The organism is Nocardioides gansuensis (assembly GCF_003076135.1).
Lineage (GTDB): Bacteria > Actinomycetota > Actinomycetes > Propionibacteriales > Nocardioidaceae > Nocardioides > Nocardioides gansuensis.
On the sequence record NZ_QDGZ01000005.1, the window covers coordinates 280,457 to 442,124 of the forward strand.

Below are 161,668 nucleotides of genomic sequence, written 5' to 3' on the forward strand. Positions count from 1 at the left end.
TGCACAGGGGCGGCCGCCGACCCGTCGTCCACAGGCTGGCGGTCGGGTGGGTTCGGTACGTCGGCGGGCCGGGGCAGCCTCGCGTCCATGACTCCGCTCCTGCTCACTCGCGACCAGGCCCTGCTCGACGAGCTCGGCCGGCTGGCTGCTGCCGCCGGCGTGCGACCGTCCGTGCTCGACGAGCCCACGGCCGTGCTGCCGGTGTGGTCGGCCGCGCCGCTCGTGCTGCTGGGCGCCGACGTGGTCGACGAGGTCGCCCTCGCCGCGCCGCCCCGGCGCGCCGGGGTGCACGTCGTCGGGTGGTCCGGCTGCGACGCCTTCCGGTCCGCCCTGGCCGTCGGCGCGGAGACCGTCACCGAGCTGCCCGGCTCGGCCGAGTGGCTGGTCGGCCTGCTCACCGACGTGGGGGAGGGCGAGCGGGTCGGCAGGCTGCTCGGTGTGGTCGGCGGCTGCGGGGGTGCCGGCGCGACCACCCTCGCGTGCGCGCTGGCCCAGGTCGGCGCCCGGAGCGGCCCGACCATGCTGGTGGACGCCGACCCGCTGGGCCCGGGCCAGGACACGATGCTCGGCCTCGACGCAGCCGACGGGGTGCGGTGGGGCGACCTGGCCGGCACGTCGGGCCGGCTCGGCGCCCGCGCCCTGCGGGAGGCCGTGCCCCGTCTCGGTGACCTCGGCGTGCTCGCCTTCGGCCGGGACAGCTCGCTCGACCCCGGGGTGGTCCGGTCGGTCGTGTCCGCGGGTGTGCGCGGCCACGACCTCGTGGTCGTCGACCTGCCACGGCACGGCCCCCTGCGCGACGAGCTGGCGGCCCGGTGTCAGGTGGTCGTGGTGGTGGCGCCGGCCACGGTGGCCGCGGCAGCCTCCACTGCGCGGCTCCTCGCCGGCCTGGGCGCGCAGGCGCCCTGTCGCATCGCGCTACGCCGTGGTGGGGTGCGGGCCGCCGACTTCGCGGCGGCCGCGGGGGCGCCGGTGGTCGCCGAGGTGCCCGACCAGCGCGGCCTTGCCGAGGCCGTCGACCTGGGGCTCGGGCCGGTCCGGTCGCGCCGCGCACGGCTGGCCCGCGCCGCCGCCGAGCTGCTGGACGTGGTCGCGTGACCGTCTCCTCGGCCGTCCTCGACGAGGTCCGCGAGGTGCTGGCGCGGGAGGGCGGTGAGCTCACCCCTCACCGGGTCGCGTCGGCGCTCCGCGCGACCGGGCGTCCAGTCGGTGACGCCACCGTGCTCGCGGTGCACGAGGCGCTGCGGCGCGACGTGCTGGGGGCCGGCCCGCTGGAGCCGCTGCTGCGGCAGCCCGGCGTGACCGACGTACTCGTCAACGGCGCCGACGAGGTGTGGCTCGACCGCGGCGACGGCCTGGAGCTGACCGACGTGCGGTTCGCCGACGACGCCGCGGTGCGCCGGCTGGCGCAGCGGCTGGCGGCGACCGGGGGCCGTCGCCTCGACGACGCCACGCCGCACGCCGACGTGCGGCTGCCCGACGGCACGCGTTTCCACGCCGTGCTGGCGCCGACAGCCCGGCCCGGCACGGTGATCTCGCTGCGCGTGCCGCGGGCCGCGGGCTTCACGCTGGCCGACCTGGTCGCAGGCGGTGCCGTCCCCGAGGAGGGGGCCGAGCTGCTGCGGGCAGTCGTGGAGGCGCGGCTGGCCTTCCTGGTCAGCGGCGGCACGGGCACGGGCAAGACGACGCTGCTGGCGGCCCTGCTGTCGCTGGTCGACGCGCGCGAGCGGCTTGTGATGGTCGAAGACGCCAGCGAGCTGCGGCCCGAGCACCCACACGTGGTGGGCCTCGAGGCCCGCCCGCCCAACCTCGAGGGTGCCGGCGAGCTCACCCTGCGCACCCTCGTGCGCCAGGCCCTGCGGATGCGCCCGGACCGACTCGTCGTGGGGGAGGTCCGCGGCGCGGAGGTCGTCGAGATGCTGGCGGCGCTCAACACCGGCCACGCCGGCGGGTGCGGGACCCTCCACGCCAACTCCGCTGCCGACGTGCCGGCCCGCGTCGAGGCCCTCGCGCTCGCGGCCGGACTCGGACGGGAGGCCGCCCACAGCCAGCTCTCGGCCGCCCTCGACGTCGTGGTCCACCTCAGGCGCGGCCGCGACGGGCGGCGGGTCGTCGCCCAGCTGGCGGTGCCGCAGCGCCGGCCGGACGGCCTCGTGGAGATGGTGACGGCGGTGTCCTTCGCCGACGGTGCCGTACGCCGGGGTCCCGGCGCCCCGGCTCTGGCGGCCCTGCTCTCGCCCGGCGACGGACGTGGGCCATGAGCGCGCTGCATGCCGCCGTCCTGGCGGCGGTTGCCGTGGTGCTGGCCATGCCCGGGTCACCTCGGCCGCGCGTGGCGGCCACGTCCCGCGCCTCACGCCGACGCCCTCTGGTCGTGCTGCCGTGGGTCGCCCTGACCGCGTGCTCGGGCGTTGCCGCGGCGGGTGTCGTTCCTCTGCGGCTGCTTGCGCTCGGCTGCGTCGCTGGTGGGGTGGTGGTGGCCGCCCGGCTGCTGTGGACGCGCCTCGAGCAGCGGCGCCAGCGCGAGCAGGCCGCGCGCCACGTGCTGTCGGCGTGCGAGCTGATCGCGGCCGAGCTCGGCGCCGGCCAGCCGCCCGGGGCGGCCCTGGCCGCCGCCGCGCGCGAGTGGCCGGGCCTCGCCCCGGTGGCCGACGCGTTCGTCCTCGGCTCGGACGTCCCCGATGCCCTGCGCGACCTCGCCGCCCGCCATCCCGGAGCCGATGACCTGCGACTGGTGGCCGCAGCGTGGCAGGTGGCCCACCACTCCGGCCACGGCCTGGCTGCCGCGGTCGACCGCGTCGCCGGGCGCATCCGCTCCGTCCGCGCGACGCGTCGTGTGGTCGAGTCGGAGCTCGCCTCCGCCAGGTCGACGGCCCGGCTGGTCGCCGCCCTCCCCCTGGCCGCGCTGTTGCTCGGCTCCGGCGCGGGCGGCAGCCCGTGGGAGTTCCTCCTCGGCACGCCGGCGGGACTGGCCTGTCTCGCCGCCGGCCTCGCCCTGGGCTGCCTGGGGCTGTGGTGGATCGAGGCCCTCGCCGACGGGGTGGAGCGCGCATGATCCTGGTGGCGGCCGGGCTGGCCGGGCTGTCCGTGCTCCTTGCGACCGCGCCTCGGCCGAGCCTGCCGGCTTTCCGCGTCGCACCGGCGACCGGTTCGTCGCCGACCCGCGGGGCGGTGCGCCAGGTCGCGGCCGCTGGCCTGGCGGGGGTCGGTGCATACATCCTCCTCGGCGGCGCCCTCGGTGTGGCCGCTGGCCTGGCGGCCGCAGCCGCTGCCTGGCTGGTGCTCGACCGCGCGGAGCCGGCTGGCGTGCGCCGTGAGCGGGAGGCGGTCAGCCGGGACCTGCCCCACCTGGTCGAGCTGCTGGCCGCCACACTCCGAGCCGGAGCGCCGCCGGGCGACGCCGTGCGCACGGTCGCCGCCGCCCTGCCCGGGCCGGCCGCTGACCGGCTCGCAGGGGTCGTGGCCCGGCTCTCTCTCGGCGTCGCGCCCGCCGAGGTGTGGGCCGGGCTGACCGGCGACCCGGCGCTGGCACCACTCGGCCGCACGCTGGCCCGGGCGACCGCGACCGGGGCCTCGGTCGCCGACGCGGTGGCGCGGCTCGCCGATGAGCTCGATGCGGAGGCGCGGGCGGGGGTCGAGGACCGGGCCCGCGCGGTCGGGGTCAAGGCGGCTCTCCCGCTGGGCGTGTGCCTGCTGCCCGCCTTCCTGCTGGTCGGCATCGTCCCGTCCGTGGCCGGCCTGCTGGCCGCGATCAGGCCCTGATCACAGGCCAGATGTCGTGCACCGTGCCGTCTCCGGGGCAGCTGTCCACAGGCCGGCGTCCCGGGCGGTGCACGGTGGGGGTGGCGGGACGCAGAGTCTCCACACGCGGCCGCATCGGGCGGTCCGGATGACGAGGAGACACGATGCGACACACCCTCCAGCCCAGCCAGCGTCGCGACGACGAGCGGGGCATCACGACCGCGGAGTACGCCGTGGGCACCGCGGCGGGAGCCGGCTTCGCGGGCCTGCTCTACAAGATGCTCACAGGGACCTTCGGCGACGGGCTGCTGCACACCCTCTTCGACCATGTCCTCTCCCTGCTGGGCATCGGATGACCCGACGCGACGAGCGCGGGGCGGTGACCGCGGAGCTGGCCCTCGGGCTGCCGCTGCTGCTGTCGGTCATCGTCGGGCTGGTCTGGCTGCTCTCCGTCGGAGCCGCCCAGGTGCGTGTGGTCGACGCGTCGCGCGAGGCCGCGCGCGCGTCCGCCCGGGGCGACGACACCGGCGCCGCGGCCGACCTCGCCCGTCAAGTGGCGCCCGCGGGTGCCGAGGTCTCCGTCGGTGTCGAGGGCGGCCGGGTCGTCGTCGAGACGCGCAGCCGGGTCAGGGCACCGGCTGGCCTGTTCTCCGTGCTGCCGGACGTGTGGGTCTCGTCCACCGCCACAGCGCTCGAGGAGGGGCAGTGAGGGACGAGCGAGGTGCCGCGACGCTGCTGGTGGTGGCCGCGACCGGACTGCTGCTCTTCGTCGGCCTCGCGCTCTCCGCGGTCGCCGGCGTGGTCGTGGCCCATCGCCGTGCCCAGGCGGCGGCCGACCTGGCCGCGCTGGCGGCGGCGACCGCCCTGAAGCAGGGCGGGCCGGGCTGCGCGACCGCAGCCGAGGTCGCCGGTGCCAACGGCGGCAGCCTGGTCAGCTGTGCCCTCGACGGACGAGAGGCGACGGTCGAAGTCAGGGCGCGCGGGCCTCGTGTCGCCGGCCGGGCTGTCGATCCCGTGGCCAGGGCCCGTGCGGGGCCGGCGTGACCGGGGCCTCAGAGGTGCTCATCGCGCGAGGGCGGGGCGTCGTCGTCGTGGCGGCGCTCGGCCTGCGCCTCGGAGAGCTTCTGGTTGAGGCGGGTGAGCTTCTTGCGCTCACGCCGCGCGACCAGCCCGCGCTTGGTGCCCCACTTGAGGATCGAGACTCCGAGCAGGATCGCGCCGCCGGCGCCCACGCCGATGAAGAACGACTGCAGCGTGGTCACGTCGAATCCGAGCAGCTCGCCACCCACTCCCGGCTCGCTGACGAAGAGCGCAGCACACACCGCCGCCGCACCAGCGAGGATCAGGAGGAGTCCGAGAATCACCATGTCCGCAGGCTACTGCGCGGGTGCGCCGGAGAGCAGCAGGTCGAGCAGCGCCACCGCGCCGGGCTTGTCGAGCGGGTTGTTCTGGTTGCCGCACTTGGGCGACTGGATGCACGACGGGCACCCCGCCTCGCACTCGCAGCTCGCGATCGCCTCGCGCGTCGCGCGCAGCCAGGCCGCCGCCGCGGCGTATCCGCGGGCGGCGAATCCGGCGCCGCCGGGGTGGCCGTCGTGCACGAAGACCGTCAGCTGGCCGGTGTCGGCGTGCAGCGCCGTCGAGACGCCGCCGATGTCCCAGCGGTCACAGGTCGCGAAGAGCGGGAGCAGCCCGATCGAGCAGTGCTCGGCCGCGTGGGCCGCCCCGGGCAGGTCGGCCGCCGCCAGCCCCGACTCGTCCAGGAGGTCGGGCGGCACGGTCCACCACACGGCGGTGGTGCGCAGCGACCGGGCCGGCAGGTCGAGCGGCTCCTCGCCGAGCACCTCGCCGCCCGGCTGCCGCCGCTTGAGGAACGACACCACCTGGTGCGAGACGTCGACGTCCCCCAGCGACAGGCGGCAGCCGCCCCAGTGGACATGCTCCCGCTCGGCGACGACCCGGATGTCGGTCACCTCGCGGGCGGTCGTGGAATAGGAAGGCTCGGCCAGCGACATCACGGCCACGTGCTCCTCGAGGTCGAGCGACTCCACGAGCCAGGTCTCGCCGCGGTGCACGTAGACGGCTCCGGGGTGGGCGGCGCTGTGGGCGCTGCCGCCGTCGACCGTGCCGACGACCCGACCGGTGCCGGACTCGACGAGCTGCACCTGGCCTCCGCCCGCGGAGCGGATGTCGGCCAGGTCGCTCGCGCGCCGCCGGTCGGTCCAGAACCAGCCACGCGGCCGCTTGCGCAGCAGGCCGGCCGCGGTGAGGTCGTCGACGACCTCGCGCGCCGTCGGCCCGAACAGCTCCAGCCCGGCCTCGGTGAGCGGCAGCTCCTGGGCTGCCGCGCACAGGTGTGGACCCAGGACGTAGGGATTGCCGGGGTCGAAGACGGTGGCCTCGACCGGGCGGCCGAGCAGCGCCTCGGGGTGGGTGACGAGGTAGGTGTCCAGCGGGTCGTCGCGGGCGACCAGGATGCCGAGGGCGTCCTGCGCTCCCCGGCCGGCGCGGCCCAGCTGCTGCCAGAGCGCGGCCCGGGTGCCGGGAAAGCCCGCGACCAGCACGGCGTCGAGCCCGCTGATGTCGATGCCGAGCTCGAGCGCGTTGGTGGCAGCCAGCCCGGTCAGCTCGCCGGCCCGCAGCGAGGCCTCGAGCGCGCGGCGCTCCTCGGGGAGGTAGCCGCCCCGGTAGGCCGCCACCTTGCCCGGCAGCGAGGGATCGACCTCCGCGAGCAGCTCGGCAGCGGTGAGCGCGACCTGCTCCGCACCGCGTCTCGAGCGCACGAACGCCAGGGTGCGCACGTCCTCCGCGACCAGGTCGGCCAGCAGGTCGGCAGTCTCCGACGAGGCCGCCCGCCGCACCGGAGCCCCGTGTTCACCGGCGTGGGAGGTGAACGGCGGCTCCCACAGCAGCAGCGCCAGCCGTCCCCGGGGCGAGTGGTCGGCCGTCACTGCCATCACGTCGAGCCCGGTCAGCCGCCGGGCGGCGACCTCGGGCTCCGCGACCGTCGCGGAGGCGAGCACGAACGTCGGGGAGGCGCCGTACGCCGCGCACACGCGCCGGAGGCGGCGCAGCACGTGGGCGACGTGGGCGCCGAAGACGCCGCGGTAGTGGTGGCACTCGTCGATCACGACGTAGCGCAGGGAGGCGAAGAACGCCGCCCACCTGGCGTGGGAGGGGAGCAGCGACCGGTGGAGCATGTCGGGGTTGGTCAGCACGTATTCGCCGAAGTCCCGGGTCCAGTCACGCTCCTCCCACGAGGAGTCGCCGTCGTGGGTGGCGAGGCGTACGTCGAGGCCCAGCCCCGCCAGCGAGGCCAGCTGGTCGTGGGCCAGTGCCTTGGTGGGCGCGAGGTAGAGGACCCCGGCGCCCCGCTCGCCGCGCGGACCGCGCCTCTGGCGGATCGCGGTCAGGGCGGGCAGCTGGTAGGCCAGCGACTTGCCCGACGCCGTGCCGGTCGCGAGCACGACGTGCTGCCCGGCGTGCGCGGCGTCGGCTGCCGCCGCCTGGTGGCGCCACGGCGCGGCGACCCCGGCGCGCACGAAGGCCTCCCGGACGTCGGGCGCGACCCACTCCGGCCACTCGGCCGGCACCGCCGCGCGGGGCGGCAGCACCTCGAGGTGACGCAGCCGGCCCTGCCGTCCGGGCACCGCCGCGAGGCGCTCGACGAGCGCCTCGACGTTGGGGTGCGAGGGTGCGGCTGTGGGGGTCACTCATGCAGTCTGGCAAACGCCACTGACAGTGCCGGGCTGGCCCAGGACGGGTACTCGCCTGCACACTTGGGCAGGGCGTGGTTTGATAAGCCCGACAGGTTGGGGGCCTGGCGCCCCCCTCCACAACGTCTTGGGGAGAATCGTGGATCTGACCCTTGCGACTCGCGAGGAGGACGGCCGCGCCGTCGTGGCGGTCGGTGGCGAGATCGACGTCTACACCGCACCCAAGCTCCGCGACTGCATCACCGACCTCGTCGGCAACGGCGCCTATCACATCGTGATCGACCTCGAGGCGGTCGAGTTCCTCGACTCCACGGGCCTCGGCGTCCTCGTCGGTGGCCTCAAGAAGGTGCGGGCCCACGACGGCTCCCTCGAGCTGATCTGCACGCAGGAGCGCCTGCTCAAGATCTTCCGCATCACCGGCCTGGCGAAGGTCTTCGTCATCCACGACTCCGTCGCTCCCGCCGCCGGTTGATCCCCGGGTGGCCGACCCGCCACCACGCGCCCGCGTCGTACCCATTCACGGCCTTCCGCATGCGCCTGCGCAGGACCCGAGTCGCTGCGCCGAGGAACCTGTGTGGCGCGCGTCACCCCTCCCCGTGAGCGGCATCACGTCTGCGTAGACTCCCCCGCGTTCCCGACCCGAGCCCAGGAGGACCCACATGACGGGGATCGCAACCGTGGTCGTCAAGCCGGAGCTCGCTGGTGGCAACCTGACCCTGGTCATCATCGTCGCCGTGATCGCGCTCGCCGCGCTCGGCATGGCGGCGATGTTCAGGTCGCAGGTGCTGGCGGCAGGCGAAGGCACCGAAAACATGCGCACCATCGCGCAGGCCGTCCAGGAGGGCGCCAACGCCTACCTGACGCGGCAGTTCCGCACCCTGGCCATCTTCGCGGCCCTCGCGTTCTTCGTGCTGCTGGCGCTGCCGGCCGACGACATGGCGGTCCGGCTGGGCCGCTCGATCTTCTTCCTGCTCGGCGCCGGCTTCTCGGCCGCCGTGGGCTATCTCGGCATGAGCCTCGCGGTGCGCGCCAACCTGCGCGTCGCGGCCGCCGCCAACGACGAGGGCCGCAACCCCGCCATGACGATCGGGTTCCGGACCGGCGCCATGGTCGGCATGCTCACCGTCGGCCTCGGCCTGCTCGGCGCCAGCGTCGTCGTGCTGCTCTACAAGGACGAGGCCCCCCACGTGCTCGAGGGCTTCGGCTTCGGCGCCGCGCTGCTCGCGATGTTCATGCGAGTCGGCGGCGGCATCTTCACCAAGGCCGCCGACGTCGGCGCCGACCTCGTCGGCAAGGTCGAGCAGAACATCCCCGAGGACGACCCGCGCAACGCGGCGACCATCGCCGACAACGTGGGCGACAACGTCGGCGACTGCGCCGGCATGGCGGCCGACCTGTTCGAGTCGTACGCCGTGACGCTGGTCGCGGCGCTGATCCTGGGCTCGCAGGCGTTCGGTGACCACGGCCTCGTCTACCCGCTCCTGATCCCCGCCATCGGCGCCCTGACCGCTGTGCTGGGCGTCTTCATCACCAGGCCCCGCACGGGCGAGAACGGCCTGAAGACGATCAACCGGGCGTTCTACATCTCGGCCGGCGTGGGTGCCGTCGCGTCGGTGATCCTGTCCTACATCTACCTGCCGTCGTCGTTCGCGGGCTTCGACAACGTCACGGGCCTCGACATGGCGACCGCCGAGGGCGACCCGCGGCTGATCGCCTCGACCGCCGTCGTCATCGGCATCGTGATGGCCGCGGGCATCCTGGCGCTCACCGGCTACTTCACCGGCACCGAGCACCGGCCGGTCAAGGACGTCGGCAAGACGTCGCTCACCGGCGCCGCCACGGTGATCCTCTCCGGCCTCAGCGTGGGCTTCGAGTCGGCCGTCTACACCACCCTGGTGATCGGCACCGCGGTCTTCGGCGCCTTCCTGCTGGGCGGCGTCACCGTCACCGTCTCGCTGTTCGCGGTGGCCCTGGCCGGCTGCGGCCTGCTCACCACGGTCGGCGTGATCGTCGCCATGGACACCTTCGGCCCGGTCTCCGACAACGCCCAGGGCATCGCCGAGATGTCGGGCGACGTGAGCGAGGAGGGGGCGCAGATCCTCACCGAGCTCGACGCCGTCGGCAACACCACCAAGGCGATCACCAAGGGCATCGCGATCGCGACCGCGGTGCTCGCCGCGACCGCGCTCTTCGGCTCCTACTCCACGTCGGTGGCCGAGGCGGTCCGCGACGCCGGCGCGCTCAGCGCCGACGACGAGACCGCGCTCAACTTCCTCGTCTACAACCCCGGCGTCCTCGTGGGCGTGCTGCTGGGCGCGGCGGTCGTGTTCCTCTTCTCCGGACTCGCGATCAACGCCGTCGGCCGCGCTGCCGGCGCGGTGGTCTTCGAGGTACGCCGCCAGTTCCGCGAGATCCCCGGGATCATGGAGGGCACGGGCCGGCCGGAGTACGGCAAGGTCGTCGACATCGTCACCAAGGACTCGCTGCGCGAGCTCATCACGCCGGGCATCCTGGCCGTGATGGCGCCGGTGGCAGTCGGCTTCGGGCTGGGCGTCGCAGCGCTCGCCGGCTTCCTCGCCGGTGCGATCGGGGCCGGCACGCTGATGGCCGTCTTCCTCGCCAACGCGGGCGGCGCGTGGGACAACGCCAAGAAGCTGGTCGAGGACGGCCACCACGGCGGCAAGGGCTCCGACGCCCACGCCGCCACGGTCATCGGCGACACGGTGGGTGACCCGTTCAAGGACACGGCGGGCCCGGCCATCAACCCGCTGATCAAGGTGATGAACCTGGTCTCCCTGCTGATCGCCAGCGCCATCGTCTCGATGAGCGTCGGCGAGGACCAGAACGACGGGCTCCGCATCGGCATCGCCGTGCTCGCGGTCGCGATCATCACCGTCGCGGTCTACGTCTCCAAGCAGCGCGAGGTCGCGATCAGCGACGACCAGCCGGAGCGCGTGGTCGCAGGCTGAGCCGCTCCACCTGACCCCGTCGGCCCGCCGGGACATGCGCCCGGCGGGCCGTCGTGCGTGGTCAGGCCGCAGCCTCCCGCCGCGCATCACTCCGGCGCCGGCTGGGAGCATGGGCGCATGAGCCTGGACTTCACGGCACCGCTGCGCGCGGCGCTGCTCGCGGCCGACTTCACCTACGACTCGGTCGCCGACCTCCTCGGGGACACGGCCCACCGCGCGCTGTCGCGCAACGAGACGGCGCCCGGCCTGCGGCGTACGACGGACGGCTCGCCGCTCTCGACCCTGACCCGGCTCTTCCTGCTCCAGACGCCGGTCACCCGCGAGCAGGCCGACCGGGCCCTGCCCGGACTCGTCGACCGGCTGTGCAACGCCGGGCTCCTCGAGCAGAGCGTCGGCGAGGTGGCGGCGCGGCTCGACTGCCGTCCCTACAGCACGGAGGACCGGGACTTCTGGGTCGTCTCCGACCTCACGCCCGGGCTCGACGGCGCCCCCAACCGGGTCGGCGCGGAGCACGTGCTCGGCATCTCCTCGGCCAGCACCTCCCTGGCGCAGCTCACGATCCGCGAGCCCGTCGGCCGGGCGCTCGACCTCGGCACCGGCTGCGGCGTGCAGGCCCTGCACCTGGCGGCCCACTGCGGAGAGGTCGTGGCCACCGACGTCAACGCCCGAGCCCTCTGGATGACCCGCCTCAACGCCGCGCTGAACCAGGTGGACGTGGTCGTGCGCGACGGCTCGTTCTTCGAGCCGGTGCGTGGCGAGCTCTTCGACCTGATCGCCACCAACCCGCCGTTCGTCATCTCGCCGGCCACCGGGGAGCGCCTGGTCTACCGCGACTCCGGCCTCCCCGGCGACCGGGTCGTCGAGGACATCGTGCGCACAGCGCCGGAGCACCTCACCGAGGGCGGCTGGTGCCAGGTGCTGGCCAACTGGGTGATCGAGCGGGACCGCCCCTGGGACGAGCGGCTGGCGACGTGGCTGCGCGACGACTGCGACGCGCTCGTGGTGCAGCGCGAGGTCGTCGACCCGGCGACGTACGTCGAGCTGTGGCTCAAGGACGCCGGCAGCCAGGCGGGCGAGGACTACCTGCGGCGCTACGAGACCTGGCTCGCGTGGTTCGACGAGCAGGGCATCGAGGGCGTCGGCTTCGGCTGGATCAACCTGCGCCGCCGGACCGACGGGAAGGGCGTCCACGAGCTGCTCGAGTGGCCCTACGACGTGGAGCAGCCGATCGGTCCGGCGATCGCCGAGTGGGGCCGGGCGCTGGACATCGTGGTGTCCGACGGCGACCGGCTCATCGTGCGCCCCGATGTGCAGCAGGAGACGCTGGGGCGCCCCGGCGCCGCGGACCCCGACACCATCGTGCTCCGCCAGCAGCGCGGCTTCCGCCGGGCGCGGCAGGTCGACACGGTGGAGGCCGCCCTCGTCGGCGCGTGCGACGGAGAGCTCACCGTGGGCCAGATCCTCGCCGCCCTCGCCGACCTGCTCGACGGGGACGCGACCGGCCTGCGCGAGACCTACCTGCCGGTCGTCTCCGGGCTCGTGCAGGAGGGCTTCCTCACCCTCGGCTAGAAGCGGCTCGTTCGGGTACTGCACAGTCATGACCTCGGCCGTGGTGACCGGCGGTGCCGGCTTCGTTGGATCCCACCTCTGCGACCGCCTCCTCGGGGCCGGGGTCCGGGTCATCGCGGTCGACAACCTCCTGAGCGGGTCCTCCGACAACCTGGCGCAGGCCCGGACGCAGCCGGCCTTCAGCCTGGTCCGTGGCGACATCGCCGACACCGGCACGCTCGCCGAGGTGCCCGACGACGTGGACCTGGTCTTCCACCTCGCGTCGCCGGCCTCGCCGGTCGCCTACCGCGAGCACCCCGTCGCGACGCTGCGGGCGGGCATCATCGGCACCTTCAACGCCCTGGAGCTGGCCCGGCGGGCGGGCGCCAGGTTCGTGCTCGCGTCCACCTCGGAGGTCTACGGCGACCCGCTGGTGCACCCGCAGCCCGAGTCCTACCGCGGCAACGTCAGCTGTGTGGGGGAGCGGGCGATGTACGACGAGGCGAAGCGCTTCGCGGAGGCAGCGACCACCACTGTGGCGGCTCAGCCGTGGTGTCGACACGGCCATCGTGCGCATCTTCAACACCTTCGGTCCGCGCATGGGGTGGAACGACGGTCGGGTGGTGCCCACGTTCGTCGGCCAGGCCCTGGCCGGTGAGCCGATGACGATCCACGGGGACGCTCGAGAGCCGGTCGCTGTGCTACGTCGACGACACCGTCGAGGCGCTGGTGCGGATGGCGGAGTCGGGCGAGCCGGGGCCGGTCAACGTGGGCAACCCGCACGAGGTCACCGTCCTGGAGATCGCGGAGGCGATCGCCCGCGCGGTGGGGATCGAGCGGCTGGAGATCGCCTTCGTCGACCGGCTGGTGGACGACCCCGATCGTCGCTGCCCGGACATCACGATGGCGGTCGAGCGGCTCGGCTGGAAGCCGGAGGTCGACCTCACCGAGGGGCTGGCGCGCACGGTGCGCTGGTTCCGCGAGGCACCTGGCCGCCCAGCTGGCTGACGACCGCGGCCCACGCCTCGTCGACCGTGATCGATGCCAGGGCCGGATCGGTCTCCGCGGCGTGCGGGTCGCCGGCCCCCGTGCCGTGCCACAGCACCCTGGTCCGGCCCCACAGGGGCGCCCAGGTCGTCGGTGGGGTGGGACCGTAGAGCGCCACCGCTGGGCGGTCGTAGGCCGCCGCGAGGTGCGCCACGCCGGTGTCGCCGCTGAGCACGACGTCGGCCGCCGCGACCAGCGCTGCCAGCGAGTCGGTGGAGGTCGTGCCGGCTGCGACCGACTCCCTGGGAAGGCCTGCGGTCCTCGCCACCTCGCGGCACAGGTCCACCTCGTCGGCGCTGCCGGTCAGCAGCACCCGCCGGCCTTCGGCGGCGAGCCGTCGTGCCACCTCGGCGAACCGGCCGGGTGGCCAGCGGCGGGCCGGGGACGCGGCGCCGGGATGCACGACGGCGGTGCCGTCGCCGGCGACCCGGACCGGCGGCTCCAGCAGGCCGTCCTGCGGGTCCGCCTCGACGTCGAAGCAGTCGGAGACCAGGCGACACCACCGTCGTACCTCGTGCTCGTCCGGGTCCCAGCGCGGCCCGGGCGAGCCGGTGGCCGGCTCCCCGAAGGCCGCGAGCCGGCGCGGTCGGGTGGCGGTGAGCGCGTCGTGGCTCTCCGGGCCGCTGCCGTGCAGGTTGACCGCCACGTCGGGTGGGGGACCGGGCCAGCCGAGGTCGCCTAGGCCACGCATGTCGTGCACGCGGTCGACGGCTCCGGTGGCTGTCGCCAGTCCGGCGAGCGTGCGGGGGGTCGCCAGCACGATCTCGTGGCCGGGCAGCGCCCGCCGCAGCGCCCGCAGGGCGGGCACCGCGACCAGCAGGTCACCGAGGCCCAGGGCGCGCAGGACGAGGGCGACCGGCACGTCAGGGCCAGGACGGCTCGACCGAGGGCGTCACCACCAGCTCGCGGACCTCGCAGCCGGGCGGCTGGCGGAGCGCGAAGAGCACGGCGTCGGCGACGCGCTCCGGCGGGTTGAGCATCGCGTCCGCCGGCGGCCGGTACTGCTCGTCGCGCCCGTCGAAGAACGCCGTCTGCATGCCGCCGGGCACCAGCATGGTGACGCCGACCTCTCCGCCCAGCTCGGTGGCCAGCGCGCGGCTGAAGCCCGTCACGCCGAACTTCGAGGCGCAGTACGCCGTCGCGTCGCTGACGGCCTTGAGCCCGAGCGTGGACCCCACGGTGACCACGCGGCCGTGGCTGCGCCGCAGGTGCGGCAGCGCGGCGCGGACCACGGCGGCGGTGCCGATGAGGTTCACCCTGATCACCCGCTCCCAGTCCTCGGCGGGCACGTCCTCGAGCCTGCCACAGGCGTCGATCCCCGCGGCGGTGACGACGGCGTCCAGGCCTCCGTGCTCTCGGGCTGCCGCCTCGACCGCCTCCGCGGCGGCACGCGAGTCGGCGAGGTCGACGACCATGTGGCCGATCTCGAGGCCCTCGAGCGGCTTGGGCTCGTGCCGGTCGAGGATGTGGGCGGTGCCGCCCTGCTGGGCGACCGCGGCAGCGACGGCCCGGCCGAGGCCGGACGCCCCGCCGGTCACCAGGACGGTGCCGAGCTGCTGGGGGGTGTGGTTCATGGCTCTCCTCCTTGGGTTGCTCGTGCCAGTCGGGTCGTGGAGCGGCCTGCCAGGTAGGGCAGGGTGACGGCCTGGCCACCCCACTCGAGGAGCACCTGCTCCTCGGGAAGGGCGGCGTCGGAGTAGTCCCCGCCCTTGCACCACACGTGCGGCCGGAGGGTGCGCAGCACCTCGTTCGGGGTGTCCTCCTCGAAGACGACGACCGCGTCGACGCAGTCCAGGGCTGTCAGCACGCGGGCCCGGTCCTCCTGTGGGACGATCGGGCGGTCGGGCCCCTTGAGCCGCCTCACCGAGTCGTCGGAGTTGAGGCACACGACGAGGCAGTCGCCGAGCCGGCGGGCGGCCTGGAGCGTCTCGACGTGGCCGCGGTGGAGCAGGTCGAAGCAGCCTCCCGTGGCCACCACGGTCCCGCCACCGGCCCGGACCTCGCGGGCCAGGGCCACCGCGTCGCCGGATGTGCGAGGCACCCGAGGCCGCGGGTCCATGCACGTGGCGGCGGCGCCGTCGCGGACGAAGTCGGCTGCCGCGACGACGGCGGTGCCGACGGCCTCCCTGATCAGGGCGCCCTCGGCGAGCGCCAGCGCGACGCTCGCCGCGAAGCGGTCTCCGGCGCCACAGGTGTCCACGGGCCGGCCGGGGACCTCGGGGGCGGGCAGGTGCACGGGGATGCCGGCACCGTAGGAGAGCAGGGCGCCTGCGGCGCCGCGGGTCACCGCGAGCGCGCGGACCTCCCAGCGCTCGACGAGTGCGGCGGCGCTGCGGGAGAGCCCGGCCAGGTCGGGCGCCGGGTCGCCGGCGAACCGGCGTACCTCGCCCTCGTTCGGGGTCGCGACCAGGGTGCCGGAGACCGGGTCGGCCCCGCGGGGGTGCGGGTCCCAGACGACCGGAGCACGCCGCGGGACCGCCGCGAGGAGCGCCCTGACGCCAGGGTGGGAGGACACTCCCCGGCCGTAGTCGGAGACCAGCACCCCGCTCGCCGACGCCAGCACGTCGCCGGCCTCGGGCGGCACGTCGCCGAGGTCGCCCGCGTCACCCCGGTCCATCCGCAGCAGCGTCTGCCCATCGGCCCGCACCCGGGCCTTGACGGTGGTCCGGCCGGTGGTGCCGATCTCGACCAGGCGGACCCGCTCGGCCAGCCGCCGGCGCAGGACCTGTGCCTCGTCGTCGGACCCCAGGGCCATCAGCAGGACGACCTCGCGGGAGCCGTCGCCTGTCGCGAGCCAGGCCGCGAGCCCCGCTCCGCCGGGCCGCTCGACCCGGCGTACGACATCGACGACCGGGGCGGGGGAGTCGGGCGCCGTGCGGGACACCGAGCCGCAGACGTCCACGTCCAGCAGCACGTCGCCCACGACGACCAGCGGTCCGCGCGTCATGCGATCCGGCCTCCCTGCTCGCCGGGCGGGACGTCAGCGGCGTACCCCACGCCGAGCGCGTCGTCGAACGCGGCGCAGAGCATGTGCAGGGCCACCAGGTGCAGCTCCTGCACGGTCGCCGTCAGCGGCGCCGGCACCGCCAGCACCTCGTGGGCAGCCTCGGCGAGGGGGTTGGGCAGCTGGCCGGTGAAGGCCCAGACCCGCAGGCCGGCGAGCCGGCCGCGTCGGGCCGCCTCGACCACGTTGGGACTCTGGCCGCTGGTGGACATGAGCACGAGCACGTCGCCCGGCCGCCCGTGCGCGTCGACCTGGCGGGCGAAGAGCTCGTCGGGCGGGTAGTCGTTGCCGATGGCCGTCAGGGTGGACGTCTCGGCGCTCAGGCAGATGGCGGAGTAGGGCGGTCGGTCCAGCCGGTAGCGGCCGACCAGCTCACCGGTGAGGTGCTGGGCCTGGGCCGCGCTGCCTCCGTTGCCGGCGGCCAGCAGCCGGCCGCCGCGGGGCAGCACCTGCGCCAGCTCGGCACCCCAGCGCTGAGTGACGGCCACGGCGTCGTCGAGCTGGTCGAGTGCCCTCCGGAGCTCGTCGAGGTGAGTGCCGTCCGAGGGGGTTGAGAACGTCATCGCACTGCCCCCTGTTCCCGGCCCCGGCCCGGGGTGGCCAGACCGATCACCTCGTCGTACACCTGCAGCGTCCGCTCGGCGACCTGCGGCCAGGAGAAACGCTCGCGTGCCCGCCGCACGCCGTCGGCGCCGTACGCCGCGCGCAGGCCGGGGTCGGCGAGCAGGTCGCGCAGCGCCCCCGAGAGCACGCGCGGGTCGCGCGGCGGCACCAGCTCGCCGGTGACGCCGGGGACGACGGTGTCGAGGAGGCCGCCGACCGCCGTGCCGACCACGGGGCGGCCGCAGGCCATGGCCTCGACGGGGACGATGCCGAAGGGCTCGTACCAGGGCACTGAGCACACGACGTCGGCCGCACGGATCACGCCCGGCACGTCCTCGTGGTTCACGCTGCCCAGGAACCGGACCCGCTCGGCGACCCCGGCCTCGGCAGCGACGCCGCGCAGCCGGGATGCCTCGGGGTCGAGGTGCAGCACGTCCGCGCGCGGCCCGCCGGCGATCACCAGCTCGGTGTCGGGAAGCCACTGCAGCGCGGTGACCGCGTCGGCGATCCCCTTGCGCTCCACCATGCGGCCGAGCACCAGCACCCGGTGGGTGGCGGTCCGCGGCGGCTCGGCTGCCGGTGCCACGTCGGGCCGGAAGTGGCGGACGTCGACGCCGCACGGCACGACGGTGCAGCGGTCTGCGCCGATCCCCTGCGCCTCGAGCTCGCGCACCTCGTCGGTGGCGGTGGCGATGACCCGGTCGACGCCGAGGCCGATGTCCCGCTCGACCTCGAGCCGTCCGGGCGGGCTGGTGTCGGCGTCGCCCTGGTGGCGTCGCTTCACCACGCCCAGGGCGTGGAAGGTGTGCACGACCGGGAGCCCCAGGAGCGAACGGGTGCCGCGGACGGCGCGCAGGGTCGCCCAGCCGCTCATCCAGAAGTGGCTGTGCACGATGTCGTAGGGGCCGTCCTGCAACGACAGGGCCAGCTCCGCGGCGAACGCCGACATGTGCGGCCAGAGGTCGTCCTTGGGCACCTCGTCCGGCGGCCCGGCACTGACGTGGCGCACGAGGTAGCGGACGCCGGACTCCTCGACCGCCACCTCGTCTGGCAGGGTGGTCGAGTCGCGACGGGTGAAGACGGTGACGTCGTGGCCGTGACCGGCCAGCTCGCGCGCCAGGGCGGCCACATGGACGTTCTGCCCGCCGGCATCGGCACCGCCCAGGGTGGCGAGGGGGCTGGCATGCTCGGAGACGAGTGCGATCCTCATGGGGTTCCTCCTCCGGAGGTGGTGAGCTTCTCGATGGCGCGGATGACGTCCTGTGCCGTCACCGAGGACAGGCAGGGATGCCCCGGGACCGGACAGGTGGTGGCCCGGGTGGCCCGGCAGGGCGCGTCCTGGTCGCCCAGCAGCACGTGGGGCACGCCGTACGGCGCCCACCGTTCGGCGGGCACGGTCGGCGCGAAGAGCGACACGACCGGCGTACCGACGGCGGCGGCCAGGTGGGCAGGGCCGGTGTTGCCCGCCACGACGACGTCCGCGGACGCCAGCACGGCCGCGAGGCCGGCGACGCCGGTGCGCCCGGACAGGTCCACGGCCTCGTCGCCGGCGACCCGGGCGCACAGCGTTGCCTCGGACGGTGCGCCGGTGACGACCACGTCGGCGCCCTGCTCGGCGAGGGCTGCGACCAGCTCGGCGTGGTGGCCGGGCGGCCAGGCGCGGGCGGTCACGGACGTGCCGGGATGTATGACGACGCGCGGGCGCCGTCCGGGACGCCACTCGACCGGGTCGGGCACCTCGACGTCGACGCGCAGCCGGCCGTCGTCACCTCTCGGCAGGTCGTGCCCGGCGGCACGGGCGAGCTCGAGTGCGCGCTCGGCCTCCGGGACGTCGCCCGGCGGGTGGACGCGCAGGTCGAGCAGCGAGCCGGGATAGTCCTCGCTGATCGCCCCGATCCAAGGCACGCCGGCCATCCGCAGCAGCAGGGCGGTGGGCAGCGGGCTCTGGTGGAACGAGGTGAGCACCAGTGCCCGGTCGATCCCCCGCCCGGCGAGGTCGTCGACGATCCGCTCCACCTCCTCTCGCTCGACCGCTGCCGGGGTCGGGTCGATCCAGGGCGGTGACCAGCAGAGCACCTGGTCGACGCCGGGCAGCAGCCTCGCGACGTCGGCGCCCCGTGGCCCCGCGAGCAGGGTGAGCCGGTCGGAGCCGGCCGCGACGGCACGCACCGCGGGGCCGGCGAGGAGCACGTCGCCCATGCCGTCCGGTCGCACCACGAGGCTGTGCGTCATCGCCACCCCCTCAGTGCGATCTCCACGGCCGTGACCAGGTCGGACGCGACGTGGGCGGCCTCGAGGACCTCCTCGGGACGGGTGGCGGCGTTGGGCACCAGGATGCCGGTCGCACCCGCGGCCTCCGCCGCGCCGAGGTCACCGGCCGTGTCGCCGATGAGCACGCACTGCTCCGGCCGGACGCCGAGCTCGCTGCACGCCCGGACCACCAGCTGGGGGCCGGGCTTGCGGCACTCGCAGCAGTCCTCGGGCCGGTGGGCGCAGACCTGCCAGGTGTCGAAGGGGCCGAGCAGCTCCTCCACGCGCGCGTTGATCCGGGCACAGTCCTCGTGCGAGATCTGGCCGCGGCCGACGGCCGCCTGGTTGGTGGCGACGCCGACGGGGATGCCGAGCGCGCGCAGCCGGTCGAGCGCCTCGCGGGCGTGCGCCACCGGCTCGACCCGTGCCGGGTCGGTGTTGCGGGGCACGTCGCGGATCAGGGTGCCGTCGCGGTCGAAGAGGACGAGGTCCGGCGCTCCCGGCCAGGGCCGCTCGCGCACGTGGGTGACCAGGCCGCGGGCCGCGTGGGCCGCCGCGGCCGATGGGATGGCCACGCTCGTGACCACCATCGCCGCCACCTCGCGCACGGTGCGGGGACCGGGGGCGATGCGGGCGGCGGCGAGCTCCGCCGTACCTGCGACCCAGCCTGCGGAGGCCGCCGCGGCCAACAGCCGGAGCCGGTGGTCGCGCCGCAGCGCGCCCCCGAGCCCCAGCACCACAGCAAGGGCACCGGCCGTGGACGTCGCCAGGTGTCGACGGAGCCTCCCGGGTGGAGCCCCCGCGCGGTCGCGCCAGTCGTCGCCGTGCAGGCGTCGCATCAGCTGGTCGTCGGCGTTGCCGCGCTGCCGGGCGATGCTCGCGCTCCAGCGCGACCTCGGCACCGGATGCCGGGTCGTGCGCTCGCCCGGCAGGATCCGGCCGCCACGCTCGACGACGCGCAGCCCCAGGTCGGCGTCCTCGCGGTAGGCGCGGCGGAAGCGTTCGTCGAAGCCGCCCACGCGGACGAGCACGTCGCGGCGGTAGGACATGTCGGCGGTGATCCACTGCGCGCTCGCGAGGCCCGCGGTGTTGCGCTCCTCGTCGGTCAGCGGGCGGTCGGCCGGCAGCGGCACCACGATGCGGCCCTGACTGGCCGCCGCCGGGCGGCCGCCGACCACGTCCGCGTTCGCCTTGTCCAGGTCGGCCGCCAGTCGGTCCCACCAGTCGTCGTCGGGGACCACGTCGTCGTCGAGGAAGGAGACCCACTCGGTCTGCGCCATCCGCCAGCCGAGGTTGCGCGCCCCTGCCGGACCGCGGCCGTGGCTGCGCAGCACGACGACCTCGGGGAGCCCGGGCCGCCGGCACGCCCGCTCGTCCACCGCCCCGTCGGGGGTGTCGTCGACGAGCACCAGGCGCTCGGCCCGGGGACCAGTGGCGCGGGCGAGCGCGTCCAGCAGGTCCCTCAGCGCGGGCCGGCCGATGGTCGGCACGACGACGGTGGTGGGCAGGACCTCCGGGTGTCCGAGGACCCCGGCCGTCACGTCGTCACCTCGCTGCGCCGGACCGTGAAGGGGCCGATCGCGAGCAGGTCGATGGGTGCCGAGCCGAAGCACTCCAGGGCGTCGCGCGGGCTGTCGACCATCGGGCGGCCGGCGGTGTTGAGGCTGGTGTTGACCACGACCGGCAGCCCGGTGCGCCGCTCGAACGCGGCGAGCATCTCCGCCACCAGCGGCTCGGTCGCGGCGTCGACCGTCTGCACCCGCGCCGTCCCGTCGACGTGGACGACCGCCGGGATCCGGTCGCGCCACCCGGGAGCCACGTCGTGGACGAAGAGCATGTACGGCGAGGGGAGGGGGCCGCGGCTGAAGATCCGGTCGGCGCGCTCGAGCAGCACCATCGGCGCGACCGGCCGGAACTCCTCGCGGCCCTTCACCCGGTTGAGCCGGTCCAGGTTCGCGTGGCGACCGGGGTGGGCGAGCAGTGACCGGTGGCCCAGGGCGCGCGGACCGTACTCACTGCGACCCTGGAACCACGCGACCAGGCCGTCGTCCGCGAGAGTCGCCGCGACCGCCTCGGCGATGCCCTCGGCCGGCCTCGCGTAGCGGATCGCGGCGTCACGCAGCACCGCCTCGATCTCGTCGTCGCTCCAGCCCCGGCCGAGGTCCGCGCCGGGCATAGGGCTGACCGGCTCGCCCTTGGCGTGGGCCAGGTGGAGGGCCGAGCCCAGGGCCGTCCCGGCGTCCCCGGCCGCGGGCTGCACCCACACCCGCTCGTACGGCGAGTCGGTGTGCACGCGTGTGTTGGCCACGCAGTTGAGCGCGACTCCGCCGGCCAGCACCAGGTCGCGCTTGCCCGTCTGGCCATGCAACCAGTCCAGCAGCTCCAGCACGACGCCCTCCAGGACCCGCTGCACGCTCGAGGCGAGGTCGGCGTGCTGCTCCGTCCAGGGATCACCCGCGGCGCGACGGGGCGCGAGGGCCTCCCAGTCCAGCGCTTCGGTGCGGAAGCCGCCCTGGCCGTCGACGCGGACCGCTTCACCGATGACACCTGCGTGCCGCGGCTCTCCATGGGACGCGAGCGCCATCACCTTGTACTCGTCGCTGCTCCGCAGCCAGCCCAGGTGCTGGGTCAGGTCCTCGTAGAGCAGGCCGAGCGAGTGGGGGAGCGCCTGCGCGACCAGCGGGTCGAGGTGGCCGTCGTGCGACGACGCGGACAGGTGGCTCGCGGACTCGCCGCGGCCGTCCAGGACCAGCACGTCCGGGTCGTCCAGGGGACCCGCGAGGGACGCGGAGGCCGCATGGGCGATGTGGTGCGGGACGAAGTGGACGCGGGCCGGGTCGAGCCCGGGCAGTGCCGTCGCGAGGAACTCCGGTGCCCGCCGGGCATAGGCCTGCCGCAGCCGGTCCCACGGGTCGTCGAGGCCGAGTGCCTCGGCGGGCCGGGCCAGGGAGGGGTCGTAGGAGTAGGTGACCGCGTCGAGGTCCGCCGGGTCGAGCCCGCCCGTCTCGAGGCACCACGCCATCGCCAGCTCGGGCAGCTCCCAGGCGGCGAAGGGCACCGGCCGGTGGCCGTGCTTGCGCCTGGAGAAGCGCTCCTCCTCCGCCGCCGCCACGATCCGCCCGTCGACCACCAGGGCGGCCGCCGGGTCGTGGAAGAGCGCGTTGACCCCGAGGACCTTCATCGGCTCCCTCCCGACTTCCTCACATTGGCCCCATGGTTCTCCCAGAAGCGGTGGGTACCCGTTCGAACCGCTTCTCACCACGGAGGTGTCCGGTGGTCGGAGCAGGAGCACCTCGAGCATGGAGAACCGGCTCTCGGGTACCTGCCGGTGTATGCGTCTCACAGTGGTCGGCGTCGGGCGGCTGGGCAGCGCCCACGCAGCGACGCTGTCCGCCATGGGCCACGACGTGCTCGGGGTCGACGTCGACGCGTCGCTCGTCGGCACCCTGGCCGAGGGCCGCTCGCCCTATGCCGAGCCCGGCCTCGAGAGGCTGCTCGCGGAGGGCACGGCGGCGGGTCGGCTCGCCTTCACGACCGACCTGTCCCGGGCGGCCGCCCACGCCGCATCTCGCTGGTCAACGTGCTCGCGGAGATGTGCGAGCGGTCGGGCGCCGACGGGGCCGGCCTCGTCGAGGTCGTGGGGGCGGACCCGAGGATCGGCAGCCAGTTCCTCGCGCCCGGTCTGGGCTTCGGTGGCGGCTGTCTGCCCAAGGACCTGCGGAGCTTCCTGGCACGGGGCAGGGAGCTCGGCATGACCGTGCCGCTGGAGCTGATCGCCCAGGTGGACGCCGTGAACCGGCACCAGCGCGACCGGGTGCTCGCGATCGTCCAGGACATGGTCGGCGGGTCGGTGCGGGGCAGGGAGGTGGCCGTCCTCGGCGCCGCGTTCAAGGCCGGGGTCGACGACATCCGCGACTCCCCGGCGCTGGCGGAGGTCGTCGCCCTCCGCGATGCCGGGGCACACGTCCGGGTGCACGACCCGGCCGCCCTCACGGCGGCCAAGGCCGCCGTGCCCGGGCCGGACTATCTCGAGGATGTCGAGGACGCCTGCCGTGGCGCGGAGGCCGTGCTCCTGCTGACCGACTGGCCGGACTATGCCGCGCTCGACCCGGTGTGGCTGCGCGGGCTCGTGGCGGCGCCCCGGCTGCTCGATGCCCGGCTCGTCGTCGACGTCCTCGCCTGGCGGGCCGCGGGGTGGGAGGTCCGCGCCCTGGGCCGGAGCGCCTGATGCGCGTCCTCGTCTGGCACGTCCACGGCTCATGGCTGACCTCCTTCCTCCAGGGCAGCCACGACTACCTCCTGCCGACCCTGCCCGGCCGCGGACCCGACGGACTGGGCCGGGCCGCCTCCTGGGACTGGCCCGCCAGTGCCGTCGAGATGTCGCCCGCGGAGCTCGCCGACGCGGCCGTGGACGTGGTGGTCGTGCAGCGCCCGCACGAGCTGGAGCTGGCGACCCGGTGGCTCGGCCGGCGCCCGGGCCGGGACGTGGCCGCGGTCTATCTCGAGCACAACACGCCCGGGGGCGACGTGCCGTTCACCCGCCATCCGCTGGCTGGTCAGTCGGAGATCCCGGTCGTGCACGTGACCGCCTTCAACGCGCTGATGTGGGACTGCGGCGACGCGCCGGTGCACGTCGTCGAGCACGGCATCGTCGACCCCGGCCGCCGCTGGACCGGTGAGCTGGCGCGCGCCGCGGTGGTGCTCAACGACCCGGTCCGACGCGGCCGGGCCGTCGGCAGCGACCTGGTCGAGGAACTCGCCCGGGACACCCCGGTCGACCTCTTCGGCATGCGGGTGTCGGGCTTCGGGGGCGGTGTGAGTGCCCACGAGTCCCTCACCCAGGCCGAGCTGCACGACGCCCTAGCCCTGCGCCGGGTCTACGTGCACACGCCGCGGTGGACCTCGCTGGGCCTGTCGCTGCTGGAGGCGATGCACCTCGGCATGCCTGCCGTGGCGCTCGCGAGCACCGAGGCCTGGCGGGCTGTGCCGCCCGGCGGCGGCTGTCTGGTGCCCGGCCCCGCGGCCATGCGGGCAGCGGTGCACCGGCTGCTCGCCGACCGGGCGCTGGCGGCGGACCTCGGCGCGGCCGGCCGCGAGCACGTGCGCACCCGCTACGGGCTCGCCCGCTTCCTGCGGGAGTGGGACGAGGTGCTGGCCGACGTGATCACCCGCTGAACCGCGGGCCAGCTCCTCGACGCCTCACGGTGCCCTGGGCGGCTGCACCACCCGGTCGCTGGACGACGCCACGCCACCGGCGCGGATCTCGTGGGGGAACTCGCGGCCGGGGCGGGGCGCGCGCCTCTCCTTCTCCCACTCCACGGCGAGGGCCTCGTCCACCGCCTGCTTCACCGCCTGGGTGAGCGACACGCCCCGTCGACGCGCCAGCTCCTGGACTGCCGCCCGCACGTGCGGGTCGTCGATATCGATCGCGGCCATGGCTCACGACTCCTCGGATCACGGGGGACCCCTGCCCCTGATTTCACAGTACCCCCGCCACGACCAGCCAGGGCTCGTCGGCCACCGGGTCGACCACGTCCCGCAGCAGCGGCGCCGGCTCCGGCTGCGCAGTCAGCGCCAGCAGCGCCGCTCGCCCCCCGACGACCGAGTCGAGCCACTCGAGGGTGCGCTGGTGCGGCGGGCGGCTCGGGCGGCACCACCTGCGGCCGCCGCTGCTCGTCGTACAGGTAGTCCTTCGGGTGGTCGTGGTGGTAGCTCACGGTGCCTCCTCGAGGCCGGGGTCTCGGTCCTCCGACGCTCTCCCCGGGCACCGACAGGCCCGGCCCGCTCATCCACAGGCGGCTCCCGGGGCGCCCCATCCACAGGCGACACGCCCGCACCTGGCCGGGTCCTGCGAGGTGCGTGGACGTAGTCCACCTGGGGGAGCGGTGTGGATCCGGCGTGGAGTTGTCGCGATGTGGCGCTACCGTTGCCGCGCATCACCCCCCTGGAGCAGGAGTAGAAGTGGCACACAAGCTCGTCATCGTCGAGTCACCCACCAAGGCAACGAAGATCGGTGGCTACCTCGGCGCGGGCTACGTCGTGGAGTCGTCGATCGGTCACATCCGCGACCTCCCGAACAACGCCGCGGACACCCCGGCCAAGATCAAGGACAAGCCCTGGGGCCGCCTCGCCGTCGACGTCGACAACGGCTTCGAGCCCTACTACGTCGTGCCGCGGGACAAGAAGAGCCACATCACCAAGCTCAAGCAGCTCCTCAAGGACGCCGACGAGCTCTACCTCGCCACCGATGAGGACCGTGAGGGAGAGGCCATCGCCTGGCACCTGCTGGACGAGCTCAAGCCCAAGGTGCCGGTCAAGCGGATGGTCTTCCACGAGATCACCAAGCCGGCGATCCTCGCCGCCGCGGAGAACCCCCGCGACATCGACATGGACCTCGTCGAGGCGCAGGAGGCGCGGCGCATCCTCGACCGCCTCTACGGCTACGAGGTCTCGCCGGTGCTGTGGCGCAAGGTGATGTCCGGCTTGTCCGCGGGCCGCGTGCAGTCGGTCGCCACCCGCCTCGTCGTCGACCGCGAGTGGGAGCGGATGGCCTTCCGCAGCGCGTCCTACTGGGACCTCGAGGCCACCTTCGACGCCGGAGCCGCTGGCGGCGACTCCGGTCCGCGGATGTTCCCCGCCCGCCTCCACACCGTCGACGGCGCCCGCGTGGCCAGCGGCCGCGACTTCGGCACCGACGGCCTGCTCAAGGATCCCGCTGGTCGAGCGGAGTCGAGACCCGTCCACCTCGACCGGCCGCGCGCCGAGTCGCTCGCCGCGGCGCTGTCGGACACGACGTACGACGTCAGGTCGGTCGAGTCCAAGCCCTACCGCCGCTCGCCGTACGCGCCCTTCCGCACGACGACGCTGCAGCAGGAGGCCGGCCGCAAGCTCGGCATGAGCGCCCAGGTGACGATGAGCGTCGCCCAGCGGCTTTACGAGAACGGCTTCATCACGTACATGCGTACGGACTCCACGACCCTCTCCGGCGCCGCGGTCAACGCGGCCCGCGAGCAGGTCCGGGAGCTCTACGGCAGCGAATACCTCCCGGACGCCCCGCGCACCTACGCGTCCAAGGTCAAGAACGCCCAGGAGGCGCACGAGGCGATCCGCCCCGCCGGCGACTCGTTCCGCACGCCTGCGCAGACCGGTCTGACCGGCGACCAGTTCCGGCTCTACGAGCTGATCTGGATGCGCACCGTCGCCTCCCAGATGAAGGACGCCACCGGCCAGAGCGTCAGCGTCCGCATCGGCGGCACCGCCGCGACCGGCGAGGACGTCGTCTTCGCCGCCGGCGGCCGCGTGATCACCTTCCACGGCTTCCTCAAGGCGTACGTCGAGGGCACCGACGACGCCGCGGCCGCGCGCGACGACCAGGAGACCCGGCTGCCGGCGCTGCAGGAGGGCGACGCGGTCACCGCCGCGTCGGTCACCCCGTCGGGCCACGAGACGAAGCCGCCGTCGCGCTACACCGAGGCCACGCTGATCAAGGAGCTGGAGGAGCGCGAGATCGGCCGGCCGTCGACCTACGCCTCGATCATCGGCACGATCGTCAACCGCGGCTACGTCTACAAGAAGGGCACCGCGCTCGTGCCGGCCTGGCTGGCGTTCTCCGTCGTGCGGCTGCTGGTCGAGCACTTCCCGCGGCAGATCTCCTACGAGTTCACCGCGCGGATGGAGGACGTCCTCGACGACATCGCGGCCGGCCGCCGCGACCGGGTCACCGAGCTCGCCGAGTTCTACTTCGGGTCGGGCGACGTGGAGGGGCTCAAGAGCCTCGTCGAGGGCCTCGGCGACATCGACGCCAAGGGGCTCGCGACCTTCCCGATCGGCTCGCCCGAGGACGGCATCTCGCTGCGCGTCGGCAAGTACGGCCCCTACCTCGAGGGCCCCGGCGACGACGGCGCCCCCGCCGGCAAGCGCGCCAACGTGCCCGATGACCTGCCTCCTGACGAGCTGACGCTGGAGAAGGCGAAGGAGCTGCTCGCCAACCCCGCCGGCGAGGAGAGGTCGCTCGGCCGCCACCCGGAGTCCGGCCTGGAGGTCGTGGCGAAGAACGGCCGGTTCGGCCCCTACGTCACCGAGGTGCTCCCCGAGGACGCGCCCAAGTCCGCCAAGGCGCGCACGGGGTCACTGTTCAAGTCGATGTCGCTCGACACGGTCACTCTCGAGCAGGCGGTCCAGCTGCTCTCGCTGCCGCGGGTCGTGGGAGTCGCCACCGACGGCGAGGAGATCACCGCGCAGAACGGCCGCTACGGGCCCTACCTGAAGAAGGGCAGCGACTCGCGGTCGCTGGCGGCGGAGGACCAGATCTTCGACATCACCCTCGACGAGGCGCTGGCGATCTACGCCCAGCCCAAGGCCCGTGGCCGCGGCGCCTCGACGGCTCCGCTCAAGGAGCTCGGCAACGACCCGGTCTCCGGCCAGCCGATCGTGGTCAAGGCGGGCCGCTTCGGTGAGTACGTCACCGACGGTGAGTACAACGCCACCCTGCGCAAGGACGACTCCGTCGAGTCGATCACCCTCGAGCGAGCGGCCGAGCTGCTCGAGGAGCGGCGCGCCAAGGGCCCGGCGAAGAAGACCTCGCCCAAGAAGACCGCCGCCAAGAAGACCGCCGCCAAGAAGACTGCCAAGAAGGCGCCGGTGAAGAAGGCTGCGTCGAAGAAGTCCTGACGGATTTCGTTGGTCGAGTAGCGCGCGAGGAACGAGCGGGCGTATGGAGACCACTCGACCGCGCGGGTGTCCCAGCCCCGCCGTAGGGTGTGGCGCGTGAGCCGACAGCCGAGCCCCGGGGTGTTCGCCGAGTCCGGCCTCTTCCTCTGCTTCGAGGGCGGGGAGGGCGCCGGCAAGTCGACCCAGGCACGCCTGCTCCGCGACTGGCTGGGGTCGCGGGGCCACACCGTCGTGCTCACCTTCGAGCCCGGGGACACCGAGGTGGGCAAGGAGCTGCGCCGGATCGTGCTCGACCCCGCCACCGGCGACCTCTCGCCCCGCACCGAGCTGCTGCTGTACGCCGCGGACAAGGCCGAGCACGTCCGCCGGGTGGTCCGGCCGGCGCTCGAGCGCGGCGAGGTCGTGATCACCGACCGCTACGTCGACTCCTCCCTGGCCTACCAGGGGGCGGGCCGCACGCTCGACGGCGCCGAGGTCGAGTGGGTGCAGCGCTGGGCCACCGCAGACCTGCGGCCGCACCTGACCGTCGTACTGGATGTGGCGCCGGAGGCGGGTCTGGGTCGCTTCGAGGAGCGCGACCGCATCGAGGCGGAGTCGACCGAGTTCCACGACCGGGCCCGGCAGGCCTTCCTCGACCTCGCCGCGCGAGACCCGGAGCACTACCTCGTGCTCGACGCGCGGGCGGCCGTGGAGGACATCGCGGCGGCCGTGCGGGCCCGGGTCGAGCCGCTGCTGGGGAGGCTGGCATGAGCTCCGCCACGCAGACGCGCACCGTCTGGGACGACCTGGTCGGCCAGCGGCCCGTCGTCGCGGCGCTCCAGCGCGCGGCGAGCGGGGACGGGATGTCCCACGCCTGGCTCTTCACCGGGCCACCGGGCTCCGGGCGCTCCAACGCGGCCGTGGCCTTCGCGGCCGCGCTGCAGTGCGAGACCGGCAGCGGCTGCGGGCAGTGCAAGGCCTGCCGCACGGTGCTGGCCGGCAGCAACCCCGACGTGTCCGTGATCCGCACGCAGAAGCTCTCCATCGGCGTCGACGAGGTGCGCGAGCTCGTACGCCGGGCCGCGCTGGCGCCGGCGGGCGACCGCTGGCAGGTGCTGGTCGTCGAGGACTCCGACCGGCTCACCGACCAGGCCTGCAACGCGCTGCTCAAGGCGATCGAGGAGCCGACCCCCCGCACCGTGTGGCTGCTCTGCGCGCCGACCACCGAGGACGTGCTGCCGACCATCCGGTCCCGCTGCCGCCTCGTCTCGCTGACGACACCCACGGCCGAGGACGTGGCGGCGTTCCTGGTCCGCACCCTCGGGGTGGGGGAGGCGCTCGCCGCGCACGCCGCGCGCGCCAGCCAGGGTCACATCGGCCGCGCCCGGGCGCTCGCCCGCGACGAGTCGACCCGACGCCGGCGCAACGAGGTGATCGGCCTCCCGGCGCGCCTGACCTCGCTCGGAGCGTGCATGACGGCCGCCACCTCGATCCACGAGCTCGCGAAGGAGGAGGCCGAGGCCATCACGTCCGAGCTCGACGCGAAGGAGAAGGCCGACCTCGACTCGGCCTACGGCGTGGTGGAGCGGGGCCGGCGGCCGAGGGAGTACGCCCCCGCGCTGGCCGCGATGGAGCGCGACCAGAAGACCCGCGCCAAGCGCCGGGTGCTCGACGTCGTCGACCGGTGCCTGGTCGACCTCGTGTCGGTCTACCGTGACGCCATCGCGCTCGGCGTCGGCGCCCCCGGACAGCTGGTCAACGAGGAGATCCGGCCCGATGTCACCGAGCTGGCCCGGCGGGTGTCGTCGGAGGAGCTGCTGCGGATGGTCGACGCGATCTTCGTGGCGCGTGAGCAGATGCTCGAGTTCAACGTCCCGCCCCAGCTCGCGCTCGAGGGCATGATGGTGGCGCTCAGGCTGCCGGGGGGAGCAGGTCGGTGAAGCGTCTCGTCGCACTGGTGCTGGTGCTTGCGGTCGTGCTGGTCGGGGCCGGCGTGCTGGGGCTGTCGGCCCTGCGGTCCGGTGACGACGGCCAGGCCGAGGAGCAGCTGGCTGCCCCCGACCCGACTCCGATCGAGTCCGAGACCGGGGACGCCGAGGAGCCCGGCGATCCCGTGCTCGCCGACTTCTACTCCCAGACCCTGGAGTGGGAGACGTGCGAGGACGGCCACGAGTGCGCCACCCTCGAGGTGCCCCTCGACTACGCCGACCCCGCCGGCGACACCATCGAGCTGGCGCTGCTACGGGTGCCGGCCAGGGGCCAGGCGCTCTCGTCGATGGTGGTCAACCCCGGCGGCCCTGGTGCCCCCGGCACCGACTACGCCGCGGCGGCCGGCCGCGTCTTCCGCGAGCCGCTCCGGCGCCACTTCGACATCGTGGGCTTCGACCCCCGCGGCACCGGCGAGTCGGCCCCCGTCGACTGCCTGACGGACGGCGAGCTCGACGAGTTCATCGCGGGAGATCCCGACCCCGACGACGCGGCCGAGGCGGCGTCGTACAGGCAGGACGTGCTCTCCTTCGGTCGCGGCTGCCGCGAGCGCTCGGGCGAGCTGGTCAGCCACGTCTCCACGGTGGAGGCCGCGCGCGACATGGACGTCCTGCGCGCCGCCCTGGGCGACCCCGCCCTCACCTACTTCGGCGCCTCCTACGGCACCAAGCTCGGCGCGACCTACGCCGAGCTGTTCCCCGAGCGGGTCGGGCGGTTCGTGCTCGACGGCGCCGTGGACGTCACCCTCGACAACCGCGAGCTCGGGCTGGAGCAGGCGGCCGGCTTCGAGACGGCGCTGCGTGCCTACATCGAGAACTGCCTCGAGACCGACGACTGCTTCCTGGGTGACAGCGTGGAGGAGGGGCTCGACACGATCACCGGGCTGCTGGCGGACATCGACGCCGACCCGCTCCCCACGTCGAGTGGACGCGAGCTGCGCATCGGCAACGCCTTCTACGGCCTGGTGTTGCCGCTCTACGCCCGCGACTACTGGTTCCTGCTCTCCGCGGCTCTCCGCGAGGCGCTGGGCGGCAAGGGCGACGCGCTGCTCGAGCTCGCGGACCTCTACACCTCCCGCGGCGCGGGCGGCTACAACGACAACTCGATGGAGGCGATCTACGCGATCAACTGCCTCGACGACCCGAGCTCGGTGCCCTTCGGGAAGGTCGAGCAGCAGTACGCCGACTTCGAGGAGGCCTCGCCCACGTTCGGCCGGGTCTTCGCCTGGTCCCTGACCGGCTGCCGCGGCTTCGGCGGCCCGGCCGGCGACGAGCTCGAGATCCGCGCCGAGGGCGCCGCCCCCATCCTCGTGGTCGGCACCACCCGCGACCCGGCGACCCCGCTGCGCTGGGCCGAGGCCTTGGCCGAGCAGCTCGAGTCCGGTGTGCTGCTGCGCCGTGACGGCGACGGCCACACCGGCTACAACTCCGGCAACGCCTGCGTCGACGAGACCATCGAGGCATACCTGATCGCCGGCACCGTGCCCGACGACCCCACCGACTGCTGAAACCCTCTCGATGGTGGAAGTACGAGCGCAGCGCGCCTCGACACCACCATTGCCGACCTGATTTCGACCCCGCCGGGGACGGGCGTTATCCTTCTCTGGTTGCCCGGCTGGTCGCGATCCGACTGACGCCGGGCAGCGTGCCGCCTTAGCTCAGTCGGTAGAGCGAATCACTCGTAATGATTAGGTCGTCGGTTCGATTCCGACAGGCGGCTCCGAGTGAAACGGCCCCTGACCAGTCCAACGCTGGCAGGGGCTTTCTCGTGCCCGACGCAGAGGACGAGACGGCGAGCGGTCCATGGGCGTTCTGCGCGGTCATCACCCACCATGTGCTGCCCGCCGCCGGCACCTCCGAAGCCACAGCCACACCGTCGACCGCGGCGCGACGCTGAGCCGCGAGTTCGTGAGTTCGTGAGTTCGTGAGTGTGCCCTATCCCGCTGGTCCGACCGGAGCGCCGACCGCGACTGCAGGCGGGACGTCGTACGGTGTGAGCCATCTGTGGCAGCCCACCCGCGACTGGGGTCGAACCACCCCATCCGACCATGGACTCCGCCGGATCCAGGGAGCAGTCTGAGCGGGATGGGGGAGTGGAAACCTCGCCCAAAAACCTGATCCGTGCGGATCGAGCCTCAAGGTGGCTGAGCAACTTCGGTATAGGTCCTCCCGTGGCGAGGGGGCATAGGTCCGATTAGATTCGTCACGCTGTCGGGGACGGAAACCGGTATGGATCTCGATGAGTTCGCCAGCCAATGTGAGCAGGCATGGCAGGTCTTCGTGACCGGCGACCCTGGTCCAGCAATGCTGCTGTTTTCACGCCGCGACGACGTGACGCTCGCCAATCCGTGGGGTCCCGCTGTAACAGGATGGGCCGACGTATCACGGACGCTGGAAGCGGCGGCGGCCCGCTGGCGAAACGGCCGGGTGTCAGCGTTCGACGTACTCACCAGATTCATTTCGGAGGATCTCGCCTGTTACCACGAGATCGAACGCGGCGAGGGAATCCTTGGCGGTCGTTCTGAGCCCGAGTCGTTTGCCCTTCGGGTGACCTCCGTCTACCGCCGTGAGGACGGACAGTGGCGCATCGTGCTCAGACACGCGGACCCCATCCTGGCCGCTCGACCAGTCAATGCGACGCTCAGTGGCTAAGAGGTCGCTCGTATTGGTCATGGTCGCCGGGTGCGGTGAGAGGGTCGAGGTGGTCGTCGGCTGTGTACCAACGTCCGGTAGTCCCGTTCCCTCGGCGCACCACTGTCCGGCCTCCGCTGCACGCGTCAAGGGCACTAGCGTGACACGTGAACGGTTACCGACCCTTGACCCGTTCCGCTGCGACCTACACCCGGCATTAGAGGGATCGGGACCAAACTGTGGTCCATGCCCCGTGGTGCCCCGCCCGTCCGGAACTGCCGCCAGTGCCAGTCCACGTCAATCGCCCTGTCGCGCGTGGGGGATCGGCAGGAGTGGGTCGAGTGCGTCGAGCAGCCGACTGACGTAGGTCGGAGGGTTGGTGTCGTCGGCTGCGGACTCGAGCTCACCGACCTCGAGTCCGACAAGCTCGGACTTCGCAAGCGCCTGGGCGGTCGCGTGGAGGTCGTCGAGGGTCATGCCGTGGGGGACGAGGTAGTCCGTGGGCACGGTGCCGGCGTCGAGGACGTCGCAGTCGATGTGCACGTAGACCGGTCGCCCGCCCACCACCTGACGCAGCTCGTCGGCCATGGATGGTCCGACCTTGACCAGGGCCAGGGTCTCGGCGTCGATGAGCTCCTGCTCGGGTGCGTCGATGTCCCGTGCGCCGACCAAGACGGCGTTCCGGGTGGCCAGGCCGGCTCCGAGGCCGGAGTCCCACAGGCCGAGCGGACCACTTGAGGCAAGTCCGCCCAAGTAGCCGGTGGAGGAGCTGTCGGGGGTGTTGAGGTCGGCGTGCGCGTCGAACCAGACCACCACCGCGTCCGGCCGGTGCCTGGCTACCACCGGAAGGGTCGCGAGCGCCACCGCGCAGCGGCTCAACGCCGTGACCGGAAGAAGACCCTGACCGAACACCTCATCAAGCCGGTCTGCCATCTGCCGGCAGGAGCCGGCGGCCCAGGCTCAGCGCCGGCCGAGCAGGTGCTCGACGGCGAGCTGCTCGAGGCGGACGGCGCCGACGCCGCGAGCTCCGGCCAGCTCGGGGTCGAAGTCCTCGTAGGCCGACGGGTCGGCGAGCAGGTCCTGCCACGACTCGCCTGCTGCCAGGGTCGACGTCGCCAGCTCGGGCACGCGGGCGGCTTCCAGCGCCTCGACCACCTCCGGGTCGGCGCGGAACGCAGCGGCGCGCTCCTTGAGCATCAGGTAGGTGCGCATGTTGGCCTCGGCGCTCTGCCAGACGCCAGTGGTGTCCTCGGTGCGCAGCGGCTTGTAGTCGAAGTGGCGGGGCCCGTCGTAGCCGGCGGTCTCGAGCAGGTCGACGAGGAAGAACGCGTTGAGCACGTCGCCGTGCCCGAAGATGAGGTCCTGGTCGTACTTGATCCCGCGCTGGCCGTTGAGGTCGATGTGGAACAGCTTGCCGGCCCACAGTGCCTGCGCGACCCCATGGACGAAGTTGAGCCCGGCCATCTGCTCGTGCCCGACCTCGGGGTTGACCCCGACCCGGTCGGCGTGGTCGAGGCTGGCGATGAAGGCCAGTGCGTGGCCGACCGTGGGCAGCAGGATGTCGCCGCGCGGCTCGTTGGGCTTGGGCTCGAGCGCGAACCGGATGTCGTAGCCCTGGTCGATGCAGTATTGCGCCAGCGTGTCGAGTCCTTCGCGCAGGCGGTCGAGCGCGGCGCCGATGTCCTTGCTGGCCTCGGTCTCCGAGCCCTCGCGCCCGCCCCAGAAGACGTAGGTCTGCGCGCCGAGCTCGGCGGCGAGGTCGAGGTTGCGCATCACCTTGCGCATGGCGAAGCGGCGTACGTCCCGGTCGTTCGCGGTCAGGGCGCCTTCCTTGAACACCGGGTGGCTGAACAGGTTGGTGGTGACCATCGGGACCGTGAGGCCGGTCTCGTCGAGGGCCTTGCGGAAGGCGTCGATCCGGCGCTCCCGCTCGGGGTCGTCGCTGCCGAAGGGGATCAGGTCGTCGTCGTGGAAGGTGATGCCCCAGGCGCCCAGCTCGGAGAGGCGGTGCACGGCCTCGACCGCGTCGAGGGGCGGGCGGGTGGCGTCGCCGAAAGGGTCGCGGGCGGTCCAGCCGACGGTCCAGAGCCCGAAGCTGAAGCGGTCTTCCGGCGTGGGGGTGAGGGCGTCGGCCACGGTCTTCCTCCTGCGATCGGCGAGTTAGTCCAAGACATGGACTAACTGGTAAAGTACGCTGCGCTGCGTGGCCGGTCAAGGGGCGAGCGCACTCCGGGCGGCGAACACCGCCGTGGTCGTGGAGGAGCTCCGCCAGGGGGGTCCCACCACCCGCGCGGCCCTCGCCCGGCGCACGGGCCTGGCCAAGCAGACCGTCTCGACGATCGTCGCGCGGCTGCAGGCCGACGGCGTCGTCCGGGAGGTCGGGCTCAGCCGCACAGAGCCCGGGGGCGGTCGCCCCGCAGTGCTCATCGAGTACGCGGCGGACCGCGCGCTGGTCGCCAGCATCGAGCTCGGCGTTGGCCGCACCCGGGTGATGGTGGCGGACGCGCTCGGCGAGCCGCTCGGCATCCACGACGTCCCCCTCGGCGGTCGGCCCAGGCGGCAGCTCCCGGAGGAGGTGCTCGATGCCGTGTGGGCCACCCTGGTGGACGCCACGTCCGACCACGGCGGCCTCCAGCGCCTGCGCGCCCTGGGCGTGAGCGTCACCGGGCTGGTGCAGCCGGCCACCGGCACCTGCGTGCTGGCTCCCAACCTGGGATGGCGCGACGTGCCGGTGGCGTCGCTCCTGCGGGAGAGGCTCGCGTCACTCGAGGTCGACGTCCCGGTGGTGGTGCGGGGCGCTGCGCAGGCTTCCCTGATCGCCGAGCACAGGGAAGGGGCTGCGCAGGACGTGGACGACGTCGTTCTGCTGTTCGAGGACGAGGGCGTGGGCGCGGCCATCATCGAGGCGGGGAGGCTGCTCGACGGGTCGGACGGGACCGCGGGTGAGCTCGGCCACTGTGCCTGGCCGGGGGCCGACGCGCGGTGCGGCTGCGGGCGCCGGGGCTGCGTGGAGACGCTCGCCTCCGGCCCCGCCGTACGACGCGTGGTCGAGCGGTCCACGGGCAAGCGGCTGCCCCGCCGGCCCGGCGTCTCGACGTACGCCGTGCTCGCGGACAGGCGGGAACCAGAGGTCCTCGCCGCGGCGGCCGAGGCCGGACGCGTGCTGGGGACCGCTGCCTCCTGGCTCACCGCCCTCACCGCGCCCAGGCTCGTGGTGCTCTCGGGATCGCTGGTGCTCGCCCCGGAGCCGCTGCGCGCGAGCCTGGCCGAGGTGCTGCGCGCCCGTGCCCTCGAGGACGAGCCCGAGGTCGTGCCCGGCCGCCTCGGCGACATCGCCGCCCTGCGCGGCGTGCTGCTGTTGGCCCTCGACGGCGCCCGGCGGCAGACCGCGGTGTGACGTCCGGTCCGCGCGACGGCCGGCCGCCAGCGCAGATCAGGTGAACAGCAGCACCAGCACGCCGAAAACGGCGAGCAGGGCGACCATCAGGGCGAGGCCGGAGCGCTCGTCCGGCCGGTGGGAGCGGCGACGGGGGTCGAGATGTCCTGCGGCGGGGGCCATGGCGCGTATCCCTTCGGGGGTGTGCCGCGCCCGAGCGCGCGTCGTGTCTTCCACGAAACGCGGTACCCGGCAGGGCAGGACGTGACACGGCCCAGGGAGCGGTCACATCGGCCTCAGGACGGGGAGGGCTCCTCGTCGTCGTCCTCGGGGAGGTGCGGGTCGGCGAGCAGCCACTGGGTGATGGGTCCGTCCGCGGAGCGGTCGTGGTGGCGCACCGGCTCGGGGACCATCCGCCCCTCGGCGGTGTCCCAGAAGCCGTCGACGCGGCGGGCGAGGCCGCGTGCGAGGTGGCCGAGCCGCGCGTGCGGGATGTAGGGATGCGGCCGGGTGGGTGCGTGCAGCTCGGCGTGGTAAAGCTCCTCGCCCCAGTCGGGGTCCTGGTCCTGGTGGTGCGCCGCGAGGTCACGCACGAGCAGGCGCTCCAGCCGGAAGGTGGCCTCGAGCTCGCGGCGTACGTCGGACCAGATCGATTCCCACGGCCGGCGGATCGCGTAGGTCGAGCCGTAGAGCTTGGCCTTGACCTGGTTGAGCGCGAGCTCGGTGCGCCGCACCTGCTCGATGAACATCCGCGCCCGCGCCACCCCGTCGGGCACGTGCGTGCGGACGGGCGGGACGACGACGTCGATGACCGCGCCGAGGTGGCGGCTGGTGGCGGCGAGGAACGTGTCGATAGCGGGGTACTGGTCACGGACGTGCGCCCCGTCGGTGCCCGGCCTCGCAGTCGTCGCGCGGTCGAGGCGCTGCCGTAGTGCCGCATGGGTGGCCTTGAGGCCGCCGACGAGCGTGTCCATGGCACCATCTCCACTCGTTGCTCCCTCCAGTGTGCTCCGGAGCAGGAGTGGCGACAAGGTAAAGAGAGTCGGGTTTGCCTACCCTGTGCGCCATGCCCCACGTCGTACGACGCCGCCGCGGCGTCGGCGCAGCGCTGACCCTGGCGCTCGCCACCGCTGCCACCGCCCTGCCTGCACACGCCGCCGACGCGGGGCAGCAAGGCCAGCGCGACTTCTCCGTCACCGCGCACCGCGGTGGTCCGACGCGCACTCTGGGCGAGAACACGATGGCGGCCTTCCGGCACTCGATCGAGGCCGGCGCGACGGCGATCGAGACCGACCTGCGGCGCACCAGGGACGACGAGCTCGTCGTGCTCCACGACAGCGGGGTCGGGCGCACCACCAACTGCACCGGCCCGATCGGCGACTGGACCCTCGCCCAGCTGGACAGGCGGTGTCGCGAGGACACCAGCGGCAAGCCGCTGCCGCACTTCGACGAGCTGCTCGCCTTCGCCCAGCGCAAGCAGGGGCTGAGCCTGATGGTGGAGCTCAAGGGCAGCAACTGGTCCGTCGTGCAGGTCCGCCGCGTCGTGCGCCAGATCAAGGACGCCCGGCTGGTCGACCGGATCGCGCTGTCCAGCCTGCGCGTGACCGTGCTCGAGCGGGTGCGCCAGCTCGCCCCCGGGCTGGGCAACCAGCTGATCGCCTCGGGGTGGCGCAAGGTGCGCGAGACGCGGGGCAAGGTCGGCGGCTACAACGTGCCCGCCGACGCGCTCACCCGCACGCGGGTGAAGCGACTGCGCAAGCACGGCATCACGGTCGTCGGTGGCCTGTCCGAGACGCCCGCCGAGTGGCAGCGGCTGCAGCGCCTGGGCGTCGACGGCGTCGTGGTCAGCAAGGTCGACGCCTACCGCAGCTGGCTCGGCTGACCGCGTCAGCGGGCCGGTCGCACCATCGGCCGGTGCCACACGCCATCTTCGTCGAACTCCGGCCCGCTCGGCGTGAACCCCCACCGGGCATACCAGGGGACCAGGCCCACTTGCGCGTCCAGCCGCACCTCGCGGTCGCCGGCGAGCGCCATGGCCTCGTCGACCAGCCGGGCCGCGAGCCCCTGTTCGCGGTGCGCCGGCGAGACGACGACACGCCCGATCCTCAGGTAGTCGCCCTCCTCGAGCAGCCGGAGGCAGCCGACCAGCTCGCCGTCCACCTCGAGCAGCAGATGGCGGGTCGACGGGTCCAGGTCGCGGCCGTCGAGGTCGGGGTAGGGCGAGCCCTGCTCGACGACGAAGACCTGCTGTCGCAGCCGCCACAGCGCGTACGACGCGCGCACGTCGAGGTCGTCGATCGAGACTGTCCGCACGGTGGCGCGGGCGGAGACGTCGTCGTCCGTCATGAGACTGCCTCCACGACCTGGCGGAACGCCCGTCGCGCCTCGGGGAGCAGCGGCAGGAGCCCGTAGACGTGGATCAGGTCCGGCTCCTCGACCACGGTGAGGTCCCAGCTCGACTCCGCGGCGCGCCGGGCGAGGAGGCGGCAGCCCGGAGCCAGCAGGTCACGCGTGCCGTAGAGCATGATCCCGGGCGGCAGCCCGTCCAGGTCGGCCAGCGCGGGGGAGACCTCCGGGCGGCCGAGGTCCGCCTCCGACCCCGCCCACCACACGGCGTACGCGTGCAGCTTGCCGAGGAAGAGCCAGCGGTCGACCTTGTCGAACTCGGCCGTCTCCGGGGTGCTCGTCGTCAGGTCGCCCCACGGCGCGTGCAGCACGAGGTGGGTGGCCGGCGTGGCGCCGCGGTCGCGCATCGCGACCGCGATCGCCAGGGCGAGCCCACCCCCGGCCGAGTCACCGGCGAGCACGAGGCCGCCCGGCTCGTCCGCCCACCGGCTGGCGTGGGCGACCAGCGCCTCGTGGGAGTCGCGCCAGGTGTGCTCGGGCGCCAGCGGGTAGTCCGGCAGCACCACCCGCGCCCGCAGCGCGCGGGCCAGCCGCGTGGCGTAGCGGACGTGGTGCGCGTCGATCGGCGCCATGAAGCCGCCGCCGTGCACGTAGTAGATCGTCCGGATCGGCGTCAGGTGGCGCGGCGTCACGACGTGCGAGGGGAAGCCGATGTCCTCGGTGACCACGCTGAAGCGCCGGGCGAAGCCGGGCACGGCACCCGTCGGCAGCGACCGGTCGAGCCGCTCGTGCCAGGCGACGACGCGGGCCCGCTCGTTGGCCTCGGTGTCGAGCTCGCGGCTGCGGCGCAGCCGCGGGATGAGGGCAGCGAGGGCGTCATGCTGGAGGCTCGGCACGGCCGACAACCTAGTCGCGCGCGGACCGTGGCGGAACGCCGGTGCGCCTCGGAGTAGAGTCGCGAGTCAACAGACAGGGGAGCACGTGCACACGTGCTGAGAGTGCGGGACAGCCGCAGACCCTCCGAACCTGATCCGGTTAGCACCGGCGATAGGGAGTCGCACATGACCACGCGCCTGCGCGCACGCATGTTCGCCGCCACCGCCCTCCTCGTGACGGGCTGCAGCACGATGGGCGGCGAAACCGCCGAGGCGCCCGAGCCCTCGCCGAGCACCCCGGGGGCCGCCGAGGAGGCCGGCGGCGAGGTCGTCCTCGTCACCCACGAGTCCTTCCACCTGCCGGAGAAGCTCGTGAAGGCGTTCGAGTCGGAGTCGGGCTACGACCTGACGACCCGCGCCGCCGGGGACGCAGGCACGCTGGCGGCCAAGCTGTCGCTCACGGCCGACAACCCCACCGGCGACGTCGCCTTCGGCATCGACAACACCTTCGCCTCGCGGCCCCTCGACGAGGACGTCTTCGACGCGTTCTCGCCGACGCTGCCCGAGGGCGCGGAGGACCACGTGCTCGAGGAGGGCGCCGACCGGCTCACCCCGATCGACACGGGCAGCGTTTGCGTCAACATCGACCGCACCTGGTTCGAGGAGGAGGGGCTGGAGCCGCCGCGGACGCTCGACGACCTCGTGGACCCGGCGTACAAGGGCCTCTTCGTCACCCCCGGCGCCCCCACCAGCTCGCCCGGCATGGCCTTCCTGCTCGCCACCGTCGCGGAGTACGGCGAGGACGGCTGGCACGACTACTGGGCCGACCTGATCGCCAACGACGTGAAGATCGTCGACGGCTGGGAGGACGCCTACTACGGCGACTTCACCCAGGGCGGCGGCAAGGGCACCCGCCCGATCGTGCTGTCCTACGACTCCTCGCCCGCCTTCACCGTCCCGGAGGGCGCCGACGAGTCGACCACCGAGGCGCTGCTCGACACCTGCTTCCGGCAGGTGGAGTACGCCGGGGTGCTGGCGGGCGCCGACAACCCGGTCGGGGGCCAGGCGGTGATCGAGTGGCTGCTCACCGACGAGGTGCAGTCGGCCCTGCCGACCTCGATGTACGTCTTCCCGGTGAGCGCCACCGCGACCATCCCCGACGACTGGGCGAAGCACGCCGAGCAGCCGACCGAGCCGCTCGAGGTGTCCCCGGAGGACATCGCCGCCCACCGCGAGGAGTGGCTGACGGAGTGGCAGGACATCACCACGCGCTGACGCGCCGACTCCTCACCCTCGCCGGCCTCGCCGTGGGGCCGGTGCTGGTGCTCGGGGTCTTCTTCGTGCTGCCCGTCAGCGGCATGGTGGCGCTCGGCTTCTGGCCCGACGGCGCCTTCGACCCCGGCGGGGTGCTGGAGGTGCTGGCCAGGCCCCGGGTGCACCGGGTCGCCTGGTTCACGGTGTGGTCGGCCTCCGCCGCGACGCTGCTGTCGGTGGTGCTGGGGATGCCGGCGGCCTTCGCGCTGCACCGGCTGGCGATCCCCGGCCGCCGGCTCGTGCGCGCGGCCCTGCTCGTGCCGTTCGTGCTGCCGACCGTGGTCGTCGGCGTGGCGTTCCGGGAGCTGCTGGGTGAGAGCGGGCCGCTCGGCTTCCTCGGCCTCGACGGCACCCCGGTGGCGATCATCGCCGGCCTGGTGTTCTTCAACGTGGCCGTGGTGGTCCGGGCGGTCGGTGCCGCCTGGGAGTCGCTCGATCCGCGGCCCGGCGAGGCGGCCGCCGCGCTGGGCGCGACGCCGTGGCAGGTTTTCCGCACGGTCACGCTGCCCGCGCTGCGGCCGGCGGTCGTGGGGGCGGCGAGCGTGGTGTTCCTCTTCTGCGCGACCGCCTTCGGCATCGTGCTCACCCTCGGCGGTGTGCGCTACGCGACCGTCGAGACCGAGATCTACCTGCTGACCACGACCCTGTTCGACCTGCAGGCGGCGGCCGCCCTGTCGGTCCTGCAGCTGCTGGTGGTCACCGTGCTCCTCGCGCTCGCGGCCCGGCTCCGGGCGGTGCCGGACCCCAGCGCCCACCGCGCTGTCGTGCGGGCCCGCGGGGTGCGGGTCCCCGACGTGCCGGCCGTCGCGGCGACCGGCGTGCTCCTCCTCGCGGTCGCCGCCCCGATCGCCACCCTGGTCGCCGGGTCGCTGCAGACCACGGAGGGCTGGGGGCTCGACAACTACCGGGCGCTCACGACGACCGGCGACGACGGGGCGCTGCTGGTGCCGGTGACCGAGGCGCTGGTCACGTCCCTGCGCACGGCCGTCGACGCGACCTGGATGGCGCTGCTGTTCGGGCTCGTGGTCGGCATCGTGGTGACCCGGCGCTCCCACACGCGCACCGAGCGGCGGGTGCGGTCGGTGCTCGACGGCTTCTTCATGCTTCCGCTCGGCGTCTCGGCGGTGACGCTGGGCTTCGGCTTCCTGATCACCCTCGACCGGCCGCCCGTCGACCTGCGCGACTCGGCCCTCCTGGTCCCGATCGCGCAGGCCCTGGTCGCCCTGCCCCTCGTCGTACGCACCATCGTGCCCGTCCTGGCCGGCATCGACGACCGCCAGCGCCAGGCGGCGGCGTCGCTCGGCGCCACGCCGTGGCGCGCCCTGCTCACCGTGGACCTGCCTGCGCTCTGGAAGCCGCTGGTGGCGGCCAGTGGATTCGCCTTCGCCGTCTCGCTGGGTGAATTCGGCGCGACCGCGTTCCTCGCCCGCGACGAGCGGCCGACCGTGCCCGTGGTGATCTTCCGGCTGATCGGCCACCCCGGCGAGATGAACTACGGCATGGCACTGGCCGCCTCCGTCGTGCTCGCCGCCGCCACCGCCGTCGTCGTGCTCGCGGTGGAGCGGCTCCGGGTGCCCAGCGTGGGAGCCTTCTGACGTGACGACCACGGCCCTCTCCCTCTCGGACGTCACCGTGGCCTACGACGGCGTCACCGCCGTCGACCGCGTCAGCCTCGAGCTCCCGCACGGCGAGGTGCTCGCCGTCCTCGGCCCCTCGGGCTGCGGCAAGTCGACCCTGCTGCGGGCGGTGGCCGGGCTCGAGCCGCTCACGGAGGGCCGCATCCGCTTCGCCGGCGAGGACGTCGACCACCTGCCGACGCACAAGCGGGGCTTCGCTCTGATGTTCCAGGACGGCCAGCTCTTCGCCCACCTCTCGGTCGCGCGCAACGTCGGCTACGCCCTGCGCCTGCGGCGTCTCGGCCGAGCCGAGACTGCGTCCCGCGTCGCCGAGTTGCTCGAGCTCGTCGGTCTGACGGGGTACGCCGACCGGCTGCCGGCCACCCTGTCCGGCGGCGAGCGGCAGCGGGTGGCCCTGGCCCGCGCGCTCGCGGTCGAGCCCCGGCTCCTGCTGCTCGACGAGCCGCTGTCGGCGCTCGACGCCACCCTGCGCGAGCGGCTCGCCGTCGACCTCCGCGGCATCCTGAGGGCAGCAGGCACGACCGCCCTGATGGTGACCCACGACCACGACGAGGCGTTCACCGTGGCCGACCGGCTGGCCGTGATGCGCCGTGGCCGCCTCGTGCAGTCGGGTCCGATCGCCGACGTCTGGGCTGCGCCGGCCGACGAGGAGACGGCCCTGTTCCTCGGCTATGCGCGGGTGCTGACCGGTGCCGACGCCGCCCGGGTGCTCGCCGCAGCCGGCCAGCCGGCGACGGCGAGCCTCGCCGTACGCCGCTCGGCGCTCGTCGCCGACGAGGCCGGCTGCCTCCCGGGGACCGTGGTGTCGGCCCGCGCGACGCCGGACCAGGTGCGCCTCGTGGTGGACGTGGACGGGATCGGCGACCTCGACGCCGTCGCGCCCCTGGGCAGCCACCACGCGCCGGGCGAGCGGGTGTCGCTGCGGGTCGACCCGAGCAGGGTGGCGCCGATCCCCACCGGGTGACGCTGGGACCGATCCCTAGACTGGCCTGCGTGTATCGCCCGGCCTACGCCCTTCTCGTCGGAACCGCGGCCGTCATGGGCCTCCTTGCGGTCACCGCGGCGATCGTGCTCGACCGCAGGATGGTCGACCCCGAGGGCTTCCTCGGGCCGTCCTGGCTGAGGCTGCCGCTGCTGATCCTCGGAGCGCTGCTCCTCGACCTGCTGCCGCGCACCCTGTGGGTCTCCCGCTTCAACCCCAAGCTGATGCCCGGCATCGTGCGTGAGCGGCTGCGTGAGCACTGGACGCGCGACCGGCTGGTGCTCACCGTGCTGGGCGTCGTGTGCTTCTACGTGACCTACGTCTGCTACCGCAACCTCAAGTCGTTCCTGCCGTTCATCATGGGCGACGAGAAGTTCGACCGCGAGCTGCACCTGATCGACCGGGTGCTGTTCTTCGGCCACGAGCCGGCCACGGTGCTGCACACCATCTTCGGCACCGGCTTCAGCGCCCACATCCTCTCGTCGATCTACCTGTGGTTCCTGCCACTGGTGCCGCTCGCCCTGACCGCGTGGCTGATCTGGTCGCGCAACATCACCTTCGGCTACTGGTTCGCCACCTCCCAGTGCCTGGCCTGGAGCCTCGGCACGGCGTCCTACTACGCGCTGCCGACGCTGGGCCCGGGTTTCGCCTACTCGTGGCTCTACAGCGACCTGCCGGAGACCGGGTCGGGCGTGCTGATGGAGTCGCTCTTCTACGCCCGCAAGGGCGTGCTCCGCGACGGCACGGTCGGAGCCGTGCAGTCGGTGGCGGGCTTCGCGAGCCTGCACGTCGCGATCACCCTGCTGGTGGCCCTGATGGTGCAGTACACCCTGCGCAACCGGCTCCTCCAGTGGGTCTTCTGGGTCAACTTCGCCGTCACCTGCGTCGCGACCCTCTACTTCGGCTGGCACTACGTCGCCGACGACATCGCCGGGGTCGTCATCGCCCTGGTGTCCTTCTGGCTCGGCGGGCTCGCAAGCGGGCAGAAGTTCGACAGACACGGGCTCGCCTCGCATCCGACGTCGACGACGGCCAAGGTGCCCGTCGAGGCCGACTGACGCGCCGTATGAATTACACCCCTGTAGTACGTCAAGCCGACACGCCGGGCAGTTGAGAAGTTTTGGTAAAAACTGTTCCCCATGTGACGAATGATCACTAACGTGTCACGAGTGCCCTGAGTGGTTGGGAAGCCGCCCGGGTCACGGACCGCCACCGGAGACGGTGCTGACAACTGCAAGGGGAAGAGACCGTGCGAGCCCTGCCTCCACGCGGCTCCGCCACGCCCAGCCGCCACCGGCTGGGCTGGGTGGGCGTCGCTGCCATGAGCCTGACCCTCGCCGCGGGGATGACCACGGCGTGGGCCGACGAGAGCGTGCCCTCGGAGGAGGAGGTTGCGGACGCCGAGCGGGCCGCGCGCCACCAGGAGCGCGACGTCGCGGCGGTCCAGGGCGACCTGATCCGCGCCAACGAGCGGCTCCAGCAGTCAGCGGTCGCCGCGGCGCAGGCCGCCGAGGCCTACAACGGTGCGGTCTACCGGGCCGAGCAGGCGCGAGAGGCTGCCGCCGCCGCCGCCCGGGCGGCCAGGGCAGCGCTCGCCGACGTGCAGCGCCAGCAGGCGGCGTACTCCCAGACCGTGGTCCGCAGCTATGAGCTGGCCCCCACGGTCACCGGCCTGGCGGCCGTGGCCGAGGCCGACGGCATCGAGGAAGTCCTCGACCGCACGAGCACGATGATCAACGCCGAGGACGCCCTCGATGCGAGGTACGACGCGTTCCACGCCGCCGCCACGCTGGCGGAGGCCACCAGCCTGCGCGCCGAGGAGCGGCGTGCGGAGGCAGAGCAGCTGGAGGCGGAGGCGGCAGCCGCGCGCGACGCCGCCGCAGCCGCGGAGGCGTCCGCCCTGGCCGAGTCGGAGCAGATCGCCGCGGCCAGGGACGAGCTGATCTCCGAGCTGGCGACGCTGCAGGGCATCAGCGTCAGGCTGGCCGAGCAGCGGCAGACGGCGCTCGAGAGGGAGGCTGCGGAGGCCGCGGCCGCCGCCCAGCAGGCCGCCCTCGAGGCGGAGCAGAAGGCGCTGGAGGAGGCCGCCAAGGCGGCCCAGGAGTCGGCCACGCCGACCCCGGCGCCGACGCCGAAGGCCCCGACGACACCGAGCGCCACTCCCATGCCGAGTGCGACGCCCAAGCCGACTCCAGTCGCCAGCGCGACGCCCACACCGAGCGCCACGCCCACCCCGACGGCGACGCCGACTCCCAGCGCCACTCCGACACCGACTCCGACACCGACTCCGACACCGACTCCGACGCCGAGCGCGACCCCGACGCCGGCTCCGAGCCCGACCCCCAAGCCGACTCCGACCCCGACGCCGCCCCCACCGCCCACGACCGCCCCCGCTCCGACGGGCAGCCCGGCGGCCGCGATCGCGCACGCCCGGCAGCAGATCGGTGATCCCTACAAGTGGGGCGCCGCCGGCCCGAACGCGTGGGACTGCTCCGGCCTGACGATGGGGGCGTGGTCGGCAGGCGGGAAGTCGCTCCCGCACTACTCCGTGGCGCAGTACACCCAGTCCACGCCGATCACGGCAGCCCAGTTGGCGCCCGGCGACCTGGTCTTCTGGGGCTCGAGCAGCAGCCCGGGCTCGATCTACCACGTCGGCCTCTACACCGGCGGCGGGATGATGGTCCACGCGCCGCGCACCGGCCGGCCAGTCGTCGAGGAGTCGATCTACGCCTGGCAGGCGCCCGACTTCTTCGCCCGCCCCTGAGATCCGGCAGGCCTCAGGCCGGCAGCGGCGCGACCTTCTTCGCGAAGCGCGCGGCCAGCCCACCGGGCTCGAGCGACCCGTCGAGCACCTGGCGGGTCGGCCACCCGGACGTGTCGATCCCGGAGAGCCGCTCGAAGAGGGCCAGGTCCGCGGCGTACAGCTCGGCCAGCGACGCCAGGTCCTCGGCCGTCGGCGCCGTCCCCGTGACCAGCTCGGCGCCGGCATAGCGGTTGCGCAGCGGCGGCCGCTGGTCGAAGCGCGGCAGCCCGAGGTGGTCGGTGGTGCGGTCGACGCAGGTGTCCCAGTCGGCCAGCATCGAGCGGAACTCCAGCAGGAGCCACTGCTCGCGCGGGAAGATCTCGAAGCCCCGCTGGAGCTGGGCGCCGTAGTAGCCACGCGCAATCCCCGACATGTGCTTGTAGCGCATCGCCCGCACTCCGCCCGGCAGCTCGGTCGGCAGCGTCATGGGGCGGAACTCCGTGAGGAAGCCCGGCCAGTCGGGCCAGTCGGGGTTGCGCGTGCGCAGCATCGTCCAGTGCGAGAAGAGCCGCTCGAGGGGGTCGCGGAAGACCGCGATCAGCGGCATGTCCGGCTTGTAGGCGTGCATCCGCTCCAGCGCGTGCGGCCAGAACAGGTAGACCGGGGTGGAGTCGCCGACGAGGCGGTGCACCTTCGCCCGTCGCGGCGCGGTGTAGTCGCGCTCGTAGTCGGGGTGCTCCCAGTCGTAGTCCTCGTTGTTGAAGAAGTGCGCCTCCTTGCGCGGGGGGCGGCACACGAACCGGTGCTGGCTGATGGTCCCCGACAGGGTGGACGTCCCGCTCTTCTGCACGCCGACGATCGAGAAGTTGTAGGGCATGCGGCCCAGGTCGGTCTCGGGCTCGGGGCGGTTCACGTGCCCAAGCATGTCAGGCAGCCGCGCAGGGTGCGGAGGGCCTCGCCGCCGAGGTGCGGACGCGTCGCCCCGCTCGTCCGCCCTCAGTACGGTGACCACCATGGCGACGCAGGACGCACCTCCTGGGACCCGGCCATCCGCCCGCGCCGCTTGCGGCGTGCCCGAGGTGATGCTGCGCTCCGAGGCGCTGCTGGGGCGCGAGTCGTGAGGCTGCCCGCCCGGAGCGACCGGGCCCGCCGACGCGTCCCGGGCCTGGGCGGCTGGGACGAGGACCCGCTCTGGGCCACTGTCTACGACTGGCTCGTGGAGCACCCGGCCATCGGGGTGCCCGCCTGGCGGCTCGGGCTCGGCAGCGACCTGCGGTGGCTCTACGCCGCGGCCGAGGAGATCGCGGCCCTGCCCCCGGGATCGCGTGTCCTCGACGTGCCGACGGGTGGGGGCGTGGCGCTGCGTGGCCTGCGCCCCGGCCAGGGGCTCGACTGCCCTTCGACGACGGCTCCTTCGACCTGGTCGTCAGCTTCACCGGGCTGCACTGCTTCCCCGACCCGCAGCGGGCGGTGCGCGAGATGGTGCGGGTGCTCCGCGCCGGTGGGGCCATCACCGGCAGCTCGATGTTCCTCGGCGCGGGCTGGCGCCTCGAGGTGGCCCGCCGGATGGGCACGGCCGCCGGCGTCCTCGGGCCGATGTGCACGGCCGACCAGGCCAGGGCCTGGCTCTCAGCGGCCGGCTGCCGTGACGTACGGCTCGCGATGAGCGGCGGCATCGGATATTTCCGCGCCGTTCGGGCCTGAGCTGTCACACCGCGGCGTCGTGCGGTGTCTCCATGGCAAGGACCCATCCACACCAGGAGGAGACATGACCAGCACGACCAGGATCCCCGCCGCCGAGGTCACGGGGCTCTACGGGGCGATCGTGAAGAGGCTCGCCAGGAAGATGCTCGGCGACCTCCCCGAGCCGGTGGGCGTCTACTGGCACAACCCGAAGGTCCTCAAGTTCTACTTCGGGCTCGGCCAGAAGTCGCGGAAGTGGGACGAGTGCCCGGAGGACCTGAAGTCGTTCGCGCACATGGCGGTCGCCTCGCTCGTCGGCTGCACCTGGTGCCTGGACTTCGGCTACTTCATGGCCCACAACGAGGGGCTCGACGAGGCCAAGGCCCGGGAGGTGCCGCGCTGGCGCGAGTCGGACGCCTTCACGCCGCTCGAGCGCGACGTCATGGAGTACGCCGAGGCGATGACCCACACGCCGCCGACCGTGACCGACGAGCTGTCGGACCGGCTGCTGCAGCAGCTCGGGGCGGCGGCGCTGGTGGAGCTGAGCGCCTTCATCGGGCTGGCGAACGTCTACACCCGCACCAACACCGCGTTCGGCATCGAGGCCCAGGGCTTCGCGGCGGCCTGCGGCCTGAAGCCCCTCGCCGAGCCGTCGGCGGCGGGACGCGGCGTACCCTCCCGCGCATGAGCGACGACCCGTTCGTCACCCACCGCAGCCTGCTGTTCACGGTCGCCTACGAGATGCTCGGCTCGGCCGCCGACGCCGAGGACGTCGTCCAGGAGACCTGGCTGCGGTGGGCCGACCAGGACCGCGGGGAGGTGCGCGACCCGCGCGCCTACCTCGTGCGGATCACCACGCGGCTGGCGCTCAACCGGCTGCGCACGCTCGCGCGGCGTCGCGAGGACTACGTCGGCGAGTGGCTGCCCGAGCCGCTGCTCACCAGCCCCGACGTGGCCGAGGACGTCGAGCTGGCCGAGAGCATCTCGATGGCGATGCTCACCGTGCTCGAGACGCTCGCGCCGACCGAGCGGGCGGTGTTCGTGCTGCGGGAGGTCTTCGACACGCCGTACGACGAGATCGCCGAGGCCGTGGGCAAGTCACCTGCCGCCGTGCGGCAGATCGCCCACCGGGCGCGCGACCACGTGGCGGCCCGGCGGCCGCGGATGGAGGTGAGCCTCGCCGAGCAGGAGGCGGTGGTGGAGCGGTTCCGCTCCGCGATCCTGGCCGGCGACCTCCAGCGGCTGCTCGACGTGCTGGCCCCGGACGTCGTGCTCGTGGCCGACGGCGGCGGCCAGGTGTCCGCGGCCCGGCGTCCGCTCGTCGGCGCGGAGACCGTGGCCAAGTTCCTGGCGTTCCTGCCGCGCCTCGCCCCCGACGCCACGGTCGAGATGCTCTGGCTCAACGGGGCACTGGCGCTGCGGGCCGACCGCGGCGACGGGCTCGACACGGCGATCAGCCTCACGATCGAGGACGGCCGGGTCACCCGCGTCCTCGCGATCCGCAACCCCGACAAGCTCGCTCGCATGTCCGAGCCGGTCGCCGTCACCCGCTGACCCGGCGACTCCTGGCTCAAGAAGCTGTAACGCCGGGTTACCGCTTGTACACCCCATGAAGTTTCATAGGTGGTACAGCAACCAACCCGGCGTTACAGGGGCCGCTGGAGCCGAGCGGGGGAGGCTCAGTGCTCCTCGGCGCGCGTCTTCTCGTAGCGCTCGAAGGAGGCCAGGACCTCGGCCTCGGCCTCGGTGCGGCCGACCCAGTTGGCGCCCTCGACGGACTTGCCCGGCTCGAGGTCCTTGTAGACCTCGAAGAAGTGCTGGATCTCCAGGCGGTCGAACTCGGAGACGTGGTTGATGTCGCGCAGGTGCTCCAGGCGCGGGTCGTGGGTGGGGACGCACAGCACCTTGTCGTCGCCGCCGGCCTCGTCGGTCATCCGGAACATGCCGATGGCGCGGCACTTGATGTGGCAGCCGGGGAAGGTCGGCGCCTGCAGGATCACCAGAGCGTCGAGCGGGTCGCCGTCCTGGCCGAGGGTGTTCTCGATGAAGCCGTAGTCCTCGGGGTAGGCGGTCGACGTGAAGAGCAGCCGGTCGAGGAAGATCTTCCCGGACTCGTGGTCGATCTCGTACTTGTTGCGGGACCCCTTGGGGATCTCGATCACCACGTCGAACTCGAGCACAGCATCCTCCACGTCATCGGTGCCCCGGCCGGGCGCCGGTGCGGTCTCCGCGGGTCTCGGGAGGGGGCCCGGACCGCGCTGTCGGGCGCAGTCTCCCGCACAATGGCCCGCGAGGGCCAAAGCAGCAGGGAGAAATCGAGTGGGACGTGACGCACGCCACGCCCGCGGCGCCGGCGTGTGGACCCACCGCCTGCCGACCGCGGCCGTGCTCCTCCTGCTCGTCGCGGCCGCCGTGGTCGGGCAGCTCGACGTGAGGATCGCCGGCCTCAGCGCCGACCCCCTCACCGAGCCGGAGGCCGTGGCGCCGCCCGCCGGGCTCTCCGTGCCCGAATGGAGCGCGCCGCCGCCTGTCGCAACCGCCGTACCGCCCCGGCAGGGCGGCGCCGTCGACCCCCGACGGGTCGAGGCGGCCCTGGCAGCCGCACTCGAGGACAAGGACCTCGGCAAGCACGTCGTCGCCGCGGTCGGCAGCCTGTCCGGCCAGGAAGGCGACTGGGTGTGGGGCGGCGACGCCTTCACGCCCGCGTCGACCACCAAGGTGCTGACTGCCGTCGCTGCGCTCGAGGTGCTGGGCCCGGAGCGGCGGTTCGCCACCCAGGTGGTGACCGGCGCCTCCCGCCGTGAGCTGGTGCTCGTCGGCGGTGGTGACCCGCACCTCGCAGGCAAGCCGCTGACCCCCGAGGAGGAGGCGTCGGCCTACCCCGAGCGCGCCGACGTCGTCACCCTGGCGCGGCGCACCGCGAAGGCGCTGGGCCGCACCCGTCGCCCGGTCACCCTGGTCTACGACGCGTCCCTCTTCACCGGGCCGAGCGACAACCCGGCCTGGCGCGCCGACTACGTGCCCGACGACATCGTCTCCCCGATCACCGCCCTGTGGGTGGATGAGGGGGCGGACCCCGACGGCTACGGCCGCTCCGACGACCCGGCCGCCACGGCGGCCGCCGACTTCGCCAGGGCCCTGGCCGAGGCAGGCGTGAGGGTGAAGGGCAGCCCCGTCCCGGGCGTCGCCCCCGCCGCCGCGCCGGTCCTGGCCTCGGTCGAGTCCGCCCCGCTCGCCGACATCGTCGAGCGCGTGCTCGACGTCAGCGACAACGAGGGCGCCGAGCTGCTCGCCCACCACGTCGGCCTGGCCGTGGCGGGGGAGGGCTCCTTCGAGGGCGGCGCCCGGGGGGTGCTCGACACGCTGCAGGCGCTCGGCGTCGAGACCGGCGACGACGTCGTGTACGACGGCTCCGGCCTGTCGCGGCGCAACCGCGTCTCGCCCAGCACACTGCTGGGCGCGCTCCGCGTCGCTGCGAGCCCCGCCCACCCGGAGCTGCGGCCCGCGGTCAGCGGCCTGCCGGTCGCCGGCTTCACCGGCTCGCTGACCTACCGCTTCGACGAGGGAGCGCCGGAGGGCCGGGGCATGGTCCGGGCGAAGACCGGCACGCTCACCGGCGTCCACGCCCTCGCCGGCGTGGCGGTCGACCGCCTCGGCACCCCTCTCGTCTTCGTGCTGGCCGCGGACCGCGTGCGGGAGGGCAGGGGCGACGAGGCCCAGGACGCCCTCGACGAGATCGCCGCCGACCTGGTGACCTGCCGCTGCTCGACCACTGGCTGAGGCGCGGGAGGGGGCGCCGGAGGTGGTGCCGGTCGGTAGGGTCGCTGCATGACGAAGATGGTCGACTGGGACTTCGCGGTCACCCTCGGGGCCAAGGTCGCCGGCGAGGGGCCGGAGGTCACGTCCGCCGATGCGGCAACCGTGGTGGCCGAGCTGCGCGCCGACGCGGACAGGTCGACCGCCCTCGTGCGTGACTTCACCGGCCTGGTCGCCGCCGAGCGCACGGCCCCCGTGCTGATCGTCGACCGCCGCGGCTGGGTGCAGGCGAACGCCGACGGGTTCTCGCGCATCCTGGAGCCGATGATCAGCCGGCTCGCCGAGAAGCGCGGCGTCCCCCAGGGACTCTCGCTCACCATCGGCTCGCGGGTCACCGGCGCCGAGGTCGGGCTGCTGCTGGGCTTCCTCGGCACCAAGGTCCTCGGCCAGTTCGACCCCTTCTACGAGCCGTCGGGCCGGCTGCTGCTGGTGGCACCCAACATCGTCCACGTCGAGCGCGAGATCGACGCCGACGAGTCCGACTTCCGGCTCTGGGTGTGCCTGCACGAGGAGACCCACCGGGTGCAGTTCACCGCCGTCCCGTGGATGCGCGACCACCTGTTCTCCCAGATGCAGGCCCTGACCGAGACGATGGAGCCGAGCCGGATGCTCGACGACGTGCTGCGGCGGGTCTCCGAGGCGATCCGCGGCGGTGGCGGCAGCCTGCTCGACCTGGTCAGCTCGCCGGAGCAGAAGGCGATCATCGACCGGATCACCGGCGTGATGTCGCTGCTCGAGGGCCACGCCGACGTCGTGATGGACGGCGTCGGGCCGTCGGTGATCCCGAGCGTCGACGTGATCCGCGCGAGGTTCAATGAGCGCCGCAAGGGCGTCGGCACCCTCGACCGCGTCCTGCGCAGGCTGCTGGGCCTCGACGCCAAGATGGCGCAATACCGCGACGGCGCCGCCTTCGTCCGCCACATCGTGGACCAGGCCGGCATGGAGCAGTTCAACGCCGTCTGGGAGGAGCCTGCGCACCTGCCGTCCAAGGCCGAGATCGGCGACCCCGCCGCGTGGATGCGCCGGGTGCTCTGACCCACCCGTGACGAAGGTCCCCGGATGAGCCTGCACCCGTCCGTCGCGGCCGTCCGGGTCGGCGTGCGCAAGGCGCTCGCGGACCTCGGCGCCGGTCCCGTGGTCGTCGCCTGCTCGGGCGGGCCCGACTCGCTGGCCCTGCTCTCCGCGACCCTCTTCGAGGGCCACAAGCGCGGCCTGCGGATCATCGGCGTCACGGTCGACCACGGCCTCCAGGAGGGCTCGGCCGGGCAGGCCGCCCGGGTCGTGGCGCAGATGGGCGCGATGGGCGCCGACGAGACGATGACCGTCACGGTGTCGGTCTCCTCCTCCGGCCTCGGTCCGGAGGCCGCCGCGCGGGAGGCGCGGTACGCCGTGCTCGAGGAGGTCGCCGACCGCCTCGCCGCGAGCGTCGTGCTCCTCGGGCACACGCTGGACGACCAGGCCGAGACCGTCCTCCTCGGGCTCACCCGCGGGTCCGGCGGGCGCTCGCTGGCCGGCATGCGACGGGCGTACGGCGTGTTCGCCAGGCCGCTGCTGGACGTGCGCCGGGACGACACGCTCACCGCCTGCCAGGTCGAGGGCCTCGAGCCGTGGGTCGACCCGCACAACGCCGATCCGGGCTTCACCCGGGTGCGCGTGCGCACCCGGGTGCTCCCCGTGCTCGAGGACGAGCTCGGCCCCGGCATCGCGCAGACGCTGGCGCGCACGGCCGACCAGCTGCGCGACGACATGGAGCTGCTCGACGCCTTCGCCGACGAGGTCCTCGCCCGCGTCCAGCGAGCCGATGGCCTCGACGCCGCACCGCTCGCCGAGCAGCACCCGGCCCTGCGCCGGCGGGTGATCCGCGCGGCCGCCGTGGCGGCGGGGTCCCCGCCCTCGGAGCTGTTCCACGAGCACGTGCTCGCGGTCGACGCCCTCCTGACCGAGTGGCGGGGGCAGAAGTGGATCGACCTGCCCGGCCACCTGCGCGCCGTACGCCGCGACGGCCTGCTGACCTTCGAGCTCTCGCGCTGACCTCTCGGCCGCCGTGCCGGGCCTGCCCCCGGCCTCCTGCAGACCCCGCCCGCCCGGCCGCCTAGGCTGTGCGCCCATGGACGCGTCCCAGGTGGAGCAGGACCTCGTCAACGTGCTCTTCACGGAGCAGCAGATCCAGCGGCGGCTGGCCGAGATGGCCGAGCAGATCCGGGCCGACTACGAGGGCAAGGAGCTGCTGATGGTCGGCGTCCTGCGCGGCGCCGTCATGGTGATGGCCGACCTCGCGCGGGCCCTGGACCGCCACGTCGAGATGGACTGGATGGCGGTGAGCTCCTACGGCTCCGGCACCAAGTCGAGCGGCGTCGTGCGCATCCTCAAGGACCTCGACTCCGACATCTCCGGCCGCGACGTGCTGATCGTGGACGAGATCATCGACACCGGCCTGACTCTCAGCTGGCTGGTCAACAACCTCGGCAGCCGCAACCCCGCGAGCGTCGAGATCGCCACCCTGCTGCGCAAACCGGAGGCGCTGGCGATGCCGGTCGAGCCGAAGTACGTCGGCTGGGACATCCCGAACGAGTTCGTGGTCGGCTACGGCCTCGACTACCGCGAGCGCTACCGCAACCTGCGCGACATCGGCACGCTGGCGCCGCACGTCTACGCGCCCGTCCCTCCCGGGTGAGCGCGCCCGGCCAGGTGGCCGGCTCCCAGGGTCGCCCTGCTTCCCCCCGCCTGAAACAATGGTGTGGGTGTGGCGTGTACCGTCACAACACTCACCCTGGCAACCGGTCGGAAAGTAGCTCGTGAAGCGCATATTCAAGGGTCCCTGGCTGTGGATGGTGCTGGCCGCCTTCGGCGTCCTGCTGGCCATCCAGTACCTCGCGCCCAACGGCGGCTATGACGAGGTCGAGACCTCGCAGCTCAACTCCTGGATCGCCGAGGGCGATGTCAAGGAGATCACGTTCATCGACGGTGACCAGGAGATCCGCGCGACCCTCGACGAGGGAGTCCGCGAGGGCAGCGACAAGGTGCTCACGCACTACATCGACGGCCAGCAGGAGACCATCCTGGCGGCCGTGGACGAGCAGGTCGCCAAGGGCACGATCGAGAAGTCCAACTCGGAGAACCCGCAGCCCAGCCTGCTCGGGTCGATCCTCGCCACGCTGCTGCCGTTCGCGCTGATCATCCTCCTGTTCATCTTCCTGATGAACCAGGTGCAGGGTGGCGGCGGCCGCGGCGTCATGCAGTTCGCCAAGTCCAAGGCCAAGCTGATCACCAAGGACATGCCGAAGACGACGTTCTCCGACGTCGCCGGCTGCGAGGAGGCGATCGAGGAGCTCGGCGAGATCAAGGAGTTCCTGCAGGAGCCCGCGAAGTTCCAGGCCGTCGGGGCCAAGATCCCCAAGGGCGTGCTGCTCTACGGCCAGCCCGGCACCGGCAAGACCCTGCTGGCCCGCGCGGTCGCCGGCGAGGCCGGCGTGCCCTTCTACTCCATCTCTGGCTCGGACTTCGTCGAGATGTTCGTCGGCGTCGGCGCCAGCCGCGTCCGCGACCTCTTCGAACAGGCCAAGGAGAACGCCCCGGCGATCGTCTTCATCGACGAGATCGACGCCGTCGGCCGCCACCGCGGCACCGGCATGGGCGGCGGCCACGACGAGCGCGAGCAGACCCTCAACCAGCTGCTCGTGGAGATGGACGGCTTCGACGTGCGCGGCGGCGTCATCCTGATCGCAGCCACCAACCGGCCGGACGTCCTCGACCCGGCGCTGCTGCGCCCGGGCCGCTTCGACCGCCAGATCCAGGTCGACGCCCCCGACCTCAACGGCCGCCACCAGATCCTGAAGGTGCACGCGCGCGGCAAGCCGATGGCCACCGACGTGGACCTCCTGTCCGTGGCGCGCCGTACGCCCGGCTTCACCGGCGCCGACCTCGCCAACGTGCTCAACGAGGCCGCCCTGCTCACCGCGCGCAACAGCGCGAAGATGATCGACAACGACACCCTCGACGAGGCCATCGACCGCGTCATCGCCGGCCCGCAGCGCCGCACCCGCCTGATGAGCGAGAAGGAGAAACTCATCACGGCCTATCACGAGGGCGGCCACGCGCTCGTCGCGGCCGCGCTCCCCGGCACCGACCCGGTGCACAAGGTGACGATCCTGCCGCGCGGCCGGGCGCTGGGCTACACGATGGTGCTGCCCGACGAGGACAAGTACAGCCAGACCCGCAGCGAGATGCTCGACAAGCTCGCCTACATGCTGGGCGGCCGGGCGGCGGAGGAGATGGTCTTCCACGACCCGACCACCGGCGCCGGCAACGACATCGAGAAGGCCACCAGCCTCGCCCGCGCGATGGTCACCCAGTACGGCATGACCGAGCGCCTCGGCGCGATCAAGCTCGGCGAGTCCAACTCCGAGCCGTTCCTGGGCCGCGACCTCGGCCACGCGCGCAACTACTCCGAGGACGTCGCCGCGATCGTCGACCAGGAGACCAAGAAGCTGCTCACGAACGCGCACCAGGAGGCCTTCGACATCCTCGAGGAGAACCGCGACGTCCTCGACGCCCTGGTGCTCGAGCTGATCGACAAGGAGACCCTCGACAAGGAGGAGGTCGCGCGGGTCTTCGAGCCGCTGCGCCGCCGCCCCCAGCGGCCCGCCTGGACCGGCTCGGAGACGCGCATCCCCTCCACGATCCCGCCGGTGGACATCCCCCAGGCCGTCCGCGACCGTGTCAACGGCCAACCCGACACCAGCGAGGGCGGCGTGATCCTCACCCCGCCCGGCAGCGGTGGCGACGTGCACGGCGACCCCGGCCTCGGCGGCACGTCCCCGACCCCCGAGCCGCCGTCGCCCGGTGCCTGAGCTCGGCCGCCCCGTGATCGGCCCGATCGCCGCGCCCGTGCGCGACCCCGACGACGTGCCGCCGTTCGACCACGCCCGGGCGGAGGCGGCCGTCCGCGAGCTGCTGATCGCCATCGGGGAGGACCCCGAGCGCGAGGGGCTGCGTGAGACGCCGGCCCGGGTGGCGCGCGCCTACGCCGAGGTCACCCATGGGCTGCGGCAGCGTCCCGAGGACGTGCTCACCACGACGTTCGACATCGGCCACGACGAGATGGTGCTGGTGCGCGACATCGAGCTCTGGTCCATGTGCGAGCACCATCTGGTGCCGTTCACCGGGGTCGCCCACGTCGGTTACATCCCCGCCGAGTCCGGCAAGATCACCGGCCTGTCCAAGCTCGCGCGGCTGGTCGACGTCTACGCCAAGCGGCCCCAGGTGCAGGAGCGGCTCACCACCCAGGTCGCCGACGCGCTGATGGAGCTCCTCGAGGCCCGTGGCGTGATCGTGGTGATCGAGGCCGAGCACCTCTGCATGACCATGCGGGGGGTCCGCAAGGCCGGCGCCCGCACGATCACCTCCGCCGTCCGCGGCCAGATGCACAACGCCGCCACGCGCGCCGAGGCGATGGCCCTGATCCACCGCAACCCCTGATGCCGGCCGTCCGCCCCCGGGTGATGGGGATCGTCAACGTCACGCCCGACTCGTTCTCCGACGGGGGCCGGTGGGCAGACCGCGACAGCGCCGTCGCCCACGGCCGCGAGCTGCTGGCCCACGGTGCGGACATCCTCGACATCGGCGGCGAGTCCACCCGCCCCGGTGCCACGCGCCCGCTCGTCGCCGAGGAGCTCGACCGGGTCCTGCCCGTCATCTCGGCGCTCGTGGCCGAGGGTGCGGTCGTCAGCGTGGACACGATGCGCGGCGAGGTCGCCGCAGCCGCCGTCGAGGCCGGAGCCCGCCTTGTCAACGACGTCTCGGGCGGGCTCGCCGACCCCGCGATCCTCGGCGTCGTCGCACGCAGCGACGCGTCGTACGTCGCCATGCACTGGCGCGCGCACAGCCACCACATGCAGTCCTTCGCCGTGTACGACGGTCCCGGCGGCGTCGTGGCGGCCGTGCGCGCCGAGCTCGCCGACCGGCTGGCGGCGATCGAGGCCGCCGGCATCCCCGCGGAGCGTGTCGTGCTCGATCCCGGGCTCGGGTTCGCCAAGACCGCCGGCCACAACTGGGAGCTGCTGGGCGCCATCGACCAGCTCGCCTCCCTCGGCCGACCGCTGCTCGTGGGCGCCAGCCGCAAGGGCTTCCTGGGAGCCCTGCTCGCAGACGAGGCCGGCTCGCCGCGGCGCGTGGACGGCCGTGAGCATGCCCACGCCGCCCTGGTGGCCCTGCTGGCCGAGCGTGGGGTCTGGGGCCTGCGCGTGCACGACGTACGCGCCACGACTGATGCCCTGGCCGCCTGGGCGGCCCTGCGAGACGCCGAGGAGGCGCGATGAGCCAGGACGAGCCCTTCGACTCAGCTCAGGACGAGCCCTTCGACTCAGCTCAGGACGAGCTCACCATCACCGGGATCGAGTGCTTCGGCCACCACGGTGTCTTCGACTTCGAGCGCCGGCAGGGCCAGGTCTTCGTGGTCGATCTCACCCTCGGTCTCGACACCCGGCCCGCGGCGGCGTCCGACAACTTGCAGGACACCGTCGACTACGGAAGTCTCGTGACCCGGGTGCTGGCCGCCGTCGAGTCTGATCCAGTGGACCTGCTCGAGACGGTGGCCGCACGGGTGGCGGATCAGTGCCTCTTGGACTCTCGGGTTGAATGGGTGCGCGTCACGATCCACAAGCCTGACGCACCCATTGAGGCGACATTCGCCGATGTTGCGCTGACGATCACCAGGAACGCGAGGGCCCCACGATGACCGAGACCCCCAACCCCAACATCGTCGATGCTGACTCGTTGACGGGTGAGATGCACCCGATCCGCCGCATCGTCGTCGCACTGGGGTCCAACCTGGGCGACCGCTTCGCCAGCCTCCAGGGAGGGCTCGACGCGCTGGCGGACACGCCTGACGTGTTCCTGACCGACGTCTCGGGCGTCTACGAGACCGAGGCCGTCGACGCGCCGGAGGGCTCCGGCCCGTTCCTCAACGCCGTCGTCCTCGCCGACACGACCCTGCCTGCGGCGCGCCTGATGGAGCGCGCCCTGGCCATAGAGGATGCCTTCGACCGTGAGCGCAGCGACATCCGCAACGCCCCGCGCACCCTCGACGTCGACCTGATCGTGGTGGGCGACCGCCGCTCCGACGAGGACTTCCTCCGCCTGCCGCACCCGCGCGCTCACGAGCGGGCCTTCGTGCTCCAGCCGTGGTTCGAGCTCGAGCCCGACGCGGTGCTCCCCGGCCACGGGCCGATCTCCGAGCTGCTCGAGAAGGTCGACACCTCGATCCTCAAGCGTCGCGAAGACCTGGTGCTCGAGTCCCAGTGACGCCCGCAGCTCGATGACGGAGGAGTCACCGCCGCCGCCCGAGCCCGGCCACCTGCGGCCCACCTCGGGCGCGGCCCTGGCGGTGTGCGCCGTCGTCGGGCTCGCGCTGGGCTGGCTCATCCACCCGCTCGCCCTGCGCGCGGGCGGCACGGCACCGGTGGTGACCTGGGTGCAGGCCCTGGTGCCGGTCTTCGTCGCCGCGCTCATCGGCTTCGTCGCCTGGCACACCTGGCGCACCCTGCAGGTCCACCGCATCCCCATGGAGCCGCACCGCGCGGTCAACCGGCTGGTGCTCGGGCGTGCGTGCGCGCTGGTGGGGGCGCTGGTGGCCGGAGGCTACGCCGGGTACGCCGTGAGCTGGCTGGGTGATGCGGCCGAGCTCGCGGAGCAGCGGGTGACCCGCTCGGCGGTCGCCGCGGTCGGCGGGATCGCCGTCGTCGTGGCATCGGTGCTCCTCGAGCGTGCGTGTCGCGTCCGATCCGACGACGAGGCCGCCTAACGTTAGGGGTATGTCCCAGCAGTCACAGCAGTCCCAGGTCAACGAGCAGTCGACCACCACGGCGTCGCCCCGCTCGGCCGCCCGTCGGCGCCAGCGCAGCACGCGCGTAGCCGTCGCCGTCGCTCTCCTGGTGCTGGCCGCTGTGCTGGTCGCCGGCGGGATCGTCGCCGGCTCCGGGCTGCTGCAGGCCGTGACCGGCGTTCTGGCGGTGGTGCTGGGTGCTGCCGCGACCAAGATCACCCACTCCGAGCTGCTCCAGTCCCGCCGCGACGCCGCGCGCGACCGCGCCCAGCAGGCCGCCGACTACGCCGCGCTGACCGCCAAGCGCTCGGCCGAGAACGCCGCCTTCGCCGCCGACATGAAGCGCCGGATCGCCGACCGGCAGGAGGCGATCAGCCAGCTCGAGCAGGCCCTGAGCGCCGCGCAGCGCCAGGTCGCCGAGCAGACCCGCAAGCTCAACGCCGAGGCCCGCCGCGCCGACCTCGCCGAGCGCCGACATGGTGAGGTCGAGCGCCAGCTGGACGAGTCCGAGACCCGCGCCGCCGAGGCGATCGTGCTGGTCGCCGAGCTCGAGGCCGAGCTCGACACTCTGCGCGCCGAGCTGGCGACCTGGCAGCAGGCTGCCGCCAAGCGCGCCTCCGCCTGAGCCCCGGACGGGACCTGGCGTCCCGTCGCGGATGTGGCAGAGTCGAGTGCCGTGGATCCCGACGGCAACAGGTTCGAGAGCGACCCCGCCGAGGTGCTGCCGGAGGACCCCGGGCTGCCGTCCGGCTGGGCCGCCGAGGCGCCCGACGGCACCGACGAGGCGGTCGTCGCGCGGCTGACCGAGCTGCTCCGTGCCCACGAGCGCGTGGCGCGCGGCTGGGCCGGAGCATCGGAGGACGATGTGCTCGTCGAGGTCTCCGAGCGGGGCCTGGCGATGCGCGAGAACCTCGTGGTCCGCGACGAGGCCGGCGAGATCCGCGCCTGGGGCAGCGTCCACGACCGGGCCGCCGGCCGGATGCTCTACGTGCACGTCGTGGACCGGGACCTCCCCGGCCCGGCCGCGAGCGCCTGCTCCGACGTGCTCTTCACGTGGGCCGAGGCGCAGGCGCGCGAGGTGGGCGCTGCCCGCGGGCGCGCCGTACAGCAGATCGACACCGGCGCCTTCCAGGACGACGAGCGGCAGCACGGGTGGCTCGAGGGCCGCGGCTTCGAGCGGGTCCGCACGTGGTGGCAGATGACCCGACCGGTCTCGGCCGGGGAGGCGGGCCTGGTGCCCGATCCCGTCGACTGGGAGCGCGGCGGCGTCCGCTTCCGCCGCGTGGGCACGGCGCCTGACGGGATGCCCGACGAGCAGGACCTCCGCGCCGTGCACGACGTGCTCGAGGGCGCCTTCACCGACCACTTCAACTCGGCGGAGGAGACCTTCGACGAGTTCATCCACCGCCTCGAGGAGGACCCCGGCCACCGCTGGGACCACTGGTGGCTCGCCGAGCTGCTCGACGGCGACGTCCCCGAGGCGTGCGGCGCGCTGGTGGGCACGGTCAGCGAGTCGGCCTCCGGCCCCGACGGGTCGTACGTCGCGTACCTCGGCGTCCTGGGGTCCGCGCGCGGCCGCGGCGTGGCCACCGGCCTGCTGCACACGATCATCGCCGACGCGGCCGCCAGCGGCCGGGACCTCGTGGGCCTGGAGGTGGATGCCGACTCTCCGACCGGCGCGCACGGGCTCTACACGTCGATGGGCTGGCAGACGCGCTACGTCACCGAGTCGTGGCACAAGGACGTGCGCGTCTGATCAGCGCAGCGACGCCCGCAGCGCGGAGTGCACGCCGTTGGGCGTCAGCACGCCCACGAAGGCCGCGCCCTTCTTGACGCCGATCATCGGCTTGTCGTCGCGCAGCATGGTCGCCAGCGCCTCCTCGAGCGTGGAGTCGAGGTCGATGGCGGCGCCGAGCTGGCCGGCGTTGACCCCGTCGAGGGGCTCGAGGTGCTCGAGCCGGATCGGCGTGACCGAGAGCCTCCGCAGTCCTCGGGTCGAGCCGACGAAGTCCGCCACGAAGTCGTCGGCCGGCCGGGCCAGCAGCTCCTCGGGCGTGGCGTACTGCGCCAGCCGCCCTCCCGCCGCGAAGACCGCCACCCGGTCGCCCATCCGCACGGCCTCGTCGATGTCGTGGGTGACGAGCACGACGGTCTTGCCGAGCTCGCGCTGCACGCGGAGGAACTCGTCCTGCAGCTTCGTGCGTACGACGGGGTCGACGGCGCCGAACGGCTCGTCCATCAGGAGCACGGGCGGGTTCGCGGCCAGGGCGCGTGCGACACCGACCCGCTGCCGCTGGCCACCGGAGAGCTGGTGGGGGTAGCGGTCCGCGAACGTCGCGGGGTCCAGCCCGACGGTCTCGAGGAGCTCCAGGGCCCGCTGGCGAGCGGTGGCCTTCGACTCGCCGTACAGCAGGGGCACGGTCATCACGTTGGTGACGACCCGCTGGTGCGGGAACAGCCCGATCTGCTGGATGACGTAGCCGATGCCGCGGCGCAGCTGCACCGGGTCGGCATCGGTGACGTCGGCGCCGTCGAGGAAGATCCGCCCGGTCGTGGGCTCGATCAGGCGGTTGATCATCTTCAGGGTCGTGGACTTGCCGCAGCCCGAGGGGCCGACCAGGCAGACCATCTCGCCGCGGCCCACCTCGAGGTCGAGCTCCTGCACCGCGACCGTCCCGTCGGGGTAGGTCTTGCCCACCTCGGACAGCCGGATCATGGGATCTGATGGCGTGGATCGTTCGCCCGAAGCGGTAGCGTCCATGGCGTGACCCTACTCGGCCAGGACGGGCCCAGCTGCTACTCCAGGCTGGTCAACGAGTGGGTGTGCGGCGACTACGTCGCCGACCGCAAGCAGGAGATCGTCGACGCGACGGTGCAGCATCTCGGCCTCACGGTGGCCGCGGTGGTGCTCGGCCTGCTGATCGCCTTCCCGCTCGCGCTGCTGGCCCGCCGGATGCCGCGAATCGAGTCCACGGTGCTGGGGGTGAGCACGGGCATCTACACGATCCCCTCGCTGGCGCTGTTCCCGCTGCTGGTGCCCTTCACCGGGCTGACGGCGACCACGGTGGTGATCGGCCTCGCGCTCTACGCGCTCACCATCCTGGTGCGCGCCTTCCTCGAGGGGCTGCGGTCGGTCTCCGGCGAGATCCGCGAGGCGGCGGAGGGGATGGGCTTCGGCCGCGGCCGCCTCCTCTTCCGCGTCGAGCTGCCGCTCGCGCTACCTGTCGTGATGGCCGGCCTGCGGGTGGCGACCGTCAGCACGGTGGCCCTCACCACGGTCGGGTCGCTGGTCTCCTACGGCGGCCTGGGCAACCTGATCAAGGACGGTGTGAGCACCAACTTCCGTGCCGAGCTGTTCACCGCCTCGGTGCTGTGCGTGGTGCTGGCGGTGGTGCTCGACGTCGTGCTGGTGCTGGGGCAGCGGCTGATGACGCCGTGGACGCGGAGGGTGCGGGCATGATCGTTCTCCGCGACGCGTGGCGCTACCTCACGGACCCGGCGAGCTGGACCGGCGACGGCGGCATGGCCGAGCTGCTGCTCCAGCAGCTCCTGCTCACGCTCACGGCCCTCGGCCTGGCAGCCGCGCTGGGCCTCTCGGTCGCGCTGTGGCTCGGACACCTCGGCCGGGGCGGCTTCCTGGCGATCAACATCTCCAACGTGGGCCGCGCGGTTCCGACCTTCGCGCTCCTCGCCCTGCTCGTGGTTGCCGAGTGGCCGGGGACCCAGGCGTTCGGCACCTACGGCCGGGCCGGGCTCGCCACGCTGATCGCCCTCACCCTGTTCGCGCTGCCGCCGATCATCACCCACGCGTACGTCGCGGTGCGCGAGGTCCCCGCGGACGTGCGCGAGTCCGCACGGGGGATGGGGATGACGGGCTGGCAGCAGTTCTGGCGCGCGGAGCTCCCGCTGGCGCTCCCGCTGGTGGTGTCGGGCGTGCGGCTGGCGCTGGTGCAGGTGTGGGCGACGGCCACGATCGCCGCGATGGTCGCCGGCCCCGGGCTGGGCCGGGTCATCACCGACGGGTTCTACCGTTCGCACTACGGCCAGGGCATCGCCGGCGCGGTGGTCGTCGCCCTCGTCGCCCTCGGGCTCGAGGTGGCCGCGGCCTGGGCCCAGCGGCTGGTGCAGCCGGCCCGCGGCGGACGATCGTCATCACATCGTGAGGACCCGTTGTCGGTGGCTGCGACTACCGTGTCGGCAGGCGCTGACGCCTGACCGCACATCCGGACACGCGTGCCCGCCGGGCACGGGACACAGAAGGAAGCCATGCTCACTCGACACCTCGCCGCGGTTCTCTCCGCCGGCGCCCTGCTCCTGTCGGGTTGTGCCGGTGACGACCTCGACGGCTCCGACACCGCCACCGATCCCACCCCCACCGCCGCCGCGGACAAGGGCGACCTCACGCTGGCCGGGCAGAACTTCCCCGAGGCCACGCTGGTCGCGTCGATGTACGAGCAGCTCCTCGAGGCGGACGGCTACACCGTGGAGACCAGGCTCGTCGACTCGCGCGACGCCTACATGCCGACCTTCCCCGGCAGCGTCGACGTCGTCCCCGAATACGTCGGCGGCATCGTCAACTTCCTCAACACGCGCGAGAACGGCGCCAAGGCCAAGCCGTTCGAGGCCGGCGACGGTGCCCAGCTCGCCGCCGACGGCGCCAGCCTGCTGGAGGAGGCAGGCATCACGCTGCTCGACCTCTCTCCGGCCACCGACACCAACGCCTTCTTCGTGACCCAGGAGTTCAGCGAGGCCGAGGGCGTCACCAAGCTGTCCGACCTCGAGGGGATGTCGGTGACGCTGGCGGCCGCCCCCGACTGTGAGGGCCGGCTGGACTGCGAGGGCGGCCTGACCGAGGAATACAGCATCGACGTCACCGAGGTCCTCCCGCTCGGCTACGCCAGCGACCAGACCTACCAGGCCGTCCTCGACGGCGAGGCCGAGCTCGGCGAGACCAGCACGACCGACGGCACCCTCGAGTCGCAGGGCCTCGTCGTGCTCGAGGACGACAAGGCGATCCAGCCCGCCCAAAACCTGGTGCCCGCCGTCAGCACCGCCTTCCTCGAGGAGCACCCGGACGTCGCCGACGTGCTCAACCCGCTGATGGCGGCGCTCACCACCGAGAAGCTCACCGAGCTCAACGGCCGGGTCGCCGTCGACCGCGAGAAGCCCGAGGACGTGGCGGCCGACTTCCTCGCCGACGAGGGCCTTCTCTGACCCTGCAGCTTCACCACGGCGCGTCGAGAGTCACACCTCGTGCGGCCGCAGGGCCAGCGCCTCGGCGTCCACGGTCGCCGTGTCCAGCACGGCGGGGGGTACGTCGAGGCGCAGGGCCCCGGTCGCGGGATCCTGGAGCCGGGGCGCCGGCCCGTCGAGCGTCGCGACCCACTCCATCAGCGCGGCCGCGTCGTCACGCCGTCCCTGCTCGACGAGCCAGCCGCACAGCCGGTGCACCGGCGGCAGCCCGGAGTGCACCAGCGACCGCTGCCCCCACAGCTCGGCCACGCCCGACCGGAGCAGCTCCCACCACTCGTCGGAGCAGCCCGGGACCAGCAGGAAGTAGCGCCACAGGTCCCCGGCCAGCACCCGGTCCACGAAGAAGTCCGTGACGGACTCGTCCCCGTGCGCGACGACCGACGCCAGCGACATCCGCTTGGTCTCCCACCGGTCCGCCAGGTCGAGCACGGATGCGCGCTGCTGCGTGATCGAGGTGCCGTCGGTGCGGATCCGCCAGTGGTAGACGATCGCCTCGAGCACGTCGAACCGGCCGCTCAGGAAGGCCCGGGTCGTCGTCGGCTGGTCCTCGTAGCGGATGCCCTCGGGCCAGCGCAGCCCGGCGCCCTCCCAGAACGACCGCCGGAACAGCTTGTTCCACGCGAAGACGTCTCCGAGGATCTCGGGGTGGTCCTCGACCCGCAGCCCGGTCCGGGTCGGGTGGTGCAGGCGCCGCATCCACGGCGGCTCGTGGAGACCGTCGGCCTCCCAGCGCACGATCGAGCCGGTCGCGAAGTCCGAGCCCGACAGCTCCAGCGACCGCACCAGCTCGGCGTACGCCGTCGGCGGGACGACGTCGTCGGAGTCGAGGAAGGTCAGGTAGTCGCCGCGGACGTGCCGCAGCCCCTCGTTGCGGGCGGCGCCGAGGCCGCCGTTGGCGGTGTGTACGACGCGGATGCGCGGCTCGTGGGCGGCCCACTCGTCGGCGATCTCCCCGGAGCGGTCGGGGCTGCCGTCGTCGACGACCACGGCCTCCCAGCGGGTGTGGGTCTGCGCGACGAGCGACGCGAGGCAGTCGGGCAGCCACGCCTCGACGGAGTGGACGGGCACCACCACCGAGACGAGGGGGGCGCGGCGCAGCAGCCTCATGTGGCCGGAGCCTAGTGGGGTTCGCGGCGGCCACAGGTAGGCTCCCCGCCGTGACTGCTGCACCCCGCGCGATCGACGAGATGAACCCCGACGGCGTCCCGAGGAAGACCCTCTTCGTGGCGGGCGCCGGCCGCAGCGGCACCTCCACCCTCGCCGGCATCACCAGCAAGCTCGGCATGCACGTGCCCGAGCCCGAGGTGCCGGCCGACGCGTCCAACCCGCGCGGCTTCTCCGAGCCGCAGTGGGTCGTCGACCTCCACGACCGGCTGTTGCGCGAGGCCGGCGTGCAGGTGAGCGACAGCCGGCCGAGCGCGTGGTTCGAGACCGGCCGCATCGCCACCCGCGAGCCGCTGCGCATCCGGGTCTCCGACTGGCTGGAGGGCCACTTCGAGGTCCACCCCGAGCTCGTGATCAAGGACCCGAGGCTCAGCTGGTTCCTCGGGCTGTGGCGGGTCGCGGCCATCCGCACCGGCGCCACCCCGGTCTACGCGACGATGCTGCGCCCGCCGGCCGAGGTCGTCGGCTCGAAGCAGAAGTACTACGCCAACAAGCTCGGCTCGGCCCACCTCGCGGCCAGCTGGGTCAACATGCTGCTCCACACCGAGCGCGCCACTCGGGAGTCGGTCGCGGACGGGGGGCGCGTCTTCGTCCGCTACGAGGACCTCCTCGACGACTGGGTGAAGACGGTCATGCACGTCGGCCACGCGCTCGACATCCAGTCGCTGATCCACACCCGCAGCGACCAGATCCGTGCGGTGCACCGTTTCATCGACCCGACGCTTCGCCGCGTCAACCAGAGCCTCGACGACCTCGCCCTGCCGACGCGGCTGCACGAGCTCGTCGCCGAGACCTGGGGCGAGCTCAACAAGCTCGCGGACGAGGGTGGCGACACCCCCGAGGCGCACACCGCCCTCGACCAGCTCCGCGAGGCCTACACCGAGCTCTACGAGGAGGCCGAGGCCATCTCGCGGTCCTCGGCCGTGGCGGCCCGGGTCAAGGCACTCAACGAGGCGGCTCGCGCTCCCGAGCCGGCGCCCGAGAAGCCGTCCCTGGCCGACCGCGTGCCCCACGACGTACGCGCCAAGATCCCGCCGTCGGTGCGCCGGGCCGCCCGCAAGGCGCTGGGCCGCGAGCGGTGACCGTCCCGATCGGGTCGGGCCGCGGCCTCACCAACGTCGAGGGCCACACCGACTTCGACATCGTCTGGCCCTGGCACCGCGAGGGCGGGCTCGACCGCGGCGCGACCGCCGTGCTCCGGGTGAAGAACGAGGCGCCGTCGCTGCGCTTCGTGCTGCCGCCGCTGCTGCGGGCCTGCGACCACGTGCTCCTCGTCGACAACGGCTCCGACGACGGCACGGGTGACGAGGCGTTGCGGGTCGCGGCAGCCGCGGGACTGGCGGACAAGTTCACCCTCAAGGACTACCCCTTCTCCGTCGCCCGCGCGGGCGCCGAGCACCTCGCCGTCAACGAGCGGTCGGTGCACTCGCTGGCCTACTTCTACAACTGGTGCTTCTCGCACGTGACCACGCGCTACTCGTGGAAGTGGGACGGCGACATGGTCCTGACCACCGAGGGCGAGGTGTCCATGGCCGACCTCTCCTGGCAGGTGGGGATGGCCGACGTGGTCATCCGCTTCCCGCGCCACGGCCTGTACGTCGAGTCCGAGCGCCGTGCGTTCCTGGACCTGGGCCTGCGCAACATCGAGGAATGGGGCTTCCCGATGAGCCCCGACTTCGTCTACTCCAAGGCGCCGGAGTGGGAGATCCGCACGACCCCCGACGAGATCCGCCAGTTCGCCCTGCCGCAGGGGCTCTGCGTCGAGCTCAAGTGGCTCGACGGCGACGAGTTCGCCCACTGGACCAACCCCGAGTCGTTCGCCACCAGCCTCCGCAACCGCCGCAAGCGCCGCGAGTGGCTGGTCTGGAACGCCCTCCAGGCGGGCGAGGTGCCCGAGGGCGTCATCGAGATCACCGCCCCCGAGGGCGTGCACGTCGTGGACCACGTCACCCACGACTGGCTGCCCCGGGCGCCGCGGCCGTTTCAGGTCGACGACCCCGACCACGCCAAGCTGCACCTGAGGGCCTGAGGACTTACCCGGCGGTAGTGAGGGGCACGTCACGCCTCTCGCGCGTTCCCAGCCCGGAATGGGGCGGCGTACGCTCGGCGTTGACCCATCCGCAGGACCAAGAGATCGGTACCCACACCGGCTTGCCGCAGGGCAGGTGGTCGGTGGGACTGAAACGAGAGGTTCACCAGATGACCGCCACCCCACTGAGGGTGGGCGTGGTCGGCGCAGGACGCGTCGGCTCCGTCCTCGCCGCCCGGCTGCGCGCCGCCGGCCACGAGATCGTGACCGTTGCAGGCGAGTCCGACGCCTCCCGAGGGCGTGCCGCGGCGCTGCTGCCCGGTGTGCCGATGGCCAAGCCGAGCGCCGTCGCCCGCGCCTGTGACCTGCTCCTGCTCACCGTCCCCGACGACATGCTCGCCAACGTCGTCGCCATGCTCAGCGCCAGCGGCGCGATCCGCGAGGGCCAGTACGTCGCGCACACGAGCGGTCGCCACGGCCTGGACGTCCTGGCGCCTGCTGCCGAGGTCGGTGCGCGGGTCCTGGCGTTGCACCCGGCGATGACCTTCACCGGCACCGAGGTCGACCTCCCGCGCCTCGGCGGCTGCGTCTTCGGGGTCACCGCCGACGAGGGCGAGCGCGCCCTCACCGAGTCGCTGGTCGCCGACCTCGGCGGCCGCCCGATGTGGGTCCCCGAGGACCGTCGCACGCTCTACCACGCCGGCCTCGCGCATGGCGCCAACCACCTCGTCACCCTGGTCGCCCAGGCGATGGAGCTGCTCTCTGCCGTGTCCGAAGGGGCAGGCGGCGCGGACGGCGACATGGTCGTCGACCCGGCCGCGACCCTGCGCCCGCTGCTCACCGCGGCCCTTGACAACGCCCTCGCCCAGGGCGACTCGGCGCTGACCGGCCCGATCGTCCGCGGCGACGTCGAGACCGTCCGGGCCCACCTGATCGAGGTGGCGGCCAACGCGCCGCACACGCTGGCGTCATACGTCGCCATGGCGCGCGCCACCCTCGACCGCGTCGTCACCGACGGTCGGCTGCTGCCGATCCGCGCGGCCCGGATCGCCGCACTGCTCGACGCCGCCGAGGATCCGGCGCCCCTCGACGAGCCGAGGCCGCTGTGAGGCCGGTCCTCGCATCCACCCGCGAGGAGCTGGCCAAGCTGCTCGCCGACGCGCGCGCCGGCGACACGCGTGTCGCCTTCGTCCCGACGATGGGCGCCCTGCACGAGGGCCACGCCAGCCTGATGCGGGTGGCGCGCGAGCGCGTCGGCGCCGGGCCGGTCGTGGTGAGCATCTTCGTCAACCCCATGCAGTTCGGGCCCACCGAGGACCTCGACCGCTACCCGCGCACGCTCGACGCCGACCTCGAGGTCTGCGGGCGCGAGGGCGTCGACGTGGTCTTCGCGCCGAGCGTCGAGGAGGTCTACCCGCACGGGCTCTCGACAGGCTCGACCAGCGACCCCTCACGTGGCGTCACGATCGAGCCGGGCGCGCTGGCCACGGTCCTCGAGGGCGAGACCCGGCCGGGCCACTTCGCCGGCGTGCTGACCGTCGTCGCCAAGCTCTTCGGCCTCGTCCAGCCCGATGTCGCCGTCTTCGGGCAGAAGGACTACCAGCAGCTCGCCCTCATCCGCCGGATGGTCGAGGACCTCTGCATGCCGGTCGAGGTCGTCGGCGCCGAGACCGTGCGGGAGCCGGACGGCCTCGCCATGAGCTCGCGCAACCGCTACCTCGACCCCGAGCAGCGCCGTGTCGCCGCCACCCTCAGCCGTGCGCTGCGCGCGGCGCAGGACCGCGCGTCGTACGGCGTGCCGGCGGCCCGCTGGGCCGCGATGAGCGTCCTCAAGGCGGAGCCGGGGCTCGAGCTCGACTACCTCGCCCTCACCTCGCCCGACCTGGGCGAGGCTCCCGAGACCGGCGAGGGCCGCATCCTCGTGGCCGCCAGGGTGGGCACCACGCGGCTGATCGACAACATGCCCATCACCTTCGAGAAGGTGCCATCCGCTCGCGAAGCGAGCCCGACGGGGCGCGAGCGGCGCGAGGCTGACCTGTCGGAACCAGTAGGCGGCCCGGCGAAGCCGGTCACTGCCATTCCTACGAACGAAGCGAGTATCTGATGCTGCGCACGATGATGAAGTCCAAGATCCACCGGGCCACCGTGACCCAGGCGGACCTCCACTACGTCGGGTCGGTGACCGTCGACGAGGACCTGCTCGAGGCGGCCGACCTGCTGCCCGGTGAGCTGGTGCACATCGTCGACGTCACCAACGGTGCGCGTCTCGAGACCTACACGATCGCGGGCGAGCGCGGCTCGGGCGTCATCGGCATCAACGGTGCCGCCGCCCGGCTGGTGCACCCGGGCGACGTGGTCATCCTGATCGGCTATGGCCAGATGGAGACCGCCGAGGCCAGGGAGTACAAGCCGCACGTGGTGTTCGTGGACTCGGACAACAAGGTGATGGCGACCGGCTACGACCCCGCCGAGACGTTCGGCGACCCCTCGCTCACCCGTGGCGACTTCATCGGTCGCTAGCCTTCCGGGATGGCCCTACTCCCGTCCCGCCTGACCGCACCCGAGCCGGGCTGGACCACACGTGCCGACGTCGTCGTGGTCGGCTCCGGAATCGCCGGGCTCACCGCTGCCCTGCGCATCCACGCGGAGGACCACAGCCTCAAGCTGCTGGTCGTCACCAAGGACGTGCTCAACGCGGGCTCGACGCAGTGGGCGCAGGGCGGCATCGCCGCCGCCCTGGGACCGGAGGACACCCCGGAGCAGCACCAGCGCGACACCCTCGTCGCGGGCGCCGGCGCGTGCGACCTCGAAGCGGTGCGGGCGCTGGTGAACGAGGGCCCGGACGCGGTGCACGAGCTGATCGCGCTCGGCACCCAGTTCGACCACCACGAGGGCGAGCTCTCGCTCACCCGCGAGGGCGGGCACCACCGTGACCGCATCGCCCACGCCGGCGGGGATGCCACCGGCGCCGAGATCCAGCGCGCCCTCATCGCCGCGGTCGAGCGCGCCCCCGAGATCGAGGTGATCCAGCACGCCCTGGCGGTCGACCTCCTGCTCGCGGCCGACGGCGGTGTCGCGGGGCTGACGCTCCACGTGATCGGCGAGGGCGAGGTCGACGGCGTCGGCGCCGTCCTGTGCCGAGCCGTGGTGCTGGCCTCGGGCGGACTGGGCCAGGTCTTCAGCCAGACCACCAACCCGAGCGTCTCGACCGGCGATGGGATGGCCCTGGCGATCCGGGCCGGCGCGGTGCTGCGTGACCTGGAGTTCGTGCAGTTCCACCCGACGGTGATGTACGTCGGTCCCGACTCGCGGGGCCAGCAGCCGCTGATCTCGGAGGCGGTCCGCGGCGAGGGCGCGTTCCTCGTCGACTTCGAGGGCAACCGGTTCATGCAGGGCCAGCACGAGCTGGCCGACCTCGCCCCGCGCGACGTCGTCGCCAAGGCCATCACGCGGCGGATGCTCGAGACCGGCAAGCCGCACATGTGGCTCGACGCCCGACACCTCGGGGCGGCCTTCTGGGAGAAGCGGTTCCCCACGATCCTGGCCACCTGCCGCAGCCACGGCGTCGATCCGGTCACCGAGCTGATCCCGGTCGCGCCGGCGCAGCACTACGCGTCGGGTGGCGTCGCCACCGACCTCCAGGGCCGGTCGACCGTGCCGGGGCTCTACGCCACCGGCGAGGTCGCGTGCTCCGGCGTACACGGCGCCAACCGGCTGGCGTCCAACTCGCTGCTCGAGGGCCTGGTCTTCTCCCGCCGGATCGCTGCCGTCCTCCCCGGTGAGCTGCGGCCCTGGCAGGACCCCGTCGCCGACGAGCGTCCGCGCGGACTGGTGAAGGCGAAGGTGATGCGCAAGGTGCAGGAGGTGATGACCGCCCGGGTCGGCGTGCTCCGTGACGCCGAGGGGCTGGCTGCCGCTTCCTCGCGCCTCGACCACCTGGCAGGCAAGGTCGCGGGAGCCCGTGCGCACGAGCGCGGCACCGAGGCATGGGAGACCACCAACCTGCTGACGGTCAGCGCCGCGCTCACCGCCGCGGCCGCCCTTCGCGAGGAGACACGCGGGTCGCACTGGCGCGAAGACTTCCCCCACCGCGACGACGTCGAGCAGGCGGGCCACTACGACGCCGCGCTGCGCGACGGGGCGCTCGAGGTGACCTTCCACGCCAGTCCCGCGACCGACCCGTCCGTCCAGGAGGCCAACCGATGATCTCGGCCACCCCGCTCGACCAGCTGCCGACCGGCCTCGTTGCCGAGATCGCCGACGCCGGCCTCGACCCCGCACGCGTGCACGCGATGATCGCCGATGCGCTCGACGAGGACCTTCCTGACGGGGCTGACGACACCACCAGCGCGGCGACGATCTCTCCCGAGGCCCGGGGGTCCGGCGTCTTCGCGGCCCGCGAGCCCGGCACGGTGAGCGGCCTGGTCATCGCGGCGCTGGTCTTCCACTACGTGATGGGCGACTCCGTGGAGGTCAGCGACCGGCTGCCCGAGGGCTCCGCCGTCGCGGAGGGCGACGTCGTCATGCGCGTCTCGGGCCCTACCCGAGGCCTCCTCACCGCCGAGCGCACCGCCCTCAACTTCGCGTCCCACCTCTCCGGCGTGTCCACCGCCACCGCTCACTGGGTCGCGGCCCTGGAGGGCACCTCGGCGCGGGTCCTCGACACCCGCAAGACCCTGCCCGGCTGGCGCGCGCTGCAGAAGTACGCCGTGCGCTGCGGCGGCGGCGTCAACCACCGCTTCAGCCTCGCCGACATGGCGATGGTCAAGGACAACCACGTGATCGCCTCCGGCGGAGTCGTCCCTGCGCTCGAGGCGGTCCGCGCGGCCTACCCCGGCCTGCCCGTCGAGGTGGAGGTCACCGACCTCGACCAGCTCCGCGAGCTGCTCGCGGCGGGCTGCGAGCGCATCCTGCTCGACAACATGGACACCGCGACCATGGCGGAGGCCGTCCGGATCCGCGACGCCTCCGGCGACAAGGCCGAGCTGGAGGCCTCGGGCGGGCTCACGCTGGAGCGGGCCCGCGAGGTCGCGGAGACCGGCGTCGACTACATCTCCGTCGGTGCGCTCACCCACTCGGTCAACGTCTTCGACCTCGGCCTCGACCTCGTCGACGAGGGTGCGCCGTGACCCTGCTGGCTGCCGACATCGGCAACAGCGACACGGTCCTCGGCCTGCTGGACGGGGACGAGGTCGTCGCGCACTGGCGCGTCGCGACCGACGACCGGCGTACCTCCGACGAATGGGCAGTGCTGCTCCGCGGCCTGCTGGCAGACGCCGGGGGCGCGGCGGAGCTCACCGGCATCGCCGTCTGCTCCACGGTGCCGGCCGTGCTGCACGAGTGGCGCGACATGCTCGCCCGGCACTTCGCCGGGGTGCGGAGCGTCGTCGTCGAGCCGGGCGTGCGCACCGGCGTACCCGTCCTCACCGACAACCCCCGCGAGGTCGGCGCCGACCGCATCCTCAACGCCCTCGCCGCCGCCCGCCTCCACGGCGGCCCCGCGATCGTCGTCGACTTCGGCGGCACGGCCACCACCTTCGACGTGGTCACCGCGCAGGGCCAGTACGTCGGCGGCGCGATCGCTCCGGGCATCGAGATCTCCCTCGAGGCGCTCGGGAAGCGCGGCGCGCAGCTGCGCAAGGTCGAGCTGGCCCGACCGCGCTCGGTGATCGCCAAGAACACCGTCGAGGCGCTGCAGTCGGGCATGCTCTTCGGGGTCGCGGCCCAGGTGGAGGGCCTGGTCGCCCGGATGATCGCGGAGCTCGGCGTCGCCCGCGGCGAGGTGCGGGTGATCTCGACCGGCCACCTCGCGCCGCTCGTGTGTGACGAGGTCGACTGCTTCACCCACCACGACCCGTGGCTGACGCTCCAGGGCCTGCGGCTGGTCTTCGAGCGCAACACCTGAGCCGATTGCCGGGGTAATTCCGCCCGGTCGCTTTTCGGGTCTCGGGTCGCGAGGAATGGCGGTGGAATTCCGGGCCGGCAGTGTGCATATTGTGATCCGATCGCGCTCGTGATTTCATTGCTGCACCGAATGCAAGAATTTCAATTCCACAGACGAGGTCATTCCATGGCGCAGAAGGTCAACATCGTTCTTGTCGACGACATCGACGGAAGTGAAGCCACCGAGACTGTTTCCTTCGGACTCGACGGCACGAATTACGAGATCGACCTCAACGAGGCGAATGCCGCCTCCCTTCGCGAGGCGCTCAGCGGCTACGTCGGCCACGCGCGCAAGGTCGCGGGCGGCACGCGCCGCACCACCCGCCGTACCTCCGGTAGCTCCTCCAACACCAAGGACGTCCGCGAGTGGGCCAGGGCCAACGGCTACGACGTCTCCGAGCGGGGACGCATCTCCGCGGACGTGCAGCAGGCCTACGACGCCGCTCACTGATCCCAGCCCCGATAGTCGCGCGTTCGCTGTGAGCGGACGGGATCAACGTCCACCCGGGAACACGTAGGGTGGAGGTGGGCGTTGGTCCCACTGTTCGCCCGTCTGTCTGCACCCCTGGACGCAGGCAGGCCGGCCGCGGACGAAGAAGACGTAGAGGAGCGGACATGTTCGAGCGGTTCACCGACCGAGCCCGGCGAGTCGTCGTGCTGGCCCAGGAAGAGGCCCGCATGCTCTCGCACAACTACATCGGCACCGAGCACATCCTGCTCGGGCTGATCCACGAGGGCGAAGGCGTCGCTGCGAAGGCGCTGGAGTCGCTCGACATCTCCCTGGAGGCCGTGCGCGCCCAGGTCGAGGAGATCATCGGCCAGGGCCAGCAGGCGCCGTCGGGGCACATCCCGTTCACGCCGCGCGCCAAGAAGGTCCTCGAGCTTTCCTTGCGCGAGGCGCTGCAGCTCGGCCACTCCTACATCGGGACCGAGCACATCCTGCTCGGCCTGATCCGTGAGGGCGAGGGCGTCGCAGCCCAGGTGCTGCAGAAGCTCGGCGCCGACCTCAACCGCGTGCGCCAGCAGGTCATCCAGCTGCTCTCGGGCTTCCAGGGCAAGGAGTCGACCGGGGCGGCCACCGGCCCCGGCACGTCCGGCAGCGAGGCGCCGTCCAGCTCGCTGGTCCTCGACCAGTTCGGCCGCAACCTCACGCAGGCCGCCCGCGAGGGCAAGCTCGACCCGGTGATCGGGCGCGAGCAGGAGATCGAGCGGGTCATGCAGATCCTGTCCCGCCGCACGAAGAACAACCCCGTGCTGATCGGCGAGCCGGGCGTCGGCAAGACGACCATCGTCGAGGGCCTGGCCCAGGACATCGTCAAGGGCAACGTGCCGGAGACGCTCAAGGACAAGCACATCTACACCCTCGACCTCGGTGCGCTCGTCGCCGGCTCGCGCTACCGCGGTGACTTCGAGGAGCGCCTGAAGAAGGTGCTCAAGGAGATCCGCACCCGCGGTGACATCGTGCTGTTCATCGACGAGATCCACACCCTCGTCGGGGCCGGCGCGGCCGAGGGCGCGATCGACGCCGCCAGCATCCTGAAGCCAATGCTGGCCCGCGGCGAGCTGCAGACGATCGGCGCGACGACGCTCGACGAATACCGCAAGTACCTCGAGAAGGATGCCGCGCTCGAGCGCCGCTTCCAGCCGATCCAGGTGCAGGAGCCCTCCATCGCGCACACGATCGAGATGCTCAAGGGCCTGCGCGACCGCTACGAGGCGCACCACCGGGTGACCATCACCGACGAGGCGCTCGTCTCGGCGGCGACGCTGGCCGACCGCTACATCTCCGACCGCTTCCTGCCCGACAAGGCCATCGACCTGATCGACGAGGCCGGCTCGCGGCTGCGCATCCGCCGGATGACGGCGCCCGCCGACCTGCGGGAGTACGACGACAAGATCGCCGACGTGCGCCAGCGCAAGGAGGCGGCCATCGACGGGCAGGACTTCGAGGCCGCGGCCCGCCTGCGCGACGAGGAGAAGCAGCTCATCGCCCGCAAGGCCGAGCGCGAGAACCAGTGGCGCTCGGGCGACATGGACGAGGTCGCCGAGGTCGACGAGGAGCTGATCGCCGAGGTGCTCGCCGTGGCGACCGGCATCCCGATCGTGAAGCTGTCGGAGGAGGAGTCCACCCGGCTGCTCAAGATGGAGGACGAGCTGCACAAGCGCGTCATCGGCCAGGAGGAGGCCGTCCGGGCGCTCTCGCGGGCCATCCGCCGCACCCGCGCCGGGATGAAGGACCCCAAGCGTCCCGGTGGCTCGTTCATCTTCGCCGGCCCTTCGGGTGTCGGAAAGACGTGGCTGTCCAAGACGCTCGCCGAATTCCTCTTCGGCGACGAGGACGCGCTGATCCAGCTCGACATGAGCGAGTTCGGTGAGAAGCACACCGTTTCCCGCCTGTTCGGCTCGCCTCCCGGATATGTCGGTTACGAAGAGGGCGGCCAGCTGACCGAGAAGGTGCGGCGCAAGCCTTTCTCCGTCGTGCTCTTCGACGAGGTCGAGAAGGCCCACCCGGACATTTTCAACAGCCTGCTGCAGATCCTCGAGGAAGGTCGCCTGACCGATTCGCAGGGCCGCGTGGTCGACTTCAAGAACACCGTCATCATCATGACCACCAACCTCGGCACCCGCGACATCTCCAAGGGCGTCAACCTCGGCTTCCAGCAGGGCAGCGACACGGCTGGCTCCTACGAGCGCATGAAGGGCAAGGTGTCGGAGGAGCTGAAGCAGCACTTCCGCCCCGAGTTCCTCAACCGTGTCGACGAGATCATCGTGTTCCCGCCGCTGACGCAGCAGCAGATCATCCACATGGTCGACAACATGATCGCCGGTGTGGAGCTGCGCCTGAAGGACCGCGACATGGCGCTCGAGCTCACCCAGAACGCGAAGAACCTGCTCGCCGAGCGGGGCTTCGACCCGGTCCTGGGCGCCCGTCCGCTGCGCCGCACGATCCAGCGCGAGATCGAGGACGTCCTGGCGGAGAAGATGCTCTACGGCGAGGTCGGCCCCGGCCAGATCGTGCTCGTGGACGTCGAGGGCGAGGGTCCGACCGCGACGTTCACCTTCCGCGGCCAGAAGGTGTCTGCCCTCCCCGACCTGCCGCCCTTCGAGGCGGCGGGAATCGAGGCTCCGCCCGGCCCGGACGACGCCGCCGGACCGGTCGACGTCCCCAAGTCCGAGGACTGACCAGTCGGCGCATCTGCGCCGAGCACCACCGCCGAGTCGGCGCGTTCGCACACCGCGAGCGCGCCGACTCGGCGCATCTGCGCCACCGTGAGGTGCAGTTGCGCCGACTCGACCGCTCTTGCGTGTGCAGTTGCGCCGACTCGACCGCTCTTGCGTGTGCAGATGCGCCCAGTCGTCAGGGGAGGGCGTACGCCGTGGGGCCGGCGGGCACGAGCAGGCCGTCGGCCACCAGGCCGGCCAGGCAGCGGTCGCGCTGGGCGTCGTCGGCCCACACCGCCTCCAGCCGGCTGAGGTGCACGGCCCCGTCGGCCTCCCGCACGACGGCCATCAGCCGGCCGCGGCACTGGCGGTCGGTGCCGGCCCAGGCCTGGCCGCGCCGGGGCGGCCCGTCGTGGGGCGGGTGCCCCTCGGCGCGCCACGCGCACAGCTCGGCGACCGGACAGGCGCCGCACCGCGGGTCGCGGGCGGTGCACACCAGCGCGCCCAGCTCCATGACCGCGACCGACCAGGTGGCGGCGGTCGCGTCGTCGTCAGGCAGGAGGTACGCCGCGTCGCGGCGCTCATGCGCGCGCACCGCGTCGGGTGGGAACTCCGCACCCCGCAGCGTCCGCCAGTGCACTCGCCGCACGTTGGTGTCCAGCACCGGCCGGGCCTGCCCGAAGGCGAACGACAGGACGGCCGACGCGGTGTAGTCCCCGATCCCGGGCAGCGCCCGGAGCTCGTCGTACGTCGACGGCACCTCGCCGCCGTGCCGCTCGGTCATCGCGAGGGCGGCGGCGTGGAGGCGCAGCGCGCGTCGCGGGTAGCCGAGCCGTCCCCACATCCGCACCGCGTCGCCCGGGGCGTCGGCGGCGAGCGCGGCTGGAGTCGGCCAGCGCTGGAGCCAGGCGTCGTGGGCCGGCAGCACGCGCGACACCGGGGTCTGTTGGAGCATGACCTCGGAGACGAGCACCGACCAAGGCGAGGCGTCGGGGTGCCGCCAGGGGAGGTCGCGCGCGTGCGCGGCGTACCAGTCCAGGATCGGCGCGTGGAGCTCGCTCATCGCTCCAGATGCTAGGCGCCCGGTGTGGCACCGCGGCATCGCGGCCCCCGCTGGCTAACGTGGCGGCATGCCCGCCACCATCCAGCCGAGGGGCCCGCTTCCCGCGCGCGTCTACTGGACGCGGCGCGTGGTCGTCCTGCTCGTGCCGCTGCTGCTCGTGATCGGGCTGGCGCGGCTGCTCGGCGGTGCCAGCGACGCCTCGGACGGCTCGGACGAGGGCGCGGCGACGGCGGCACAGGCGGGGGCCACGACCACCGAGGTGGCGACCACCGCCAGCGAGCCGGTGAAGCAGGGCAAGAAGAAGCGGAAGGCCAGGCCCACCGCGCCTCCGACCCCGGAGCTCGCGGAGCCCAGTGGCCCGTGCACGCCCAGCGACATCACCGTCACGCCGGCCGTCGCGACCGCCACCGGCGGCGCGGACGTGCCGATCACGCTCAACCTGCGCACGGTGACGAGCCCCGCGTGCACCTGGCAGGTGTCACCCGAGACGGTGACCCTGAAGATCACCTCGGGCACCGACCGGATCTGGGCCAGCCAGGAGTGCCCGGCCGCCATCCCGGTGCAGGACGTCGTGGTGCGCCAGGCCGTCGACACCCCCGTCGTGGTGACCTGGAACGCCCGGCGATCCGACGAGGAGTGCTCGGGGCTCACCGAGTGGGCGCTCCCCGGCTACTACCACGTGGAAGCGGCCGCCCTCGCGGGCGAGCCGACGAACGTCCAGTTCGAGCTGGTGCGGCCCTCCAGCGCGGTGATCACCAAGACGGTCACCCCCAAGCCGCAGCCGGACGGCGAGAAGGGCCGCGCCCACCAGGCCGGCGACGACGGCGCAGGCGTCTCCGAGCCCAACGGCTGACCCCGCCTCTCAGCTGCTCCCGGCCCGCCACGGGCGGTTGCCAGGTCGTCGCCCGGCAGGGCTCACGCACCGCGCAGCAGTAAGCCGCGCGCGTCAGATGTAGCGCTCGGTGATGCTCGACTCGGCGAGCCGGGAGAGGCCCTCGCGCACGCTGCGCGCCCGGAGCTCGCCGACGCCCTCGACGACCTGGAGGTCGTCGATGCCCGCGGAGAGCAGCTGCTGGAGACCGCCGAAGTGCTCGACGAGCCGGTCCACCACCGCGGCCGGGAGCCGGGGCACCTTGGCGAGGAGCCGGTAGCCCCGGGGCGCGACGGCGCCGTCGAGGTGCTCGCTGGTGCCGAGGCCGATCGCCCGGGCGACGGCGCCCGGGTCGACGAGCTCGGTGGGGGAGAGGCCCTCGAGGTCGACGAGGACCTGCTCGGGGGTCGCCTTGCGACGGCGCCCGCCCGGGAGGTAGTCACGGACCACGAGCTCGCGCTCGGCGTCGACGCCGGTGACGAGCTCCTCCAGCTGCAGCGAGAGCAGCCGGCCGTCGGTGCCGAGCTCGAGGACGTAGTCCTCGATCTCGCGGGCGATGCGGGTGACCATCTCGAGCCGCTGCGCGACCACGGTGACGTCGCGGACCGTGACCAGGTCCTCGATCTCGAGGGCCGACAGGGTGGCCGAGACTTCGTCGAGGCGGAGCTTGTAGCGCTCCAGGGTCGCGAGGGCCTGGTTGGCGCGGGAGAGGATCTGGCCGGAGTCCTCGAGCACGTGGCGGATGTCGCCGACGTAGGCCGCGATGATCTGCATCGACTGGGACACCGAGATCACCGGGAAGCCCGTCTGCTTGGCGACCCGGTCGGCGGTGCGGTGGCGGGTGCCGGTCTCCTCCGACGGGATGGTGTGGTCGGGCATCAGGTGCACGGCCGCCCGGTGGATGCGGGTGACGTCGCGGTCGAGGATGATCGCGCCGTCCATCTTGGCCAGCTCACGCAGGCCGGTCGCCGTGAACGGGACGTCGAGGGTGAAGCCGCCGGTGGAGATCGAGTCGACGACCTTGTCCTGGCCCAGCACGATCAGTGCGCCGGTGCGGCCGCGGAGGATGCGCTCCAGGCCATCCCTCAGCGCGGTGCCGGGGGCGATCGAGGCGAGGGTCACGCGGAGACGCAGCTGGTCGCCCGAACGCTCGGCCACGCCTCACCCCTCCTCCTGAACCCGGCAAACCCGCGCCAGTCTAGGGGAACCGCGCTCAGGCCTCGGCTCTATTGAGCCGCAGCAGGGTCAGCGCCGACGCCACGTCGGGCACGTCGAGCACCGCCATCCCGTCGATCGGGCCGTCAGCGGTCTTCGGCGCGCCGTTGCTCGGCACCACGGCGACCCGGAAACCGAGCCGCGCGGCCTCGGCGAGTCGCTGGGGCAGGTCACGCACCCGCCGCAGCTCGCCGGCGAGCCCGATCTCACCCATCGCGACCACTCCGCGCGGCGGCGCGGTGCCGCGGGAGGCGCTCGCCAGGGCGACCGCGAGTGCCAGGTCGGTGGCCGGCTCGGTGAGCCGGGCCCCGCCCACCGTCGAGGCGAAGACGTCGGAGGAGTGGAAGTGGATGCGGCAGTGCTGCTGGAGCACCGCCAGCACCAGGTGCACCCGGGAGGCGTCGAGCCCGGACGTCGTGCGCCGCGGCCGCTCGAGCGGCGAGCTGGTGACCAGTGCCTGCACCTCGGCGAGGAGCGGCCGCCGGCCCTCCATCGAGACGGCGACGCACGTGCCGGGCACCGCCCGCTCGTGGTGCTCGACGAACAGCCCCGTCGGGTCGACGACCGCCTCGATGCCGTCGGCGGACAGGTCGAAGCAGCCGACCTCGTCGACCGGGCCGAAGCGGTTCTTCATCGCCCGCACCATCCGGAACCGGCTGTTGCGGTCGCCCTCGAAGTGGAGGACGACGTCGACGAGGTGCTCCAGGACGCGCGGACCGGCGATGGAGCCGTCCTTGGTCACGTGGCCGACGATCACGGTGGTGATGTTGCGGGTTTTGGCGACCCGGATCAGCGCGGCCGCGACCTCCTTGACCTGGGTGACGCCGCCGGGGACGCCTTCGAGCCCGGACGCGCCGATCGTCTGGATCGAGTCGACCACCAGGAGGGTGGGCCGCACCTGCTCGATGTGGGTCAGCACGGCACCCAGGTCGGTCTCGGCAGCCAGGAACAGCTCGTCCTGCACCGAGCCGGTGCGGTCGGCGCGCATCCGCACCTGGGAGGCCGACTCCTCGCCCGTGACGTAGAGCGTGCGGTGGCGGTGGCGGGCCGTTTGCGCGGCCACCTCGAGCAGGAGGGTGCTCTTGCCGACGCCGGGCTCGCCCGCGAGGAGGATGGCCGCGCCGGGCACGAGGCCGCCGCCGAGCACGCGGTCGAGCTCGGGCACCCCGCTGGTGCGGAATCCCGACTCCTCGGCCGAGACCTGCCCGATCGGCACGGCCGGTGTCGAGACGGGGGCGGCGGACGTGCGCAGGGTCGCCGCGGCGGCCTCGGCCACCGAGCCCCAGGCCTGGCACTCGCCGCACCGGCCGACCCACTTGGCGGTCTCCCAGCCACACTCCGAGCACCGGTAGCTCGCCCGCATCTTCGCCTTGCTCATGGGGCGCACGCTAGGCCACGGCACGGACAACGCCCTGACAGGGCGACGTGGACCCGCCACGAAACGGGCATCGAGAGCTCCCAGGCGGGCACGGCGATATGCTGAGCACGCGACTTGGAACGATCAAGGGGGTCCATGTGCGAAGCCATGTGCGAAGCGACGGCCGGATCACCGGGCACATCCCCGTGTCGCCGCCGACGCTCGCCGACGTGGCCGAGCTCGCGGGCGTCTCCCGCCAGACGGTCTCCAACGCGGTCAACAACCCCGACCTCCTGCGTGCCGACACGCTCGAGCGCGTGCGCCGCGCGATCGAAGACCTCGGCTACTCGCCCAACCGCGCGGCCCGCAACCTGCGCACGCGCACCTCGTCGCTCATCGGCATGCGGTTCGCCCCCGCCCAGGAGGGCACGGCCAACGCGGCCATCGACCGCTTCGTGCACTCGCTGGTCGAGGCCTCGGAGGTGGCCGGCTACCACGTGCTGCTCTTCCCCGGTGACGACCTCGATCCGGTGAGGGGCTACGACGACCTGCTGCGCTCCACCGCCGTCGACGCGTTCGTCGTGACCGACACCTGGCTCGGCAACCCCCAGGCTGCCTGGCTCACCGACCAACGCGCACCCTTCGTCGCGTTCGGCCGGCCGTGGGACGACCCCGGAGCGACCCATCCCTGGGTCGACGTCGACGGTGCCGCCGGCATCCGCCTCGCCACCGAGCACCTCTTCGACCAGGGCCACACCCGCATTGCCTGGATCGGCTGGCGCAAGGACTCGCCCCTCGGCGAGGACCGCCGGTCCGGGTGGTCGACCACGATGCACGCGCACGGCCTGCCCACCACCGGGCTGGCCTCCCGGGTGGAGGACACCGTGCAGTCGGGAGCCGAGGCCGCCGCCGTACTCCTCGACGAGTCCGCCCCCACGGCCTTCGTGTGCGCCTCCGACACCCTGGCCATGGGCGTGCTGCACACCCTCTGGATCCGCCAGCTCGCGCCCGGCCGCGACATCGCCGTCGTCGGCTTCGACGACTCCCAGGTCGCGCAGGTCTTTCCCGGGGGCCTCACCTCGGTGCGGCAGCCTCTCGAGCAGGCCGCCGTCGAGGTCGTGAAGGCCCTCGAGGCGCTGCTCACGCACCAGCCCGTCGAGAATCCCGGCGTGCTGCTCAAGCCCACGCTCGCGCTGCGTGGCTCCAGCGTCGTCTGAGCGCTCACTCGAGGGGCAGGATCTCACCGACGGCGCGCAGCCTCGTCCGGAGCGTGCGGGCGCGGGCAGTGTCCAGCCGCAGTACGCCGGGGCGCGCGAGGCCGCTGCTGGCCAGGCTCGTGGCCCGCACCTCCTCGGGGTCGGCGCCCGCCTGACGCGCGATCGCCCGGGCCAGCCGCCACCGGTCGACCTCCTGTGGGCCGGCGGCGTGCATCGTGCCGCGGTGCGCCGTCTCGGCGAGCTCGACCAGGATCGCGGCGAGGTCGGTGACGACCACGGGCATGCGGACCATGTCGGTGAAGTAGCTGGCGTCGAAGTGCTCGTGCGGGCCTCGGTCGCCGCCGGGCTCGCCGAGCACCGGCGCGGGCCGGACCACGACCGCGTCCGACCCGAGGGCCAGGATCGCCTCCTCGGCGGCGGCCTTCGCCTCGGCGTACGACCACGCGACCGGGGTCGGCGGCTCGTCGTCGAGGTAGGGCTCCTCGCGGCCGCCGTGCACGCAGTCGGTGGAGACGTGCACCAGGCGGGCGGGGCCGGCCGTGAGCGCCGTCGCCAGCCGGACGGCGCCGTCAGCGTTGACGGTGCGGTCGGCCTCCGCCCCGCCGCGGAGGGCGGCACCGGCGTTGACGACGGCGTCCGGGGCGACCGCGTCGAGCACGCGCGTCACCGCGGTGCAGTCGCGCAGGTCCAGCCGGTGCCAGGGCACGTCACCGGCGGGGCGCCCGCTGGTGGAGGTCGCGTGCACCCGCCACCCCGACTCGCGGGCCGCGCGGACGACGTGGCTCCCGAGGAACCCGGATCCGCCGACCACCAGCAGCGTCCTCACCACGAGCGCCACCACACGTTGACGGCGTAGTCAACCTCGGTGCCCGCGTGCGAGGCCAGCACCTCGTCGGCGACCTCGGGCCCGAACTCGATGCGCACCACGGCCTCGAGGTCGGCGCGTGACTCGAAGCGCCAGCCCATGTCCACCGGGATCCGGGTCCAGCCCCGGCGGATCCAGAAGAGCTCGACCTCCTGCGGGTCGACGCTGGGGTAACCGCGGCGGAACCACGCCCCGAAGGTCGAGCGCGTGGCGTCGTTGTCGATCACGAACGCCGAGCCCCCGCGGCGTACGACCCGGTCGAGCTCGGCGAGGCCCGGCTCGCAGCCGGGGCCGAAGAAGTAGGCCCACCGCGCGTGCACGACGTCGACGCTCGCGTCGCGCAGGGGCAGGGCCTGGGCGGTGCCCTCGAGCACCTCGACGTGCTGGAGCCGACGCGTACGCCGCCGGGCCAGGGCCGCGAGGGAGGGGTGCGGCTCGACCCCGATCACCGAGGCGGCGGTCTCGGCCCAGCGCGGGAGGTGGAAGCCGGTGCCGCAGCCGAGGTCGAGCAAGGTGCGCCCGGACCACGTGGCGACCGACGCCATCGCGGCCTCGATGCGGCCGTGCGGGTCGGCGGCCCGGTTCTCCACCTCGTAGGTGGCCGGGTGGTGCCAGATGTTCGGACTCGGCGTCGCCGTGTGTGCCGTCACCTGGGACGGATCAGATGCGGACGAGGCCGGCCGGCGTCTGGATCTGCGCTGCGATGATGCCCGGGGTGCCGTTGGGGGCCACCCACTCGACCTTGACGTCCTCGAGCGGAGCCTCGACGGTCTCCCCGAGCCACTCGCTCACCCGGTGCGGGTCGCCGGCGATCTCCAGGCAGTGCAGGGAGAGGCCGTCATCGGCGCCGACGCTGGGGTGCATGTCGGACGGGCTCTCCCACTGGATGAAGAAGGGCAGCTGCGGGTCGGAGATCAGGCCGGTGACACCGATCTGCTTCCAGCGCAGCTCGGCGCCGTCGGGACGGTGGCGGTTGCCGTTGACGGCCTCGCGGCCGAGGCGCTGCTCCACCGGGGCGATGTCGTCGACCGCGACGACCCAGCCAAGCCAGCCGCCGCCGAGGGCGGAGCGCGCCCGGACAGCCTGGCCGAAGGGAGCCTTGTCGCTCGCCGGGTGGTCGAGGACCTCGACGATCTCGAGGTAGGTCTTGCCGGCGAGCGGCAGGATCATGTTGCGGGTGCCGAAGCGCGGGTGCACGCCGCCGTCCATAAAGTCCTTGCCGAGCAGGCCCCCGATCCGCTGGGCAGTGCTCACAAGGCCATCCGGTCCGGCTGCAAAGGAGAGATGGTCCAGGCGCATGCCAGCATTCTGAGCGCCCTCCCCGAGATCTGCTGCATCGGGGTCGTGATCTCTTGACGTCGAGAGTTCGCGGTCGCTTGCAACTGCCGTGCATGCGGCCACCGCCCGCGAGCGTCAGTGCGGGTCTGCCGGGTGCAGTGCGAGGGCCGACCTGGAGCGCACGTGCGCGTCACAGTGGCGCCGCAGCTCGGCGTACGCCGCCTCGCCCATCAGGGCGACGAGCTCGGCCTCGTGGGTGACGTAGACCGGCTCGAGTGCGACGTGGGCCTCGGTGTTGCCGGAGCAGTACCAGTCGAGGTCGTGGCCGCCCGGGCCCCAGCCGCGCCGGTCGTACTCGCCGATGCCGACCTCGGTGTAGGTCGTGCCGTCCTGGCGCTCGACGGCGCGGTATGTGCGGCGGATCGGCAGCTGCCAGCAGACGTCCGGCTTGGTCTCCAGCGGGTTGCGGCCCTGGTCGAGCGCGAGCACGTGGAGCGCGCAGCCGGCGCCGCGCGCGAAGTCGGTGCGGTTGTGGAAGACGCACGCCGCCTGGCCGTCGATTTCGTGGGTGCGGGTCTTGCGCTCGCCGTCCTCGTCCTTCTCAACCCAGTCCCGTGGCCGCACCTGTCGGCCGGGGTGGAACTGCCACTGGTCCGGTGACAGCTGGGCGACGAAGGCGGCGACCCGCCGCTCGTCGTCCGTGTCGGCGAAGTGGGCGCCGAGGGTGCAGCACCCGGTGTCTGGCGACTCCTTGTAGATGCCCTGGCAGCCCTGCCCGAAGATGCACATGAAGCCCGACGTGAGCCAGGTCAGGTCGCAGCGGAACACCTGGTCGTCGTCGGCCGGGTCGACGAACTCGACGTAGGCGCGGGGAAAGACGAGGTCCACTTCGGGCACTCACACAGCGTAGTTCGCTGGTCGAGTAGCGAGCGCAGCGATCTTGGAGGTCGAGTAGCGAGCGCAGCGAGCGCAGCGAGACCCGTGCGCCCGGGCCCCGGTAGCGTGGGCACATGCGTTTGGGTGTGCTCGACATCGGGTCCAACACCGGTCACTTGCTGGTGGTCGACGCCCATGGCGGTGCCGCCCCGCTCCCGGCGTACTCGCACAAGCAGCCGCTGCGCCTCGCCGAACACCTCGACGCCGACGGCGCCGTCACGGCCGACGGCATCGACGCGCTCACCGGCTTCTGCGCCTCTTCCCTCGAAGTCGCCGAGGACAAGGGCTGCGAGAACATGCTCGGCTTCGCCACGTCGGCGGTGCGCGACGCCACCAACTCCGACGAGGTGCTGGCCCACGTCCGAGCCGTCACCGGCGTGACGCTCGACGTCCTGTCCGGCGAGGACGAGGCGCGGCTGACCTTCCTGGCCGTACGCCGCTGGTTCGGGTGGTCGGCCGGGCGACTCGCCGTCTTCGACATCGGGGGCGGGTCGCTGGAGATCGCCGGCGGGGCCGACGAGGCACCCGACGTTGCGTGGTCGCTGCCGCTGGGGGCGGCCCGGCTCGCCCGCGCGTGGTTCGGCCAGGGGCGACCCGGCGAGGACGCCATCCGCAGCCTCCGGCGGCAGATCCGTGCCGACATCGCCCGCGACGCGGGCAACCTCCTGCGCCACGGCGCGCCCGACCGGGCGGCCGCGACCTCCAAGACGTTCCGCTCGCTGGCCCGCATCTGTGGCGCCGCCCCGAGCGGCGACGGGCCGCTCGTGGCGCGGGTGCTCGAGCTGGCGACGCTGACCGAGTGGATCCCCAAGCTGGTCGCGCTCAGCCCCGAGGAGCTCGCCGTCCTCCCGGGCGTCTCGCCGAGCCGCACCCACCAGATCGTCCCCGGCGCGCTGGTCGCCGAGGCGTGCATGGACATCTTCGACCTGCCGGCCCTGGAGATCTGCCCGTGGGCACTGCGCGAGGGCGTGATCCTCGAGCGGATCGACCAGATCTCGGTGCTCGACACAGACGGCGCCGTCCGCCCGGGCGGGCTGGGCTGACGGGCCTGGGCGATGTCCCTCATCGGGCTCTCCACCTCCTCGGTCTATCCCGAGTCGACGGCCCACGCCTTCGGGTGGGCGGCGCAGCTCGGCTACGACGCGGTCGAGGTGATGGTCGGCATCGACTCGCTGAGCCAGCAGTCGTCGGCGCTCACCCAGCTGGTCGAGCACCACGGCGTGCCGGTCTGCGCGGTCCACGCGCCCTGCCTGCTGTTCACCCAGCGGGTCTGGGGCATCGAGCCGTGGGGCAAGCTCCTGCGGTCGGCCGAGATGGCGCACGAGGTCGGCGCCGACGTGGTCGTCGTACACCCTCCGTTCCGCTGGCAGCGGGAGTACGCCGCCGGCTTCGTCACCGGCATCGCGGCCCTCGAGGAGTCGACCGGCATCGCCTTCGCGGTGGAGAACATGTATCCGTGGCGCGCGTCCTCGCGCCGCGGGATGGAGATGTACCTCCCCGGCTGGGACCCGTCTGCCGAGGACTACGCCAACACCACCATCGACCTCTCCCACGCGGCCATCGCGCGCACCGACGTCATCGAGCTGGCCGAGCGCCTCGGCGACTCGCTGCGCCACGTCCACCTCACCGACGGCACCGGATCTGCGAAGGACGAGCACCTGGTGCCGGGGCGCGGGGTGACGGGGGCCGGGGAGTTCCTCCGGCACATCGCGGCCAGCGGCTTCACCGGGCACGTCGTCCTGGAGATCAACACCCGCCGCGCCACGTCCCGGCCCGAGCGCGAGGCGGACCTGCGCGAGTCGCTGGAGTTCGCCCGCGAGCACCTCGGCGTACACGCCGGATGAGCGGGCGACGTTGAGCACCGCCGGCCGCCGCGGCCGCCGGCCGGGCAACCCGGAGACCCGGACGGCGATCCTCGACGCCGCGCGCGAGGCGTTCGCCGCGTCGGGCTTCAGGGGTACGACGATCCGGGGCGTCGCGTCCGCAGCCGGCGTCGACCCGGCGCTGGTGCACCATTACTTCGGCAGCAAGGACGATCTCTTCGTGGCGTCCCTGAGGCTGCCGGTCGACCCACGTGAGCGGCTCGCCCCTGCCCTCGTCGGTGGTCCCGACGGGGCGGCCGAGCGGCTGCTCCGGGTCTTCCTGTCCGTGTGGGACGACCCGGCCAACCGGCTGCCCCTGCTCGCCGTCGTACGCGGCATGTTCGACCCAGCCGGGCACCGCCTCCTCACCGAGGGCTTCCTCCCGGCCGTGGTGCTGCCCATCGGCAGGGCCCTCGGGGTGGACGAGCCCGAGCGCCGCATGCCCGTGGTGGCCAGCCAGCTGATCGGGCTGATCATGGCCCGCTACGTCCTCGAGCTGGAGCCCATCGCCTCGATGGCCGAGGAGGAGATCATCAGGGTCTATGCGCCGACGATCCAGCGCTACCTCACCGGGGACATCTGAGCGAAGGGTCGGTAGAAGTGCCGATGCGTATCACCGGGCGTCGGAGGAGGCTCCTTCCAGGGAGCTGACTCGACACCTGGGAGCACACGCGATGACACCCACACCAACCGCCACCACCCCGCGGCACGGCCGCGACGTCTTCTTCATCGAGGGGGAGGGGGCGGTCGGCGCACCGTCGGCGGGTGATCCTGCCGTGAGTGCCCGCGCGCACCTCACGGCGACGGACGGCAGGGCCGCGCTCGCCGCGCCGGCGTTCCGCTTCTCCCGCGTCGGCCCGAAGGGCACCAGGTTGCCGCAGCCGATCGCCCGCAAGGTGGCCGAGGCGATGACCCGGGGACGCAGCCGTGACGGGTCCGTCCCGGCCGGATACACCTACCTCGGCCAGTTCGTCGACCACGACCTCACCTTCGACGCCACCACCGTCGCCTTCGGCGACCACGTCTCACCCGCCGACCTGCTCCAGGGCAGGTCGCCGACCCTCGACCTCGACTCCCTCTACGGCGCGGGGCCGCTCGACCCGGTCTCGGCCGGCTTCTACCAGGCGGACAAGGCCCGGTTGAAGGTCGGCAGGACGACCCGGATCGGGGGCGACGTGGCTCGCGTCGGGTTCGACGTGCCGCGGGTGGGCACCGGAGGGGCTGCGGCCGCCCGCAAGGCGCTGATCCCCGACTTCCGCAACGACGAGAACCTCGCGGTCGCGCAGCACCACGCGGCGTTCATCCGGTTCCACAACCGGGTGGTCCGCAGCCTGCCGGCGTCGGTGCCCACCGCCGAGCGCTTCGAGCGGGCTCGCCGCAAGACGGTGCTGCACTACCAGTGGATGCTCAAGACCGACTACCTCCGGCGCATCTGCGACGGCGCCGTGGTCACCGACGTGTTCCGCAACGGCCGGAAGGTCGTCGAGCCCGGGGCCGACCCGTTCTCGATGCCGACCATGCCCGTGGAGTTCTCGATCGGCGCCTTCCGCCTCGGCCACTCCATGGTCCGCGAGGCCTACGACTGGAACGCCCGGTTCCCCAGCGGCTCCGGGACCCTCGACCTCCTGTTCTTCTTCTCGGGCACCAGCGGTGACCTCGGTGGCGACCCGACGCTGCCGAGCAACTGGATCGCGGACTGGCGCCGCCTCTACCGGTTCGGCCAGGCCGGGCGCGACGACCTCAAGCCACCGGCCGGTGAGTTCAACCTGGCCCGTCGCCTCGACACCCGGCTGGTCGACCCCCTGTCGCTGCTGCCCACCGGCTCGTTCGGCGGAGCGGCGTCGGACGGCGGCACGATCAGGGCCAACCTCGCGTTCCGCAACCTGGTGCGCGCCGGGATGGTCAACCTCGCCAGCGGTCAGCAGATGGCGGCGCACCTGCGGTCTTCGGGAGTCCCCGTGGCGACCCTGACCCGCGCCCAGCTGCGGGACGGCGCCGGTGGCGCAGACCTCTCCGGACTCACGGCGACCCAGCTCGACACCTTCCTGGCCGACACCCCGCTGTGGTTCTACTGCCTGCGCGAGGCCGAGCTCAACGGAGGACGGATGACCGGGGTGGGGGCGCGCCTGGTCGCCGAGACGTTCCATCGTGCGATGGAGGGCAGCCGGCACTCGATCGTCCGCAGCCCCGCGTTCCGGCCGACCTTGGGAGAGGTGGAGGGGCGATTCCTGATGACAGACCTGCTGCTGTTCGCCTTCGAGGGCAAGAAGGAGCTGCTCGCCCCGTTGGGTGACTGACTCCTTGACTGACCGCTGCCGCCGGAGCACAATTCAACGCATGATGAAAAACGTCATCGAGGTCCGTGACCTCGTGGTGGTGCGCAGTGGCCGGACCGTGCTGCCGGGCATCGGTCTCGACGTCGCGCCGGGCGTGACCGGGCTGCTCGGACCGAGCGGATGCGGCAAGAGCACCCTGATGCGCGCGATCGTGGGAGTGCAGAGGGTGCGCTCCGGCAGCGTCGACGTGCTCGGCCTGCCGGCGGGCGCCAAGGCGCTGCGGCACCGGATCGGCTACCAGACGCAGGCGGTGAGCGTGTACGACGACCTCACGGTCGCCGAGAACCTCCGCTTCTTCTCCCGGGTGCTCGGGGCGGACGCCGCTGAGGTCGATCGCGTGGTCGACGCCGTCGACCTGAGCGACCACCGCAACCAGACGGTGGGCAACCTGAGCGGCGGCCAGCGGTCGCGGGCCAGCCTGGCGGTCGCCCTCCTCGGCAGCCCGGACGTGCTGGTCCTGGACGAGCCGACCGTGGGGCTCGACCCGGTGCTGCGCCGCGACCTCTGGCAGCTCTTCCACCGCATCGCAGACTCCGGCGCGTGCGTGCTGGTGAGCAGCCACGTGATGGACGAGGCCGACCGCTGCGACCGGCTGCTGCTGATGCGCGAGGGCCGGATCATCGCCGACGGGACGCCGGACGAGATCCGGGCCAAGTCGGGCTCGGACAACATCGAGGACGCGTTCCTCCGGCTGGTGGAGGAGGCGGCATGAAGACCCTTGCCGTCGCCGGCCGGGTGCTGACCCAGATCCGCCGCGACCACCGCACCCTGGCGATGCTGCTGGTGCTGCCCTGCCTGCTGATCAGCCTGCTCTGGTGGATGTTCGACGAGCTGCCGGGCGAGACCTTCGACCGCTTCGGTCCCGGCCTGCTGGCGCTCTTCCCGTTCATCGTGATGTTCCTGGTCACGAGCGTCACAACCCTGCGCGAGCGGTCGTCCGGCACCCTCGAGCGGCTGCTCGCGATGCCGATGGGCAAGCTCGACTTCCTGCTCGGCTACGCCCTGGCCTTCGGGCTGATCGCGACGGTCCAGTCGACCCTCGCCGTCGCCGTGAGCGTGGGTCTGCTCGACCTCGACGTCAACGGCCCGGTGTGGCTGCTCGGCGTGGTCGCCGTCGTCGACGCCGTGCTCGGCACGGCGCTCGGGCTCTTCGTCAGCGCCTTCGCCGCCACCGAATTCCAGGCCGTGCAGTTCATGCCGCTCTTCGTGGTGCCGCAGATCCTGCTGTGCGGGCTCTTCGTGCCCCGCGACGTGATGCCCGACCTCCTGGGCGCGATCAGCGACGTGCTGCCGCTCTCCTACGCGGTCGACGCGATGAAGGAGCTCGTCGGGGCGGCGGACGAGTCCGCGGTCTGGGGCGACGTCGGCGTCGTGGTCGGGTTCGCGGTCGTGGCGCTCGCGCTCGGAGCGGCGACGCTGCGGCGTCGTACTCCCTGACCCATGCCGGAGGCGCCGCCCCACGGCGTAGCCTTCTCGCCATGTCGCTTCTCCGTCAGCCGATCCTGCTGCTGTCCCGCAGCGAGCAGGTCAAGAAGCTCGTCAGCACCCTGCCCGTCTCCGCCGGCATCGTCACCGGCTACGTCCCGGGCGAAACCACGCAGGCCGCGGTCGACGCGACCGCCCGGCTCGTCGACGACGGCCTCGCCGTGACCCTGGACTTCCTCGGCGAGGACACCCTCGACCAGGCCCAGGCCGACGCGACCGTGGCGGCCTACAAGGAGCTGCTGCAGGCGCTGGCCCAGCGAGGCCTCGCGAGCCGCGCCGAGGTGTCGGTCAAGCTCTCCGCCATCGGGCAGGCGCTCCCCGGCGACGGCCACAAGATCGCCCTCGAGAACGCCCGCGACATCTGCCGCTCTGCCCGCAACGCCGGCACCACGGTGACCCTCGACATGGAGGACCACACCACCATCGACTCGACGCTGTCGATCCTGCGCGAGCTGCGCAAGGACTTCCCCGAGACCGGCGCGGTGCTGCAGGCCTACCTCCACCGGACCGAGGCCGACTGCCGCGCGCTCGCCTACGAGGGCTCGCGGGTGCGGCTGTGCAAGGGCGCCTACAACGAGCCCGAGTCGGTCGCCTTCCAGGACAAGCTCGACGTCGACAAGTCCTACGTCCGCTGCCTCAAGGTGCTGCTGGCCGGCCAGGGCTATCCGATGATCGCGACCCACGACCCGCGCATGGTGCAGATCGCCTCGTCGCTGGCCAGCCGCTACGGCCGCCGCCCCGGCACCTACGAGTTCCAGATGCTCTACGGCATCCGCCCCGAGGAGCAGAAGCGCCTCGCCGCTTCCGGCGAGACGATGCGCGTCTACATCCCCTACGGCCAGGAGTGGTACGGCTACCTGATGCGCCGCCTCGCCGAACGCCCGCAGAACCTCACGTTCTTCCTCCGCTCCCTGATCTCGAAGAAGTAGGCCGACATGACCACAGCGATCATCGGTGCCGGCGTGATGGGGGAGACCCTGCTTTCCGGCCTCGTCCGGGCGGGCCGCCGCGTCGACAACCTCCTCGTCGGCGAGAAGCGCCCCGAGCGCGCGCAGGAGCTCGAGGAGCGGTACGGCGTGAGCGTCGTGTCCAACGTCGAGGCGGCTCGCAAGGCCGACACCGTGGCGCTGGTGGTCAAGCCGCAGGACATGGCCGCGGTGCTCGAGGAGATCGCCCCCGAGCTGCGGCCCGGCCAGCTGCTCGTCTCGCTCGCTGCCGGCATCACGACCTCGTTCATCGAGTCGCACGTGCCGGAGGGCGTCGCCGTCGTGCGCGTCATGCCCAACACCCCGGCCCTGGTCGACGAGGGCATGGCCGCGATCTCCCCCGGCTCGCACTGCGACGAGGCCCACCTCGCCGAGGCCGAGTCGCTGATGGCCTCGACCGGGCGGGTGCTCCGGATCCCGGAGAAGCAGCAGGACGCCGTCACCGCGATCAGCGGCTCCGGCCCCGCCTACATCTTCTTCGTCGTCGAGTCCATGATCGAGGCCGGCGTCCACCTCGGGCTGCCCCGTGCCACGGCGACCGAGCTCGTCGTCCAGACCCTCGTCGGTTCGGCCAGGATGCTCCGGGAGACCGGCACCCACCCCGCGGTCCTGCGCGAGCAGGTCACCTCGCCCGCCGGGACCACCGCCGCCGCGCTCCGCGAGCTGGAGATCCACCGCGTCCGGGCCGCCTTCCTGGCCGCCATGGAAGCCGCGCGCGACCGCTCCCGCGCGCTCGCCGAGGGATCCTGAGCGCCGCCACCCGGCGGCGACGTGCATGTGCAGACGCGCCGACTCGGCCGGGTCTGCGTGTGCAGACGCGCCGACTCGGGACGCCTGACAGGCCGGACATCTCGGGCGCCGGGCGCGCCGGGGAGTAACGTCCCCCACATGGAGTGCCCCGGATCCTCGTCGGTCGTCTTCGACAAGACACTCACCGACTACGACTTCGGGCCCACCCACCCGATGTCGCCCGTCCGCGTCGACCTGACGATGCTGCTGGCCGACGAGCTCGGCGTCCTCGACGGGCTCCGCCAGGTCCCCGCGCCGGTCGCGGAGGACGACCTGATCGCGACGGTCCACGACCGTGGGCTGATCGAGGCGGTGACGCGGTGCGGTACGACGCCGGGGCACGTCGACCTCGAGCGCGGGCTCGGCACCGAGGACGACCCGGTCTTCGCCGGCATGCACGAGGCGGCAGCCCACGTCGTCGGTGCCACGGTCGAGGCCTGCCGGCAGGTCTGGTCGGGGGAGTCCCTGCACAGCGCGAACATCGCAGGCGGGCTGCACCACGCCATGCGTGACCGCGCGTCCGGGTTCTGCATCTACAACGACGTCGCCGTCGGCATCCAGTGGCTGCTCGATCGCGGAGTCGAGCGGGTGGCCTACGTCGACGTCGACGTCCACCACGGCGACGGGGTGGAGCAGATCTTCTACGACGACCCGCGCGTGCTCACGATCTCCCTGCACGAGACCGGGCAGATGCTGTTCCCCGGCACCGGCTTCCCGACTGACATCGGCGGGCCGGCGGCCCAGGGCACCGCCGCCAACGTGGCACTCCCGCCCGGCACGGCCGATGCAGGCTGGCTGCGGGCCTTCCACGCCGTCGTACCCCCGCTGCTGCGGGAGTGGCGGCCGCAGGTGCTCGTCACCCAGCACGGCTGCGACAGCCACATGGAGGACCCGCTCGCCCACCTCATGCTCTCGGTCGACGGGCAGCGCGCGGCCTACCTCGCCCTCCACGAGCTCGCCCACGAGGTCTGCGACGGCAAGTGGGTCGCCACGGGTGGAGGCGGCTACGCCCTCGTCGAAGTGGTGCCCCGCGCCTGGACCCACCTGCTGGCGATCGTGGCGGGCCAGCCGGTCGACCCGGCGACCGAGACCCCGCTGGGCTGGCGCGTGCACGTCGAGGAGCTGACGGGGCGTACCGCGCCCTTCCGCCTCACCGACGGCCGCAGCCCCGCCTACCGTGACTGGTCCGCGGGCTACGACCCGGAGACCTGGCTCGACCGGGCGATCATGGCCACGCGCACCGCGGTCTTCCCGCTGCACGGCCTCGACCCGCAGCCCTGACCTGCGCTGAGGCGGTTGGGACCGCTGGGAAATCGGCGTAGCGTTGGTTCGGTCCACCCGAAATCAACACGACACGCCGACAGTCACACAAGTTTCACTGGTCACATACTTCCCCACAGGTCACTTGTGCCCCTATCCTCAGCCCAGTAGCGCCACGACGTTGTCATCGGTGGGGAAGCCGGTGCCGTGCCGCGAGAAAGATCGGTGCACCCATGGCTGCAAAGACTCCAGGTGACATGTCTGAGTCCCGATTCCTGACCATCGCCGAGGTCGCTGCGCAGATGCGCGTGTCCAAGATGACGGTCTATCGCCTCGTCCACAGCGGCGAGCTGCCCGCGGTGCGCGTCGGTCGGTCGTTCCGGGTCACCGAGGACGACGTCAACGAATACCTGCGCAAGAGCTTCTACTCGGCGGGCTGAGCCAGGCCGACAACCCCCCGGCGCCCCAGCGCTTCTCGTCCACCGGACCACTCGATTCCCCGGCGCCGCCGCGCGACAAGTAGGCTGTGCCCGTCGCGCGGACGTCTGTCCGTGCGCCGCGCGCGCACCGGCGTGCGCGTGACGCAAGGCGAAAGGTTTCCCTGTGGGTTCTGTCATCAAGAAGCGGCGCAAGCGCATGGCGAAGAAGAAGCACCGCAAGCTGCTCAAGAAGACGCGCGTCCAGCGCCGCAAGCTCGGGAAGTAACCCGCGGCATGGGACGGGTCGTGCTCGTCACCGGGATCTCCCGGGACCTGGGCCGCCGCTTCGCGCGGGTGGCCGCTGCCGACCCGTCCATCGACCGCGTCATCGGTGTCGACGTCGTGCCCCCACGCGGCGACATCGGTGAGGTCTCCTTCGTCCGCGCCGACATCCGCAACCCCGTCATCGCGAAGGTCATCGCCAAGGAGGACGTCGACACCGTCGTCCACATGAGCGTGATCGCGACCCCCGGCACCGCCGGCGGCCGCAACACGATGAAGGAGCTCAACGTCCTCGGCACGATGCAGCTGCTCGCTGCGTGCCAGAAGGCGGAGTCGGTGCGCCAGCTGGTGGTCAAGTCCACCACCACCGTCTACGGCGCCAGCCCGCGTGACCCGGCGATGTTCACCGAGGAGATGGGCCCCAAGCAGCTGCCGTCCTCCGGCTACGCCAAGGACGTCAACGAGGTCGAGGGCTACGTCCGCGGCTTCGCCCGGCGCCGCCCCGACGTCACCGTCACCACCGTCCGCGCCGCCAACGTGATCGGTCCCCACGTCGTCAGCCCGATCACCAGCTACTTCCGCCTCCCGGTCATCCCGCGCGTCCTGGGCTTCGACCCACGCCTGCAGTTCCTCCACGAGGACGACCTCCTCGGTGTGCTCAAGCACTCGGTCCTGACCGAGCGGGCCGGCACCTTCAACGTCGCCGGCGACGGCATCCTGATGCTCTCCCAGGCCATCCGCCGCCTCAGCAAGCCGTCGGTGACACTGCCCCGTTTCGCGGTCGGCCGACTGGGTTCGGCCCTGCGCTCGGCGCGCGTGGCCGAGTTCTCACCCGAGCAGCTCGGGTTCCTGACCCATGGCCGCGGTGTCGACACGACCCGGATGCGCACGATGCTCGGCTTCGAGCCCCGCTTCACCACCGCGGAGGCGTTCGCGGACTTCGGCGTGTCGATGGGGGTCCCGCTGCCCGCCCGGCCGGCGCCCCCGCGCCTCGGCCAGCATCCCACCGGCGAGCAGAAGGGAACCGTCCGTGTCTGACGCCGAGATCATCCCGATCGGCACCAGCGGCCGGCCCGGCCGCGGCAGCGGCAAGACCCGGCCGTCCTCCGCCGCGCGCAGGCTGGCCCCCAAGCCAGCCTCCCGGCCCGCCCGCAAGCCCGAAGCCGCCACGAGGACGCAGGCCCCCACAGCAGCGCCCCCCGCTGCGGCCGCCGAGCGGGTCGACGCCCCGTCGACGCCCCCGGCGCGCCCGGCAACGACTACCAGCGAGCGCCACCCGCTCGCGGGCATCCCGGTCGGTGACTGGCTCGCCGCCCTCCAGTCGGCGGCGATGGAGGTCTTCGGCGACCAGTGGGAGCGCCGCCTGGCCGAGCTGATGGCCTTCTGGCGGCGTCGCCTGGAGGGCGACTACGTCGTCGACGAGTACGGCTTCGACGCCGAGATCACCGAGCGCTTCTTCATGGCGGCGCTGCGGCCGATCGCGACCAAGTGGTTCCGGGTCGAGGTGCGGGGCATCGAGAACATCCCCGCCACGGGCGGCGCGCTGGTCGTGTCCAACCACTCCGGCACGATCCCGCTCGACGCGCTGATGACCATGGTCGCCGTGCACGACAACTCCGGCCGATTCCTGCGCGCCCTGGGGGCCGACCTGGTCTTCAAGCTGCCCGTCGTGAGCGGCCTGGCCCGCAAGGCAGGCACGACCCTGGCCTGCAACGAGGACGCCGAGCGGATGCTCGCCGGTGGCGAGCTCGTCGGCGTCTGGCCCGAGGGCTTCAAGGGCATCGGGAAGCCCTTCACCGAGCGCTACAAGCTGCAGCGCTTCGGGCGCGGGGGCTTCGTCTCCGCGGCCCTGCGCACCGGCGTACCCATCGTGCCGCTCTCGGTCGTCGGTGCCGAGGAGATCTACCCCCTCGTCGGCAACATCCCGGCCCTGGCGCGCCTGCTCGGCGTGCCCTACATCCCGATCACGCCGTTCTTCCCGCTGCTGGGCCCGCTCGGGCTGGTGCCGCTGCCTTCGAAGTGGCTGCTCGAGTTCGGCGAGCCGATCCGCACCGATGCCTACGACGCGGTAGAGGCGGACGACCCGATGCTGGTCTTCAACGTGACCGACCAGGTCCGCGAGACGATCCAGCAGACCCTCTACACCCTGCTGCGGCAGCGGGAGAGCGTCTTCCGCTGACCTCGTCCGCTGAGCCGCGGGAGAGGGTCACGGCAGCAGGCCGGAGGTGGCGCCGCCGGTGACGTCGTCGACGACGTCACCGCCCCCGTCCAGCAGCCCGTCCTCACCCGTCACCGGGTCGGTGAGCGTGGTGGTGACCGAGTCCTTGCCCTGCAGTGACTCGGTGACGTCCTCGACCGGGTCCTTGGCCGAGGGCGTCGAGCCGGTGCCCGTCTTCGTGGACTCCTCGCCCGTGCTGGTGGTCTGCTCGGGGATCTCGATCGGGGGCACCTGGAGTCCGTCGGTCGACTGTGTGGAGACCGGCTCCGTGCGCGTCCCCTTGCCCTTCTCTGCGACCTTGCCGGATCCGTCGACGCGAGTCGGCACGTCGTCGAGCGAGGCCTCGGAGGCGACCGAGGGCACCACGCCGGCGGCCGCCTGCCTGCCCGCGAGGAGGAAGGCGGGCAGCGAGGACAGGCCGCCCTCGCAGGACGGGCACAGCTCCTCCGCACGCTCGTCGATGCTGGCCAGGGTGCGGCCGGCCTCGACCAGCTCGTCGCGGGCGCCGTGGGGCACCTCGGCCTCGAGGTCGAGCAGCCGGGCCATGCTCCGGGAGGTGAACGCGCGCAGGTCGGTGATGACCACCTTGTCGCCGGTCTCCAGGTAGACGCTGATCAGCACGTCAGCGGCGTCACGGGCCTGCTCGTTGAAGTCAGTGAGCGTGGTCGGCACCTGTGCGGCGACCTCGGGGGTGCCGCGCCGGGCCAGCTCGTCGACCTCGGCGAGGCGGCCGGAGGCGTTGTCGAGCAGCCTGCTGCCGCGAGAGGCGTCGCTCGCGGCGATGCTGGTCTCTGCGCCTTCGAGGGCGCGCTTGATCGGGTAGAGGGAGTCGCCGGGGAGGGCGGACTGGGCGGCGACGGCCACCGACGCGGTCGCACCGACCATCGCGGCGCCGCCGAGCACGGCCGCGAGCCGGCGCTGCGGGCGGGTGCCGGTGGAGGGCACGGGCGTCAGGCGCGTCTCGATGGCGCGGTCGACGGGCAGCAGCACCGTGTCGGCCTCCGCCATCAGGCGGCTGCGGAGGTCGGCGGAGAACTCCGGCCGCGGGGCGACCTGGGGAAGCGCCCGCAGGTCCTCGACCACCTCGAGGAGCCGCGCGAACCGCTCGGCGTCACGCTCGGTGAGCGGTGCCGCGGGGGTGCGAGAGACGCTCCCGGAGACCAGGGCCTCGAACTCGTCGGCACGTCGCCGTGTCGAGAAGGGCGCTGTCATCGCTTCCGTCCTGTGGGTGTGGTGGCGGCCGTGCACGACGCGGTGGCGCGGTGCTCCTGCACCCCGACAAACGAGGTCTGACGGCGCGGGGTTACGGCCCACGAGCGGGTCTTCGCTGCGATGTCCATCAGTCGCGCAACCCCTCGGGCATCAGCTTCGCCAGGTTGCGTACGCCGCGCAGCTGGAGCTGCTTCACGGCGCCCTCGCTCCGGTCCAGTGCCAACGCGGTCTCCGCAATGCTGAGGCCCTGGAGGAAGCGCATGATCAGGCACTCGCGCTGCTCGGTCGGAAGGGCCTTGAGGGCGTGTAGCAGGATCTCGTTGGTGAGGCCGGCCAGCACCGCGCTCTCGGGTCCCTCGGTGGCGTCGTCGTGGGCGCCCATGTCCTCGGTCGCCAGCTCGAGCCGGGTGCGTCCGGCCTTGAAGTGGTCGGTGGTGAGGTTGCGCGCGATGGTCATCAGCCAGGCCCCGAAGTCGCGCCCCTGCCAGCGGAACCCGTTCATGCTGCGCAGGGCGCGGAAGAACGTCTCCGAGGTGAGGTCCTCGGCCAGGGTGACGGAGCGGGTGCGGTAGAACAGGAAGCGGTAGACCGAGCCGTGGTAGTGGTCGTAGAGGAGGCCGAAGGCCTCCTTGTCACCCGTGCGGGCAAGCTCGACCAGGGCGATCATCCGGGAGCGCTCGCCCTCGTCCTCCTCGGAGGAGACGGCCCATTCGGAGTCGTCGAACCCGCTGCCCGGCGAGGCGCCCGGCGCGGGGGCAGTGGCCTCGGTGAAGACGACGCCCGAGGGTCCAGCGGCGGAGAGCAGAGGCTCGGGCCGGAGCGCCAGCGCGACGGCGTGCCGCAGCGCGTCCAGACCGCGCGCGCAGTCCTCTTCCCTCATCCACCCTCCCCAGAGCGATCCCATCCCGCAGGACCTACTCCAGAGTAAGTGGGATCGCAGCCCTTGTGAACCGGTAGAGACGAATCTTGACTCCTGTTCACGTCACACTCCGGCGGTTGCGGGGAGTGCGGAGCCGGGACTCAGGCGCCGGGCCGGCGTCCTCGGAGGGCCACCCCCGCGGCCACCGCGCCGCTGGCCGCCCCGGCGACGGCCCCGACGACCAGCCCGACGCGGGCGGCCTTCCGCCCGGTGCGGTAGTCCCTGATCCGCCAGCCCTGCGCCCGCGCGTGCGCGCGCAGGCGCGCGTCCGGATTGATGGCGCAGGGGTCGCCCACGAGCGAGAGCATGGGGAGGTCGTTGGCCGAGTCGGAGTACGCCGAGCAGCGGGCGAGGTCGAGCCCCTCGCGGGCGGCCAGCGCCTTGATCGCTTCCGCCTTGGCAGACCCGTGCAGCAGGTCGCCGACAAGCCGGCCGGTGTAGACGCCGTCCACGTGCTCGGCCACCGTCCCCATCGCGCCGGTGAGGCCGAGCCGCCGGGCGATGATGTTGGCGATCTCGATGGGCGCCGCCGTCACCAGCCACACGCGCTGTCCCTGGTCGAGGTGCAGCTGGGCGAGGGCGCGGGTGCCGGGCCAGATGCGGTGTGCCATGCCCTCGTCGAAGATCTCCTCGCCGATCTCCTCGAGCTCGGTGACCGTGTGGCCGGCGATGAAGCTGAGCGCCGAGTTGCGGGCGTCGGCGATGTGCTCGGGGTCCTCGACGCCGATGACGCGGAAGTAGGTCTGCTTCCAGGCGGCCCCGAGGATCTCGCGGGTCGTGAAGAACTTGCGCCGGTGCAGGCCCCTGGCGAGGTGGAAGATGCTGGCGCCCTGCATCACGGTGTTGTCCACGTCGAAGAACGCAGCCGAGGTCGGGTCACTCGGCACGTCGAGCGCGCTCTCCACCTCAGCGGCCGCGGCAGCTGCCTCGCCGGCCAGGGTCGAACGCTGCCGGAGGTCGAGGCGGCGGGGCATCTCCTGCGGGCTCACGCTGCTCAGACTAGACCCGCACGGCCGGCTCCACGCGCTGTGGAAGGATCGACCCATGGCGCAGACCGACCTGGCCGAGCTCGTGGCCGCTGCGGGATCGGAGTCCCCCGACCGGCTCGCCCTGGTGGAGACCACCGGACGCGGGCTCACCTGGGGCGAGCTCGACGACGAGGTGGGCCGGCTGGCGACGGGCCTGGGACGAGCCGGGCTGCTGGCCGGGCACCGGGTGGTGCTCGTGCTGGGCAACCGTCTCGAGTTCGTCACGGCGTACCTCGCAACCCTGCGGGCCCAGGCCGTGGCCGTGCCGGTCAACCCGCGCTCCGCCGTGGGCGAGCTGACCCGCATCGTGGACGACTGCACGCCGCGGCTGGTCGTCGCCGACGCGGCGACGGCCCCGCTGGTCCGCGAGGCGCTGGCCGGGACCGCGAGCCGCCCGCGCGTGGTCGTCGTCGAGGCCCACCCGGAGGCCGGCGAGCTCCGCTGGGACGAGCTGCGGGCCGCCGAGGCGCGCCCGGTGCCGCCGCTCCAGGACCCCGACAAGCTGGCAGCGCTGCTCTACACCTCCGGCACGTCCGGCCGGCCGCGCGCTGCGATGCTCACGCACCGGGCCCTGCTCGCCAACATCGACCAGGTGGCCCGGGTCGAGCCCCCGATGATCCACGGCGACGACGTGGTGCTCGGGGCGCTGCCGCTGTTCCACGTCTACGGCCTCAACGCCGTCCTCGGCGGCGTGCTCCGCCACCGCGCCAAGCTGCTGATCGTCGAGCAGTGGGACCCGCAGGAGGTGCTCGACCTGATCGAGGACGAGGCCGTCAGCGTGCTGCCGCTCGCGCCCCCGGTCTTCGCCCATTGGCTGCCGCTCGAGCAGCTGCAGGAGCGCCTCGGCCCCGTCCGGCTCGTGCTGTCCGGCTCCGCGCCGCTCGACCCGGGCGTGGTGGAGCGGTTCACCGAGCTCACCGGCCTCCCGGTCCACCAGGGCTACGGCCTCACCGAGGCAGCCCCGGTCGTCACCAGCACCCTGTGCAGCCGCGAGCTGCAGCCGGGCTCCGTCGGCTCGGCGCTGCCGGGCATCGAGCTGCGCCTGGTCGACGAGTCCGGCCGGCAGGTCGACGGCGAGGACCCCGGCCAGATCCAGGTGAGGGGCGACAACCTGTTCAGCGGCTACTGGCCCGACGGCGGGGGCGGGCCCGACGCCCAGGGCTGGTGGTCCACCGGCGACGTGGGCTTCCTCGACGAGAGCGGCGACCTCTTCCTGGTCGACCGGGTCAAGGAGCTGGTGATCGTCAGCGGCTTCAACGTCTACCCCACGGAGGTGGAGGACGTCCTTCGCGAGGTGCCCGGCGTGGTGGACGTCGCGGTCATCGGCGTGCCGGACGAGCAGACCGGCGAGGCCGTGGTGGCGTACGTCGTGGCGCCGGGCGCCGGCGTGCAGGAGCTCGAGGACTCGGTGCGCGCCCACGCGGCGTCGCGGCTCGCCCGCTTCAAGCAGCCGACGCGCATCGAGGTCGTCGACGAGCTGCCGCTGACGGTCACGGGGAAGGTGCAGAAGGGCCGGCTGCGCGGCCTCGAGCGCCGTCGGACGCTGGGTCTCCTGGAGTGACCGGGCCCACCGCCCCCACCCCCCGGGTCACGCTCTACGGCCGGGCCGGGTGCCACCTGTGCGACACCGCGCGGGAGGTCGTCGCCCGGGTCTGTGCCGACCTCGGCGAGACGTGGGAGGAGATCGACATCGACACCGACCCCGTCCTCCAGGACCGCTACGGCGAGGAGATCCCGGTGACCCTCGTCGATGGCGCGCAGCACGACTTCTGGCGGGTCGACGAGGCCCGGCTCCGCGCCGCCCTGACCCGCTGAGCGCGCGTCGTACCACATCTGCGCCACCCCCGGTGGAGGTGAGTCTTCTCACCTGTGCTAGCCGAGCATTGGACTCGGTTTGTTCTCCCGTTCACAAACTCCTACAGTGAACGCGCTGCTCGACCTCGACCGGGTGCCTCACGCCCGGGCTCGAGCGGCTGGAGAGAAGAGCAGTGACCGCACGGACTTCCACCGACGCCGGCCGGGACATCCCCGAAGCCACGGTCGCCCGGCTGCCTGTCTACTTGCGTGCCCTCACCGGCCTGGCCGAGGCGCGCACCGCCACCTGCTCCAGCGAGGAGCTCGCCGCCGCAGCCGGCGTCAACAGCGCGATGCTGCGCAAGGACCTCTCCTACCTCGGCAGCTACGGCACCCGCGGGGTCGGCTATGACGTCGAGTACCTGCGCTACCAGATCGCCCGCGAGATCGGCGTGACGCAGGACTGGCCCGTCGTCATCGTCGGCATCGGCAACCTCGGCCACGCGCTCGCCAACTACTCCGGGTTCCGCAGCCGTGGGTTCCGCGTCGTCGCCCTGCTCGACGCCGACCCGTCCCGCCACGGCGAGGTGGTCGCCGGGATCGACGTGCAGCCCTTCGACGACCTCGAGGAGATCGTGGCCGAGCACGGTGTGGCCATCGGGGTGATCGCGACGCCCGCCGTCGCGGCCCAGGACGTCGCCGACCGGATGGTGGCGGCAGGAGTCTCCAGCATCCTCAACTTCGCGCCGACCGTGCTGTCGGTGCCCGAGGGCGTCGACGTGCGCAAGGTCGACCTCTCGATCGAGCTGCAGATCCTCGCCTACCACGTGCAGCGCAAGAACGGCATCGTCGAGGCAGAGGAGGAGCCCGCATGAGCGTCCTGGTCGTGGGTATCTCCCACAAGTCCGCACCCGTCGCGCTGCTCGAGCAGCTCGCGCTCGACGCGCCCGGCGTGATCAAGCTGATCACCGAGGTGGCCGCCATCGAGCACGTCACCGAGGCGACCGCGATCTCGACGTGCAACCGGCTGGAGGTCTACGCCGACGTCGACCGGTTCCACGGCAGCGTCGAGGAGGTCTCCCGGCTGCTCGTGGAGCGCGCCGGCCAGGCGCCCGAGGAGCTGCTCCCGCACCTCTACGTCCACTACGACGACGGTGCGGTCTCTCACCTCTTCAACGTCGCCTCCGGCCTCGAGTCGATGGTCGTCGGCGAGGGCCAGATCCTCGGCCAGACCCGGGAGGCGCTGCGGCTGGGCCAGGAGCTCGGCACGGTCGGCACCTCCCTCAACGTCCTCTTCCAGCAGGCCCTGCGCGTCGGGAAGCGCTCGCGCGCCGAGACCGGCATCGACCGCGCGGCGCCGTCGCTGGTCACGGCCGCGCTCGAGCGGTCCCACACCGACCTGGCCGGCTCCCGCGTCGTCGTGCTCGGCGCCGGAGCGATGGCCGCCCTGGCCACGGCGACCGCCACCCGCGGTGGTGCTGCCGACGTGGCGGTGGTCAACCGCACGCAGGGCAACGCCGACCGTTTGGCCGAGGAGTACGGCGCTCGCGCGGTGCCGCTGCCCGACCTGGCCGCCGAGCTCGCGCTGGCCGACGTCCTCGTCTCCTGCACGGGAGCCACCGGCCTCGTCATCACCCGCGACGCGCTGGCCGCGGCCCGCGTCGGCAACGACCGGCACCTGAGCGTCATCGACCTCGCCCTCCCGCACGACGTCGACCCGCTGGTCGCGACGCTGCCGGGCGTGTCCCTGACCGGGCTGGCCAGCCTGGCCGAGGAGCTGCGCGACAGCGAGGGAGTGCGCGACCTCGAGGACGTGCGCCAGATCGTCGCCCAGGAGATCGCAGCCTTCCTCTCCGCCCGCCGGCAGGCGAGCGTCGCGCCGACCGTGATCGCGCTGCGCACGATGGCCACCGCGGTGGTGGACGCCGAGATGGAGAAGCTGATGACCCGGCTTCCCGACCTCGAGGAGTCGGTCCGCCAGGAGGTGCTCCGCACCGTCCGGCGGGTGGCCGACAAGCTCCTCCACGAGCCCACCGTCCGGGTCAAGGAGCTGGCCGACGAGGCGGGCGGCGTCTCCTACGCCACCGCCCTCGCCGAGCTGTTCGCGCTCGACCCCGAGGCCGTGGACGCGGTCACCCGTCCCGCCGTCCCGGACGAGCCGAAGAAGGGCGGTGCCTCGTGACCGCCCTGCGCATCGGCACCCGGGCCTCGCTGCTCGCCACGACCCAGACCGGGCTCGTCGCCGACTTGATCCGCGAGCGCCTCGGGCGTGAGGTGGAGATCGTGGAGATCACCACCGAGGGCGACGTGTCCCGCGCCCCGCTCGCCACCATGGGCGGCACCGGCGTGTTCGTCAACGCGCTGCGCGAGGCCCTGCTCGTCGACGAGGTGGACGTCGTCGTCCACTCCCTCAAGGACCTTCCCACCGGCCCCGCGGCCGGGATCGCGCTGGCGGCCGTGCCGCCGCGCGAGGACCCGCGTGACGTGGTCGTGGCGCGCGACGGGCTCACGCTCGGTGAGCTGCCGGCAGGCAGCCGCGTCGGCACCGGCTCGCCCCGGCGCGTGGCCCAGCTGGAGGCGCTCGGCCTCGGGCTGGAGATCGCCGGCATCCGTGGCAACGTGGACACCCGGATCGGCAAGGTCGCCAGCGGCGACTACGACGCCGTGGTGCTCGCCCGCGCCGGACTGGCCCGGCTCGGCCGAGTCGACGAGGCCACCGAGGTGCTCGACCCCCTTCAGGTGCTCCCCGCCCCCGGGCAGGGTGCGCTGGCCGTCGAGTGCCGTGAAAGCGACCCCGACCTCGTCACCGCGCTGGGCGCGCTCGACGACGCCCACACCCGCGCCGCCGTCACGGCCGAGCGCGCGGTGCTCGCCACCCTCGAGGCCGGCTGCTCCGCGCCGCTCGGGGCGCTGGCCGAGGTCGTGGAGGCCGAGGACGGCGAGGAGCTGTGGATCCGGGCCGTGGCCCTGTCCACCGACGGAGCGCTCTCGGTGCGTCGCAGCGCCAGCGGGCCCGTGGCCGACGCCGTGGCCCTCGGAATCCGCCTCGCGAGCGCGATGCTCGACGACGGGGCAGCAGAACTGATGTCAGCACCAGTGAGGAAGCAGCAGGCATGACTCGAGCACAGAGCACCACCGCCCCGACCCGGGCCGCCAACGGGTGGGTGTCGTTCGTCGGCAGCGGGCCCGGTGACCCCGGTCTGCTCACCTTGCGGGCGGCCGAGCTGATCCGCTCGGCCGAGGTCGTCGTGACCGAGGCCCCCGAGCACGCCGACCTCGTGCGCGCCGTACTCGGGTGCGGCGAGGACGAGGGCCCGATCCTGGTCGACGGCGGCTTCGGTGAGGACGGCCAGCCGCTCACCCACGCCGCCCGGGCCAAGGTGGTCGTCAAGCACGGCAAGAAGCACCGCGTCGTACGCCTGATGACCGGCGACCCGTTCCTCTACGCCTCGGGCCCCGAGGAGGCGCAGGCGTGCGTGAAGGCCGGCGTCGGCTTCGAGATCGTCCCGGGGGTCTCCGCGGTCTCTGCCGTCCCGGCGTACGCGGGCATCCCGCTGACGACCAAGGATCGCCGCGAGGTCGCCGTGGTCACCTGTGGCGGGCACGTCGACTGGAGCCTGTACGCCGACGACCGCACCCTGGTGCTGCTCTCGGCCGTGGGCACGATCGGCGAGACGGCCGCCGCGCTGGTCGCCGCCGGCCGGTCGCCCCGCACCCCGGTCGCGATGACCCGCGTCGGCACCACCACCGAGCAGGCCACCGTCACCTCGACGCTGGCCGACATCGCCGCCGACGCCCGCGCCGCGCGGATCGCCCCGCCGGCGATCACCGTGATCGGTGACGTCGTCGACCTGCGCGAGACGCTGTCGTGGTTCGAGACCAAGCCGCTCTTCGGCTGGCGGGTGCTCGTGCCGCGCACGAAGGACCAGGCCGGCTCGCTCTCGCGGCGCCTGCGCGAGTACGGCGCGGTGCCCGAGGAGGTGCCGACCATCTCGGTCGAGCCGCCTCGCAACCCGCAGCAGATGGACAAGGCGGTCCGCGGCCTCGTCGAGGGCCGCTACGAGTGGATCGCGTTCACCTCGGTCAACGCCGTGAAGGCGGTGCGCGAGAAGTTCGAGGAGTACGGCCTCGACGCCCGCGCGTTCTCCGGGCTGAAGATCGCGGCCGTCGGCGACAAGACCGCCGAGGCGATCGCCGCCTGGGGCCTGCGCCCCGACCTGGTGCCCTCGGGCGAGCAGTCGGCCGTGGGCCTGCTGGAGGACTGGCCGCCCTACGACGAGGTCCTCGACCCGATCAACCGCGTCTTCCTGCCGCGGGCCGACATCGCGACCGAGAACCTCGTGGCCGGGCTGATCGACCTCGGCTGGGAGTGCGACGACGTGACCGCCTACCGCACGGTGCGCGCCACGCCGCCGCCGGCGCCGGTGCGCGACGCGATCAAGTCCGGCAAGTTCGACGCCGTCGTCTTCACGTCGAGCTCCACCGTGCGCAACCTGGTCGGCATCGCGGGCAAGCCGCACCCGTCCACGGTGATCGCGGTCATCGGGCCGGCCACCGCCAAGACGGCGGAGGAGCACGGCCTGCGGGTCGACGTGCTCGCGTCCAAGCCCGACGTCGAGCTGCTCGCCGACGCCCTCGCCGACTTCGGTGCCGCGCGCCGGCACTCGATGATCGAGGCGGGCGAGCCGGTCACCAAGCCGAGCGACCGCAAGCCGTCCGCACGCCGGAAGAGCAGGGCGAAGTGAGCGAGGAGGGCGTCGCGCCCGTCGCCGGCCCCGTGGTGCGCCCGCGGCGGCTGCGTCGCACGCCCGCCCTCCGCCGCCTCGTCGCGGAGACCAGCGTCGAGCCGCGCCAGCTCGTGCTCCCCGCGTTCGTGCGGGAGGGGATCAGGGAGCCGCAGCCGATCTCCTCGATGCCCGGCGTCCTCCAGCACACCCGCGACTCGCTGCGCAAGGCCGCCGCAGAGGCGGCCGAGCTGGGCCTCGGCGGGATCATGCTCTTCGGCGTGCCGGAGACCAAGGACGCCACCGGCTCCGGGGCGGTCGACCCCGCCGGCATCCTCAACCTCGCGATCAACGACGTCGTCGCGGAGGTCGGCGACGGGCTCACGGTGATGAGCGACCTGTGCCTGGACGAGTTCACCGACCACGGCCACTGCGGACTGCTCACCCCCGACGGTGAGGTCGACAACGACAAGACGCTCACGGCGTACGCCCAGATGGCGCTCGCCCACGCCGAGGCCGGCGTCGACATGGTCGGGCCCAGCGGGATGATGGACGGCCAGGTCGCGGCCATCCGCGGTGCCCTCGACGCCGCCGAGCACACGGGCGTCTCGATCCTCGCCTACTCCGCGAAGTACGCCTCCGCGTTCTTCGGCCCGTTCCGCGAGGCCGTCGAGTCCTCGCTCGAGGGCGACCGGCGCACCTACCAGCAGGACCCGCCCAACGCCCTGGAGGGCGTGCGCGAGGCGATCCTCGACATCCAGCAAGGGGCCGACGTCGTGATGGTCAAGCCCGCGCTGGCCTACCTCGACGTCATTCGACGCGTGCGCGACGCCGTGGACGTGCCGGTCGCGGCCTACAACGTCTCCGGCGAGTACGCCATGGTCGAGGCCGCCGCCGCCCACGGCTGGATCGACCGCGAGGCCGCGATCCTGGAGACCCTCACCTCGATCCGCCGGGCCGGTGCCGACGTGGTGCTGACGTACTGGGCGACCGAGGCCGCGCGCCTGCTCCGACGCTAGTGGCGCGGCGGCGACCGAGGCCGCGCGCCTGCTCCGACGCTAGTGGCGCGGCGGCGACGGAGGCCGCCCGCCTGCTGCCGCGCTCGTCCCTCGCGCGCCGCTGCTCAGCTCACGGCGTCATCTGGTCGTTGATGCAGGTGTTGAGCGCGTTCAGGTCGAGCGCCGAGATGCCGCTGGCCAGGCAGAAGGCCTGGGCCTCGGCGTAGGTGAGGACCTGGTCGACCGGGGTCTTGATCGGGTCGGGCAGCGGGCTCTTGACCGTCTCCTTGACGTCGTCGGTCGCCTGCTTGAGCGGGTCCTGGGTCTGCGTCGGCGTGGGGGTGGGCTTCGGCGTCGCGGTGGTCGTCGGCGTCGGCTTCACCGTGGTGGTGACCTGCGTCGACGGGTCCTCGTCCTTGGTGCCGACGGCGGTGGCGGTGGACTTCTTCTTGCCGCCCGTCTCCTTGCCGCCGCTGCCGCCCCGGGCGGAGCTGGACGTGGGCCGGGTCGGGTCGGGCAGGAACACGCCGGCCGAGGTGGTGCGCGACGAGACGGAGACGAAGTCGCCGTCCAGGTAGGCCTGCATCACCGACAGCACGAGGTCGACGTAGCTGTGGGAGTGGTTGTAGCGGTAGACGCTGGCGCGCTGGCCGGCCTCGGTGGACAGGTCGTCATCGCCGGAGCACAGGTAGACCGCGGTCGCGAGCGCCGAGTCGTCGATGTCCTGCGGGTTGCGCGTGCCGTCGTTGTCGCCGTCCACCCCGACAACCGACCAGGTCGAGGGGATGAACTGCATCGGGCCTACGGCACGGTCGTACTTGATGTCGTTGTCGTACTGGCCCGCGTCGGTGTCGGTGATGACCTGGGTCTTGTTCTTCCCGTTGAGGGCGATGCCGTAGATCCCTGGGGAGGCCACGCCGTCGCCGTCGAGCACGTTGCCGCCGAACCGGCCGTGGTCGGACTCGACGCGGCCGATGGCGGCGATGAGCTGCCAGGAGATGTTGCAGGTCTTGTCTGCCGAGTTGATGATCGCCTCGGCGCGCTGGTAGGCCGCCAGGGCGCCCGAGGGGATGCCGGAGGTCGAGGCGGTCGCGATCACCTGGGCGCTCTGGCCCCGGGGGACGCTCGGGGCGACGGCGTCGGGGAGCGACACGCTCGCCGGGGCCTCGATCGCCTGGGTGGGCACCGACGTGCCGTCCGGCAGGGAGGACGGGTCGGCCTCGGAGGCTGCCGTGCTGCCGCCGGCGCCGACGAACGTCGCGGTCCAGGCGGTCGAGAGCACGGCGAGCGGCACGAGCGCCGTCGCCTTGTGCATGCGGCCGAACTTCGGCATGTGGTTCCGTCTCCCAACCTGGTGCTGCGTGCTCGCCCTGCGCCAGCCCTCGTGAGCGGCACTCGCTTCAACGAATCGTGTCACAGAGAGTTACGTCACGACACCGTCCTGACGCAAGTGTGACGACCCTCTCGGCAGCCAATGACGCAAGGATGACACACCGTCTTCTGCGGGATTTCTGACCGAGTGGACCTCCCGGAGGCCCGGGTTGGCCGGTGGGCGACAATGAGGCGGTGACCTCGACGCCTGCTCCCGCCAGCGCCGCCCTCTTCGACCGCGCCCGCGCGGTGACCCCCGGCGGGGTCAACTCCCCGGTGCGCGCGTTCGCCGCCGTGGGCGGCACGCCGCGCTTCATCCGGTCGGCTTCCGGCGCCTGGCTCACCGACGTCGACGGCTTCGAGTACGTCGACCTCGTCTGCTCGTGGGGCCCGATGCTCCTGGGGCACGCCCACCCCGAGGTGCAGGCCGAGGTGTCCGCCGCCGTCGCCCGGGGCACGTCCTTCGGGACGCCGACCGAGCCGGAGGTCCTCCTGGCGGAGGAGATCGTCGGGCGCACGCCGGTCGACGCCGTCCGGTTCGTCTCCTCGGGCACCGAGGCGACCATGTCCGCGATCCGCCTGGCCCGCGGCTTCACCGGCCGCGACAAGGTCGTGAAGTTCGCCGGCTGCTACCACGGCCACGTCGACTCCCTCCTCGCCTCCGCGGGCAGTGGGCTCGCCACGCTGGCGGTGCCCGGCACCCCTGGCGTCCCGGCTTCCGCGGCCGGCGAGACGATCGTGCTGCCCTACAACGACCGCGCGGCCGTCGACAAGGCCTTCGCCGAGCACGGCGCCGACATCGCCTGCCTGATCACCGAGGCGGCGCCCGGCAACATGGGCGTCGTGCCGCCGGAGCCCGGCTTCAACGGGTTCCTGGCACAGACCTGCCGCGACCACGGCGCGCTCTTCCTCAGCGACGAGGTGATGACCGGCTTCCGGGCCACCCGCCAGGGCGGCTGGGGCCTCGACGGTGCCCGCGAGGGCTGGGTGCCCGACCTGATGACCTTCGGCAAGGTGATGGGCGGCGGCTTCCCGGCCGCGGCGTTCGGCGGACGACGCGACGTGATGACCCACCTGGCGCCCGAGGGCCCGGTCTACCAGGCCGGCACCCTGTCCGGTAACCCGATCGCGACCACCGCCGGCCTGGCCACGCTCCGGCTCGCCACCGATGAGGTCTACGCCCACCTCGACCGGGTCGCCACGACGATCCGCGACGCGGCGTCCGCCGCCCTCACCGAGGCCGGCGTGCCGCACGTCGTGCAGTCGGCCGGCACCATGTTCTCCGTCTTCTTCGGCGCCGAGCCCGTGCGCGACTTCGCCGGGGCATCCAGGCAGGACACAGGAGCCTTCGCGGCGTTCTTCCACGCGATGCTGGAGTCGGGCGTCTACCTCCCGCCCTCGGCGTACGAGGCCTGGTTCGTCTCCGCCGCCCACGACGACCGCGCGGTGCAGACGGTGCTCGACGCGCTCCCGGGCGCCGCGCGCGCCGCGGCCTCCGCCAGCGACTCCGCGTCCGACTCCACCCCAGAGGGAGACCGATGACCGTCTCGACGATCGTGCACCTGCTCCGCCACGGCGAGGTGCACAACCCCGAGGGCCTGCTCTACGGCCGCCGCTCCGGCTTCCACCTCTCGGCCCTCGGCCAGAAGATGGCGCAGCGCGTGGCCGACCAGGTGGGGGACCGGGACATCATCCACATCCGCACCTCTCCGCTCGAGCGTGCGCAGGAGACGGCCGCCCCGCTCGCCGCCGTCCGCGGGCTCGAGCCGGTGCTGGACCCGCGGGTGATCGAGTCGAGCAACAAGTTCGAGGGGATCGGCTTCGGCGAGGGTGCGATGACCCTGCTGAAGCGGCCCCACCTGTGGCGCCACCTCTACAACCCCTTCAAGCCGTCCTGGGGCGAGCCCTACGACGAGATCGCGACGAGGATGATGGCGTCGGTCCACGACGCGCGGGACGCGGCGCGGGGCCACGAGGCCGTCGTCGTCTCCCACCAGCTGCCGATCTGGACGACGCGGCTGCACTGCGAGCAGCGGTCCTACCTCCACCACCCGAGGAGCCGCCAGTGCACGCTGTGCTCGCTCACGTCGCTGCACTTCGAGGACGACCTCCTCGTGCGCGTGAGCTACTCCGAGCCGGCCGGCGACCTGATCCCCGTCGGCGACCGGAAGGCGCCGTTCTCGGCCGGGGGAGCACCCGAGGAGCAGCGGCCCTGACCACCTCCCGCCCCACCTCGTTCCTCGCCTGCCTGGTCCTGCTCGTCGCCCTGGTCTCGGGCTGCACGTCGCTGTCCGGCACCGGCGACAAGGGCTACATCACCGGAGACGGCCAGGTCTCCCTCGTCCCCGTGGAGGAGCGGGGCGAGCCGGTCTCGATCTCGGGCGAGACGCTCGACGGCGAGCAGCTCTCGCTCGACGAGCTGCGGGGCAAGGTCGTCGTCGTCAACGTCTGGTGGTCGGCGTGCCCGCCCTGCCGGGCCGAGCAGCCCGAGCTCAACGAGGTGGCGGAGGAGGTGGCCGGTTCCGCCGAGTTCGTCGGCCTCAACATCCGCGACCTCTCGCCGGACGCTCCCCAGGCCTACGCCCGCTCGTTCGAGGTCCCCTACCCCTCGATCTACGACCCGGACAGCCGCCACCTGCTGGCCCTCGGGCTGACCGCGCGGACCATCCCCGCGACCCTCGTGCTCGACGCCGAGGGCCGGATCACGGCCACGGTGCGGGGCAGGGTGCCGTCGAAGGGCACGCTCGCCGACCTGATCGAGGACGCCGCGGCCGATGCGTGACTTCTTCACCGATGCGGCCGCCTCCGGTTCGCTGCTCCTCGCCGTGCCGGTCGCGGTGGTCGCCGGCCTGGTCTCCTTCTTCTCGCCGTGCGTCATCCCGATGCTGCCCGGCTACCTCTCCTACGCCACCGGCATCTCCGGCGCCGACCTGGCCGAGGGCCGGCTGCGCCGCGGCCGGATGGTCATCGGCTCCACGCTCTTCGTCCTGGGCTTCGCCGTGGTCTTCGTGGCGCTGGGCGCGATCACCGGCCAGGCGGGCCTCTGGCTGGCCACCCACGTGCGCCAGCTCAACATCGTGCTGGGGATCATCGTGATCCTGCTGGGGCTTGCGTTCCTCGGCCTGGTGCCGCTGCTGCAGCGCGACGTGCGGATCCACAAGGTCCCGGCTGTCGGCCTCGCCGCTGCACCCCTGCTCGGCTTCCTCTTCGGCCTCGGCTGGACTCCCTGCGTCGGTCCGACCCTCGGCGTGATCTGGACGCTCTCGGCCCACGAGGGCACCGCCGCCCGCGGGGCCCTGCTCTCGGGCTTCTACGCCCTCGGGCTGGGCGTCCCCTTCATCCTGGCGGGCCTGGCGTACGAGCGGGCGCTCGGCGCCGTCGCGTGGGTGCGCCGTCACCAGGTGTGGATCACCCGGCTGGGCGGCCTGATGATGATCGCCGTCGGCGTGCTGCTCCTGACCGGTCTGTGGGACCAGATGGTGCAGTGGGTCCAGCTGGCGCTGGTGTCCGACTTCGAGGTGAGTGTGTGAGCGACGGAGTCGAGCGAGGAACGAGCGAGCGACCGAGCGGGGACATCAGCGCTGTGAGCGACGGAGTCGAGCGAGGAACGAGCGAGCGACCGAGCGGGGACATCAGCGCTGTGAGCGACGGAGTCGAGCGAGGAACGAGCGAGCGACCGAGCGGGGACATCAGCGCCGTGAGCATCGACCCCACGGGGCGGCAGGCATCCTCGCTGCCGCCCGAGCTCACCGCGCGCGAGCTCGGCCGCTGGACCTGGCGGCAGCTCACCTCGATGCGGACCGCATTGGTGCTGCTGCTGCTGCTCGCGCTCGCCGCCATCCCGGGCTCGGTGGTCCCGCAGGAGGACGTCGACGCCCTGGCCGTCTCCCGCTGGCAGGACCAGCACCCCACGCTCACGCCGGTGTACGAGAAGCTCGGCCTGTTCTCGGTCTACGACTCGGTCTGGTTCTCCGCGATCTACCTGCTGCTGATGGTCTCCCTCGTCGGCTGCATCGTCCCGCGCACGGCCGTCTACTGGCGGGCCCTGCGCGCCCGCCCGCCCGCGGCGCCGCGCCACCTGACCCGCCTGCCCGAGCACGCGACGTACACGACCTCCGAGCCGCCTGAGGAGGTGCTCACGCGCGCCGCCGAGCTGCTGAAGCGCAAGCGCTACCGGGTGGTCTCGACCTCGCTCGACCAGCCGGGGCCGGGGGAGGACGCGGTCTCGGCGGAGAAGGGCTACCTCCGCGAGGCGGGCAACCTGGCCTTCCACCTGTCCGTGCTCGTCGTGCTCGTCGGCTTCGCGGTCGGCGGCCTGTTCGGCTACAAGGGCGGCGTCATCGTCGTGGTCGGGCAGGGCTTCTCCAACACGCTCACGCAGTACGACGACTTCGTGCCGGGCAGTCTGTTCGCCGGCGACGACCTCGAGCCGTTCTGCTTCGACGTCACCGACTTCGACGTCTCCTGGCTCACGGAGGGGCCGGCGGCCGGGCAGGCGCGCAGGTTCGTCTCCCACCTCGACTACCGCGAGGACTGCCGCCAGGGCCACGAGACGGAGCAGCGCAACTATGACCTCAAGGTCAACCACCCGCTGACCATCGGCAGCACCGAGGTGTTCCTGATCGGGCACGGCTACGCCCCGGTCATCACGGTCCGGGACGGCAACGGCGACGTCGCCTACGGCGGGCCGACGATCTTCCTGCCGACCGACCAGACCTTCCAGTCCTTCGGCGTCATCAAGGCACCCGACGCGAAGCCCGCCCAGATCGGCCTCGAGGGCACGTTCTACCCGACGTTCGTGCTGCCGCCGGAGGGCCAGGGCCTGCCCTACTCCGCGTTCGGCGACGCGGTGAACCCGCTCGTCTCGATGCTCGTCTACACCGGCGACATCGGCCTCGACGACGGCACCGCGCAGTCCGTCTACGTGCTCGACAAGGCGAAGGCCGAGCCGGTCGAGAAGGCCAACGGCCAGCCCTTCCGCGTCGACCTCCGGCCCGGTGACACCGTGGAGCTGCCCGACGGCATGGGCTCGGTGACCTTCGAGGGGCTCGAGCGCTGGAACAAGATCCAGATCAGTCGCACGCCCGGCAAGCTGGTCGCGCTCGCCGGAGTGGTGCTGGCCCTGGCCGGCCTGCTCGGCTCGCTGTTCATCCGCCCGCGCCGGCTCTGGGTGCGCGCGCGCCGCGGCGACGACGGCACGACGTACGTCGAGGTGGCCGGCCTGGACCGCGCGTCGGGAGCCGACCCCGAGCGACTGCGCGAGGAGATCGCCGCCCTGGTGGGCGACGGACCCGACATCGAACAGCCCGCCACTGCGGCACACAAGGAGCAGTCGTGACCGACGCATCGTGGGAGACCCTGAGCAACCAGGCGGTCGCGGCCGCCGGGGTCGTCTACTTCCTGGCCCTCCTTTCGCACCTGGTCGAGTGGGCCGGGCTGCGCCGGCTGCCCGCCGACGAGCAGGTGACGACGGGGCGTACGGCGATGGCCGGCCGCCTCGGCCTGCTGCTCACCGGCATCGCCGCGATGGTGCACGTCGTCGCGCTCGTCGGCCGCGGCATGGCCGCCGACCCCAACCGGGTGCCCTGGGGCAACATGTACGAGTTCACGCTCTCCGGCTCGTTCTTCGTCACCGTGATCTACCTCGCCTGCTACCGCCGCTTCAGGCTGGCCTGGATGGGCCCGATCGTGGTGGCCTTCGTGCTCTCGGCCCTGATGGTCGCGGCCATCTGGCTGCACGACCCGGTCGCCCCGCTCACCGAGGCGCTGCTCTCGCCGTGGCTGGTGATCCACGTGGTGTCGGCGGTCATCGCGACCGGCGCGTTCACGATCGGTGGCATCTGCTCGGTGCTCTACCTCCTCAAGGAGCGGTCGAAGGCGGAGCGCGGCTACCTCGCGCGGCTGCCCGAGCCCCCGGCTCTCGACCGCGTCTCCTACCGGATGCACGCGTTCGGCTTCCCCGTCTGGACGTTCGCGGTGCTGATCACGGGTCCGATCTGGGCGCACCAGGCGTGGTCGTCGTACTGGAACTGGGACCCCAAGGAGGTGTGGGCCTTCATCACCTGGGTCGTCTACGCGGCCTACCTGCACGCCCGCGCCACCGTCGGCTGGAAGGGCCGCAATGCGGCGTACGTCGCCCTCGTCGGGCTGGCGACGCTGTGGTTCAACTTCATCGGGATCAACTACTTCTCGTCCTCGAGCCAGCACTCCTACGCCGGCGTCGTCGGGGACGGGAGCACTGCCACGGAGGTGCGGTCGTGAAGGAGTTCCTCGTCTACACCGGGATGCGGATCGTCGTGTTCGTCGGCTCCCTGCTGCTCGTCGTCGGGGTGTGGTCGCTGTTCACGGACCGGGTCAACGGCCTGATCGCCGTCATCGTCGCGCTCGCCGTCTCCGGGGTGGCGTCCTACTTCCTGCTCCGCCGCCAGCGCGAGGCGTTCGCGCGCCGGGTGGAGGAGCGCGCCGCGCGGGCCACGGCGGCCTTCGAGGAGAGAAAAGCACGTGAGGACGAGGAGTGACCGCGCGTAGTTTGGCGGGGTGGACACTCCCTCGACGGACCATGACCGGCTGGACTTCGCGACCCTGACGCCGGACTCCGACGACCCGCGCGTGGCCGGCTGGCTGCAGGCGGTCGCCCGCGGCTTCCACGAGGGCCGCGCCGGCGAGGAGTCGGAGCAGCTCTGGCGGCGCTACGGCTGCAGGGACCGGCCGGCGCTGAAGGGCGCCTGGATCCGGGAGGGTGAGTACGGCGCCTCCGCCATCCCCGTCGCGACCTTCGGGTCCTTCGGCGGCACCCTCAACACCGGGGCCACGGAGGTGCCGCTGCACTTCGTGACCGACGTGACCGTCGCGCCGTCGCACCGTCGCCGGGGGCTGCTCCGGCGGATGATGGCCGACGACCTCCAGTCCGCCGTCGAGGCCGGCCGGCCGCTGGCCGCGCTGACCGTGTCGGAGGGCGGGATCTACGGCCGCTTCGGCTACGGGCTGGCGACCTGGCGCACGGAGGTCGAGGTCGACGTGACGGCGCGCTTCAAGCTCGCCGGGCACGTCGACGAGGGCCGGATGGTGGTGCAGGAGCCCGAGGAGATGTGGCCGGTGCCGCGCGACCTGTTCGCCCAGTGGCACCGGGCCACCCGGGGGTCGCTCTCGCGGCCGGCCTTCTACGAGATGCTGGCGCGCGCCGAGTGGGACTGGGAGGCGCAGTCGAAGGACACCAGGCTGCGCGGTGCCGTCCACCTCTCCGCTGACGGCGAGCCGGACGGCTACGTGCTCTACCGCCACGAGGGCTGGGACCGGCCCCCCACCGTCACGGTTCGCGACCTGGTCGCCCTCACGCCCTCGGCGTACCTCTCGCTGTGGCAGTTCCTCGCCGGCATCGACCTCACCGAGCGGGTGAAGTACTCCGGGCCGCTCGACGACCCGCTGCCGTGGGCGCTCACCGACACGCACGCCTACCGGGTGGTGAAGCAGCTCGACCACATCTGGCTGCGGGTGCTCGACGTGCCGGCCGCCCTGTCGGCGCGCCCGTGGTACGCCGACGGCACGGTGGTCCTGGACGTGGCCGACGCCTTCGGCCACGCCGCCGGCACCTGGCGGGTCACGAGCTCCGGCGGCGAGGCGAAGGTGGAGCGTGTCAGCGAGCCGGGGACCGTCTCCCTCGACGCACGGTCGCTGGGCTCGCTGTATCTCGGCGGGGTGTCCGTGCTGACCCTCGCGGCGGCCGGGCAGGTCACCGGTCCGGGCGTCGAGGAGCTCGCCGCGATGGCCGACGGCGGGCCGGTGCCCTACAGCTTGACGTCGTTCTGAGCCCTCCGCGGGTACCGGCACCAGGAGAGGGAGGTAGCCCACCGCTGGAGGAAGGATGGACTGGTTCGTCGCCGAGGAGAGCTGGCTGGGCCGGACGCTGTTCCAGCGGTCGCTGGCCGTGGTCTACCTGGTCGCCTTCGTCGCCGCCGCGAACCAGTACCGCGCGCTGCTCGGCCAGCACGGCCTCACGCCGGTGGCGCGCTATCTCGACAGGGTGTCGTTCAGGCAGTCGCCCAGCCTGTTCCACCTCCACCACTCCGACAGGGCGTTCGTGGCGGTGTGCTGGGCCGGCGCGGCGCTGGCGCTGGCGACCGTGCTGGGGCTCACCGACGTCGTACCCCTGGCCGTCGCAATGGCCGTGTGGGCCGTGCTGTGGGTGCTCTACCTCTCGATCGTCAACGTGGGCCAGACCTGGTACTCCTTCGGCTGGGAGACGCTGCTGCTCGAGGCCGGCTTCCTCGCGATCTTCCTGGGCAACGACACCACCGACCCGCCCCTGCTCACGCTGCTGCTGCTGCGCTGGCTGCTCTTCCGGGTGGAGTTCGGCGCCGGGCTGATCAAGATGCGCGGGGACCAGTGCTGGCGGTACCTGACGTGCCTCTACTACCACCACGAGACCCAGCCGATGCCGGGCCCGTTCAGCTGGTACTTCCACCACCTGCCGAAGCCGCTGCACCGTGTCGAGGTGGCGGCCAACCACGTCACCCAGCTGGTGGTCCCGATCGGGCTCTTCCTGCCGCAGCCGGTGGCCGGGACGGCGGCCGCCGTGATGATCGTGACCCAGCTCTGGCTGGTCGTCAGCGGCAACTTCGCCTGGCTCAACTGGCTGACCATCGTGCTCGCCTTCTCCGTGCTGCCTGACAGCTGGCTCGCGCAGGTCCTGCCCGGGCCTGCCGCCCACCCCTCGGTGGGGACGCCGATGGCGTTCGCGGTCCTCGTGGGGGTGCTCACCGCTGTGGTCGTCGTGCTCAGCTGGTGGCCGGTGGCCAACCTGCTGTCCAGGCAGCAGAAGATGAACGCCTCGTTCAACCGCTGGCACCTGGTGAACACCTACGGCGCCTTCGGCAGCGTCACGAAGACCCGCTACGAGATCGTCGTCGAGGGCACCAGCGACCCCCGGCCCGGGCCGGCGGCGCAATGGCGGGAGTACGAGTTCAAGGGCAAGCCGGGCAACCCCGCGCGACGGCCCCGACAGTTCGCGCCCTACCACCTCCGGCTGGACTGGCTGATGTGGTTCGCCGCCCTGTCGCCGGGGTATGCCGAGCCGTGGTTCGGGACGTTCGTGCAACGGCTCCTCGAGGGCGACCGGCACGTGTCACGGCTGCTGCTCCGGGACCCGTTCCCCGACGAGCCGCCACGCCTGGTCCGGGCGCAGCTCTACCGCTACCGCTTCACCACGTGGCGCGAGCGCGCCGAGACCGGTGACTGGTGGGCGCGCGAGCTGGTCGGCTCGTTCCTGCCGCCGGTCATGCTGCGGGGTTCCGACCTCGCTGTCGGCCCCTAGCCGAGCCGCTCGTCAGCCGAGGACGAGGCCGCCGGAGACGAGGAGCGCCCAGACCAGCTGGGCCATCCCGGTCTCCTGGAGCACGGGGACGAGGCCGGGGCCGCGGGCGCCGCGCAGGACGGTGCGCGTGGTCGGCAGGGCGACCGCGAGGAAGCCGAGGCCCGCCAGGGCCCACCACGTCGTCGAGGCGGCGACCGCCACGACCGCGACGGCGGCGAGCCCGACCAGCAGGGCGTAGAGGCCGCGGGTGCGCTCCTCGCCCAGCCGCACCGCGAGAGTGTGCTTGCCTGCCACGGTGTCGGTGGGGATGTCGCGCAGGTTGTTGGCCACCAGGATCGCGCAGGCCAGCGCGCCGAGCCCGACGCCGGCGTGCAGCGCCGGCCAGGCCCACGCTTGCGTCTGGACGTACGTCGTGCCGACCACCGCGACCAGGCCGAAGAAGACGAAGACCATCACCTCGCCGAGCCCGAGGTAGCCGTAGGGCTTCGATCCGCCGGTGTAGAACCAGGCAGCCAGCACGCACACCGCGCCCACGGCCACCAGCCACCACGCGGTCGTGGCGGCCAGCACCAGGCCGGCTGCCGCCGCGACGCCGAAGCTCGCGAACGCCGCGCCCTTGACGGCCTTCGGGCTCGCGGCCCCCGACCCGACGAGCCGCATCGGCCCGACCCGGTCGTCGTCGGTGCCCCGGATGCCGTCGGAGTAGTCGTTGGCGTAGTTGACGCCCACCTGCAGCGCCAGGCTCACCACGAGCGCGAGCAGCGCCTTCCACCACACCGGCTGGCCGTCGTACGCCGCCACGGCGGTGCCGGCGAGCACGGGAGCCACGGCCGCGGGCAGGGTGCGGGGGCGCGCGCCGGCGAGCCACTGGGAGGGGGTGGGCATGGAGGAGATCCAATCAGGCCCGCCTTCAGGGTCGAGCCCGGGTGTCGCCCGTCAGTCGAGGGTCGCGGGGAGGGCGGGGTCCTCGAGCATCGAAGGCGGCGGGACGGGTGGTGCCTCGTCCTCCGCGTCGCCTGCCGAGGCATCGGCCAGCACGTCGGGCGGCACGTGCTTCTCCAGGAAGCGCCGGGCCACGCCCGTGGCCGGGTGCAGCGCCGCTGCGGCGACCGTGATGATGCCGGCGATGGTCAGCCAGCCCCAGGCGCCCCAGTTCATCGCGAGGAACGTGAAGGCGGCCGGCGCCCAGACCCGGCCCAGGGTGCCGGACAGCTCCGAGGCCCCCTGGTACTCACCACGCCGGCGGGGGTCCATCAGCTCGGCCTCGAAGGTCCAGCTCGCGGCCGAGAGGTAGAGCTCGGCACCGGTGAGGGTCACGTGACCGAGGAAGAACAGGACGATCGTCGCCCAGCCCACGGTTTCGTGGGTCGACAGCGTCACCACGCAGGAGACGATGAAGAACACCGTCGAGACCCGGATCGCCCGCAGCGCCGTGGTGATGTCCTTGATGCCCCGGGCCGCCGCCATCGGCAGGAAGATGCACATCACCGTGTTGGTGCCGAACAGCAGCCCGAGCACCGCCCAGGGTGCGTCCGTCTTGTCGACCAGCCAGAGGGGGATGACCAGGTTCAGGATCACCTGGTTGGTCCACAGCACGCCGGTGAAGAACTCGGTGGCCAGCCAGCCGACGTTCCTCATCGGGCCGGGGCCGGGGACCTTGGCCTTCCGCTCCTCCACCGTCTTGTTGTCGTGCGACGCGTTGGGCAGCCTGGTCACGGCGAACGCGTTGACGACGAAGGCCGCGGCGGTGAAGAACGGGACCAGCTGCAGCAGCGTGAGCGACTCGAACGCCAGAGGGATCGTGCCCAGCCCGGAGCCGAGCGTGAAGCCGACGTTGAGTGCGGAGTACATGTAGGCGCGCGACTTCACCCGCTCGCCGGGCGGGAGCACGTCGACGGTGTAGGCGCCGTGGGCGGTGCCGCCGAGGGTGCCGATCACCTCCATCACGATCGCCATCGCGAGGTAGCCCTGGAAGCTGTCGATGAACGGCCATACCGCGAACATCGACGCCTGGCCCAGCGAGCTGATCGTCCAGCAGCGCTTCGGGCCGATCCGGTCGACGAGGCGGCCCATGGGGTAGGCCGCGAGGAAGGCAGCGATGCCGGCGATCGTCAGGCCCAGGCCGACCTGGGCGGGGGTCAGCCCGACGATCTTGGTGAAGAACACCGCCGAGCCGGCCATGAAGGCGCCCTCGCCGAGCGCGAAGAGCAGCGACTGGGTAGCGAGCCGTCCGGCGAGCGGGGAGGGAGGCGTGGCCTGCTGCTTGATCGTCGTCTGGATGCTCATCGCCGAACATCTTCCCGTGCCGGATAGCGTTCGTCAGGTGAATTACCTGCGGCCCGTGCACGGCGACGCCCCTGTCGTCATCGAGGCGCTGCGGGAGTGGCTCTCGGCGGCCGACGAGCCGGCGCCGCTGGTGGTCGAGACTTCCGGCTCGACGGGTCGTCCGAAGCGGGTCGCGCTGTCGCGGCGCGCGGTGCTGGCCTCCGTCGCCGCGTCGGCGCGCCGGCTCGGTGCCGAGGGCCGGTGGCTGCTCGCGCTGCCCATCTCGTACGTCGCGGGGCTCCAGGTCGCCTGCCGCTCGCTCGTGGCGGGGTTCGACCCGGTCGTGGTGGACGGCCTTGGTTTCGAGACGGCGCTGCGTGGTCTCGATACGCCGCTCGTTCCTCGCGGCTACTCCACCGAGGCGACAGTCCCGCTGTTCACCTCACTCGTGCCCACGCAGCTGCACCGGCTGCTCGACGACCCCGCCGAGACGGCGGCCCTCGCGAGCCTGCACACCGTGCTGCTCGGCGGCGGCCCGGTCGATCCCGGCCTCAGGCGTCGCGCCGAGGCCGCCGGGATCCACGTGGTGGCGACCTATGGCGCCAGCGAGACCGCCGGCGGGTGCGTCTACGACGGCCTCCCGCTCGACGGCGTCGCCCTCGCGCTCGGCACCGACGGGCGCATCCGGATCGGCGGGCCCACCCTCTTCGAGGGCTACGTGGACGACCCGGAGCTCACCGCGCAGACCCTCGTCGACGGGTGGTACGTCACCTCCGACGCCGGCCGTCTCGACGAGGACGGCCGGCTGCACGTCCTCGGCCGCGTCGACGACGTCGTCATCTCGGGCGGGGTCAACGTGCCCCTGCCGGCGGTGGCCGCGCGGCTGCGCCAGCACCCGGCGGTCGAGCACGCCGAGGTGCTCGGTGTGCCCGACGAGGAGTGGGGGCAGCGGGTCGTCGCGTTCGTCGTGCCGTCCACCCGATGGTCGAGTAGTGCCGAGGAAAGAGGCGCGTATCGAGACCACCTCCGGTCCTGGGTGGCCGACGCACATCCGCGTTCATGGGCGCCCCGGCAGGTCGTCGTACTCGACGCGCTGCCGCTCCTCCCCAACGGCAAGCCCGACCGCCGCCGGCTCGAGGAGCTGGCGCGGTGACCCTGCACGTGTTCTCGATCCCGCTGCGCACCCGCTTCCGTGGGATCACCGTCCGCGAGGGCGTGCTGCTGCGCGGGGAGGCCGGGTGGGGCGAGTGGAGCCCGTTCCTGGAGTATGACCCCGACGTCGCGCGACCCTGGCTGGCCTGCGCCGAGGAGGCCGCCGCTGGGGACTGGCCCCAGCCCGTCCGTGACCGGGTGCCGGTCAACGTGACCGTGCCGGCCACCGACCCCGAGCACGCCCACCGCATCGTGCGGTCCGGCGGCTGCACGACGGCGAAGGTCAAGGTCGCCGAGACCGGCCAGACGCTCGCCGACGACGAGGCGCGGCTCGAAGCGGTCCGTGACGCGCTCGGCCGCGACGGCCTGGTGCGGATCGACGCCAACGGCGCCTGGGGTGTCGACGAGGCGGTCCGGGCGATCGCCCTGCTCGACCGCGCTGCGGGCGGCCTGGAGTACGCCGAGCAGCCGTGCGCCTCGGTCGAGGAGCTCGCGGCCGTGCGCCGACGGGTCGACGTGCCGGTCGCGGCGGACGAGTCGATCCGCCGCGCCGCCGACCCCTACCGTGTGCGCGACCTCGAGGCGGCCGACATCGCCGTCCTCAAGGTGCAGCCCCTCGGCGGCGTGCGCGCCTGCCTCCGGATCGCCGAGGACATCGGCCTGCCGGTGGTGGTCTCCAGCGCCGTCGAGTCGAGCGTCGGCATCGCCGCCGGCGTCGCGCTCGCGGCCGCGCTGCCCGAGCTGCCGCACGCCTGCGGCCTCGCGACCGTCCAGCTGCTCTCCGACGACCTCGTGACCGCGCCGCTGCTGCCCGTCGACGGGGCCTTGCCGGTCACCCGCCCGGACGTCGACCCGGCTGCCCTCGCCCGGCTCGCGGCCGCCCCCGAGCGGGTGGACCACTGGCAACGCCGGCTCGCCGCCGTACGGCAGGATCGCCCCTCGTGAACCCCTCCACCGAGCTCGCGCGCGCCGTCGTCACCGCCCTTCTCCAGGCCGGGGTCACCGACGTCGTGGTCTCGCCGGGGTCGCGCAACGCGCCGCTCTCCTTCGCCGTGTACGACGCGGCGCAGGCCGGCCTGCTGCGGCTGCACACCCGGGCCGACGAGCGGACGGCCGGCTTCCTCGCGCTGGGCCTGGCCAAGGTCACCGGGCGGCCGGCCGCCGTGATGTGCACGAGCGGCACGGCGGTCGCCAACCTGCACCCCGCAGCGCTCGAGGCGCGCCATGCCGGCGTCCCCCTGGTGCTCGTGACCGCCGACCGCCCTGCGCGGCTCAGGGGGACCAGTGCCAACCAGACCACCGACCAGGTGCGGATCGTCCCGGGCATCGACTTCCTCGACATCACGACCGGCACCGTCGACGAGATCGGCGGCCTCCTCGCAGCCTGGGACGCTCCCGTGCACCTCAACGTCCAGCTCGACGAGCCGCTGGTGCCCGACGACCGGTGGCAGCCCTCGCCGATGGACCGCCTCGAGCCGCACCGCCAGCGCGGCGAGCCGGTCGAGGTGCCGCCCGGGCCGCTCACCGTGGTCGTCGCCGGCGACGACGCAGGCCCCCCTGCACGCACGCTCGCCGAGGCCGGCGGTTGGCCGCTGCTCGCCGAGCCGACGAGCGGATCGCGGACCGGAGCGGTTGCCGTCCGCACCTACCGGCTCCTCCTCGACGGCGACCTCGGCCGCCGCATCCAGCGCGTCGTGGTCGCCGGTCATCCGACGTTGTCCCGACCGGTCGCCCGGCTGCTCGCCCGTGAGGACGTGGAGATCTGGGACGTCGAGGGCGACGGGCTGTGGCGCGAGCGCCCGTTCCGGGTCGACCGGGCCGTGGCCGCGGCGACGACGCCGGCCAGAGACGACCACGCCTGGCTCGACGAGTGGCGCGCCGCGGACGCCTCGCTCGGCCGCCAGCTCGACGCCCTGCTGGCCGGCGAGCCCGACCTCACGCCGTACGAGGTGGCCGGTGCGGTGGCCCGTGCGCTGCCCGCGGGCGGCCTGCTGTGGGTGGGGGCCTCGAGCCCGATCCGCGACCTCGACCTGATGGTGCCGCGCTACCGCGTCGGCGACCGGCGCAAGGTCGTCGCCAACCGCGGCCTCGCCGGCATCGACGGCACGGTGTCGAGCGCGATCGGCGCCGCGCTGGGCCGCCCGCACTCCTCGCGGGCGCTGGCGCTGATGGGCGACGTCACCTTCCTCCACGACATGACGGGCCTGGTGCTCGGCCCGCGCGAGGCCCGGCCGGACCTCACGATCGTGGTCGTCAACGACGACGGCGGCTCGATCTTCTCGATGCTCGAGCAGGGCGCGGAGGAGCACGCCGAGCAGTACGACACCCTCTTCGGCACCCCCCACGGGGTCGACGTCGCGAGCCTGTGTGCCGCGACCCGCACGCCCCACCTGCGCGTGACCAGCCTCCCCGAGCTCGACCAGGCCCTCGCCTCGCCCAACGGCGGCATCGAGGTGGTCGAAGCCGTCGTACGCCGCGACACGCGGCGCGCCCTCGACGCGCGGATCCGCGCGCTGCGGCCCTAGCGGCCGGCCGGGGGGCGCTGCGCCGACACCTCGCGGAAGGTGGCGCCGAGGAGCCGAGGCCGACCCTGCTCGGGCAGGTGCAGCAGCCCGGTGGCCAGGTGGGCGTAGCGCAGCGTGCTGCCGTCGACGACGCGCAGGGCGCGCCACTGCGGGGACCAGCCCACCCGGAACGCCTTCTTGCCGTGCAGCGACGTCTCGACGCGCACCGAGACCAGGGCCAGGTGGCCGTCGGCGGTCGCCACCACCTCGGGATCGGGCCCGAACGCCTCGGCGGCAGCCTCCACCGAGGACAGGACCGGGCTCTCGGACAGCTCCGTCAGGTGGCCCCGCCACTCGGTGCTCGCGGCGTCGACGTCGAGGCCGCTGCCCCGGCCGTCCGCCAGCCACGCGGCCCAGGTCTCCCGGGCCGACAGGACGGCCGCGCGCACCTCGCGCTCGGCCGGCCGAGCGGCCTTGCCGGGATCGGGGAGGCTGCGGGCGGGCACGAGGGTGCTGGCCTCGAGCAGCCACGGCGCCGTCACGGAGTAGCGCCGGAACTGCTGCACCACGACCTGACGGCCGTCCGTGCCGTCGGGCCGGGCGGCCACGACCGCCCACATCGGATAGGAGTCCAGCCGAGGGGCATAGACAGCGACCGGCGTGTGCGTGACCTGCTGCGGGGGGCGTCGCGAGGTCGCCCGCAGGTAGTCGGCACCGAAGGCGTCGGCCGCGAGCGCAGCGCCCCGCTCGACCTGCTCCCAGTCGGGAGTACGACGCGGGTGCCGCGCCAGTGCGCGCAGCACCGCGTTGTGCCGCCGGTCCCACGACGCGTAGAGGTCAGTCGCCTGCTCGAGGGTGAGCGCGATCTTCGTGCTGGCCGTGAGCTCCGACTGGTGCCGCACCGGCAGGGCCTCGCAGCCCGCGAGTGCCACCACCACGACCGCCGCCGTGGCGGCACGCGCGGCGGTCCTGCGAGTGCCCGCTTGCCGCCGGCCGCGTGGAGCCTTGCGGCGCCCCTCGGCTCGCCGCTTCGGGGCGGAGGCGGCCCCGGGCGGGGACGGGGCGTGCCGTCGTCCGGCCACGCGCCGCCGGCCGAGCCGGAGGAGCAGCTCGACGCCGAGCACCAGCAGCAGGGCACCGACGGCGGCGACGGCCAGGGCCGCCCGCCAGACGCCGGCCACGGTCACGGCGAAGGAGATGGTGGTGGGCCCGACCCCGCCCAGCGGCGCGATCACCCACTGCAGCCCGGCGTCGTGACGGTCGAGGGCGAGCTCCTGCCGGTCGCGGCCGCGCTGCCGCAGCTCCCAGAAGCCCGCCTGCTCGGGATGCACCTGCTCGCCGTCGCCGTCCACCTCGCGGGTCGTGGTGGAGCCCGGCGTCACCGACTCCAGCACGACGTGCTGGGTGTCGCCCACGAAGTCCTCGATGTCGACGGGGTGGGCAGTGCCGATGAACACGCCGTCCGGCGCCTCCGCGCGCAGGGTGATCCTGAGGCCGTCCCACCCGAGCAGCCCCGGAGCCGTCACCACCGGCTGCCCCTCGTCGCCCAGCGTCGCGGGCGTGCTCACGACGGTGTCGTCGGAGCCGACGTACGCCGCGACGGCAGCGCCCCCGAGCAGCCCGAGCAGCCCCACGAGGACCACCAGGGAAGTCAGCAGCCGGCGCACTCGGGGGATTATCCCTGACGTCCCAGCCGCGATCCGCCCGGGCGTCGTGGGGGCCTCCGGCTGTCACACTCTGCGCGTGGAGATCGCACTCTTCCTGGTGGCCCTCGTGGTCACGGTGCTGGCCGGCACGGCGCTCGCCGCCCGGCTCGACCTGCCCGCCCCGCTCCTGCTCATCGCCGCGGGTGTCGCCGCGACCTGGGTGCCGCACGTGCCGGAGGTGCACCTCGAGCCCGAGATCGTGCTGCTCGGCCTGCTCCCACCCCTCCTCTACGCCGCCGCGCTGCAGACCTCGCTCGTCGAGTTCAACGCCAACCGCCGGGCGATCGGCCTCCTCTCCGTCGGGCTCGTGGTCTTCACGACGGCAGGCGTCGCGGTGGTGGTGCACGCCCTGGTCCCCGGCCTCTCGTGGCCCGCGGCGTTCGCCATCGGCGCGGTCGTGGCGCCGCCCGACGCCGTGGCGGCCACCGCGATCGGCAAGCGCATCGGCCTGCCCCGCCGCGTCGTGACCATCCTGGAGGGCGAGTCGCTGCTCAACGACGCGACCGCGCTGGTGTCCCTGCGGACCGCGATCGCGGCCGGCTCGGTCGGCGTCGAGGCACTGGACGTGGGCCTCGACTTCCTGTGGGCCTCGGCCGGTGGAGCAGGGCTCGGCTTCCTCGCGTTCGTGATCGTGGCCAAGCTGCGCCACCTCGTGTCCGACCCCGTGCTGGACACCGCCATCTCCCTGGTGACGCCCTTCGCGGCGTACCTCCTCGCCGAGGAGCTCCACTCGTCCGGGGTCGTCGCCGTCGTGGTGGCGGGCCTGCTGCTCGGACACAAGGCACCGGTGATCCAGACCGCGCAGTCGCGGATCGCCGAGCGGATCAACTGGAGCACGATCGCGTTCCTCCTGGAGAACACCGTCTTCCTGCTGATCGGCCTGCAGGCGCGGTGGATCGTCGAGGACGTCGGCGACAGCGAGCTCACCGGCGGCCGGATCGCCCTCGTCTGTGCCGCCGCGCTGGTTGCCGTCGTCGTCCTGCGCCTGGTCTGGGTGTTCTTCGCCCGTTACGCGCTGGTGCGCCCCGGGGTCGATCCCGCGACCGGGGAGGTCCCACCGTGGCAGTACACCCTGCTCCTCGGCTGGGCCGGCATGCGCGGTGTGGTCACGCTGGCCGCGGCGTTCGTCATCCCCGAGGAGACCGAGCACCGAGAGGTCCTGCTGCTGATCGCGTTCACGGTGGTGGCCGGCACCCTGTTCGCGCAGGGGCTCACCCTGCCCTGGCTGGCGCGCACGCTGCGCGTGCCGTCACCCGACCCGGTCGAGGACGCGCTGGCCCGGGCGACGCTGCTGCAGCAGGCGTCCCGGGCGGGCTTCGAGGAGCTCGAGCGGCTGGAGTACGACGATCCGCACGGCGTCTTCGACCTGGTGCACCAGCGGGTGGAGCAGCGCAACTTCGCGGCCTGGGAGCAGCTGTCGACCTCCGCCGACGACGAGACCCCGAGCGAGCTCTACGCGCGCATCCGGAAGGCGATGATCGACGCCGAGCGGGCCCGGGTCCTGGAGGTACGCAGCGCCCGCACCGTCCCGAGCGAGGTGGTGCGCGACGTGCTCGCCACGCTCGACGTCGAGGAGTCGATGCTCGACGCGGTCCCCACCCGCCGGAAGGACTCGCGCGCCGCCGCGGGCACTCGCCGTCGCTCCGGTGACTCGTGCGAGCACCTCGCCGACGCCCCGGCCCTGCCGGTGAGCGACGATGTCCCGGAGTGCACGGCCTGCGTGGCCCTCGGCAGCCGGTGGGTTGCCGTGCGGCGGTGCCTGGAGTGCGGCAACCTCGGCTGCTGCGACTCCTCGCCCCACCGCCACGCGACTGCCCACTTCCAGGAGAGCCACCACCCGGTCTTCCAGTCCGCCATGCCCGGCGAGGACTGGCGGTGGTGCTACGTCGACCACGTCACCGGCTGAGCACGGCCTGAAATGCGACGATGCGCCGCCACCCCATGGGTGGCGGCGCATCGTGGCTGTTCAGCCGAAGCCGATCAGGCCTGCCAGAGGCGGATCCAGTCGACGTGCATGGTCTGCGGCAGCCTGCTGTCGCCACCGAGCTGGCTGATCTCGTAGTCCGAGGCGAGGAGGCTCAGGATCGGGAACTCGGGCTGGCCCGAGACGCCGACCTTGGTGCGCCAGGTCTCCTTGCCGTCGATGCGGAAGATGTACATGCGGGGCGTCCACTCGACGGAGAACACGTGGTAGTTCTTCGACCAGCCGTCCCTGCGGTTCTTCAGGAACGAGGTCGGGTTCTTGATCCACGAGCCGGTCTTGACGTCCTGGCCCTTGCTGTTCTTCGAGTAGATGAAGCTGGTGAGGCCACCCTGCGGGTGCTTGTCACCGAAGTACTCGATCACGTCGATCTCGGCACCGGTCAGCTTGGGGTTGGTGGCCCCGGCGACCGACGCGGCGGGCTGCATCCAGAAGCCGCCGTGCTGGCCGCGGCGCTTGTGCGTCTTGATGCGCGCGGCGGCGAAGCCGTACTTGATCGAGACGTGGCCCTCGGCGCCGATGTGGCCGTTGACGCGATAGGCGTACCTACCGGTGGACCTGCCGTCCTTCTTCGCGACGCACTTGTCGCTGCGGGCGGGGTCCTTCATCACGCTCAGGTGCACCGCGCCGCCGCTCACCTTGACGGCGGCCGGGGAGGCCTTGGAGCAGGCTCGCAGGCTCTCGGGGGAGTAGTCGGTCGCGCGGTGGCTCCACTGCGCGCCGAGGGTGCTGCCGGAGAACTCGTCGGTCCAGCTCGGGCTCAGCCAGCGCTGGGTGCTGACCGACTTGCTGGTCACCTTGCCGAGGCCCTTGTAGGGCAGGCCGACCACGCGGTAGTCGATCGCCTTGCCGTTCTTGGAGGCCTTCGCCGCGAACTCGAAGCGGCCCTTGCTGTTCTGCCTGGTCTTGCTGACCGTCCTCCACTTGCTGCCGGACTTCATCTGCAGCTGGGCGGGGCGGCCGACCTTGGCGGGCTTGATCGTGGCGGTGATGCCGGCCTTGGCGCTGTTGGCGCTGGCCTCACCCTTGCCCTGCTGGACGATCTGAGGCAGTGCCTGCAGCTTGACGCGCTGCTTGGCCTGCCGGGCACTCGTGGTCACGGTCGTGTCGTCGCTGGCGGAGCTCGCCTCGGTGGCGATCACCAGCGATGCGGGCATCAGCAGTGCGGCCAGGCTTGTGGCCAGCACGCGGCGTCCAGACATCTAGATTCTCTCTTCGTTCGGGTGCGGTTGTCTTCCCCCAGGCATGTGCAACCCATCGGAGGGCCCAAACACCTTAACCGCGCGTGTGGCACATCTCCCAAGGAACACCTCAATGGGGGCGAGCCAGGCCCTGCCATGAGCGGACGACGTGTGACACAGGTCATGACGCAGGAGCCGCGGACCTACGCTGGGGGCATGCGGATCACGAAGTTCGGACACGCGTGCGTCCGGTTCGAGCACGGCGACGCCGCCGTCGTGGTCGATCCCGGGGTGTACACCGACCCCGCGGCCCTTGCCGGAGCGACCGCCGTGCTCATCACGCACGAGCACCCCGACCACTACCACCCGGACCACCTGCGCTCGGTCGACGTGCCCGTGTGGACGATCGGCGCGGTCGCGGACCGGCTCCGCGAGGACGCGCCCGACGTGGCGGAGCGGGTCACCGTGGTGGCGCCGGGCGAGCGCTTCGAGGCCGGGCTGCCGGTGACCGCGGTCGGCGAGCTGCACGCCGTCATCCACCCGGAGTTCCCGCGCTTCCACAACAGCGGCTACCTGCTGGAGCTCGGCGACGTGCGGGCCTACCACCCCGGTGACGCCCTGACGCCCCCCGGCACCGACGTCGACCTCCTCTGCCTGCCGGTCAGCGCCCCGTGGCTGAAGGCCTCGGAGGCGATCGACTTCGCCCGCGACGTCGGCGCCCCCCGCAACCTCGCCATCCACGACCGGATCTACTCCGAGGCGGGCCTCGGCATCATCGACGGCCACCTGGACAAGTTCCTGCCCCCGGCCGGCCAGCGCTACGAGCGGCTTGCGGACGGCACCGACGTCGCCTGGTGAGCTTCGAGACGGCGCCGCCCCGCCTCCTCGACCGCCGGGCAAGTTGTCAGTCGGTGCCGAGTGCGTCGCGCACGGGCACGAACTTGGCCTGCGACTCCGCCAGCTCGGCCTCGGGGTCCGAGTCGGCCACGATGCCGCATCCGGCGAACAGTCGCACCGTCGCGCCGTCGACCTCGCCGGAGCGCAGCGCGATGCCCCACTCGCCGTCGCCGCTCGCGTCCATCCAGCCGACCGGCCCGGCGTACCTGCCGCGCGGCATGCCCTCGATCTCACCGATCAGGGCGACGGCGTCGGGCGTGGGCGTCCCACCGACGGCGGCGCTGGGGTGCAGTGCCTCGGCGAGCTGCAGCGAGGAGACCGTGGCCGCGTCGTGCACGACGCCGTTCACGTCGGTGGCCAGGTGCATCACGTTCGGCAGGTGCAGGACGAACGGGGCCTCCGGCACGTTCATCGACGAGCAGTGCGGCTCCAGCGCGTCGGCGACCGAGCGCACGGCGTACTCGTGCTCCTCGAGGTCCTTCGACGAGCGGGCGAGCGTCGCGGCGAGCGCCAGGTCTCGCTCGTCGTCACCGGTGCGGCGGATCGTCCCGGCCAGCACCCGCGACGTCACCAGGCCCCGCTCGCGGCGCACCAGCATCTCCGGCGTCGCGCCGAAGAGCCCGTCGACGTGGAAGGTCCAGCACATCGAGTAGTCCTCGGCCAGTCGTCGCAGGGGCCACCGGACGTCGACCGGGGCGCTGGCGACGGCCAGGAGGTCGCGGGCGAGGACGACCTTCTCGAGGGTGCCTTCGCTGATCCGCCCGACGGCGTCAGCGACGACCGTCATCCACTCCTCCCCGTTGCGCGCGCCGTCGGAGAAGACCAGGTCGCGCGGCGGCGCGGGCGGCGCCACCGGCGTGGGGAGCGGTACGTCGTCGCCCACCGTGGTCACCCACGAGCGACCGCCGCGGTGGCCGACCACGACGCGGGGCACGACGAGCACCGAGTCGCCGGGGTCGTCGGCGAACGCGAAGGAGCCGAACGCCACCAGCCCGGTGCCCGGCTCCATCGCCTCGTCGTGCACCGTGGCGCGGGCCGTCGTCTCGGCCCACCACTTGTCGGCGTCACGGAAGCGGGTCGGCCCACTGGTGCGCACCCTCGCGGCCACGCCCCAGCCGACCAGGCCCTCGCCTCGACGCAGCCAGGTCAGCGGCGACTCCGCGGGGAGGAGGTCGAGCAGGGACTGCCCGAGCGTAGGATCCACCAACCGGGTGCGCACGACCAGCGGTTCGCCGGCAGCCGGTGTGGTCACGGGGCTCGTCACGGGGCGGAGCCTACGCTGGGGGTGCCGGGGCCTGTTCAGGACCAGTAGATGATGACCCGGTCACCGATCCGGACGCGGTCGAAGAGCCACCGGATGCCCGCGTAGTCGCGGACGTTGACGCAGCCGTGCGACGCGCCGTTGTAACCGGTCGCCGCGAAGTCGGGGGAGTAGTGCACCGCCTGCCCGCCGGAGAAGAACATCGCGTAGGGCATCGGGGTGTCGTAGAGGCTGCTCACGTGGTCACGGGACTTGCGGTAGACGGCGAACGAACCCTCCCGGGTCGGCAGCTCGTCGCTGCCGAAGCGGACGTCGAAGCCCTCGAGCACCTTGCCGTCCACCACCCAGCGCAGCGACCTGGACGTCTTGTCGATGCAGAGCACGCGACCGGTCGTGCACCGAGGGTCGAGCCGCGGGCCGGACGGCACGATGTTGAACAGCTCGGCCTTCGTGGGCTCACGGGTCATCGCGTGCAGGCGGTCCAGGGTGCGGCGGTCGACCTCGCCCGTGACCGGGATCCGTCGCTTCTTCTGGAAGCCCTTCACGGCGGCGACGGTCGAGTCGCCGTAGTCGCCGGTGACCTTGCCGTCGTACCACCGCACCTGCTTGAGGCGGGCCTGCAGCTGGCGCACCTTCCACCCGCTGTCCCCGGGCTTCAGGATCGCGGGGCCGGGCGTGTAGACGTTGTGCAGCGCCTCCGTCGTGGGCTTCTCGGTCACCGCGACGAGCTTGCGCCAGGTGCGCTTGTCGACGCGTCCGGTGACCTCCCAGGCGCGGCGGGCCTGGAACGTGCGTACGCCGGCGCGGGTGGCCGCGTCGAAGCGGCTCGTGATGACCTCCGAGTGGAGGCCGAGCTGGTGGAGGCGGCTCTGCAGCACCCGGACCCGCCAGCCGGTGTCGCCGTAGCGCATCACCTCGAAGCGGTCGCCGGCCGACGCCGTCGCCGAGGCGGCAGGGACGGCCGTGAGGGCCGGCGCCGCCAGGCAGGCCAGCACGAGGAACGCGATCGCCACGGCGCGGAGCCTGGGCGCGAGCATTGAGCTGTCGGGCACGGTGGTCTCCCCATATGACGACGATGTCCGGCCTCGTCGAGCATAACGACGCACGACCGCCCGTCCGGGTTGCCTCCGGGACTCGGGACGAGCGGACGGGTCGCCTCCCACTAGGCTCGAGCGGTGGCCCGAGCAGACCTGGACAAGCAGCCGAGCGACGTGCGTCGCATGTTCGACACCGTGGCCAAGCGCTACGACGTGACCAACGACGTGCTGTCGCTGGGGCAGGACCGGCGGTGGCGCAAGGTCGTGCTGGACGCCGTCGACCCGCGGCCCGGCGACCGCGTCCTCGACCTGGCCGCCGGCACCGGCACCTCCAGTGAGCCGTTCGCCGACCGCGGCGCGCTCGTCGTGCCGTGCGACTTCTCCCTCGGGATGCTCGGGGTCGGCAAGGCCGCGCGGCCGCAACTGCCCTTCACCGCGGGTGACGGCACCCGCCTGCCGTTCCGCGACGGCACCTTCGACGCGGTCACCATCTCCTTCGGCCTGCGCAACATCGTCGACCCACTCGCGGGACTGCGCGAGATGCGCCGGGTCACCCGCCCGGGCGGCCGGCTGGTCGTCTGCGAGTTCAGCCACCCGACGTGGGCGCCCTTCCGCACGGCCTACGTCGAGTACCTGATGCGGGCCCTGCCGCCGATCGCGCGGGCGGTGTCCTCCGCCCCGGACGCCTACGTCTACCTGGCCGAGTCGATCCGCGCCTGGCCCGACCAGCAGGGCCTCGCCGACCTGGTCGCGGAGGCCGGCTGGGGCAGCGTCGAGTGGCGCAACCTGAGTGCCGGCATCGTCGCGCTGCACCGCGCCGTAGCCGAGGAGTGAGCCGGAGGTAGGCCGAGCTCGCGAGGTCCTGCCGGAGGCGCAATCAGCACCCCGCAAGGGCCTGACGCGCCGCCGTACGACCCACGCGTGACGCGCGACACGTCGAGTCCTAGACTGTGGGCCGCGCCCCCAAGTGAAGAGGTTCACAAGGTCACATGGCGGGCGTGTAGCGGCACCGCGTGGACGTTGGTGACGAGGAAGGATCGGCATGGAGCTCTACACGCCAGTGCTGGCGCTGGCCCTCCTCGCGGCGGGCTTCGCGATCTTCTCGGTCGTGGTGAGTGCGCTCACCGGACCGAAGCGCTACAACCGGGCCAAGCTCGACTCCTACGAGTGCGGCATCGAGCCGACGCCCCAGCCGGTCGGCGGTGGCCGCTTCCCGGTGAAGTACTACATCACCGCGATGATGTTCATCGTCTTCGACATCGAGATCATCTTCCTCTACCCGTGGGCCGTGCACTTCGACGCCATGGGGCTCTTCGGGCTGATCGAGATGGTGCTGTTCATCGCGACCGTGTTCGTGGCCTACGCCTACGTGTGGCGCCGCGGCGGACTGGACTGGGACTGATCTGACATGGGTCTTGAGGAGAAGCTCCCGAGCGGAGTGCTGCTGACCACCGTCGAGGGGGTCGCGGGCTACATGCGCAAGGCCTCCTTCTGGCCAGCGACGTTCGGCCTGGCCTGCTGCGCCATCGAGATGATGACGTCCGGTGGCCCGAAGTACGACCTCGCCCGCTTCGGCATGGAGGTCTTCCGGGCGAGCCCGCGCCAGGCCGACCTGATGATCGTCGCGGGCCGGGTGAGCCAGAAGATGGCGCCGGTCCTCCGGCAGATCTACGACCAGATGGCCGAGCCGAAGTGGGTGCTCGCCATGGGCGTGTGCGCCAGCAGCGGCGGCATGTTCAACAACTACGCGATCGTCCAGGGCGTCGACCACATCGTCCCCGTGGACATGTACCTGCCCGGCTGCCCGCCGCGGCCGGAGATGCTGATCGACGCGATCCTCAAGCTCCACGACCAGGTGCAGCACGGCAAGCTCGGCAGCAACCGCCACGCCCAGATCGAGCAGCTGGAGACCGACGCCCTGCGCGCCCTCCCCACCTCGGAGATGAAGGGCCTGCTTCGGTGAATGACGACAAGCCCATGGGCGACAAGCCCCTCGACGACCTTGCGCAGGGGCGGCCCAGCCCGGTGAGCGAGGGCGACAGTGACAAGCGCGAGACGGTCCAGCAGCCGGCGCCCTCGCAGTCGCCGGAGAACGTCCCGGTCTCGACGGCCTTGACCAGCGAGGGGACGGAGGTGCGCGTCGTCGGCGTACGCACCGGCATGTTCGGCGTCCGCGGCCCCGGCGACACCTCCGGCTACGGCGGGCTCGTCAAGCCGGTCGTCTTCCCCGGCGCGACGCAGCGTCCGTACGGCGGATGGTTCGACGAGGTCGCGGACGCGCTCGAGGCCAGGCTGGCCCAGACCGAGCTCACCGCGGCCATCGAGCAGGTCGTCGTCCACCGCGGAGAGATCACCTTCCACGTCCGCCGCGAGGACCTCCCGTTCGTCGCCCAGATGCTGCGCGACGACGAGGCCCTGCGCTTCGAGTTCTGCTCCGGCGTCAGCGGTGTCCACTACCCCGAGGACACCGGCCGCGAGCTGCACGCCGTCTACCACCTGCTCTCGATGACCCACAACCGGCGGATCCGCGTGGAGGTCAGCGTTCCCGACGCCGACCCGCACGTGCCGTCGCTCGTGAGCGTCTACCCGACCCTCGACTGGCACGAGCGCGAGACGTGGGACATGTTCGGGATCGTCTTCGACGGCCACCCCGCGCTCACCCGCATCCTGATGCCCGACGACTGGCCGGGCCATCCGCAGCGCAAGGACTATCCCTTGGGCGGCGTCCCCGTGGAGTACAAGGGCGGCTCCGTGCCGCCGCCGGACCAGCGGAGGTCCTACAACTGATGGCAACGACCACCTCGACCAGCGAAGGCTCCCAGGACTTCTACGCCGACCCGAGCGACACCAGCCAGGGCCGGGTCTTCACGGTGACCGGTCAGGACTGGGACTCCATCTCCCAGGGCCTCGGCGACCAGGCCGAGGAGCGCGTGGTCGTCAACATGGGTCCCCAGCACCCGTCGACGCACGGCGTGCTCCGGCTGATCCTCGAGCTCGAGGGCGAGACGGTGACCGAGGCCCGCTGCGGCATCGGCTACCTGCACACGGGCATCGAGAAGAACATGGAGTACCGCTCCTGGGTGCAGGGCACGACGTTCTGCACGCGGATGGACTACCTCGCGCCCTTCCACAACGAGCTCACCTACGCGCTCGGCGTGGAGCGGCTACTCGACATCGAGGAGCAGGTGCCCGAGAAGGCCCAGGTCATGCGGGTGTTGCTCTCCGAGCTCAACCGGATCTCCTCCCACCTGGTCTGCATCGCCACCGGTGGCATGGAGATCGGCGCCCTGACGGTGATGACCATCGGCTTCCGCGAGCGCGAGCTGGTCCTCGACCTGTTCGAGCTGATCACCGGGCTGCGGATGAACCACGCCTTCATCCGGCCGGGCGGTGTCGCCCAGGACCTGCCGCCGGGCGCGCTCGACGAGATCCGCGACTTCGTGGCGCTGATGAAGAAGCGGCTGCCGGAGTACGCCGCGCTCTGCAACGCCAACCCGATCTTCAAGGCCCGCCTCGAAGGCGTCGGCCACCTCGACCTGGCCGGGTGCCTGGCGCTCGGGCTGTCCGGCCCGCCGCTCCGCTCCGCGGGCTACCCGTGGGACCTGCGCAAGACGCAGCCCTACTGCGGCTACGAGGACTACGACTTCGACGTGATCACCTGGGACACCGCGGACTCCTACGGCCGGTTCCGGGTGCGGCTCGCGGAGATGCACGAGTCGCTCCGCATCGTCGAGCAGTGCGCCGACCGGCTCGCCGGGCTGGAGGGCGCGCCCGTGATGGTGGCCGACAAGAAGATCGCCTGGCCCAGCCAGCTCTCGATCGGCTCCGACGGCATGGGCAACTCCCTCGACCACATCCGCCACATCATGGGCGAGTCGATGGAGGCGCTGATCCACCACTTCAAGCTGGTGACCGAGGGCTTCCGGGTCCCTGCGGGCCAGGCCTACGTGCCGGTCGAGTCGCCCCGCGGCGAGCTGGGCGCCCACGTCGTCTCCGACGGCGGCACCCGACCGTTCCGCGCCCACTTCCGTGACCCGTCGTTCACCAACCTCCAGGCGACGAGCGTGATGAGCGAGGGCGGCATGGTCGCCGACGTCATCGTGGCGATCGCCAGCATCGACCCCGTGATGGGAGGCGTCGACCGATGACCCGACCGAGCCGAGCGAGGCACGAGCGAGCGACCGAGGGGGCGATTCAGGGATGAGCCCGCTGCCACCTGACCGCTTCACCGAGGACGAGACCGGTCTCACCGAGCAGACCTGGAGGGAGCTGCGCCAGATCGCGGCCCGATACCCGCAGGCCCGCTCCGGCCTGTTGCCGATGCTCCACCTCGTGCAGTCCGCGGAGGGCCGGATCACGCCCGAGGGCATCGAGGCCTGCGCCGAGATCCTCGGCCTCAGCGCTGCCGAGGTCAACGGCGTCGCGACGTTCTACACGATGTTCAAGCGCAAGCCCGTGGGCGACTACCACGTCGGCGTCTGCACCAACACGCTGTGCGCGGTGATGGGCGGCGACGCGATCTTCGCCCGGCTCAAGGAGCACCTCGGGGTCGGCAACGACGAGACGAGCGAGGACGGGAAGATCACCCTCGAGCACATCGAGTGCAACGCGGCCTGCGACTACGCGCCGGTGATGATGGTCAACTGGGAGTTCATGGACAACCAGACGCCGGAGTCCGCGGTGCAGGTCGTCGACGAGCTGCGGGCCGGCAAGGAGGTCCACTCGACACGAGGTCCGCGCCTGTGCACGTGGCGGGAGGCCGAGCGCGTGCTCGCCGGGTTCCCCGACGACCGCGCGGACGAGGGTCCGGCGGCCGGGCCGGCATCCCTGGTCGGGCTCGGGATCGCCCGCGAGCGGGGCTGGACCGCCCCCGAGGCCGGTGCCTCCAAGGCCGTCCAGCCCACGGAGGAGACCAAGTGACCCACATCCTGACCCCTGTCCTGACCGACAACTGGGACCAGGACCGGTCCTGGACGCTGGCCGCCTACGAGGACCGCGGCGGCTACTCGGCGGCGCGCAACGCGCTCACGATGGCCCCAGACGACATCATCAGCGCGGTCAAGGACTCCGGCCTGCGTGGCCGCGGCGGCGCCGGCTTCCCGACCGGCATGAAGTGGGGCTTCATCCCCCAGGACAACCCCAAGCCGAAGTACCTCGTCGTCAACGCCGACGAGTCCGAGCCGGGCACCTGCAAGGACATCCCGCTCATGATGGCCAGCCCGCACACCCTGGTCGAGGGCGTCATCATCAGCTCCTACGCCATCCGGGCCAACCACGCGTTCATCTACATCCGTGGCGAGGTCCTCCACGTCATCCGCCGCGTGCAGCGCGCGGTCCAGGAGGCCTACCTCGCCGGACACCTCGGCAAGAACATCCACGGCTCCGGCTACGACCTCGACATCGTCGTCCACGCCGGCGCCGGCGCCTACATCTGCGGCGAGGAGACCGCCCTGCTGGAGGGCCTCGAGGGCCGCCGAGGCCAGCCCCGCCTGCGTCCGCCGTTCCCCGCGGTCGCCGGCCTCTACGCCAGCCCGACGGTGATCAACAACGTCGAGTCGATCGCCTCCGTGCCGAGCATCATCGGCAACGGTGCCGACTGGTTCGCCTCGATGGGGACCGAGAAGTCCAAGGGCTTCGGCATCTTCAGCCTCTCCGGCCACGTCACCCGTCCCGGTCAGTACGAGGCGCCGCTGGGCATCACCCTGCGGCAGCTCATCGAGCTGGCCGGCGGCATGCGCGAGGGCCACGAGCTGAAGTTCTGGACCCCGGGGGGCTCGAGCACGCCCCTGCTCACGCCCGAGCACCTCGACGTACCCCTCGACTTCGAGGGGGTCGGCGCGGCCGGCTCCATGCTCGGCACCCGGGCCCTGCAGCTCTTCGACGAGACCACGTGCGTGGTGCGCGCGGTGCTGCGCTGGACGGAGTTCTACAAGCACGAGTCGTGCGGCAAGTGCACCCCGTGCCGTGAGGGCACGTGGTGGCTGGTGCAGACGCTCGCCCGCCTGGAGGACGGCGAGGGCAGCGAGGCCGACCTCGACATGCTGCTCGACCAGTGCGACAACATCCTGGGCCGCTCATTCTGCGCGCTCGGCGACGGCGCGACGAGCCCGATCTCCAGCTCCATCAAGTACTTCCGCGACGAATACCTCGCTCACCTCGAGCACGGTGGCTGCCCGTTCGACCCCGCCGCGTCGACGGTCTTCGCCACGACGGGAGCCACGGCATGACGACCACGCCCGAGAAGACCAGGACCGAGATGGCGCAGACCGACCTGGTCTCACTGACCATCGACGGGATCCAGGTCAGCGTCCCCAAGGACACCCTGGTGATCCGCGCCGCCGAGCAGATCGGCGTGCAGATCCCGCGCTTCTGCGACCACCCGCTGCTGGCGCCCGTCGGTGCGTGCCGGCAGTGCCTGGTCGACGTACCGGACGCGGGCAACGGCCGGCCCATCCCCAAGCCCCAGGCCTCCTGCACCCTCCCGGTCGCCGAGGGCATGGTGGTCAACACGCAGGCCACCAGCCCGGCCGCCGACAAGGCGCAGCAGGGCGTGATGGAGTTCCTGCTCATCAACCACCCGCTCGACTGCCCGGTGTGCGACAAGGGCGGCGAGTGCCCCCTGCAGAACCAGGCGCTGTCCAACGGGCGGGGAGAGTCCCGGTTCGAGGGCGTCAAGCGCACGTTCCCCAAGCCGATCAACATCTCCGCGCAGGTGCTTCTCGACCGTGAGCGGTGCGTGCTCTGCGCCCGGTGCACCCGCTTCTCCGAGCAGATCGCCGGTGACCCCTTCATCGCCCTCGCCGAGCGCGGCGCCCTCCAGCAGGTCGCGATCTACGAGCGCGAGCCGTTCGAGTCCTACTTCTCCGGCAACACGATCCAGATCTGCCCGGTCGGTGCGCTGACCTCGGCCGAATACCGCTTCCGCTCGCGCCCCTTCGACCTCGTCTCCACGCCGGGCGTGGCCGAGCACGACGCCTGCGGCGCCGCCATCCGCGTCGACCACCGTCGTGGCAAGGTGATGCGTCGCCTCGCCGGCGACGACCCGGAGGTCAACGAGGAGTGGATCAGCGACAAGGACCGGTTCGCCTTCCACTACGCGCAGCAGTCCGACCGGATCACCTACCCGATGGTCCGCGACGACGACGGCCAGCTGCGGCCGGCCTCCTGGCCGGAGGCCTTCGCGGTCGCCGCCCGCGGGCTCCAGGCCGCGGGCGGAGTCGGCGTCCTGACCGGCGGGCGGCTCACCGCCGAGGACGCCTACGCCTACGCGAAGTTCGCCCGCGTGTCGCTCGGCACCCACGACATCGACTTCCGGTCGCGCCCGCACACCGCGGAGGAGGCGTCCTTCCTGGCCGCGCACGTCGCCCTGTCGGGTGAGGTGTCGTACGCCGACCTCGAGAGCGCCTCGGTCGTCGTGCTCGCCGGGCTCGAGCCCGAGGACGAAGCCGCCACGATCTTCCTGCGCCTGCGCAAGGCGGCACGCGCCGGCAGGACCAAGGTCGTCTCGATCGCCCCCTACACCTCCCGTGGCCTCGCCAAGATGCACGGCCGGCTCATCCGCACCGCCCCCGGCGGCGAGGCCGACGCGCTGGCCGCCCTCGCCTCGGACGGGGAGACGGCGCTGGACACAGGCGGCGTGATCCTGGTGGGCGAGCGGCTCGCCGCGACGCACGGCGCGCTGACGACCGCCGTCGAGCTGGCCCGCACCACTGGGGCCAGGCTCGCCTGGGTGCCGCGTCGCGCGGGGGACCGAGGTGCGGTCGAGGCCGGCTGCCTGCCGGTGCTGCTGCCCGGAGGCCGCCCCGTCTCGGACCCGTCGGCGCGGGTCGACGTGGCCGCTGCCTGGGGCACCGACTCGCTGCCCGAGGCTCCCGGACGCGACGGCGACGCGATCATCGCCGCGCTGGCCAAGGGCCAGCTCGGCGGACTCGTCGTGGGCGGAGTCCACCCCGACGACACCCGTGACCCGGCCGCCTTCCGTGCCGCCCTCGACGCCGCGCCCTTCGTGGTCAGCCTCGAGCTGCGCCACACCGACGTGACCCGGGCGGCCGACGTGGTGTTCCCGGTCGCCCCGGTCACCGACAAGGCCGGCACCTTCGTGACCTGGGAGGGCCGGCCGCGCCCGTTCGAGGCTGCCTTCTCCAACCCCGGCTCGCTGCCGGACCTGCGGATCCTCGCGGGCATCGCCGAGGAGCTCGAGCTGCTCGGCACCGGCCGGTCGCTCGGCTTCCGCACCGTCCCGGAGGTCCGTGCCGAGATGGAGCAGCTCGGCCCGTGGGACGGCCCCCGACCCGCCATGGACGCCGGCAAGCCGCCGCGCACGCCCAGGGCGAAGCCGGGCTCGCTGGCGCTGGCCACCTGGAAGCAGCTGATCGACCTCGGCTCGATGCAGGACGGCGACCCCTACCTGCGGGAGACCGCCCGCAAGCCGGTCGCCCGCGTCGCGCAGGCGACGTACGACGAGCTGGCCGGCGCGACCGCCGGCGAGCCGAACGCGACGCTCACCGGCGACCGCGGTGCGGTCACCCTGCCGCTCGAGGTCGCCGACCTGCCCGAGGGCGTGGTCTGGGTGCCCGCCAACTCGTTCGGGCTCGGCGTGCTGGCCGACCTCGCGTCGCCCGGCTCCCCGGTCACCCTGAAGGCTGCCAAGAAGGAGGGCACGCGATGACGCCGCTCGCGCTCGGGGTGCTGCCCCTGGTCGACGACCTGTCGGCATTCGGCAAGGACCCCTGGTGGCTGATCCTGGTCAAGACCCTGCTGATCTTCCTGGTCCTGGTGCTGCTGACGCTGTTCAACATCTGGCTGGAGCGCCGCGTCGTGGCCCGGATGCAGCACCGCATCGGTCCCAACGTGCACGGCCCCTTCGGCCTCCTGCAGTCGCTGGCCGACGGCGTCAAGCTGGCGCTGAAGGAGGACATCATCCCGAAGGCCGCCGACAAGGTGGTCTTCGTCCTCGCGCCCGTGATCGCCACCATCCCGGCGTTCGTCACGTTCTCGGTGATCCCCTTCGGGCCCGTGGTCGACCTGCCCTTCACCGACCGCACCACACCGCTGCAGCTGACCGACATGCCGGTCGCGGTGCTCTTCGTGATGGCGATCGCCTCGATCGGCATCTACGGCATCGTGCTCGGCGGCTGGTCCTCCGGCTCGACCTACTCCCTGCTCGGCGGCCTGCGCTCGAGCGCCCAGATGATCTCGTACGAGGTCGCGATGGGCCTCGCGCTCGTCGCCGTCTTCCTCTACGCCGGCTCGATGTCGACCTCGGAGATCGTGGCCGCCCAGGCCAGCACCCGCTCGTTCGACCTGCTCGGCCTCGACGTGCCGATCCCCGGCTGGTTCGCGTTCCTGCTGCTGCCCTCGTTCGTCATCTACGTCATCTCGATGGTCGGCGAGACCAATCGTGCGCCCTTCGACCTCCCCGAGGCCGAGGGGGAGCTGGTCGGCGGCTTCCACACCGAATACTCCAGCCTCAAGTTCGCGCTGTTCTTCCTGGCCGAATACATCAACATGGCGACCGTGTCCGCGCTGGCCACGACGCTGTTCCTCGGCGGCTGGCGGGCTCCCTGGCCGATCTCGATCTGGGACGGCGCCAACGAGGGCTACTGGCCGCTGCTGTGGTTCTTCGGCAAGGTCCTGCTCTTCATCTTCTTCTTCATCTGGCTCCGCGGCTCGCTGCCCCGCCTGCGCTACGACCAGTTCATGGCGTTCGGCTGGAAGCGCCTGATCCCGATCTCGCTGGCCTGGATCGTGGCCGTGGCGACGATCCGGGTGGTGTCCACCGGCGAGGCGATCGACCGCTCCTACGTGCTCGGCGCGATCGGCGTGCTCCTGGCGCTCTTCGTCGTGCTGTTCTTCGTCGGCGACCGGACGGCCGAGGAGAAGACGCCCGAGCGCGAGGAGCCCCAGGCCCCGGTCGACGCGTTCGCCGGCGGCTTCCCCGTGCCGCCCCTGCCCCCGGGTGGCCCCGTGCGCGGTGCCGCGCGCCCGCTGACCTTCGCCGATCGGCGTACCACCGTCGGCACCACCAGCGAGGGAGACAACGAGTGAGCGAGCCCAAGACCCTCAAGGAACAGTTCTGGGACCCGGTCGCCGGGTTCGGCGTGACCTTCCGGACGATGTTCAAGAAGGTGGTCACGGAGCAGTACCCCTTCGAGAAGCTGCCCACCGCCCCGCGGTTCCACGGGCGGCACCAGCTCAACCGCTGGCCCGACGGGCTGGAGAAGTGCATCGGCTGCGAGCTGTGCGCCTGGGCGTGCCCGGCGGACGCCATCTACGTCGAGGGCGCCTCCAACACCGAGGAGGAGCGGTTCTCCCCCGGGGAGCGCTACGGCCGCGTCTACCAGATCAACTACCTGCGCTGCATCCTGTGCGGCCTGTGCATCGAGGCGTGCCCGACCCGCGCGCTGACGATGACCAACGAGTACGAGCTCGCCGACGACAACCGGGCCGACCTGATCTACGAGAAGTCCGACCTGCTGGCCCCGCTGCTCCCCGGCATGGAGCAGCCGCCACACCCGATGCGGGCCGGCGCCACCGAGCGCGACTACTACCGCGGCGCCGTCGGCACGGGTGAGGGGAGCGCATCGTGACCTTCTGGATCCTCGCGCCCGTGATGGTGGCCGCCGCCCTCGGCATCCTGTTCGTCCGCAAGGCCGTGCACGCGGCCCTGCTGCTCGCCGTCGTGATGACGAGCCTCGCGGTGCTCTACGCCGTGCTCGAGGCGCCGTTCCTCTTTGCCGTCCAGATCATCGTCTACACCGGCGCCATCCTGATGCTCTTCCTCTTCGTGCTGATGCTCGTGGGCGTCGACGCCTCCGACTCGGTGGTGGAGACGATCCGTGGCCAGCGGGTGCTGGCGGCGCTCGGTGGCCTGCTGCTCGGCGCGCTCCTGGTCGTCGCCCTGAGCCAGGTCTCCCTCGGCACTGCGGTCGGCCTGGAGTCCGCCAACGAGGGCGGCAACATCCAGCAGCTCGCCAACATCCTGTTCTCGCGCTACGTCTTCGCCTTCGAGGCCACCAGCGCGTTGCTCATCACCGCGGCGATCGGCGCGATGGTGCTGGCACACCGCGAGCGCCTCACGCCCAAGGAGGGCCAGGCCGCCCTCGCCGCCCGGCGGATGCGCGACTACGCCGAGACCGGCAAGCACCCCGGCCCGCTGCCCGCGCCCGGCGTCTACGCGCGCCACAACGCCGTCGACACCCCGGCCCTGCTCCCCGACGGCACCGCCTCGGAGCTGTCGGTCAACCGGGTGCTCGCCGCCCGCGGCACCGTCCGCTCGGCCCCGGCCCTGGCCGACGACATCGACGAGGTGCGCAAGCAGCTCGGCGTCGACCCGACCGAGATGCCCGAGCGGTCCGGCAAGTCCTCGGCACCCGCCACCACCACGGAGGACGTCAAGTGACCCAGTACGTCGTCCTGTCCGCGATCCTCTTCACGATCGGCTGCGTGGGCGTGCTGACCCGGCGCAACGCCATCGTCGTCTTCATGTGCGTCGAGCTGATGCTCAATGCCTGCAACCTCGCCTTCGTCGCCTTCGCGAAGCAGCACGGCAACCTCGACGGCCAGGTCGCCGCCTTCTTCGTGATGGTGGTCGCCGCCGCCGAGGTCGTGGTCGGGCTCGCCATCATCATGACCATCTTCCGCACCCGTCGCTCGGCCTCGGTCGACGACGCGAGCCTGCTGAAGTACTGAGGGGACTGCCATGGACCACGTCACCATCCCCGTCGTCGACCCGGGCAGTGCCGAAGGCGTGCTGTCCCTCCTCTGGCTCGTCATCGCGCTGCCCCTCGCGGGCGCGGCCGTCCTGCTCGTCGGTGGCCCGCTGGCCGGGGCGCGGGCCAAGGGCGCGATGGACCGCTGGGGCCCCTGGCTCGCCTGCACAGCAGTGGGCTGGTCCTTCCTCCTGAGCCTGGCGATGTTCTTCGCCCTGCTCGGCCACGACGCCGAGGAGCGCCAGGTCGGGCAGCACCTGTTCACCTGGTTCGAGGCCGGCTCGCTGCACGTCGGGATGGACCTCCTCTACGACCAGCTCTCCGCGCTCTTCCTGCTGCTGATCACCGGCGTCGGCTTCCTGATCCACGTCTACTCCGTGGGCTACATGGCGCACGACGCCCGTCGGCTCCGCTTCTTCGGCTACCTCAACCTGTTCGTCGCGGCGATGCTCGTCCTGGTCCTGTCGGCCAACTTCCTGGGCCTGTTCCTGGGCTGGGAGGGCGTCGGCCTCGCGTCGTACCTGCTCATCGGCTTCTGGCAGCACAAGCACTCCGCGGCCGCCGCGGCGAAGAAGGCGTTCGTCATCAACCGCGTCGGTGACATCGGGCTCTCGCTCGCGGTCGCGGTGATGTTCGCGACCTTCGGCACCACCGACTTCACCACGATCAGCGCGGTCGCCGGCGAGGCGAGCCAGGGCACGCTCAACGCCCTCGGCCTGCTGCTCCTGCTCGCCGCGTGCGGCAAGTCCGCCCAGGTGCCGCTGCAGGCCTGGCTGCTCGACGCCATGGAGGGCCCGACCCCGGTGTCGGCGCTGATCCACGCGGCGACCATGGTGACCGCGGGCGTCTACCTCATCACCCGCTCCAACTTCATCTACGAGCACACCCCGCTCGCGCAGACCGCCGTGGTCGTCGTCGCCACCGTCACGCTGCTCTGGGGCGCGATCCTGGGCTGCGCCAAGGACGACATCAAGAAGGCGCTCGCCGGCTCGACGATGAGCCAGATCGGCTACATGATGCTCGCGGCCGGCCTCGGCCCGGCGGGCTACCCGTTCGCGATCTTCCACCTGCTGACCCACGGGTTCTTCAAGGCCAACATGTTCCTGGGCGCCGGCTCGGTGATGCACGGGATGGACGACGACGTCGACATGCGCCACTACGGCGCGCTGCGCACCTACATGCCGGTCACCTTCCTCACGTTCGCCATGGGCTACCTCGCGATCATCGGCTTCCCGCTCTTCTCGGGCTTCTGGTCCAAGGACAAGATCATCGAGACCGCGCTCGCGGAGAACACCGTGGTCGGCCTCTGCGCCCTCCTCGGCGCCGGCATCACCGGCTTCTACATGACCCGCCTGATGCTGATGACCTTCTTCGGCGACAAGCGCTGGGAGCCCGGCGTGCACCCGCACGAGTCGCCGCAGGTGATGACCATCCCGCTGATCGTGCTCGCCGCGCTGTCGGTGCTCGGCGGTGTGATGATCATCGGCAGCTGGATCGTCGGGTGGCTCGAGCCGGTCACCGGCCACGCGGTCCACCCCGAGCCGCCGATCGCCCCGATCCTGGTCACCCTGCTGGTCGTCGCGGTCGTCGCGGTGGGGGTCGCGGCGGCCTGGTTCCTCATCGGCAGGCGCGACATCCCGCGGGAGGCGCCGGCCGAGGTCTCCTTCGCCACCCGTGCGGCTCGCTCCGACCTCTACGGCGACGCCATCAACGACGTCCTGGTCGTGCAGCCCGGCATGGGCCTGGCCCGTGGGCTGACCACGTTCGACCGGGCGGGCGTCGACGGCGTCGTCGAGGGCGGCTCGGCCGCCGTCGGAGGCATCTCCGGCACCCTGCGACGGGTCCAGAACGGCTTCGTCCGCTCCTACGCCCTCTCCCTCCTCGGCGGCGCCCTGCTCGTCGTCCTGGCCCTCCTGGCGGTGAATCTCGGATGACTGACCTCCCCTGGCTGACGATCCTGGTGCTGGTGCCCCTCGTGGGCGCCGTCGCCACGGCCCTCGCGCCGTCGTCGCTGTCGCGGAACCTGGGTCTCGCCACGTCGGGCCTGGCGCTGCTGGTCGGCGTCCTCGTCGCGACGCAGTACCAGCTCGACGGCGGCATGCAGCTGACCGAGACGCACGCGTGGATCGAGGCGCTGGGCGTGCACTGGGCCCTCGGCGTCGACGGGCTTGGCCTGCTGATGGTGCTGCTCACCGTCGTGCTGGTGCCGCTCGTGATCCTCGCGTCCTGGCGCGAGGCCGACGAGCCCGGCAACGGCGGGGTGAAGGGCTTCGTCGCCTGGGCGCTCGCGCTCGAGGCGATGTCGCTGGCCGTCTTCACCGCGACCGACGTCTTCCTCTTCTACGTCGTCTTCGAGGCGACCCTGATCCCGGCCTACTTCCTGATCGGCGGATTCGGCCGCGAGGGTCGCGGCCGGGCGGCCACCAAGTTCCTGATCTACCAGCTCGCCGGCGGCCTGGTGATGCTGGCCTCGGTGATCGGCCTCTACGTCGTCTCGGCCGACCAGGGCGCACCGACGTTCCTGCTCTCCGAGCTCGCCGCCCTCGAGATCGACCCGGTGACCCAGCGCTGGCTGTTCCTCGGCTTCTTCATCGCCTTCGCGATCAAGGCCCCGATGTTCCCGGTCCACACCTGGCTCGCCGACACCACCGAGAAGGCGACGACCGGCACCTCGGTCCTGCTCGTCTGCGTGCTCGACAAGATCGGCACGTTCGGCATGCTGCGCTTCTGCCTCGGCCTGCTGCCCGACGCCTCGCAGTGGGCCACTCCGGTGGTGGTCGCGCTGGCGCTGGTCTCGATCGTCTACGGCGCGCTGGTCGCGATCGGGCAGGACGACCTGCTGCGTCTCATCGGTCTGACCTCGCTGTCGCACTTCGGCTTCATCGTGCTCGGCATCTTCGTGTTCAGCAGCCAGGGTGCCGCCGGTTCGATCCTCTACATGGTCAACCACGGCATCGGCACCGCTGCGCTCTTCCTGGTTGCCGGCTTCCTGGTGCGGCGCACGGGCACCGCCTCGATCTCCGCGATGGGCGGGGTCGAGAAGGCCGCGCCGGTGCTGGCTGGCATCCTGCTCGTCGCCGCGCTCGCGGCCTGCGGCCTGCCCGGCCTCTCGCCGTTCGTCTCCGAGATGCTGGTGCTGATCGCGGCCTTCAACCACGCCTGGTGGGTGGGCGTCATCGCCGTCACCGCGATCGTGCTCGCCGCGGTCTACGCCCTGTGGGCCTACCAGCGCACCATGACGGGCCCGCCGCGACCCGAGGTGGAGGCAATCGCCGACCTCGACGCGCGTGAGGTCGGCACGCTCGCGCCGCTCGTCCTCGGACTGGTGCTCTTCGGGTTCTTCCCGATGCCGCTGCTCGACGTGATCAACCCGCACGTGACCGACACGCTCAGCCACGTCGGCGTCACCGACGAGCCGCCGGTCGTGACCACCGAGCCCGCCGCAGTCGAGGGAGGCCACCAGTGACCGAGTTCGTCAAGCCCGACGTCGCCTACTTCGAGCTCTGGCCGCTCCTCGTCGTCTTCGGCGTCGCCTGCCTGGGCGTGGTCGTCGAGGCCTTCGCCCCGCGCTCCGCCCGCTACATCACCCAGGCGCTGCTCACCCTCGCCGGCCTGGTGGCCGCCATGGCCGGAGTCGTCATGATCGGCCTCCGCTTCGCCGGCGACGGGGCGGCCGAGGACGGACTCGTCCACGGTGACGGAGCGGCGTACGGCCTGCTCTCGATCGGCGGCACGATCGTCGTCGACGGACCCACCCTGTTCCTCTGGGGCCTCCTGCTGGTCTTCGGGTTCCTCGGCGCCCTGCTCTTCGCCGAGCGCCACCTCGACGGCGGTGTCTCCGCGTTCGCGGGCCAGGCCGCGGCGCTCCCCGGCACCGACGCCGAGCGCGAGGCCTCCACCCGCGGGCTGGACCACACCGAGGTCTACCCGCTGCTGATGTTCGCGCTCTTCGGGATGATGCTGTTCCCGGCGGCCAACGACCTGCTCACCATGTTCGTGGCCCTCGAGATCCTCTCGCTCCCGCTCTACCTCCTCTGCGGGCTGGCCCGCCGCCGGCGCCTGCTGAGCCAGGAGGCCGCGCTCAAGTACTTCCTGCTGGGCGCCTTCTCCAGCGGCTTCTTCCTGTACGGCGCGGCGCTGGTCTACGGGTTCGCGGGCTCGATGGAGTTCGGCGCCATCAACGAGGCCGTCCGCAACGACGCCGCCAACTCCGGGATGCTCCTGGTCGGCATCGGCCTGCTGTCCGTCGGCCTGCTCTTCAAGGTCGGTGCCGCCCCGTTCCAGGCGTGGACCCCCGACGTCTACCAGGGCGCACCGACGCCCGTCACCGCGTTCATGGCCGCCGGCACCAAGGTGGCGGCCTTCGGCGCCATGCTGCGGCTCTTCTACGTCGCGTTCGGCGCCGACCGGTGGTCGTGGCAGCCGATGATGTGGGTGATCGCGGTGCTCACGATGCTGGTCGGCGCGGTCCTGGCCATCACCCAGACCGACGTGAAGCGTCTGCTGGCCTACTCCTCGGTGGCCCACACCGGCTTCATCCTCACCGGCCTGCTCGGGGTCCAGGCGACCGCCGACCTCGCGGTGGGGGAGATCAGCTCGCTGCAGGCGGTGCTGTTCTACCTCGCGACCTACGGCTTCTCCACCCTCGGTGCCTTCGCGGTCGTCAGCCTGGTGCGCGACTCCGGTGGCGAGGCCACGGCCCTGACCCGCTGGGCCGGGCTGGGCAAGGAGTCGCCGGTCGTGGCCGGCGTGTTCGCCTTCTTCCTGCTCGCGATGGCCGGCATCCCGCTCACGTCGGGCTTCGTCGGCAAGCTCGCCGTCTTCTCCGTCGCGCTCGCCGCGGGGGCGTGGCCGGTCGTCGTCTTCGCGGTGCTGGCCAGCATCGTGGCGGCCTTCCTCTACATCCGGGTGATCAAGGCGATGTACTTCGACGAGCCCGTCGGCGACGGTCCGACGGTCGCCTACCCGTCGGTGCTGACCGCCACCACGATCGCGATCGGTGCCGCCGCGACGCTCATGCTGGGCGTGCTTCCGGGCCCCCTGCTCGATCTCGCGGCCGTTGCAGGAGAATTCATCAGGTGACCGCACCTTTCGCGCCGGCGCTCGCCCTCCCCGTCCTCGACGAGGCACTCGCCCGCCGTCTCTCCGAGCGACTCGCCGTCGTCGAGGAGCTGCTGGCCGGACACTGCCGTGCCCGCACGGCGTACGTCTCCCAGGCCGCCTCGCACCTGATGGCGGCGGGGGGCAAGAGGTTCCGTCCGCTGCTGGTGCTGCTGGCGGCGGAGACCGGCCCGCACCCCGAGCGCGACGAGGTGCTCACCGCGGCGTGCGTCGTCGAGCTGACCCACGTGGCGTCGCTCTACCACGACGACGTGATGGACGAGGCGGACCTGAGGCGGGGCGCCGACACGGCCAACGCCCGGTGGGACAACAACACCGCGATCCTCACGGGGGACTTCCTCTTCGGCCGCTCCTCCGAGCTGACCGCCGACCTCGGCCCCGAGGCGGTGCGCATCCAGGCCCGGACGTTCACCCGGCTCGTCGAGGGCCAGATCCTCGAGACCGTGGCGCCCGAGCCGGGGGAGGACGCCCTGGCCCACTACCTCGAGGTGGTGGCCGGCAAGACCGGCTCGCTGATCGCCACGTCGGCGCGCTACGGCGCCATGTTCGCCGGGGCGCCGGCCGCGGTCGTCGAGGCCCTCACACGGTACGGCGAGATCGTCGGCTCGGCCTTCCAGCTCTCCGACGACATCCTCGACATCGCCTCCGACTCCGTGGAGTCCGGCAAGACCCCCGGCACCGACCTGCGGGAGGGCGTGCCGACGCTGCCGGTGCTGATGGCGCAGGCCTCGACGGACCCGGAGGACGCCCGGCTGCTGGAGCTGCTCGCCGCCGACCTCACCGACGACGAGCTGCACGCCGAGGCGCTCGGCCTGCTGCGCAAGCACCCCGCGATGGACGAGGCCCGCGCCTACGTCGTCGCCCGCGCGGAGGAGGCCAAGGCGCTGCTCGGGGCCCTCGAGCCCGGCCCGGTGCGCACCGCGCTCGAGGCCTTCGCGGACATCGTGGCGACCCGGTCCGCATAGCTGAAACGCCGGGTTGCTGCTTGTTCTACCCATGAAATTTGGGTGGTACAGCAGCTAGCCCGGCGTCACAGCGGGCGGGGAGAGGGCTGCGCGCAAGGTGCGGCGCCGGTGGCGGATCGCCTCGGCGGTGAGCACGGCCAGCGCCAGCCAGACCAGGCCGAAGCCGACCCAGCGCCCGGGCGGCATGTCCTCGTGGAACCAGAGCACCCCGAGCGCGAACTGGATGATCGGCGCGAGGTACTGCAGCAGCCCGAGCGACACCATCGAGACGCGGATCGCGGCGCCGCCGAAGAGGATCAGCGGCACGGCGGTCACGATGCCGGTGCTGACGAGCAGCGCCGTGTGGCCGGCACCCTCGGTGCCGAAGTGCGACGCGCCGGTGACGACCAGCCAGCCGACGTACGCCGCGGCGACAGGCGTCAGGAGCGCCGTCTCGATCGCGAGGCTCTCGACGGCCCCCACGCCGGCCTGCTTCTTCGCCAGCCCGTAGGTGCCGAACGAGAACGCCAGGATCAGCGCCACCCACGGCGGCCGGCCGTAGTCGACGGTGAGCACCACGGCCGCGAACCCCGCGATCCCCATGGCCACCCACTGCAGCGGCCGCAGCCGCTCGCGCAGGATCAGCACGCCCATCAGCACGGTGACGATCGGGTTGATGAAGTAGCCCAGCGACGACTCGACCACCCGCCCGTTGTTGACGCCCCAGATGTAGGTCGCCCAGTTGAACGAGATCGTCACCGCCGCCACGCACAGCAGCACCAGGGAACGGCGGTCGCGCACCGCGGCCCGCAGCGCCGTCGTACGCCGGAAGAGGGCGACCAGCGCGACCATCGTCAGCGCGGACCACACGACGCGGTGGGCGAGGATCTCGATGGCACCGGCCGGCTTGAGGAGCGTCCAGTAGAGCGGGAACAGGCCCCACAGCGAGTAGGCGCCAGCGCCGAGGAGGAGACCGCGGCGAGAGTCCTGCACCGGCCGAGCATAGTGGGCCTCCCCGGCGGGCCATGAACTACGATGCCCCAGTCCAGATCCACGTTCCGAGGGGGAACTCACATATGCGGACGATCCGCACGCTCGTCGTCGCCCTGCTGGCCGCTGTTCTCGGGCTCGGCGTCACGACCATCGCACCGGCCCACGCCGACAGCAGCCTGCCCAAGCGCGTCATCACCGAGGAGCCTCCCGGTGACCACCAGGTGACCTACAACGCCTTCAAGCTCAAGGGCAAGGTCGAGAACCCGGTCGTCGACGCCGCCGGCACGGTCACCTACACGCCGTACGCGGACAGCAAGATCCAACTGCAGAAGAAGGCCTGCAAGAAGTGCAACTGGCGCACGGTGAAGAAGTTCAGGACGGACGAGTCCGGGATCTACAAGACCCGCATCTACGCCCCCAAGTCCGGCCGCTGGAAGTGGCGCGTGAAGGTCAAGGGCAGCGACGGCTACGCCACCACCAAGGGCACCGCCTGGACGCTCTACTTCCGCTGAGCCTTCCCGGAGATCATCGAGGTCGCCTGCTGCCAGTGCGTGGCAGCGGGCGACCTCGATCTTCTCCGGCTCAGACGACCGTCCAGGTATCGCCGCCGCCGATCAGGGAGGCGAGCCGCGCCTGCGGGTCGGCACCCTCGCCCTGGGCGGTCGTGATCTGCGCGCGTGCCGCGTCGTCGTACGTCGGCCGCTCGACCTGCCGGAAGATGCCGATCGGCGAGGTGTTGAGGTAGCCGGCGTCGGTGAGGCGGGACAGGGCGAACGCCGTCGACGGGTCGGGGCTGTGCGCATCGTGGACCAGGATGTCGGCCTCGTCGACCCCGCTGGCGGCGACGACCTTCACCCCGCCCGTGCCGGCGTCGCGGACGAGGACCTTCGAGCCACGCCCGTCCTCGAGGGGAGCGCCGAACCGGATCTGCTCGCCGTGGACGAGCGGGATGATCGCGTCGGCCTTGGTGTCCGCGCCCTTGAGCGCGTCGAACGCGCCGTCGTTGAAGATCGGGCAGTTCTGGTAGATCTCGACGAACGAGGTGCCCCGGTGGGCGGCGGCCGCGGACAGCACCGACGTGAGGTGCTTGCGATCGGAGTCGATGGTGCGGGCCACGAAGCTGCCCTCGGCGCCCAGCGCCAGCGAGACCGGGTTGAACGGGTGGTCGACCGAGCCCATCGGGGTGGACTTGGTGACCTTGCCGGCCTCGGAGGTGGGGGAGTACTGGCCCTTGGTCAGGCCGTAGATCCGGTTGTTGAACAGCAGGATCGTCATGTTGACGTTGCGGCGCAGGGCGTGGATCAGGTGGTTGCCGCCGATCGACAGCGCGTCGCCGTCGCCGGTGACGACCCACACCGAGAGGTCCTCGCGGGCCGTGGCGATGCCGGTGGCGATCGACGGTGCGCGGCCGTGGATCGAGTGCATGCCGTAGGTGTCGAGGTAGTAGGGGAACCGCGACGAGCAGCCGATGCCGGAGACGAAGACGATGTTCTCCCGGCGCAGGCCCAGCTCGGGCAGGAAGCCCTGGACGGCCTTGAGGACCGCGTAGTCGCCGCAGCCCGGGCACCAGCGCACCTCCTGGTCGGAGGTGTAGTCCTTGCCGGTCTGCGGAGCGTCGGTGGTGGGGACCAGCTCGACCCCGGAGTGAAGGCCGGGCAGGCCAAGGTCGGCAGTCACGCGATCTCCTCCTTCGTTGCGGGGGTCAGGTCGACCTCGATGCCTTCGGCCTCGGCCACGAGCCCGCCGATGACGTCCGCGAGGACGGCGGCCTTCAGCGGCAGGCCGCGGACCTCGTTGTAGCCGACGACGTCGACGAGGTACTTCGCGCGCAGCAGCAGGGAGAGCTGGCCGAGGTTCATCTCGGGGACCAGGACCTTGTCATAGCGGCTCAGGATGTCGCCGAGGTCGCGGGGGAACGGGTTGAGGTGGCGCAGGTGGGTCTGGGCCACGTGGTAGCCGGCCTTGCGCACGCGTCGTACGCCGGCTCCGATGGGGCCGTAGGTCGAGCCCCAGCCGAGCACGAGGACCTTCGCCTGGCCGGACGGGTCGTCGACCTCGAGCGGCGGGAGCGCCTCGGCGATCCGGTCAACCTTGGCCTGGCGGGTGCGGACCATGAAGTCGTGGTTGGCCGGGTCGTAGGAGATGTTGCCGTGGCCGTCGCCCTTCTCGAGGCCGCCGATGCGGTGCTCGAGACCCGGCGTGCCGGGGATGGCCCACGGACGGGCGAGGGTCGCTTCCTCCCGCTGGTAGGGGAGGAACTCCTCGCCCTCGGGCAGCGGCTCGGCGAAGTCGGGGTCGATCGTCGGCAGCTCGTCGACGCCGGGGATGCGCCAGGGCTCGGAGCCGTTGGCGAGGTAGCCGTCGGAGAGCAGCATCACGGGCGTGCGGTAGGTGATGGCGATCCGGGCCGCCTCGAGGGCCGCCCCGAAGCAGTCGCCGGGGGACTGGGGCGCCACGATCGGCACCGGAGCCTCGCCGTTGCGGCCGAACATCGCCTGGAGCAGGTCGGCCTGCTCGGTCTTGGTTGGCAGGCCGGTGGACGGCCCGCCGCGCTGGACGTCGATGACGAGCAGGGGCAGCTCGGTCATCACCGCCAGGCCGATCGCCTCGGACTTGAGCGCGATGCCCGGGCCTGACGTGGTCGTGACGCCCAGGTGGCCCGCGAACGCCGCGCCGATCGCCGCGCCGATGCCCGCGATCTCGTCCTCGGCCTGGAAGGTCGTGACGCCGAAGGCCTTGTGCTTGCTCAGCTCGTGCAGGATGTCGGAGGCCGGAGTGATCGGGTAGGACCCGAGGAAGACCGGCAGGCCCGACTGCACCCCGCTGGCGACGAGGCCGTAGGCGAGCGCGAGGTTGCCGGTGATGTTGCGGTAGGTGCCGGGCGCCATCGGCGCGGGCTTGACCTCGTAGCGGACCACGAAGGTCTCGGTGGTCTCGCCGAAGTTCCAGCCCGACTTGAACGCCGTGATGTTGGCGTCGCGGATGTCGGGGACCTTGGCGAAGCGCTTCTCCAGGAAGGAGACGGTCGGGTCCGTGGGCCGGCCGTACATCCACGACAGGAGGCCGAGGGCGAACATGTTCTTGGCCCGGGCGGCGTCCTTGCGGGACAGGCCGAACTCCTTGACCGCCTCGACCGTCATGCCGGTGAGGTCGACCTTGTGCAGCGCGAACTCCGACAGCGAGTCGTCCTCCAGCGGGTTGGCCTGGTAGCCCGCCTTGGTGAGGTTGCGCGCGGTGAAGTCGTGCGTGTCCACGATGATGGTCGCACCCTTGGGCAGGTCGCCGAGGTTGGCCCGCAGGGCGGCGGGGTTCATCGCCACCAGCACGTCGGGAGCGTCGCCGGCGGTGAGGATGTCGTGGTCGGCGAAGTGCACCTGGAACGACGAGACGCCCGGCAGCGTTCCCTGGGGGGCGCGGATCTCGGCGGGGAAGTTGGGCAGCGTCACCAGGTCGTTGCCGAAGACGGCCGACTCCTGGGTGAACCGGTCACCCGTGAGCTGCATGCCGTCGCCGGAGTCCCCCGCGAACCGGATGATGACGCGGTCGAGCTGCTTGACCTGCTTGGTCACTGGGGTGTCACCTCACGCGTGCTCCTGCCCGCCACCACTTCGGCTGGGCGCGTTGCCTCGGACGTTCGATCGTAGCCCGCGGAGCGCGGCGACGACGGGTCACCCGGGGAGTGGACGCGTGAGGGACGACACGCCGGGGAGTTGCAGCCTTCCTCCAATAGTGCAGTAACCTGCTCGACATTCGTTAAAAACTCCCCATTGGGGACCGTCCAGGAGGACCACATGACCAACCAGAAAAGGAGCCGCGGGCTCCTCGCCGGCCTCGCAATGACCGGACTGGTGGCCCTGACCGCCTGCTCCGCGCAGGGCGTCGACGCGACCGCTGCAAGCGGTGACGGGGCCGGCGGCACGACGCTCAGCGTGGCCGGCTTCTCGGTGCTCGAGGCAGCCAACGAGCCCGTCTTCGAGGGCTTCGCCGCGACCGAGGAAGGCAAGGACGTCGCCATCACCACGTCGTACGGCGCATCCGGCGACCAGTCGCGCGCGGTCGAGGGCGGCCTCGACGCGGACCTCGTCCACTTCTCGCTCGAGCCCGACATCCAGCGCCTCGTCGACGCCGGCCTGGTCGAGGACACGTGGAAGGACAACGAGACCAAGGGCATCGTCACCTCGTCGGTCGTCTCCTTCGTCGTCCGCGACGGCAACCCGCTCGGCATCAAGGGCTGGGACGACCTGGTGAAGCCGGGTGTCGAGATCGTCACGCCCAACCCGGCCTCGTCGGGCTCGGCGAAGTGGAACGTCCTGGCCGCCTGGGGTCACGCACTCCAGGCCGGCGGCACCGACGCGGACGCCGAGGCGTTCGTGAAGAAGTTCCTCGAGAACACCATCGCCCTCCCGGGCTCGGCCCGCGAGGCCACCACGGCCTTCTCCGAGGGCAACGGCGACGTGCTGATCTCCTACGAGAACGAGGCCATCCTCGCGATCGAGAACGGCGAGCCGTTCGACTACATCGTGCCCGACGACACGCTGCTCATCGAGAACCCGGCCGCCGTCACCACGGACGCGCCGGTGGAGGCGCAGGCCCTCTTCGACTACCTGCTGACCCCGGAGGCCCAGGCTGCCTACGCGCAGTCCGGCTTCCGTCCCGTGGTGGACGGGGTCGAGCTCCCGGAGATCCCGGGGGCCAACGATCCCGCCGACCCGTTCCCGACGCCCGGGACCCTGCTCACCGTCGACGAGGACTTCGGCGGCTGGGCGGAGGCCAACTCCCGCTTCTTCGACGAGGAGGAGGGCATCATCACCAGGCTCCAGGTGGAGACGGGGACGGACGGATGAGCTCGGCATCCGCCACAGCCGTGGCCCGGCCGGCGCGTCTGCGCCGGCCGGGCTCCGGCGTCCGGCCCACCAGCCTGACGCCGACGTCCTCGCTCAGCCTGGGCATCGCGGTCACCTGGTTCAGCCTGCTCGTGCTGATCCCGCTCTCCGCGCTCGTGGTCACCGCGGCGGGAGGCGGCTGGGACGCCTACGCGCGCGCCCTGACCAACGGGCAGACGTGGGCCGCGATCCAGCTGACGGTCGGCCAGGCGTTGCTCGTCACCGGCGTCAACGTGGTGATCGGCACCGTCATCGCCTGGGTTCTCGTCCGGGACCAGTTCTTCGGCAAGCGCGTGCTCGACGTGGTCATCGACATCCCGTTCGCGCTCCCGACGATCGTCGCGGGCCTGGTCCTGCTGAGCCTCTACGGCGTGAACAGCCCGATCGGGCTCCACTGGGCGAACACCGAGCGCGCCGTGCTGCTCGCCTTCGCCTTCGTGACCCTGCCCTTCGTCGTACGCACTGTGCAGCCCGTGCTCGAGGAGCTCGACCACGACGTCGAGGAGGCGGCCGCCTCGCTGGGGGCGTCTAGGCTGACGACGTTCCGGCGGGTCATCCTCCCCAGCCTGGTGCCGGCGATCGCCGCCGGTGCGGCGCTGTCCTTCGCGCGGGCCATCTCGGAGTACGGCTCCCTGGTGCTGCTGTCGGGCAACCTGCCTTTCCGCACCGAGGTGGTCTCCGTGCGCGTGCTGAGCTTCATCGAGGGCGGCAACACCGCGGCTGCCGCGGCGCTGGCCTCGCTCATGCTCGCGGTCGCGCTGCTGGTGATCGTCGCGCTCGACCTCGTCCAGCGAAGGGTGGCCCGCCGTGGTTGAGCCGTCCTCCCTCGTGCGCTGGGGACTGCGCCTGCTGGCCCTCGGCTACGTCTTCTTCCTCGTCGCCTGGCCGGTGGCGCTCGTGGTGCAACACACGTTCGCCGACGGGCTCACCACGCTGACCGAGACGCTGACCGACCCGTCCGTCCAGTACGCCCTGACCCTGACGCTGCAGGTCGCGTTCTGGGCGGTGCTGATCAACCTCGTCTTCGGGGTGACGATCTCGCTGCTGCTGGTGCGCCACGAGTTCCCGGGCAAGAGGGTGCTGTCGGCGCTGATCGACGTCCCGCTGTCGGTCTCCCCGGTCGTCGTCGGCTTGGCCCTGCTGCTGGTCTACAACGGCCGCACCGGCTGGTTCGGCCCGTCCCTGGAGGCCGCCGGCTGGCAGGTGATCTTCGACGTCCCCGGCATGGTGATGGCGACGGCGTTCGTCGCGCTGCCGCTGGTGATCCGCGAGGTCGTGCCCGTGCTCACCGAGATCGGCGACGACCAGGAGCAGGCCGCCCGCAGCCTCGGGGCCTCGGGCCGCCAGACCTTCCTGCGCATCACCCTGCCCAGCATCAAGTGGGCGGTCGTGTACGGCGTGGTGCTGAGCCTGGCGCGCTCGCTGGGCGAGTTCGGCGCGGTCAAGATCGTCTCCGGCAACCTCACCGATCGCACCCAGACCGCGACCCTCGTCGTCGAGCAGAAGTACCAGAACTTCGAGCAGTCGACCGCCTATGCGACGTCGTTCGTGCTGGCCGCCGTCTCCGTCCTCTGCATCGTCGTCGTCTCCCTCCTCCGACCCAAGGAAGCCTCCGCATGAGCATCGAGATCTCCGGCGTCACCAAGCGATTCGGCGACTTCGTCGCCCTCGAAGACGTCAACGTGTCCCTGCCCACCGGCCAGCTGACCGCCCTGCTCGGCCCGTCTGGCGGCGGCAAGTCGACGCTGCTGAGGATCATCGCCGGCCTGGAGACACCCGACACCGGCACCGTGGCCATCGAGGGCGTCGACGCGACCCGGCTGCCACCCCGCAAGCGCAACGTCGGCTTCGTCTTCCAGCACTACGCCGTCTTCAAGCACATGACCGTCGCGAAGAACGTCGCCTTCGGACTCGAGATCAGGAAGCGGCCGAAGGTCGAGGTCGCCGAGCGGGTCGACGAGCTGCTCCGGCTGGTGCACCTCTCCCAGTTCGCCCACCGGCTGCCGTCCCAGCTCTCCGGCGGCCAGCGCCAGCGGATGGCCCTCGCTCGGGCGCTGGCGGTGGAGCCCACCGTGCTGCTCCTCGACGAGCCGTTCGGGGCGCTCGACGCGAAGGTCCGCAAGGAGCTGCGCGAATGGCTGCGCCACCTCCACGACGAGGTGCCCGTGACGACGGTGTTCGTGACCCATGACCAGGAGGAGGCCATGGAGGTGGCGGACGAGATCGTGGTGATCAACGAGGGCCGCGTGGAGCAGGTCGGCTCGCCCGACGAGCTCTACGACCTGCCGGCCAACGACTTCGTGATGTCGTTCCTCGGCGAGGTGACCACGCTCGGCGGTACCCAGGTGCGCCCGCACGACGTCGACGTGGCTACCGCGCCCCGGGCCGCCGGCGCGATCGAGGGCACCATCGCGCGGATGCTGCGCATCGGCTTCGAGGTGCGGCTCACCGTGCTGACCGTCGCCGGTGAGGAGGTCTCCGTGGTGCTCACGCGCACGCACGCGCGTGGCCTCGGGCTCGAGGAAGGGGCGACCGTCTGGCTCACCCCCGCGCCCGGCGCGACCGTCGTACCAGCCATGCGGCCGCTCGCCGTCTGACGGGAGGGCGGTGGGCCTGCAACCGTTCTCCGCGCTGCGACGGTTGCTCTCGCACCGCCCGTACGGCGTGCCGCGGGGACACGCCGTACGGGCGGTGACGGAGCAACCTTCTGCTCGAGGGAGACTCTTCCTCACCGCCCGAGGGGAGCGGCCGGCGCGGTCAGCGGTAGTTGGTGAACTGCACCGCGAAGTCGTAGTCCTGCTCCTTGACCAGCCGCTGCACGGCCTGCAGGTCGTCGCGCTTCTTGCTGGAGACACGCAGCTCGTCGCCCTGGATCTGTGCCTTGACGCCCTTGGGGCCCTCGTCGCGGATCAGCTTGGTGATCTTCTTGGCGTTCTCCGAGCTGATGCCCTCCTTGAGGGCGATCGAGATCTTGGACTGCTGGCCCGACTGGCGGGGCTCCGAGGCGTCGAGGATCTTGAGGCTCTGCTGGCGCTTGATGAGCTTGTCCTTGAAGACGTCCAGCACGGCGTTGGCGCGGTCGTCGGCCGAGGCGGAGATCTCGATGGCGTGCTCGCCCTGCCACTCGATGGTGGCGCCGGTGCCCTTGAAGTCGAAGCGGGTGGCGATCTCGCGCGCCGTCTGCCCCAGCGCGTTGTCGACCTCCTGGCGGTCGATCTTGCTCACGATGTCGAAGCTGGAGTCAGCCATGCTGCATCCTTCCGTGCCGGTGGCGGCATTTTTTTCACGGGTGGGGCCTGCGCTATTGTTTCGTCTCGTTGCCGACTCGCTCAACCGGGTCGGACAGCACCCGGCAGGTTGCCCGAGCGGCCAATGGGAGCGGACTGTAAATCCGTCGGCTTTGCCTTCGAAGGTTCGAATCCTTCACCTGCCACATCAGGGAAAATCGGCCCCTGACCAGCGGAAACGTTGGTCAGGGGCCGTTTCGCGTCGTCCGGCTGCGTCCGGCCCAAACCGGCTGTCTACGGGTGTCCGTGTCATATACGTGTCAGCGTTTCGCCCCGGGTGTACGTCACCACAGGGGCAGCTGGCCGCCGTCGGGGCCCGACTTCGAACGCTCTTGTAGCGGATCGGGGACGTTGGGAGGAGTGGTCGCCGGTCGCAGCATCTCGTCGACGGCGCGCCGGCTGCGGTCCTGTTGCCCGGTGACTGGCTTGCTGTAGACCTTGAGGAGCACGTTCGTGCTGTGGCCTGCCTGCTCAGCGATCTCGGCCGGAGAGACGCCGGCGGCGAGCCATGTGGAGACGTAGGCGTGCCGTAGGTCGTATGGGCGACGGGCGAGCGGGCCGTCGTACTCGGCGGGCGTGAGGACAGCCCTGCGGGCGCGATCCCACGCGCGGTAGACGGTGTTCATGCTGACCGTCACCTCGTACGGCGGGGCGATGGGATGTCCGGCCTTGCCGGTGCGGGCGACGAACAGGTGGCCGTGGATGCCGCTGGCGAAGGTGTCGAGGTGGCGGCGCAGGGTGTCGACGAGCTCGGGCGGAGCGGGCACGTATCTGACCGTGCCGGGTGCGCGGTGCTTGAGCGGGCGGTCTTGGCGTTTGCTGTCGTCGTCGGTCCACGCGGGAGCAGTTGATTGTTGGGACCCTGTGATGATGAGCTCACCCCATCCGCTTGCCGGGAGTCGCAGGTCGTCCACGGTCAGGCCGAGGGCCTCGGCGGGCCGGAGGCCTGCGTAGTAGAGGCATGCGAAGAAGGCCTCGAGTGCGGGGTTGCTCTGTCGTACGGCTGTGAGCAGAGCCGTGGCCTGTTCCGGGCTCACGACCGACCGCCGGTCGACGGCAGCGCTGGCTGGAGTGCGCCGGAGATGGAGGTTTCGGAGCGGGTTGACGGTCAGGTGGCCTTCCTCGACGGCTGCATCGAGGGCGTTGTGGAGGACGGCTCGCTTGCGCGCCAATGTCGCCGCGGCGGCGGGCTTGCCATCGAGGCGTCGTCCCAGCCGTTCGACGACGCGGCGGACGGTGGTGGCCTGGCCGAGATCGGTGATGGGGACGCTGTTGCGGGTGAGCCAGGCAATCACTGGCTCGTCAGCGGGGGCCGCGTCTCGGGTGGGATTGAAGGCGACTCGAAGCAGAACCGAGCGCAACATCTGCCAATCCGCCTCCGGAGCACCGGCCGCGGCCGTGAGCTCCAGTGTGGCGTCCGTGAGCGTCTCCGCGATCCCGCGCCGATGGTTCGGAGAGACCTGGGGCCACTTGTTGCGGGCGTAGGAGACGGCATGCTCGAACCAGCTGATCGGCTGGTGCTCATGTGCGAGCACCTCGGGCAATCCGTTGTCGACGTCGAAAGGTCTCCCATGGCGGACGGAGGTGAGCAGCTCGGCGCGGAAGCCGTCCGCAAGCTTGGACGTCGCGAAGGTTCTGCGGAAGCGCTTGCCGGCCACCGCCCAGCGGACTCCGTACGTCGTCCCGCGCGTGCCTCTGAGCGTCTGGATGCTCCACACCCTGACGTCGAAGCTCGATCGTCGCTCGTTCACGACGACTCCAGATGTGCGGCGACCCAGGCGTCGAGCTCGCCCTCGCGGACGCGGATCTGGCCGTTGGGCAGGACGACGCACGGCGGCGCCTTGTGTGCCTGGCGCCAGTCGTAGAACGTGGAGCGGGAGATGCCGAGGTGGTCGCAGACCTCTGTCATCGTGAGGAGGCGCTCGCTGCCGCGCTGGGCGGCCCGGGACGGTAGGGAAGTAGTCATGCCCGAAAAGGCAACTGGCAAGGGAACGAACCGGACACAGCCGGACGGGAACCTGTGTCCGCGTCGAGCCGCCTACTCGGGCCGCGGGGACATTGCCTCGGCCAGGGCGACCAAGGCGACCTGCACGTCGGAGTATTCGGGCTGGTCGAGCACGCCATCGTCCAACGCCCTACGGACGATCTCGAGAACCGACGCCACGGCGCTGGGCGAGTCGAGTACCGCCATGATGCACTCGTGCAGGGAGTGGGCATTCGCTGCGGCCGGTTGGACTGGAGGCCGCGTGGGCTGCGCTGTGGCCGGGGGTGTCGGCGCTGTTTTCCTAGCACGATAGGCCCGCTGCCGGCACGCGTTGGAGCACCAGATCCGCTCCCGGCCGGTGTTGCCCGAGTCCGGGAGCACGGTTGGTAGGGGCTTCCCGCAGCGCCGGCATATGGCCGCCGGTGTGGCCTTGAGCCAATCCAGCATGAGCCGCTCGTCGCGCGCCTGTCTCGCTCGCTCCAGGCGCCGGTTCGGGCTCTCCATGGGGGTCAATCTACGCGGGGAGCGTTACGTAGCGTTACGAAAACCCCGACAGTGGGCCCCTATGTTGCAAGGGGTCTGTGCCGGCCTATTGGAGTTAGCCTGTGTGGCAGGTGGGTGCGGGCGAACGCTTGAGCGAAGAGCGGGCTCGAGGCTGGAAGGTCCGTCACGCCGCTGGCT

The 161,668-nt window shown here is 72.4% G+C and carries 157 protein-coding genes, 2 tRNA genes, 1 pseudogene and 1 riboswitch; of the genes and pseudogenes, 115 read left to right on the top strand and 45 right to left on the bottom strand.

The window, feature by feature from the left end; all coding sequences use genetic code 11:
* The first annotated feature begins 87 nt into the window (after positions 1-87).
* From ssd to DDE18_RS23370, 7 genes are all read left to right on the top strand, one after another.
* Positions 88-1,095, top strand: a complete 1,008-nt coding sequence (ssd, locus tag DDE18_RS13185; RefSeq protein ID WP_116572719.1) for a septum site-determining protein Ssd — start codon at positions 88-90, stop codon at positions 1,093-1,095.
* A complete protein-coding gene (locus tag DDE18_RS13190) occupies positions 1,092-2,258 on the top strand; it encodes a TadA family conjugal transfer-associated ATPase (protein ID WP_116572720.1) in 1,167 nt (388 codons plus the stop codon). The genes ssd and DDE18_RS13190 overlap by 4 nt, the downstream gene beginning before the upstream one ends.
* Positions 2,255-3,052, top strand: a complete 798-nt coding sequence (locus tag DDE18_RS13195; RefSeq protein ID WP_116572721.1) for a type II secretion system F family protein — start codon at positions 2,255-2,257, stop codon at positions 3,050-3,052. Before DDE18_RS13190 ends, DDE18_RS13195 begins: the two co-directional genes overlap by 4 nt.
* The gene (locus tag DDE18_RS13200; protein WP_116572722.1) at positions 3,049-3,759 is read left to right on the top strand and encodes a type II secretion system F family protein; all 711 of its coding nucleotides are present in this window, start codon (positions 3,049-3,051) and stop codon (positions 3,757-3,759) included. Before DDE18_RS13195 ends, DDE18_RS13200 begins: the two co-directional genes overlap by 4 nt.
* Before the next feature lie 143 nt (positions 3,760-3,902).
* Positions 3,903-4,094: a DUF4244 domain-containing protein gene (locus DDE18_RS13205; protein WP_116572723.1), complete on the top strand. Its 192-nt coding sequence runs from the start codon at positions 3,903-3,905 to the stop codon at positions 4,092-4,094.
* A complete protein-coding gene (locus DDE18_RS23365; RefSeq protein WP_211754538.1) occupies positions 4,091-4,447 on the top strand; it encodes a TadE family type IV pilus minor pilin in 357 nt (118 codons plus the stop codon). The genes DDE18_RS13205 and DDE18_RS23365 overlap by 4 nt, the downstream gene beginning before the upstream one ends.
* On the top strand, positions 4,444-4,782 hold the full coding sequence (locus tag DDE18_RS23370; RefSeq protein ID WP_211754539.1) for an Rv3654c family TadE-like protein: 339 nt from the start codon (positions 4,444-4,446) through the stop codon (positions 4,780-4,782). The genes DDE18_RS23365 and DDE18_RS23370 overlap by 4 nt, the downstream gene beginning before the upstream one ends.
* Before the next feature lie 8 nt (positions 4,783-4,790).
* Here the strand turns inward: DDE18_RS23370 and DDE18_RS13215 are convergent, their stop codons facing one another.
* The gene (locus DDE18_RS13215) at positions 4,791-5,105 is read right to left on the bottom strand and encodes a hypothetical protein (RefSeq protein WP_116572725.1); all 315 of its coding nucleotides are present in this window, start codon (positions 5,103-5,105) and stop codon (positions 4,791-4,793) included.
* Between the two features lie 9 nt (positions 5,106-5,114).
* Positions 5,115-7,451 carry a DEAD/DEAH box helicase gene (locus DDE18_RS13220; RefSeq protein WP_116572726.1) on the bottom strand — a complete coding sequence of 779 codons (2,337 nt, stop codon included), beginning with the start codon at positions 7,449-7,451 and terminating at the stop codon, positions 5,115-5,117.
* Between the two features lie 142 nt (positions 7,452-7,593).
* On the opposite strand from DDE18_RS13220, the gene DDE18_RS13225 reads away from it, so the two are divergent.
* The 5 genes from DDE18_RS13225 to DDE18_RS23680 all read left to right on the top strand — a co-directional run bounded on the left by DDE18_RS13225 (position 7,594) and on the right by DDE18_RS23680 (position 12,979).
* Positions 7,594-7,926 carry an anti-sigma factor antagonist gene (locus tag DDE18_RS13225; RefSeq protein ID WP_116572727.1) on the top strand — a complete coding sequence of 111 codons (333 nt, stop codon included), beginning with the start codon at positions 7,594-7,596 and terminating at the stop codon, positions 7,924-7,926.
* A 187-nt stretch (positions 7,927-8,113) separates the two neighbouring features.
* A complete protein-coding gene (locus tag DDE18_RS13230; RefSeq protein ID WP_116572728.1) occupies positions 8,114-10,423 on the top strand; it encodes a sodium-translocating pyrophosphatase in 2,310 nt (769 codons plus the stop codon).
* A 117-nt stretch (positions 10,424-10,540) separates the two neighbouring features.
* Positions 10,541-11,992, top strand: a complete 1,452-nt coding sequence (locus tag DDE18_RS13235; protein WP_116572729.1) for a DUF7059 domain-containing protein — start codon at positions 10,541-10,543, stop codon at positions 11,990-11,992.
* Between the two features lie 28 nt (positions 11,993-12,020).
* Entirely contained in the window at positions 12,021-12,629 is a 609-nt protein-coding gene (locus tag DDE18_RS23675; RefSeq protein ID WP_245916671.1) for an NAD-dependent epimerase/dehydratase family protein, read from the top strand.
* Between the two features lie 77 nt (positions 12,630-12,706).
* Complete coding sequence (locus tag DDE18_RS23680) at positions 12,707-12,979, top strand: Rossmann-fold NAD(P)-binding domain-containing protein (RefSeq protein ID WP_245916673.1); 273 nt, start codon at positions 12,707-12,709, stop codon at positions 12,977-12,979.
* Here DDE18_RS23680 and DDE18_RS13245 read toward each other — a convergent pair.
* The 8 genes from DDE18_RS13245 to DDE18_RS13280 are packed head-to-tail and all read right to left on the bottom strand — an operon-like array spanning position 12,915 to position 22,056.
* On the bottom strand, positions 12,915-13,880 hold the full coding sequence (locus DDE18_RS13245) for a glycosyltransferase family 9 protein (protein ID WP_116572730.1): 966 nt from the start codon (positions 13,878-13,880) through the stop codon (positions 12,915-12,917). The genes DDE18_RS23680 and DDE18_RS13245 overlap by 65 nt on opposite strands.
* Position 13,881: 1 nt before the next feature.
* Entirely contained in the window at positions 13,882-14,592 is a 711-nt protein-coding gene (locus DDE18_RS13250; RefSeq protein WP_116572731.1) for an SDR family oxidoreductase, read from the bottom strand.
* On the bottom strand, positions 14,589-15,965 hold the full coding sequence (rfaE2, locus tag DDE18_RS13255) for a D-glycero-beta-D-manno-heptose 1-phosphate adenylyltransferase (RefSeq protein ID WP_116572732.1): 1,377 nt from the start codon (positions 15,963-15,965) through the stop codon (positions 14,589-14,591). Before rfaE2 ends, DDE18_RS13250 begins: the two co-directional genes overlap by 4 nt.
* A complete protein-coding gene (locus tag DDE18_RS13260) occupies positions 15,962-16,585 on the bottom strand; it encodes a D-sedoheptulose-7-phosphate isomerase (protein WP_116572733.1) in 624 nt (207 codons plus the stop codon). Before DDE18_RS13260 ends, rfaE2 begins: the two co-directional genes overlap by 4 nt.
* A complete protein-coding gene (locus DDE18_RS13265) occupies positions 16,582-17,835 on the bottom strand; it encodes a glycosyltransferase (RefSeq protein ID WP_116572734.1) in 1,254 nt (417 codons plus the stop codon). Before DDE18_RS13265 ends, DDE18_RS13260 begins: the two co-directional genes overlap by 4 nt.
* Positions 17,832-18,857, bottom strand: coding sequence for a glycosyltransferase family 9 protein (locus DDE18_RS13270; RefSeq protein ID WP_116572882.1), 1,026 nt, complete (start codon positions 18,855-18,857; stop codon positions 17,832-17,834). Before DDE18_RS13270 ends, DDE18_RS13265 begins: the two co-directional genes overlap by 4 nt.
* The gene (locus tag DDE18_RS13275; RefSeq protein WP_116572735.1) at positions 18,854-20,416 is read right to left on the bottom strand and encodes an HAD-IIIA family hydrolase; all 1,563 of its coding nucleotides are present in this window, start codon (positions 20,414-20,416) and stop codon (positions 18,854-18,856) included. The genes DDE18_RS13270 and DDE18_RS13275 overlap by 4 nt, the downstream gene beginning before the upstream one ends.
* Positions 20,413-22,056, bottom strand: a complete 1,644-nt coding sequence (locus DDE18_RS13280) for a carbamoyltransferase family protein (RefSeq protein WP_116572736.1) — start codon at positions 22,054-22,056, stop codon at positions 20,413-20,415. The genes DDE18_RS13275 and DDE18_RS13280 overlap by 4 nt, the downstream gene beginning before the upstream one ends.
* 151 nt (positions 22,057-22,207) lie before the next feature.
* Here DDE18_RS13280 and DDE18_RS24260 point away from each other — a divergent pair.
* From DDE18_RS24260 to DDE18_RS13290, 3 genes and pseudogenes are all read left to right on the top strand, one after another.
* Positions 22,208-22,378, top strand: a pseudogene (locus DDE18_RS24260) (UDP-glucose 6-dehydrogenase); the annotation flags it as partial.
* Between the two features lie 77 nt (positions 22,379-22,455).
* Positions 22,456-23,103 carry a UDP binding domain-containing protein gene (locus tag DDE18_RS13285; protein ID WP_245916676.1) on the top strand — a complete coding sequence of 216 codons (648 nt, stop codon included), beginning with the start codon at positions 22,456-22,458 and terminating at the stop codon, positions 23,101-23,103.
* Complete coding sequence (locus DDE18_RS13290; RefSeq protein WP_116572737.1) at positions 23,103-24,050, top strand: glycosyltransferase; 948 nt, start codon at positions 23,103-23,105, stop codon at positions 24,048-24,050. Before DDE18_RS13285 ends, DDE18_RS13290 begins: the two co-directional genes overlap by 1 nt.
* Positions 24,051-24,074: 24 nt before the next feature.
* On the opposite strand, the gene DDE18_RS13295 is transcribed toward DDE18_RS13290, so the two are convergent.
* Positions 24,075-24,311, bottom strand: coding sequence for a type II toxin-antitoxin system VapB family antitoxin (locus tag DDE18_RS13295; RefSeq protein WP_116572738.1), 237 nt, complete (start codon positions 24,309-24,311; stop codon positions 24,075-24,077).
* 525 nt (positions 24,312-24,836) lie between these two features.
* On the opposite strand from DDE18_RS13295, the gene topA reads away from it, so the two are divergent.
* The 7 genes from topA to DDE18_RS13325 all read left to right on the top strand — a co-directional run bounded on the left by topA (position 24,837) and on the right by DDE18_RS13325 (position 32,161).
* Positions 24,837-27,545: a type I DNA topoisomerase gene (topA, locus tag DDE18_RS13300; protein WP_116572739.1), complete on the top strand. Its 2,709-nt coding sequence runs from the start codon at positions 24,837-24,839 to the stop codon at positions 27,543-27,545.
* 96 nt (positions 27,546-27,641) lie between these two features.
* Positions 27,642-28,295: a dTMP kinase gene (tmk, locus tag DDE18_RS13305; RefSeq protein WP_116572740.1), complete on the top strand. Its 654-nt coding sequence runs from the start codon at positions 27,642-27,644 to the stop codon at positions 28,293-28,295.
* The gene (locus DDE18_RS13310; RefSeq protein ID WP_116572741.1) at positions 28,292-29,464 is read left to right on the top strand and encodes a DNA polymerase III subunit delta'; all 1,173 of its coding nucleotides are present in this window, start codon (positions 28,292-28,294) and stop codon (positions 29,462-29,464) included. The genes tmk and DDE18_RS13310 overlap by 4 nt, the downstream gene beginning before the upstream one ends.
* Entirely contained in the window at positions 29,461-31,017 is a 1,557-nt protein-coding gene (locus DDE18_RS13315; RefSeq protein WP_116572742.1) for an alpha/beta hydrolase, read from the top strand. The genes DDE18_RS13310 and DDE18_RS13315 overlap by 4 nt, the downstream gene beginning before the upstream one ends.
* A gap of 139 nt (positions 31,018-31,156) precedes the next feature.
* Positions 31,157-31,229, top strand: a tRNA-Thr gene (locus tag DDE18_RS13320).
* A 48-nt stretch (positions 31,230-31,277) separates the two neighbouring features.
* A complete protein-coding gene (locus DDE18_RS24025) occupies positions 31,278-31,406 on the top strand; it encodes a hypothetical protein (RefSeq protein WP_281258377.1) in 129 nt (42 codons plus the stop codon).
* 332 nt (positions 31,407-31,738) lie between these two features.
* Positions 31,739-32,161: a YybH family protein gene (locus DDE18_RS13325; RefSeq protein ID WP_116572743.1), complete on the top strand. Its 423-nt coding sequence runs from the start codon at positions 31,739-31,741 to the stop codon at positions 32,159-32,161.
* Between the two features lie 276 nt (positions 32,162-32,437).
* Here DDE18_RS13325 and DDE18_RS13330 read toward each other — a convergent pair whose 3' ends face one another.
* Entirely contained in the window at positions 32,438-33,073 is a 636-nt protein-coding gene (locus DDE18_RS13330) for an arginase family protein (protein ID WP_116572744.1), read from the bottom strand.
* Positions 33,074-33,100: 27 nt separating this feature from the next.
* On the bottom strand, positions 33,101-34,276 hold the full coding sequence (gene xylA, locus DDE18_RS13335) for a xylose isomerase (protein WP_116572745.1): 1,176 nt from the start codon (positions 34,274-34,276) through the stop codon (positions 33,101-33,103).
* A 67-nt stretch (positions 34,277-34,343) separates the two neighbouring features.
* Between xylA and DDE18_RS13340 the strand changes: the two genes are divergently transcribed.
* Entirely contained in the window at positions 34,344-35,537 is a 1,194-nt protein-coding gene (locus DDE18_RS13340) for an ROK family transcriptional regulator (RefSeq protein ID WP_116572746.1), read from the top strand.
* A 36-nt stretch (positions 35,538-35,573) separates the two neighbouring features.
* On the opposite strand, the gene DDE18_RS24030 is transcribed toward DDE18_RS13340, so the two are convergent.
* Together DDE18_RS24030 and DDE18_RS13345 are read right to left on the bottom strand one after the other, a co-directional pair.
* A complete protein-coding gene (locus DDE18_RS24030) occupies positions 35,574-35,699 on the bottom strand; it encodes a hypothetical protein (RefSeq protein ID WP_281258378.1) in 126 nt (41 codons plus the stop codon).
* 113 nt (positions 35,700-35,812) lie between these two features.
* Positions 35,813-36,490: a hypothetical protein gene (locus DDE18_RS13345; RefSeq protein ID WP_116572747.1), complete on the bottom strand. Its 678-nt coding sequence runs from the start codon at positions 36,488-36,490 to the stop codon at positions 35,813-35,815.
* A gap of 92 nt (positions 36,491-36,582) precedes the next feature.
* Between DDE18_RS13345 and DDE18_RS13350 the strand changes: the two genes are divergently transcribed.
* Positions 36,583-37,398, top strand: a complete 816-nt coding sequence (locus DDE18_RS13350; RefSeq protein ID WP_116572748.1) for a glycerophosphodiester phosphodiesterase — start codon at positions 36,583-36,585, stop codon at positions 37,396-37,398.
* 5 nt (positions 37,399-37,403) lie between these two features.
* Here DDE18_RS13350 and DDE18_RS13355 read toward each other — a convergent pair whose 3' ends face one another.
* A complete protein-coding gene (locus DDE18_RS13355) occupies positions 37,404-37,862 on the bottom strand; it encodes a GNAT family N-acetyltransferase (RefSeq protein WP_116572749.1) in 459 nt (152 codons plus the stop codon).
* Complete coding sequence (locus tag DDE18_RS13360; RefSeq protein ID WP_116572750.1) at positions 37,859-38,758, bottom strand: alpha/beta hydrolase; 900 nt, start codon at positions 38,756-38,758, stop codon at positions 37,859-37,861. Before DDE18_RS13360 ends, DDE18_RS13355 begins: the two co-directional genes overlap by 4 nt.
* A 65-nt stretch (positions 38,759-38,823) precedes the next feature.
* Positions 38,824-38,933, top strand: a riboswitch (TPP riboswitch).
* Between DDE18_RS13360 and DDE18_RS13365 the strand changes: the two genes are divergently transcribed.
* From DDE18_RS13365 to DDE18_RS23375, 5 genes are all read left to right on the top strand, one after another.
* Positions 38,924-40,012, top strand: a complete 1,089-nt coding sequence (locus DDE18_RS13365) for a thiamine ABC transporter substrate-binding protein (RefSeq protein ID WP_116572751.1) — start codon at positions 38,924-38,926, stop codon at positions 40,010-40,012. Its footprint overlaps the riboswitch before it by 10 nt.
* Positions 39,988-41,646: an ABC transporter permease gene (locus DDE18_RS13370; protein WP_245916678.1), complete on the top strand. Its 1,659-nt coding sequence runs from the start codon at positions 39,988-39,990 to the stop codon at positions 41,644-41,646. Before DDE18_RS13365 ends, DDE18_RS13370 begins: the two co-directional genes overlap by 25 nt.
* A gap of 1 nt (position 41,647) precedes the next feature.
* Positions 41,648-42,652 (top strand): ABC transporter ATP-binding protein, encoded by a 1,005-nt coding sequence (locus tag DDE18_RS13375; RefSeq protein WP_116572752.1) that lies wholly within the window; start codon positions 41,648-41,650, stop codon positions 42,650-42,652.
* Between the two features lie 29 nt (positions 42,653-42,681).
* Positions 42,682-43,728 carry a phosphatase PAP2 family protein gene (locus DDE18_RS13380; protein WP_245916679.1) on the top strand — a complete coding sequence of 349 codons (1,047 nt, stop codon included), beginning with the start codon at positions 42,682-42,684 and terminating at the stop codon, positions 43,726-43,728.
* Positions 43,729-43,919: 191 nt separating this feature from the next.
* The gene (locus DDE18_RS23375; protein WP_245916680.1) at positions 43,920-45,434 is read left to right on the top strand and encodes a C40 family peptidase; all 1,515 of its coding nucleotides are present in this window, start codon (positions 43,920-43,922) and stop codon (positions 45,432-45,434) included.
* A 13-nt stretch (positions 45,435-45,447) separates the two neighbouring features.
* Here DDE18_RS23375 and DDE18_RS13395 read toward each other — a convergent pair whose 3' ends face one another.
* Positions 45,448-46,326, bottom strand: a complete 879-nt coding sequence (locus tag DDE18_RS13395) for a sulfotransferase domain-containing protein (RefSeq protein ID WP_165821149.1) — start codon at positions 46,324-46,326, stop codon at positions 45,448-45,450.
* 362 nt (positions 46,327-46,688) lie between these two features.
* Here DDE18_RS13395 and DDE18_RS13400 point away from each other — a divergent pair, with 362 nt between their 5' ends.
* The 3 genes from DDE18_RS13400 to DDE18_RS13410 all read left to right on the top strand — a co-directional run bounded on the left by DDE18_RS13400 (position 46,689) and on the right by DDE18_RS13410 (position 48,650).
* On the top strand, positions 46,689-47,117 hold the full coding sequence (locus DDE18_RS13400) for a class I SAM-dependent methyltransferase (protein ID WP_245916681.1): 429 nt from the start codon (positions 46,689-46,691) through the stop codon (positions 47,115-47,117).
* A gap of 64 nt (positions 47,118-47,181) precedes the next feature.
* The gene (locus DDE18_RS13405; RefSeq protein WP_116572755.1) at positions 47,182-47,784 is read left to right on the top strand and encodes a carboxymuconolactone decarboxylase family protein; all 603 of its coding nucleotides are present in this window, start codon (positions 47,182-47,184) and stop codon (positions 47,782-47,784) included.
* Positions 47,781-48,650: an RNA polymerase sigma-70 factor gene (locus DDE18_RS13410; RefSeq protein ID WP_116572756.1), complete on the top strand. Its 870-nt coding sequence runs from the start codon at positions 47,781-47,783 to the stop codon at positions 48,648-48,650. Before DDE18_RS13405 ends, DDE18_RS13410 begins: the two co-directional genes overlap by 4 nt.
* 125 nt (positions 48,651-48,775) lie before the next feature.
* Here DDE18_RS13410 and DDE18_RS13415 read toward each other — a convergent pair whose 3' ends face one another.
* Complete coding sequence (locus tag DDE18_RS13415) at positions 48,776-49,276, bottom strand: inorganic diphosphatase (protein ID WP_211754541.1); 501 nt, start codon at positions 49,274-49,276, stop codon at positions 48,776-48,778.
* Between the two features lie 139 nt (positions 49,277-49,415).
* On the opposite strand from DDE18_RS13415, the gene dacB reads away from it, so the two are divergent.
* The 12 genes from dacB to DDE18_RS13475 all read left to right on the top strand — a co-directional run bounded on the left by dacB (position 49,416) and on the right by DDE18_RS13475 (position 60,490).
* Positions 49,416-50,876, top strand: a complete 1,461-nt coding sequence (gene dacB, locus DDE18_RS13420) for a D-alanyl-D-alanine carboxypeptidase/D-alanyl-D-alanine endopeptidase (RefSeq protein WP_165821150.1) — start codon at positions 49,416-49,418, stop codon at positions 50,874-50,876.
* Between the two features lie 48 nt (positions 50,877-50,924).
* Complete coding sequence (locus DDE18_RS13425) at positions 50,925-51,947, top strand: zinc-dependent metalloprotease (protein ID WP_245916683.1); 1,023 nt, start codon at positions 50,925-50,927, stop codon at positions 51,945-51,947.
* Between the two features lie 24 nt (positions 51,948-51,971).
* The gene (tilS, locus tag DDE18_RS13430) at positions 51,972-52,943 is read left to right on the top strand and encodes a tRNA lysidine(34) synthetase TilS (RefSeq protein WP_116572759.1); all 972 of its coding nucleotides are present in this window, start codon (positions 51,972-51,974) and stop codon (positions 52,941-52,943) included.
* Positions 52,944-53,019: 76 nt separating this feature from the next.
* A complete protein-coding gene (gene hpt, locus DDE18_RS13435) occupies positions 53,020-53,586 on the top strand; it encodes a hypoxanthine phosphoribosyltransferase (protein WP_116572760.1) in 567 nt (188 codons plus the stop codon).
* Between the two features lie 154 nt (positions 53,587-53,740).
* The gene (gene ftsH, locus DDE18_RS13440; protein WP_116572761.1) at positions 53,741-55,762 is read left to right on the top strand and encodes an ATP-dependent zinc metalloprotease FtsH; all 2,022 of its coding nucleotides are present in this window, start codon (positions 53,741-53,743) and stop codon (positions 55,760-55,762) included.
* A gap of 25 nt (positions 55,763-55,787) precedes the next feature.
* A complete protein-coding gene (gene folE, locus DDE18_RS13445; protein WP_116572887.1) occupies positions 55,788-56,390 on the top strand; it encodes a GTP cyclohydrolase I FolE in 603 nt (200 codons plus the stop codon).
* Entirely contained in the window at positions 56,390-57,229 is an 840-nt protein-coding gene (gene folP, locus DDE18_RS13450; RefSeq protein WP_211754542.1) for a dihydropteroate synthase, read from the top strand. Before folE ends, folP begins: the two co-directional genes overlap by 1 nt.
* On the top strand, positions 57,226-57,648 hold the full coding sequence (folB, locus tag DDE18_RS13455; protein WP_116572762.1) for a dihydroneopterin aldolase: 423 nt from the start codon (positions 57,226-57,228) through the stop codon (positions 57,646-57,648). The genes folP and folB overlap by 4 nt, the downstream gene beginning before the upstream one ends.
* Positions 57,645-58,214 carry a 2-amino-4-hydroxy-6-hydroxymethyldihydropteridine diphosphokinase gene (gene folK, locus DDE18_RS13460; protein ID WP_116572763.1) on the top strand — a complete coding sequence of 190 codons (570 nt, stop codon included), beginning with the start codon at positions 57,645-57,647 and terminating at the stop codon, positions 58,212-58,214. The genes folB and folK overlap by 4 nt, the downstream gene beginning before the upstream one ends.
* Positions 58,215-58,227: 13 nt before the next feature.
* Positions 58,228-58,713, top strand: coding sequence for a DUF3180 domain-containing protein (locus DDE18_RS13465; protein ID WP_116572764.1), 486 nt, complete (start codon positions 58,228-58,230; stop codon positions 58,711-58,713).
* A gap of 10 nt (positions 58,714-58,723) precedes the next feature.
* Positions 58,724-59,359, top strand: coding sequence for a hypothetical protein (locus DDE18_RS13470; protein ID WP_116572765.1), 636 nt, complete (start codon positions 58,724-58,726; stop codon positions 59,357-59,359).
* A 51-nt stretch (positions 59,360-59,410) separates the two neighbouring features.
* The gene (locus tag DDE18_RS13475) at positions 59,411-60,490 is read left to right on the top strand and encodes a GNAT family N-acetyltransferase (RefSeq protein WP_211754543.1); all 1,080 of its coding nucleotides are present in this window, start codon (positions 59,411-59,413) and stop codon (positions 60,488-60,490) included.
* Here the strand turns inward: DDE18_RS13475 and DDE18_RS13480 are convergent, their stop codons facing one another.
* Positions 60,491-61,450 (bottom strand): ABC transporter ATP-binding protein, encoded by a 960-nt coding sequence (locus DDE18_RS13480; RefSeq protein ID WP_116572766.1) that lies wholly within the window; start codon positions 61,448-61,450, stop codon positions 60,491-60,493. It abuts the gene before it with no gap.
* A 48-nt stretch (positions 61,451-61,498) separates the two neighbouring features.
* Between DDE18_RS13480 and DDE18_RS13485 the strand changes: the two genes are divergently transcribed.
* From DDE18_RS13485 to DDE18_RS13495, 3 genes are read left to right on the top strand one after another with little or no spacing between them, the layout of a single operon-like run.
* A complete protein-coding gene (locus tag DDE18_RS13485) occupies positions 61,499-62,194 on the top strand; it encodes an ABC transporter permease (protein WP_116572767.1) in 696 nt (231 codons plus the stop codon).
* Positions 62,191-62,949 (top strand): ABC transporter permease, encoded by a 759-nt coding sequence (locus tag DDE18_RS13490; RefSeq protein ID WP_116572890.1) that lies wholly within the window; start codon positions 62,191-62,193, stop codon positions 62,947-62,949. Before DDE18_RS13485 ends, DDE18_RS13490 begins: the two co-directional genes overlap by 4 nt.
* A 51-nt stretch (positions 62,950-63,000) precedes the next feature.
* Positions 63,001-63,948 carry an ABC transporter substrate-binding protein gene (locus DDE18_RS13495; protein ID WP_116572768.1) on the top strand — a complete coding sequence of 316 codons (948 nt, stop codon included), beginning with the start codon at positions 63,001-63,003 and terminating at the stop codon, positions 63,946-63,948.
* A 30-nt stretch (positions 63,949-63,978) separates the two neighbouring features.
* Here DDE18_RS13495 and DDE18_RS13500 read toward each other — a convergent pair whose 3' ends face one another.
* On the bottom strand, positions 63,979-65,094 hold the full coding sequence (locus tag DDE18_RS13500) for a glycosyltransferase family 2 protein (RefSeq protein ID WP_116572769.1): 1,116 nt from the start codon (positions 65,092-65,094) through the stop codon (positions 63,979-63,981).
* Positions 65,095-65,144: 50 nt separating this feature from the next.
* Here DDE18_RS13500 and DDE18_RS13505 point away from each other — a divergent pair, with 50 nt between their 5' ends.
* The 10 genes from DDE18_RS13505 (at position 65,145) to DDE18_RS13550 (ending at position 76,306) form a co-directional block, all read left to right on the top strand.
* Entirely contained in the window at positions 65,145-66,233 is a 1,089-nt protein-coding gene (locus tag DDE18_RS13505; RefSeq protein WP_245916685.1) for a sulfotransferase family protein, read from the top strand.
* Positions 66,230-67,180, top strand: a complete 951-nt coding sequence (locus DDE18_RS13510) for a glycosyltransferase family 2 protein (protein ID WP_116572770.1) — start codon at positions 66,230-66,232, stop codon at positions 67,178-67,180. Before DDE18_RS13505 ends, DDE18_RS13510 begins: the two co-directional genes overlap by 4 nt.
* A 170-nt stretch (positions 67,181-67,350) precedes the next feature.
* Complete coding sequence (locus DDE18_RS13515; RefSeq protein ID WP_116572771.1) at positions 67,351-68,289, top strand: Rossmann-like and DUF2520 domain-containing protein; 939 nt, start codon at positions 67,351-67,353, stop codon at positions 68,287-68,289.
* A complete protein-coding gene (gene panC / locus DDE18_RS13520) occupies positions 68,286-69,284 on the top strand; it encodes a pantoate--beta-alanine ligase (protein WP_116572772.1) in 999 nt (332 codons plus the stop codon). The genes DDE18_RS13515 and panC overlap by 4 nt, the downstream gene beginning before the upstream one ends.
* On the top strand, positions 69,284-69,700 hold the full coding sequence (panD, locus tag DDE18_RS13525; RefSeq protein ID WP_116572773.1) for an aspartate 1-decarboxylase: 417 nt from the start codon (positions 69,284-69,286) through the stop codon (positions 69,698-69,700). The genes panC and panD overlap by 1 nt, the downstream gene beginning before the upstream one ends.
* Positions 69,701-69,709: 9 nt before the next feature.
* The gene (locus DDE18_RS13530) at positions 69,710-71,386 is read left to right on the top strand and encodes an L-aspartate oxidase (RefSeq protein ID WP_116572774.1); all 1,677 of its coding nucleotides are present in this window, start codon (positions 69,710-69,712) and stop codon (positions 71,384-71,386) included.
* On the top strand, positions 71,383-72,309 hold the full coding sequence (nadC, locus tag DDE18_RS13535) for a carboxylating nicotinate-nucleotide diphosphorylase (RefSeq protein WP_116572775.1): 927 nt from the start codon (positions 71,383-71,385) through the stop codon (positions 72,307-72,309). Before DDE18_RS13530 ends, nadC begins: the two co-directional genes overlap by 4 nt.
* The gene (locus tag DDE18_RS13540; RefSeq protein ID WP_116572776.1) at positions 72,306-73,085 is read left to right on the top strand and encodes a type III pantothenate kinase; all 780 of its coding nucleotides are present in this window, start codon (positions 72,306-72,308) and stop codon (positions 73,083-73,085) included. The genes nadC and DDE18_RS13540 overlap by 4 nt, the downstream gene beginning before the upstream one ends.
* A 165-nt stretch (positions 73,086-73,250) precedes the next feature.
* A complete protein-coding gene (locus DDE18_RS13545) occupies positions 73,251-73,574 on the top strand; it encodes a histone-like nucleoid-structuring protein Lsr2 (RefSeq protein ID WP_116572777.1) in 324 nt (107 codons plus the stop codon).
* A 164-nt stretch (positions 73,575-73,738) separates the two neighbouring features.
* Entirely contained in the window at positions 73,739-76,306 is a 2,568-nt protein-coding gene (locus tag DDE18_RS13550; protein ID WP_116572778.1) for an ATP-dependent Clp protease ATP-binding subunit, read from the top strand.
* Between the two features lie 175 nt (positions 76,307-76,481).
* Here DDE18_RS13550 and DDE18_RS13555 read toward each other — a convergent pair whose 3' ends face one another.
* Positions 76,482-77,348: an HhH-GPD family protein gene (locus DDE18_RS13555; RefSeq protein WP_116572779.1), complete on the bottom strand. Its 867-nt coding sequence runs from the start codon at positions 77,346-77,348 to the stop codon at positions 76,482-76,484.
* A 67-nt stretch (positions 77,349-77,415) separates the two neighbouring features.
* Here DDE18_RS13555 and DDE18_RS13565 point away from each other — a divergent pair, with 67 nt between their 5' ends.
* Positions 77,416-78,201 (top strand): hypothetical protein, encoded by a 786-nt coding sequence (locus DDE18_RS13565; protein WP_165821151.1) that lies wholly within the window; start codon positions 77,416-77,418, stop codon positions 78,199-78,201.
* A gap of 93 nt (positions 78,202-78,294) precedes the next feature.
* On the opposite strand, the gene disA is transcribed toward DDE18_RS13565, so the two are convergent.
* Entirely contained in the window at positions 78,295-79,377 is a 1,083-nt protein-coding gene (disA, locus tag DDE18_RS13570) for a DNA integrity scanning diadenylate cyclase DisA (RefSeq protein ID WP_116572782.1), read from the bottom strand.
* A gap of 55 nt (positions 79,378-79,432) precedes the next feature.
* Positions 79,433-80,812: a DNA repair protein RadA gene (radA, locus tag DDE18_RS13575; RefSeq protein WP_116572783.1), complete on the bottom strand. Its 1,380-nt coding sequence runs from the start codon at positions 80,810-80,812 to the stop codon at positions 79,433-79,435.
* A 137-nt stretch (positions 80,813-80,949) separates the two neighbouring features.
* Between radA and DDE18_RS13580 the strand changes: the two genes are divergently transcribed.
* Complete coding sequence (locus tag DDE18_RS13580) at positions 80,950-82,008, top strand: LacI family DNA-binding transcriptional regulator (RefSeq protein WP_245916687.1); 1,059 nt, start codon at positions 80,950-80,952, stop codon at positions 82,006-82,008.
* A gap of 4 nt (positions 82,009-82,012) precedes the next feature.
* Here DDE18_RS13580 and DDE18_RS13585 read toward each other — a convergent pair whose 3' ends face one another.
* The 4 genes from DDE18_RS13585 to DDE18_RS13600 all read right to left on the bottom strand — a co-directional run bounded on the left by DDE18_RS13585 (position 82,013) and on the right by DDE18_RS13600 (position 85,048).
* Positions 82,013-82,834 (bottom strand): SDR family oxidoreductase, encoded by an 822-nt coding sequence (locus tag DDE18_RS13585; RefSeq protein WP_165821152.1) that lies wholly within the window; start codon positions 82,832-82,834, stop codon positions 82,013-82,015.
* Positions 82,831-83,523, bottom strand: coding sequence for a class I SAM-dependent methyltransferase (locus DDE18_RS13590; protein ID WP_245916689.1), 693 nt, complete (start codon positions 83,521-83,523; stop codon positions 82,831-82,833). Before DDE18_RS13590 ends, DDE18_RS13585 begins: the two co-directional genes overlap by 4 nt.
* A 10-nt stretch (positions 83,524-83,533) precedes the next feature.
* On the bottom strand, positions 83,534-84,172 hold the full coding sequence (locus tag DDE18_RS13595; RefSeq protein ID WP_116572786.1) for a VOC family protein: 639 nt from the start codon (positions 84,170-84,172) through the stop codon (positions 83,534-83,536).
* Between the two features lie 114 nt (positions 84,173-84,286).
* Complete coding sequence (locus DDE18_RS13600; RefSeq protein ID WP_116572787.1) at positions 84,287-85,048, bottom strand: DUF3109 family protein; 762 nt, start codon at positions 85,046-85,048, stop codon at positions 84,287-84,289.
* A gap of 113 nt (positions 85,049-85,161) precedes the next feature.
* Between DDE18_RS13600 and DDE18_RS13605 the strand changes: the two genes are divergently transcribed.
* The 13 genes from DDE18_RS13605 to DDE18_RS13665 all read left to right on the top strand — a co-directional run bounded on the left by DDE18_RS13605 (position 85,162) and on the right by DDE18_RS13665 (position 96,685).
* Positions 85,162-86,130 carry a Ppx/GppA family phosphatase gene (locus DDE18_RS13605; protein ID WP_116572788.1) on the top strand — a complete coding sequence of 323 codons (969 nt, stop codon included), beginning with the start codon at positions 85,162-85,164 and terminating at the stop codon, positions 86,128-86,130.
* A gap of 12 nt (positions 86,131-86,142) precedes the next feature.
* Positions 86,143-86,931: a sugar phosphate isomerase/epimerase family protein gene (locus DDE18_RS13610; protein ID WP_116572789.1), complete on the top strand. Its 789-nt coding sequence runs from the start codon at positions 86,143-86,145 to the stop codon at positions 86,929-86,931.
* 10 nt (positions 86,932-86,941) lie between these two features.
* Entirely contained in the window at positions 86,942-87,532 is a 591-nt protein-coding gene (locus tag DDE18_RS13615) for a TetR/AcrR family transcriptional regulator (protein ID WP_116572790.1), read from the top strand.
* A gap of 91 nt (positions 87,533-87,623) precedes the next feature.
* The gene (locus tag DDE18_RS13620) at positions 87,624-89,246 is read left to right on the top strand and encodes a peroxidase family protein (protein WP_116572791.1); all 1,623 of its coding nucleotides are present in this window, start codon (positions 87,624-87,626) and stop codon (positions 89,244-89,246) included.
* 40 nt (positions 89,247-89,286) lie between these two features.
* Positions 89,287-89,997 carry an ABC transporter ATP-binding protein gene (locus DDE18_RS13625; protein ID WP_116572792.1) on the top strand — a complete coding sequence of 237 codons (711 nt, stop codon included), beginning with the start codon at positions 89,287-89,289 and terminating at the stop codon, positions 89,995-89,997.
* Entirely contained in the window at positions 89,994-90,722 is a 729-nt protein-coding gene (locus DDE18_RS13630; protein ID WP_116572793.1) for an ABC transporter permease, read from the top strand. The genes DDE18_RS13625 and DDE18_RS13630 overlap by 4 nt, the downstream gene beginning before the upstream one ends.
* 41 nt (positions 90,723-90,763) lie before the next feature.
* On the top strand, positions 90,764-91,699 hold the full coding sequence (locus tag DDE18_RS13635; protein ID WP_116572794.1) for a proline dehydrogenase family protein: 936 nt from the start codon (positions 90,764-90,766) through the stop codon (positions 91,697-91,699).
* Positions 91,700-91,705: 6 nt separating this feature from the next.
* Positions 91,706-92,506 carry a pyrroline-5-carboxylate reductase gene (gene proC, locus DDE18_RS13640; RefSeq protein ID WP_116572795.1) on the top strand — a complete coding sequence of 267 codons (801 nt, stop codon included), beginning with the start codon at positions 91,706-91,708 and terminating at the stop codon, positions 92,504-92,506.
* Positions 92,507-92,644: 138 nt separating this feature from the next.
* Entirely contained in the window at positions 92,645-93,826 is a 1,182-nt protein-coding gene (locus tag DDE18_RS13645) for an acetoin utilization protein AcuC (RefSeq protein ID WP_116572796.1), read from the top strand.
* Between the two features lie 212 nt (positions 93,827-94,038).
* Positions 94,039-94,245, top strand: a complete 207-nt coding sequence (locus tag DDE18_RS13650; protein WP_116572797.1) for a helix-turn-helix domain-containing protein — start codon at positions 94,039-94,041, stop codon at positions 94,243-94,245.
* A gap of 163 nt (positions 94,246-94,408) precedes the next feature.
* Positions 94,409-94,510 (top strand): 30S ribosomal protein bS22, encoded by a 102-nt coding sequence (locus DDE18_RS13655; RefSeq protein WP_008356322.1) that lies wholly within the window; start codon positions 94,409-94,411, stop codon positions 94,508-94,510.
* Between the two features lie 8 nt (positions 94,511-94,518).
* Positions 94,519-95,544, top strand: coding sequence for an NAD-dependent epimerase/dehydratase family protein (locus DDE18_RS13660; protein WP_116572798.1), 1,026 nt, complete (start codon positions 94,519-94,521; stop codon positions 95,542-95,544).
* Positions 95,537-96,685 (top strand): lysophospholipid acyltransferase family protein, encoded by a 1,149-nt coding sequence (locus tag DDE18_RS13665; protein ID WP_170313283.1) that lies wholly within the window; start codon positions 95,537-95,539, stop codon positions 96,683-96,685. The genes DDE18_RS13660 and DDE18_RS13665 overlap by 8 nt, the downstream gene beginning before the upstream one ends.
* 27 nt (positions 96,686-96,712) lie before the next feature.
* Here the strand turns inward: DDE18_RS13665 and DDE18_RS13670 are convergent, their stop codons facing one another.
* The 3 genes from DDE18_RS13670 to DDE18_RS13680 form a co-directional block, all read right to left on the bottom strand.
* Positions 96,713-97,936 carry a DUF5667 domain-containing protein gene (locus DDE18_RS13670; RefSeq protein WP_116572799.1) on the bottom strand — a complete coding sequence of 408 codons (1,224 nt, stop codon included), beginning with the start codon at positions 97,934-97,936 and terminating at the stop codon, positions 96,713-96,715.
* A 127-nt stretch (positions 97,937-98,063) separates the two neighbouring features.
* A complete protein-coding gene (locus DDE18_RS13675; RefSeq protein WP_116572800.1) occupies positions 98,064-98,816 on the bottom strand; it encodes a sigma-70 family RNA polymerase sigma factor in 753 nt (250 codons plus the stop codon).
* 140 nt (positions 98,817-98,956) lie between these two features.
* Positions 98,957-99,844 (bottom strand): HAD family hydrolase, encoded by an 888-nt coding sequence (locus DDE18_RS13680; protein ID WP_425437569.1) that lies wholly within the window; start codon positions 99,842-99,844, stop codon positions 98,957-98,959.
* Positions 99,845-99,899: 55 nt separating this feature from the next.
* Here DDE18_RS13680 and DDE18_RS13685 point away from each other — a divergent pair, with 55 nt between their 5' ends.
* The 7 genes from DDE18_RS13685 (at position 99,900) to hemB (ending at position 107,420) form a co-directional block, all read left to right on the top strand.
* Positions 99,900-101,444, top strand: coding sequence for a class I adenylate-forming enzyme family protein (locus DDE18_RS13685; protein WP_116572802.1), 1,545 nt, complete (start codon positions 99,900-99,902; stop codon positions 101,442-101,444).
* Positions 101,441-101,698, top strand: coding sequence for a glutaredoxin family protein (locus DDE18_RS13690; RefSeq protein ID WP_116572803.1), 258 nt, complete (start codon positions 101,441-101,443; stop codon positions 101,696-101,698). The genes DDE18_RS13685 and DDE18_RS13690 overlap by 4 nt, the downstream gene beginning before the upstream one ends.
* A 173-nt stretch (positions 101,699-101,871) precedes the next feature.
* The gene (locus tag DDE18_RS13695) at positions 101,872-102,552 is read left to right on the top strand and encodes a redox-sensing transcriptional repressor Rex (protein ID WP_116572804.1); all 681 of its coding nucleotides are present in this window, start codon (positions 101,872-101,874) and stop codon (positions 102,550-102,552) included.
* Complete coding sequence (locus DDE18_RS13700; protein WP_116572805.1) at positions 102,549-103,859, top strand: glutamyl-tRNA reductase; 1,311 nt, start codon at positions 102,549-102,551, stop codon at positions 103,857-103,859. The genes DDE18_RS13695 and DDE18_RS13700 overlap by 4 nt, the downstream gene beginning before the upstream one ends.
* Positions 103,856-104,794 carry a hydroxymethylbilane synthase gene (gene hemC / locus DDE18_RS13705; protein WP_116572806.1) on the top strand — a complete coding sequence of 313 codons (939 nt, stop codon included), beginning with the start codon at positions 103,856-103,858 and terminating at the stop codon, positions 104,792-104,794. Before DDE18_RS13700 ends, hemC begins: the two co-directional genes overlap by 4 nt.
* On the top strand, positions 104,791-106,422 hold the full coding sequence (locus DDE18_RS13710; protein ID WP_116572807.1) for a bifunctional uroporphyrinogen-III C-methyltransferase/uroporphyrinogen-III synthase: 1,632 nt from the start codon (positions 104,791-104,793) through the stop codon (positions 106,420-106,422). Before hemC ends, DDE18_RS13710 begins: the two co-directional genes overlap by 4 nt.
* Positions 106,419-107,420: a porphobilinogen synthase gene (gene hemB, locus DDE18_RS13715; protein WP_116572808.1), complete on the top strand. Its 1,002-nt coding sequence runs from the start codon at positions 106,419-106,421 to the stop codon at positions 107,418-107,420. The genes DDE18_RS13710 and hemB overlap by 4 nt, the downstream gene beginning before the upstream one ends.
* Before the next feature lie 109 nt (positions 107,421-107,529).
* Here hemB and DDE18_RS13720 read toward each other — a convergent pair whose 3' ends face one another.
* Positions 107,530-108,732, bottom strand: a complete 1,203-nt coding sequence (locus DDE18_RS13720; protein ID WP_116572809.1) for a lytic transglycosylase domain-containing protein — start codon at positions 108,730-108,732, stop codon at positions 107,530-107,532.
* A gap of 233 nt (positions 108,733-108,965) precedes the next feature.
* On the opposite strand from DDE18_RS13720, the gene hemL reads away from it, so the two are divergent.
* The 9 genes from hemL to DDE18_RS13765 all read left to right on the top strand — a co-directional run bounded on the left by hemL (position 108,966) and on the right by DDE18_RS13765 (position 118,080).
* On the top strand, positions 108,966-110,312 hold the full coding sequence (gene hemL, locus DDE18_RS13725; RefSeq protein ID WP_116572810.1) for a glutamate-1-semialdehyde 2,1-aminomutase: 1,347 nt from the start codon (positions 108,966-108,968) through the stop codon (positions 110,310-110,312).
* On the top strand, positions 110,309-110,986 hold the full coding sequence (locus DDE18_RS13730) for a histidine phosphatase family protein (RefSeq protein ID WP_116572811.1): 678 nt from the start codon (positions 110,309-110,311) through the stop codon (positions 110,984-110,986). The genes hemL and DDE18_RS13730 overlap by 4 nt, the downstream gene beginning before the upstream one ends.
* A gap of 131 nt (positions 110,987-111,117) precedes the next feature.
* The gene (locus DDE18_RS13735) at positions 111,118-111,552 is read left to right on the top strand and encodes a TlpA family protein disulfide reductase (protein WP_245916691.1); all 435 of its coding nucleotides are present in this window, start codon (positions 111,118-111,120) and stop codon (positions 111,550-111,552) included.
* The gene (locus tag DDE18_RS13740) at positions 111,545-112,300 is read left to right on the top strand and encodes a cytochrome c biogenesis CcdA family protein (protein WP_116572812.1); all 756 of its coding nucleotides are present in this window, start codon (positions 111,545-111,547) and stop codon (positions 112,298-112,300) included. The genes DDE18_RS13735 and DDE18_RS13740 overlap by 8 nt, the downstream gene beginning before the upstream one ends.
* A 167-nt stretch (positions 112,301-112,467) precedes the next feature.
* On the top strand, positions 112,468-114,108 hold the full coding sequence (gene resB, locus DDE18_RS13745; RefSeq protein WP_245916694.1) for a cytochrome c biogenesis protein ResB: 1,641 nt from the start codon (positions 112,468-112,470) through the stop codon (positions 114,106-114,108).
* On the top strand, positions 114,105-115,031 hold the full coding sequence (gene ccsB, locus DDE18_RS13750; protein WP_116572813.1) for a c-type cytochrome biogenesis protein CcsB: 927 nt from the start codon (positions 114,105-114,107) through the stop codon (positions 115,029-115,031). The genes resB and ccsB overlap by 4 nt, the downstream gene beginning before the upstream one ends.
* Complete coding sequence (locus DDE18_RS13755) at positions 115,028-115,288, top strand: DUF4229 domain-containing protein (protein WP_116572814.1); 261 nt, start codon at positions 115,028-115,030, stop codon at positions 115,286-115,288. The genes ccsB and DDE18_RS13755 overlap by 4 nt, the downstream gene beginning before the upstream one ends.
* A 19-nt stretch (positions 115,289-115,307) precedes the next feature.
* The gene (locus DDE18_RS13760) at positions 115,308-116,576 is read left to right on the top strand and encodes a GNAT family N-acetyltransferase (RefSeq protein WP_116572815.1); all 1,269 of its coding nucleotides are present in this window, start codon (positions 115,308-115,310) and stop codon (positions 116,574-116,576) included.
* A 55-nt stretch (positions 116,577-116,631) separates the two neighbouring features.
* Positions 116,632-118,080 carry a lipase maturation factor family protein gene (locus DDE18_RS13765; protein WP_116572816.1) on the top strand — a complete coding sequence of 483 codons (1,449 nt, stop codon included), beginning with the start codon at positions 116,632-116,634 and terminating at the stop codon, positions 118,078-118,080.
* A 12-nt stretch (positions 118,081-118,092) separates the two neighbouring features.
* Here DDE18_RS13765 and DDE18_RS13770 read toward each other — a convergent pair whose 3' ends face one another.
* A complete protein-coding gene (locus DDE18_RS13770) occupies positions 118,093-118,965 on the bottom strand; it encodes a 1,4-dihydroxy-2-naphthoate polyprenyltransferase (RefSeq protein WP_116572817.1) in 873 nt (290 codons plus the stop codon).
* 51 nt (positions 118,966-119,016) lie between these two features.
* A complete protein-coding gene (locus tag DDE18_RS13775) occupies positions 119,017-120,366 on the bottom strand; it encodes an MFS transporter (RefSeq protein WP_116572818.1) in 1,350 nt (449 codons plus the stop codon).
* A gap of 37 nt (positions 120,367-120,403) precedes the next feature.
* Between DDE18_RS13775 and DDE18_RS13780 the strand changes: the two genes are divergently transcribed.
* Genes DDE18_RS13780 through menD form a run of 3 tightly spaced genes read left to right on the top strand, consistent with a single transcriptional unit; the run spans position 120,404 to position 124,022 of the window.
* Positions 120,404-121,498, top strand: a complete 1,095-nt coding sequence (locus DDE18_RS13780) for an AMP-binding protein (RefSeq protein ID WP_245916695.1) — start codon at positions 120,404-120,406, stop codon at positions 121,496-121,498.
* Positions 121,495-122,442, top strand: a complete 948-nt coding sequence (locus DDE18_RS13785; protein WP_211754544.1) for an o-succinylbenzoate synthase — start codon at positions 121,495-121,497, stop codon at positions 122,440-122,442. Before DDE18_RS13780 ends, DDE18_RS13785 begins: the two co-directional genes overlap by 4 nt.
* Complete coding sequence (gene menD, locus DDE18_RS13790) at positions 122,439-124,022, top strand: 2-succinyl-5-enolpyruvyl-6-hydroxy-3-cyclohexene-1-carboxylic-acid synthase (protein ID WP_116572820.1); 1,584 nt, start codon at positions 122,439-122,441, stop codon at positions 124,020-124,022. Before DDE18_RS13785 ends, menD begins: the two co-directional genes overlap by 4 nt.
* Here menD and DDE18_RS13795 read toward each other — a convergent pair.
* A complete protein-coding gene (locus DDE18_RS13795) occupies positions 124,019-125,668 on the bottom strand; it encodes a hypothetical protein (RefSeq protein WP_116572821.1) in 1,650 nt (549 codons plus the stop codon). The two genes, menD and DDE18_RS13795, sit on opposite strands and share 4 nt — an antisense overlap.
* 76 nt (positions 125,669-125,744) lie before the next feature.
* On the opposite strand from DDE18_RS13795, the gene DDE18_RS13800 reads away from it, so the two are divergent.
* Positions 125,745-127,613, top strand: coding sequence for a Na+/H+ antiporter (locus DDE18_RS13800; protein ID WP_116572822.1), 1,869 nt, complete (start codon positions 125,745-125,747; stop codon positions 127,611-127,613).
* A gap of 74 nt (positions 127,614-127,687) precedes the next feature.
* Here DDE18_RS13800 and DDE18_RS13805 read toward each other — a convergent pair whose 3' ends face one another.
* Positions 127,688-128,890: a glycoside hydrolase family 16 protein gene (locus DDE18_RS13805; protein ID WP_116572823.1), complete on the bottom strand. Its 1,203-nt coding sequence runs from the start codon at positions 128,888-128,890 to the stop codon at positions 127,688-127,690.
* Positions 128,891-129,085: 195 nt separating this feature from the next.
* Between DDE18_RS13805 and DDE18_RS13810 the strand changes: the two genes are divergently transcribed.
* Positions 129,086-129,727 carry an MBL fold metallo-hydrolase gene (locus DDE18_RS13810; protein WP_116572897.1) on the top strand — a complete coding sequence of 214 codons (642 nt, stop codon included), beginning with the start codon at positions 129,086-129,088 and terminating at the stop codon, positions 129,725-129,727.
* Positions 129,728-129,773: 46 nt separating this feature from the next.
* Here the strand turns inward: DDE18_RS13810 and DDE18_RS13815 are convergent, their stop codons facing one another.
* Both DDE18_RS13815 and DDE18_RS13820 read right to left on the bottom strand, forming a co-directional pair.
* Positions 129,774-131,030, bottom strand: coding sequence for an isochorismate synthase (locus DDE18_RS13815; RefSeq protein WP_245916697.1), 1,257 nt, complete (start codon positions 131,028-131,030; stop codon positions 129,774-129,776).
* Positions 131,031-131,065: 35 nt separating this feature from the next.
* Positions 131,066-132,079, bottom strand: a complete 1,014-nt coding sequence (locus tag DDE18_RS13820; protein WP_245916698.1) for a L,D-transpeptidase family protein — start codon at positions 132,077-132,079, stop codon at positions 131,066-131,068.
* A gap of 123 nt (positions 132,080-132,202) precedes the next feature.
* Here DDE18_RS13820 and DDE18_RS13825 point away from each other — a divergent pair, with 123 nt between their 5' ends.
* The 16 genes from DDE18_RS13825 (at position 132,203) to DDE18_RS13900 (ending at position 149,861) form a co-directional block, all read left to right on the top strand.
* Positions 132,203-132,898 carry a demethylmenaquinone methyltransferase gene (locus DDE18_RS13825; RefSeq protein WP_116572825.1) on the top strand — a complete coding sequence of 232 codons (696 nt, stop codon included), beginning with the start codon at positions 132,203-132,205 and terminating at the stop codon, positions 132,896-132,898.
* Between the two features lie 208 nt (positions 132,899-133,106).
* Positions 133,107-133,466 carry an NADH-quinone oxidoreductase subunit A gene (locus tag DDE18_RS13830; protein ID WP_116572826.1) on the top strand — a complete coding sequence of 120 codons (360 nt, stop codon included), beginning with the start codon at positions 133,107-133,109 and terminating at the stop codon, positions 133,464-133,466.
* 6 nt (positions 133,467-133,472) lie between these two features.
* Positions 133,473-134,027 (top strand): NuoB/complex I 20 kDa subunit family protein, encoded by a 555-nt coding sequence (locus tag DDE18_RS13835; RefSeq protein ID WP_116572827.1) that lies wholly within the window; start codon positions 133,473-133,475, stop codon positions 134,025-134,027.
* Between the two features lie 14 nt (positions 134,028-134,041).
* A complete protein-coding gene (locus DDE18_RS13840) occupies positions 134,042-134,851 on the top strand; it encodes an NADH-quinone oxidoreductase subunit C (RefSeq protein WP_116572828.1) in 810 nt (269 codons plus the stop codon).
* Entirely contained in the window at positions 134,851-136,212 is a 1,362-nt protein-coding gene (locus tag DDE18_RS13845; protein ID WP_116572829.1) for an NADH-quinone oxidoreductase subunit D, read from the top strand. The genes DDE18_RS13840 and DDE18_RS13845 overlap by 1 nt, the downstream gene beginning before the upstream one ends.
* A 52-nt stretch (positions 136,213-136,264) precedes the next feature.
* Positions 136,265-136,984: an NADH-quinone oxidoreductase subunit NuoE gene (gene nuoE, locus DDE18_RS13850; protein WP_116572830.1), complete on the top strand. Its 720-nt coding sequence runs from the start codon at positions 136,265-136,267 to the stop codon at positions 136,982-136,984.
* Positions 136,981-138,291, top strand: a complete 1,311-nt coding sequence (nuoF, locus tag DDE18_RS13855) for an NADH-quinone oxidoreductase subunit NuoF (RefSeq protein WP_165821153.1) — start codon at positions 136,981-136,983, stop codon at positions 138,289-138,291. The genes nuoE and nuoF overlap by 4 nt, the downstream gene beginning before the upstream one ends.
* On the top strand, positions 138,288-140,732 hold the full coding sequence (locus tag DDE18_RS13860; RefSeq protein WP_116572831.1) for an NADH-quinone oxidoreductase subunit G: 2,445 nt from the start codon (positions 138,288-138,290) through the stop codon (positions 140,730-140,732). Before nuoF ends, DDE18_RS13860 begins: the two co-directional genes overlap by 4 nt.
* On the top strand, positions 140,729-142,111 hold the full coding sequence (gene nuoH, locus DDE18_RS13865) for an NADH-quinone oxidoreductase subunit NuoH (RefSeq protein WP_116572832.1): 1,383 nt from the start codon (positions 140,729-140,731) through the stop codon (positions 142,109-142,111). The genes DDE18_RS13860 and nuoH overlap by 4 nt, the downstream gene beginning before the upstream one ends.
* On the top strand, positions 142,108-142,653 hold the full coding sequence (gene nuoI, locus DDE18_RS13870) for an NADH-quinone oxidoreductase subunit NuoI (RefSeq protein WP_116572833.1): 546 nt from the start codon (positions 142,108-142,110) through the stop codon (positions 142,651-142,653). The genes nuoH and nuoI overlap by 4 nt, the downstream gene beginning before the upstream one ends.
* Complete coding sequence (locus DDE18_RS13875) at positions 142,647-143,465, top strand: NADH-quinone oxidoreductase subunit J (protein ID WP_116572834.1); 819 nt, start codon at positions 142,647-142,649, stop codon at positions 143,463-143,465. Before nuoI ends, DDE18_RS13875 begins: the two co-directional genes overlap by 7 nt.
* Positions 143,462-143,755 carry an NADH-quinone oxidoreductase subunit NuoK gene (gene nuoK / locus DDE18_RS13880; RefSeq protein WP_116572835.1) on the top strand — a complete coding sequence of 98 codons (294 nt, stop codon included), beginning with the start codon at positions 143,462-143,464 and terminating at the stop codon, positions 143,753-143,755. Before DDE18_RS13875 ends, nuoK begins: the two co-directional genes overlap by 4 nt.
* Positions 143,756-143,765: 10 nt before the next feature.
* Positions 143,766-145,709, top strand: coding sequence for an NADH-quinone oxidoreductase subunit L (gene nuoL, locus DDE18_RS13885; protein ID WP_116572836.1), 1,944 nt, complete (start codon positions 143,766-143,768; stop codon positions 145,707-145,709).
* Positions 145,706-147,241 (top strand): NADH-quinone oxidoreductase subunit M, encoded by a 1,536-nt coding sequence (locus tag DDE18_RS13890; protein WP_116572837.1) that lies wholly within the window; start codon positions 145,706-145,708, stop codon positions 147,239-147,241. Before nuoL ends, DDE18_RS13890 begins: the two co-directional genes overlap by 4 nt.
* The gene (gene nuoN, locus DDE18_RS13895; protein ID WP_116572838.1) at positions 147,238-148,857 is read left to right on the top strand and encodes an NADH-quinone oxidoreductase subunit NuoN; all 1,620 of its coding nucleotides are present in this window, start codon (positions 147,238-147,240) and stop codon (positions 148,855-148,857) included. The genes DDE18_RS13890 and nuoN overlap by 4 nt, the downstream gene beginning before the upstream one ends.
* On the top strand, positions 148,854-149,861 hold the full coding sequence (locus DDE18_RS13900; protein ID WP_211754547.1) for a polyprenyl synthetase family protein: 1,008 nt from the start codon (positions 148,854-148,856) through the stop codon (positions 149,859-149,861). Before nuoN ends, DDE18_RS13900 begins: the two co-directional genes overlap by 4 nt.
* A 54-nt stretch (positions 149,862-149,915) precedes the next feature.
* Here DDE18_RS13900 and rarD read toward each other — a convergent pair whose 3' ends face one another.
* Entirely contained in the window at positions 149,916-150,833 is a 918-nt protein-coding gene (rarD, locus tag DDE18_RS13905) for an EamA family transporter RarD (protein ID WP_116572839.1), read from the bottom strand.
* Between the two features lie 83 nt (positions 150,834-150,916).
* Here rarD and DDE18_RS13910 point away from each other — a divergent pair, with 83 nt between their 5' ends.
* The gene (locus DDE18_RS13910) at positions 150,917-151,345 is read left to right on the top strand and encodes a hypothetical protein (protein WP_116572840.1); all 429 of its coding nucleotides are present in this window, start codon (positions 150,917-150,919) and stop codon (positions 151,343-151,345) included.
* A gap of 70 nt (positions 151,346-151,415) precedes the next feature.
* Here the strand turns inward: DDE18_RS13910 and DDE18_RS13915 are convergent, their stop codons facing one another.
* Together DDE18_RS13915 and DDE18_RS13920 are read right to left on the bottom strand one after the other, a co-directional pair.
* Complete coding sequence (locus DDE18_RS13915; RefSeq protein WP_116572841.1) at positions 151,416-152,510, bottom strand: 2-oxoacid:ferredoxin oxidoreductase subunit beta; 1,095 nt, start codon at positions 152,508-152,510, stop codon at positions 151,416-151,418.
* Entirely contained in the window at positions 152,507-154,336 is a 1,830-nt protein-coding gene (locus DDE18_RS13920; RefSeq protein ID WP_245916707.1) for a 2-oxoacid:acceptor oxidoreductase subunit alpha, read from the bottom strand. The genes DDE18_RS13915 and DDE18_RS13920 overlap by 4 nt, the downstream gene beginning before the upstream one ends.
* Before the next feature lie 288 nt (positions 154,337-154,624).
* On the opposite strand from DDE18_RS13920, the gene DDE18_RS13925 reads away from it, so the two are divergent.
* From DDE18_RS13925 to DDE18_RS13940, 4 genes are read left to right on the top strand one after another with little or no spacing between them, the layout of a single operon-like run.
* Entirely contained in the window at positions 154,625-155,677 is a 1,053-nt protein-coding gene (locus DDE18_RS13925) for a sulfate ABC transporter substrate-binding protein (protein WP_245916699.1), read from the top strand.
* Positions 155,674-156,531: a sulfate ABC transporter permease subunit CysT gene (gene cysT / locus DDE18_RS13930; RefSeq protein WP_116572844.1), complete on the top strand. Its 858-nt coding sequence runs from the start codon at positions 155,674-155,676 to the stop codon at positions 156,529-156,531. The genes DDE18_RS13925 and cysT overlap by 4 nt, the downstream gene beginning before the upstream one ends.
* Positions 156,524-157,336, top strand: coding sequence for a sulfate ABC transporter permease subunit (locus tag DDE18_RS13935; protein WP_116572845.1), 813 nt, complete (start codon positions 156,524-156,526; stop codon positions 157,334-157,336). Before cysT ends, DDE18_RS13935 begins: the two co-directional genes overlap by 8 nt.
* Positions 157,333-158,313: a sulfate/molybdate ABC transporter ATP-binding protein gene (locus DDE18_RS13940; protein WP_116572846.1), complete on the top strand. Its 981-nt coding sequence runs from the start codon at positions 157,333-157,335 to the stop codon at positions 158,311-158,313. The genes DDE18_RS13935 and DDE18_RS13940 overlap by 4 nt, the downstream gene beginning before the upstream one ends.
* Positions 158,314-158,473: 160 nt before the next feature.
* Here the strand turns inward: DDE18_RS13940 and DDE18_RS13945 are convergent, their stop codons facing one another.
* Entirely contained in the window at positions 158,474-158,965 is a 492-nt protein-coding gene (locus DDE18_RS13945) for a YajQ family cyclic di-GMP-binding protein (RefSeq protein ID WP_116572847.1), read from the bottom strand.
* Positions 158,966-159,067: 102 nt separating this feature from the next.
* On the opposite strand from DDE18_RS13945, the gene DDE18_RS13950 reads away from it, so the two are divergent.
* Positions 159,068-159,149, top strand: a tRNA-Tyr gene (locus DDE18_RS13950).
* A gap of 138 nt (positions 159,150-159,287) precedes the next feature.
* Here the strand turns inward: DDE18_RS13950 and DDE18_RS13955 are convergent.
* The 3 genes from DDE18_RS13955 to DDE18_RS22990 form a co-directional block, all read right to left on the bottom strand.
* Positions 159,288-160,754 (bottom strand): tyrosine-type recombinase/integrase, encoded by a 1,467-nt coding sequence (locus tag DDE18_RS13955; RefSeq protein WP_116572848.1) that lies wholly within the window; start codon positions 160,752-160,754, stop codon positions 159,288-159,290.
* A complete protein-coding gene (locus DDE18_RS13960) occupies positions 160,751-160,969 on the bottom strand; it encodes a helix-turn-helix transcriptional regulator (RefSeq protein ID WP_116572849.1) in 219 nt (72 codons plus the stop codon). Before DDE18_RS13960 ends, DDE18_RS13955 begins: the two co-directional genes overlap by 4 nt.
* A 72-nt stretch (positions 160,970-161,041) precedes the next feature.
* The gene (locus DDE18_RS22990; protein ID WP_165821154.1) at positions 161,042-161,194 is read right to left on the bottom strand and encodes a hypothetical protein; all 153 of its coding nucleotides are present in this window, start codon (positions 161,192-161,194) and stop codon (positions 161,042-161,044) included.
* Positions 161,195-161,668: the final 474 nt, after the last annotated feature.

What these genes read in the sequence shown, in the direction of transcription:
- DDE18_RS22990 (WP_165821154.1), bottom strand. Translation starts at nt 161,194, where the DNA reads ATGGCGGTACTCGACTCGCCCAGCGCCGTGGCGTCGGTTCTCGAGATC.
- DDE18_RS13595 (WP_116572786.1), bottom strand. Translation starts at nt 84,172, where the DNA reads ATGCGCCTGGACCATCTCTCCTTTGCAGCCGGACCGGATGGCCTTGTG.
- DDE18_RS13295 (WP_116572738.1), bottom strand. Translation starts at nt 24,311, where the DNA reads ATGGCCGCGATCGATATCGACGACCCGCACGTGCGGGCGGCAGTCCAG.
- DDE18_RS13465 (WP_116572764.1), top strand. Translation starts at nt 58,228, where the DNA reads ATGACGGAGGAGTCACCGCCGCCGCCCGAGCCCGGCCACCTGCGGCCC.
- DDE18_RS13625 (WP_116572792.1), top strand. Translation starts at nt 89,287, where the DNA reads ATGATGAAAAACGTCATCGAGGTCCGTGACCTCGTGGTGGTGCGCAGT.
- DDE18_RS13720 (WP_116572809.1), bottom strand. Translation starts at nt 108,732, where the DNA reads ATGCCGAAGTTCGGCCGCATGCACAAGGCGACGGCGCTCGTGCCGCTC.
- DDE18_RS13630 (WP_116572793.1), top strand. Translation starts at nt 89,994, where the DNA reads ATGAAGACCCTTGCCGTCGCCGGCCGGGTGCTGACCCAGATCCGCCGC.
- DDE18_RS13650 (WP_116572797.1), top strand. Translation starts at nt 94,039, where the DNA reads ATGGCTGCAAAGACTCCAGGTGACATGTCTGAGTCCCGATTCCTGACC.
- DDE18_RS13920 (WP_245916707.1), bottom strand. Translation starts at nt 154,336, where the DNA reads ATGCAGCTCACGGGTGACCGGTTCACCCAGGAGTCGGCCGTCTTCGGC.
- DDE18_RS13265 (WP_116572734.1), bottom strand. Translation starts at nt 17,835, where the DNA reads ATGAGGATCGCACTCGTCTCCGAGCATGCCAGCCCCCTCGCCACCCTG.
- DDE18_RS13480 (WP_116572766.1), bottom strand. Translation starts at nt 61,450, where the DNA reads ATGATCCGGCTGTCCGAGGTGGGCAAGACCTACCCCGACGGGACGGTC.
- DDE18_RS13260 (WP_116572733.1), bottom strand. Translation starts at nt 16,585, where the DNA reads ATGACGTTCTCAACCCCCTCGGACGGCACTCACCTCGACGAGCTCCGG.
- ftsH (WP_116572761.1), top strand. Translation starts at nt 53,741, where the DNA reads ATGGTGCTGGCCGCCTTCGGCGTCCTGCTGGCCATCCAGTACCTCGCG.
- nuoL (WP_116572836.1), top strand. Translation starts at nt 143,766, where the DNA reads ATGGACCACGTCACCATCCCCGTCGTCGACCCGGGCAGTGCCGAAGGC.
- DDE18_RS13605 (WP_116572788.1), top strand. Translation starts at nt 85,162, where the DNA reads ATGCGTTTGGGTGTGCTCGACATCGGGTCCAACACCGGTCACTTGCTG.
- folK (WP_116572763.1), top strand. Translation starts at nt 57,645, where the DNA reads ATGACCGAGACCCCCAACCCCAACATCGTCGATGCTGACTCGTTGACG.
- DDE18_RS13710 (WP_116572807.1), top strand. Translation starts at nt 104,791, where the DNA reads ATGACTCGAGCACAGAGCACCACCGCCCCGACCCGGGCCGCCAACGGG.
- DDE18_RS13355 (WP_116572749.1), bottom strand. Translation starts at nt 37,862, where the DNA reads ATGACGGACGACGACGTCTCCGCCCGCGCCACCGTGCGGACAGTCTCG.
- DDE18_RS23365 (WP_211754538.1), top strand. Translation starts at nt 4,091, where the DNA reads ATGACCCGACGCGACGAGCGCGGGGCGGTGACCGCGGAGCTGGCCCTC.
- DDE18_RS13805 (WP_116572823.1), bottom strand. Translation starts at nt 128,890, where the DNA reads ATGTCTGGACGCCGCGTGCTGGCCACAAGCCTGGCCGCACTGCTGATG.
- DDE18_RS13280 (WP_116572736.1), bottom strand. Translation starts at nt 22,056, where the DNA reads ATGAAGGTCCTCGGGGTCAACGCGCTCTTCCACGACCCGGCGGCCGCC.
- DDE18_RS13765 (WP_116572816.1), top strand. Translation starts at nt 116,632, where the DNA reads ATGGACTGGTTCGTCGCCGAGGAGAGCTGGCTGGGCCGGACGCTGTTC.
- folB (WP_116572762.1), top strand. Translation starts at nt 57,226, where the DNA reads ATGAGCCAGGACGAGCCCTTCGACTCAGCTCAGGACGAGCCCTTCGAC.
- DDE18_RS13345 (WP_116572747.1), bottom strand. Translation starts at nt 36,490, where the DNA reads ATGGACACGCTCGTCGGCGGCCTCAAGGCCACCCATGCGGCACTACGG.
- DDE18_RS23680 (WP_245916673.1), top strand. Translation starts at nt 12,707, where the DNA reads ATGGCGGAGTCGGGCGAGCCGGGGCCGGTCAACGTGGGCAACCCGCAC.
- DDE18_RS13645 (WP_116572796.1), top strand. Translation starts at nt 92,645, where the DNA reads ATGGAGTGCCCCGGATCCTCGTCGGTCGTCTTCGACAAGACACTCACC.
- DDE18_RS13670 (WP_116572799.1), bottom strand. Translation starts at nt 97,936, where the DNA reads ATGACAGCGCCCTTCTCGACACGGCGACGTGCCGACGAGTTCGAGGCC.
- nadC (WP_116572775.1), top strand. Translation starts at nt 71,383, where the DNA reads ATGATCTCGGCCACCCCGCTCGACCAGCTGCCGACCGGCCTCGTTGCC.
- DDE18_RS13350 (WP_116572748.1), top strand. Translation starts at nt 36,583, where the DNA reads ATGCCCCACGTCGTACGACGCCGCCGCGGCGTCGGCGCAGCGCTGACC.
- DDE18_RS13365 (WP_116572751.1), top strand. Translation starts at nt 38,924, where the DNA reads ATGACCACGCGCCTGCGCGCACGCATGTTCGCCGCCACCGCCCTCCTC.
- DDE18_RS13230 (WP_116572728.1), top strand. Translation starts at nt 8,114, where the DNA reads ATGACGGGGATCGCAACCGTGGTCGTCAAGCCGGAGCTCGCTGGTGGC.
- ssd (WP_116572719.1), top strand. Translation starts at nt 88, where the DNA reads ATGACTCCGCTCCTGCTCACTCGCGACCAGGCCCTGCTCGACGAGCTC.
- DDE18_RS13860 (WP_116572831.1), top strand. Translation starts at nt 138,288, where the DNA reads ATGACGACCACGCCCGAGAAGACCAGGACCGAGATGGCGCAGACCGAC.
- DDE18_RS13675 (WP_116572800.1), bottom strand. Translation starts at nt 98,816, where the DNA reads ATGAGGGAAGAGGACTGCGCGCGCGGTCTGGACGCGCTGCGGCACGCC.
- DDE18_RS13910 (WP_116572840.1), top strand. Translation starts at nt 150,917, where the DNA reads ATGCGGACGATCCGCACGCTCGTCGTCGCCCTGCTGGCCGCTGTTCTC.
- DDE18_RS13325 (WP_116572743.1), top strand. Translation starts at nt 31,739, where the DNA reads ATGGATCTCGATGAGTTCGCCAGCCAATGTGAGCAGGCATGGCAGGTC.
- DDE18_RS13270 (WP_116572882.1), bottom strand. Translation starts at nt 18,857, where the DNA reads ATGACGCACAGCCTCGTGGTGCGACCGGACGGCATGGGCGACGTGCTC.
- DDE18_RS13890 (WP_116572837.1), top strand. Translation starts at nt 145,706, where the DNA reads ATGACTGACCTCCCCTGGCTGACGATCCTGGTGCTGGTGCCCCTCGTG.
- radA (WP_116572783.1), bottom strand. Translation starts at nt 80,812, where the DNA reads ATGAGCAAGGCGAAGATGCGGGCGAGCTACCGGTGCTCGGAGTGTGGC.
- DDE18_RS13515 (WP_116572771.1), top strand. Translation starts at nt 67,351, where the DNA reads ATGACCGCCACCCCACTGAGGGTGGGCGTGGTCGGCGCAGGACGCGTC.
- DDE18_RS13290 (WP_116572737.1), top strand. Translation starts at nt 23,103, where the DNA reads ATGCGCGTCCTCGTCTGGCACGTCCACGGCTCATGGCTGACCTCCTTC.
- DDE18_RS13740 (WP_116572812.1), top strand. Translation starts at nt 111,545, where the DNA reads ATGCGTGACTTCTTCACCGATGCGGCCGCCTCCGGTTCGCTGCTCCTC.
- DDE18_RS13830 (WP_116572826.1), top strand. Translation starts at nt 133,107, where the DNA reads ATGGAGCTCTACACGCCAGTGCTGGCGCTGGCCCTCCTCGCGGCGGGC.
- DDE18_RS13960 (WP_116572849.1), bottom strand. Translation starts at nt 160,969, where the DNA reads ATGACTACTTCCCTACCGTCCCGGGCCGCCCAGCGCGGCAGCGAGCGC.
- DDE18_RS13925 (WP_245916699.1), top strand. Translation starts at nt 154,625, where the DNA reads ATGACCAACCAGAAAAGGAGCCGCGGGCTCCTCGCCGGCCTCGCAATG.
- DDE18_RS13610 (WP_116572789.1), top strand. Translation starts at nt 86,143, where the DNA reads ATGTCCCTCATCGGGCTCTCCACCTCCTCGGTCTATCCCGAGTCGACG.
- nuoH (WP_116572832.1), top strand. Translation starts at nt 140,729, where the DNA reads ATGACGCCGCTCGCGCTCGGGGTGCTGCCCCTGGTCGACGACCTGTCG.
- DDE18_RS13495 (WP_116572768.1), top strand. Translation starts at nt 63,001, where the DNA reads ATGCTCACTCGACACCTCGCCGCGGTTCTCTCCGCCGGCGCCCTGCTC.
- DDE18_RS13405 (WP_116572755.1), top strand. Translation starts at nt 47,182, where the DNA reads ATGACCAGCACGACCAGGATCCCCGCCGCCGAGGTCACGGGGCTCTAC.
- panD (WP_116572773.1), top strand. Translation starts at nt 69,284, where the DNA reads ATGCTGCGCACGATGATGAAGTCCAAGATCCACCGGGCCACCGTGACC.
- DDE18_RS13700 (WP_116572805.1), top strand. Translation starts at nt 102,549, where the DNA reads ATGAGCGTCCTGGTCGTGGGTATCTCCCACAAGTCCGCACCCGTCGCG.
- DDE18_RS13840 (WP_116572828.1), top strand. Translation starts at nt 134,042, where the DNA reads ATGGGCGACAAGCCCCTCGACGACCTTGCGCAGGGGCGGCCCAGCCCG.
- DDE18_RS13330 (WP_116572744.1), bottom strand. Translation starts at nt 33,073, where the DNA reads ATGGCAGACCGGCTTGATGAGGTGTTCGGTCAGGGTCTTCTTCCGGTC.
- DDE18_RS13555 (WP_116572779.1), bottom strand. Translation starts at nt 77,348, where the DNA reads ATGAGCGAGCTCCACGCGCCGATCCTGGACTGGTACGCCGCGCACGCG.
- DDE18_RS13500 (WP_116572769.1), bottom strand. Translation starts at nt 65,094, where the DNA reads ATGAGGCTGCTGCGCCGCGCCCCCCTCGTCTCGGTGGTGGTGCCCGTC.
- DDE18_RS13565 (WP_165821151.1), top strand. Translation starts at nt 77,416, where the DNA reads ATGCCCGCCACCATCCAGCCGAGGGGCCCGCTTCCCGCGCGCGTCTAC.
- DDE18_RS13660 (WP_116572798.1), top strand. Translation starts at nt 94,519, where the DNA reads ATGGGACGGGTCGTGCTCGTCACCGGGATCTCCCGGGACCTGGGCCGC.
- DDE18_RS13250 (WP_116572731.1), bottom strand. Translation starts at nt 14,592, where the DNA reads ATGAACCACACCCCCCAGCAGCTCGGCACCGTCCTGGTGACCGGCGGG.
- DDE18_RS13215 (WP_116572725.1), bottom strand. Translation starts at nt 5,105, where the DNA reads ATGGTGATTCTCGGACTCCTCCTGATCCTCGCTGGTGCGGCGGCGGTG.
- DDE18_RS13310 (WP_116572741.1), top strand. Translation starts at nt 28,292, where the DNA reads ATGAGCTCCGCCACGCAGACGCGCACCGTCTGGGACGACCTGGTCGGC.
- DDE18_RS13550 (WP_116572778.1), top strand. Translation starts at nt 73,739, where the DNA reads ATGTTCGAGCGGTTCACCGACCGAGCCCGGCGAGTCGTCGTGCTGGCC.
- nuoE (WP_116572830.1), top strand. Translation starts at nt 136,265, where the DNA reads ATGAGCCCGCTGCCACCTGACCGCTTCACCGAGGACGAGACCGGTCTC.
- DDE18_RS13635 (WP_116572794.1), top strand. Translation starts at nt 90,764, where the DNA reads ATGTCGCTTCTCCGTCAGCCGATCCTGCTGCTGTCCCGCAGCGAGCAG.
- DDE18_RS13945 (WP_116572847.1), bottom strand. Translation starts at nt 158,965, where the DNA reads ATGGCTGACTCCAGCTTCGACATCGTGAGCAAGATCGACCGCCAGGAG.
- DDE18_RS13620 (WP_116572791.1), top strand. Translation starts at nt 87,624, where the DNA reads ATGACACCCACACCAACCGCCACCACCCCGCGGCACGGCCGCGACGTC.
- DDE18_RS13730 (WP_116572811.1), top strand. Translation starts at nt 110,309, where the DNA reads ATGACCGTCTCGACGATCGTGCACCTGCTCCGCCACGGCGAGGTGCAC.
- proC (WP_116572795.1), top strand. Translation starts at nt 91,706, where the DNA reads ATGACCACAGCGATCATCGGTGCCGGCGTGATGGGGGAGACCCTGCTT.
- folP (WP_211754542.1), top strand. Translation starts at nt 56,390, where the DNA reads ATGCCGGCCGTCCGCCCCCGGGTGATGGGGATCGTCAACGTCACGCCC.
- DDE18_RS13530 (WP_116572774.1), top strand. Translation starts at nt 69,710, where the DNA reads ATGGCCCTACTCCCGTCCCGCCTGACCGCACCCGAGCCGGGCTGGACC.
- DDE18_RS23675 (WP_245916671.1), top strand. Translation starts at nt 12,021, where the DNA reads ATGACCTCGGCCGTGGTGACCGGCGGTGCCGGCTTCGTTGGATCCCAC.
- DDE18_RS13545 (WP_116572777.1), top strand. Translation starts at nt 73,251, where the DNA reads ATGGCGCAGAAGGTCAACATCGTTCTTGTCGACGACATCGACGGAAGT.
- rfaE2 (WP_116572732.1), bottom strand. Translation starts at nt 15,965, where the DNA reads ATGACGCGCGGACCGCTGGTCGTCGTGGGCGACGTGCTGCTGGACGTG.
- DDE18_RS13235 (WP_116572729.1), top strand. Translation starts at nt 10,541, where the DNA reads ATGAGCCTGGACTTCACGGCACCGCTGCGCGCGGCGCTGCTCGCGGCC.
- DDE18_RS13940 (WP_116572846.1), top strand. Translation starts at nt 157,333, where the DNA reads ATGAGCATCGAGATCTCCGGCGTCACCAAGCGATTCGGCGACTTCGTC.
- DDE18_RS13835 (WP_116572827.1), top strand. Translation starts at nt 133,473, where the DNA reads ATGGGTCTTGAGGAGAAGCTCCCGAGCGGAGTGCTGCTGACCACCGTC.
- DDE18_RS13775 (WP_116572818.1), bottom strand. Translation starts at nt 120,366, where the DNA reads ATGAGCATCCAGACGACGATCAAGCAGCAGGCCACGCCTCCCTCCCCG.
- DDE18_RS24030 (WP_281258378.1), bottom strand. Translation starts at nt 35,699, where the DNA reads ATGGCCCCCGCCGCAGGACATCTCGACCCCCGTCGCCGCTCCCACCGG.
- DDE18_RS13810 (WP_116572897.1), top strand. Translation starts at nt 129,086, where the DNA reads ATGCGGATCACGAAGTTCGGACACGCGTGCGTCCGGTTCGAGCACGGC.
- cysT (WP_116572844.1), top strand. Translation starts at nt 155,674, where the DNA reads ATGAGCTCGGCATCCGCCACAGCCGTGGCCCGGCCGGCGCGTCTGCGC.
- hpt (WP_116572760.1), top strand. Translation starts at nt 53,020, where the DNA reads ATGGACGCGTCCCAGGTGGAGCAGGACCTCGTCAACGTGCTCTTCACG.
- DDE18_RS13845 (WP_116572829.1), top strand. Translation starts at nt 134,851, where the DNA reads ATGGCAACGACCACCTCGACCAGCGAAGGCTCCCAGGACTTCTACGCC.
- DDE18_RS13195 (WP_116572721.1), top strand. Translation starts at nt 2,255, where the DNA reads ATGAGCGCGCTGCATGCCGCCGTCCTGGCGGCGGTTGCCGTGGTGCTG.
- DDE18_RS13470 (WP_116572765.1), top strand. Translation starts at nt 58,724, where the DNA reads ATGTCCCAGCAGTCACAGCAGTCCCAGGTCAACGAGCAGTCGACCACC.
- DDE18_RS13410 (WP_116572756.1), top strand. Translation starts at nt 47,781, where the DNA reads ATGAGCGACGACCCGTTCGTCACCCACCGCAGCCTGCTGTTCACGGTC.
- tilS (WP_116572759.1), top strand. Translation starts at nt 51,972, where the DNA reads ATGAGCCTGCACCCGTCCGTCGCGGCCGTCCGGGTCGGCGTGCGCAAG.
- DDE18_RS13200 (WP_116572722.1), top strand. Translation starts at nt 3,049, where the DNA reads ATGATCCTGGTGGCGGCCGGGCTGGCCGGGCTGTCCGTGCTCCTTGCG.
- DDE18_RS13425 (WP_245916683.1), top strand. Translation starts at nt 50,925, where the DNA reads ATGACGAAGATGGTCGACTGGGACTTCGCGGTCACCCTCGGGGCCAAG.
- DDE18_RS13685 (WP_116572802.1), top strand. Translation starts at nt 99,900, where the DNA reads ATGGCGCAGACCGACCTGGCCGAGCTCGTGGCCGCTGCGGGATCGGAG.
- DDE18_RS13490 (WP_116572890.1), top strand. Translation starts at nt 62,191, where the DNA reads ATGATCGTTCTCCGCGACGCGTGGCGCTACCTCACGGACCCGGCGAGC.
- DDE18_RS13205 (WP_116572723.1), top strand. Translation starts at nt 3,903, where the DNA reads ATGCGACACACCCTCCAGCCCAGCCAGCGTCGCGACGACGAGCGGGGC.
- DDE18_RS13770 (WP_116572817.1), bottom strand. Translation starts at nt 118,965, where the DNA reads ATGCCCACCCCCTCCCAGTGGCTCGCCGGCGCGCGCCCCCGCACCCTG.